Consider the following 230686-nt stretch of genomic DNA (forward strand, 5'->3'; position numbering starts at 1 on the left):
ATGCGTAAGATTTTGCCGCATCAAGCTCGCTGCCGCCAAGGCAGCTAAGAAATAAGTCAAACACTAAATACAACATTTAGTTAATGCTCGCTGCCGCCAAGGCAGCTAAGAAATATTATGGATAATCTTTTTCTCGATACTTTTTGCTCGCTGCCGCCAAGGCAGCTAAGAAAATACGGAAATCAGCCAACTGGAACCACGGCAACCTCGCTGCCGCCAAGGCAGCTAAGAAAAAAAAACCGACTGGGTGCAGATCGGGGTTTTGCTCGCTGCCGCCAAGGCAGCTAAGAAAATCGCCTGGCCAAACTGCAACATGGCATTATCCGCTCGCTGCCGCCAAGGTAGCTAAGAAATCCGGCTGCTGCGCCACCGGTGGCGGAATAATGCTCGCTGCCGCCAAGGCAGATTAGGAAGTGAAGTAGAAATCCCAGAGTTTTACTTTAGGGGGTAATATCATGTTTTAGTCTATTTTCCTGCAGCCGTTTGGATCAGGGTTTTCATGACGTTATTCAGTTTGTCGAGATTCGGGCAGTCGCTGATTTGATGTCTTTCGGCGAGATAGGTCAGGTCGTTGAAGCTCAACCAGACAACTCCGTTTTCGTCTTCCCAAGCGAGGGCTTTCAAAGGGAGGTCCAAGCCGATTACTTGCGTGCATTCCATTAACGGGGTTCCGCCTTGCGGGCTGCCGAAAATAAGCAGTTCAGTGGGACGCAATTCGGAACCAATTTTTTGGGCTCCGGCCGAATGGTTGATGCGGGCAAAGATATTCATCTTTTTTTTGTGAACTTCTCTTTCCAGATTATCTATGGATTCGGTGACTGAAAAAGCACTGCGGAGAGTGATTACGCCGTTTGCCTGTTGTGTCTCGGTTTTGGTTGTCATGTTTTTTCCTGATCGTTGATGGTGCGGTTTAAGCTGTTTTCCCGGCAGAGAATGAGCATATTTCACGCCATGCCGTAAATCGTTTTTTAAAAGATTTGCTTAGAAAATTCCAGGATTTTTTTGTAATTTGCAGTTGTGTATTGGTCTTGTCGTTTGCACTGTTTATGTACGTCGCTTGTGTTTTTTATGGGCAAGATAGGATTGCGCTTAGTTCTTGTTATATGGCGGTCTGAGGTGGTTTTCCGTTATGATTCCAGAATCACTTAAAAATGGAGAAAATCGATGATTCATCCGGATTCCCGTGCAAAGGCACATCATATTTTATTGGAGAGTGAGGAGGCTGCATTGGCGTTGATTCCGCAAATTCAGTCGCTGGAAGATTTCGAGCGTCTGGCGCGTGAGTATTCAACTTGTCCGTCGGCTAAGATTGGCGGCGATATCGGTCTGGTTAAGCCGGAGGTGATCGTTGCGGAACTGGCCGAGCAGATTTTTAGCGATTTGCCGTTGAATCAGGTGCTTGGTCCTTTTAAAACGGTACATGGTTATCATCTTGTCTGGATTAAACGACGCCATTTAGCCGGTTAGATTACACCGCGCCGATTGGCTTTCAGGCTTTTTAACGTATCAATGCCTTTCTAAAAGTTAAGTGCTATGATGGTAAAGATCAGTAAACAAAATAGACACTAATGCGGGTGAGATTATGAAAATGCTTCTAAAAATGTTTACCGTTGCTGCGGTTATGGGGCTGGCATCGCAAACCGTTTATGCCAAACCAGAGCATGCCGAAAATTCCGGCAAACACGATAAGGTACATAAGCAGGATAAAAAAGATAAGCGTGACAGCGATTACCGCTATGATCGCGATGGTGACCGCTACGCCGATTCGTCGCTTCCGCCTGGCTTGCAGAAACGTGCTCAGAACACTGGCAAGCCTCTTCCTCCGGGTTGGCAAAAGAAACTGCGTCGCGGAGATATCATGGATCGCGATATTTACCGTCACGGTAAAGTGATCGAGCCAGTCGATGTTCGAGGTATTGTTACCGTTAGCATTGACGGCAAGATGGTGCGTCTATATCAGGCAACACGCGAAATCATCGATATTCTGAATTAACCTTTTTGCTCCTTTTGGCCTGAGGGTTTGGGCTCGATTGTCGAATTTGAGCGGTAATCCGGTGTGGGGGCGGTTAAATCGCACGGTCGCCAGAAATGATTGGGTATTTCATGAGGAGCGAGAGGATGGTTCGCAGTAAAAACACGGCCAAAGGCGTGTTGATCGAGCATGACAAGATCCTGTTTATCCGCAAGGAATATTCTGACGGACGTCGAATCTATACTTTGCCGGGCGGGACTCAGGAACCGGGAGAAGCTTTGCAAGATACCGTCGTTCGCGAGGTATGGGAAGAAGTCGGTGCCAGAGTTCGGGTCAAGGGTCTGGCTAAAGTCTACGAACATCAGCGTCCATCAAAGTCCGATCCGCAAACCCTAAAGCATAAGGTTGAGTTCGCTTTTGTATGCGAATTGACCGAACCTTATACGCCGCACAATGGTTCTCATCCTGACCCCAGTCAGGTTGACGTCGAATGGCTGACTTTAGGTGAGTTGGCGGATAAAACGCTCGATCCTCGTCCTTTAGCCGATTTGCTGCAAGATATTTCCAAGCATGTCGGACCTCTGTACCGGAATTTATTGGATTAACCGTGTACCGATGACGGTGTTTTCAAAAGAAGAATGAAAGGGAAGAAGCGATGACGTTGAATTCAGAGAGAGTGTCGGTTTGGCTGCAATGGTCAAGTTTTCTGCTGTTTCTGGCGGTGGCTCTCGGCGCTTTTGGCGCGCACGGTTTGCAGGAGCATTTTTCCGTAAAGCAGTTGGATGTTTGGCATAAAGCGGTTAACTATCAGGTTATTCACGCTTTCGCTCTGCTGGCGATAGCGGTTCTTGTACACCTATTTTCCGAACAGAGCGCTTTCTGGACGAAAGCCGGTTGGAGTTTTCTGACCGGTATTTTTCTGTTCAGCGGCAGTCTGTATTTATGGGCTTTAAGTGGTTTGAAGTTTTTGGTGTTTTTGACGCCGATCGGCGGTATGGCTTTTTTGCTGGGATGGCTGTTGCTGTTTTTAGGCGCAAGAGACATTCGCCGCTCCACGTGAAACACTTACCTTGAGATAAAAAAGTTAAAAAAACACGGCGGCAAGCGGTTCCGGATACTCTGCTATGAGCCGTTTAAAGGTAAACTGGATCAGTTTAGCGTCGTGTTTGCCAATGCGCATTTTTGGGGAGAATGCATGCCAGTTGACCATCCTGCCATAGAGAAAAGAGAGCGCATAAAGGGCTCTTTGTCTTACAGCGCCAAAAACAGTTCTTTCACGGACGAATTGCAGCGGTTGCATCAGTTTTTACTGGAAGACCATCCGTTTATAGAGCGCATCGGTATCATTGATTACGATGCAGATACCGATGAATTGATCACGTTCTTTGATAGCAATACCCGGGAAAGACCGATCAACCATTATCGTTTTAAACTTTCCGAGTCGGAATCCCTGAAAGAAATTGCCGAGCAGAATTGCGGTCGTCTGATTCAGGATTTGGACGAATTGGCGATGATTCAGCGCACCCATACGCAAAAAATCCGTGAGGCCGGTTTTCGTTCCAGCTATACCTTACCGATGAAGTATCAGGAGACTCTGTACGGATTTATCTTTTTCAACTCCTATTCGAAGAATGTATTCAGCGAAAGGGTGACTTACCGTCTAGAGTTTCTGGCGGATATGATTACCCTGATGGTGGCCAATGACCGTAATATGCATCAGCTGTTGCTGGCGACCTTGAAATCGACGCTGGCCTTTTCGGGCTGTCATGACTCGGAAACGCGTGCGCATCAGGATCGGGTGGCGCACTATTCGCGATTAATCGGTATGCAGATTGCCGACCGCTATCAGCTGGATGACGAGTTTATCGAGCAGCTGTTTCTGTTTGCGCCACTGCACGATGTCGGCAAAATCAGTATTCCGGACGGTATTCTGATGAAGCCGGGGCGTTTGACCGACGAAGAATTCGAAATTATGAAAACTCATGCCGATAAAGGTGCGGATCTTATTCGCGAGATGATGAGTTACTTTGATATGCATGAGTTGCGCCAAGTGAAAATGCTGGAGAATATCGTCCGTTTTCATCATGAATCCTTTGATGGCAATGGTTATCCGGTAGGGCTTGCGGGACAGGACATTCCGATTGAAGCACGGATTGTCGCAGTCGCGGATGTGTTTGATGCCTTGACCAGTCAGCGCCGTTATAAGGAAGCCTGGGATAATGAAACGGCCTTTGCGGAGTTGAACAAGCTGGCCGGATGCCATCTCGATCCGGACTGTGTTGTTGCGCTGCACGCCTGTAAAAGAGAAGTGCAGGAGTTGCAGCAAATCTTTAAATAGTTGGGTTTTGGGTTGTCAGGCACGCGTCTTTTGGATGATTTTAAGCACAGCCAAAGTCAATACGCCGATGATCAGTCCGACCAGCAATTCTCCGAGTAAAACCGGCAAGCCTTCAAGGAAGTGGTGCAGGCCGGTCAGATTATGGACAAAGATTCCACCTCCTACCAGCAGCATTGCCAAGGTTCCCACAACCGCCAGAATTCGAATGATTTTCGGCAAGGCGGCGATCAATCCTCTGCCGGTTTTCTGCATTAAACCGCGCTTTATTCCGCGCTCGTTTGCGGATTTTTCCAGCAGGTGCAGACCGGCATCGTCCATGCGCACCATCAAAGCTACCAGACCATAGACACCTACCGTTGCCAGCAGGGCGATAAAAGTGACTGCGCCGATTTGAGCCGGTAACGAGGCATCGGCTACGGCGCTCAGAGCGATAATGATAATTTCGATCGAGAGAATGAAGTCGGTAGTAATTGCCGAGCGGATTTTGCGTTTTTCCAGAGCGAGAAGTTCGTTTTTATCGACGGCCGTTTGGGCTGCGGGCGCTTGCGTGGCTCTATGGAACAGGAACTCATAGATTTTTTCTGCACCTTCGTAACTTAGGTAGATTCCTCCGAGCAACAGAATCGGAACAATCAGTTGCGGTAAAAAGGCGCTCAGCAGAAAAGCTACAGGCAGGATCAACAGTTTATTGAGAAAAGAGCCCTTGGTAATCGCCCATAGAACGGGCAACTCACGACTGGCGTGAAAACCGGACGCACGTTGTGCTCCAACCGCCAGATCGTCACCCAGAACACCGACGGTTTTCTTGGTGGCGACTTTCGACAAGGTGGCAACATCGTCAAATAAAGTGGCGATATCGTCTAAAATTAGCAAAATACCACTGGCCATGCGGCGGCCCTCCCGGCAGAGTTGTTTTCCGCATTTTAACGCTTGTCGTTCAGGCTGCGCCAGATTAAAACAAGATGAATACACACAAAAGCCCGTTCCGGCTCGTTGGAATGCGGCAAAAATAGAGAGAGTTATGAAACCGCATACATCCAGTGAACGATTAAGCCCAAAGCAGCGCCTTCGAATTCAGACACGGCACAGGGTTTCTATCGAGCGTTTCGGCTATCAGCCCCAAGCGCTGTATTGGAGTAGTCGGGAAATTCAACAGATCCGTTTCGATATTCTGTCTCGGGTGTTTGCGCAGCAAGCACCGCGCGGTGAAGAGAGCGCCTTTTCGGTACTCGATGTCGGCTGTGGTTTTGCGGACTTGCGCAATTATCTATGGGATAAGGGATTGGATATTGATTATGTCGGTATCGATTTGTCCGAGGATATGGTGCAGAGCGCCCGTTTTCAATATCCGGATATTCAGGTTCAGCAGGGGGATCTGTTTGATCAGGGCTTTGCGGCTGAGCAATTCGAATTTGTTTTGCTGTCCGGAGCACTGAACGAAGTGGTGGAGGCGGATCAGGAAGGGCAGGGCCGCTATGCCAAGGCGATAATTTCCGAAATGTACCGAATCTGCAGCAAGGGTGTGGCGTTCAATCTTCTGGATGCGCGCAACGAATGGATTGCAAGTCGCCCGGATCTGCAGAGTTTCGTGCCGCAGGAGATCGTCAATTATTGCCAAACGTTCGCTGACCGGGTTGCTTGGGAAGACGGCTATCTTGATAACGATTTTACGGTTTTTTTGTATAAGGACGCCGAAACCGTCGATGCCTGACGCGTCAAAATGGTCGATCCAATGGATATGGCGCGAGGGGTTTGCTGCGAGATGATTTTTCATTCAACGCGGCCGCGAATGTCGGCTTTTCGGTGCGGAGACTGAACTTTCCGGAGCGGGGGTGCGCTTACCGAAAGTTGATCTATTCGCCATTTTGATGGACACTTGAAAGAAATGGCTCTTCGAACCGTCAGGCAAAGCGGCCTTAGAAACGCCATTTTCCGCTTAAATAAATACAACAAACGCAGAGGGGGAGGCGTTTTAAAGTAACCGTCTGAAAGGGGGTAATCTCATGGAAGGTGCAACCGTTATTAATATTAAATGCCAGTTGAAAGCAAAACAGCTGCTGGAGTGTTTCGACCGGAATCTCAAGCGCTTGCAGGAGCAAGGTGTCGATGCGAGCGGTAATGAGTCGGAGGCGGATACGATTGATCTGCTTTCCGAATGGCTTGAAGAAGCGATTGAAAACGGTGCCAGAGTAGAGGATCTTCAGGATCGGGCCGTCCATCTGGCTGAATTTGCTTTTTCACGAGGTTACAGCCGCCAGGAAGTAGAAGAGTTGCTGACAATGCGCCCCAACCCTAAAGGTGACCGACCCTGGTAGCCGATTTGTCCGGCTAATTCCTTCAAAGCCGAGTCTTGATTGACGGTTTCCGCTATTTGCCTTAGGAGCCTGTATGAAAGTTACTCTGGATCTCGATAAATTACTCAGCGACGGAAAGATTTCCGAAGAGGAGTTTACCCGCCTGAAAGTCCTGTCGGCTGAATCCACTTCTTTATTGGCATTTAACATTCTGATCGGCTTTGGAGTAATTGCCGTCAGCGGAGCGACCCTGGCGCTGGTTCCAGCAGCGACCACGGCGATTGGAATCGGCGCCTTTGTTCTGATTGCCGGCTTGGGACTCTTAAACAGCAATCTGTCACAATGGCGTTTGTTGGCCAATATCTGTGTTCTGACCGGTTCTCTTATGATGGGCGGCGGGATTATCGCCGAGTACCGAGGTGCTCTGGAAGCGATTTTAGTCGTTAGCGCTGTCTTTGCTGCTGCGGCAGTTTTGGCTAAAAGTTCGTTGCTGACGGTTTTGGCGGTTTTGATGCTCTCCGCAAGCATAGGCGCCAGAACCGGTTATTTTCATGCCAGCTATTTTCTGGTGATTCAAGAGCCATTGATGACGATTGTGTTGTTCTCTTTGTTGGCTACAGGACTGTATTTTCTATCGCAAAAGCTTTCCTCAGACTTCCAGCGATTGGCGATCGTTGCTTCCAGAACTTCGGTGTTTTTAGTGAATTTCGGTTTCTGGGTCGGTTCCCTGTGGGGCGAGCGTTCAGCGAGTAGGGAAATTATAGTTTCCGACACCGTTCTTGCAGTCGCCTGGGCGTTGGCGCTTCTGGCGGCGGCCGTATGGGCCTGGAAAAACAATTCGCGTTGGATGCTCAATACTACGGCGGTTTTCGCCGGGATTCATTTTTATACCCAGTGGTTTGAGCATCTGGACGTCACGCCGGGAAGCGTCTTGCTTGCCGGATTGGTTACTTTGGGCGCTGGACTGTGGCTGAGGACTCTGAAAAAGAGCGAGCCCTCTTAAGCAGACTGAATTTTTTATGCAGTTTCCAATAATCGTTTAAGTTTCCGGCCGCCGGTGATTTCGAAGCCCTCCCGCTGGTAAAAGGCCAGGGTTTGATCAAACTCAGGAAGCGAAGGTGTTGTCACCTCTAAGCGCTTCCAGCCCTGTGTGCATCCATAGTCGACAACCTTCTGTATGAGCATTTTGCCTACGCCTTTGCGGCGATATTCCGGTTTGACATAAAATTCGGCCAGTGTGCCGAAATGGCCTTCGGCATAGAGTGCGTAGCTCGGGTAAAGGCTGGCGAAGCCGATGAATTGCCGATCGATTTTGGCTGCAATGACTCGGTAGTGCCCTTCGGCAATAAACTCGCGCAAGCGTTGTACGGTTTCGTGTTCGTCAAAGCAAAAAGCCGCCTGACCGGTTTTTTGCATGATTTCCTGCAAAAGCTCACCGGTAAGCGCGGCGATTTCTTTCGCGTCGTCCTTGCCTACTTGCAGAAATTGAATTTGATTCATATTGAACCGTCCTTGCTCCAAATTAGCGCCTGTTCAACCTCTGGCTGGTGCAACTTCAGCGGGTTTTTCCCTCTGAAAATGAACACAACTATGCGCCATTGCGGCTATTTGTATGACAGCACAGCGCTTTTAGAAGGGTTGGCACGTTTTCTGGTAAGGCTGTGCAAAACAATAATCAGAGGTTTTTAGCTCATCCTAGTTTGTGGCGGGATGGGCTTTTTTTGTATCCGAAATTAGCGTGTCTGTTCCCAGTCAGGATAGCCATCGGCCATTCGGCTGGCGTCAAAATCATGCTGCCTGAGGTTTTCCACCGCTTCGTACGACCATAGGCAATAAGGCCCGCGGCAATACACGATGATCGGCTTGTCCCGGGAGAGATCTTCGATCTGGTCGCCGAGTTCCTCGATGGGAATATTGATGGCACCGTCTATATGTCCGGCCTGATACTCATCTTCCGGTCTTACATCAAGCAGAGTGATGCTTTCGGCCTGTAATGCCTTTTTGATCTCTCCAGGGTTAAAGGGCGTTAGCGGTGCCCGAGGCTGAAGTTTTTCATTAAGAATCGTGGAGACTTCGGCCATTTGCCTCTCGGCAATATTTCGCATCGTCTGTACCAGCGTCACGATATCCGGGTCGCTGAGGCGGTAAATACGCTGCTTTCCCTGAGTTTCGCAAACGACCAGACCGCTCTGTTTAAGGTGTTGTAAATGCTTGGAGACATTCGCAAGGCTTAAATTGAGTTTTTGACTCAAGGTTTCCACTTGAGTGGGAGCCTGCGCCAGAATGTCGAGTATAAGCAGGCGATTGGCATGACCCATGGATTTGCCGATCTGCGCCAATTGTTCAAATAAACATCGTTTTAGATTATCGGTTGTCATTCTGCTTTAAGGTCATTGGTCATGAAATAGTAAATCCCGGGGAAGCCGGGTTTCCTGTGAAAAGAAAGCAATAAGCGGCTCTCCACAATATAGCGACCGAAGCATGTCTTGTCGACCCTGCTTTTGCCTCAATCTGGAAAGGGGAATTTGACAATCCAGAAATCTGCCACTAACATTCAACCAGTTAGTTGAATGAGGGCAGTTAAATGCAAGATTCTGCGTTAACCGGGCGTTACTTTGAGAACGGAATTCGCTGTAACCTGCCGCAGTTTTTGCATCAGTTACTACAGGTCTTTCTGGTCGGATCTATGATCGGACTGACGCGCACGGTGCTTCCGGGACTGTCTTCTACAGAATTCGGTTTGGCCGAGCAGCAGTTTATATTGCTTACCGCGTTTGTCGTGGTGTTCGGTTTTATCAAGGCGGTGATGAACTTGCTGGCGGGGCGGATGTCCGAGCGTTTCGGGCGGAAAAATATACTGATTCTCGGGTGGATAGCGGCATTGCCGATTCCGGTTTTGTTCTATTTCGCCGATAACTGGTATTGGATTTTAGCGGCCACTCTGTTTCTGGGGTTAAATCAGGGGTTAAGTTGGTCGATGGCGCTTAACAGTAAACTGGATTTGGCTAAGCCCACTCAGAGGGGGCTGGTTAACGGTTTAAATGAATTTTCCGGTTATGCTGCCGTTGGCTTGGCCGGATTGCTTGCCGCAGCGGCGGTTGAATGGCTGGGGGCGCATTTGGCGTTGGGTATTTTATCGGCGCTCACTCTGTTTGCCGGTTTATATCTGGCGGTTTTTCACATTGTCGAAACCAGGCCTTGGGCTGAAGGCAATGGCGTCAGTCAATCGACTTCCCGACGACAAAGCCGGCCTCTAAACACGTTGTTTGCCTACGCCACTCTGCGATACTCTCCGCTTGTTGCGCTGAACCAGGCGGGCATGGTTGAGAAGTTTGTCGATGCGTTGGTTTGGGTGCTTCTGCCGGTTTATTTGCTCAGTCGGGAGTTGTCGCTGATTCAAGCCAGCGCTATTATTTCAGTTTACGGCGTCGTTTGGGGAGCCTCCCAGTTAGTAACAGGTCCTTTATCGGATAGAATAGGTCGTAAGCCTCTCATTGTGGCTGGAATGTGGCTATGTGCGCTGGGCGTCTGGGCGATTATTCACAGCCATGACAGCGGGTGGTGGACGCTGGAAGCCGCTCTGATTGGTCTTGGGATGGCAATGCTTTATCCGACTCTGGGTGCAGCCGTGGCCGATCATGCAGACGCTCAGGAAAGAGCAACGATTTTAGGCGTTTACCGGTTCTGGCGCGATTTCGGTTATGCAATCGGCGCCTTGATTATGGGACTGGCAGCTCAGTTTACCGGACGCTTGGAAAGCGCTTTTGAACTGGTTGCGGTCGCGATGGTAATTTCGGGTCTTTGGGTTTGGCTTAAAGTCCCTCGTAAACAGATTCATTAAGTGGCAGGTAAACCTATGTCGAGTCAATTAGAATTTCAGGCATTGAAAGAACATTTGCAGACTGTGATTGTCGGGCAAGAAGCGCTTCTCGATAAAATGATGGTCGCACTTCTGACCGGCGGGCATGTCCTGCTGGAGGGGCCGCCAGGGCTGGCTAAAACGACCGCGGTTAAGGCGCTGGCACAGGGCGTTCATGCCGCTTTCCAGCGTATCCAGTTTACTCCTGACCTGATGCCGGGCGATGTGATCGGCTCGGAAATTCTGGATAAAGAGAGCGGTGCTTTACGCTTTGTTCCGGGGCCGATTTTCCACGATATTATTCTGGCCGACGAGATTAACCGTGCGCCGCCGAAAGTGCAGTCGGCGCTGTTGGAGGCGATGGCGGAAAAACAGGTAACGGCCGGCGGTAAGACGCGCGCCTTGCCGGAGACGTTTTTGGTTCTGGCCACTCAGAACCCGCTTGAGCAGAACGGAACCTACCCTTTACCTGAGGCGCAGCTCGACCGTTTTATGTTGCACCTGTTATTGGATTACCCAGATCAGGAAGATGAACTGGAAATTCTGCGTCGCGACCGCAAACGCCACTTCGGCGAAGATCAGGATAACTACCAGAGCGCCTTAACACCGCAACAGGTGATGCAGGCGCGTCATCAGGTTTCGGAACAATATGTTTCCGAGCCTGTCGAAGCGTATATGGTGGCGTTGGTGACCGCCACCCGCCGTCTTGGAGAGCTGGATCCCGAGATGGAGGAAGTGTTGAAAATCGGTGCCTCGCCGCGTGCTTCTCTGGCTTTGTTACATGCCAGCTGTGCCTGGGCATGGCTGGATGGTCGGGATTTCGTCACGCCGGACGATGTGCAGCAGATGCTGCCGGATGTTCTGCGGCACCGAATTATCCTAAGCTTTGGTGCCTATGCCAGTGGCTGGAGCGCGGATAAAATCATCCAGCGTTTGATCGAATTGGTCGCCATCCCGGAAACGGATTGACTGTCAGCATGAAACCGTTGGATTCACAGTCGTTTAAGGCGTTGTTAAATCAGCTGGATGCCTGGAATATGCAGCCGGACTGGGGGCAAAAGCTCTCGTCGCAGTCCTTGCAGGGGCCGCAGAACAGTCGCATGCATGGCAGCGGAAGTGAATTCGCGGAAAGCCGTCCCTATGCGCATGGGGACGAGATCCGCCATCTTGATTGGCGTTTGATGGCGCGCAGCGGCGAAGCCTTTAGCCGTCGCTTTGAAGAACAGCGCCAGGCGGAATGGGTGATCGCTGTCGATATGCGTGAACCGATGTGGTTCGGAACCCGTCGTCAATTCAAGGTTTCTCAGGCATTGAATCTGGTCGCAATGATCGCTTGGCAGGCGCAAAGACATAATGTCAGTCTGCAGCTCTGGGCTTTCGGTGATCGTTTACTGCGCATTCCTCTGACACAGTTAAGCGGCCAGAGCCTGGTGCTTTCCTGTCTGCAGTCATTGAATCATTCGAAGTCCGAGTGGCTTGCCGCAGGCCAACGTCCGGTGAGCCTGTCCAAAGCGATGAATGAACTCTTTACGCATACCGATGCCGGAGCGAGTGTCTTTATTGTCAGCGATCTGCATGACTTTACCGAAAATGCCGAGTTCGCCAAGCAGCTAATCGCCTGGCGACAGCGTTTGACGCTGAATTTTCTATGGTTGTATGATCCGGCGGAAGTCGCTTTACCGGCCGTTCCCGGATTGCAGTTGCTCGGTTCTATGGGTAAGGCGCTTCGTCTCGATCGCTTGTTGGAACGCAAAGCTTATCAGCACTGGGCGCAGTCGCACTATGCCCGGATCGAGGAAGCCTTGATAAAAAACGGCGCCCGTTTTGCGGCGGCTTCCAGCGAAACGCCCCTGCAACAGTTGGCAAGGGTTTATCTGCAGTTAACCGCCCATAATCAAGGCGTTTTGGCGGCCCAACAGTCGACACTTTCCGAACGAGGGACGACGAATGGCTGAACTTATCGATATCGAAGCGCCTTTTCTTCCCGTGCCGGCGCTTGCGGAAAGCGCATCGACATTTTGGTGGTGGATACTGCCGGCATTAATGATGTTTGGCCTGATCTGGCTGCTGAGAAGTCGCAGTTTCCGACACTGGCGTCGTTTACTTGCCTGGAGAAGCGAAGACGGTGTCTGGGTTCTGTTTTATCTGCTGCAGCCTTTAAAACGGAATAATTCCCTGTTGAACCCTTCTTTGCGGGAGCGACTGCAAATGGTGCTGCAACAATTGGGCACTTTAGGGAGTCAGTCGCAGACTTTGACCCCGGCACAGAAAGTGGAACTGGATCGCTTGGGCGGGGTTGCCAGACGCCTTTACTGGCGTTGCCTCTGGTCGACTTATTTCGGGCGTCAGAAAGTGCGTTTAAAGCACGGGCTAAGACATTTTTCGCTAAAAGCCCGTTCGGAGAGACAGGATGGCTGATTGGTTGGAATTGACACAGAACTGGTGGCAATCGTGGCATTTTGCTGCGCCCCAACTACTCTGGTTGGGCGCTTTTCTGCCTGTCTGGTGGTTATGGCGCGGGTTGGTCAGCAAACGCGATCTGCAAGATGATCTCGGGGATTGGCGTGATTGGCACTTTTCGAGAATTATCAGCGCCAAACATAGCCTTTTAGCGCAGATGCAGGCAAATTCACTGCCTGCGGAAGTGGCAAAAGAAGGCGAGAAACAGTTAAAAACCTGGCAGGCGTTGCTTCTGTTTACACTGCGCTTTGCTTTATTGTTGAGTCTGTTATTCGTTTTGGCTCAGCCGCAAAAAGCGTTACCGCCTGAACCTTTGGTGCAGCAGAAAACGGTGCGCGATCTGTTGTTTGTGGTTGAGGCCTCGGCATCCTTTTTATTGAACGATTATCAGCAAGATGGCAAGCCCCAGACGCGAATGCAGGCGGTTCAGCAGGTTTTGGATCAGTTTATTGAACAACTCCCCGGTAACCGTTTCGCGATTACCGTTTATGCGCAAAGTGCATTTAACCTGCTGCCTTTGAGTGCGGATCAGCAGGCCGCACGTCTTTATCTGCAACGTCTGAGACCCTATCTGGCCGGGCGCACCGACGAGGCTATGGCGGAAGCTTTGGGGCTGGCGCTCAAGCAGACCCAGTCCGCCAATCTGGCTTTGGAGCAAATGCCTGAGCGTAAACGGGTGTTGATTCTGATTAGCGATGGCGATAACCAGCCGAGCCGTCTGCCGGTCGAGCAGGCGCTTGATTACGCGCAGTTGCTGCAGGTTCCGATTTATACCATTGGTGTGGGTGCGACGGATGAACGGGCTGACAAACGCGAGTTCAGCGGCTTGCTGTATCAGCCTTTGAAGGCGGATCTGCTACGAACCATCGCCGCACAGAGCGGAGGCCAGTTTTACCAGATTGGCAGTGGCCTGGATCTGCGGGAAGTTCTGCACAAGATTGATCAGGCGGAAGGTGTACCGTGGCAGGCGCCTCCGAAGAAACGGGCTTTTATGCCTTTGTATCCGCAGTTTCTTTGGCTGAGTTTATTGCTCTTTGTCGCCTACCTTTCGGTTCTGGTTCTGACGAGATCGGCATCGCATGACGAGGAGGGGGCAAGATGATCGGGCTGGAGTGGTTAAGTTGGCGTCAGCCGGCGTTTTTACTCGCGCTTTTTATGCCGTTGTTGCTTTTGCTTTGGCGTCGTTTCAAGGAGCAGAGCTCGCAACAATCCTATGCGGATAAACATCTCTGGCCGAACCTCAAGGTCTCTGGCCCAATGCGTCGAGGATACCGTCGCTTTGCGCTCTTTTCGCCATTGACGCTGTTGATTCTGGCGTGGAGCAGTCTGGTGATTGCCATGGCGGGTCCGAAAATCTATCAGCAAAGCACCGACAGTCAATCCTTGCAGGGGGTTGATATTATGCTGGTTCTGGATTTATCGCGGTCAATGCTGGCATCGGAACCGGGGCAGCCGAGCCGGTTCGAAAATGCCCGTCGTTTGGCTCAGAGTTTCAGTAAAAAACTGCAGCCACAGGATCGCGTCGGCTTACTGGCATTTTCCGGAAGTGCGCATCTGGTGAGCCCTCTGGCGTTTGACAAGTCGCTGATTGTCGAGGATCTGGAATTGCTTTATCCCGGTTTGGTTCCGTTGGACGGCTCATGGCTGGAACCGGCGATTATCCGCGGATTACAGCATTTAGAGCATAATCAGATCGGTTCGTCGCTGAGCGAAAAAATTCAAAACCGTGCTCGTGCTCTGGTGGTTTTCAGTGATGGAGCCGAACCTTTCCTGAAACCGGTCGAACTGTCGCAGGACCTTAAAGCGCTACCGCTGCAAGATTGGCTTCAGGAGGATTTGAACCATTTGTGGCTGTTAGGATTCGGTTCTTTGCAGCCGCAAGCCGTACCGGATGCCGGACATCCTTCCGGCGTGCTGCACCATTTCGGTCTTCCGGTGAATTCGGCTTTGCAGGAGGGCAGTCTTCGTCAATGGACGGAAAAAGCGAAACATGCAGATTACTGGCGCAGTGACGGGAGCCTGACTCCTTTGCTCGAGCACCTGGATGAATTGCGCGAATCTTCCCGAGAGCAGTCTGTTCAGGCACAGCAGTGGTTATGGTTGGATGTCGGGCCTTGGTTTGTCGGCGTGGCGCTTGTTTTGCTGGCGATGGTTTTTATGCCGCAGAGCCTCTGGATCGGTTTCTTTGTGATCGCGATTGCTCTGTTAAGTACACAGGTATTTGCCTCCGAAGAAGAGCGGGACGCTTTCCAGCTCTATCAGCAACAGGAATTTGTACAATCCCAGCAGGCGTATGCTGCTTTGGCCGCGGAACGCGCGCAACAGCCGAACGAGTTTTCGGCTTGGTTCGGTGCCGGCGCGGCCGCTTATAAGGCGCAGGATTATGCCGCTGCCGTGCGTTATTTTCGACAAGCCGCCTGGTTAGCCGACAATGACGATCTGCGCGCCAAAGCATTGTTTAATCTCGGCAACAGTTACTATCTGGCCTTTCTCCCGACACCGGCTGTGGAAGCGTTCGAACAAGCTTTGTTGTATCGCTCTCCCTATGCCGAAGCCGAGCATAATCTGGTGTTGGCCAAGCAGCGCCGCGAAGAGGAGTTGACCATGCGTCGCAAAAAACAGGACGGAGACGATGCTGAAGGCGAATCCAGCGGAAGAGGCGAACAGCAGGATGGAGCCTTTTATGGCGGACAGAAGCCAAACAGTTCTCAGTCCGATGAAGAGGGGTTTGGGGCCGATGGTGACGCGATGGGCGGCGAGCGGAATGGCGATAAACCGCCGCTTCCCGAACAGGGCGATTACGCTCTCTATCAGCTTGAAAGCGGCAGTAAGGATTTTGTGGCCGGCTCCGCCGGACGCGCAGAATCAGCTGCCGTGCAGATACAACGTCAGGAGAGCCGTTTGAAAAATGCCCGTCAGTTTGCCGCGGAAGTAGCGGCATTGGAAACTCAGCAGCGCCGCCTGCTCAAACGGCTGTTTGAAGCAGAAGCCGGTTTTCATGCCGAACAGGATGAGACTCATGCTATTCCGGGAATTCAGCCATGGTAAGAGTGTATTTCTTTTTGCTTTCTGTGTTGCTGACGCTTCCTGCTCAAGCGGTTTCGATTGAACTGCAGAAGGCACAGGTACCTTTCGGTGAGGCGGTTGTCGTCAGAATAAAGACGCAGGAAAACGAGGTGTTGCAGCACTATTTGCAGAATCTGCCGCGCGAAGCATGGGCCAGAGATTTTGTTATTGAGTTGCACACGAACAGCCAAAACCGAGCAGCTTACTATCTGTATGCCTATGAGCCTGGGTCATACCGGCTTGCGCAAGGTGGAATCTTTCAGGGGGCGGATGTGCAGGTGCTGCCGAATTCTTTGATTGATGTCCAGTGGTTACCGGTTGCATCCGGAGTGGTGTATCAGAAACAGGCGTGGCCGTGGGAGGTTAAGGTCAAGCTGAACGATCCAAGCTTACGGGTTCAGCTTCAGGGATTTATAGGCAGTGATCTGCAGTCTAATCCCAAGGACTTAAAGGTTGATTTGCAGGGGCAGAGTCTGCTTGCCGGTGATTTGCATGGAACCTTACGAAGTTGGTATCAATATGAGCTGCCGCAGGAAGGCTTGTCTCAGGGGGCAACTCGCGCTTATTCCCCCGCCTTGCAAGTGGATCACGGTAAACGTCATCCATGGAAGTTTTTTGCACGTCCGCTCGAAATGCAATGGAAGCCCTTGCCCGGGTTTTTACCGCCTCAGGTTATGATCGGGGCAATCCATTTTCAACCGCAGCCATTGCCTTTATGGGCGAAACAGGGCGATCTGCTGTACTGGCAGTGGGCATTGGACGGTGTGCAGATGGGGCGACAGGCGTTAAATCTCGCACTATTACAGATGTTGGCTGCGCAGCCGAGAAACGGGCAGCTTGAGTGGTTTGCACCGGAAATTACCTATCAGGATAAGGATCCTGGCAAGGTTGTGATCAGAGTTCCGATTCGATTACGGGCGGCGGGAAATATTGTTCTGCCTCAATGGACTTGGCGTTATTTCGATACCGAAAGCGGCAAGTTGCAGGTAGTGACGCCGCAAAGGGGTTCGCTATGGAGTTTTGCGTCCTGGCAACTCTATCTTACAGCCACCGTTGCCTTAGGATTTGTCATTGGGTTGCTGGCGGTTGTAACCTTAGTTATTCATTTCTACCGGATGAAACGGACCGTTTTGCGCAAGGTTGCCGAACTTGAATCTACTGGACAGAGTCAGGCATTGTGGCGGCAAACCGAACGGTGGCTTGCCTGTGATTCTATTCGTTCATGGGGGCAGTGGCAGCAGTCAACCGGAGTAGACCTTGAAGTGGTTGAGGCTTTGCAGCGCGGGTTGTATGCAAACGCCGGCAAAGGCAAACAACCTTTGCCGCTGGATGCGCTTTGCAAAGAACTGCACAAGCTGAACTGGACGCGCAGAATTCTGCGCGCTTATTTGAAAGACATGCTACAGCCACTGGTTAAGCAGGTTTACAGAAGCTGATGACTGCGTGTTTCAGCTGAAGTTTTTAATCAATTTATGGTATTTACGCCAAGCGATAAACGCGGCATAGGCGACAAATCCGATAATCACCGCATAGCCGCTGTAGGCAAGCCCGCTGGAAAAGGTATTTTCACGGAATATGCTGGGAATAATCAGCAAAATACCGATAAAAATGCCGATCGAAGCGGTTTTCCAAGCAACCTTAAGGATGCTTTTTAAAAGAAGTTGTTTGTGTTGCTTGGAGCCCAGTTCCATATCAGCCTCGTTAAATATTTTGGTTGACCCAGTTTGTAAAATTGCCCAAATCCATCGCCCCCGAGATGCGGGTAACTTCCTGACCGCTTTTGAAAATTGCCAGTGTCGGGATGGAGCGGATTCCGTATTGCATGGCAGTCTGCTGTTCGGTTTCGGTATTAATCTTGATAAAACGCGCTTTGGGTTCCAGATTAGCCGCGGCTTGGGCGAATACTGGAGCAAAGCCTTGGCATGGACCGCACCAAGGTGCCCAGAAATCGACGATCAACGGTTGATCGGTTTTTTGCAGAGCACGGGTAAATTGCGCGCCATTCATTTCAAGCGGTTTTCCGGTAAACAGCGCCTGTTTGCACTTCCCGCATTTTGCACTGTTTTGCAGTTTCTCGTCGGCGACACGGTTCAAGCCGCCGCAGTGAGGACACATAATAATCATATCGAGTCTCCAGAATACAAAGTTCGTCCCCTTTATATAGGGTCATTGAGGCTCTTTGCAAGTGGGCTTGGACGGATATTGTACCCAGTCCGGTTTCGGACTTTCGTGTTTACTGGCCGCATAGCCCTTGTCGACAAAACCATGCAGAGTCAGATCATGGCTGTGGATTAATTCGACAAGCTTGGGGTCGTCACTAGTCAAAACGGCTTCAACCCCGCCTTTAATCATATGGTATTCCATATTGATCTGGTCTTTGTATTCAAACAGCGCGGCAAACAGAGGGTCCCAGGAACGAATTGCACGGCCTTTGGAGAATCGTTTTTCCATACCGACAACATGCTTCTGTAAAACTTTGGCTAAATGCGGGTTTTCCGAAGTGGTTTGCGCCTTAATCCCGTTTTCCAGTTTGACGGTCTGACGTTGCAGTTGTTGATGTTCTTCCAGCAGTTCTTTGAAAAGCGCCTGATCTTTAAGGTGCTCGGCATCGGTTCCACGGCCGAACTGGTATTGATGTTGGGTTTCGTTCATAGGATCCTCTTGTTTTAGAGAATGATTAGTGATTTGCAAAGTATAGCGGTAAAGAAGGGATAAAAAAAAGCGCGGTATTTGGCCTTACCGCGCTTTTACTGAGGAGCAATCAAACCTACAAATTAGGGGAGAGTAAGTTTGAAAAAGACTACAAAACTAGCCAACTTAAATAGGAATCTCTGTTTAAGTTGAGATCAGTTTACTGGGATTTCCTAGAGCAAGCAATCCACAAAACTTGAAGAAGTATTGAGGAAGTATTAAAACTTATAAGTATATAAACAATTTCTATCAAACTATAAAAGTGCGCAGCAAATATGTAGTTTTCTGATTGCTTGTTTGCAGTACTACCGATAATTACACCTAATCCTTACCAATTAAGTCAAGTAAAGTTCTCGATTGTTTTATTGTGCTTGCGGCACTTAACGGACTCCTTTATCGAGCGTTTATTTAAAGGAGTAACCGAGTGACTAGGGCAGTTATATAACGGGGTCGGTGTTAAAGACAGGTAAGTTGAGCGTTTTTTAAGCACTGTCAGGCAGTCACGTTGGCTGCACTTTTTCATCAGCAGTAAATCGACGGTAAATTCGTTTGTGATTTTTTGCTGTTTTTACAGTGCGTTAAGTTATCTGTTTTTCAATTAAATAATTTATATTGCCTATTATTTAAAAAATTTAATGCTATATAAAAAATAAAATCGTAAAAAACTGTTTTTACTTAAGTTATTGATATTTATGAATATAACTGAGAAAAACGGCCTGTTTTCAGGAAATTGTGTAAATTTTTTTTACTTATTGTCCTTAAGGACAGTAGAGACAATTTACGTCAGTGAGTAAGATAGGTTCCAATCTCGAGAAGAAAGGCTTCTAACCTTCTAAATTATTGACTACGAAGCGAAAAATAAACAGCCACTTCTGAGTGAGTTTAAATAAAAAATAATTGGAGTTTTACTCATGGCAACAGAACTACTACTTAATAACCCGATTGGCCAAATGCTGTACGGCGATATTGGAAATTTCGATAATACAGATGATAGCCCTCGTATGAATACAGCGCTTTTCGAAGGTGTTAACCTTCTGAATAGCATTGCGGGTACAGGCTACACTGGAGCGACTGCAACAGACAACTCTACAAATGTAATGGACTTCTTCGAATTGATGCGAGGAATTCCTATGTTTGATATGGCGATGTATCTGAATAATCAGTTCATGCCGACTGCAGATGTATTAATCAAATTGGAAGGGATTCTGAACTCACTTCCTATCGTCAGCACGCATGTTCTTCCAATGCTTGCTCCTGAACGTACTCAAGATGAATTTGGTGGCGACGCACTTGGCGCAACAATCGGTGTACTGAAGTCTTTCCCGACTTTGGAAGGTCCTGTTGACATGGTTCTGCAAAATCTTCAGGCTGACCCGCTATTGGCGGATCAGGTAGACGTACTGACTACCTTCCTGCACGACTTCTCATTCGCAGGTAACCTGATCGGTGGAACGGTACCTGCTGGAAGCCCGCTAAGCTCACATGGCGAAAATGGTGGAGATACTTTTGGCCTAGTGGTTGACTTTGCTTCATCCGTTCCAGTTGTTGGCGATGTAGTCTCGACAATTATTCCTGATGTCTTCCCGAATGCAATGGGCGGTGATGTACAGGCGCTTGCTGGTGTTCTTCACTCTACAATTCCTGGCTATATCGTTGTGGACGCGCTAATCGGCGAAGAAGGATTTATTTCCGGTCTTATGCATGGCGAAGTGAATACAGATGCGCTTCTAGGCTTGACTGATGTATTGGTCGATGCAGCTCCAGAACTAGGTGGTCTGCTAGGTGGAACCGGTTTGATCTCCGGTGGTGCTTCTGCAGACGCTTCTGGTGAAAGTTCAGCAGGTTTGAACCTTCTTGGTGCTCTGGACCTATCTTCAAACTCTGCTTTGAACTTGGGTTCTCTGACTTCCATGCTTGATTTTGCTTAATTTTTAAGCAGCGTTCCCGGCCCTAATACTTGGGCTGGGACGTTTCAATCGCCTTAACCATTCTTTTTGCTATGGGTCTTGATTCGTCAAGCAGGGTCTATAGCAAAAAACACAAAAATAATAACGATAAAATCATTGTTGGAGAACGAAATGGCTATTCAAATCGGGGTTGTTAAGTCTATTGCTGGGGTAGCGAAGGCAATCGATCCAAAAACCGGAACAGAAAGAATATTAACCGTCGGTAGCCCTGTTTATCAGGGAGAGGTATTGCAAACCGCAGATGCGTCCCAGCTTATGGTCGATATGAAGAACGGCGAGTTGATTACTCTGGGTCGTTTAACTTCCCTGACATTGGATTCCGACGTGACCAATGATTCCGGTTCCGACGCCGAGACCGAGATGGCCGCCAGACTTGAAGCGCTGGAAAATGCGATTGCCGACGGGAATCTTGAAGGCATTAACCTGGATGAGCTTGAAGAAGTCGCCGCCGGTGACGAACCGGGTAGTGCCAACGATGGTGGTGTTGTGATCACACGTTTGGGGCTGGAAGGTAATGTTACATCCGGGTTTGATACCAATGGTTTGCCGACAGCAATTTCAAGCGCTGCCGAAAGAGCGGCTTTAGCCGATCAGCCGACTCCAACAGAGCCGCCAACAGAGCCGCCAACAGAACCACCAACAGAACCACCAACAGAGCCACCAGGAACGGATCATGCGCCAAAAGCGTTTATCGTGGATGATGGCGAGACGCTATTGGGGTTGATTGGTGCGAATTATCAGAGCGGGAACTCTGCGGAAACCGGTTTTGCCATCGGTGATATTCTGACTAATGAAACGGTCATCAGCTCATCACTATTCGGCGGTTCTGGTAATACGCCAATTGAGTTAGGTGCTCTGGATCTGATTAATTATCAACCGGATAAGATTTTCTATGTTCAGGATGAAGATGATGATATCCAGAAGATGGAAATGACCATTGATAATGGCGTAGGTGAAGACCTTCTGGGGCTTGGCTACATTATTGGTCGCGAAGAGTTTGTTGCGCCGGATGAAAATGATCCTGAGTATCAGGACTATAACTACGAAGTCAGCGACGATGGCCAGAAAGTTACGGTTACCCGCAAAGATGGCCAGCCGATGTCCGATGAAGAAGCCAATCATGCAATGGGTGGTGTGCAGCGCGAGGATACCAGTACCCTGGGTCAGCTATTGAACTCGGGTGTTATTATCGGCTCTCAATACACGCTCTATGTTGAAGACAGCAAGGGCTTGAATGATACGGCTACCTCTTCGCAGTTCCTGGATATCAGTTTGCTGCAGAACGGTACCAATGATGGTCTTTCCGATCTGTTGGATGTACCTTTGTTGAATGTTCTGGATCCGGTGACTAATAACCTGGATAACGCACTGGGCGATATTGATAATGGACTGATGGATGCCGTTCAGGGTGTTGTTTCTACTGTTGATAATGCAACGGATCCTTTGGCCAATGTTTTGGCTCCGGTCGGCGACCTGCTGAACGGAGTTGGTGGCGTGGTCGTTGGTTTGACCGATACTCTCGGTAATGAAACGCCTTTAGGTGATCCGACCTTGGGACAAGAAGTGGCTGGTCTACTCGATACGGTAACGGCTCCGATTACTGATCTGAAAGGACCGGATTTAAGTCAGGGAAATATTGCGACGACCCTGCTAGGTCCTGAGGGAACAGTAGATCAGGTCGTTGCGGCGCTGACGGACATTCTTGATGCTCTTCTAGGGACTCAGCTGAGCGCAATTGACTATGGCGAAGATAACCTAACAACCGATCTTCAAGAATTGCTAACCGGTGATGAAGATCTGTTTGGTACGCTTGTCGGGCTACTTGGCGGCGCACCTGAAGACGGAACTGCCGGTTCAGCCGACCAACTGATTGACGGGCTAACCGATGTTGTCGATCAGCTTTTGGGTACCAATACAGATCTGACAGATGATGCTATCAACCGAATTACAACCGATCTTCAAGAATTGCTGACCGGTGATGAGGACTTGATGGGCACGCTTGCTGGTCTTCTTGGTGGCTACCCGGATCAAGGAACCGCCGGATCGGTTGATCATCTGGTCGATGGTGTAACGGACGTTGTTGATCAGCTTTTGGGAACTGACACCACTTCAACGGACGACGGCCTGAATCTGGTTACAACTGATGTTCAGGAGTTGTTGACCGGTGAAGACGATTTGACTCAGACGGTGACTGACCTGTTGGGCGGTACGCCGGAAGACGGTACAGCCGGATCGGTAGATCAGTTGGTTGGCGGCGTAACGGACGTTGTTGATCAGCTTTTGGGAACCGATACGGGTTCAACGGACGACGGCCTGAATCTGGTTACAACTGATGTTCAACAGCTGTTGACCGGTGAAGATGATCTGACTCAGACGGTAACAGACCTGCTGGGCGGCACGCCGGAAGACGGTACTGCCGGATCGGTAGACCATTTGGTTGGCGGCGTAACAGACGTAGTCGACCAGCTTCTGGGAACCGATACGGGTTCAACGGACGACGGCCTGAATCTGGTTACGACTGATGTTCAGCAGTTGTTGACCGGCGAAGAGGATTTGATTTCTTCGGTTGATGATCTGCTTGGAGGCCATGCCGCCGACGATACGGCCGGTTCAGTCGATCAGCTGGTTGATGGCGTAACAGACGTAGTCGATCAGTTGCTTGGTACGGATACGGAGCAGGTTGATGATCTGTTGAACGAAGTTACAACTCTGGTCAGTGACCTGTTGGGTGGAAATGTTTCTCTTGATGCGGACGCAGGTGCGTCTACTTCCGGTAATGGCGGCTTGCTAAGCCTGAATTTACTGAGCATTAATGACAATGATTTTAATAACGGCTAAGGTTTAGTCGTTTACAAAGATCCCTTGTTGCCCGCTTTAGTTTACTGAAGCGGGTTTTTTTGTTTTTGAACCCTGCCGTTTAAGCGTGGCGGATCTGGATCATCTGGGCGACTTTGTATAGCCAGGCACTGAAGAGAGGCATGCGATTCTGTTGAGCACTGATGACTTCGTTGAGTGAATATTCGCTCAGGGGTTGGCCTAAGACTGCGCAGGCACTTTTAACGAGGTAGTAGAGCTCTTCGGCAGAAAACTTTTTATGAATATCGATGTAGCTGAATTTCGCGATGATGGCCGCTTGCAGTGCCAAAGGCCATTCTTTTTCCTGAATTTTGAAGCGTTTTAACAGTTCAGCATCGCTTTGGCGGTTTTCCCATAGCTCAAGCATCTCTGCCAGAGAGTAAGTGGTGAACAGATGGTCAACCAGATCTCTGGAGTTTGCCGGCAGAGTGTTTCTTAAACTGAACTCGTAGTTTTCGTTGTATAGACTCATTTACGTTCTCTATCGATTCTCAGAATTGAGCAAAGCGAGTAGAATAAGGGTAATTTCGAGCATAGCAGGTTTCTGTTATCGCTTACAACTTAATTTATTTTTGTGAAAGAGTCTTTTATGTCACAGCACCCACTAGCTCAATATCTTGCTCAGGTTCCCGATTTCCCAAAGCCAGGAATACTTTTCAGCGATATCTCGCCTTTATTGAAAACGCACTTCAACGAAACCATTGATGCCATAAGTGATCTTTTTTCCGCAGAGGAATGGGCAAACATTGATTGCATTGCCGGTATTGAGTCGCGGGGCTTTATTTTCGCTTCCGCTCTCGCCTACAAACATAACAAGGGATTTATTAAAGTTCGTAAACCGGGCAAGCTTCCGAATGTTCATGCTTCGGTTGAGTATGATTTGGAGTACGGTACGGATAAATTGGAAATGCAGAAAGGCGACGGTAGTAATCTGATTCTTCTGGATGATTTGATTGCAACGGGCGGATCTATGGGCGCTGCGGCCGAATTATGCGAAAAGGTGGGTTATAAGGTTGTCGGATTGGCCTGTTTGATTGATTTAAAGGCGCTAAACAGTTTTGTTTATAAAGAGATGAGCGTGCGTTCGGTTATGCAGTTTGACGATTAAACGATCATAGTTTGTTTCCGTCTTTAGCAAAAACCCGGAGATTTTATTCTCCGGGTTTTGTTTTTTAGAGCACAGACGGTTTTTAGATCGTTTCCAGATACGTTTTGGCGCGTCCAACCGCTTCCAAAACCTGTTTCGGCGCAGTCCCGCCAAAGTGATCTCGTGCAGCGACCGAACCTTCCAGCGTCAGAACCTCATACACATCCTCGCTGATTTTGTCGCAGAATCCTTGCAGGGTTTCCAACGACATTTCGGACAGATCCTGACCGGTTTTAATCCCGTGAGCGACAGCAAGCCCAACGACTTCATGCGAATCGCGGAATGCCAGTCCTTTGCCGACCAGATAATCTGCCAGATCGGTAGCGGTTGAGAAGCCGCGTTTCGCCGCTTCGTAGGTCATCTCTTTTTTAACGATCATTGCCGGAACCATATCGGCAAAAGCGCGCAGACTGCCTTTAACGGTATCGACCGTATCGAACAAAGGTTCCTTGTCTTCCTGATTGTCTTTGTTGTAAGCCAGAGGTTGCGATTTCATCAGTGTCAGCAGGCTGATCAGATGACCATAAACGCGACCGGTTTTTCCGCGAACCAGTTCCGGTACATCCGGGTTTTTCTTCTGCGGCATAATTGAAGAACCGGTACAAAAACGATCCGGAAGATCAATGAACTGGAATTGCGCCGAAGACCAAAGCACCAGTTCTTCCGAGAAGCGTGACATGTGCATCAGCAGTGTCGCGGCAAAATGGGTGAATTCAATGGCAAAATCACGGTCGGAAACGCCGTCCAGAGAGTTTTCGCTGATACGTTCGAAACCAAGCAGCTCCGCCGTATAATGGCGATCGATCGGGTAGGTTGTCCCAGCAAGTGCCGCTGAACCTAGAGGCATGGTGTTAACGCGCTTGCGACAATCCTGAAGGCGCTCGATATCGCGTTTGATCATTTCAAACCAGGCCAACATATGATGTCCGAAAGTAACCGGCTGAGCGGTTTGCAGGTGGGTAAAGCCAGGCATAATGGTGTGAGCTTCACGTTCAGCCAGCATAATCAAACCTTCCTGCAGACGTTTAAGTTCCGGCAGAATTTCGTCAATTTCATCACGCAGATAGAGACGAATATCGGTTGCGACCTGATCGTTGCGCGAGCGCCCAGTATGCAGTTTCTTACCGGTAATACCGATAAGATTGGTCAAACGGGCCTCGATATTCATGTGAATGTCTTCCTGCTTGATCGACCAGTTAAAGTCACCAGCTTCGATCTCCTGCTGTACCTGACCCAGACCGTCGATGATATCCTGCAGTTCCTTATCGTCCAGAATTCCGACTTTGTTGAGCATTCTGGCATGTGCCATTGAGCCCTGAATATCCTGCTTATACATGCGTTTGTCGAACATGATTGAAGCGGTGAAAGCTTCAACAAAGGCGTCGGTTGATTCGCTAAAGCGTGCGCTGGAGAGTTTTTCTTGATTGTGTTGATTGCTCATAAATGTGCTCAAATTTTTTAAATGAAATTGATTGCTCTTCGCGGCGAGTGGTGACTGCTACATTGAACCTTTCTGTTTTTCCAGAAGTTCCGGAGTCGCCGGTATGCGTTTGTTAAGTCCCATGTTTTTATAGGCTTCGTTAATCCGGCTATGAATCAGGCTGGCGAACAGCGTGATTTCCGAAATACCGACAATGCGTTCCGCGACCTCCTTTCCGTTACCGTCGAAAAACGCGATCGTTGGCGTCAGGTCGGCGTTCAGTTGATAGGCCCACTTGCTTTTGATCATCGGTTTACCGTTCCAGTCGGGTATCGGATCTTTTTCATCAAGACCGACATGGCGCAGATAAACCACTTTTCCTTGATACATGCCGTTGAAAATCATCGGGTTCAGGACTTTTTCTTTTAGAACCTGACAGTATTCGCACCATTCGGCACTGAACAGCAGCAGAATCGGCAACTGCCGGGTCTGAGCCTGCTGTCCGAGAGTCTGCAGATTCTGCAGTTCCGGCAGTCCGTCTGTCTGGGCATAAACAGGCTTGCCGCCGAGGCTGAACGCGAAGCCGGCAACAAATAACAGTAAGCGTTTGGAAACAATGGAAAACATAGCGTTTTTCTGCCTTATGGTTTTGTAAATGCCTAGCCCAAGCGTTTTTCAAGTCTGTGTAATTGTTGTACTATGTAACCCTTTATTTTAGCGAAAACGCTTAAGGGTTTTTCAGTAAAATGGCAAAACTTTAAGTGGTCGTTTTTAAAAAGATGGCACCTGCCGGAAGCCATGCATAGCTTAGGTATCCGGCAAAGATGATATTTTTACTGGTTAGATTGGAAGAGAAATGAGAGAGACACTGCGGATCGCAACACGTAAAAGCCCACTGGCAATGTGGCAGGCCGAATTTGTTAAGGCAGAACTGGAAAAAGCGTACCCGGAGCTGAAAGTCGAACTGCTTCCAATGACTACCAAGGGCGACAAGATCCTGAATGTGCCTCTGGCTAAAATCGGCGGAAAAGGACTTTTCACTAAAGAGCTTGAAGATCGCATGATGGACGGCGATGCGGATATTGCTGTGCATTCGATGAAAGACGTTCCAATGGAATTGCCGGAAGGGTTTGCTTTGGGAGCGATTCTTGAGCGCCACAGCCCGACCGATGCCTTTGTTTCCAATAAATACGCCGCTTTCGAGGAGCTGCCGCAAGGAGCGATTCTCGGAACTTCCAGTCTGCGCCGCAAGGCTCAATTGATGGCCATCCGTCCGGATCTGGATGTTCGCGATCTGCGCGGTAACGTCGGAACGCGTCTTGGCAAACTGGATGCCGGTGAATACGATGCCATCGTTCTGGCGACGTCAGGACTGCAGCGTCTGGAGCTGGACGAGCGTATCCGCCATGAAATCGCGCCGGAAGTCTGTTTGCCAGCGGTTACTCAGGGAACGCTTGGGATCGAATATTTCGCCAAGGATGAAGATGTCAAAGAGATTATTTCGGTGCTTAACCATGAGCCGACTGAAATTCGAACCATTGCCGAACGTGCGATGAACCATCGTCTTGAAGGCGGCTGTCAGGTTCCGATCGGCGTTTTCGCCGAACTGCTTGACGGCGATCGCATTCGAATTCGCGGTCTGGTGGCGAGTCTGGACGGATCTACCGTTATTCAGGATCAGGTCGAAGGCGCGCAATCCGATGCGCATGCTTTGGGAACCCAGTTGGGTGAAATGCTTCTGGATCAGGGGGCGAAAGAAATTCTGCAAGAGGTTTATGCATCGGATCTGCATAAGGGCTGATCGTGATGCTTCGGCTTGCGGATTTGACGCTGTTGAATACCCGTCCGTCGCATCAGGCGACGGAACTTGCGGATCTGTTGCAACGGCATTCGGTCGCGGTGATTCCTTGTCCGACCATGGCGATCGAGTGGCTGCAGGACTTCTCCGTATCGGCGGAACTGGCGGATTACGATCTGGTGATTTTTACCAGTGTCAATGCGATACAGGGATGGCATCAAGCGATCAGTAAAAGCCTGTCCGCACAGGCTACCGCTCCGACTAAAGTACTGGCCATAGGCCGGGCGACCGCCGAAGCCGGTAGAAAACTGGGTTTGCCGATTCAGACTCTGTCCGAGGAACGTTTTGACAGCGAAACTCTGCTGGCGCATCCGAGTATGCAGCAGCTTCAGGGACAAAAGGTTTTGCTTGTCAAAGGCGAAGGCGGTCGCGATCTTTTGCCGACAACCCTTGCTGCCCGTCAGGCGCAGATCTTCAGTTTACCTGTTTATCGCCGCACCGCACTTCCTTTCTGTGAGCAGCAATGGTTGCGTTTCAAGGAAAGCGACCATCCTGTATTATTAATCAGCAGTTATGAAAGTTTTCGCAATCTGCTTCAGGAAGCGGCTGTGGTGTCCCCGCAATATCTCGCTTTCGATAGCTCTGCGTGGGATTTTCTGGAGCTAGCAGTGGTTTTCAGTCAACGGATTGCCGACAATTTACGTCAAAACGGTTGGAACCGGCCGATTGAAGTTTTGCAGACACAGAGTAACCGTGGTGTTTTAGACGCTTTACAAAGCTATATTGAAAAGTCGGCCTTGTGATCTTTTTATGTTGATAACAATCTGAAAGGGACGGCCAAACGGTCTTGACGAGATTTTTGTATGTTTCTCGATCGGGGCTCCTTGTGCACTCAACTTTTTCGCCCTACGGGCATGATCTGGAGCTTTAAGTTATGTCAGATACACAGAATAATAAATCCGACAGTGAAATTATCGAGGCGGAAGTCATTTCTGAATCCGACGCTACCCGGGGTGCCGAGCGCAAAGAGAAGGGGACGGGGCAGTATCGTTCGACAAAGCATGCAGAAAAGCCTCCTGAAGGGCTGATCAGCCGCATTAAGCATCTCCTGTTGCATTTTGCGTTCGCTATCGCGGTGATTCTGGCGTTAATTTTCCTTTATAGCGAGCAGAGCTGGTTATCTAGCCGTTTTGCCACTGTGGATGGTGATTTACAGACGTTGGATCAGAAAATTAGACAGGCGCAGGTGATTGCCGCGGATGCGGAAAAAGCGCGGCAAGAGCAGTTGCAGAGCATTGAGACACTCAGTAAACAAATATCGCAGATCAAAGCTTCCATTGAGGAAAATACGGCGGTTACCCCGGACAGCCTGGCTAAGTTGAGACAGCAACTGGAAGCACAGTTTGAGCAAAAACTTTCCGCTCTTCCTAAGGCTTCGACGGATTCGGTGGATAAGCCGGCGGCGATTGAAGAGGGTCGAATAGAGGCGTTGGAAGTCAAACTGGCGGCATTGCAGTCCGAACAGATCGCGCTTGAGGATAAGCAGGCGCAACCGGCGAGCATGGATAAAAAGGTTGAGCCACTGTCGCTTGACGAACTTAAGACCTGGGCGATCAAAATTAATACTCAATGGTTGTTGCAGGTTCCACAAGAGCAGATCGAGCAGCAATTGCTGGCTTTCAAGCAAGCTTTGCAAGTGATGCCGGTGGCTACCAGCAACTCGTTGTCTTTGCTGTTGGAACAGGATTTGATGCAGCTTAAAGAGCAGCAAGTTGCAGCACAGCAGCAAAAACCGTCGGTAGCTCCTTTACGACAGTTGATTGAGCAGATGCCTGTTCCGAAGACGGATTTTCAAGGTGAGTCCGGCCAATTGCCTGCCGAGCAAAGTGCCTGGGGGGCTTTATTGGAGAAGTTTTCAGGATTGATCAAAATCCAGAAGCGGGAAAGCGAGCAGGTTAGCCATGTTGAGGCTTTGATGCTGCACGAAGTCATTCAGCAGCGCCTGTTGATGGAGATTGATCGGCTGGATTATGCATTGCAGATCGGTTCCGAACCCATGCTTAAACGTTCGATAGAACGTTTGCAGACCGTTGTTGCAGGACAAGCTCCGCAGATTGCCGAAGAGTTCAAGGCGGCACTGGTGCCTGTCAAATCGTTGCGAGGGTGGCAACGTCAGCCGCTGTTGATTACCCAAATCGCTGCAGTGAACCAATAGGAGGCGGTATGAAACTGGTTGTAACCTGGATTCTGGCGCTTTTACTGGCCTCCGCTTTAGCGACGCTCATGCTTTATGACAACGGTATCGTGTCCATGGCATGGGGCGAATGGATCATTGAAACCAGCCTGAGCTTTTTCGTTGCGGCAGTCGTGGTGTTTTTTATTTCCGCTTATGTCCTGATCCGTTTGCTTTTTATCCTCTGGAACCTTCCTAAGTTCTGGCGGAATCATCGTCAAATCCGCCGTATCAGTAAGGCGCAGGACGCCATGACTGAAGGGATGATCGCGCTGGAGTACGGAGAGTGGCATAAGGCGGAAAAGGCTTTAATTCGTAGTGCCCGACAGAGTGAAACGGGATTGGTAAATTATCTCAGTGCGGCGAAAATGGCTCAGAATCAAGGGGCCGATAAGCGTCGTGATCGCTATTTGCAACAGGCGCGGGATGCTTATCCTGAAGAATATATGCTGATCGGTCTGGTTGAGGCGCGTCTGCTGCTGGAAAAAGCGCCGTGGGAAGCACTCGCACTGCTACAGGCATTGCATGAGCAGGAACCGAAACATCAGACGGTATTGCAGGAGTATGCTCAGGTCTTGATACAGCTGCATCAATGGGGTGAACTGGAATCCCTGATGCCTGAGATCAAGCGGAGCAAGGCCTATGTTCGGGAAGAGCTCTGGTCTTTGCAGCGCAAGCTTTGGGCCGGAAAACTCAGTGTGACTAACGATATCGACGAGCTGGATGCGCTTTGGCATCAGTTGAGTTCGAAAGAGCAGCTGGAGCCGGAGATTTTATCCGAATATATCGAACAGCGAATCGGCTTTTCCGAAGAGGTCGGGCTGGAAAAGCTGATCGAAAAGGCGCTTTCCAAGCAGTGGGATAACCGTCTGGTCTATCAGTACGGGAGAATCTCGCTGGGGCCGGCATTCGATCGGCTGAAAAAGGCGGAGAAATGGCTTAAGAGTCAGCCTGACAATGCGATTCTTTTGTTAACTTTGGGGCGTTTGGCATGTTGCAGTCAGATGTGGGCGATGGGAAAAAGTTATCTGAAGCAGAGCCTTAAAATCGAGCCGCAAATCGAGACATTTCATGCTTTGGCCCGCTGCTATGAGGCAGAAGGTCAGGAGTCACAAGCCGCTTTGGTTTATAAGGAAGCGATCGAACAGTTGCAGGAAAAAAATCAGGTGTTGACCTATAAAGAAGACACCGAAAAGAGAGATTAAGGCGGCAGAGACTCGTAACCAGCCGTTTTAAGCTCGTCTTAGGCGCTTTGCTTTATACGAAGTGAAATCATGTACGATGTTGTCGAAAAATTCGCCGAATGCCTCGGGGGGCTTGTCCAGATGGCAGCCGACACGGTCTATGCGCAGGCGGTTACAGCAGTTTCGAGCGCTCAGTTTCAGTCTGAGTTGGCGCTCCCAATGAGGACTCCAGTCATCCACGATCAGCTCAACCTGTTGGATCGCGCTCAGGGGCGGAACGTGACAGATAAAGGCGACGCCCGCAGCGCTGATATCGACGATTGTGCCGTCAAGTTGTTTGCCGTCCAATATCAGCTTGCACGGTATGCAGACCGGATATCTTTGACAGTTCCTTCTTTCTCGCATTCAAAAAAACATTTTCGTTAATAGTAATGCTCTATTTTCAATGCTTTTTATCTTTTGTAAAGGTGCATTATGATTTTGGTGCCTTAAAGTTAGGCAGTTTCAGACGATTTTTTTGATAAAAACGCGTTAAATACGATCTGCCAGAACTATGCCGATGCCCAATTTTCTTGAGAAGTACTGCATGTCAATCAGACTGTCACCAAAGCCGTTAAAGTATTGCACGTAGCCTTTTAAACGACGGTTGATCGGGTAGGTGTACTCCAGTTGAACCGAGCCGTAACGATTGGCGTCATAGCGATTACGCAAAGTCATGGCGAAGGTATTCTTATTCCACTTGTAGGCGGCTTCGAGTTCATAATCGCCGAGATACTTCTGATAGTTAAAGCTGTTGTCGAATTCGTCCTGTTCGTCGAAGCGGCGCCAGGTTTTAAAACTCAGGAAGCTGTTTTTGTGTTGCAGGAAGCCCTGCAGAAAAATCCGGTTCCAGCCGCGTGACAGAATGCTGGTCTGGCCATTTGACTGGTGATTGACCCCCGAGCATCAGCTTGTGCAGATTGAATTCAAACGGAAAGTCGAAGTCGGCGTCCCATTCGACCCAGACTTCCGGCTCATGATTGGTCTCGCGGAAGGGAATCGAATCCTTATCATCGAAAAACTGCCAGAAAGAACGGTTGGTATAAGCGGCATAAAAATCGAACGATTTGTCGAACAGCACAAGATCCTTATACAACGGAAATTTGAAGCTGAGCTGAAACTGGACTTCTTCGTCGTGGTAAGCCAGTGTTTTTCCGGCCTGTTCTTCAAACGGCGCTTCATTTACGCCGTTGGCATAGTGCGACAGCAGAGCATAGTTAAGCCTGTGCGGGGTCAGAACGAACGGATTCTGTTCCGTGACCTCTTCGTTCAATTTTCGGCTGGAGAGTGGTTTGGGTTGATCAACCTGACGGCAACGGTTGCGGATGTCGCCCAGTGTGGTCGTGTCGTCTTCGCTAAGCAGTGCTTTCTGCAGACAGCTGGTGTAGTCGAGATAAGAGACACTGTCCTGAACCGGCTCTTGTGCATAGCTGTTCAGAGTGAGGCACAGCAGTCCCAGAGGTAAAATGCGTGTTACCCCGGTCCAGTTCTGAGCGGATCGGGATTTCAGGTTGAGGGTGAAAACTCGCATAGCACTATTTCTCGATGTATTTCCTGACTTTATAGATTCTGCGGTAGTTGTGCTCCGCGTTCAGGCGACAAAGTTATCCGGCGAGAGTCCTGCTTCGATAAAGTCCGCTTTGGCGGTCTGCTGCATTGCCCACGGACCGCAGAGATAAACTTGATATTTCTCGAGGTGCGGATGATCCTGGAGAACCTGTTTATGTACCAGCCCCTTGGCACCGTTCCAGTTCTCGACTTCGTCGGAAATGACCGGGATGTATTCGATGTTCGGGTGTTTCTGGCTCAGGTCGATCATCTGCTGGTGCATATACAGATCGTCCTTGCAGCGCGCACCCCAATAGAAATCAATCGGCATGCCAGCCTGCTGTCTGATCAGCTCTTCCAACAACGCCTTCATCGGAGCAAACCCGGTGCCGCCGGCGACAAAGATAACCGGCTTATGATTGTCTGCTACTTTCATCTGTTCTTTCGGGCCCTGCATTAAAAGCTGAGCGCCGGTTTGCAGAGCGAAGAGACGTTGCATCCACTCGCCGTTGTCATGGTCACGGATATGGCATTCAATCAAGCCGTCTTCACGCGGTGCGGCAGCGATGGAAAAAGGTTTGAGGTCCGCTGAATCAAAGCCAAGCATAATGTATTGACCGGCATGGTATTGAATCGGCTGCTGCGGCTTCAGAAGGAGGCTTACGATGGTTGGAGCCAGGGTTTCTTTATGAACCAAAGTAACGAGTTTGTCTGACATTTAAATTCTCTAGGATTATGGGTTTTAACGGCTTCGGGCGTACTTAAAATTTGAATTCGGTCCATACCGGAGCGTGATCGGACGGTTTTTCCATTCCGCGGATGTCATAGCCGATATCGCTGGAAACGGCTTTAGCATTCAAAGGTGCCGTTGCCAGAACCGTATCAATACGCAGGCCGCGTTTCGGTTCGCGGTCAAAGCCCTTGGAGCGATAGTCAAACCAGCTGAAACGGTCGTTGACTTCCGGATGGAGAGTGCGGAAGGTGTCGATCAGTCCCCAGTTGGTCAATTCGGCCCACATTTCACGCTCTTCCGGGAGGAAGCTGGTTTTTCCGTCGCGCAGCCAGCGTTTGCGGTTCTGCTCGCCGATACCGATATCCAGATCGGTCGGCGAAATATTGAAGTCGCCGATAACGGAGATATTCTGATCCGGACGACACTCCGAGTTCAAGTATGTCATCAGATCAGCATAGAATTTCTGTTTTGCCGGAAATTTCACCGGGTGTTCACGATTTTCCCCTTGCGGGAAATAACCGTTGATGACGCGGACTTCGTTGCCGTCCGGCATGACGAAATCGCCAATGATCATACGTTTCTGAGCATCGTCGTCATCGGTTTTCCAGCCTTTCTGAAGCGCTTTTAATTCAATGCCTTTGCGGTACAGGAGGGCAACCCCGTAGTGGGTTTTCTGGCCCATGAATTCGGCGTTGAAGCCCATCGCTTCGATTTCCTTAAGCGGGAATTCATGATCCTGAACTTTCGTCTCTTGTAGACCGATAATATCCGGCGCAATTTCTTGGTTTAAGGCTTCGAGCTGGTGTAAACGCAGGCGTACGCTATTGGTATTGAAAGAGACAATTTTCATAAATTTTCCAATGATTTAGCAGGTTAATCAGGGTATAAAATTTAGTTCAAGATTATAACGGATAATTCCAGCTTCTTTGGGGAAACTCCATTCCGTCCGTCTGTGTGTGAGTAAAAATCCGTAAAAACCTGTCGGGCATTTATGTAATTTTCGGATAAATTGAGTATGATTAATGCACAATTGAATTTATGTATATCAAGAGGAAACCGTGATGAGTAAAGGGTTAATGGACTATGTTCAATCGGCAATGGGCAACATCAAAACCGCAGATGTGGCTGAAGCGAAAGAATTGATTGCCGCTGGTTATAAAATTTTGGATGTGCGTGAGCCGGGTGAATATCTAACGGCCGCTATTCCGGGAGCCATCAATATTCCTCGCGGCGTACTGGAACCGGCTGCCGACTTGAATTACCCGGGCGCCAATCCGGCTTTGCGTGATGCCCGCGATGCCGACTGGTTGGTTGTTTGTAAATCCGGCGGTCGTGCGGCATTGGCCACTCAGACTCTGCAAGAGATGGGCTTCGATAATGTCGTGAATATGATCGGCGGCATGGATGCCTGGACCGAGTCCGGTGGTGATACAGAAATTCCGTCAGGGGAAAATTCGACGGTAGTTCTTAAAGAGCCTTGCATCTAACCGCGCAGGAAGTTGCACCGTTCAAGCCCCTGCTTGCGTCTGCGCGTTCGGGGGCTTTTTGCTATGGGGGCTTTGGGATGCAAAACGGCTGCTTTCTGATAAGATAAAAATTTGTCGTCATTTCATTTACTTAAGAGAGAATTAAAACTATGAGCCATGTCTATCGCCTGGTGATTTCTTGTCCCGACCAGGTCGGGATTGTTGCTTCCGTTGCCCAGTATATCGCCGATCAGGGCGGGACTATCGTGGAGGCAAACCATCATACGGACGCCGCCAATAACTGGTTTTTTATGCGTCACGAGATTTTGGCTTCGTCTCTGAAAGGTGGGCTGGAAGCTTTTGAAGAGGGCTTCAGAAAAGTCGCCGAGCAATTTGAGATGGAATGGTTTATTTCCGATTCAAATCGCCCGAAAAAGATCGCCCTTTTTGCTTCCAAGGAGTCACACTGTCTGGCCGACCTTCTGCATCGCTGGCATGAAAAAGAGCTGCCGGGCGAGGTGGTTTGCGTTATTGCCAATCACGATGATCTGCGTTCCATGGCCGAGTGGTATCAGGTTCCTTTTCACCATGTTGCCGTGACGCCGGATACCAAACCGAAGGCATTTGCCGAAACCGAACGTCTGGTTGCTGAATATGATGCGGAAGTCATTGTGCTGGCTCGTTACATGCAGATCCTGCCGCCTAAAATGTGTAAGGACTATACGGGGCAGGTGATTAATATTCACCATTCTTTCCTGCCTTCTTTTGTCGGTGCCCGACCTTATCATCAGGCAAGTGAGCGCGGTGTAAAACTGATCGGCGCTACCTGCCACTACGTAACCGAAGTGTTGGATGCCGGCCCGATTATCGAGCAGGATGTCATTCGCATCAGTCATGCGCACAGCATCGACGACATGAAACGTCTGGGACGCGATGTTGAAAAGACGGTTCTGGCGCGTGGTTTGCGTTACCACCTTGAAGACCGGGTTCTGATTCACGGCAATAAGACCGTGGTTTTCGATAACTAAGGATTTTCCTTGGCTCAGGCGCTTTGCCGCGCCTGAGATCTATTTATCCGCTTCCTGTTCCATAATCTTCGTTAAAGCCTTTCTGAACGCCTGTTCTGCCTGTTTTTTTCCATTCAAATGATGCTTTTCAGCCAGTTGCGTCCAGTCCAGTCGCTTCAATAATTTGTCGTTCAGAATTTCCCCTTGCGACACTTCCAGTTTTGCCAGCGAATCCGTTTGCTGCAGAATGAATTGATGAATGAAAACACTGCAGGTGGTGAAGGGACGCTTGCCTTGAAGGTACAGAGAGACGATAGTGCGAGTGTGCGTAAAATCTTGAAGCCGTTCGTCTGGCGTGGCCTCTAGAAGCAGTTTCAGCTGGGTGAATTCCAATTCTTTTAGCTCATCGGCTAACAAAAAAGGAAGTTGCTGATAGAATTCGCGGCGGACGCTTTCCAGCGGCAGTGCTGTATCGGTTAGCGGCTGGTACACCACAAGGTTGTAACTGCCGCTGGCTTTGTCGCGTTTACAACCGAGATGTAGTGGTCGCATTTTCTGTTTAAGCCAGAAGTGGATCAGGTCATTATCAGCGCCAAAACTGCTGCTTAAAAAGTCGATCTGCTGTGATCTTGCAGCATCTTGCCAGGCTTGAATCAGTAGCGAGCCGATCCCGAAATTCTGCCATTGCGGTTCGACGGCGATGCGCATCAGCCGCCATGAACGCATTCCCAAAGCGTCGCCAAAAGCGTACTGGCGATTAAGAAGCTGCGGAACCAGATGCCCGTGCAGGCTTTGAGCGTTTTCAATATTGCCTTCCTGCTGGCTGAGAAGGATGCCGACGGTCTGCTCATGGTAGTATGCCGCCCAAAGACGGTTGGGCGCATCCAAAAGTTGCTGCAGGTCGTTCGGGCTGGTCTGGTAATGGGCTTTAACCAGTAGGCCGAAGATCTGCGGCAGTTTGTCGATGAGTTCGCTTTTGCTGATCGGCTTGATGACGATCTGTTGTTGCAATTGTTGTTTGGGCTGTGTGCGCGGCGGGAAGGATAACTGATCCGCACTCTGTAAAAGCAACGCCTGATTGATCGCTCTTTCCAAAGGGTCGTTACTGTTCCAGCGTAAGGGTTCGAGCAGATGCAGGCGTGTCCAGTCGGGGGTCAGTTTGTGCAGCGTTTTGGTGAAGCGCAGTTCGAATCCGCGACCGGACCCTTCGTAACCGTGCAACGTTGTGGAAAATACTGTTCGATGGTATTTCTGTAACAGCGCGGCGAGGAGCGGGGTCGGAATTTGCGCGGCTTCATCGATCAGTAGCAGGTCACACTCCACCTGATTAAGATGCAAATAGTCGGGGGCATAAAACTTGAGCTGTTTAGATTGATTGCCGTACTCGAATTCGATCCGATCTTTGTGAATTTGCAGTTTGGCGAATTCGGGAACAGTCTGCCGTGTCAGCCACTGCTGCGCATGGGCGAAAGCTGTTTGCGTCTGCTCCGGAGTGGCGGCGCTGATGGCAATCCGTTGTTTGCCCTTGATTAACGCCTGAACGGCCGCCAGACCGAGCGAAGCACTTTTCCCGCGCCCGCGGTCGGCGCTCAGCACCAGCGGGCGCTTGCGGTGGCCGAAAGCCACTTTCAATATCATTTGAATCGCCTGATGTTGCTCCTGGGTGGCTGCGCCATCGGTGTAATTTTCCCGTAAGGTTGGAATCAGTCTGCGTCCGGATTCCAGTGCCGCAACCAGAAGGGCGCTGTTTTCCTGTTGGCGGATCCAGATAACGTCACTTTGCCAGCTGGCGACTAATTGGCGGTAAAACCACGGTTCCTGTTCCCGGTAACAGAGCGGCGAATTTAAAAACCGTTTATTTTCCGGATTGGGGATTTCCGGCCAATCGGGTGGGGTAACGAGAATCAAAAAACCACTGGCGCGGATCATCCCGGAGACGATACCGAGGGTATCGGCCCGCAGCCCTTGCTCCAGCGAGATAAGTGCATGGGAAAATTCCTGTCCTAACCAGTGCTTGAGCTGGTTTTGTACGACTTCTTGCCGGTTATTCCGTTCGGAAAACGCCCCGACCGCCAGAGTTCTTGCATCGCTGCAGAGTGCATCAATAAGCGCTTGAGCCCAATCGGTATCGCCCTGCAGTATGCACAGTGCGCGGTGGCCTCTCTGTTGCAGAGTCTGTTGCTGTTGTCGAAGGTAAGATAATGGCTGGTCGAGATGCATCATGTTTCGGCAATGAAATCCAGAGAGGCGGAGTTGATGCAGTAGCGCAACCCGGTCGGTTCAGGGCCGTCGGTGAAAACATGTCCTAAATGGCTGTCGCACTTGGCACAGCGCACTTCGGTTCGCAGCATGCCATGAGAGCTATCACGCACTTCTTTGATAACGCCTGCGGAAATCGGTTGCCAATAGCTGGGCCAGCCCGAACCGGAGTCGTATTTGTGTTCTGATGAAAACAATGCCGTGCCGCAACAGGCGCAGACATAGGTTCCTTTTTCTTTATGCTGCCAGTATTTTCCGGTAAAAGCGCGCTCGGTACCGCCGCAGCGGCAGACTTCATACTGTTCGGGCGTTAGCTTCCGTTGCCACTCTTCGGGAGCTAAATCTTCAGGCTGTTTGTTCATGTCACCACTCCTGTTGCTTAGGCTGTTCACTCTATCCATTATAATGGGCACAGTTTTGATTAAGAAAATACAACCATGAAAAAAATTGCTTTGCAGCCGGCGGAATTGTTTTGGCAGGACAAGGTTCCTTTCGCCAGTGAATTCGATGACAGCTACTTTTCCCAGCAGGACGGGCTGAATGAAACCCGTTATAACTTTCTGCAACATAACTTTCTGGCGCAACGTTTTGCGGAATTGCTCCTTGATCCACAGAAGAACGTGTTTCGCATTGCCGAAAGCGGTTTTGGCTCCGGATTGAATTTTCTGGCTGCGATACAGCTTTGGCAGCAGGTCTGGCAGGGGAATACGCCGGCGGGTGAGTTGCATTTTATCTCCTTTGAAAAGTTTCCGATGCGCCTGCAGGATCTGAGTCGAGTGCATCAGGCGTTTCCGGAAGTTGCCGAGCAGGCGCTCTTGCTACAGGCGATTTATCCGCCGTTGTTGCCCGGATGGCATGATCTTTACCTCCCAGAATGGAATATCCGTTTAAGTCTGTGGTTTGGCGATATTCAGGAGGGGTTTAAAGAGTGCGATTCGAGTCCGATGGGCGCCGTCGATGCCTGGTTTTTGGATGGTTTTGCACCGTCGAAGAATCCGCAGATGTGGCAGGCTTCGCTTTTTCAGAATATGGCGCGATTGAGTCATGCCGAGACAACGTTTGCGACTTTTACCGCCGCCGGTATCGTGCGTCGCGGGCTGCAGGCCGCCGGTTTTGAAGTCAAGAAAGACAAGGGTTTCGGCCGCAAACGCGAAATGTGTTACGGGAAAATGGCGCATAAGCGATCGGTCAGCAGCAAAGCCCCGTGGTTTGAGCGACCGGAGCAGCAGAATCTGCCGCAAGTAAAGACCGCGATTGTCGTCGGTGCCGGTCTGGCCGGTGCTACGGCCGCTTACGCTTTGGCCGAAAAGGGCGTTCATGTGACGATTCTGGAGAAGGAAGAGGAGGTCGCTACTCAGGCATCGGGCAATCTCGCCGGTACCTTGCATCCGCTGATTACAGCAGACTGGAATCAGCGTTCGCGCTGGTATTGGGCCGGATATCAAAGCGCTATGCGCTGGCTGAAGCCCTGGTTGTTTGAAGGAAAGGTGCAGGGAGACTTGAAAGGACTGATTCAGCTGGCGACAGACGATAAGCTGCATGCTCACTGGTTGCAGTCTAAGGAACGAGTCGGGGTGCCTCAGGAGATCGCCAGATGGGTCAACGAGCGAGAGGCCGCGGAACTTGTCGGAATGGATCGGGTCAGTCCGGGAATCCTGTATGCCGACAGCGGTTGGATCTATCCGAGATCGGTTGTTGAAACCTGTCTGACACACCCGAATATCACTCTCGAGTTAAATCAGCAGGTTGATGAATGGCATTATCAGCAAGGGCTATGGCAAGTCTCTGCCGGGTCTCAAATTTATCAGGCCGATGCGCTGGTGTTTGCCACCGCCAGTCTGGATCAGACGCTGAATTCGGCTCTTAAGGCACCGTTGCGTCCGGTTAAGGGACAGGTAACGCATCTGCAGGACAGCGATTTGCGAAAGCCGCTGCAAATGGCGGTGACTCATGGCGGTTACTCTTCTCCAACGGCGAGTGGACACTGGGTCAGCGGTGCGACCTTTGAAGCTCCGGATATGGGTACGGAGCTTTCACTTGCCGGACATCGGCATAATTTGCAGGCGGCTGAAGTGGCTTTGCCGGATTGGCTACAGGTGACGGCTGATGCGTTTGCAAACCAACAGAGCGGTCGGATCGCTTTTCGGCCGACGACACCGGATCATCTACCGATCGTCGGGCCTGTGGCCGATTGGGATTTTATGCAGCAGGCGTATCTGACGCAGTCGCATACCAAAGCGTTATTCCAGTATCCGCGACAAGCATATTTGCCGCATCTGTATATTTCCAACGGACATGGTGCCCGCGGAATGATTTCGGTCTTTTTGGCGGCCGAGATGATTTGCGCCGAAGTTTTCGGGCAGGCTTTGCCGTTGGCTCAGTCTCTGTATTATGCCTCGCATCCGGCGCGTTTCCAGATTCGCGAATGGCGTTCCGGAAAGCGGCAAAAGTAGATGATTCCTATCGGGATCATTGGCTGTTATGATAGATTTTTGGAAAATCCCGGGCCGTTTCGGGCTTTTCGGTTCATGAGCAAAGGAAGCGTAGAATGAGAATTTTTGGCTTTATCAGTATTATTGTCTGGCTGTTGATTTTTATCGCATTGGCAATTATGTTTGACTGGTTCGGTAGCCGTGATCTGGCTAAGAGTGCCGTGCAGGGTTCAGAAGAGGTCATCGAGTATTTGGAAAAAACCGGAGATTCCACCATGTCGGTAATCGACTCGGTTTCCGATGAAGCCAAAGACGTCAAAGAGGACGTTCATAAGGCGACCGAATAAGGTTTTACTCGGGTCTGTCCTGGTTCAGACCTGTCAGAAAATGGTTCAGCCCGCCTGTACGTTCAGCTTCGTGCAGCGATGGGCGGTAATGCGGCTGAGCTTGACTGGCACCGGCCAGTGCCTGATGCAGGTACTGTTTGCTTTTTTGAACTGCATCAAGCAGTGTTTCGCCGCGAGCCAGAAAGGTTGCGATAGCCGATGAGAGAGTGCAGCCGGTCCCGTGGCTGTGTTGCACCTGCAGACGCGGTTTGCAGAAAGAATGAATTTCAGGTTCCGATTGCAACTTCTCAAAGAGAGAGTCGCACGCCATACTCCCGGTCTGATGACCGCCCTTCAGAAGAAGATTTTGTATTCCCATCTCGGCAAAGGCCCGAGCCGGAACGGTTTCGTTATCCTTCAAGATGTTCTGCAGCGAACCGTTGAAACCTGCCTGCTGCAAGAGTAATTGTGCTTCCGGATGATTCGGGGTGACTAAAGTCACTTGCGGCAAAAGCTTCTCTGTCAGGTGTTGAATGGCTTCCTGTTGCAGTAAAACCGCGCCGCTGGAACTGACCAGAACCGGATCGAGCACGACCGGAACCCGCAGGTCTTGAAGCAGTTCGGAGACGGTTTCAATTTTGCTCGCCTCCGCCAGCATGCCGATCTTAACCGCGTCAATCTGATAATCCGCAAGCAGACTGTCCAGCTGCGCCTTGAAGGCGTCTACAGATACTGGATAAACGCCTTGCACACCTTGCGAATTTTGCGCCGTCAGAGCGGTGGCAACCGACAAGGCATAACCGCCCAGCGCATGAATGCTTTTGCAGTCGGCCTGAATGCCTGCTCCTCCGCTGGGATCCGAGCCGGCAATGGTTAATACGGTTGGCAAAGACATAGGATCTTAATCACTTTATAATAAGGCGCATTTAGCACCGGGATTCGAGGGCTTTGTCCGCACAAAATCGGATCGACGAAACTGGAATTCATGCACAGCTAACGGGCGGTTATTATGCCATAGCTGGCATTCTGCGATGGGAGGTAAGTTCGCGTGCCGACAATAGGCTTGATCATAATTGGGGATGAGGTGCTTTCCGGCAAACGTCAGGATCGGCATCTGGCGCAGGCGAATGAATTGCTTCGTCCACGCGGTCTGGCGCTGAGTTGGGTGCAGATCCTCGGTGACGAGCCTAAACGTTTGCAGCAGACGCTGAGTCGCAGTTTTGCCAGCGGGGATATTGTTTTCTGTTTCGGTGGCATAGGCGCGACACCGGACGACCGCACGCGGCAATGTGCCGCGAAGGCTTTGGGGTTGTCGTTGGAGCGTCATCCGCAGGCGGTAGCCGAGATCGAAGCGCAGTTTGGCGAACAAGCTTATCCACAGAGAATTCGTATGGCGGAATACCCTGCGGGTGCGGAGATTATCCCGAACGCCTATAACCGTGTTCCGGGGTTTTCCATCAGACAGCATCATTTTATGCCCGGGTTTCCGGTGATGGCCAAACCGATGATGGAGTGGGTTTTGGATAACCACTATCAAGCGCTGTTCGGAGAGTGTAACGTAGAACATGCCGTGTTGATTACGGACGGACAGGAGTCGGAATGGATCGAGTTTATGGAGCAATTCGAACGGCGATTTCCGGCTTTGCGCCTGTTCAGTTTGCCGAAAATTGATGAGGAAGGTCGGCGATTTATTGAGCTGGGCGTAGAAGGCAAGGAAGATCAAGCCGAGCGCGGCATGACCGAGATTAAAGTGGAGATCGAGCGCCGGAATATGCAGTGGGAGCCTTTGTACTGATGAGCCTGCAACAAGATTGGGATGTTATTATTCTCGGTGCCGGTGCGGCAGGGCTGATGTGCTCTGCGACAGCAGGTTATCAGGGGTTGTCGGTATTGGTTATCGATCATGCTCCCAAGGCGGCGGCGAAAATCCGCATTTCCGGAGGAGGTAAGTGTAACTTCACTAATCTGGATGTCACGCCCAAGAATTACATCTGCCGAAATCCGCATTTTGTCAAAAGTGCGTTGTCTCGTTATCCGAGCAGCGCTTTTATCGAATTGGTCGATCGTCACGGGCTGGAGTACGAAGAGCGTGAACTGGGCAAATTGTTCTGCGCCCATCGTGCTTCGGATCTGATTCAGATTCTGCGCACAGAGTGCGATTGGGCGGGGGCGCAGTTTTCGCTGAAAAATGCCGTCGAAAGGGTGACTTATCGAGATCAGCGTTATCAAGTGCTCACATCTCAAGGTCGGTTTTCGGCAAAACAACTGGTTGTTGCAACCGGCGCACGTTCTTTTCCAAAGCTTAAAGCCAGCGGTTTCGGTTATGAATTGGCGGAACAGTTCGGTTTACGGGTCTTGCCGCAGAGGCCCGGATTGGTGCCGTTGAATTTTTCCGGAAAATGGCAGCAGCGTTGTGCAGAATTGTCGGGAATTTCGCTGGATGTGGCGATCAGTGCCGGTTCGATGCGTTTTGCAGAGGCGATGCTGTTTACCCATCAGGGGATAAGCGGGCCGGCGGTTCTGCAGGCTTCGAATTATTGGCAGGAAGGGGAGGCGATCGCGGTCGAGCTCTTGCCGACGGTGGACGTTCTGGCCGAACTGAAGAAACTCCGCCAGGGCGCCGGCAGTCTTGCCAAGTGGCTGCACGGATTCTGGCCAAAACGTTTTGTTAACTTCTGGTTGGCGCTGTACCCTTTGCAGAGCGAGCCGGCGAATTGCAACGATGCGCAATTGGAGGCTTATGCCCGTCTTCTGACGCATTGGGAACTGTATCCGTCACAGACCGGCGGATATGAGAAAGCCGAAGTCACTTTGGGTGGGGTCGATACGGATGAAGTCTCGTCGAAAACGTTCGAGGCGAAAAAGCAGCCGGGATTGTATTTTATTGGCGAAGTGCTGGATGTAACCGGGCAATTGGGCGGTTTTAACTTTCAATGGGCCTGGGCGTCTGCGGTCGCCTGCGGAATCGCTTTGGGCGAAAACCGGTAGCGAAAAGATTTAATGAAAATTTGGATGTCACAATGAATTTATTAGGGTTTGATGAAAAAAATCGCGACTCTTTTTCGAATATCGTCAAAACACTGGTGAATCGCCACCAGACCGATCCGAAAGAGATGTTTATGCATGCACTGGAAAGTGAGGCGGAACCGGAGATGAACTATTGGATGACCAAAGTTCTGGTTCAGGAATATTTTGTTTCGCCGCAAATGGAAGTCGGTAAGGATGCGACCGGCGAGCCGGTTAAAGCCTTGCAGGCGGCCTGTCTCCTGCAGAATGTCGGTGTCGTCGCTGCGCTGTTGGAACTTGGTGGGGTTAAAGGGGATGTCACCGAAAAAGAGTTTCAGTTGGCCGCCCGTATTGCCTCGCAGCACGAAGATCAGGCGGTATTGGGCTTGCTGATGAAATATGCTCAGGAGAAGGATCTGTTGGAGCCGTTTATGCGCAAATTGCAGGGCTCTACCTTGCAGTAACCCGAAAAAGAAGCGGACTTGATCCGCTTTTTTTATATCCGGAGGTTTTAAGGCTAAACATCTTTGCTTAGCCGTGCTAATGTATTGGTCACAGACTTTTTGCGGCCGGTTTTTTAATAGGTAAAAACTATCTATTTATAAGAAAGATTCAATTTTACTAATATATAGAATTTCTATAAACTAGCCACAAGTCACAAAAAAATCTAATGACTTAAATTTTTCTAAGCTCAACCAAGTAATGAGGAGAATTCCTAAATGGCTCTACCAAATCGTGAAGGTCAAAGCGTACCTAATGTCACTTTCCCGACCCGTCAGAACAACCAGTGGGTAAATGTTACGACTGACGAAATTTTTAAAGGTAAAACAGTTGTGGTTTTCTCGCTTCCAGGCGCGTTTACACCAACCTGTTCATCTACTCACCTGCCACGTTATAACGAGTTGGCTCCGGTTTTCTTCGAAAACGGTGTTGATGAAATCGTTTGTATGTCGGTTAACGATACGTTTGTTATGAATGAATGGGCTGCGGATCAGGAAGCTGATAACGTTCGCCTGATTCCTGACGGTAACGGTGAATTCTCCGAAGGCATGGGAATGCTGGTCAATAAAGAAGATCTTGGTTTCGGTATGCGTTCATGGCGTTATTCAATGCTGGTTAAAGACGGTGTTATCGAGAAGATGTTCATCGAGCCGGAAGTTCCTGGTGACCCATTCGAAGTTTCTGATGCAGACACTATGTTGAGCTACATCAATCCGAATGCGAAGCACCCAAGCGTTGCAACGGTCTTCAGTAAAGACGGTTGTCCTTTCTGCGCGAAAGCGAAATCAATGCTTGAAGATGCCAATATCCACTATGAAGAGATCAAGGTTTCTCATTCAGGTGTGACTTCTCGTACTTTGCGTGCGGTAGCCAATGCAGGAACGGTTCCACAAATCTTTATCGACGGCGAATACGTTGGTGGTTCCGAAGAGTTGGAAGCTTATCTAGCGAAGAAATAAGCTTCAACTCCTGTTGAAACACAACCGTTGAGGGCGCAATGGTCATGCTGCATGGTATCGGCATGACCGGCGCCCTTTCTTTTACTGCGTAGTAAAACCTCTGCTGAAGATCAGAGGCAAGGATGAATTTTATAATGGCATATGATTACGATTTAATTGCGATTGGTGCCGGAAGCGGCGGTCTATCCGTTGTGGAACGCGCTGCCGAGTACGGGAAAAAGTGTGCGGTGGTTGAGGCCAAAAAGCTTGGTGGTACCTGCGTTAATATCGGCTGCGTTCCTAAAAAAGTCATGTGGTTTGGTGCACACATCGCCGAAGCTTTGCGCGATGCTCCGGATTACGGTTTTCACGTGAAACAGGACGGTTTCGACTGGGGCAAGCTGGTTGAGCAGCGTGAGCAGTACATCACGAATATCAATACCTGGTATGGAGGCTATATGGCCGATAAAGGTGTGGATGTTCTGCATGGCTGGGGTTCCTTTGTGGATGAGCATACGGTTGAAGTCGATGGGAAAACCTATACGGCGGAAACGATTGTGATTGCTCCGGGTGGTCAGCCGACGATTCCTCAGGAGACCGAAAACGGTGATCTGGGTATTACTTCAGACGGTTTCTTTGCATTGAAAGAACAACCGAAAAAAGTGGCGGTTATCGGTAGCGGCTATATTGCCGTTGAATTGGCGGGTGTTTTTCAGGCGCTGGGAACCGAAACCACTCTGGTCAGCCGTAAGGATCTGGTTTTGCGTGGATTTGACGATATGATTCGTGAAACCCTGACCGATGCCATGATTACCAGCGGCATTAAAAAAGAGTATCACTTTGCGGTTGAAAAACTGCACAAAGAAGCCGACGGTACGCTTACGGTATTCAGTACCGATGGGCAGCAGATCGGTGGTTTTGATCAGGTTGTCTGGGCCGTAGGTCGCGAAACATTGATTGAACCGCTTCAGTTGCAGAATGCCGGTCTGTCTGCAAACGGTAAAGGCTTTATTGAGGTTGATGAGCGTCATAAGACTTCGGTCGATAATATTTATGCGATCGGCGATGTCACCGGGCAGCCGCAGCTGACGCCTGTTGCAATTCGTGCCGGACGTTACCTTGCGGAGCGTTTGTATAATAACAAACCGGAATTGATCCTTGATTTGCACGCAGTGCCAACGGTGATTTTCTCGCATCCTCCGGTCGGTACGGTTGGATTGGCTGAGCATGATGCACGTCGCGAATACGGGCATGACAATGTGAAGGTGTATACCTCAATCTTTACTCCGATGCGTTACGCTTTTACCGAGCATCAGATCAAAACGGCTTTGAAACTGGTGGTTGTCGGTGAAGAAGAACGTGTGGTCGGAATTCATATTGTCGGCGACGGCGCGGACGAGATGCTGCAAGGATTTGCGGTGGCGGTTCAGATGAATGCTACTAAAGCGGATCTGGATGCGACGATTGCTATTCACCCGTCCAGTGCGGAAGAATTGGTCACAATGCGTTAATCTTTTTCATTTTTCTGAAAAAAGATATCCAAAAAGCCGACGGCTTAAGTGCCGTCGGCTTTTTTATTTTTAGGCATAGTGATAAATGGGATTGTAGGCATAATGCTCTGTAGCAATAAATAGAATAGGCGTAATATAAATAATAACCATTCTTTTTAGGAGAAGGTTATGCAAACTGTTCTGATTCCCGATTTAAGATACGCCTTTCTTTCCATATTCTTCTTTGCCTTGAATTTAGGTTTTTCCTCCAGTTTAGCAGAGGATTCTTCCCTCTTAGCTAAAGTATATGGTAGCGAGCTTTTACCTGAGACTGCAGTAGAGGATCGTGACCCATCTATCCGACATCAGCTTTTCTTGATTAAGAATTTTATTGTTGAAGAGTTTCTTAAGAGAGAGGGAATTTATCCAACAGCAAATGAAGTTCGGAGGATTGAGGAAAAAGTAGGCATCCGTTCCGAAGAGCGGCAAAAAAAGAGCATGCAATATTTACAGCAGAAATTGGCTGAAAGTGAGCTGTCTAAAGAGGAATGGATCGCACAAAAACATAAAGAGCTTGCTGAGACACAACAGGCGATAGACAAACTGCTTGCCGTCGATTCGGTTAAAAAACGCAAAATTGTTACGCGATATTTAGAGACACTGAAAAATTCGCAAATCAGAGAAAAGCCGACTCCCTGGAAAGAAATTCCCGATTATGTTTTGGAATCTATGCAAGACGGTTTTGAGCGCAACTGTATTCCTCCTGCAAAGTCAGTAAACGACGCCGTATCGATAGAAAGTGGAGAGATAGACGAGAATGGTAATGAAGTTCGCTATTTGAATCATTCTGTGGACAGTTCTGAGTGGAAGGAAGATAAAAGCTGCCCTGCACTGAGAGAGCATTTGAAACTGGCGCGAGAGCATCCGCAAGCTTTTATCCAGCAGGAATATCAGCGACAGCTCATCTCCTGGGAAAAACACAACGCGCGTATTCAGAACCAGAGAGATCCTGCCAGTATTTTGGCCCGACATTTTCATAATGAGCTTCAACCGTTACGTTTCAAAGTTAATGGTCTGGAAAGGCAGATTGCGCTTGCTGATGAGTTATATGCCAAACAACAGAGTCGTAAAGAATTCCATGCCGAGCGTTTAGCTGAATTGCAGAGCGGAGATGATAAAAGCCAGAAATTCAATAAAGGGGTTTCTGTTCTGCTTATGAAGCATTTTCGTTTTCATAGAGCTGTACATAATCTATATGGCGGGAGGATTACTGAAGATGGTTTGCCTGTGCATGCTCTTTTAAGTTATTACCAGAGTTTGCTGCAGACGAAGCAATTGCAGGTTTTCAATCAAGAGTTGCGGGAGGCTTTCAATGCTTATTTAGATGAGCTGGAAGATAAAAAGCAGGAAATTGAAAAAAAATGTGCGAATCAGCCTAATGAGGACAGAGTGCGTGGTTGTTCAACCAAGGCTGAGATCGGCTTCAAATCAATGGACAGATTCATTAAGCGCTTGCAATAAACGTTACAGCCTGCCGAAAGAGCTTCGACAGGACCGAAAGAATTTAACTTGTTAATCTCTCTAAGGGGTTAAGCGAGGATAAAACCTAAGCGATCTTTGAGTGAACTGCCCGGTTGTTTTTGTGAGTAGGTCTGCAACAGCATTTTAAGGCCGTCAAAGCAGTATTTGAGCTGCCCGCCGATGGAGAAGTTCTGTGGGTTCTCTTCACGGCAGTGTTTTACCGTTAATTTAACGTGAACCGGTTTCGCCAGTGGGTCGTTTTTGGGTTTGATGAGTAACTCGACTTCATCATCCGGTGCCAGCGGATACGGAATATTCAGACGCAACCCGGTATCGGAAAAGTCGGTAATTGTGCTGTAACTCATCGTATTTTTATCCACCACAACGGTCGGGATGCACGCTTCGGTTCGTTTGGCGACCCGTCGATTCAAAACGGCTTCTTCGAGTTTGCTTTGTGCTGTCTGGCTGTCCATTTTGGACCTCCTTTGTTTTAAGGAGTTGAAATGTCAGGAGTTTTGACTGATAACTCGATAATAAGGTTATTTCAAAAACAAGGGAAGAGTCAAAGAAATTTATACTTTTTGAAGCGAATTTCTTTCATCCTATGGCGCAGATTAAAAGTACACAGTTTGACATAGAGCTCCGAACGCTCCGAGGGAAATGTGTCTAAGGCTCTTTGACAACCTAAGCGACTGTTAATTTCGAGATTAATCATTACAATCCTACCTGAGAGAAAATGGATGATAGGAAATGAGATGAGTATTCGAAAATATAAAGGGATTGCCCCAAAAATCGCATCAACTGCCTGGGTCGATGAAAGTGCGGTTGTGATCGGTAGATGCGTTCTGGCGGAAGATGTCAGTATTTGGCCGAATGCCACCTTGCGCGGCGATGTGAATGATATTGAGATCGGAGCGCGCTCCAATATTCAGGACGGTGTTGTGGTTCACACTACCCATGAAAGCGATATTTCCAAAGGGTCGAAGTGTATTGTCGGCCAGGATGTGACTATCGGTCATAACGCCGTTTTGCACGGCTGCATTATTGAAGACGAATGTTTGATCGGTATGGGCGCAGTGGTCTTGGATAACGCTGTGGTGCAAAAGCACGTTCTGGTTGCCGCCAATGCACTGGTGCCTCCGGGGAAGGTGCTTGAGAGCGGTTATCTGTATGTCGGTTCACCGGTCAAGCAGGCGCGTCCGCTGACAGAAAAAGAGCTCGCTTTCTTCAAGTATTCGGCGGAGCATTATGTGAAGCTGAAAAATGATTATCAGCAGGATGAAGATTAATCGTGCTTTTAGTCGCAAACTCCCTGCCAAAAGTTGCTTGAAACACCAACTGAAATGGCCGAGAGCCTGAGAAAAGTCTTTTTCAGGCCCGATTTAAGAAGTTGGCGTTTACGAGTTTGCCATCATTTCGCGAACGGTGGCAATGACTGGAGCCGTTTCCGGTCGGACGCCGCGCCACAGATAAAACGCTTCGGCCGCCTGACCGACCAGCATGCCAAGCCCATCCATAACTTCGCACGCCGGCTGATGCTTTTTAGCCCATTGCATAAAGATGGTCGGCTCCGCGCCATACATCATGTCATATACCAGGCTGTCCGGCGTTAAGACTTTTTCGGAAACCGGAGGCAGTTTATTGTCCAGGCTGGCCGAGGTTCCATTGATGATAATGTCATAGCCTTCGCTGCATGGAATATCTTCCCAGCCGCTGGCACTGATAGGGATTTCGGTCGTAAAGCGATTGCCGAGCACTTCCGCGCGTTTGGCCGTGCGATTGGCGATATGAACGCTGGCGGGATTTTTAGCCAACAGCGGTTCCATAATGCCCTGAACCGCACCGCCGGCGCCCAGAATCAGCACCTTTTGGCCCGAAAAAGGGCGTTGCCCGTTTTGTTCAATATCGTTCACCAAGCCGATGCCGTCGGTATTGTCGCCATGAGTCTTGCCTTCGTCGTCAAACAGAAATGTATTGACGGCATGCGCGCTCTGCGCACGGCTGGACAGGGTGTCGGCATACTCGAAAGCGTCCAGCTTGAACGGGACGGTAATATTGATGCCTTTATAACCGCGCTGTTTCAAGTCGGCCATGCTCCACTCGAAAGTGGTCTCTTCATTGTCGATTAGAATGGCTTCATAGCTGATGTCCTGATCGGTTTGTTCGGCAAACAGGCGGTGAATCAGCGGCGATTTGGAGTGGGCGATAGGGTAGCCGACTACGGCATATTTATCTGTCATGGCGTCTTTCTGTTTGAGTTGATGTTGCGGGTTATTTTACGTGGGCAGGGAACTATGGCAAATATTTAAAAGCGATAATTAAGCCCGACGTTAACCACAGGAAGAATATCGTATTTGGACGCGTCTTTATCGAAACTCTTGATCTGTTGTTCTTTTTCTTCGTTGACCTCCACGATGTTGTTGACATTTTCACCGTTGACTTCGCCGCTGGTGACTAAGTAGAGCTCCGGTTCGCCGAAAAAGAGCGCACCAAACTCCATTTTCAGATTCAGATTCTTGGTCAGATCGAAAAACCATCCGAGCGAAAAGCGCGGGCCACTCTCTTTCCAGCGAATTTTTCCGTCAAGCGTGATGTCTTGGGTTGCCGTGGCGCTTAAACTGATCAGGTTGATTCCCAGAAGCTCCATGCCGCCGAAAGAGTAAGAGCTTCCCTCCGGAATTTGCGAATCGCCCTGAATCTTGAAATTATTTCTGACATAGCCGAAAGAGAGGAAAAATCCCCTTTTGAAGGGAAAGTAATCCAGCATCAGCGATGTCATGCCGCCATTGGTGTAGTAGCGGTAGTCGTAATCCAGATAACGGTCATATTTTTTGTATTTGACGCCCTGGGCATGCGCCAGTCGGAGATTAATGTGCGGGTTGATTTCAATACTGCCTTCGAATGTCATGCCTTCGAGAACGCCAAATCCGATTCCGACATTAAGCGGTGTTTCGCTTGGTGTATACCCGAAAATGGCATCGAGTTGCTCATTTGCCTGGCATTTGTGGATGTTCAGTAGCAGGAGACCGAAGAGGACAATAAGGCTGTGCAGATAAGGCATGGATATAAGGGTATTGAAAATTTACTTATCAAAGTGCTTATTATTCCATGTAGAAAAAAGATAGGGAAAAGAAAAGTTTGTTAGGTCGAAAAATAAAAAAAGGCCTTACGTTTTAAGGCCTTTTTGTTGTGCTCGATTATTGATCCTGAAGCCACATTGCAGCCAGTTTGGCGTAATAGGTCAGAATGCCGTCGGCACCGGCGCGTTTACAGCTAAGCAACGTCTCCAGAACTACCGGTTGTTCTTCGATCCAGCCTTTTTCGGCAGCCGCTTTAAGCATCGCATATTCACCGCTGACGTGATAGACGTAGGTCGGCGCCTTAAAGTTTTCCTTCACGTCGCGAACGATGTCCAGATAGGGGATGCCCGGCTTAACCATTACCATGTCGGCACCTTCGTTCAGGTCTAGAGCGACTTCATGCAAGGCTTCGTTGCGGTTGGCGGGATCCATCTGGTAGGTATATTTATTGCCTTTGCCAAGGTTGCCCGCGGAACCGACCGCGTCGCGGAAAGGTCCGTAGTAGCTGGACGCGTATTTAGCCGAGTAGGCCATAATGCGGGTATTGATGTAACCGTGGTCTTCCAGTAGTTCGCGGATTTCGACAATGCGTCCATCCATCATGTCCGATGGAGCAACGACGTCGGCACCGGCTTCGGCGTGTGAAAGCGCTTGTTGCATCAGAACATCAATGGTGTCGTCATTCAGAACATAACCATCGTCATCGATAATGCCGTCCTGTCCGTGGGTGGTAAAAGGATCCAGAGCGACATCGGTCATAACGCCCAGTTCCGGAACCGCTTCCTTAATCGCGCGAACCGCACGCTGTGCCAAGCCTTCAGGATTGTAAGCCTCAGCTGCATCCAGCGATTTTGCTTCGGCAGGCGTTACCGGAAAGATCGCGATCATCGGAATTCCCAGGGCGTGGATTTCTTTGGCTTCCTCGACCAGCAGGTCAATGCTTAAACGTTCAATGCCCGGCATGGATTTAACCGGCTCGCGGCTATTATGTCCCTCGATAACGAACATCGGATAGATCAGATCGTTAGGGGTTAAGACATTTTCTCGCATCAGGCGACGCGAAAAATCATCCTTACGCATGCGGCGCATACGGGTGATCGGGAATTGGCGATTAAGCATAGGGCCTCTCAGAATCGGTTTATAGGGTTTGCTGGCTTCGACAGGAATAGTTTTCGAAGCTTTGTCGAATTAGTTTAGGAATAATACTCGGCTCATTTTTAAATTTAAAGCGTCAGAATCGACCGCAAGAGTAAATTCATTATTTTTTAGCGATTATCAGCTTTATAATCGACCGTTCATGTGTATTTTTGTATGGAGATAAGTGAAAAATGGAACCGATGCAGTTTACTTTCTTTAGTCGGACTCTGGCGCAGCGCTATATGGATTTCTGTCAGCAGAACAATGTGCAGGCGGAAATGGAAGAGGAAACTTCGCCGTCCGGGGACGATGCGGTTTTCAATGTGACAGCCAGTACGGATGATGAAAGTCTTATGGAGGTGCTTGAAGCGCACTACGACGAACTGTTTTTCGGGGATCAGGCCGCTGAAGTTGAAGGAAACGATGGTATGGGCGCTTTGGCCGATGCCTGTGGTGTGCAAGTCAAATTGCAGTCCGGTCTGTATACGACCGTCGCGATTCATCCGGAAATCATGAATAAGATTCTATCGGTTTTGTCGATTGATGAATTACAGCAGTTTTTAGCGCAAGTGGCTGAAGACATTGAAAATCCAAAAACCGGGCCAATCTGTTCTCGATCTGATCTACCCACAATATGATGTGTTTTTGTCAGATAGATTTCATGACATAGATTTGATCCATCGCTGCCATAAAAAAATTATATAAGAGAGTCCTAATTTTTCTCGGTGTTTGCACTTGCAGTCGCTGTGGATAAATTTTATGATTAGCGACCAGCAATAACTGTATAGCCAAAATGGTCGCTCGTTTAGGCTAAAAAATAATATTTAACTCTTGAATCTGGGGTAGTACTGTACGCAAGCAGTAAAACCTTCAAGGAGCAATAAATGACAGATAAAATCGTAGAAAAGGTTGCGGTTCAAACAGAAGAGAGCCGTAATCAAGGACGTCGTGCCTTTCTAAAAGGTTCGGCGGCCGTAGCTGGTGGTGTGATGTTCACTAAAGCAGCTAGCGCAGCAGACGGTGCAGGATTCGATCCTAAAAAAGCTGTAGCACCTTACGCGGGTAAAGAAGAAATTACTGAAGTACTACAAGATGGTGCGGCACGTAAATCTCTAGGTTTCGGTGTTCGTAAGTATCCTTACGGTATGCCTTCTCCTTTCGAGAAAGAAGTTCAGCGTCGTACTCTTGAGTGGTTGACTCCTGACTCTATGGCGTCTATCACAATGACTCCGCTGCAAAGCCTGCACGGTATCATCACTCCAAACGGTCTACACTTCGAACGTTTCCACGGTGGTGTTCCTACAATCAACCCTGATGAGCACCGTCTGGTAATCCACGGTCTTGTTGAGCGTCCATTGATCTTCACTATGGATGATCTAAAACGCTTCCCATCAGTTTCACGTATCCACTTCGTTGAGTGTCCTGCTAACGGTGCAATGGAATGGAAAGGTGTTCAGTTGAACTCTGTTCAGTGGACTCACGGTATGATGTCTTGTGTTGAATACACTGGTGTACGTCTATCTGACCTATTGAAAGAAGCGGGTATCAAGCCAGAAGGTAAGTGGATTATTCCTGAAGGTGCGGATGCAGCGGGTCTAACTCGTTCTATTCCTATCGATCTAGCGATGGATGACTGTTTCGTAGCTTACGCTCAGAACGGTGAAGCGCTACGTCGTGAGCAAGGTTACCCAATCCGTCTGGTTGTTCCAGGTTGTGAAGCGAACATGTGGGTTAAATACCTACGTCGTATCCAGGTTCACGATGTACCTGCACAGCACCGTGAAGAAACTTCTAAGTACACTGAGCTTATGCCTGATGGTACTGCACAGCGTTTCTCTTGGTACATGGAGCCTAACTCTGTTATCACTTACCCATCTCCAGACTTCAAAATGCAAGGTCCTGGTAAGTACTATGTACGTGGTCTGGCTTGGTCTGGTCGTGGTAAAGTTGCTCACGTTGATGTTTCTTTCGACGGTGGTAAAAACTGGAAAGAAGCACACTTTACTTCACCGGTTCTAGATAAAGCTTGGACTCGTTTCGAAGTTGAATGGGATTGGGATGGTTCAGAAGCATTCCTAATGAGCCGTGTAACTGACGAAACCGGCTACGTTCAACCGCCTATGCCGCAAATGCGTGCACTTGAAGGTACGAACAACGTTTACCACCGTACTGCGATGGTTACTTGGCGCGTACACGCTTGGGAAAACGGCAAAAACGGAGGCATGATTGAAAATGTTCAGTACTAAGAAAACTCTAGTTGCAGCATCAGTTGCAACCCTATTTGCCGGTTCTGCAATGGCGATGTCTGGTAACTCAGACAGCAACTCTGCTTCTGGTGAAAAAATCGACGGTAAATATGCTGCAAACTACGAACAGATCATTCGTGATGCAGACGGTAAATACCTGGATGCTAAAGTTATCGAAGCTATCCTGGGTAAAGACGCTACTTACGGTCGTGACGGTCTTGAATCTAAACTAGATCCAGCTAACCCTTACTCTTTCGAAGTAGATGATAGCATCGATGGTGGTAACCACGGTAACGCGCAATGTAAGATCCCTGCGGCATTCGTAGAAGTTCACGACAGCGCGAAAGCTAACTACTACAACGATTCTGACTTCGAAGCTCGTGGTTTCGGTACGCCTATCGCTGAATCAGCGCTAGAAAAGTGGAACATCGTTGTTGACGGTGATGGTAAAGGTCTTCCTGATCCTTCAGTTGGTATGACTGTTGAAGAAGGTGCGAAAGTTTACGTTCAGTACTGCGGTATGTGTCACGGTGAATTCGGTGAAGGTGCTAAAGGTTACCTACCTCTAGCGGTAGAAGAGAACCTAGTTACTTCATCTTTCTTCGATCCAGCACCAATGAAAACTGTTGGTAACTACTGGCCGTACGCTGTAACGTTCTTCGATTACATCCGTCGTACAATGCCTTTCTGGACTCCAAACGCTCCGTTCATCGGTGATGCGGGTTACATGGGTATTACTGGTTACATCATGCAAGCGAACTACATTCCGGTTGATGCGGAAGGTACTGAGCTAGAAGATGATACTTTCTACAACTCAGAAATCCTGATGAAACAGAACAAGTTCATGAAAAACCAGGGTAACTTCTTCTGTGACCACCGTCCTGTAATCCATAACACTCGTTGTATGGAAAACTGTGCGGATGAGCAAGTTGGTGATGGTAAAGGTGATATTCACAACTATCGTCAAGCGCGTCGTCTACCAGACGGAACTCCTCAGTATAACGTTCCACAACGTATGCATGAAGATCCGCCAGGTGTCGGTCACGCAGGTATGTAATTTAAAACTTCGTGTTTTAAATACCTAGCTTGAAAAGCCCGCTTTATGCGGGCTTTTTTGTGTACTTACCAACCCCTGCGCACCGCTTTCTTTTCTGGCTGCTCAAGCCGTTTTTTCTTATTTATTCAGCACAATCTCCGGTGATCTTTCCATCTATCGCTATTTCTTTTGGGGAATAACGCTTTGAGAATAATTTATCACAATATAAGTTTTTTCTAATAAACTGCATTTTTCATAAAAAGAATTTGGTGTAGAATGCGTTATTCCCAGACAGCAATAACGTTGCTGTTTGTTTCAGCGGGTGAATAAGAGCTAATAATACTATTATGGGTAAATCATTAATCGATCCATTTAACCGTACAATCGAGTATGTACGCGTCTCTGTGACCGATCTGTGTAACTATCGCTGCGGCTACTGTATGCCGGAGCAGGGCGTGCACCCTGATGGGCATCATAAAGAGTATCTTTCATACGAAGAATTGGCTCGGATAATCAAAGCTTTTGTTAATTTGGGCGTCAGTAAAGTTCGTCTGACGGGCGGTGAGCCTTTGGTTCGAAAACGCCTGTATGAGCTGGTGGAGATGATTCAGCCATACGACGGCCTGGAAGACATTGCGCTGTCGACAAATGCGCACCATCTGGGCCGTGAAGCCGAAGCACTGGTTAAAGCCGGGGTCAATCGCTGTAATATCTCGATCGACTCTCTGCGCCCGCAGCGGTTTAATAAAATTACCCGCGGCGGCGATCTGGAGAAAGTTCTTGCCGGAGTCGACAAGGCATTGGAAGTTGGCATGAAGCCGGTTAAATTCAATATGGTCGTTATGAAAGGAACCAATGACGACGAAATTGAAGCGATGGTCGATTACGGGATCGAAAAAGGGGTTGAAATCCGCTTTATCGAAACCATGCCGATCGGACCGGCCGGCGTCAGTATGATGGATCAGCACTATGCAGCCGAGAAAATTCTTAAACGTGTCAAAGCGCATGTCGGTGCCGATCTGATTCCGTCAACCGATCGTTCCGATGCCGGCCCGGCCAGAAATTTCAAAATTGCCGGAACCAACGCACGAATCGGCGTGATCTCAGCGGTTTCGCAGCATTTCTGCGAGAGCTGCAACCGGGTTCGCTTGACGGCCCGCGGCGTGCTTGCTTTGTGTCTCGGTCAGGAAGATTCTGTTGACCTGCGTACTCCTTTGCGCGAAGGAATCAGTGACGCAGAGCTTGAGCAGCTAATTATTAAGGCGATTGCCAAAAAACCGGAACGTCATTTCTTCAATGAAAACGTTCACAACATTGAATTCAGACAAATGGTGCAATTGGGCGGTTAAGGCCCGATTTGATTGAGTAGAGGATCAAAGCATGTTGAATGTTCTATATTTTGCCAGTTTCCGCGAAATTCTAGGTCAGGCTCAGGAACAGTTGCCTGCCGATTATCAGACGGTTGATTGCCTGTTAAAGGATCTGGCTGCGCGAGGTGAAACCTGGCAGCAGGCTTTATTGCATAATCAGAATTTGCAAATCGCCGTTAATCACGATGTTGCCAACCGTCAGACCGCAATCAAGGCGGGTGATGAAGTAGCTTTTTTCCCGCCGGTAACGGGAGGCTGATCCGTGACGCACAACCCTGAACCGATGTTTCCGCATATCTGCATTCAGGAAGAGGATTTCGACCTGAGCACCGAAGCGGCGAAGCTGCGTGAAGGCCATAAGGATATTGGCGCGGTAGTGACTTTTGTCGGAACCGTTCGCGATATTAACGAAGGCGACGAAGTCTCGATTTTAGAGCTGGAACACTATCCGGGCATGACTGAAAAGGCTTTGGAGAAAATCCGTCTGGAAGCGCATGATCGATGGCATCTAGAAGCGAGTCATATTATCCACCGCATTGGCAAGATGTACCCTTGCGACCAGATTGTTATGGTCGCCGTTGCCAGTCGTCACAGGGAAAACGCGTTTCACGCGGCGCATTTTATTATGGACTACCTGAAAACCAATGCGCCTTTCTGGAAAAAAGAAACGCTCCCGGACGGAGCCGAGCGCTGGGTCGATGCACGGGTTTCCGATAAAGAAGCGGAATCCCGTTGGGCTAAATAAAAAGGCTGTGCACGCTACTGCGAAAACTTAACGCTTTGTTGCAAGCCTGCTTAAAGTGCTTATTTACTCTTTGTAGCGTGAGTACACCGACTTGTGTCTCGATTTAAGTCTTCTCATAACGCCCGCAAATTTTTTTGGCTTTATGTTGAATGAATGCTTGAATTGCTCGCCAGTCTTACGCCTCGACTGTAAACCATCCCTCCACATTATTTGAAATGTATTTTTAATCACTTTTGATTTTGAACCGAATTGCTTTAAGAGAAAACCATGAAAACCTTTGATGAAGCCTTATATGCCCTGCTATCCGATGTGCAGGTGACCACTGAATCCGAAACTATTAATGTCGGCGAAGGTCTGCAGCGCATTCTTGCCGAAGATATTGTCTCCAGCGTTAATGTGCCGCCGCATGACAACAGTCAGATGGATGGTTATGCGCTTCACAGTTTTGATCTGGAGCATGGAAACCTTTTCCCTGTCAGTCAGCGCATTGCAGCCGGAGAGGTTGGCGCCGAGTTACAGCACGGAACCGTGGCACGAATCTTTACCGGTGCGCCGATTCCGTCAGGCGCCAATATGGTTGTGATGCAGGAAGATACTGAAGAGGTTGACGGGCAGATTCAGATTAATATCAAGGCGCAGCCTGGCGCCAATGTACGCAAGAAAGGCGAAGACATTCAGCAAGGGCAGGTGATTTTACAGGCGGGAACCCGTCTTCGACCACAGGAACTGGGATTGATCAGCTCGATCGGTATCGGCGAGATCAAGGTGTTTAAACCGCTTAAAGTTGCGACCTTTACCACCGGTGACGAACTGCTGGAACCGGGCAGTGAGCCGCAGGAAGGCAAAATTTACAATGCCAACCGCTATACCTTACAGGGGTTGATTCCACAGTTGGGCTTTGAACTGATTGATCTTGGGCATGTCGCGGATACGCTGGAAGGCACCATAGAGGCGATGAAGAAAGCGGCGGATATTGCAGATGTTGTGATGACGACTGGCGGAGTATCGGTTGGTGAAGAAGATCACATCAAACCGGCACTCGAGAGCCTGGGTGAATTGAATATGTGGAAGGTGAAGATGAAGCCGGGTAAACCGATCGCTTACGGTAAGATCGGTGTCGATAAAGGGCAAGTACCGTTTATCGGTTTGCCGGGGAATCCGGTTTCCGCCTTTGCAACTTTTAAGTTGTTTGCCCGTCCTTATCTGATGAAAATGCAGGGTGCAGAGCAGATCAAAACCAATCCGATCTGGTTGCAGGCCGATTTTGATTGGCCGAAAGCCAATTTCCGTCGAGATTTCTTACGTGCGCGAATGACCAATAAACGTCAGCAAACGGTCGCTGAAATCTACCCGCATCAAGGCTCCGGAGTTTTGATGTCCACTTCCTGGGCGGAAGGCTTTGTCGTTATTCCGGAAGACAGCACGATCAAGAAAGGCGACACGGTGGCCTTCTATCCGTTTAGCGCCTTTGTCTGACGCTTCCCGAAAGCAGTAGATATCGTTGTTTACCGCTTGTCTTCAGGTATAAAAAAAGCCGCAGTGATGGCGTCGTCACTGCGGCTTTTTTATCCAATCTGTTTAAATCAGGCTAAAAGGCCGATTTAAGTCATTAGATTACAGAGATTTTTTACAGAAGTAGAAGTCTACACACTCGTACTCGCCAGATTCCATACGGGCTTTTGCTTCTTCAACCGTCGCCGCTGGTGGAACGATTACTTTTTCGCCCTTGCGCCAGTTTTCCGGTGTTGCACAAGCGTTCGCGTCAGAAGTCTGCATTGCTTCAAGAAGACGAACGAATTCGTCGATCTGACGGCCGTTGCTCATTGGATAGTAAACCATTGCGCGCAGAACCCCTTCAGGGTCGATAATGAAAGTAGCACGTACCGCTGAGGTATCCGCTGCACCTGGGTGAACCATTCCGTAAGCCTGAGCAACTTTCATGTCCAGATCGGCGATAATCGGGAACTGGATATCGATGCCGAATTTCTCTTTGATGTTCAGAACCCAAGCGTTATGCGAGTGATGCGAGTCGATTGAAAGGCCAAGAAGTTCACAGTTCAATGCATCAAACTGATCTTTACGTTCCTGGAAGGCCATGAATTCCGTCGTACAAACCGGAGTGAAATCCGCCGGATGCGAGAAAAGAACCAGCCATTTCCCTTTATAGTCTTCAAGCGTTTTGCGGCCGTGAGTCGTTACGGCATCAAATGCAGGTGCGGCTTCATTCAAACGTGGTAATCCAAAAGTTGTGTTTTCCATATCAATGTCCTATATAAGTTTTATTTATCTATTTATCGAATCCGTGAATAAGTTTAGCGAAGTGATTTTAATAAATCTAATTTAATGTTTTTAATTTAACGATAGAAATAAACTAATGCCCTCCTGTTTATTGTGTCCAGTATCTGAGAAGGTTGTGATACAACTCGGTCAATTGCAGAACGTCATCGTGTTGCTGTGAATCGTTCAGCTGGCGGCGCAGACTTTGAATGCTCTGATCCAGTTGATAGAGCATGCTACGGGCTTTGCTGTCCTGAATCAGGCTCTGTATCCACATGAAACTGGCGATCCGCTGTCCCTCGGTGACCGGAAGTACCTGATGCAGCGCCCCGGAGTCGTACAGCACCATGTCGCCGGCTTTGAGTTTGATTTCCTGCACACCCATACCGGTATCGATCTGCAGTTCGCCGCCCACATAACTGTCGGGATCGTTTAGAAACAGGGTGGCGGAAAGATCTGCACGTAACTTTTCTCCGCTGTATGGATGATTCAGAATGGCATTGTCGACATGAGCGCCGTAAAAACCGCCATTCTGATACAGGTTGAATTTCGGTGGGTAGAAGTAATTGGGCAGGGCGGCACTGACAAATGACTCGGTTTTCAGAAGACGTTTTTCTACCTGTCGACTCAGTGCTCGGGCTAGTTCTGAAGCATCGTCAAGTTGCAGATTCTGCTTAACCTGCCGTGCCAGAGAGCCGGCCGTCGCCGCTCCGTCAGTCCATTCGCCCTGTTCCAGCTGGCGGCGGATTTGCAGGCACTCTTGTTCGCTGAAAACGGAGTGAATAATTTTAAACATCGTTGTTGTCTCCTAAATTAATCATTCGAATGTCCTGTAAATTGGAACAGCCGCACAGCGCCATGGTTAACTGTAATTCTTCGGTCAGAAGCTTAAGCAGATGCGCGACACCGAGCGCACCGGCGACACCGAGTGCATAAGCCTGTAATCGCCCGACTAAAACGGCATCCGCACCTGAAGCTAAAGCTTTGAAGATATCCTGGCCGCTGCGAATTCCGCTGTCCAATAACAGTGTCATTTCAGGGCCGACCGATTGGCGTATCGTCGGTAAGGCTTCCAGGCTCGAGATGGCGCTATCCAAGGCGCGGCCGCCGTGATTGGAGACAATCAGAGCGTCAGCCCCCATTGTTTGCAGCTTTTGTGCCTGTTTCGGGTCTAATACCCCTTTAACCCATACTTTCAGGCCAAGTTGGCGGCTGTAATCCATCAGGTTTTGCAGTGTTTTCCAGTTAAGCGCCTGAGCCATAATGCCCTGAAAAATATAGCTTTCATCAGGTTTGATTTTCGGAGTAGGCAGATCGTCGTACGGACGCAGATTGATCGGTTTTTCCGGTGGCAATTTGAATCCCAAATGGCGGGCTTGTAACGAAACTTGTTGCACCGGTGCATCGACGGTAATCACAACGGCCTGATAACCGGCCTGATGCGCACGATGAATCAGGTCGAACGAGTCTTGCTGGCGTGGCTGAGCATAGAGTTGAAAGGCTTTCCAACCGTTCGCCGCATCGGCAACGTCTTCCAGCGAGTAGCCGGAAAGTGTGCTTAATACCATGCCTTGCTCAAGCGCTTCTGCGGCTTGGGCGCAGGCGCGTTCGCCATCTGCATGCAGCAGCGTTTGATGGGCGACCGGCGCTAATATAATCGGAGCGGAAAAGCGTTGCTCCTGATAGTGCCAGTGACTGTTTCCGTCGGCAACATTTTCAAGGCTGTTGGGCGTTAAAGTCATTTCGTTAAAAGCGTCCAGGTTGCGTTTAAGACTGTGCTCCTGCCCGCTTCCGCCGCTGAGATAGGCGAAAAGCGCATCGTCAATTTTTGTCTGCGCAAGCACTTCAAAATCTTGCGCACACAGAACGTGACTTTGTAGTTGTGCATAATCTTCAAACAAGTTGGCCTCCAAAGTAGAAATCTCAGCAAACATCGTAGCGAATTTGCCGAGAGAGGGTTAACACAGGCTGAGCATTTTCAGCCTGTTTACCGATGGGTTTTAAAGGGGGTTAAAACTCATAGTTAAGCGTCAATTGAATACTGCGTCCATCGCCTTTATAGGCAAAAGCACCGCTGCGGTAGGCCGCAAGATAGTAGTCTTCATCAAACAGGTTGTTGATATTTAACTGCATATCCAAATCTTTATTGACGCGATAGCTGGCAAAGGTGTCGAAAACCGTATAGCTTGGAATTTCGATGCTTTCCGAAGCGGCCGCATCCGGCTGGCCTGCATACATTTCGCTTGAGTAAGTCATCGAGCCACCCAGTGCTAATTTCGGCGTCAGCTGGTAGCGCAACAGAACATTTGCCTGGTTGTCTGCGAAGTTACTCAACGGCTTGCCGATATTATCCGCATACATGGATTCGGTGATTTCCGACTCCATCGAGGTTAGGGAGATCTGTCCGCTCAGTTTGTCGGTCAGGTTGCCTGACAGCCCCAGTTCGATTCCGCGGACCCGGTTCTCACCGGTATTCGGCGTACCGGCATTGCTGTAATCGGCTCCGCGTTCCGGTTCCATAACATTGCTTTTGGTAATCTGGAACAAGGCAGCGGTTGCCAGTAGTTTCTTGTTGTTAAGTTCCCATTTGGTTCCCAGTTCATAGCTTTTTACTGTCTCCGGTTCAATGCTGTCGGCATCGATAAAGCCGCCGTAGCCGCCATTGGTCGCCACATCCGACTCACCGCCGTTAACATTCGCCGCAGTACTGTATGAAGCATACACATTTCCGTTATCGGCGACTTTATAGACAAAGCCGACATGGCCGTTCCAGAGTCCGTCCGAATAGTCATAGTGTTCAGTCGTTGTGGTCAGATCCAAGTCGAACTTGTCGTAGCGAAGTCCACCGTGCAATGCCAGTTTGTCCGTTACATCGACGGTGTCCATCAAGCCTACCGAGGTGGTTTTCATGCGCCACAGCGAGTAGAAGCTTTCATCGCCGATCTGTTTCGCCAGCAGACTGTTGTAGTTGTCGACCATTTGCCCGTTTTCGTCCTTGAAGCAATAGCCGTCGGTAATGCCGCCGCGGCCATCAACACGACAGTTGGGCGATCCAGCGTTATTGACATTAATGTCATTGCGCTGAACTTCGTGATCCGAGTGTTCGAAGCTGACGACAAATTGATGTTTCTTCCCGCCCAGCTCGGTGTCGATGTAAGTATTCAGTGTATTGGCGAAGTAATCGACATCCTGGCTGGCCGCTTTGGGCTTGGCGGTAGCGGTGTCGTAGGTGTATTCGTCCGCCTGACCTTCATTGGCGATGGCTGTACCGTATTGCGCACCGGTTACGACATAAGAATTCGTGGTTGTTCCGATACGGGTCGAGTTTTCGATACGAACGTTCTCTGTCGCCTGATAGCCCAATTTCAAGGTTGTAGTGTCGATGATCGATTCGAAGTAGTCGTTATCCTGCGTAATAGCCGGAAATTCATCGTCGACTTTTCCGGTAGTGCGGTTGATATAGGAACCAAGATCCGGTTTGTCTTCGGCATTCAGGTGGTAATGGTCAAGGGTAACGTCCAGCTTGTCGGTCGGTGCCCAGAAAATCGAACCGGCGATCCCTTTTCGGTCTCTGTCGGCAGGCGCGCGATCCGGTACTTCTTCGTAGGCATCAAGAATGTTTAGACGCAGTGCCATATCGTCGGTCAGTACGATATTGGAATCCAGCGTATAGCGGTGATATTCATCGCTACCGAAGCCTCCGGAGAGTTTGTTGAAGCTCCGGCCCAGATTGGCCTGCTTGGTGATTGAGTTGACTGCACCACCAGTCGATCCTCGACCGGCGAAAGTGGAGCTAGGACCCTTGGTAATCTCGATCTGTTCAGTGGCAAAGCTTTCACGAGTGGTCATGCCCGGATCGCGCATACCGTCGACAAAGACATCTGAGCGCGCTTCGTGACCGCGAATAATGTAGCGGTCGCCGAACATGTTTCCGCCTTCACCGGTTCCGACAGTGATTCCAGGTTGGGTTTGCAGAATTTCTTTAAGGTCGGTTTTACCGGATTCTTTGAGTTGAGTCTGGGTAATAACCTGGATGGTTTGCGGTGTTTCCGCCAGTGGTTTGACGCGACGGCGGTCGCCGGATTCATTGACTTTGTAAGGGGCGCCTTTTTCGGCATAGGGGTTGTCGTCGACTTTTAGTCCTTCGACTTCGACAATCTCTAGGGTTGAGCCGCCTTCACCTTCTGCCCAGACTGGCGCAGCAGAAAGGCTGACAGCCATTCCGAGGGTAATGGCTTGAGTGGTCGCGCGGCTTAAAGGTTTTTTTTGCAGTCGGTTTAAGCTCTGGTTCGCTTTTAGTTTTGTTCCGTCCTGACAAGGGTTGAGACGGTTGGAAAGTTTTGTAGACATGTTTTTACTCCTCATTCTACCGTTGCGCACGAATCTGAAAGGCGTGCGCTTCCTTTTGCAAAACCCAATCGGTCCGAGAAATTCGGACGTTTAGCCGGCATTGATTGGGATATGTAAGCCCGTAAGTTAATTGATAATAATTCGCATTATATTTACATTTGATCAATATTCAAGAAAATAATAATAATTCGCATTAAGTTTAAGTTTTGTGTGAAAAGACGAGGTATGGAATTTTTAAGTGAGGTTGGATTTTTTAAGATCAGAGCGATGGTTTAGAATAGCGTGATCGAAATTCTGTTATCTAAAGGAAAGACTATGTCGAATGCAGTAAGCGGCGAACTGACTCATCTGGATGAAAAGGGTCAGGCAAGAATGGTGGATGTCAGTGCCAAAGCGCATACCGAGCGGGAAGCGCGTGCTATGGCCGTGATTAATATGCTGCCGGAGACTTTGCAGATGATTGCCGAAGGAAAGCATAAGAAAGGCGATGTACTGGCGACGGCACGCATTGCCGGAATCATGGCGGCCAAGCGTACTCCGGATATTATTCCTATGTGTCATCCTCTGCTGTTGACATCTGTTAAGGTTGAATTGACGCCGAACTTCGAAAACAGTTCGGTCGAGATCGTTGCCATCTGTAAGCTGGTCGGGCAGACCGGTGTTGAAATGGAAGCGCTTACGGCGGCTTCGGCAGCGGCTTTAACCCTGTATGACATGTGCAAAGCGGTCGACAAGGGAATGGTTATCGACCAGGTTCAATTACTGGAGAAGAAGGGCGGTAAATCCGGTCACTGGGTGCGCAGCGGCGCGACTGCCTAGGCGTTGTTCCGAGTCAGGTTTCTTCCCAGTGCAGTTCTGAAGAGATATTGCCTAATGACGGGTGCATTTTCTGCGGTTTGTCGAGGTAATATCCCTGTCCCATATCCACGCCCAATTCGCGGCAGGTTTCCAGAATTGCCTCGCTCTCGATGAATTCGGCAATGGTGCGTTTACCGAGCCCTTTGGCCACGGTTACCATACTTTCAACAAACAGACGGTTTTCCATGGAAGTGTCCAGATTCTGGATAAAGGTGCCATCTATCTTTAAAACATCCACTTTCAAATGTTTCAGGTAGGCAAATGAGGCAAAACCGGTTCCGAAATCGTCCAGACAGACAGTACAGCCGATGTCGTGCAGCGCATCGATAAACTGGCTGGCGTCCTGGATATCGGCGACGGTTTCCGTTTCGGTGAGTTCAAACAGCAGTCGCTGCGGCTTGACCTGATAAAAGGCAATCATTTTGGCGATATAGTCGGGTAGCGAGACATCATCGAATGAGCGTCCGGAAAGGTTGATCGCGATATCCGGAATGTTCGGATTCTGTGCCAGCATTTCGATACTGCGATGAATGACATAGCGGTCGATTTCGACGATCTGCCCATTTTTTTCTGCGATCGGGATAAATTCGTTCGGATGGACGAGTTTGTTCTCTTCGTCACGGATTCTGACCAGCGCCTCCAAGTGGCCAAGCTTCTGATCGTGGATATGATAGACGCCCTGAAAGTGCAGTTCGATCTTATGCTGATTCAAGGCCTTGTTTATCGATTCAGCCCACGACAGTCGAGCCATTTCACGGTCGAGCCGGCTACTGCGCGGATTGTAGACGGTATAGGTGTTTTTCCCTCTGTCTTTCGCTTCATACATCGCGATATCGGCATGGGACGGCAGCATTTCCGGATCTGCGCTCGGATGCGGATAGAAGGAGATGCCGATACTGGTCGTAATCCTTAACTGCTGGGAGCCGAATTGATGCGTAGTATTGGCCAGAGCGTTGATAATGCGTTCGGCGAGAAATTCGGCCTCTTGCTGATCGGAGACAATCGACAGCAGGGCGAATTCATCGCCGCCAAGGCGGAATAACCATTCCTCCTTGCGGATATGGGTACGCATGGTATTGGCGACCAGAATCAAGGTTTCATCGCCGCGCGCATGGCCGAAGGTATCGTTAATCAGCTTGAATTCGTCCAAGTCGAAAAACAGCAGGGCCAGAAGCTGGTTGCGGCGTTTAGCAAAAGAGGCCATGCGAAAAATCTGTTGTTTGAAGCCGTGTCGATTATTCAGGCCGGTAAGCGGGTCGTAAGTGGCCAGTGTCGTCAATTCCTCTTCCAGTTCTTTCCGCTGGGTAATGTCTTCGAACACCCAGAGGTTGCCACCACCGGTTTGCTTTTCTTCAACATCCATCTGCGTCTGCAGAATGACTCGGCCATCGGAAAGCTGGCATTCGTAACGCCGTTCGCCGACCTGGCGGGCATCAATTTTCTGCTCGGATAACACCTTCAGAGGTGAGCGTTTGAGAACATTTTCCAGTGGCTGGTGGTAGATGGAGATGGAAGGATTCAGTCGCCAGATGTCAAAGAAGGTCTGGTTGTGGTATTCGATCAGGTCGTCGGAGTTTTCGAACAGAATTCCGACATTCATGGTGTTGAGCAGGGACTCCATTCGGCTCTGTTCAAGTTCAAGAAGGTGTGTTCGACGCTGGATGGACTCGCGTAATTCGTCAAAACTTTGCCCCAGTCGGCCGATTTCATCGTGCCCCAGAAATGGAATCGGGCTTTGATAATCGCCGTTTAACATTTTCTGACTGGCGTGGGTCAGCTTGCGCAATCCTTTGGTTAAAAAGCCCATTAACAGGGTTGTCAGAATGATGGTCAGAAGAATGGCCAGCGTCGTCAGAAAAACCATCTCCTGACGAAGCTCCTGTTTAAGTTTTCCGTACTGCTGCAAACTTAAGCTGTAGACCAAATGGCCGACCAATTCGTCTGCAAGGCGTAACTCGATTTGTGCAAATTGAGTACCATTGTGCGGTTCCTGGGTGTCTTTTCCCGGGTTGTCTACGTGGGCAATACGGCGATTGTCGATATTGAGTACTTCAATGTGATCCAGACCGGGATGGTCTTTTATCAGCTGGTTCATGCGTTCAACCAGACTGGCATAATCCTGATTGAACAGCAACGGGGCTAAAGCCGAGTTAAGAAATTCGCTGAACTGCTCTCTAACGTTTTTCTGCTCTTTATTCGAGAAACTGGTGATTGAATCGTTGATATTTAAAATCAGCAGAAACAGCAACAGGCTCAAAACCGCGGCGATGCTGATATTGATGCGGTTGGCGAGGGAGACGAACCATTTCATGGGGTTACCTCAAGCAGACCGACACCTTTGAGAAAACCGTCCAGTTGCGGCATATCCTGAGGGGTTTCCCGTCGAGTGCCTGTCAGTCCGGTGTTGGCAAAATAGGTTTTGCCTGCTTCGGTATTCGGAAAGTTCAGAAAAGCTTCCCTTAAGCGCCGAATGCGTTCCTGCCCGAGTTTGGGATTGACCATGACGGCAAATCCCGGAATCAGTTCGGATTTGAACAGCAGACGCAGCGACTTTTTGCCTTTCGGGTTGAAGTCCTCCCAAGCCGGTTTGCCAAAAGCGCCAAGAGGCTGAATTTTATTAATCACGGCAAGCATGGCGTTATGGTGCGAATTGGTTTCTATGACCGTGATGTCTTTTCCCGGTGTCAAGCCGGCATTTTGCAATGCTTGACGGCTCAAATAGTTCACTATGGCGCTTTTCGGCGGCATGATAATTTGCTGCCCTTTAAAGTCTTTTAACTGCTTTCCGGCGTTTTCTTCACGTGTTGTGATTACGGCATAGGACGAGTTGGCGGTAAAGCCGAGCCAGTAGTAACCGCTGGCCAGTTCAGCCAGACGTCCCATATGCGGAGCGCCCATGATGATGTCGTATTTCTGTTGCAAAATGCCTTGGTTGTACGATTTGAAGTCTTTGGCGCTGATCAGGTAGACCGGCTCTTTCAGAGCTTGCTCGAAATAGCGTTTAATCGGCTGATGCACTTTTGCAATATAGCTGGGGTTGGCATAGGGGAATACGGCAAAGCTGATATGCGAGGAAGCATAGGCGCCAGCGCATAAAGTGGCGAGAAAAATTGCGCTAATAAACTGAAATAGGGGGGTAAGCTGTATCACGAATAGGCCAGATTTACTCGTAAAATGGATTTCAAAACAGTCCAGATTCTACCTTAGTTTTCGTACTGAAATAAACTAAGTTGCCTAAAAAATACCTGCTCTTACGATGGGATAACTCTTGGCGAATCAGCCGAGAAAGCGCTTCAGGTTAAGGCTTTAATATAAGATTGTGTTTATATTGTCCGATTGTTAGCGATCATTTGAGGCATGGCCTGAGATCGGAAAGGCTTCTTGAACGCGGTACTGTCTCCCTTCGGATGTCCGGTATATTTCATCAGTTCAAGCAAAGAATGGAGTTGGAATTATGGGTGTTTTTTTACGCTTTATGCAGATAACGGTCGTGTATTTCAGCGTATTTTCCGGTTTCTGTTATGCGCAGGAGACGGTTAAGGTTCCGGAGCGGGATGTGATTACGGGTTATGTACTGACATCGAGCGAGAAAGAGGTCAGTAAACAGCTGAAAAAAGTATTCAATGTAACGATGCAAGTCAGGGTGGAAACGGTTTTGAAAACCAGCAGGCGTGTGCAAGCGAATCAAATCATCGATGTGATCTACAGCGAACAATATCCGGATAATAAGGTGGGAAAACCGTTTTCAAAAAGAAAAATTAAAGCGGGCGATCATTACCGTTTTTATTTGCAGAAGCGTTCAGAGAGTCATTATTTCATCTGCAATAAAATAGAGGAGATAGAGGGTAAAGAGGATTAAAGAAAAACGGCCCAAGCCGGAAATGAATCCGACTTGGGCCGTTCAGGCGATTGCCATCAAGAAATGGCGGGCAAACTTAATTGCGCTGTTTCTTGTGGCTTCTGCCGTTGTCCGGTGCTCTTCGGCTTAGACGCTTACGTCCGGCACCTTGTGTTTTGACTTCGGAAATTTGTAACTGCTGACCGCATACCCAGGCTTTTTTCAGGTCGTTTAAAGCTTCACGCGGCATTTTTTCCGGCAAATCAACCATAGAGTAACTGTCTTCAATGGTCAGCTGACGGATAAACTCACTGTCCAGACCGGCTTCATTGGCGATACAGCCGACAATGTTACCCGGGCGGACACCGTGGGTACGACCGACTTCCAGACGGTAGCGCGCCATTCCTTCATCTGGCGAAGAGGATTGACGACGACGCTGGCGACGTTCTCCACCGTCACGATCACGATCGCCTCGGCCGCGACGGTTATCGCGATCAAAGTCACGATCACGGTCGCGTTTGGATACTTCTCGCACCGGCTTGTCTTCGATAAAGAAAGGAACGTCTCCCTGCATTAGACGAGCCAGTGCCGCGGCCACTTCGACAGCCGGAACATTCTGTTCGTTTTCTACCTGTTCGATCAGGTCTTGATAGAAGCCTAATTCATCCATTTGCAGCGCTTCGACAATACGGTTTTTGAAACGTTCGATACGGCTGTCGTTAATCATCTGCGCCGAAGGCAGGTGCATTTCGGCAACTTTCTGTTTGGTGGTGCGTTCGATCGACGCCAGTAGACGGCGCTCGCGTGGAGTAACGAACAGAATGGCCGTTCCGGAACGACCGGCACGGCCGGTACGACCGATACGGTGTACGTAAGATTCGTTGTCTTGCGGAATATCGTAGTTAACAACGTGACTGATACGCGGTACGTCAAGACCACGGGCAACAACGTCGGTCGCAACCAGGATGTCCAGTTTGCCGTCTTTTAGCTGGTCAACGATACGCTCACGTTGATTCTGTGCGATGTCACCGTTTAGAGCCGCCGCGGCATAACCGCGTGCTTCCAGTTTTTCGGCCAGTTCAACAGTCGCGTTTTTGGTGCGGACGAAGATGATCAGGCCGTCGATGTCGGCGGAATCGGCTTCCAGAATTCGGGTTAAGGCATCCAGTTTATGACCGCCGCTGACCATCAGGTATTTCTGGGTAATGGTGGTTGCAGTCGCAGTTTTCTGCTTGATAATCACTTCGGTCGGATTATTCAGGTAGTTGCTTGCGATACGGTGAATTTCTTTCGGCATGGTTGCCGAGAAAAGTGCAATCTGACGGCTGTTTGGCGTGTGTTCAAGTACCCATTCAACATCGTCGATAAAGCCCATGCGCAGCATTTCGTCGGCTTCGTCGAGAACCAGAAGTTTCAGCTCGTCAAGTTTCAGCGTGCCTTTGCGCATATGATCCATAACACGACCCGGGGTACCGACAACGACATGCACGCCGCGCTTCAAAGCGCGGATCTGCGAACCGTAGTCGGAGCCACCGTAGATCGGCAGCACGTGAAAGCCTTTCATATGGTGGGCGAAGCTCTGGAAGGCTTCGGAAACCTGAATGGCCAGTTCGCGAGTCGGCGCAAGTACGAGAATTTGCGGGTTCTTTTGACGGATGTCTGCATTGCTCAGTGCAGGCAAGGCAAAGGCTGCGGTTTTACCGGTACCGGTCTGTGCCATTCCCAGAATATCGCCACCTTGCAATAACGCAGGGATCGCTTGGGCCTGGATCGGGCTCGGCGTTTCGTAACCGATCTCGCTGATCGCGGAAAGAATTTCTGGTTTTAGACCGAGGTCTTTAAAAGTGATTTCACTCATCGGGAGTCCTTATCTCTATGGATATGACTTTGCCCGGAATATACAAGGATGGCGGTCAAATAATGGACAGCGCAAAGACTCAGTAGGGTTGCAGGTATTGTCGGCAACGCTGAATGAGGTACTATTCTGGGGCAAATCTGTGTTCATTAAAACGAGCACCTTTGCATCAAAACAGCATCGCATCATAACGAGGCCAGTGGCGTGGCAAACGGCTCTTGGTAGGCATTAATTTCAGTAGTCGACCGGCAAATCAAAACGGGTCGGGGATGTCAGGCTTAAAGATATTTAATAGCCGTATTAATGCGGGGGGCGAATTCTACTAAATCCTTGTGATAATTGCAAATTTTAGATATTGCTTCGGGAGAATAAAGGATTTATTTGGCCTGGAAAAGTCGGTGTTTTCGGCTGAAGAAATCGGAATGGGGTTTTTTACGACCTGTTTAAAGGGCGTTTTTGCCTTCATCTTTACCTTGTCTTTACCTTAAGTTGGTCGAAATAGGTCGTTCAATAGACTTCAATCGATCTATTTCCCGGCCTTTCTATACAATTTGTGCAGATTTGCAGGAAGAAAGGCGCAAAAGCAGCATGTAGCGAATTCTATTTATTGAAATCGATTAAAGGGAAAGTGTATGAAATCTTTATGATTTTGATCAGCTTTAATGCTGATTTTTTAGTAGCAATGCAAAATATAATGCTATAGACTAAAGCTGAATTTATTTTTATTTAAGGGTTGGGTGTTTTTGCAGTTAATGCGATAAGGCGCAAAACCATTAGGTTGAGTTTTGATTTCTTAAGGGGATTTTGTAATGACTAAACTAGCTAAAATGACTTTGGCATCAGTTTTTTCCGCGGCTCTAATGCTTCCTGCGGTTTCTAACGCTGCGCCTGCTGGTGCAGCTGCTTCTGGCGCGGCTGCTTCTGGCGGCGCGGCTGCTGCTGGTGGTGGTGCTGCCGTTGCTACAGCCGGTGGTGTAGGGATTACTGCCGGTATGGTTGTTACTGCGGTTGCAGTTGGTGCGGTTGCTTTTGCTGCTACTGACGACAATGCTACTGGTACTACGGGTACTAACTAAAAGTAGCGGTTTTAAATGTAACCGTTTCTTTTGAAAAGCCGCTTATGCGGCTTTTTTTATGCATTGAGCAGGCCAAAGATTTGGTGCTGTTGGTAACCTCGGGTCTTTGACTGACGTTATAATTGCTGAAAGCCGTTAAAACGGGCAATCAATCCGCACTTCTGATATTTTATGAAAAGAATTTATTTACTGATCCTCTTAGGCGTTTTTGTTTCCGGTTGCAGTTCAACTTCCGATAAGAATTCCTCTTCATTTTTTTCTTCCTCGGCAAAACTCTTAACCAATCTGGTCTCGACGCCGGTCGTGACTAAAGCTCAGGCGGATAAACTGCCTTATGCTTCGATCTACGCTTCATTTAGCGGCGGTGCTTATGGGATGATGGTGCTCGGCTATTACCAGGAGCCTGTGCGCAAGTGGTACAGTGCGGATCGTTATGCTCTGGCGTTTAATGGTAATCAGATTCAGCAGATCTACACGCCAAAAGGCGTTCAGGTCGAAGCCAACGCAGTCCAGTTCTATGCGGGTGAGCCGTTTAAGGATGTCAGCGCTGAACGTAACATGCCGGTTATTTATAAAGTTAATTTCCCGGAACAGAACCGTTACGGCCTGCTTGCCGAAGGTGAGTTACGTATTGCCGGTGAAGAGGTTCGCACTCTGTGGGGCGAGCCAGTCCGGTTACAGCGGCTTGAAGAGACGCTTTCGATTAAGGGGTTGAATAAAAGCTGGGTCAATATTTACTGGCGTGATCCCAAAACGGGTTTTATCTGGGAGTCGGAACAGTATTGGGGGGGGGGCCCGAGGGTTAAATTTCAGGTCTTGAAGCCGTGGATGGAGGTACTTTATCCATGAGGATTAAAATGATCGTTCGCTTTATCTTGCCGTTGTTCTTTGGGTTGTCAATCAATGCGGTTTGGGCTCAGGAGGTTGATATTTCCTTTTCGGGTTGTGTGTCCAAAGATGGCACCATGCGCTTTGAGCAACCGCCTAGATTGTCTCAAGTGCTGCAAGTGGCCGCTATTCAGGACTGTGTTTATTTTGCCGGCGCTTCCTGGGGCAGCGAAGTGGCTAAGGCGGCACAGTTCAAGCAGAAACAGGCGTTATTGGCCAAGATTGATCTGGTGTTAAATGCCAATCAGGATCAAGCTTTGCAGAGTTATCTGCAAGCACTGCGTCAGTTAATTGATTCGCAGGAAGTTACAGGGCGGATTTTTGCCAGTTTGACTCCGCTCGAAGTGGAAACGGCCGCGCGGGCCAACCGAAAAGTTATGAGTCGGGCCTACTTTCACTTTCCAAAGCAACCGCAAGCGATGCTTTTCATCGGTTTTAAATACCCTTCAACACCCTATGCTTCCGACTGGGATTTGAATCGGTATGTCGAGAAAAACCCGCCTTTGGCATTTACTCAAAAAGGCTGGGTCATCGTTGTACAGCCCGACGGTGCAATCGAGCGCCGTAAAGTGGGGCTTTGGACGCATGAACAATTTTATGCCGCACCCGGCGCCTGGATTTTGGCTCCGGTCAAAGATGCCTATCTGCCGGATTCGGCACAGGATTTTAACCAGCAATTAGCCCGATGGTTGGCTACACAAACGATACGTTAGGAGCAAAAGAAGTGTTTCGTAAGCATCCATTAGTGGCTTCAATTTTACTGGGATTCGCGGCTTTACCGTCTGCACAGGCGGAGCCTTTATCTTACTCACAGACAAACTCCGGCGAAGTCGGTCTGGTTGAAATGCCGACTTCAAGAATGTATCCGGAAGGCGCTTTCGGCGTTCATCTTTCCTATGCGGATCTCTATTCAAGGGTGGCGGTAATTGCTCAACCGTTACCGTGGTTCCAGTTCCTGTTTAAGTATACGGATATTTCCAACCGCCTTTACGGAGAGGCAATAGCCGATTCGCAGAGTTATAAAGATAAATCGACCGATATTAAAGTCCGTCTGTTTGAAGAAACCTATTATCTGCCTGAAGTGGCGGTCGGGATTCGTGATGTCGGCGGGACGGGGTTGTTTTCCGGTGAATATGTCGTTTTGAGCAAGCAGATCAAAAATCTGGATCTCAGCTTCGGTATGGGGTGGGGCTATCTCGGGCAGCAAGGGCATCTGGATAATCCGCTAAGCCTTTTTGGGGATTCGTTTGATTACCGTGATGCCGGGGAGGCAGGTGATCAGGGCGGAAACATCTCTTATTCCAACTTCTTTTCCGGTGAAAAGGTCGCGCTGTTTGCCGGTGCCGAATACTATTTCGAATCCATGCCTCTGCGCTTGAAAATCGAATATGACGCGAATGATTATCAGAATGAACCGCTGGGTAATGTGCTGGAACAGAAATCGCCGATCAACGTGGGGGTCGTGTATTCTCCGCTAAAGGGAATTGATCTCCAGCTCGGTATGGTTCGAGGGAATGAAGTCTACGCGGGGGTAACTTTCCGCACCAACCTTAAAACGGCGGATAACCCCAAACTTCTTGACCCGAAACCGGTTCCTGTGCAGGAAACCGCTCGCCCGGACCAAGCGGACTGGCCGACAATTGATCAGCAGCTTAGAGCGAATGCCGGTATAGATGTCGAGCGGATCGAACAACAGGATCAGGAACTTTATATCTACGGCAATCAAAAACAGTACCCTCTGGCCAAGGGGGTCGGGCGAGCAGCTCGCCTGCTGGATAACCAGACGCCGGATCAGATAGAGCAATTCCATTTTGTCGATCTGCAATTTGGTTTGCCTGTCTCTCAACTAAATCTACAACGCGAAAGTTTCCATGCCGCAGCAAATTTGGAAGCGGAAGAAAGCGTGATTACCGAGACAACGTCATTCAGTAATCCGAAAGCCGTTAATGACGAGCAGCTGGTTTATCAAAGCAGCTCCATCGGGCAGTTTAATTATGATGTCAGTCCGTATTTCTCCGGAAGTTTCGGTGGGCCGGACGCTTTTCTGCTGTACCAGTTGGGGCTTAAGGCGAATGCCGATTATCGGCTGACCGAAGGCTTGTTGTGGAGCGGATCCCTGAAACTGGGGTTATTGGACAATTATGATAATTTTGAATATCAGGCAGATTCGCTTCTTCCGCGCGTGCGAACCAGTATTCGAGATTATCTGAAGACCTCCGTCTTGCGTATGGATAATATGCAGCTGTCCCATTTCGAACGCTTGGCTCCGAACTGGTATGCCAGCTTGTATGGCGGTTATCTGGAATGGATGTACGGCGGGATCGGCGGCGAACTTTTATACCGTCCTTTAGGCAAAAGATGGGCGCTTGGTCTGGATGCCAACCGGGTTAAACAGCGAGACTTTGATCAAGGATTAGGTTTTCGCGATTATGAGGTCACTACCGGACACTTAACTGCATACTATCAGAGTCAGATCGGAATTCAGGCGAAAGTCAGTGCCGGACAATATCTGGCGGGAGACCGCGGCGTCACGATTGATTTGAGCCGACAGTTTAAAAACGGTGCCAGTATCGGTGTCTGGGCAACCAAAACCGACGTTTCAGCAGAAGAGTTCGGGGAAGGAAGCTTTGATAAAGGGTTCTACTTCCAGCTGCCTTTGAATCTGTTTAGTTTCAAGTCAACCAATGAAGTTGCTGAACTGAACTGGCGTTTCCTGACGCGTGACGGCGGGCAGATGTTGAATCGTAGATATGAGCTTTATGAGTTGACGCGTTCCCGTGATCAGCAGTGGATATTGAACAACTTCGATCAGATTCTTGACTAGGTAGGCTTGTGGCTTGTCTAGTTCAGAATTCGAGCGGTAAGCTTGCCATTCCGACTATCTCGATCCACTGGGATCTTGAAGAGTCTGTTTGTTGGGTAATTACCGCTTGCTGAGCCAAGAGTGACCTGTCGAGTGCCTAGTACGCCATCGGCGTCTGTGGAAACCTGCACGGTTGCTACGCGGTCATCGGCCCGCGCGAAATTGGCAACAGCGATATGATAAACACCGGTTTGAATCTTTTCCGGGTTACAGGATGCATAATAATGTTCCGGAACGAAGTAAAGCGTTGGATCACTTGTGTTGAAAATTGTGATTTACGTCGAGTTATCGGTTATCCGGACAATAAAAAACCAGCATAAAGCTGGTTTTTTACTTTCAAATAATTGATAAAGTTATTCGCTGTAGACCACGCTTGGCAGCCAAGTAACGATTTCCGGCCAGATGGCAATGACTACCAGGACACTGAGCTGTATGCCGATAAACGGTACAGCACCTCTATAGAGATCGGCAGTTTTCAATTCCGGGGGCGCGACTCCGCGCAGATAGAACAGCGCGAAACCGAACGGCGGTGTTAGAAAAGCCGTTTGCAGGTTTATGGCGATCATAATACCCAGCCAGATCGGATCCACGCCCATCATCAGAAGAATCGGCGCGACCACTGGAACCACGACGTAGGTGATCTCAATAAAGTCGAGGAAGAAGCCCAGAACAAACATCAGTGCCATAACGATTAACATGGCGGTAAAGATGCCGCCTGGCAGATCTGAAAGCAGATCGTGCATCAGGTCGTCACCTCCCAGGCCACGGAAAACCAGCGAGAAGAAGGCCGCTCCAATAAAGATCAGGAAGATCATACTGGTTACTTTTAAAGTATCCTGCATCACATTCTGCAGAATTTTGAGGCTGAGCTGGCGGTTGAATAAGGCCAACAGCATTGCGCCAAGAGCACCTAATGAGGCCGCTTCGGTTGGCGTGGCAAATCCGCCGAGTATGGATCCCAGAACCAATAGAATCAGTAACAGAGGCGGTAGAAGGCTTTTCAGTACACGTTTTCCCAGCCCCGGAGTGACGGGGGTGCCGATATGGTTCGGAACTTTATCCGGATGGCGCACGGCCTGGAAGAAAAGATAAGCCATATAAAGCACGACCAACAGCATGCCTGGCAGAAGTGCTCCGATAAACAGGTCGCCTACCGATAATGTTTCCGGTGAGAATATGCCCTGATTAAGTTGGGCTTGCTGGTAGGAGGAGGAGAGCACATCGCCGAGCAGAATCAGAACGATCGACGGCGGAATAATCTGTCCGAGCGTCCCTGAGGCGCAGATGGTTCCGCTGGCCAATTTTGGGCAGTAGCCTTGCTTGAGCATGGTCGGCAGGGCCAGCAGCCCCATGGTGACGACCGTTGCACCGACAATACCGGTACTTGCCGCCAGTAGCATTCCGACCAATATGACCGCCAGACCAAGCCCGCCTTTAACGCCGCGCATGACTTCGTCCATTGTGTGAAGCAGGTCTTCGGCAAGTTTAGACTTCTCAAGCATAATTCCCATAAATACGAATAAAGGAACGGCTATCAGCGTCTGGTTGTTCATAATCGCAAAGATTCGATTTGGGATACTTTGCAAGAAAGCCATATCGAAAGCGCCGAAAGCGTTGGCCGCCAGAGCGAAAAGTAAGGAAGCGCCGGCCAGGGTTAAAGCAACCGGGAATCCAAGCAGAAGGGCGATGAAAATCACCGCAAACAGTAACAGGGAAAGCCATTCCATTACAGTTTTCCTCCCTGCAGTTTTTGCTCTTCGCTACCATCAGAAGCAGAGCTCTTGAGTTGTAACCAACTCTTACCGATCACAGCAATGGCCTGTAAAAGCAGAAGCGAGGCCATAACCAGAATCAAGGTTTTAAGCAGGTAGACATAACCAAGTCCGCCCCCTTCCGGAGAGGATTCCGATATTGCCCAGCTAGCGGAGACATAATCCCAGCTGCTCCAGAGGATAAACAGTGTAATCGGCAAGGTAAAGAGTATCGAGCCAAGCAGATTGACCCACTGTTTACGTTGCGGGCTGTAGCGGCTGTAGAATACATCTACCCGGACGTGTTCGTCATGCAGGTAGGTATAACTGATGCCGAGCATAAAAAGGATGGCATGGTTATAAGTAATGGTTTCCTGCAAGGCGATGGAACCGGTTTCGAAACCGTAGCGGAGAATAACAACCAGAGAAGTAATAATTACGAGGCTTAAAACGCCCCAAGCGAAAATACGTCCGATAATATCCTGAAACGGATAGTGGAAACGCAGGTAGGTCTGTACGAGTTTATCCATAAAAATTCATTAGAATTGAGCAGTCATTGCTGCCTATTTTAGCGATTTTTATGCATCTCTGGGGGTTTGTCTTAAAAATGCTTCGCGTGCGGGTAGAGTGGCGGTCTACCCGGTGTAGCGGAGTAGACCTTTAGGGAGGGTTTTTGAAGGTTACAGGTTAAAAATAATGTCGTAGATAACCCGTGTCTTGCGATGCATTAACAGGATATCGCTACCGATGCGGATTCGGATCATATCGTTTGGCGGCGGCGGAAGGTGACGCTCTAAATCCCGAGGCAAACGCTGATAGCGCACATTATGCGGAAGCGGCTTATGCAAGTTGTAAGGACGTTTGTAATGTCCCGGAGGAATCGGTTTCTGGCGCTTTTTGTTGCGTTGATTTGGGTGATAGTAACGATAAAACTCTTCCCGTTCGCGACTGCTGAAGCGGTAGTTGTAGTCGTAATACTGCCGATCATGATATTTTTTGTAATGCGGGTACGCCTGCGGAGGGGATTCGATCACGGCTCTATGCTGAACCACGCAGCCGTTAAGCAGTAACGCGGCACCGAAAGTCGCCAGTACTAATGGGCGAAAACTCTTTTTCTGCTTTGTTGTAGTCATGGGTACTCCTCTAACGGAAAGGCCCTTATAGCGAAGTTAAGACTGGCTTAAGGGGCCGAGCGATATCCAAAACGCTTTTCTTTAAATTTATCACTTCTATTGCGGTCGGTTGCAGGTTTTTTTGTATATTTATCGTTTGAATCATCGGTCTTTTTCACTTCAGGCGCTCGGTTGACAGGTATTCTAGGCGTTTGGGCATAGTTTTCCCGGCGGCTGTGTTGAGCTTGTTTTTTATTCTCTTTCACTTTCTGGCTGAAAGAGCGGAAAGGCTTGCCCTGTTTGTTGGATTGATATTGCGTTTTTTTCACCTTGGGTGGAGAGGGAATCAATATTTTGGGTGAGTGGATCGGTTTTGTTTCATAGGGTTTCGATTGGTATTTTCTCGCTGCTTCTGTGCGCTTTTTCTCATGCGGATGATGTTTATGGCGATATTCTTTTGAATAGCCTGGCGGGTAAGAGGAGTAATTCGGATACGAATAATAGTAGTTAACCGGTTGCGTTGAATAGTAATAGGGCGCGTACTCAACGTGGCTCTGTTTGGCTGGATGATGAACCACGGTACAGCCGCTTAACAGAAATGCTGCGCTCATTGCCATGATGGATATAAAGCGAAATAACGATTTACCGCTTAAGAATGGCGTTGTTTGTGGAATTGATCTCGGCATACGACGTCTCCTGAGAGTGATATGGGCGTTTATGTAGCTGCGCTTGTAGATCGTCTTATGATTATTGTATTGGTATTCGGATCTTTCATCATTAAGAGTGAAGTTGCCGATAATGTATTTAACAGTTAATCATCTTTCGTCGCAAAGAGATTGACAAAAGGCTTCAGAAATCTTTAATAAGCCATGAAGTAGGTTCCTTGACGAGGATTGCATATACCCGGTATTTCTTGACTCTCCTCTTGAGCCGAAAACGCATTACAATAGTCCCGTTCATGGGCATAATTTTATAGACGGTGTTGGGGAGGAAATTTGCAGTCGAATACTTCAGGGCAAGATGAAGCCGATACTTCGACCAATAAGGCGGTCTTGAAAGTCGCTGTATCAGGCCCCTTTCTAACACCGCTTGACTACCTTGATTGCGATAATTTAACTGAAACACCCGAAATGTGGCCGAGGCTAATCGGCCGACGGGTAGAAATTCCTTTTCGTAACCGTTCGCTCATTGCCATTGTGGTTGCCGTTGCGCCGGCGGACTATGCGCTCGAAAAAATCAAAACCATTCTCCGGTGGATCGATGAGGAGCCGATTCTGCATCCTCAGGATCTGACTTTCCTGCAGTGGGTCAGCGACTATTATCATGCGCCTATGGGCGAAGTGATTAACACTGCCCTGCCAAAACGTATCCGTGGCGGTGAAGAGGCAAGTATTCATGGGCACGATGTCTGGACAATTACCGCACTCGGTCGCGAGCAGCTGCAAAATTTACCTGCCAAAGCCAAGGCAAAACGGGCTTTGGCCGAGCAATTTCTGACCTGCGAAACCCCGCTTAACCGGGAAATCTGTAAAGCGCAAACCGCGAGTTGGCGAAAGTTTGTTAACGAATGGCTCGATCTCGGCTGGGTAAGTCAGACTAGCGGGCCCTGCTGGCAAGAAGCGGTGGCAGTTCCTGGTCCACAGCATGCGCTCAATAGCGAACAGCAGTCGGCGGTGGATCAGGTGGTCAGCCATGTTCGATCCGGAGACGGCTTTGCCAGCTTCCTGCTCCAGGGAATTACCGGCAGCGGCAAAACCGAAGTTTATCTGGCGATGGTTGAGCATGTGCTCGAGATGGGGAGGCAGGTATTGATTCTGGTTCCGGAAATCGGTTTGACGCCGCAAATGATTCAGCGTTTTTCGGCCCATCTTCAACGCCCGATTGCATTGATGCATTCGGCGATGAACGATACTCAAAGACATTGCGCTTGGCATTCGGTGCGCAGCGGGGAGGTCTCCGTTCTGATGGGAACCCGGTCCGCGGTGTTTGCCCCCTTTAAGGATCTGGGGCTCTGTATTATCGACGAAGAACACGACACTTCCTATAAGCAGCAAGATGGCGTGCGCTATTCGGCACGGGATATTTTGGTTCGCCGAGCCCATCAGCTACAGGTGCCGATTGTATTAGGTTCAGCGACACCTTCATTGGAAAGCTTGTTTAATGTTGATCAGCAAAGATATCGTTTGTTGACCCTGAACCGTCGAGCCGGAACGGCCAAGCCGCCTAAGATTCGCTTGATCGATATTCGGGGAGAGAAAATTCAGGAGGGAGTCGGCGCTAAGCTGAAAGCCGCGATGCAGAAACATCTGCAAGCCGGACAACAGGTGCTGCTTTTTTTGAATCGCCGAGGTTTTGCTCCGGTTCTAATGTGCCATGAATGCGGTTGGCAGGCGCAGTGTCCGAGTTGCGATGCCAATATGACCCTGCATCAGGGAAGCTACCATCAATACTTGCTCTGCCATCATTGCGGTGAGCAGATGAATCTTCCCGAATCCTGTCCGCAGTGCGGTAGTGAAGAGTTGCATACCGTCGGTCAGGGAACCGAGCGGCTGGAAGAGACTATTGTCGAGTGGTTTCCCGAGAAAACAGTATTGCGAATCGATCGCGACAGTACCCGTTTGAAAGGAAAGATGGAGGAGTTGACCCAGCAGGCACAAAAAGGCGAGGCGGATATTCTGATCGGAACCCAGATGCTGGCGAAAGGCCATCACTTCCCGAAAGTGACGCTAGTCGGTCTTTTGGATATTGATCAGGGACTTTTCAGCTGCGATTATCGGGCAACAGAGCGGATGGCGCAGTTGTTGTTGCAGGTGGCCGGTCGTGCTGGGCGGGCCGAAGACGAAGGTGAAGTGTTGGTACAGACGCACCATCCTCAGCATCCGTTGCTGCTCAAACTGATCAATGAAGGTTACGGGGCTTTTGCCGAAGCCGCGCTAGCCGAACGTAAAGAGGCGCATCTTCCGCCATGGCGCTTTCAGTGTCTGGTTCGATGTGAGGCTCACAATGCGCAAGATGCATTGGACTTCCTAAACTCGCTCAAGGCCGGCCTGGAGTTGCAGTGGCAGACCTTGCAACAGGAGTCGGCTGATACGGTGCTCGAATTATGGGGGCCGGTCAGTGCGCCTATGATGCGACGACAGGGAAGATATCGTTACCAGCTCATGCTGGCCAGCGATTCGCGACCGAAATTACATCAGCTGTTGACTCTGATGCTGCCGCATATTTATCAAAGCCCTCTGGCGCGTAAAGTGCGCTGGAATTTGGATATTGATCCTCAGGATATGTATTGAGGGCTAGGGCGCTTTTCGTGTTTGACGCGAAAACTCGTCCAGGCTGATCTCTACCAGGCCGCTGCGATCACGATCCGGTCCTTTGAAGCGTTCCTGTGCCGCCCAGGCATGACCGTGAACGACCTCGTAGGTCGCCGGAATTTTGCCGTCATGGCGCAAGGTTTCGTAGGCGTTGAGCATTGCCTGAAAGCGTTCCTTGCCCATTAAACCGCGGTTGCGGTTAAGACTGGCGTTGGTTGCACCTATCGCCTTAAGGTCTTTCATGACGCCGATCGGCTTGTCATAGGTCAAGGTGAAATGCTCGACATCCATGACCGGCTGGCCGAATCCGGTGCGGATTAAAGCGTCGCCGATATCGTGCATATCAATGAAATGGTTGACGTGTTCGCGTTGCGCATCCGCCATGTTCCAAGCTTGACGCAGTTCCTTAAGGGTGTCCGGGCCGAAAGTCGTGAACATCAATAAGCCGTCCTGGCGCAAGACGCGACGAAATTCAGCAAAGACAGCATCAAGATCGTCACACCATTGAAGCATAAGATTACTGGTCAGCATATCCAGGCTGTTATCGGCAAACGGCAGGGCAAACGCATCGGCGTTGAGCATGACTGCACCACACTTATTTGCGAAATTTTGCGGCAAAAGTCGATTAACTGCGCCCAACTTTGGCATTTTCGGCTTGATTAGACGAGATCTTGCTTGTTGAAGCATTGCTTCGGAGAGGTCCACGGCAAACAGTTCGGCATCCGGATAGCGTTGCATCAGCTTGACGGTCAGTAGTCCGGTACCCGCCCCGATGTCGGCGATCCTCTGTGCTTGCACCGTCGTCAGTTCCAGACGTTCGTCAATGCGTTCAGCGACGGTTTTTTGCAGGATGGCGGCATCGTCGTAGCTGGGCGCAGCGTGACTGAAATGCTGCTTGAGATGCTGGCGGTTTACCTTCAGCAGATGATCGTTGTGTTCTGGACTGTTGTTCATGAATTATTCTAAAGTCAAAAATGAGATGATGGCTTGCGCAGTATCTTGCGGATGCGAAACAAACGGCGTATGTGCCGCGCCGCTCAGAATGCGTACCTGAGCCTGAGGCTGTATTGTACTGAATTCGCTGATAAATTCCTGCGGAATCAACGGATCATGCTCACCGAGCAGCCAGAGCATTGGCTGTTTTATCTCTCCGGCCTGAGGTCGAAAATCGAAGTACTTCAGCAGGCGCAGGCCTTGGGTCAGTCCACCGAGCGACGGTATTTTATACTCGTTCATACGTTTGACGAATTGACGGATCTGCTGGCGCGGTACATCGCTCCCCTGCATCTGCAAGGTCCAGAAACTCTTGAGTGTTGCCAGGGAGTCGGCTTGTATGGAGTGCATGAAATCGCCCATCAGTTTCGGGGAGACAGCCCATCGCCAGTCATCGCCCTGAGTAAAGCGTGGAGTCGAAGCAAGGCAGATCAGCTTTTCAATGCGTTGTGGTTCCTGAATGGCAATCTGTTGAGCCAGGAGGCCGCCAAGAGACCAGCCGAGAAGATGGGTTTTCTTCGGCAGCGCCTGCAGAATTTCGCTGGCCCATGACGCCGCCAGTTGTTGGTCGTTTGCCTGATCGGCCACTTTAGGGCTGTTGCCAAAGCCCGGAAGTTCAATTAAATGCACCCGGAAATGCGCAGCCAGATAGTTTTCCGCCCATTCCTGCCAGATCGCATTTTGTGCGCCCCATCCATGAATCAGACTCAGGTTCTCTCCCTGTCCGAACGATGTAACCTGTAGCATTTTTCGACTTTTCCTGTTTGCAGTTTTATAGGGTGAACGCGACAGTTCGCCGCGCTTGATTGCTAAATGCCCAGATCGACTTTCGGTGCGGCCTTTTCGGGATCGATTTTCGGCTGGCACAGAACCAGCTGATTGGTGCTAACGCCCTGTTTAATCAGGTAACGCTTGATGACCGACTGTCGCAGTTTAGCCAGTGCCAGCAGTCGCTCGTCGCGGATAACAATCTCGCTGTCCTGCTGTTTTTGGCGTTCGGCCTGATTGGCTCGCGTCATTTCGATCAACGCGGCACGATCGTTTTCACTGGCGCCGCCGCACAGTTTGATTTGCACGTTGCCGCGGGATTTTAGCAAAGTCGCGACTTTTTGCAGATATTGTTGCATTTCTTCACTCAGGCTGGCACGGGTCTCAAGGAATGTAACCGGCTGCAGTCTGACGGCGGAGACCTGGTCAAGCGCTAGTTCACCGACCAAAGCGATGGCTCCGAAAGGTTGCAGTGCGAGCAGAAGATAGGTTCGGGTCGCTTTACCCAGTGCACCATTCAGTGCTTTGGAAACAATACTGCTGATACTGAAATTCGGGTTTTCCAGATCGCCGTTGATCGGCAGATCCAATTTTATATTGCCGCTTTTATCCTGTAACAGGTCCAGCCCTATCTCCAGAGGAACATTGAAATTTTTATTAAACTCGTCGGTTTTTGCCTGATCTGCGCTACTGAGTTTGAATTTATAGAGTTTGATTTTATTGTTGATGTCGAGCTTGTTCTGTTTGATCAGACTGTCGATTGTTGCAGACAGCTGCCCGCTATCAATTTTGTAACCGATCGCTTCTTCGATTAACGGCGAAAAGTCATTCAGCGACAGGCCGTCGATTTTTGTTTGCGCATCAAGATTGATTTGTGAGGTTGAAGGACTGATTTTGCCGGAGGATTCTATGCGGCTGAATTCATCTACTGCGGCGATCAGTCGGAAATCACTGAGATTCTGTGGTTTTTGGCTGTCAAATGCGCTGACCTCAAGCACTTCGATGTTGATGTCTTTGTGGATTGGTTTCTGCTCGCTTTGCAGTTCGATTTTGATTGCGTTGTTACCTGTGAACTGCAGCGAGTTGAATGCGAGTTGTGCGCTCGCTTGTGGTGTCGTTTTTTCTGTTGTCGGTTCTGCTGATTTGGCAGGTTGCTCTGCTTCGATCCCCAAGGCCTTCTTAAGCGCTGAAATCTGTACAATCTGCTTCTCTTTATCCAAAGTTAATTGCGTCAAAGTGTCCTTAATCGCGATATTGCCCAGTTTGGCCTCAATCGAAGGGGTGGTTTGGATTTTTGCCCGATCCAGAGTCAAACGACCAATTCGGTTCAGCGGTACTTTTTGCGCATTTTGGTAGCCTTGCAATTGGATGTTGCGGATATCCAGATTTTGCAGCGAAAACTGCTCAAGAGAAGTGAGCGTTAATTGTTTTAAGTCCAGATTCTGAATGCTGACCGCCGGTTTGCGAGGCATGAGACGGGTGTCGCCGAAGTGAATTCGTTCGGCGTTGAGTTTGATTTTTCCACTTAGCTGTATAGTAGGGTTTGCTTCACTTGATGTTTGGTCAAGCAGGGTATTGCCTTGCCAATTGAGGCGTTCTATCGCGCTGGTTTGCTTTCCTAGATTCAGTTTCAGGGCTTGGATGGTCCCTTTCCCCTGATAATCAACAAGCGTTTTTTGGGCGTTCATTTCAAGGTTAAGAGTGAAATCGCTATCCAGATTATGTGCAATTTCCAAGGCTTCCGATGTTGCTGATTGCGGGATTTGTGTCTGGGAACCGGAGAGTTTAAATCTACCGTTTAGCGTTACATGCTGCGGTGCCGCCTGCTCCGGTGCGTTGCTTTTGCTCAATTGATAGTCGATATCGCCTTGATAGATTGCTTCGGCGGCTTGTTGAAGTAGACCGGCTTGTTGAAGCGACAGGTCGGAGACTTGGACGTTCCCCTTTTGCTGGAGCTGCAAAGCGTCTGGGGAGTTGTTTAGTTTGAGGTTCAAGTCTGCATTCAAACTGTTGTTTATTTGAGCTTGTTCGGAATCAACGGCTAAGTTCACAGCCTTGAGCTTTCCTTTGACATCCAGTTTTTGCTGGCTATCTGTAGCAATTAGTCCGATTTTTCCATTCCAGTCGATTTGTGGAGTTTGCACGCGGTTGCTGTTCTGTTCAAGATCCAGCTGGCGGAGTTTAATGCTGCCGTTTTGTTGCAATGTCTGGCCTGCTTCGTTTAGCTCCGCCTTAAGGTTCAGCGTCGCTTGCAGCTGATTGCGTACCTTTAGTTCGTTTACCTTTTCACGTGAAACATTGAACTCGCTCTGCTGGATGGCGAGGTTGTCCAGATTAAGGGAGCCGGTAGTGGACAGCTCCAGATTATCGGCAATAAGTACCTCTTGCTGTCCTTTGAAGTCGAAAAGCGGTAACGATACAGACAGTTTCTGGGCGCTTTTATCGGTAAATTCATGGGCTTGACCGAGTTTAAGTTTTTCACCTTTTAATCGGCCGTCGAGTCGCAGTTTCATGCTGTCCATAAACCATTCGATATCGCCGTTATAGGCCAGTTTCGGATAGTTGATGTCCGTTGCTGTCGTTTGCTGTTCTGCTTTTGCGGTCTGTTTGATTGTCAGATCGGTTAGCGTAACTTGCCCTGATTGACGAATTTTGGTGTTGTGGTTTAACTGGCCTGCAAGGTGAATGTCCGCACTAAGGTTGCTGCCTGCTTGCAGGTTTCCATCGGCGGATTCCTGTTTGAAGCTGAGTGCATTCCCCTCGATTTTACCGTCTATCTTGACGCCTTGGATGTCTCCGTGGAAATAGTGGGCATCGCCTTTCCAATGCAGATTTTCGCCGGCGATATTTTGATCTTCAATCTGAAGTTCGGCCTGCTGCATGGTGATTTCACTGTACTGATAGAGGGTTAATCCATTCTGACGCTGTTCCAGCGTAAAAGTCAGTTCGCCGTCCAGTTGTCCAGAGGCGGTAAAAGGCAACCAGTTTTGGATGTCGGCTAAGTTTAACTCTTGTACTTTGAATGTTCCAACCAGTTTAGGAACTTCACTGAATAGGTGGAGTTGCAGATTGGCGTTGATTTTATGCTGATTCAGAGCGCTATTGAGTTTCAGGCGAGCGAAGTCCTTATCCCATGAGTAAAGTTCATCAAGTGTCAAAGAACGGATTTGGTAGAGTTGTTTTTTCTCTTGTTGAATCAGATTTAACTGGAAATTGCTGACAGTTAAACGGTCGACACCGAAATCGATTGCCACTGCTGTCTCTTGCTGATCGTCCGAACTGCTTTGCGGTAAGGGGATGCCGGCGATTTGATAACTCTGTTGATCCCCGTCTTGAATAATTTCGACTGGCAGCTGGGTTCCGATCAACTTGATTTCGGCAAACTGCAGGCGCTTTTCAAACAGTTTACTTAGGCGTAAATCTGCCTCAAATGCTTTGATTTTTGTAATTTCAGTTTGGTTTTGCAGCTTAATGTTATAAACAGCAATTTTGCCGTTAAAAAGATTGATGTCGACATTGCCGATATCGACTTGTTGTCCTGTTTGTTTTTCCAAGGCATAGATCGCCCCGTATTGCACAGCGATAGGCAGGGTGGGAATAAACAGGGCCAGAAAGATGAGCAGTCCGCTTATCCAGGGATGGGTTTTAAAAACAGCAAAGAGTTCGCGCATAAAAAAGCTTTGAGACGATACCTGAGAAACCTTTATCTTCTGGCTTTCTGCGATAAAGGTCAAGCACCGTCGGCTAAATCGATAAAGAGTGCGTCTCCTTGAGACGCACTGCGAGAGAAGACGTTTATCGGCGCTGGGATTTTCCTGTATGGAAGTACGCTTTTGTCAGTTGCACAACGATTGGAGACAGCACCAGCAGGGCGATTAGGTTCGGAATTGCCATTAGGGCATTAAGAAGATCCGCCAAAATCAGTACGGTATTGAAGTAATCCGACAGGGCTGCACCGGCAAAGATAGCAATAACCCAGAGTATGCGGTACGGCGTAATGATTCGCGTGTTGCTTAAATATTCGGCGCAACGCTCGCCATAGTAACTCCAGCCAAGCAGGGTAGTGAAAGCAAAAACCGCCAAGCTGACGGCGACCAGCATTGCGCCTAAATCGGAACCGATGCCTTGAGTGTAAGCCATGGAGGTTAGGACGGAACCGGTTTCACCACTGGTCCAGACGCCAGTGACCATAATGACCAGCGCGGTCATGGTACAGATAATAATGGTATCGATAAAGGTTCCAAGCATGGCGATATGCCCCTGGCGTACCGGGTTATCGGTTTGTGCTGCGGCGTGTGCGATCGGTGCGGAGCCGAGTCCGGCTTCATTCGAGAATACGCCGCGTGCAATACCGAACTGGATTGCCAGAATGATGCTGGCTCCGGCGAAGCCACCGGCTGCAGCCGTTCCGGTGAAAGCATTGCCGATAATAGTGCTTACAGCTGTAGGAAGGGCGTCCCAGTGCAGTGCCAGAATCCAGAGTGAAACACCGACATACAACGCGGCCATTAAAGGAACCAGTGCCGTGGCGACGTGTGCGATTCGCTTGACGCCGCCGAAAATAACCAGACCGATCAACGCCATCAGGGCGAGACCGGTGTATTGATTGTCGATTGAAAAAGCGCTCTGCATAGCACCGGCAACGGCGTTTGCCTGAACCATGTTACCGATGCCGAAGGCGGCGATGGTTCCGAAAAGTGCAAAAGCGAAAGCTAAAGGTTTCCACTTATCGCCCATACCGTTTTTAATGTAATACATAGGCCCGCCGACATAACGTCCGTCTTCGTCGGTTTCTCGGTAGTGCACGGCGAGAACCGCTTCGGAATACTTCGTCGCCATACCGATCAGAGCGGTAACCCACATCCAGAAAATAGCGCCCGGCCCACCGATAAACAGTGCCGCAGCAACCCCGGCGATATTTCCCGTGCCGACTGTAGCAGCCAGCGCGGTAAAGAGTGCGCTCATCGGCGGGATATCTCCGGCTTTATCCGAATGCCGCCCGCGCCACAGCATTTTGAATGCCTTGCCGAGATTGCGTAAAGGCAAAAAACCGAGTCTGAATGAAAGGAAAATTCCTGTGCCTAAAAGCAGGGTCAGCATGACCGGGCCCCAAGCCCATCCGCTGGCGGTGGACAGCAGTTGGTTAATCGTCTGCATAGAGATGCTCCGCGAATATGAGAGTCGTTATAAAATTTATTTTCCAGTCACCGTAGCGACAAAGCATTTACTTGTCCAGTTTTATTCTGGAGGTGTTTTGATCGATGCCACATAGGCGGCAATGGTTTCGTCTATAAAGCGCAGCTTGCCTTGCACGATGTCCGAGACCTTAAATGGATAGGGGTCGGAGACCCCCATGCTTCGATTGAGTGCGTTCATTACCTGCGTCACTCTATGCCATTCCGAGAACCAGTGATCGAAGTTATGTTCCTGAGGATCGTAAACGCTTAGTCCGTAACTCTGAGCCGTCTGCAAAGTATCGACTATATGCAGATAATGGGCCCAGGTCTCAGCCCAGTCCTCATGCGGATGGCTGCTGGCATAGGGAGTGATGTAACGGCCGCGCCAATGGTTTTGTTTACCTTGCTGGTAATAGCGTTCCAGAGCTTCATTGTAATCTTCACGTTCATCGCCGAAGACTTCGCGGAATTTTGCCTTCTGATCGTCGGTTGCAAACAGTTTACCCCAGAAGTAGTGGCCGATTTCATGACGGAAGTGGCCCAGCAGGGTTCGGTAGCGTTCCTGCATCTGCTCTTTCATGGTGTGCAGGAAGCCTTCGTCGGCCTCGGCTGCATTGAGCGTGATCAGTCCGTCAGAATGCCCGGTCAAAACATGTTCGAGGTCGATATTCGGGTTACTGCGCTTATCTTCGAGAAAATCGAATTGCAGATTTGCGATCTGTTCCGGACGACGTGCATTGATCAGCCTGAGGGCGATAAGGGTCTGAAACAGCTGACGCTTGCAGCGTTCCAGACGAAACCAGCGGTTGAGGTTTTTCTCATGGCTCAGATCGGGAATCGTGCGGGTTGTTCGGCAGGCAATGCATTGGCAGTTGCTGTCGGTATTCGACAGCAGCCAGTTACAGCCGACATCGGCGGAGCGATGTTCGCAGACCGAGAAGTCAAGCGATTGCTTTTTATCGCCGGTATGCGCGATAAAGCGGTTTTGGACAAGTTCGCCGCTCCACATGGTTCCTATCTGAGGATCATAGGCAAGATCGCGCCCACAGCTTTTGCAGACGTGATCGTAAAAGAACACTTCCTCTCCGCATACGCAATAGAATCGTTTCATACGGGGTCAGGCGACTTGTTTGGGATTGAACCAGGTGCTGTATAGAAGTCGGTTGATTTGCGACAGCTCTTTTTGTATCCAGTCAAGGTGATTATGGAGTTCATTGCTTCCTATGATTAATTTCTGTTCGGCGCTGATTTTCTGTTGCAGGGATTTTAGCGCATTCTGCATCGGTTCTGGGTTTGGAAGTTTGCGCATAAACCAGCACATTTCGTTAAGACAGTAACTAATGGAACGGGCAAACTCTTCGTCCTGAGTCAGGAACTGCAATACTTCCTGACCGGATATTTCGGTTTGATACTGCTGGCGGTACATAAAATAGGCATTGATCGAGCGCAGCAGATTCGCCCACAGTATGGCATCAAAATAAGACTCATCATCCTTTTCAAAGTGTTCCTGGGCAACAAAAAGTCCTCCCTCATCGATCAATCGGGTTGTCATATCGGCACGTTCGATGAGCATTCCGAGTTTCAGAAAGCGATAGGTTTCGTTATGACTCATGGTGCCTTCAAGCATGCCGGTATATGCCTGACAGGCACGAATGATTTTCGACAGCAGTTCGTTGCGTTTGGTGCGGGTGGCGAAATCCTCCTGATGGTTTTTAACCATGACGTACAGCTCATTGATGTGAATCCAGGCTTCGCGCGGCAGAATATCGCGGGTGGTACGGATATTTTCTCTGGCCCACCAGAGCGATGAGATCAGCGATGCCGGGTTGTTACGATCGCTCAGGAGCATCTTCATGCAATTCTGTTCGCTACGGCTGTCGTAATGCAGGGCAAAATAATCTTCATTGCTGGTGATCTGAACCAGGCCATACCAGCTGAGCTTAACCGACTTGGGTAGATCAAGCATCAGTTGTGAGTGAACTTTGGCCAGACGAGCGGTGTTTTCGACACGTTCGATATATCGGGCCAGCCAGTATACGCGTTCGGCGACTTTTGAAAGCATTAGTTTTCCTCCTCTGTCACGACGATCCAGGTGTCTTTGGAACCGCCTCCCTGAGATGAATTGACCACCAGAGATCCTTTTTTCAATGCGACTCGTGTCAGGCCGCCGGCCGTCACATACGTTTTTTCGCCCAGCAGAATAAACGGTCGCAGATCGACATGTCGCGGCTCGAGGCTTTGGTCGCATACGGTTGGTACGGTGGAGATATTCAACGTCGGTTGGGCGATATAGTTTCTCGGGTTTTCCCGAATCAGTTGGCGGAAAGTCTCGATCTCTTCCATGCTGGCTTTAGGGCCAATCAGCAGGCCGTAACCGCCCGATTCGTTGGCCGGTTTGACAACTAATTTATCCAGGTGCTCGAGAACATAGTTGCGTTCCTCTTCCCGGCTGCAAAGGTAGGTGGGAACATTTTCAATCAGAGGCTCTTCGTTGAGGTAAAAGCGAATCATGTCCGGTACATAGGCATAGACTACCTTATCGTCAGCGACGCCGCAGCCAGGTGCATTGGCAATCGCGACCTTGCCGGCTTTCCATGCGCGCATCAGGCCGGGAACGCCCAGAGAGGAGTCTTCGCGAAAAACTTCCGGATCCAGAAAAGCGTCATCGATACGGCGGTAAATGACATCGACACGCTTAAGACCCTCGATATTGCGCATATACACGCAATTATCTTCAAGAACCACCAGGTCTGAGCCTTCGACCAGTTCGGCACCCATTTCATGCGCCAGATAGGCGTGTTCGTAGTAGGCTGAATTGAAGATTCCCGGCGTAAGCACGACCACTTCCGGATTATCGGTTTTGTAAGGGCATAGGGAACGCAGCATCGACAGCAGTTGCATCGGGTATTGATCGACCGGAAGAATATTCATATCGTTGAAAACTTCGGGCATGACCTGTTTCATCACTGCGCGGTTTTCAAGCATATAAGAGACTCCGGACGGAACGCGTAGATTGTCTTCCAGAACGTAGATTTTGCCGGTGACATCTCGCACCAGATCGGACCCGCAGATGGATGCCCAGGAATTGTGTTTCAGTTTCATTCCGCAACATTCCGGTCGAAAGTCTTTTGAAGAGGTGATGATTTCTTCGGGCATAATACCGGCCTGGAAGATCTGACGTTCGTTATAGACGTCTTCGATAAAACGGTTCAGCGCTTTCAGGCGCTGTTTAAGGCCGTCGCTGATCTGTTTCCATTCTTGGCTGCACAAGGTTCTTGGAAACACGTCGAAAGGCCACAGGCGGTCGATATTCCCTTTATCGCTGTATACGGTAAAGGAGATGCCCATATTGGCGATTGCGACTTCAGCGCTGCTCTGCATCTCTTGAAGCGAGTTGAAAGGCGTATTTTCGAATTGTTTGAGTAGCGGTTTGGCTGCTGTACGGGGCGTGTTGTTTTCAGCCACAGCTTCATCAAAGTAATCGCCGGCCGGGTAGTCTTTGAGGTATTCGAGCATAATCAGAGCCTCATCTATGGTTTTTTATACAGGTTTAAACCAATAGATGTGCAAATAACAAAAAACACTTATAAAACAGTGTCTTATGTTTATTTTAAGCAGTTTTTTATAAGCGTCTTGTCGCTGCTTTGAGATTTGCGCCCTGAAAAGGTGCTGTTTTGTGGTTGCCTTGGTGCATTTTTCTGTAAAGAGCCATCACAGAGCCTCTTGCAACTTTTGAATGCAGGTTTGGCGCATTTTCTGCAGGCTGTTCTGCAACCGTTGTGCGTCGTTTCGAGTCCAATCTTCGACGGAGAAGAATTTGCCGTTTTCTGCCTTGAACTGGCAGACGTTCTGCCACAAGGTACTGCTCATTGATAGAGTCGCGTTTCCATCCAGAAACTGACTCAGAGGCAGAACTTTGGCCGATAGAGTGTAGGTAATGCGGAAATGATCAAGCTTAAGCGGAAAGCGTGAATAGTTCGCTTGCGCCCGCAGGTCAACAAACCAAACCAGTGTTTCCGGTGCAAACTCTTTTTCTCTCAATATCGACCAGTCTTTTTTGCGGATCACGGTGCCATCTTCGAGTGCCGGAACTTCCTGCTTTATTGCGTCGATGGTGCGCAGGTTTTCTTGTTCAGTGTGGTAAGCCTGTCGAAGTTTTAATGTAGCTGGATCCATTTTAAAGTCGGATAACTGAGTATCCAGGTTGATCGGTTGTGCATAGTAAACAATCAAGTGATCCGAGTCGCTCAGGAAATCGTCCAGCTGTGCTTGGCGACTTGGATTATTACTGCAGGAACTGACGAGTAAACTGCCGATAAGCAGTATCAGGGGGATGACTGTTTGGGAACGCATGCTGCACCTGTCTGGCTGTTTTAGAATTGATTTTATATAAAAAAAACCATTTAGCCTACAGCCGTTAAGGGAATTAAACTTTTGCAGAGGACTCTTGACGATGGATTTCATCCAATGCTTGAAGAAGGGCATCAACCTCTTCGACAGTATGTGAGGCACTGAAAGTAATCCGCAGACGAGCCTGGTTTTGCGGGACCGTCGGCGGACGAATGGCCGCGACCCAGAAGCCTTTTTGCTTTAATTCTTCCGACCATCTCATAGCTGTTTCACTGGCACCGAGCATGACTGGCTGAATCGCTGTCGGCGACGACCACAGTTTCAGGCCGATTTGCTGTGCACCTTGACGGAACTGTTGAATCAACTCTTGCAGGTGGCGACGCTCTTTGTCGGCGCTCTTGACCAGTCGCAATGCCTGACGTACCGCAACGGCGTTAAGCTGAGGGCTGGCCGTCGTGTAAATGTACGGGCGTGCGAACTGAATCAGTGCTTCAATGGCGGTTTCGCTACCGGCGACAAAGGCGCCGCTACAGCCGAACGCTTTACCCAGAGTACCTATCTGCAGAGTGTTGCAATCGGTCTCGAGATTAAAATGGTTAAGTGTTCCTTTGCCTTCCTGGCCAAGAGCGCCAAAACCGTGGGCATCGTCGATAATCAGCCATGCGTGATATTTTCGAGCCAGTTCCTGAATCTCCGGCAGCGGTGCCAGATCGCCATCCATGCTGAAAACCCCGTCGGTGACAATTACGGCTTGCTGCTCTTTGGCCTGTGCTTGTTGTAGGCGTTTTTCCAATGCAGTCATGTCGCCATGCGGGTAACGCTTGAATTCGGCCTCCGAATGCAGGGCGCCGTCGACCAGTGAGGCGTGATTGAGTTTGTCGCCAAGGATCACATCGCCTTTTTGAGCGAAAGTCTCCAGCACAGCCAGATTAGCCATAAAACCGGTCGAGAACAGCAGGACGCGTTCGACGCCAAGCCAGTCGGCTAGCTCGTCTTCCAGAAGATGGTGTTCAAGATGGTGCCCTGTGACCAGATGCGCGGCCCCGGAACCGTAGCTGATGTCGTCGTTCTGCAGAGCGGCGATCAGGCGTTGCTTGATTTGCGGGTGATTGGCCAGTCCAAGATAATCGTTGGAGCAGAAGTTGATGCAACAAAGACCGTTGATTTGCATCTGCGGTTGTTGCGGGCCGAAGGCGAGGGGTCTTTGGCGATAGAGGTGTTCGCTACGGCGTGTTTTCAGTCTGTCGGAAAAACGCTGTTGAATTGTTTCTATCGCCATGGCGGAATCAGGCGGATTTTTCGTCGGATTTGATTGCCGAGCGATCAGCCTGCATATTGATACCGAGTTTGGCAAACAGAACCGTGTCGTGATCCGATTCAGGGTTGTCGGTGGTCAATAGCTTGTCACCGTAGAAAATCGAATTGGCTCCACCAAGGAAACACAAAGCCTGTGCTTCGTCGGTCAGTTCCATTCGTCCAGCAGACAGGCGCACGTAAGAGTGTGGCATCAGAATACGTGCTGTCGCGATGACGCGGATAAATTCGAAAGAATCGGTTTTGCCGCGCATATGCTCCAGAGGCGTGCCTTCAACCGGAACCAGCAGATTGATCGGTACCGAACTCGGGTGATGGTGCATATTGGCAAAGGTTCTCAACAGCTCGGCCCGGTCTTTATGGGCTTCGCCCATGCCGATAATCCCGCCGGAACACACATTGATCCCCGCTTTTTGCACCTTGTCGATGGTGTCCAGACGATCCTGGAAAGTACGGGTGGTAATGACCTTCGGATAGTAGGCTTCGGAGGTGTCCAGATTGTGGTTGTAGTAGTCCAGACCGGCGTCCTTGAGCTGCTGAACCTGATCTTCGTCGAGCATTCCAAGCGTCAGGCAAGTCTCCATGCCCAGCCCCTTGACCATTTTGACCATGTCGAGAACGATCGGGAAATCTTTCTTGTTCGGATTACGCCAAGCGGCACCCATACATAGACGGGTTGCGCCTTTTTCTTTGGCTGCCAGCGCTTTGTCGACGACTTCCTGAACGGCCATCATTTTCTCTTTTTCAAGACCGGTGTCGTAACGGGAGCTTTGCGAGCAGTAAGAACAGTCTTCGGCACAGCCGCCGGATTTAATGTTGACCAGTGTGCTGGTTTGCACCTCATTCGCGTTGAAGTTGGCGCGATGAACAGTCTGGGCCTGAAACATCAGATCGTTGAAAGGCTGATCCATAATGGCTCGAATCTCTTCCAGCGTCCAATCGTGACGAACCTGACCGATTTTTTGTTCCAGAGCGGCGTCTAACATAATCCAAATTCCGTGCTTATAACTGTTTAAATATTCGATAGTCGGAGTATTATAGCTTAATAATATGTAAGCAGTATTGAGTCTTGATACAGATATGCACTGGTTAGAAGCCTGGCTGATCCCGCCGAGATCGGTTCTGAGCAACGCCGTGGGAGACGGCTTGGATTTATCCGCAGAGGAACGCAGCCGGCTTCCCAGAGTCCATTCGATCTGTCCCGTTTGTGCCGGAATTTCTGCTGACGGCCAGATTTGCGGACAATGCCTGCGGTCACCTCCGGCATTTGATCTAACGCAAGTTGCCTTCTTTTATCGTCCACCTATCGTCGAATTGATCCATGATTTGAAATATCATCGGCAGACGGCAAATGCCCGTCTGCTTGCCGAGCTGTACCTTGAAGAGATCGAGGCGAAATTATTGAACTCGCGTATCGAAGCGATTGTACCGGTACCGGTTCACCCTCTGCGGCGCCGTGAAAGAGGCTATAATCAGGCGGAGCTTTTGGCTCGTATCGTGGCCGGGCGTTTGGGTTTGCCAGTTGTTCGCAATGCGGTGCGCAGAGTCAAAAACACGCCGTCGCAGACGCATCTTGATGTTGTTGAACGCAAGCGTAATCTGCGCCGGGCATTTGAAGTGGATACGCAGAAATTAAACGGCCTGAAGCGCTTGGCCATAATGGACGATGTGATGACCACAGGGGCCACTATTCAATCTTTGGCTGAGCAACTTAAACAGCAGAGTGACGCCGAGTTTATTGCGGCTTGGGTCATTGCAAAAACCGAATAATCATAATTTCAGGCTGGGAGTAGTCAATGCACAGTCACCATCATTCCGTCGGTAGCAAGTCTTTTGGCGGGCAGCACAACCATGTTGCAGAGCACAGCGGCCATAGCCAGAAAAAAATCATGATTGCGGCGATTATTACCGCCAGTTATATGCTGGTGGAGATTATCGGCGGTTTATGGGTCAATTCCATTGCTCTGGTCGCTGATGGGGTACACATGCTTACCGATGCCATGGCGTTGGCCATTGCCTGGTGGGGTTTTCACATCGCGCGACGTCCAGCCAATGAGCGCATGACCTTTGGCTATCAGCGTTTTCAGATTCTGACCGCTTTCGTCAACGGTTTTACATTGCTGTTGATTGTCGGCGGGATCATTTTCATGGCGATTGAACGCTTTATTCAGCCGCAGGAGATTATGGGCAAAGAAATGTTCGTGATCGCGGTAATCGGGTTGCTGAATAATCTACTGGTGTTCTGGATTCTGCATTCCGGGGATCAGCATAATATGAATATGCGTGGGGCGACGCTGCACTTTCTGGGCGATACTCTGGGATCGGTTGCGGTCATTCTGGGGGCGATTCTGATCTACTACACCGGCTGGACGCCGATCGATCCGATTCTCTCCATTTTAATGGCGACCATTATCGGTGTCGGCGCTTATCGACTGACGCGCGAGTCTGCGCATATTCTGCTTGAGGGCGTTCCCGCCGGCTATGAGATTGCCGCAATCAAGCAAGACCTCGAAGCGCGTTTTGATTACCTCAGAGAGGTGTATCACATTCATATCTGGGCGATTGCCGAGGATCAGGTGATGATGACCCTGCATGCCCGAACCGACATGTCGCATATCAATGAACAGACGTTGGCTGACATCAAAGACTACCTGCACCACGAACATAAAATTCATCATGTAACGGTACAGCTGGAAAACGGTGTTTCTGCCGAAGCGAAGGATTAACGTTTCAGCGCCTTGAGCCACTTCCACAGGTTGAAAAGGCTGGAAAGCGAGGCGGCGACATAAGTCATAGCGCAGGCAAAAAGAATTTTCTTGGCGCTTCTGTGATCTTTCTTGCCCAGATATTGCCCTTCCTTCAACAACGGCAGGGCGCGGGCAAAACTGGCGTCAAACTCTACCGGCAAAGTACTCAGATGGATAATGACCGGAACCCCCATGGCGATAAAGCCGGCACCGAAAGTAATCAATCCGACCATCGGCGTATGCATTAACGGAATCAGAACCGGTGTCGCCATCAGTGCAAAACCGGCAAATTTCTGCATGATCGCGGCCCTCTCCACCAGGGCCGTTCTTTGTTTTAGCGGCTGATAATCGTCACGGTCTTGCAGGGCGTGACCGATTTCATGGGCGACGGTGGTAATCGCGGTCAAGGAGTTGGAGTGTGCGTTGGCGGAAGAGATGCGCACTGTTTTAGCGATCGGATCATAGTGATCGCCCTGGTCGGTTTCTTCAATCTGAATGTCCAGATGAAACTTGTCCCGCAAGTGTTCGGCAAATTGCAGGCCCGTACCGGGGATGTCCGGGTGCGGTGTACGATGCTTGTTGAGAATGTATTTGGTCCAGATATTCGGCAGAGTGGTAATGGCAAACAGCAGAATAAAAGCGATAATCAAAAAGCCCATTGCTTCCTCTAACAGCGTTCTCTTGCGTTAATTCAAGCCCATTGTAAAAGAAAACAGGGCTCTTAGCGGTATTTATCCAAAAGCAGGTAAGAGGCGTAGTGCATGGGGTTCTGATAAAAGTCCGTGCGGTCGATTTTTATGTCGATAAAGTCACAGCCCAGTTTGACGCTCCCGCCCGGAATCGCGTCATCCTTAAACACATAATATGATTGCGGATAGAGGCGGAGTTGGTGTGAAGGCTCCCAGCCGTCACTGGTTTTAAATTTCTTCACTTGCCTTTCTAGATTGGAAAGGCCGAGGTCCATCCGTTGCCGTTTTTTCCAAGCCTTCAGCGCATCCCATAGAAAGCTCAAATCGGAAAGCGTAGCCTCGCCTTCAAGTCCCTGTGACGTCTCAGGGTCGGTCAAAGCACGTGGTATCTGTTGTCGTCGGCTTAAAGCCAATAACTCGGTTGCTAATTCCTGTGCATACTCGGGTGATTTTGCCAGATGGGGCGTAGCGTCAAGATTGGTTTGTTGTGAACGCCATATTTCGGCCGTCAGCAGTGCTTTTAAAAGCAAGGCGTTCCAGCCGGTTATGGCTTTGCTGTCAATCGGCATGTCAGGTTTGGGGCGTTTCTGTAGCAGTCGGTTTCTGATGGCCTCCCAGTTGTGGGAGGTTGGCTTAATCAGATAACCGGATGCAAAGGGCTCCGGAAATGCAAACCATTCCGTTTGCACCTGTCGCAAAGCGTTTTCGGGAAGAATTGCGGCAAGCTGTCTTTTGCTGAAGAGGTATCCACCGCCTTCGTGCCCTTTGGAGTCGATTGCCGACTGGCTGCCAAGGTAGAGTTTGAGCCGCGGCGAATACAGCGTTTCGCGTAGATAGCGCAGGGTCGCTTCAGCCGTGGCGGCAAATCCGTGATTTGGCCAGCGTAAATCCGCAAGCAGGTAGAGTTGCAGCAGTTGAGCATTGTCGTACAGCATCTTTTCAAAATGCGGTATTTGCCATTCCGGATCGATTGTATAGCGGAAAAACCCGCCGTACAGGTGGTCGAAAAGGTGTTCGCCAGCCATTTTCTGTAAGCTCAAAAGGAGCCAGTCTTCGATTGGTTCAGGAAGTGATTTCTCTTGGATAAGTGCCAGCAGCAAGGGGCTTTTAGGGAATTTATTGCTACCGTTTAAGCCTCCGCTGAATTCGTCCATACGTTCGCGAAGCTGTTGATAAAGTGCCTTCTGGAATCGAAGCGGATTCCACTCTGTAACAGTTTGATTTCTATCGGGAATGGCGGATTTTGCCAGTTTATGGATTTTATCCGGATATTCTTTCCACAACTTATCCACAGTCGTGAGTAACTTTTGCAGTTTTGCATTCGGCAGATAGGTAAAGGCGGTAATGGGAAGGCCGTCGGGCGTAAGAATCAGATGTTGCGGCCAGCCCGCCGAGCCGTGGTATTTTCTGGCAAACTCAAGCATCTGGCTATCGAGCTGCGGATTCAGTTCCCGATCTACCTTAATGCTGATGAATCTGTCGTTCAGCAGTTGAGCACTAGACGGGTTTTGATAAACCTCTTGTTGCATGACATGACACCAGTGGCAGGAGAAATAACCGCTGGAGAGCAGGATGAGTTTATTGTTGCGCTGGGCAAGTTGCAGGGCGTTTTTCTGCCACAGCATCCAGTTTACTGGATCATTGGCGTGCATGGCCAGATAGAGGCTGGGGTGCTGTGCAAGCGGAGAAGCGGCTTGTTGAGCCGGGCAAGGCGGCAAAAATAGCAGAGCGCTAAATGCAAAAACGCCCGCAGTGATGGAGCGGGCGTTCTTGAATGGCGACTTAAGGCTTTTTACTATCCGTTGTATCCGACGGTTCGTTTTTCGACTGATCGCCTGTCTCACTTGCTGACTCCTGCGGCTCTTTGTCCTGAGCATCTGGTTTCGGCGAGTTTGCGTTTTCCGGTTTATCGGAATCCTGTTTTTTCTTGGTACGCTCATCATACTCGCGTTCCAACTTCTGCATTTCGGAGTCGATGCGATCGAACTCGTCATCCCAGTCGAGATCATCATCAACCTGATCGGCATAGCGGTCATCGAACTCAATTTCCGGCTCGTCAGATGCTTTCTTTGCCGTTGCAGTGTTCACGGAATTGGAGCTCTGTTCCGAAGCTGATTTTTTCGCCTGGGCGGCATTATAGTCGTCTTCGTTGTGGTAGAACTCCTCGTCTTCCTCTTCTTCGCTATTTTGCACACGTTTCTTAACGACATAAGCACCGACCAGCAAGCCGAGTTCGAAAAGAAGCCACATAGGAACGGCCAGAAGTGTTTGCGAAATGATGTCCGGTGGCGTCAGAAGCATGCCGATAACGAATGCGCCGACAATAATGTACGGTCTGGCGTGACTGAGTTTGTCCGCTCTGACCATACCGGTCAATATCAACAGAACCGTTACGACCGGAACTTCAAAAGCCATTCCGAAGGCGAAGAACATCTTGATGACAAAATCCAGGTAGGCTGCGATGTCTGTTGCTACGGTGACCCCTTCAGGTGCCGTGGTCGATAAGAAGCCAAATACCAGCGGGAAAACAACATAGAAAGCGAAGGCGCCGCCGGCATAGAACAGGAATGAGCTGAAAAACAGAATCGGTGCAACCAACTGCTTTTCATGGCTGTAAAGTGCCGGTGCAATAAAGCGCCATAGCTGGTAAAGCAGGAAGGGCATCGCCAGATAGATTGCCAGGACGAAGCTTAACTTGAACGGCGTCAGGAAAGGTGAGGCAACCGCTGTCGCGATCATGCTGGTATCTTGCGGTAGATAGCGCGTCAGCGGATCTGCGATGTAGGTATAAATCTCATTCGCAAAAGGAAACAGACACAGGAAAAAGACCAGAATCGCAAGAATACCGCGAGTCAGACTGGTTTTCAGATCCAGCAGATGCTGAACCAGTGTCATCTCTTTATCATTAGGTGGTAGCGCCGATTCGCTCATAGATGTGTTTAACTTTTGCTAGAGTCAGAAGCCACTGGCGTGGTCGTATTTTCACTACTGGCGGTTGAAGTTACCGGTGACGAAGATGCTGGTGCGCTGGAAGTCGGCTTTGCCGCTTCTTTCGCAGCCTGAGGACGGCTTTCGGTGTTCTGTGCGTCGCTGTTTGACTGCGCGGTCACATTGTTATCTTCGCTTTTTGCACCCGGAACTTGTGGCTGTGACGGTGCACGGTTGAAAGAGCTTCCATTGTCGTTACTGCCGCCGAAAGGGCGTTCGAACTCATCCAAATTGAAGTCATCCATTTTGGATTGTTCGATACCGACATTCAGGCTTTCTTGAAGGTCGTTATGCAGACTGTCGAGTTTCTCTTTTTCCGCTTCCAGGTTGACCGACTGTTTAAAGTCGTTAATGGTTTCCTGAACATGATTTTCCTGTTTGACCGATTCGATGAAACGACGGGTCTTGCCCATAAAACTTCCCAGTTTTCGGGCAACTTCAGGCATACGCTCTGGACCGATGACGATCAGAGCGATGATCATAATCATAAGAAGTTCAAGAAAGCCAATATCAAACATGGTTGGTTACACCTAGCCTATTCCACCTGTTGCAAACTGCGTACGGCCAACGATTTCGTTGGCGCCAACAGCTTAAGCTTTGTCTTTTTTGTCTTCAGCTTTCTTTTCTTCGGCTGATACGGTAAAGACGTTTTCACCGTCTTTCTGTTCCAGCTTATCAGCGTCAGCCTTTTCGTCTTTTTTAGCTTCTTCGTCTTTCATAGCGGACTTGAAGCCTTTGATCGCGCCGCCAAGGTCGCTGCCGACGTTGCGAAGACGCTTAGCACCGAATAAAACTAAAACGATGGCAAGGATAATAAGTAGCTGCCAAATGCTGATTCCCATGGTATTAACTCCGGTTGTTATCTGCTTTGCTGTGCTCGGTTCGAATTAAGCACAAGCCCAAAATATCAGTAGCCGCTAATAATATCAAATTCACCAATTTAATTGCACAAAAATAATTTATTGGTGGCAATTGAATGCTTGCAGCTAAGAAACTGTTTTTAAGTGCTTTTTCTTAGTGTGTAACCTATTGTGCGCTTAGTTACCCATTAAGTGTATATGAATATGGAAGACTTCCTGTCCGCCGGAAGCACCGGTATTGATTTGTGTTTTGAATCCGTCCAGCCCTTGCGCATTGGCCAGCTGCGGTAAAAGCAGCATCATGTGTCCCATCAGATCCCGGTCTTCCGGTTTGAGGTCGAACAAGGTATCAATCGGTTTTTTGGGGATAATCAGCAGATGAACCCGTGCTTTGGGGTTAATATCGTGGATCACGATACATTTGTCGTCTTCGTAGACGATATCGGCGGGGATTTCCCGGTCGATGATTTTGCTGAAAATCGATTTTTCCTGATTCATGGAGGGATCCTTCCTGTAAATCTAAACAGTGCCTGAAACTGCCTGTTAGGCGTCTCGGCTCGCTTTTTCGTCGTGGCCGGATAAGCCGAAGCGACGTTGTAATTCTTTCGTAATAGCCTCTGAAGAGATATCTTTATGTGCTAAGAGAACTAGGCTATGAAACCACAAATCGGTTACCTCGTAAATGAGGTGTTCTTTATCTTGTTCGCTCTGACTGTTGTCGTGATCTTTCGCGGCCATAGCGACTTCAAGCGACTCTTCAGCGATCTTTTTGAGGATCTTTTCGGTGCCTTTGGCGTACAGGCTGGCGACATAGGATTTGTCTGCCGCTTCATCCTTGCGCGCCGCAAGCACTTCATCCAATTGCTGTAATATTGTTTTCTGACTCATGGCTGTTCCATTTTGATTGAAGCATTCAGGTTCGGGGGAATGAACGTGCCTGGTTTCGGTGTTCAGAGACGTTCTTTCCTCCAGTAAGGCTGTTTACAAGCGAACTTCAATTCCTTGCGCTTGCATAGCTTCTTTGGCTTCCTGTACGGTGAATTCGCCGAAGTGGAAAATACTGGCTGCCAATACCGCTTCGGCACCGCCTTGTTTAACGCCGTCAACCAAGTGTTGTAGATTGCCGACACCGCCGGATGCGATAACCGGAATTTTGACTCGTGAAGTGATTTCCTGCATCAGTTCCAGATCAAATCCGCTTTTGGTGCCGTCTTTATCCATCGAGGTAACCAGCAGTTCGCCGGCTCCGTAGGCTTCCATGCGCTCGGCCCATTCCAGCGCATCAATTCCGGTCTCTTTGCGGCCGCCGTGGGTGAAGATTTCCCAGCGGTCGGCTTCGCCTTGCAGGCTGACTTTTTTAGCGTCGATAGCCAGAACAATGCACTGTGATCCGAAAGCGTCGCAAGCCTCTTTAACAAACTCGGGGTTGTAGATGGCCGCCGAATTGATTGCCACCTTGTCGGCTCCGGCATTCAGCATAGTGCGGATGTCTTCGATTTTGCGAATGCCTCCGCCCACCGTCAGCGGAATAAAAACCTGGCTGGCAACTTCTTCAACCATATGGACTGTGGTCTCGCGGCCGTGAGCCGTCGCGGTAATGTCAAGGAAGGTGATTTCGTCGGCGCCCTGTTCGTCATAACGCTTGGCAACTTCAACAGGATCTCCGGCGTCGCGAATATCGACAAACTGCACCCCTTTTACGACTCGGCCGTCATCCACGTCCAGGCAGGGAATAATGCGTTTAGCTAAACTCATATCGGTTTGTCCTACTTTGGCGCCAGTTCATCGGATAGAGATTGGCCTTCCTGGAAATTCAAGGAGCCTTCGTAGATGGCGCGCCCGGTAATTGCACCGGTAACGCCGTCCGCTTCGATGGTTGCAAGGTTGCGGATGTCGTCCAGATTGGTAATTCCGCCTGAAGCGATAATTGGAATATTGACCGCTTGCGCCAACGCTTGAGTCGCTTCGATATTGACGCCCTGCATCATGCCGTCGCGGCCGATGTCGGTATAGATAATGGCTTCCACACCGTCGTTTTCGAATTGTTTGGCGAGGGCTTTCACTTCGTAGTCTGTCACTTCGGCCCAGCCGTTGATAGCGACCATGCCGTCTTTGGCGTCCAGTCCGACCATGATGTGGCCCGGGAAGGCTTTACACGCTTCAGCAACAAATTCCGGGTTGTGTACCGCTTTGGTTCCGATGATGCAGTAGCTGACACCTGCTTTAAGATAGGCTTCAATGGTTTCAAGGTCGCGAATACCGCCGCCGATCTGAATCGGCAGATCCGGGTAAGCTTCGCGAACCTGATAAACCGCCGAATCGTTGACCGGTTTGCCGTCAAAAGCGCCGTTCAGGTCGACCATATGCAGGCGGCGTGCGCCTTGTGAAACCCAGCGCTCAGCCATGGCGACAATATCGCCCGAGAATACGGTTGCGTCTTCCATAACACCTTGGCGCAAACGTACGCACTGGCCGTCTTTTAAATCAATTGCAGGAATTAATAACATGCTTTTACCTTAATTCTTTGTCGTTTGGTGGTGACGGTGGCTTTTTAGTGCCCATCCCACTCAAGGAAATTTTTAAACAGTTGCAGACCGTGCTCGGCGCTTTTTTCCGGGTGGGCCTGGATGGCAAAGATATTGTGCGCACTCAATACCGACGGAAAGGTCTGTCCATGCGTTGTTTCACCAATAATGGTGCTTTTGTCTTCAGGAGAAACATAGAAGCTATGTACAAAATAGAAACGACTGTCCTGAGGGATGGCATGCCACAGAGGGTGGTCTTGAGTCTGGTGAATCTGATTCCAGCCCATATGCGGCATTTTTAATTCAGGGTGACCGCTTAAATCAAACTGTGTAACGTCGCCTTTAATGATATCCAGACAATCAACGCCATTGTTTTCAGCGCTGTGTGACATTAGAACCTGCAAGCCCATGCAGATTCCCAGAAAAGGCTTTTCCTGAGCGGCTTGTTTGACTGGTTCGACCATGCCGGTATCGGTCAGAGCTTGCATACAGGCCTTGGCGGCACCTTGTCCCGGGAAAATTACCGAGTCGGCATCTGCAATAACTTGAGGATCCTGGGTGACAACGATTTTAGTGCGAGCGTCGGCCATATGCTCGGCGGCTTTCGACACCGAGCGCAAGTTTCCCATGCCGTAATCGACCACGGCAACTAACTTTTGATCCATTAAAGACTTCCTTTGGTTGACGGCATTTTCCCGGCCATGCGTTCATCCGCACTCAGTGCCATGCGCAGTGCACGACCGAAGGCTTTGAAAATGGTTTCCGCCTGGTGGTGTGCGTTAATGCCGCGGATATTGTCGATATGCAGAGAAGCGCCGCAGTGGTTGACAAAGCCCTGAAAGAATTCCATGACCAACTGGGTTTCAAAGGTACCGATCTGTTCACGGGTGAAATCGCAGTGGAACTCCAAGCCCGGGCGGCCGGACAGGTCAATTACCACGCGGGAAAGCGCTTCATCCAGCGGGACATAAGCGTGACCGTAGCGGGTGATGCCTTTTTTATCGCCCACGGCTTTGGCGATGGCCTGACCAAGGGTGATGCCTACGTCTTCAACCGTATGGTGATCATCGATATGCAAGTCGCCGTTGGCTTTGATGTCTATGTCGATCATGCCGTGGCGGGCGATCTGATCAAGCATATGCTCGAAAAAAGGTACACCAGTATCTAATTTGGCTTCACCTTGCCCGTCCAGGTTTACGCTGATTTCGATTTGGGTTTCTAAAGTGTCTCGCTTTATGGTTGCCGTTCGCATGCGCTTCTTTTCCTGAAAATATCAAAACACCATATGATACCGCAAAACCTTGAAATTTAATAAATACGCTGTTGATAGGGCAATTTTTTAAGCCGGCATGTCGTTTTTTAGGTAAAACCCTTTATTTTGTAATGGTATTTTTCGGGCGTTGTTTGGGGTGATGAAATTTCTGATAGGTTTGCTTGGTTGAATCCAGGTCAGATGCCATCAGATCGGTTTTTGAACACCTGGTGTTGTTGGTTTTTTCCGCGTGTGTAGGGTTTATTAGAATTTTTTAATATGCACTTATAAAATATTTTGAATGGGCAATAAAGGGCGGGGTTTGGGATAATTCGGAGGTTTTTTGGAGGTGTCTAAATCAAATTTTCTATAAGTTATTGAAATATAGTTGATTTTGTTTGAATTGCTTGGATTGCAATTGATACGGGTTAATTTTCAATAGTCTTAAACTGGTAACAGGCGCTCTTTGAACGTTATAATTCCGAGCTACGGGGAGTCTGTGCCTTTTTTAAGGTACAGGTAGTTTGATTTAGGCAAAACTTTGACTTATTTAGGGGAATCCGACTAATGGATACTACAGCTAAGCCACAATACGATAATGGCGTAGTCAAGTATTTAACGGTTGGCGCAATAGTCTTTTTGGTGTTGGGTACTTTCTTGGGTACCTTTGCAGCATCACAGCTTGCGTGGCCAGCGTTAAACTTTGACATCGCAGAAATCACTTTTGCTCGTTTGCGTGTAATGCATACGAACACGGTTATCTTTGCATTTGGTGGTATGACCTTGATGGCTACCGCATTCTATACAGTTCAGCGCACCAACGGTGTCAAGCTATGGAGTAACTCTATGGCCTGGTGGACTGCAATTCTTTTCACAATCGGTCTTCTGGCGACGGTTGTTACCATCTCTCTTGGGATGACAACCGGTAAAGAGTACCACGAGCAAGAGTGGCCTCTGGCAATTGCGATCGCTGTTGTCTGGACCATGTACACTTTCAACTTCGTAATGACCATCGCGTCACGTAACAAAGAGACGCACTCTCACGTATACGTTTCGAACTGGTTCTTCCTAGGTATGATGATTGCGATCACTTACCTTTACGTTGTAAATGGTCTGGCAATTCCTGTTTCGTTGTTCCGTTCTTACTCAATGTTTGCCGGTGTTCAAGATGCGATGATTCAGTGGTGGTGGGGTCACAATGCGGTAGGTTTCTTCCTGACTGCCGGTTTCCTTGCGATCATGTATTACTTCGTGCCTAAGCAGGCGCAGCGTCCTATCTACTCGTACCGTCTGTCAGTTATCCACTTCTGGGCTCTGATGTTCGGTTATGTATGGTTGGGTGCTCACCACTTGCAATACACGGCGCTTCCAGACTGGACGGGTTCTCTTGGTGCGGTAATCTCACTAGCGATGATCATTCCTTCATGGGGTGGTGCGCTTAACGGTATGCTGACTCTGTCAGGTGCCTGGGACCGTCTGCGTACAGACTATATTCTGCGCTTCTTGATTATCTCTTTGGCGTTCTACGCGATGTCGACTTTCGAAGGCCCTGTAATGGCGGCTAAGACGGTTAACGCGCTATCTCACTACACTGACTGGACGGTTGGCCACGTTCACTCTGGTGCTCTGGGTTGGGTTGCGATGGTATCGATCGGTGCTCTATACCACATGGTAATGAAGCTATGGAAAACCGAGATGTACTCTATGCAGTTGATCAACTTCCACTTCTGGTTGGCAACAATCGGTACGGTGTTCTACATCGTTGCGATGTGGGTATCCGGTATCATGCAGGGTCTAATGTGGCGTGCTTATGACGAGTACGGTACTTTGGCTTACACCTTTGCGGAATCGGTTGCAGCTATGCACCCATACTATGCAATGCGTGCTTTCGGTGGTCTATTGTTCTTCACCGGTGCGGCGGTCATGCTTTATAACGTAGTAATGACTATCCGTATGGCTAACGCTCGTGCGTCCAAGCCAGTTGAAGCAACTGCATAATTATTAGGCATCCTGTGCGTCGGTTCGGCCGACGCCCTGATTGGAATCAATGAGTTGAGGAGCACAAACTCATGTCAAATCATGACGACAAACCAAAAAATATCCAGGATGGTCTAGAGCGTAATATTTTCGCCCTATTCCTGGCGACTGCACTGGCAGTATCAATTGCGGGTATTGTTGAAATCGTACCTCTGTTCTATCTTAAATCTGCTGTAGATTACACAGAACAGACCGATAAATACGGTAACGCGAAAAATGAAAAGTTCCCTGAACTAGTTTGGGAACGTACCTTTACCGAAGATGAGAACGGTAAAATCGTAGCTGACAAGGCGCTATACAAGTTCGATAAGAACGGTAAGCCGATGTTGGCAGATTGGAAAGCAGGCGACGGTGTACGTCCTTACACGCCGCTTGAGCTAGCCGGTCGCGATCTTTATCTTCGTGAAGGTTGTTATATTTGTCACTCTCAAATGATTCGTCCGTTCCGTGATGAGCGCGAACGTTACGGTCACTTCTCTCTGGCGACAGAATCTATGTACGATCACCCTATGCAATGGGGTTCAAAGCGTACTGGTCCTGATCTGGCCCGTCTAGGTGGTAAATACTCTGATGAATGGCACGTAATGCACTTGTTGCGTCCACAGGATCTAGTTCCTGAATCAGTTATGCCTGCCTATCCATGGCTTGCGGATCGTATGGTTTCTGAAGATTTCTTCGGCACGGAACGTGATATGAAGAAACGTCTGGAAGTTATGCGTACTCTAGGGGTTCCGTACTCTGACTGGGAAATTGAAAACGCGAACAAAGCGATCGAAGGTTATACCGAGATGGATGCGATGGTTGCGTACCTGCAGGTGTTGGGAACGATGGTTAAGCTGGACGACAGTAAAGTTTACCGTCAATAATGAGTCGTATGGAACATTACTTCAGCACAGACTGGTCAGCATTGACTACCCAAGACTGGGCTGGACTGATCATCACGGTTTTAGTGTTTATCGGTATGTTGATTACCTTTGCTCTGGCTCTGCGCCCATCCAAGCGTAAAGAGCTGGAGGAGCAAAAACACAAAATCCTTGAAGATGATTGAATCATTCTGAGGAGAATAAAAAATGGCAAATCATAACCCTTGGCCAGACGAAGGCAATACTGGTCACATTTGGGATGAGGACCTGCGTGAGTTAGATAACCCACCGCCGCTGTGGTGGATGCTGTCTTTCTATGCCGGTTTCATCATGATTATCTTCTACACCTTGTATTATCCGGTTATTCCTTTGACCGATAAAACAGGTGAGTTCACTAAAGGTATGGCAGGATGGACTGCCATCGAAGAGTACAACGAAGACTTCAAAGTACTGAAAGACTGGCGTGTTGCTAAATTCGCCGATAAGGAAGAGCAGCTGGCTGCGATGTCTGTTGCCGATATCCTTAAAGATGATGAACTGCGTCAGTACGCGGTAGCAACTTCAAAAGTACTTTTCGGTGATTACTGTGCGGCTTGTCACGGTGCCGGTGGTGCGGGTAACCCTAACTTCCCTGTTTTGGCTGATGATGATTGGCTATGGGGTGGTCAGGTAGCGCAAATCGAAGCGTCGATTAAAAACGGTCGTATCGGTAACATGCCTGCTCGCGGCATGATGGGTAACCTGTCTGACGAAGAGATCGATAACGTAACCGATTATGTTATCGCGCTTTCCGAAGGTAAGGGTAGCGACCCTCAATTTGCAGCCGGTAAAGCGGTATATGCGAAAGGTATGTGTCTTGCGTGTCACGGTCCTGCTGGTAAGCCTTTGGCTCCAGCCGGTGCAGCTAACCTGACTGACCAGGTATGGCGTTTCAGCTCTGATCGCGATGCGATCCGTAACGTAATCGCTAACGGTGTAAATGTTAAGAAAAACGGCGAATACATCGAAGGTACTCGTCAAGCGATTATGCCGGCTTTCAAAGAGCGTCTTCCAAACGCGGATGTTAACGTTAAACGTCTTGCGGTTTATATCCACCAGCTAGGTGGTGGTCAATAAGGCGATCTGTAAGAAAGGAGAGTTCTGGCTCTCCTTTTTGCTTTCTTAAGCTCTACTTTAGTGACAAAGGAGTTCATCATGGGTGATTTAAATAATGACTGGGTACTTTGGGGTTCTATCGGCGCCTTGGTACTTTCAATTGTTGCATTAATTGGTTTTGCCTGGAAAGCCGCTCGCGGTATGGAAGGCATGGAAAAGGATGAAGATAAAGATTAATTAATCTTGATTCTTGATTTATACATCCTTAAAAGCCGGGGGAACCCGGCTTTTTTATTCCTATCTCAAATCAAAAAATGCTTATATTCCAAGATAAAGATAATCAGTTTTGAGATAATTTTGATTCGTTAAAATCATGATCTACTTGAATATTTAGCAGTATTAGCAAGGAAAAGCTATGTCAGAAAAGCAGTCAGAGACGGCCACTAAAAGCGGTACCGATCACTCGGTACTGGGTGGTGTCGAAACCAGTAATAAAAATCTGGAAAACATCGGGGTAGAATTGTTGCCGGTGCATACGGAAGGGACTGTGCACGCGAAACGCATTCCGGGAACTTTCCGTAAGATAAAATGGATTCTGGCCTCATTCTGGTTGATTCTGTTTGTTGGTCCTTACCTGCGCTGGGATGGACATCAGGCTATTCTGTGGGATCTGGCGAATCGCCAGTTTCACTTTTTCGGCCTGACCATTCTGCCTCAGGATATTTGGATTCTGGCCATGATTCTGCTCTTTTTTGCGTTACTGCTAGCGGCTTCAACGGCTGTTGCCGGGCGTCTCTGGTGCGGGTATTTCTGTTTCCATACGGTTTGGACGGATGTCTTTACCTGGCTGGAAGAGAAATTTGAAGGCCAGCCGAACAAGCGTCAAAAGCTGGATCAAGCGCCGATGAGCCTGGAAAAGCTCAAGGTTAAGATTCCGAAGCACCTTATCTGGCTATTGATCGGTTTCGCAACTTCTTTCAGTTTTGTTGCTTATTTTACCGATGCGATTGACCTTTGGGCACGTCTGTTTGCTTTTGAATGGGGTAGTGTCGAGACGACCATCGTCGTCGTTCTTGGATTGTCGACCTATTTTTTTGCCGGCTTTCTGCGTGAGCAAACCTGTATCGGTTTTTGCCCTTATGCACGTATTCAGGGTGCCATGATCGATACGCAAACTGTCGTGCCGACTTATGACCAGGATCGTGGTGAGCCTCGTGGGCGTATGCGCCGTGTCAAACCGGGTGAAGAAGCCCCTGATTTAGGTGACTGTATCGATTGTAACCTGTGTGTTGCGGTCTGCCCGACCGGTGTTGATATTCGTTTGGGGCAGCAGTTCGGCTGTATTACCTGCGGTCTGTGTATCGACGCCTGTGATTCGGTCATGGATAAGATCAAAAAGCCGCGTGGGCTGATTCGCTATGCATCCTTGCAAGAGTTTACCGGCAAGAAGTTGCCGGCTATCTGGAAACGTCCGCGTGTAATCGTCTATTCCGCGATTATGACGTTTGCCGCTGGTGCGATCCTGTACGGTTTGGCCACTATGTCGCCGATTGACGTCAAAGCGTTGCACGAACGCTCGCCTCTGTTTGTTCAGATGAGTAACGGCTCGATTCAGAACAAGTGGACGCTTAAAGTCGTCAATAAAGGCGCCGAAGTGATGCAGGCCAAAATTACCATCGGCTCCGAATTCCAGAATATGGAATATGACGTCAGTCCTGCAGTATTGAGCGTGCAGCCGGGAACAGTTGGTTCGGCGACGCTGCTGGTACGTATTCCACGCCGTGATTTGACCGAGGCGAATACGCCGATCGATATCATGGTCGAAGACGTTAATAACCCGCAGATCAAAACCACTTACAACAGTGTTTTCATCGGTCCAAAACCCCGTTAAGTTTCAATAGCTTTCAAGGCTTTTTGTCAGGATTGCTTTGAGAAACACCGTTATAATAAGCCCTTTACCTTTTTAAGGTAGAGGGCTTTTTTTCTTTGGGGCTTATTTGATTGAAATTTAGGAGATGACCATGCCAGAAGCCAAAAAAGACCAGCGTGACTGGAGCAATGTATGGAAGAATCCGTTCGTCATTGCCTGGCTGGTGATTCTGACGATTGTATTAGCGGTTAACTTCTTTATGGTCAGTATGGCGATTGTGACCAATCCAGGTCTGGTTGTGGACGACTTTTACGAGCAGGGCAAGAATATGGATAAAATCCTTGCCGAACAGAAGCGTATGGAAAAGTTGGGTTGGCAATTGAATATTGATCTGCCGATCCTTTCCGAAGCCAAATCGCAAACGGTGACTCTGAACGTGCTTGATAACGAGAATAAGCCGATGGATGTCGACAGTGCGATTCTGTACTACTATCGTCCTTCCGACCGTAACCTGGATGGCGAAGCGCCTTTGTCGGCGACCACAGAGACCGGCGTTTATCAGGTTGAGTTCAGTCTTCCTCTTAAAGGAAAGTGGGATGTGATTATGGAGGTCAAAAAGGGTGAAAATACCTTTAATGTCGGGCGCTCCATTATGGTTCAGGATCCGGAATAAAGAGTAAGTATCTATGGCGCAAAGCTGCTTTCACTGCGGACAGGCGATTCCGGAAGGTGACCTGATTCTCAAACCGATCGAAAACGAAGAGCGGGAATTCTGCTGTCACGGATGTGCTTCGGTGTGCGAAGTGATTTACGAATCCGGTATGCAGAGTTTTTACCAACGCACTCCGGACGGTGAGCTTTTGTCCCCGCCGCCGGCGCCTAACAAAGATATCGACTTCTACGATTACGACGAAGTACAGGAACAGTATGTCGATAATCTTGGCGAGCGTCGGGAAATCACCCTGATGTCCGAAGCAATTCACTGCGCCGCCTGCGTCTGGCTGATTGAGCATACTCTGGCCAATGTGGACGGGATTATGATGGCCCGCGTCAACTTTACCAACAAGCAGATTAAGCTGCGTTGGGACAACTCTCAGATCAAACTTTCCGACATTATCAAAAAGCTGAACAGTATTGGCTATGACGCCACGCCTTATGACGCTTCGGCCAGCGAAGCGGCTTACCGTAAAGCCAACCGCGATCTTCTGTACCGCCTGGGTTTTGCCGGTTTTGCCATGATGAATGTGATGTGGTTTTCGGTTGCGCTTTATACCGGCGCCAGCGAAGATCTGGAGTATCGCAATTATTTCCATTGGCTCGAGCTTGTGATCGCGACAGTGACGCTGGCTTATTCCGGTCAGCCGTTCTTCAAAGGGGCTTATACCGCGCTTAAAGGGCGTACGGTCGGAATGGATGTCTCCATTAGCCTCGGGATGATGACGACCTATCTGTACTCCTGCTGGGTAACCATGCATCCGGAAAATGTCGGTGAAGTGTATTTCGATACGTTGATCGATTTCATGTTCCTGCTGCTGATTGGTCGCTACCTTGAAGCGATTTCGAAAAACAAAGCGGTTGACGCCTCAAGGCGTCTGATGGAATTGCAGCCGAAAGTGGCGCGTAAGCTGGACGACGGCGAAGAACAGATTGTTCCGGTGCGTACTTTGACACGCGGTATGCAGATACTGGTCAAGCCAGGCGAGCAGTTTCCGGCCGACGGCCTGGTGGTTAGCGGCGAAAGTCTGGTCAATGAATCCATGCTCAGCGGTGAGTCGCGTGAAATCAGCAAGCGACACGGCAGCAAAGTGGCTGCGGGGACTCTGAATATTGATGGCACCTTAACGGTAGAAGTGGAATCGATATTGCAGAATACCCAACTCGGACGAATCGTGCATATGGTTGAAGAGGCGCAGGGTTCGAAAGCGCCGATTCAATGCACTGCCGATAAGATTATGCCGTGGTTTGTCACCGTGACTTTAAGTCTGGCGGTGTTCAGTTTCGTCTATTGGCTGTTCAACGCCGAAATCGAGTTTGCGATCATGACCGCCACAGCAGTACTGATTATTACCTGTCCATGCGCCTTCGGGCTGGCGACGCCTATGGCGATTGCGGTTGCTTCGGGTGTCTCCGCCCGCCACGGTATTTTGATTAAAAACGGAACCGTGCTTGAGACTTTGCGGGATATGGATCACTTTGTATTCGATAAAACCGGAACGCTTACCAAAGGTAAGATGAAGCTGACAGCTACCGAGTGGCTCGATGATTCGATTAAACAGAAAACGGTCTATCATGCCGTGGCCGCGATTGAGAACCGCTCCGAACACAGTCTTGGTAAAGCGCTGTTTGAATCGATCTGTGTGCAGCAGAATCTACCCGCCCGGGAATTGCCGCAAGTGGATGAATTCAAGACGATCTCAGGAAAAGGGGTCTATGGCTGCATCGACGGTGTCAAATGGCATATAGGGACGGCCAGATGGCTTGAAGAGCTGTCAATTGAACTGCCGTTAAGCTTGCTTGATAGAACCAGAAGACATGCAGAGATGGCGCAGACGGCGGTATGGATTGCATGCGATGATGTTGTGCAGGCGGTTTTCTATCTGGAAGATGAAATTCGCGAAGATGCCGCTGAGCTGATTCAGTTACTGAAAGCGCGCGGTAAGGAAGTGACTTTGCTGAGCGGTGACCTGAACGTGGTTGCCGAACGGGTTGCTGAACAGCTTGGCGGTCTGAATGTGATTGCCGAAGTTCTGCCTGAAGATAAGAATGCCCAGATTCAAAAACTTCAGCGGCAGGGACAGCGGGTTGCAATGGTCGGTGATGGAATTAACGATGCTCCGGCACTGGTCCGCGCCGACGTCGGGATTGCTCTTGGCTCCGGTACCGATGTATCAATGGAAAGTGCCGATATCGTCTTGATGAACAATCATTTGCTGGCCGTCGAAACCGCGGTCGCACTTTCTGACCGTACCCTGAAAACCATTAAACAAAACATTGCCAGTTCCATCACCTATAACCTGATTATGGTGCCTTTGGCGATGAGTGGTGCCCTGACACCGCTGATCGCAGCGATTACGATGCCTTTGAGCAGTTTGGTGGTTATTGGAAATGCCGCCAGAATCCGCAGCTTTTTCGGTGACAAGGCGATGCGTCAGAGACAGAAAACGGCCAGAAAAAAGGTCGAAGTGATAGGAGCTTAAAGTGGATGTAATTTACGGCTTAATTCCGATGATGTTGTTCTTCGGTTTTCTGGTTGTGGTGGTCTTTATCTGGATGGCCAAAAAAGGCTATTTTGACGATATGGACGGCCAAGCGAACCGAATCCTGATGGATGACGACGACTTTCAACCGACTGCTAAGCAGGAGAAGGGGGATGAGAGTGAAGCTTCTCCTGCGGAACAGGGAACAGAAACGGAACAGAGCAAGGGTACGCCTGCGGATAAGTAAGCCGCAGCTCTTAGTGCCTAAATAAAATCGATCTGTTCCTTGATCGCCTTTTCAGCCCAATACTTCCCAGCAGGAATCAGCTCGTTGCCCCGGTGAAAGTCGTGTGATTCACAGATGTTGACCGGAATTTCGATCAGGATATCCGGTGGCGTTCCGGCAATTTGATAGCGTGTCAGGGTATCCTGCATGGTATTGAACATGCCCATCATAATATCGGTTAGCGATAGATCGGTCGGATCTCTTTTGTCGCTATCCGTCTCCTTCTCCAAATGAAAAAGTTCCTGTAAATTCTGCAGAAACTGGCTGATAGCGGAATTTGACGGCGACTCTTGTTTTTCTTCTTTATCCGGTCTCGGTGCTTTGCCGAAAGGTTCCTTGATCGCGCGTCCGGACAGACTGACGGCAACTGTAATCTGGTTGTTTTCAACGGATTGCGGCGGGATCGGCAGAGGATTGAGGATACCTCCATCCACCAATACCATATTATTCTTGACCAGCGGCGTGAAAACCCCCGGAACCGAGATGGATGCGCGAATGGCGTCAACCAGATCGCCGCGGTTAATCCAGACCTCTTTCTGGCCAAGGATGTCGGTCGAGACGGCGCTGAAAGGGATGGGCATCGACTCGATTTTCAGATCACCGACCCAGTCACGCAGCTTCTCCATGATTTTATCGCCTTTCACAAACCCCTTACGGCTCTCCAGAGTCAAATCGAGAAACCGCAGTACATCCAAACGGTTGATGCGGGTTACCCATTTCTCGTACTCGTCCAGTTTGCCGGCCGCATAGATTCCGCCAATCAAAGCCCCCATCGAACAACCGGTAATCTGAGTGATATTAAATCCCTGATTCTGCAGGTAATGGATGACGCCGATGTGGGCCAACCCTCTGGCTCCGCCTGATCCGAGGATCAAATGAATGTCTTTGTTATTGATGTGCATGCATTTTCCTTTCTGGGAGGCTCTCATGGGCCCTTAAAGCCGAATTAGCTGGCAGGCCTTAGTATTTCTGTTTTTCGGGAATAACGCCGCGCACTCCGCCTTTAGGATCGTCGGTATCTCCGCTATAGCGAGGGATAAGGTGGATGTGGGCATGAGGAACGCTTTGCCCGGCCACTTCGCCGCAGTTGACACCGATATTGAAACCGTCCGGCTGGTAGCGCTCAAGCAGATAGGTTTTGGCCTGCTCAACCAGTTCCAGTGCATCAATCTGCTCGCTGCGCGTCATATCGAACCAGGTTTCGGCATGACGTTTAGGAATAATCAAGGTATGCCCTTCGGTCACCGGATAGATATCGAATCGAGCATAACAGCTGGCGTTTTGCAGATAGCCGTCAATTTGGCAGAAAGGGCAGGTCTCCATAGTTTCATCCTGTTAATAAGTTGCTTGCTATGGAGACGATTGTAGGGGATGTCGAAGAGGGTTGGAAGCTTTAGCGCGCGGCGACGTCCGTATATTGCAAAGCTTCAGGGCCTTCTGGATCGAGAATCATCTCCAAGCCAAGTTTATCGAAGAAAAGATGTTCCAGTCCATCCGACTGGATTTCACGGCGATCCGGGTCGCCGAAGCGCATTTGAATTGCTCTTTCGGTCAGGTTTTTACGCGGCAGCAAAGTGATGCTGGAAACCGGCAGCGTCATGAATTTCAATTTATCGGCGTTATACAGTTCAACTTCGCGCCCGCCGGAGCTACTCATAATGATTTTTTTGCCGTTATCGAAAGCCTGCTGCATGACTTCCTTGGAGGCATTGATTTTGAGGGCTAGCGCGGCTTTGATTGAACCGATATAGATAACCGGAAAATAGGCTTCGACCGATTTACTGCTTTCGTCGATTTCGGAAAACAGTTTGATTTCGACATCTTTGCCATACAGTGCGATGGCGTCATTGACATTTGATTCGCCGACGATAAGTCCAAGTGTATGCAATTTCCCCTGAGAATCGAAATGTGCATTCCATGGAAGACGTTGATCGTCGATCGCTTCCCGTTCCGGCTGGAGTACCAGCATCAGAGCGAAGATAATGATTGAAGCTCCGAAGACCAGCCAGAACATCGGTAGAGGACGTTTCTGTTTCATGTCGCTCATTACTGTTTCTCTTCGGTATTGTTTTCGTTCATTTGTTTGGCGCCTGGATGATGGATTTCATCCGATCCTTCGCCCAGCTCTTCGTTGGCATTTTCACCGCGCGGTGCAAACTTCTCGATCTTCGGATCGATAATGCCCTTGCCGGCGTCGTAGACGGAGATACCAGTCTGCAGGAAGTTATATAACACGGTAAAGAAGACCACAATCGCACCGAAGAACAGACTGATCTTTTCGACGATCGAGGTCGAGCTGCCTTCTGCCGAGAAATCGTTCATCATCAGGCCGCCGCCGACAAGATTGCCGAGTACCACCCCGATGCCGATAACCAGTGTGGCTACGGCGTAAGAGATCAGCAAATTGCGACCACGACGCCAGGCCAGCGTCCAGTTGGCGGCGACAAACCAGCTGTCGCCCTGTGAAAGCGCTTGCTGACTGCGTTTAAACAAGTAAAAAATCACCAGTCCGGAAATAATCGGCACCAGCAGAAACGGAAGCGGACTGCCGCCGCCGATTTCCAGAGCCACCTGCGAGATTGCCAGGTGGGTAATAATCACGTTGATATTAAAGATGTGATGCGGAATCTTTGCGGAGTGTTTTTCTTGATCGGTTACTTGATAGTGCATGCTTCACTTCTCATATTGCAGTTCAAAAATTGTAGAGAGGTATTGTGCCGCAAATGACTTAAAAACTCTGCAAAAATTGCTTCAAATGCCGGAATACGTTTTGCATTTCCGTTTCAATCTGCTGATACATCCGGTTGAAATCGTCGGTGACGACACCTTCCTTGGCTTTGCTTTCAAGTTCGGCACACAGCGCCGGCAGCTTGGTCGCGCCGATATTGGCGGAACTGCCTTTGAGCGTATGGCTGTGCAGTTGCACGCCAGCCGCGTCCTTGATTTCAATCGACAGCTTAACCTGCCCGAGAATTTCCGGGCTGGTGGTCAGAAAGGCGTCGATAATCTCTTTGAGGTCATCACCGATAACCTCTTTTAACATATGTAAATTCGCTTCATCTACAGACATAACGTTTCCCCTAAAACGAATAAGTAACGGCTATTGGTGCGATTGCAGCCATTTGAAAAAATCGTCGGCCGGCATCGGCTTTCCGAATTTGAATCCCTGAAATACGTGGCAACCCTTGGATCGGAGTTGCGTGACTTGCTCGTCGTTTTCAATGCCTTCCGCAATCACTTCCAGATCCAGTGCGTGGCCCATGGCGATAATGGCTTTGGCTATTGCCCGGCCCGCGTTGCTGTCCAGATTCATGACGAACGAGCGATCGATTTTTATGGTGTCGATCGGAAAACTCTGCAGATAAGCCAGCGACGAGTAGCCGGTACCGAAGTCGTCGATCGAGATTGAGACGCCCATCGCTTTAAGCCCGTTGAGCTGATGCTTGGTGTGATTGGCATCATTCATCGCCAGACTTTCGGTGATTTCCAGATCAATCAGATGGCTTGGCAGTTTGGTCTCGCTGAGAATGCTTTGCATCGTACGCATCAGATCGTTATGTGTAAACTGCCGGCTGGAAAGGTTGATCCCGATGCGCAACGAATAGCCCTGCTGATACCATTCGCAAGTCTGCATAATGGCTTGACGCATGACATAATCGCCAATCTCGTTGATCAAACCGATCGTTTCCGCCAATGGGACGAAAACCGCCGGCGAGATTAATCCCATTTTCGGGTGATGCCAGCGAACCAGAGCTTCGGAGCCACAGGGTTTCAAGGTCTGGGCATCAACCTGTGGCTGGTAATAGACTTCGATTTCGCGGTTTTTCAGCGCATTACGCAAGTCGTTTTCCAGCTGGATCGCCTCTTTAACCGACTCGTTCATATGGTTCTGATAGAAAAGGTACTGGTTCCCACCGAGGTTTTTGGCATTCGCACGGGCGACGTTGGCGTTGTTCATTAACTCTTCCGCACTTTGTCCGTCTTCCGGATAGGAAGCAATTCCGGTACTGAAACTTAAAAAGACTTCCTGAGTGTCGATGACAAACGGGCTATTAAGGTTCTTCTCCAAACGGTTGATCAGATGGTTGAGTTCATTGAGATTCTGCAGATTAGAAATCAGAATGCAGAACTCGTCATTACCAAGGCGTGCGACATAGTCCTCTTCGCGGATAATGCGTTTAAGGCGCTGCGCCAGAGAAATGAGCAGTTGGTCGCCGTACTCTTGGCCAAGATGGCCGTTCAGGTGTTTGAAGCGGTCGATATCGAACAGAATGACGGCGCAATTTTTTTGCCGGCTCTCTTCAAGATAGCATTTCAGTGTCCGGGTCGCGTGATGCCGGTTGGGCAGTCCGGTTAAACTGTCGTGGTTGTTCTGGTATTCGATCTGGGTTTCGGCGCGGTGCAGGCGGCTGATATCCTGAGCGGAACCGTTGATTCTGATCAGATGTCCGTCGGCGGAAAACTCGCCCTGGCCAAGGAATTCGACATGCCGGATCGATCCGTCGTGCGAAACAATCCGGAAGCTGACTTGAATGGCGCTGTGCCCAAGCGTCAAATCGCTTAAGGCCTGATTAATCAGCGATTTATCCTGCGGTTTGACATGGTTGAGAAACTGCTCCAGAGTGATTTTTCCCTTGGCCGGAACGTCAAAGAGGGCAAAGGCGGAGGCTGAACCGGTTACTCTGTCCAGAAGCGCATCCCATTCCCAGTAGCCGAGTTTGGCCAATTTCTGGGCAAAATTGAGTTGTGCTTGCTGATTGCGCAGTTTCGCTTCGATGGTTGCCGTACGCAGGGCATATTTGACCCTTTGGACAAATATCCCCCAGTTGATCGGTTTGGTGATGAAATCCGTTGCACCGGCCTCGAAAGCGCCGTCAATTGATTCGATATCGTCCAAAGAGGTCAGCATTAAGATCGGAATGGCCCGTTCCTGCTCATATTCACGGATGGCGCGCGTGGTGGCAAAACCGTCCAGACGCGGCATCATGACATCCATCAGAACCAGATCCGGGTGGTGTTCCATGTAGGCGCTTAAACCTTCACGGCCATTTTTCGTTTCGATAATGCGGTAGCCGGAACGGGAAAGAACCTTGGAAAGGGTCATTCTCGTGACTTGATCATCTTCGATAATCAGAATCGTAGCAAGCGACGCTTCAGACATTAAAGTTACCTGAGTCCATGCCTTGCGGGCAGAGTGGGAATCTGTACGGAAAGCTTCGGCCAACTTGTTGTTTAGGCGCCGGAGATACCGCATCTAGTGCTTGGTTTCAGTGTATAGCTTGGGTTTGCAAATGCAAGCGTTCGCAACGCTCGGTAACCACTATTTAAATGCCCGGGTGATTCAGGTCATCTTTTTAGAATTATTTAATCCGATTTTTTTTGCGAGACCTTTCTCGTTACCACTTCCTGAGGTGTTGATTAAACCTGCAGCCAGAAAGTGACCGGACCGTCATTGCACAGAGAAACCTGCATATCCGTGCCGAATTCGCCGGTTTGCACCGGGTTGTATTTCTGGCGGGCTTTAGCGACAAATTCGTCAAACCACACGGTTGCCTGTGCCGGAGGCGCGCTGCTGGAAAAGCTCGGGCGCAGACCGCTTCGGGTATCGGCGGCCAGTGTAAATTGGGGGACCAGTAACAGGCCGCCTCCGACCTGTTGAACGTTCAGGTTCATTTTGTCGTTTTCGTCGGCGAACAGGCGATAGTGCAGCAGTTTATGCAGCATTTTGTTGATCTTTTCACTGTTGTCGTCCGGTTCGAATCCGGTCAGTACGACCAGTCCCGGCCCGATGGCGCCGATTTCATCGCCGTCGACTTCGACCCGGCCGTAGGTGACGCGCTGGATCAGGCAGATCATGAAGCCTCCAGCTGTTCGGCAAAAGCGTCCGTTGCCTTGACCAGACTGAGGCTGATCTCCTCCTCCATAGCACTGTGTCCGGAGTGGCTGCAGATAATTAAATCGGCCTCTGGAAGCTGTTCGGCAAGCTCGAATGCCTGATTGACCGGGCAGACCATGTCGTAGCGGCCGTGCACAATGGTAATCGGCAGATGGGCGATGCGATCGGCATGCTTGAGAATCTGGTTGTCTTCAATAAAGGCCTGATGACGGAAATAGTGGCATTCGATACGGGCCATTGCCAGTGCATGGAAGGGGTCGCCAAAGTGGTTGACGACGTCGGGATCGGTTTGCAGATTGCTGGTTCGCCCTTCCCAGACCGACCAGGCTTCGGCGGCGCGCATGCGGGCAATTTCGTTGTCACTGGTCAGCAGTTCGTAATAGGATTCGATCATATTGCCGCGTTTCTCTTCATCCACCGGGGCGATAAAGTCTTTCCAGTATTCCGGATAGAAACGATCAGCACCCTGCTGATAGAACCAGTTAACGTCTTCGTCGCGGCACAGAAAGATTCCGCGCAAAATCAGGCCGAGGGTCCGCTCCGGATAACTCTGGGCATACAGCAGCGATAAGGTGGAGCCCCATGAACCGCCGAACAGAAGCCACTGGTCGATTTTGAGATGACGGCGGATTTTTTCGATGTCCTCGATGAGGTGTGCGGTGGTGTTATTGGTCAGACAGGCGTGGGGGCGGGACTGGCCGCAGCCGCGCTGATCGAAGAGTACGATGCGATAGGCGTTCGGATCGAAGAATTGTCGGTGAACAGGTCCGTAGCCTCCACCCGGACCGCCGTGAACGAACAGAACCGGAATGCCTTCAGGATTGCCGCACTCCTCGATATGCAGGGAATGCGTGCTGTCGACCTGCAGACTGTGTTGCACATAAGGTTCGATCGGGGGGTAGAGGTGGCTGTAGTTCACGATATCTTCTCCTTGTTAGGCTTTTTAGTTTACCCAAAAGAATAAGCCAAGGAGAAGAGTTGCAGGCAATAAAAAACCGCACCGGGAAAGTTCCCGGCGCGGTTTTTACAAAAGACCTGAATTAAGCGTTCGGCTTAACTTAGTCTTTAGAGGCACGCGAAGCGCGCTTACGCTCGTTTTCGGTTAGGAATTTCTTACGAATACGAATGCTTTCTGGAGTAACTTCAACCAGTTCGTCGTCATCGATGAATTCCAACGCTTGTTCTAGCGAGAAGCGAATTGGCGGAACCAAGGTTAGCGCTTCATCCGTACCGGAGGCACGAACGTTAGTCAGCTGCTTACCTTTCAGTGCGTTAACCGTCAGGTCATTGGCACGGCTGTGCAGACCGATGATCATCCCTTCGTAAACTTCTTCACCGTGACCGATATATAGACGACCACGATCCTGAAGGTTGTATAGTGCGTAAGAAAGTGCTTTACCTTTATCGTTCGAGATAAGGACACCGTTGTTACGCTCACCAACGTTACCGGCAAACTTAGGCCCGTAGTGTGAGAAGCTTGAGAAGATTAGACCGTTACCTTGAGTCGCCGTCATGAACTCGGTACGGAAACCGATTAGACCACGTGAAGGAATAACAAAGTCAACACGTACACGACCGTGACCGTCTGGAACCATGTCGTTCATTTCCGCTTTACGCAGACCCAGTTTCTCCATGATCGTACCTTGAGATTCTTCCGGTACATCAACGGTCAGGTTTTCGTAAGGCTCCTGGATTTCACCATCAATTTCACGGAAGATAACTTCCGGACGCGAGATACCCATTTCGAAGCCTTCGCGACGCATGGTTTCGATAAGGACCGAAAGGTGAAGCTCACCACGCCCGGAAACACGGAATTTGTTTGCATCTTCAGTGTCTTCAACACGCAACGCAACGTTCGTCAGGAGTTCTTTGTCCAGACGCTCGCGGATTTGACGGGAAGTCAGTAGCTTACCTTCCTGACCGACAAACGGAGAGTCGTTAACCTGGAAAGTCATGCTGACTGTCGGCTCATCAACTGTCAGAGCCGGTAGCGCTTCAACGCTTTCCGGATCGCACAGGGTATCTGAGATATTTAGCGGATCGAAACCTGAGAAGGCGATGATGTCACCGGCATGTGCCTGTTCAACATTGATACGCTCAAGTCCGTGGTAACCGAAGATTTCGCTGAATTTACCTTTACGGGTTGCGCCTTTGGCGTCAACAATCGTAACCTGCATCCCGACTTTGGCGGTTCCGCGTTTGATACGACCGGTACCGATAACCCCTTTATAGGTGTCGTAATCCAGAGAGATACACTGCAACTGGAAAGGTCCGTCAAGGTCCACTTCAGGAGCCGGTACTTTTTCGACAATAGTTTCGAATACGGCAGTCATGTCGCCGTCGCGAACGTCTTCATCATAACCCGCGAAACCGTTCAGACCGGAAGCGTACAGTACTTCGAAGTCCATCTGTTCGTCGGTTGCGCCAAGGCGGTCGAACAGGTCGAATGTCTGATCCAGTACCCAGTCAGGACGTGCGCCCGGACGGTCGATTTTGTTGATGACAACGATTGGTTTCAGACCCTGCTGAAGTGCTTTTTCGGTTACGAAACGGGTTTGCGGCATAGGCCCTTCAACCGAATCGACCAAAAGCAATACCGAGTCAACCATCGACAGGATACGCTCTACCTCACCACCGAAGTCGGCGTGACCCGGAGTGTCCACGATATTGATACGGAAGTCGTTCCAGTTGATCGCAGTGTTTTTGGAAAGGATCGTGATTCCGCGCTCTTTCTCCAAATCGTTGGAGTCCATGACACGCTCGCCCATGTCTTTGCGTTCGTCCAGCGTTCCAGACTGTTTTAAAAGTTGGTCAACCAGTGTGGTTTTACCGTGGTCAACGTGGGCAATAATGGCGATATTGCGGATATTTTGCGTTGTCATCTAAAAGGTTCTCTTCACTTTGTAATGATTTAGCGCCAACCGGAATGACGGTTTGTTCGGTGGGTCAGGGCTAAGAATTTGAAAAACAAGGTATTATAGGGAATTTGCCGCCAATTAGCGACTCCCATAAAAGAAACTTGGTGGTTTTTTTATTGCATCATAAAGATTTTGAACTGAAAAGCGGCGTCAAATGGCCGGAAAAAGGCCTTGTCCGGAGCAGACAAGGCGAGAAAATGGTTTTTTTATTTAAGTGCCGCTTTGTAACTGCCGTTGTTGGCGATAAAAGATTGCAGGATTCCATACGCAAATGTGCCTAGTAACAGTCCGATAAGACTGAAAACCGCACCGATTTTCCCTTCGGCAATCATCGCCGGAATCGTACCTGGGCAGGCCGCGGTCATGGCCCAGCCGACGCCGAACAGAAATGCGCCGGCAATCAGTCCCTGTTGATAAGGTTTTTTAACAAAATCGACTTCCGTGCCGGTGGCAATGGCATTGATGTGCAGTTTTTTCATAATGAATACACCGACAATGGCGATAACCACCGCCGTGCCGATGACTTTCATCAGCTGGAAATCTTCAAACAGAAACATTTTGGCGTGAAAATCGAAAGTCGTCGCTCCGGCGCGGCTCATCAGAAACCCGAAAAGCACGCCCATCAATAAACCAAGAATGTTAATCCGGTAGGCGTGGATAAAGTTCATCAGGGTCAGGCTGCCTCCCTGAAGAAGGGGCAGGTGGTGCTGTCCTCGTTTCATAACGTAAATTCCTCGCTAATTATTCGCTTAATGGCTGGCTCAGGTGCCGAAGAGCAGACGTGTCGTCAGAAAAGCGCTCATAAAGAAAACCGCTCCGGCCAGAAGGCTTGGCGGATTCAGCATTGCACCGCCGACCAGGGCGTGTCCGGTTGTGCAGGCGCCGGCAAGACGGGCGCCGAAGCCTAGCAGCATGCCGCCGAATATCAGCCAGATCGCTTTGGCTGCATCCGACTGCGGCAAAATCGTTTCATACATCCCCATATCAAAACTGATGTGCCAAGGGGTGTCGGAAGTCAGGGCGGCGATCAGACCGCCGATCGGGATTCCAATCAGAAACCACAGCTTGATGTTGTTTTTGGTTTCGTATTCGCCTTCGTGATAGTAGCGTACTTTTTTACACAGCAGACCGCAGACGTTGCCGTAACCGGTCGAGCAGCCGGCCGGCTTGCCGATTAACCAGAAGTGTAAAACCACAAATAAGCCGATAGCCAAACCGGCGATCCAGCCGGACCAGACCGTTACTTCCATTGAAGTGTCCTCTAAAATCGTTAAGTATTGCTTTAACTGTCATTTTAGGGATTGTGCCGAACCAGTCAAAACAGCAAATTTACTGGGCGGATAAAAGGGTTCTATTTAGGATAAGAAAAACTTGGGATTCGAGGGAGTAGCCCCGGATGAATCGGGGCCGAAAGAGCCGATTATTGTGTGTTGAAAGCTTATGCTGCCGAGAATTTCAGATAGCGATGGCGTTTCAGAAGCTTGGCAAAGTAGTAGATTGTCACAATCTGCATGCCGATAATCGGCAGCCATAGCAGGTAGTAAATCGGGCTGCTGAATTCGACAAAACCGGTAAAGATCAAACCGACATTCAGCCACATGACTAACTGGACTTCCATCGCAAAGCCGGGGCAGATTAAGGCAAAGGCGCTACTGTCCAACTTGCCTTCCTCCAGCATTTCAAAATAGCGCTTACGTTTCATAACACTGATTGCAAACAGCCCGACAAAGAAAGAGAAACCGATACCGATGGTGGTGACCAGAAGATGGTAACCGGCATCGCGCGCATAATCCAAGGCGTGAATCGAGCCGACATCCGCACGGATCAGGCCGACCACGATCATGCCGGTAATCACGACCGGGAGCAGTAAGGTAACGGTTCCTGGGGCATTGATCCCTTCCTGAAAGATCGACTTGAACCCGAGAATCAATTTGATTAACCCCAGAAGAATCGTCAGGGTAATGACGATATAGGCCATGCTCATGCCGTACAGCGCGATTGCTTCAACTTTGGAAAAGCTAAGGGCGCCAAGGCTGACACCGATCATGCCGAAAGCAAAGATGGCGATCAGCTGAGCCAGATTCGAGTTGTCGACAAAGTCCAGGTTACCGTCGACCAGACGCATCCAATAGACTGAAAATATTTTCAGCGCCATCACCAGAATGACGGTGAAATAGATGCCGGCGGCGACGAACAGGAAGTCAATCATCTGGCTGGTCATACCGAACAGGGTGATTTCGGAGAAAAGGCCCGGAATAAACATGGCACCAAGAATAAAGAAGACATTCATGCTCATGGCCAGCGTTAACGGGATCGCCATTAACTGAACCTCTTTATTGGAGTTTTTCAGTTCCTCGTAGGCTGGGGTTCGGCGGAATTGATTGAAGCCTTTAAACCAACGGGTCAGTAACACAAAGTGAAGGATCGCCGATAGCGAGGCACCGAGCATATACAGCTGAATCAGCAGTTGTTTCGGTGAAGTGCCGCCGACATAGTCCGCCATTAGCACATCGTAGCTGATAAAGACATCACCCGGATGGGCTGTCATAAAGTTAACGATAAAAAAGAACGAAGCCGTCATTCCTCCGGCCCCCAGTGCAGCCAGAATGTGCAAAATCTGGAATTGAGGTTTTGCGTAAGTCATTAATTTGATCCCTTGATTTGTGTTTTTTGCTAGAGGTTGTTTTTATTTTGGGAAAAGAATAATTAATTGCTTATATAAAAACAACCTTTGAGTGTATAAATCTAGTTAATTATTTGCAAAATTGATTCGAGTATGGAGATTTAGTGGGAATTAATGGGTGAGTAAAGTATGTTTACGGTCGGATTTTTGGGCGGAATGAAAACGGTTTTTGAAAAAATTCGCGCTTAGAGGGCGGCAAGAATCAGATTTTGCCGACTGAAATCGTCCATCCGTTGCAGCGGAATGGCGGCGGCGAAAACCGGGAAGTCCAATTGGCGCAGGTACGCGATGCGATGACGGCCCTGACGGATGCGCAAAAAGCCGTTGCTCAGCATCTTTTCAAAGCAGACGGCCGGTACTTTGTCGTCTGCTTGAAGTTGTTGATGCCAGCGTTCGATTTTTTGTCGATGCATGTTAATTTCGGCCACGTAATCGGCGCGATTCTGGCAGCACGCGTGCGGAAAATCCGTCAGATCTTGCGGCACATAATTGCAGCGGTCTTGTTGCCAGTAGCGATCCCAGCTTTTCAGGTCAATCAGAACCGTCCGGTAGTCGATACCGGGAAGCGTGTCGGCGGATGCGGTAAAGCAGATACAGCGCTCGGAGGCCTTGTCACAGTGCCGCCAAATGCAGTTGTCATGTTGATTCTGACGCTGTTCGCAAAGAGAGCTAGAGACTGGAGGGGGTGCCATCGGATAAATCGCCTAAGGATGCGTTAATTCGGCAAAGTGTCGAGCCATTTCCGGTAAGGAACCGGTCTTGCGTACAGGTAGCCCTGGATAATCGGCTCGCCGAGCTGATTAAGAATCACCTCCTGTTCAGAGGTTTCAACGCCTTCGACCACCACCTCGAGATTAAAGCTCTGCGCGATTTCGAAGACCGATTTGACCAGCGACTGGTCTTCTTCGTTATCGGTTAGCTTCTGAACAAATGAGCGGTCGACCTTAACCTCGTCCACCGGCAGGCGTTTCAGATAGCTCAAAGAGGAGTAGCCGGTGCCGAAATCGTCGATCGAGAAGCGGACGCCGCGCGTTTTCAGTTCCTGCATCTTGTCGATGATGGTATCGAAGTCGTCGAGGAAAATATTTTCGGTCAGCTCAAGAGTAATCTGTCGCGGGTCGACCCCGGTGGAGGCAAATATTATGAGCATGTGTTCAAGAAAGTTAGGGTGCGAAAAGTGCTGCCCCGAGATGTTTACCGAAATATGCAGCTGTCTTCCGATCTTGCGCTGTTGAACCAACAGTTTGCAGGCCTCGGTCAACATCCATTTGTCGACCTCGATAATTAAATTACTCTCTTCGGCCAAAGCGATGAATATTTCCGGCGAAATCCAGCCGCGTTTGGGGTGTTGCCAGCGAATCAGCGCTTCGGCTCTCGGCAGAGGTTCATGCGGGTGAATTTGCGATTGCAGGTAGAGTTCCAGGTCGTTGTTTTCAATCGCGACTTCCAGATCCTTTTGCAGTTCAAAGGCATCGGTTATCTGTTGATAGAACTCCGAACGATAAATCACGCTCTGATTATTGCCCAGATCTTTGGAGTTACGTAAAGCGATCATGGCATTGCGAATCAGATCATGAGCCTGGTCATGACCCTTTCGGCCGGTCGGGAAGGACACTATGCCCTGATTACAGGTGATCGATACGATTTCGTTGTCGATTTTAAAAGGCGCGCTCAGCAGGTTTTTGACCTTATCGGCGATCGCCTGTTGAAAATGAAGTTCCTTGCCCGTCTCAATATGCGTCGGAGCGATCAGGATGAAGAATTCGTCGGCGCTGCCGCGGTAGAGTTGTTTGCCGCCTTCGGACAACACATTCAAGCGCTTGGCAAACTCGACCAGAATCTTATCGCCGAAGTCGTATCCCAAAGCGTTGTTGAAAACCTGAAAACGGTTGATATCGAGTTTAACCAGAACGCCTTTCAAATGTTCTTTATAGGCCTGATTCAATTGGCTGTCGAGGTTTTTCAGCAGCATTTGCATGTTCGGAAGTTCGGTTAGCGTATCAAAGTAAGCCAGTTGAAAGATTTGCGCCTCTTCCTTCTGGCTCAGCTCCAGGGTGCGTTTGAATTTCAATACCGCATGCCCCAAAAGACGCAGTTCGCCTTTGGTCTGTTTAACCATGCGGTTGACCTGATCAAGCTTCGGAATTTCCCGTTTGTAGGCCGCCAGATCACGCAGCGAGGCCATAATGATTTGCAGATAGTTGGACAGGCGGGAAGCGGAAACCACCGCAATCAAAAACGCGATCAGAAAACCGATCACGCCGATGTAGTAGATCGAGTGCAGCGAGTTTTCGATACGCTTCTGCGTCTCGTCGAATGTCTGGTTGGTGTAATTGGACAGCTGTTTGGCGAGTTTGTTGGATTTATCGACAAATTTGAAATACTCGACCTGTGCGGCATTGATATAACGACTTGAGGTTTCCGGGTCGATGACGACAATGTCGGACGCCATCAGTGAAAAGTTTTTAAAGTTGACGAAGTTTTCCTGCCAGGGGTTCAGAAGCGATTTGTCGGTCAAGAGCGCGTTCAGGCGCGTTTTGACCCGCGCCAACTGTTTCTCTGTGGCATCAAGCTGATCGACCATCTTGGAGTGGATCCGGTAGGCCGCAGCATGCGTCAGTTTATCCTGATTGGTTGCCAGCAGCAGTTCGTTAAGTCGCTTGTATTGAACCCCGACGCTGTCGATAAATCCGATGGTTTCACTGAACTCTTCAACCGTCTGCTTGGCAACGGTACTGTTTTCCGATTGCGCCTGAGTGAACTCATTCAGAATGTAGATGTTCAGAAACGCCACGACCGCCAGCACGATAAGTGCCGGTAATAGAAACATCAACAGGGCCGAAAAGCGCAGGCGAACCATCTGTCTTCAGAAGCTCCTTATTTGCCGAGAAGTTTCGGCCAGTCTCCGGGACGGATACTGCCTAAATATTCAAACTGATTATCGCCTTTCGGGAGGAAGATGACCAATGTCGCTTCTTCGGGGAAATACCCCATCAGATCCATCATATTCGGCGCGTGAGCGACCAGAAAGCGGTTTGTCCCGGGGGAGACCGGCGTTGAAATCAGGCTGCGGGTTTTGGCGATAACCGGTTTTTTCTCTTCACTGGTCATACTGCCGGTGTACATCAGTCCCGGTTCCAGAATGTAATGCTGGAACGCGTTTTTCGCCGAGTTTTTCGCCCGGCACATCGGGCTGGCAAAGACATCGCCGACCGGAATTTGTGCCTGTCGAACATAGTTTCCGACCCGGGTCGTGACCTCAATTCCGTTCTGGTTTAAAACTCGCTGGGTATTACAGTCGTTCAAATCCACTGCGGGTACACGGTCGGGGCGGCTGTTGTCGGTATTACCGTGACGCATATACAGAACATAACCGCCATGCTGCAGTTTTTTCAGCAGTTGAGGCGAAGCGATAACCTCATTGAAGTTATCGTTGGTTTTGGCGCTGTGCGCCTGCAGCGAATAACCGAGGGAAAACAGGAGAAAAAACAGCCAGAAAAAGTGACGAAATGTTTTTGGAACGGAAGACATGGCGAGCTCGATTTTGAATCTAGGAGGATTGAATTAAAGTTAAATGACGGGGCCGTTTTCGTCAAGCTGTGCAGGTGCGAATAATTGTTTGTACTCAACTCTTAAAGCAGCATGAAAACGGCATAGGCGGCAAGGTCGCATTATCGTGTTTCACCTTCTTGCAAGGGGGCTGAAGGGGCGACAATGGCATGCTGGCTTAAGGTCTGCAGATCCCGCCAGGCCCGACCGAAAGGTGAATCGATGAAAACGGCCGCCATACCGGCACGAGCCTTTAACAAGTCCGCGGCGCGGATGCCGGCCTGTACGATTTGCTGGCAATTTTTCTGTACCTGACGGATTAGCGTTTCCGGCGGTGAAATTCCCTGCTCCAGATTTCCCCAGACGCTTTCGGCCAGTTGATAAAGACGATTGCGGCTTGTGTCGATCAGGCGTTGCGCTTCGCCAATTCGGTATTGAATATCGCTATCTTCGCTTAGCGGAGTTGTCGAACCGGGAACGGTCTTGTGGCGGATCAGTTCCTCAAACGCTTCGCAGGCATGTTGTGCAATGCCTACGGCAACGCTGGCAAAAGACAGGCTGGCCAAGGTTTCCAGGGGGCAGCGAAAAATCGCGTCGTCGGAGATCGGCGCTTTCTCCAGCGAGAAAGTAAAGGCGTTCGGAACTGCGGCGGCGTTGATACTGAAATCATTACTGCCGGTCGCCTGCATTCCGAACACCTGCCAGGTGTCGTGAATCACGACCTGCTCCGCCGGTACGGCAATCGAAATAATCTCCTTGTCCCCGCCATCGATTTTGCAGTTGGCCGTAAACCAGGTGGCATGGTAGGCGCCGCTGGCATAGGGCCAGCGCCCGTTGACGTCGAAGCCGCTTGCTGTCGTTTTGGCTTGGCCCGCGGGCATGCCTGATCCGGCAATCACGGCCCGCTCCGGTAGAAAAACCTCTCTTGCAGCGCCTTCTTCGAGGAAGCCGGAAAACAGTCCGCCGCCGGCTCCGATCATCACGAGCCAGCCGGTGGCTCCGTCGGCGGATGCGACCAGTTCGAATACGCGCAATGCACTTGGTAAATCGGTTGTTTCGCCATTGTATTTGTCGGCGATAAACAGACGGAACAGGCGCTGTTCGAATAAGACCGTCAGCAGTTCGTCGGTTAAATGCCCTTGCTGTTCCGATTCCCGAGCCGCCTGTCGAATCGCCGGAAGGATGGATTTTACGTTTTGCAGCAGGGATTCGGAGTTTGGGTGTTTACGCATAGGCTTTGCAAGGTCCGGCTGTTTCAAAAAATTCAGTGCTCGCTGTTCGCTTTGGATGCACTGTGGTTATTGTGCCCTAATCTGTCCATTAGAGCGTACATTACGCCGGAAACGACAAAGGTTACGTGCAGGCCGATCATCCATGCCAGATGTTTATCGGAAAATTCCTCAACGTTCATAAACGCTTTTAGAAGCTCGATCCCCGAGATGGCGACAATCGATGCGATGACTTTGATTTTCAGATCCGAGAAACCGATATGTCCCATCCATTCCGGGCGGTCTTCGTGGTTTTCCAGATCCATTTTAGAGACGAAGTTCTCATAGCCGCTGAAAATAATGATGATCAGCAGGTTCATGATCAAGGCGACATCGACCAGTGTCAGTACGCCGATAATGATATTGCCGCTGGAAGCACTGCCGAGACTCAAAGCCAGATCCAGCAGCTCTTTGCCGAATTTGAAAAGCAGAATGATCATGGCGATTACCAGACCCAGATAAACCGGCGCCATCAGCCAGCGGCTGGCAAACAGTAAGCCTTCGAAAAAAGTTTCTACCCGTTTCATACCCTTCTTTCCATAAAAAAAGTTTGGGGTATTTTAGCGGATTTAATGAGGGGCTTGAGAAAATCTGAATGGCGGATCGCCGGCGATTCAGGCGCGGATCAGAAGGCCGGTAATTCGTTTAACGAGCGGGGAGACCAGTAAAACCGTCGGGAAAGCCACGATAAAGGCGGTCCACCAGGCGTGAAACCAGATACCTAGAAAGTTTTCCGGAATACCGATATTGATAATGCTGACAACGGCGGACATCAGAAACGACATCAACAGGGCCATAAAAAAGCCGAAAACAATGTGCTGGTATTTTGGAGAAAACATAAATGCTCCGTGGAAATTCTTAAACGGGTTCTTAATACAATCGGTTCTTTGATAGAATCTTAAAAGCGTAGTGATCACTACACTTTGTTATTTTGTCCGATTTGCACGGCCGATTCAAGTGCCTGCTGTTTTCATCCCTTGAGAGAGTATGGAATATCAGAATGCGCCGTTAAATGAGGTTTTGAGGTTAAAGATGCGAAATATTAAGTTTCCTTTTCTGGAACATATCGGAGCGGAATTGACGGCGTTTGAGTCCGGTAGCGCCGAAGTCGAGTTGCACGTTAAACCCTATCATCTACAGCATATGGGGTTTGTTCATGGCGGGGTGATTTCCACCTTGATGGATAATACCGGCTGGTATGCGGCGGTTTCCAATCTTGAGGAAGGCTGTACGGCGGTCACGATGGAAATTAAGGTTAATTATCTGAAGCCTGCATCCGGTAAGCATTTGCTGGCCAGTGCCACGGTCAAACGCAAAGGGCAGAAAGTCTCTTTTGTGACCATTGAGCTGCTTGATGGAGACCAGCTGGTGGCTTATGCGACGGGAACTTATGCAATTCTGTCGGAGACTGGAGCCTGATTCCATAATTCGTCAGGCACCTGGATTCATGGGCGTTTCAGGGGGCCTGTAGCCGACCGATCTCTTTTCCGAAATCCTCGACCCGCTCCCAGTCGGTAAATTCAAACGAGGCCGTTGTGTCGGTCGGGCCGTGTGTGAGTTTCATAATCAAGCGGATCATCATACGGTCAAGAAAAGCGTAGTTTGGATAGTCGATTCTTCCTGCAAAAACTTCCGCTTTGGTCGGCTTCCAATCGGTCTGCTTAAAAAGCTTTTTGAAATAAGGATTGCTCTCCGGGCGGTTTTTTTCCGTTTTCCGCGCGACAACATTGACCGAGAAAAAAGCGCTCGCTTTACGGCTCAAAAGTTCCAGATTCTGTTCGATAAAATGCAAGACGGCGGGGCGATAGTTTCCGTAGCGGATGCTCGCTCCAAGAACCAGTTTGTCAAAAGGCTCAAGATCCATATGCATCGCCTGATCGAGAGAGACGAGGCTTACCTGGTTGTCGTCGTCCGCTATGGTTTTCTGCAAATGCTCGCAGATTTTTTTGGTATGGCCGTCCACAGTGGAATACACAATAAGGGTATGTGACATCGTATTGGCTCCGCTAAATTCTGTTGAGACAGCCGTTTCGCGACGGAAAGGCGATCGGCTTATTTGGAAAACTTTTCGTTACGGTTGCGCCACAGCTTAGCCACTTCTTTATCCGTGCCGACAAAAGCGACAAGCAGGCAGATCAGACCAATACCGCCGAACAGGACAACGGGCAGTATTCCCCCCAGTTCGTTGATCATCAGAGAGAAATACAGGGTAATGCCGGCAATTCCGAAAAACAGCACGCCCATAATTTTCAGGACGGTACGATGAGATGGGCTGTATTCGTACTCTCCGGTGGAGTTTTCCAGCGGACGCAGAATGGGAGCGGCAAGTTTGCGCAGGATTTGTTTCATGGTAGCAAAGACTTTATAGGTTGATGTGTTCCTAGATTAGCTTTGTTGTGCGGATTAATAAAGTCTAATTTCCACTCATGTGGTTTCAACAGGGCTTGCTTCAAGCAGTTTGCCCGATCACTTGTATCGGTCATCAGGTCTCTTGTGTCGCTTTCTCAAGCAGTGCCAACTGATTCAGAAAAAGCGTGAAATAACGGTGCTCGTATCCGTGGTCGAGAAGATCTTTGCGGGTCAGGTAATATTTGTGGTCGTCAATATGCGCTTTATTAACCATCCGCACGGCCGCCAGCGTATCCAGAACCGGTTTTCCGTAGACCGACGGGGTTGTTGCGATGACCAATTGTTTGGCAACCCGTTTAAGTTCCCGAAGACCGTTCTGCCAGTCGTCCAAATGCTCCAGAACCGCGAGACAGACCACAAGGTCAAAACTGTTATCGGCATACGGCAGGCGGGTGTTTAAATCGCAGTAGGCACAACTTCCGTCGACATCGCAGGTGGTCATTTCAAAGCCCATTTCGCTGAGCAGTCTGTGGGCGTCACCGTAACCGCCGCCGACATTCAGGCAGGTTTTGCCGCGGGTACTGTGATCCAGACGACTGTCGATCGTATGTTTGAGTTGCCGGTAGCGTAATTTGCGCGTTGCGAAATCAAGTAAAGCCATTAGGGATTATTGTTCTCTGTTGAAAGTTTGCTCAGGTCGGTATGTGAAACTGCATTATGCCTTGAAGCGTTTGTAATGCAATGTACATCCGGCGCTGAGATGTTTTTCCTGGCGCTGGACGGCCGGCTATTTGGGCGCTTGCTTGATTTTACGCAGCTTATAACGGGGCGAGTGTTCGTACAGATCGTCCCAACCTTCATCGGTTCTCGGGTCCTCGTCACGCGGGTACGGCGTTTCGTCTTTGACCCACTCGTAACCGAACAGACGGAAAATAGCATTAAGAAATGACATGGGTCGACTCTCTGTAGTTGGCGCCATCGTTTTATCATACTGGAACTTTGCGCGAAAGGCCTTTCGGTTCTGGCAGGCCGATCGATGACGCGCTTTTTAAAAGGTTGCGAGGCCATCTTAACGCATGGCAAACAATTCCTGATGGAAGTCTTCGCTTGGCAGACCGTGGTCGATGAAATCCCGATGCAGGTGCTCGCCGAAACCGCTTGGACCGCAGAACCAGATACTGCTCAGCAGCCATTCCGGTACCGTTTCGCGAATTTGTTCCGGCGTCAGGCGTCCGTCTTTCGGTGTCACGATCAGGTGTAAACGGATGTTAGCGGCTTCGGCATCGGCGCGCAATTTGTCGATCGCCTGTTGGTCGTATTCCGAGGTGACATGAAACAGGTCGACTTTCTGGTTTCCGGGATGCTTGGCCAAATGTTTCATTCTGGCGATAAAAGGCGTGATTCCGATTCCGGCGCCGATCCAGATCTGCCGAGGCTGATGGTCCTTAAAGTGGAAGCAGCCGTATGGCCCTTCAACCGTGACCGGCATGCCGACGTGCAGGCGCGAGTGCAGTTTGTGCGTCCAATCGCCCAACTCTTTAACGATAAAGGTCAAACAGGGTTTCTTCGGATCCCAGGCGGAAGCGATGGTATAGGGATGCGCGCCTTCCGAGGTGTTTGAGGTGACAAATGCAAACTGTCCGGGCTCGTGGCCAGGCCAGGTCTGATCTACGCGGATGCTTCCTTCGATTGCGCGTACCCCCGGGTAGGACGAGATCGACTGGATCGTTCCGCGAACTTGTCTGCTGTGACCGACGCGACCGAGCAGAACCAGTATGGCGGACACGGTTCCCGCCAGCAGCAGCGCGGCCATTACCCAGCCGACCGGCTGGCGCCAATAGTCGAAGTCCATCAGCACGACACTGTGGAAGGCGAGGACCAGATAGACGGCGGCCAGCCATTTGTGTGTTTTCTTGAACCAGTGATACGGAAACCATTTGAGCAGTGCCAGAATCATCAGGACGGCGGCAATATAAAATGCCCATTCTCCAAGGCTCTCGGCGAGTCCGCGCTGGTCGCGGAACCATTGCTCTAGGGCTGGCAGTTGCTCCTGGCTTCTTGGTCCGCGCTCAGGGCGTTCCAGCCAGCCCCAGCCGACCATCCATTTAGTGCCCAGAGCCCACCACCAGTGCAGAACGGCAAAAACCAGAGCGGTGATCCCCAGCCACTTATGCAGACGGTACATCTTGTCCAAACCGTTCAGGCGCGCTTCAAACCAGACCGGACGCAGTGCCAGGATCATCGCCACACTCATGACGCCGATGGCGATTACGCCGGAGTACTGCACGAAGACGCCGCGAAAAGCGAAATAGCTCATCGGCTCGGGCAGAAGAGAATCCGCGAGTAGCCAGAGGCCGCTCAATGACAGGAAAATCAATCCAAAAGCAATTTTAATCGGTTTCAACGCGGAACCCTCCCAATCGGATAAGCACGATTTAATTACAGCATGCCCGGTTTTTCGTGGTACCAGGGCAAATTATCTGCACGATAGTATGTACGTAAAAAGTGCAAACTTTGTGTAATTAGGCGGAACTGTGTAAATAATATCAGGAATTTGTCGCCATGCACCGGTTAACGCTCAACCCGCATACGGAGTGGCGTGCCATCGACGACCATGCCGCAATATTCTGCCGTTGTCGGTCGCGTTTGGGTTTATGATGTGCGCCTGTTTTTAAAGCTGATATTTCAAAGGGTACTCCGTGGCGCTGAAACCGACCGTTTATAAATTCAAAATCTCGCTGTCCGATCTGAACCGTTCGCACTATGATGCGATCAGTCTGACGGTGGCCAAACACCCTTCGGAGAATGACGAGCGCATGATGACGCGTTTGCTGGCGTACTGCCTTAATGCGCAGGAAGGATTGGATTTCGGTGCCGGTTTGAGCGAGGTTGATGATCCGGCGATTTCTCTGACCACTCTGGATGATCAGCTGGCACTATGGATCGATGTCGGCGAACCGGCGGTCGATAGAATCAAAAAGGCCAGTCGCAAAGCGCAAAAGGTCAGAGTCTATAGTTTCAACAGCAAATCCGATGTCTGGTGGGAGCAGGGGCAGGCACAGTTCAGCCGTCTGGAGGTCGATGTTTACCGCTTCAACTGGAATGAAATTCAGGCCTTTGCCGCCATGTTGGAACGCACCATGGATTTTTCGGTCACCATTAGCGGCAACTCCGCTTATATCGCGGCGGCGAAAGGGGAGTGCGAAGTGCATTGGGAAGCCTTGCTAGAGAAAGAATGAATTTCATTTTACTCAGACCCCGGAGATTAAACTTGCTAAGCTAAGATTGCGTTCGAGTAGCGATCAAGCAAGAGGATTGAATCGATGAAGCAGGCTGCACTGAACTACCATCGAGAGGCTAAGCCAGGTAAGTTGTCGGTGGAAATTACAAAACCGGCAGATACCCAGCAGGATTTGAGTCTTGCCTACAGTCCGGGGGTTGCGGAACCCGTCAAAGAGATCATGGCGGATAGTCAACTCGCTTATGACTACACCATCAAAGGCAATCTGGTGGCGGTGGTTACCAATGGGACGGCAACTTTAGGGCTGGGCAATACCGGCGCTTTGGCTTCCAAGCCGGTCATGGAGGGTAAAGCCTTGCTCTTCAAACGTTTTGCCAATATCGACAGCTTTGATATTGAAATCGATGAAACCGATGTCGATAAGTTTGTTGAAATCGTCACTAAAATTGCGCCGACTTTTGGCGGTATTAATCTGGAAGACATTGCCGCACCTGCCTGTTTTGAAATCGAACAGAAATTGATTGAAGCGCTGGATATACCGGTTTTTCACGACGATCAGCACGGCACCGCGATTATCTGCGTTGCCGCGCTGCTAAATGCTTTACAAATTCAAAATAAAGCTTTAGCGGATGCCAAAATCGTGTGTGTCGGCGCCGGGGCGGCGGGGATCGCGATTCTGAACCTGCTTTTGGAGAGTGGCGCTCAACACGACAATATTCTGCTCTTGGATTCCAAGGGCGTAGTCCACTCCGGGCGCGATGACCTGAATGTTTATAAACAAGCTTTTGCGGTTGAAACCGATAAGCGCACTCTAACGGATGCGATGCAAGCCGCGGATGTTTTCCTAGGGTTGTCGGTTGCGAATCTGTTGACCGCAGAAATGTTGTTGTCCATGGCCGCCAGGCCGGTGGTACTCGCGATGGCAAATCCGGACCCAGAAGTTTTGCCGGAAGCGGCACTGGCTATTCGTGACGATATTATTATCGGCACAGGTCGCAGCGACTACCCGAATCAGGTTAACAATGTGCTCGGCTTTCCATATATTTTTCGCGCTGCTTTGGATTGTCGCGCCAAAGAGATCAATTCTGAAATGAAACTGGCTTGCGTGGAAGCCCTGAGAAATCTGGCAAAAGAACCGGTTTCTCAACAAGTGTTAGATGCCTATGGTTTGCGGGAACTGAGCTTCGGCAAAGATTATATTTTGCCAAAACCTACCGATTCACGGCTTCTGCAACAACTTCCTCCTGCTATTATCCAGGCCGCAAAAGCAAGTGGTGTTGCGAGGGAGGTATTGGGAACCACAACGGAACGGTTTTATTCAGCGGAGTCCGAATAAAAGGTAGCGCGCACAAAGTATAATTTATGCCGTCTTGCAAGGTTCTATTGAGCGAGAACCTGTTGCATCATGAATTCAAAAGTATCTTTGTCGGTCGGTTTTTTTAAGTAACCACTCATTCCTGCTTCAAAGCAGGCGTCTTTCGTCTCTTGAGAATCGTTGCCGCTCAAGGCAACGATGGGGGTCTGGACGTTCATGGCCTTAATTTCTCTCGCGCACTCGAAACCGTCCATTTCCGGCATAACCAAATCCATCAGGATGACATCGAATGCAAAGAGTTTTAACGTGGCCAGCGCTTTTTGAGCACTGGATGCGGTAACGACTTCATGCCCCAGTCTGGTGAGCATGTGCGCTTGAATCTGTTGGAAGATCTCGTTGTCTTCAACCAATAAAATTTTTAAAGATCGCAATTTAGGAATTTTCTTTTTTGGTTAATGAATATTTCGACGCATCCAGCACCTGAGTATCCCCTAGATCAAAATAGGCCATTTCATTACGCAGGGTCTCGGCCTGATGTCGCAAGTTTTCCGCAGAAGCGCTGGTCTCTTCAACCAAAGCGGCATTCTGTTGAGTGGCACTGTCGATCTGACTGATCGCCTGGTGAACCTGTTGCACGCCTTCTGCCTGTTCCTGCGCGGCCTGTGCGATTTGCGAAACCATATTGGTCACCTGTTCGATCGACTGGTTGATGTCGTTCAGCATTTCGCCCGATTCGGAAGCCAGTGTCGAGCCCTGACTGACGCGGCCAACGGTTTCATCGATCAGTGTTTTGATCTCCTTAGCCGCTTCGGCAGATTTTTGCGCCAAATTGCGGACTTCCGAGGCAACGACCGCAAAACCGCGCCCATGTTCGCCTGCTCTGGCCGCTTCTACTGCGGCATTCAACGCCAGCAGGTTGGTCTGGAAGGCGATGCTGTCGATCAGGGTTACAATATCGGCAATCTTATGGCTGGATTCTTCGATGGCCGTCATCGCCTGAATCGTCTGCTGCATAACGCCGACACCTTGTCCGACTTTGCTCTGAACGTCGATAGATACTCTGTTGGCTTCCTGTGCGTTGGTACTGCTGCTCTGCACCTGTGAGTTCATTTGCTCCATGGTGGCGGAAGTTTCTTCCAGAGCGGACGCCTGCTGTTGGACTCTTCCGCTCAGAGCCAGAGAGCCCTGCGCGACTTCGCGCGCCGCGGTATCCACGGAGATGGAAACCTCAGAGGTCATGCCGACCACTTCTTTAATTTTGTGCGAAGAGAAGTTGATGGCATTTTTCAGATCATGAACCTGGCCTTTAAAGACACCGGCCGGCAACTCTTTGGTTAAATCGCCCTGTGCCTGAGCCGTCATGACATCGCTGATCGAACTCATGACGCCGCCGAGGGTGGTCATGGTGCTGTTGATGGTATTGCCCAGTTCCTCCAGGTCGCCTGGGAAGACATCGACCCGGTAGTTGAAATCACCTTCTTCAATGTGACGCAGAACGCGGGTAATGTCGTTGATGTTTTTAATCTGATTGGTCTTATCCAGCCATTCGACCACATAACCGACTTTCTGGTTCTGACGGATAATCGGCACTACGGTAAGTTCCAGAATCAGATCCGAAACGGTCAGATTTCCGCTCCACGGCTCCATAAGCGCCTGCACCATTTTGCGCTGATGCGCAGGGTCTTTGTGGAAGACGTCCATATTGGAACCGACGACCTTATCCGCTCTGAAGTTCGGCAGCGCTTTTTGCAGGCTTTGTTCGTTGCGTTTGAACATCTCGGCCAGTGACTGGTTGATGCTCTTAATATTAAATTCCGCATCGGCCACCATTAGATTGGTACTGGCGCTGTTCATCGCCGTGGTCAATACGGCGGCGTTTTTGGCGGCATCGTAACTTTTTGCTTCCGATTCGGCGACGCGAGTGCGCAGCATATTGATCAGAAAGCCCAGTTCGGTTTTGTCGGCCACGGCTTCCTGAAGGTTGCCGTTGGCGACCTGTTCAATACCGTTTTTTACCCCTTTAGACAGGCTGCCACTTTTTAAAATCGACCCAACCGTTGCAATCAATGCAACCATGCCCAGAGCAGCCAGCCCCCAGGTTAAGGTGGAGGACTGCGCTTGCAGAGCCAACCCGATAATCGCGATCAGAGCGACAGCAAGGCTGATAAATGGCAGGGTGAACTGTTTGGCTTTCGGTTCCTGTTTGGTCCATGGAAAGCTGGCTTTGCCGGCTTTAATATCCGCATACAGTTTGGTGGCGTATTGTTTCTGCTGATCTGTGGCCGGGTATCTTACCGAGAGATAGCCGGTGATCTTGCCCCCTTCCATAATGGGGGTGGCATTCGCCATGACCCAGTAATAATCGCCGTTTTTGCGCTTGTTCTTGACCAGGCCTTGCCACGGTCTGCCGGCTTGCAGTGTTTTCCAGAAATCGACAAAGGCTTCTTTAGGCATGTCCGGATGGCGCAGAATATTGTGCGGTTTGCCGGTAAGTTCGACATCGCTGTAACCGGAGGCTTCTCTGAAACCTTCGTTGTAATCGACAATATTACCTACCAGATCCGACGTCGATAGAATGACTAGATCGTCCGCCAAAAAATATTCGTTGCCTGAACTCATGACATTATGTCTCCAAAAAGGTGCTTTTCTCTATATCGGCGCAAAGACAAGTTTTGTTAGCAAGTTTTGCACGAGAGAGTGCATTGACGTTAGTAAGAGAAAAATAGCATAAAAACCGCTCTTCACTGGAATTTGTTGGGACAAATTTGACCATTTTTGAAGGCATCTCTCAGTTATGAGAGGAGACCATGACGGTTTTGAGTCTGTGCAGTGAGCATGGTCTATAAGCGTTTTCTGATCTCGTTCGAGAGCGCCCGGTTAAGTTTGTCACCGATACAGGTTGGATGCCATGAGAATCGGTGCTGGTTGCAGGAAAGGGGGGACGCCCGAGCGTATGTTAAGAATAGTCAATTCAAAAAACGTGCGCGCGTTTTACGTCCTTTCAGTTTGCCATGGTTCAGTTGATTCAGAGCTTGCTGACTGACGTTCTTGCTGACCGCAACATAGGAACGCATCGCTGTGACTTTTATTTTGCCGACCTGATCTCCGGCAATGCCGCCGTCTCCGGTCAGCGCGCCTAAAATATCGCCCGGGCGGATTTTACTTTTCTTGCCGCCGTCAATTTGCAGGGTCACCATCGGGGCTTTGATCGGGCGTTGCATCAGTACGGAATCGTCGGGGAGCGCTTCGGTTTCAATCTCAAACCCTAAGGCTTCTTCCAGCAGTGCCACTTTGTAATTTTGCTTGTCGCTGATCAGCGAGCAGGCAAAACCGCTTTTACCGGCACGGCCGGTGCGCCCGATACGGTGAATATGCACTTCCGGATCGTGCGCCAGATGATAGTTGATGACTACTTCGACCGAATCGATATCCAGACCGCGCGCTGCGACATCGGTGGCGACCAGTACGGTTGCACTTTGATTGGCAAACTGAATCAGGGTCTGGTCGCGTTCGCGCTGCTCCAGATCGCCATGTAGCGCCACGGCGCTGAATCCTTGCGTCTTAAGGTCGTCGGTCAAATCCTGCACTTCGCGTTTGGTATTGCAGAACACCACTGCAGAAGTGGTCTGATGCGCCAGCAAAACCAGTTTGACCGCTTTTTGACGTTCGGCCTCATTGGCAACCTGATAAAAGTGCTGGCGAATGGCGTTGTCATTGTGTACAGATTCAACTTTAACGTGCTGCGGATTCTGCAGAATATGCGCGGCGAGTTGTTGAATCGAATCCGGAAAGGTCGCGCTGAAGAGCAGACTTTGGCGTTCGTCCGGCGTTTGTTCGATAATGGTGGTCAATGACTCTTCAAAGCCCATCTCCAGCATGCGGTCGGCTTCGTCCAGCACCAGTACATTCAGATCATCCAAAAACAGCGTACCGCGTTTTACGTGATCTTCCACACGTCCCGGTGTGCCGACCACAATATGCGCGCCGTATTCCAGTGAAGCCGCTTGCGGTTTAAAAGGCGTACCGCCGCACAGGGTCAGCAGTTTGACGTTTTCGATCTGACTGGCGAGTTTGCGGATTTCGGTCGCCACCTGTTCCGCCAGTTCTCGGGTCGGGCATAATACCAACGCCTGCGTTGAAAACCACTTCGGTTCCAGCTTTTGCAGTAAGCCCAAACCGAAAGCAACGGTCTTTCCCGAACCGGTTTTGGCTTGCGCAATCAGGTCGTCGCCATTCAAAATAAACGGCACGCTCTGCGCCTGAATCGGCGTCATGGCGGTGAAGTTCAGGTTTTGCAATGCGCCAAGCAATTCAGGGCGTAGGGCAAGTTCAGAAAAAGAGTCGGAAGAATGTGTCAAAGGCGGGCCTGCTATTTTCAACGGCAATACTAAAAAACCGGTTAAGGTGGAAATCGTGGAAATCAAAAGAATATTGTACGTTAAGGCGTGAATCCGAGTGCGGTTGATTTAACCAAGCCGATTCAATTGAGACAACTCAAAGAGGGTTTTGTGGGATGATGTGCAGCTTGTTGGATGATAATGTAAAAAAGGTTAATCCATGGCGCTCAAACCGACCGTATATAAATTTAAAGTTTCTCTGTCAGATATGAATCGCTCGCATTATGATGCTTTGAATTTAACGGTGGCCAAACATCCGTCGGAAAACGACGAGCGCATGATGACGCGCTTACTGGCTTATTGCCTGAATGCTCAGGAGGATTTAAGTTTTGGCGCCGGGCTAAACGATGTGGATGCCCCTTCGATTAGCTTAACCACCTTGGATGACCAGATTGCGCTGTGGGTGGATGTGGGCGAACCTGCGTTTGAGCGCATTAAAAAGGCGAAGCGTAAAGCCAGTCAGGTCAAGGTGTACAGCTTTAACAGCAAGTCCGATGTGTGGTGGGAGCAAGGCCGCTCGCAATTTAGTCAGCTACCGGTCGATGTCTATCGTTTTAACTGGGATGAAATTCAAACTTTGGCTGGGATGCTAGAGCGTACAATGGATTTCTCAGTCACCATCAGCGGTAACTCGGCCTATATTGCAACGGCAAAAGGCGAATGTGAAGTCGCTTGGGAAACCTTGCAGGAACAAGCGTAACCATAAGGTTAAAGGATTCACTCAATGACAAAACAGTCGAATACGCCAAACTTGGAACAAACCTCTACCCAACGCAATAATCCATTGCATGGTCTTACCTTAAAAACGATTGTCAGTGAGCTGGTCGAATATTACGGCTGGGATGGTTTAGCAGAGAAAGCACCGATGAACTGTTTCAAAAATAACCCAAGCCTCAACTCTAGCTTGAAGTTCTTGCGTAAAACCCCTTGGGCAAGAGATAAAATCGAACAACTCTATCTATTCACACAACGAGAAATCGCCCGTCAGAAAAAAGCGAGAGACGATCGTTAGCTCTCTAGCAGTTTGTTCTAACAGTGCTTATCTAGACAGTTAACTCCATAAAAACCCGGTTCACGTGAAGCCAGCTTAGTACGCTAAAACTCCCCTTGTAATAAATTGTGCAAAAGTTCTTGGAGTAGCGAACGATCTAGGTGCCCCTTGAGGGTAAGAAACGCTACAGTTTCTCGTCTCTCCGCTTCGCTTCAGCCGAGTTCTCCGTTTGAGTGAAGCGAGTTCAGCGCACAAGTTTTAGAACTTGCCAATTTAAGGCAGAGCGAAAAAGTAAAGAAAGCTTCGTAATTAGGCTAGTAATTTAATTTTACTTTGCCCCCAATTGTTCGATTATTATGCACTCCCACGCGAGAGCGCGGGAATAAAGTATAATAATAATTATTATTAAGTCTTAACGAGGGAAAGTGCTGATTTTTACTGAATGAAGTGCATTTTTACTTTAAAAATAGATTTTTATCTGTATTGTTGTTTGTTGCTTTCCCTATTAACGAGGTTCGAGATGATTAAATATATCACTTTGATTTTTGCTGTATTTTTCTCTTCAGTTGCAAGTTGTTCACAAGTTTTTATTTTCAATGATGAAAAAGAACTTTCTAAGTTCGTAGATTTGCAAATCATGCTAAATGACATAAGAAATAAGCAAATTGCTGAGGGAAAAATTGAAGGAAAAAAATATCGTACTTTGAAGAAGGGGAAGAAATTGGTTTTTAAAGCCAAAGTTGATAACTTTATCACCAGAGGTTTTACTCAAAAAGTAACGTCTTTTTCCTATCAAGTAGGTTCTCGATCGAAAGCAGATTTAAAGCTACAGAAAAGAGTTCCTCAAAAAAGAAACCTGATTATAGATTTAGAAGAAGAATCAAGTCCTAATTTATTTGCTAGATTACAAAAGAACCGAAAATTTATAACAGTCGAATGTGATGGTGGATTCCTAAAAAGAAATAGGGATATTGATGATCCGATGCCCTCACTTAATGGCCCAGTTAGAGAATATAATAAGCCGGGTTATAGAGAGCCAGTGTTGTTCAAGAGCTGTAAAATTATTAATGGATGATTTTATAAAATGGATCGAATAGAGTTTATGAAATTCAGTAAATAACTAGGGCAGAGGGATCAATGGGATCAGGCTCGATTGATTTACTTGTTTCTAATTCAGTTTGATTAACGAGCTTTCAATATTATGCTTAAAACTGTCATTTAAAGCATACCAATCTTGAACATCTACTCTAAATGGTAAATCAGAAAATTCAAAAGCATCTTTGAGCTTGTAGAGTTTTTCGATAGGAAGTTTTTCGTCGGCTCTGACGAGTAAATCTAAATCAGAATAAGGTCTGGCTTGATCTTTTGTTCTGGAGCCATAGGCAAAAACAGCATGGGGTTCATCGATAATACTGTTAACGATACGAAGAACTTCCAGAGATTGCTGCTCGGTGAGTTGAAGCATCTTTAACCTTTGGCTTTCAATGCATTGAGTAGCTTGCTTGCTTCTGGCAAAAATTGCACTGCGACTTTAAACACTTCATCAGCTGTATTTTCATTGTAGGTATGGCTGGTTTCATTACGAGCGCGGTGAAATAGCATCCAGTTTTCTACCGAGTCAATCAGTTGGTACTCGGCGGCTAAACGAAACAACTCTTGGCGTGATACACCATCGACTTGGCTTTTACCCAAGTTCTCACCCAGCCAGCGTTTAATGAACTTCCAGCTGAGTTCATAAGTGAATTCAAAATGTTGAACTACGCCTGAAACTAAAGTGCGGAGCAGAGGTGAGGAGTCGGTAGATTTGAATTCATCAACGACTTTTAGGCTTTCATCAAGTCTAGAAATCGCTTTTTCTAATGCTGTGAAATCAAGTTTATTATCCATCTGCTCACCTCAATTATTCAGAGTGACAATACACGATGCCTGTCTACTGCGCAAAGTCTTCAGGATCATACCCCAGATTCGGTGCCAGCCATTTCTCGGCTTCTTCTACGCTCCAGCCTTTGCGGTGGGCGTAGTCTTCAACTTGGTCACGACCGACCGAGCCGATACCGAAGTATTTTGAGTCAGGATGCGAGAAGTAGACACCGGAAACCGCCGCAGTCGGCGTCATGGCGTAGCTTGACGTCAGTTCCAGACCGATTTCGGTATCCGGTTTAAGCAGTTCCCAGATGGTGCCTTTTTCGGTGTGTTCCGGACAGGCCGGATAACCCGGAGCAGGGCGGATACCCTGGTATTTCTCACGAATCAGAGCTTCATTATCCAAGTTTTCATCCGGCGCATAACCCCATTCTGTTTTACGCACCATTTCATGCAGGGTTTCGGCAAAGGCTTCGGCAAAACGATCGGCGAGTGCTTTCAGCATAATCGCTTCATAGTCGTTGTGCTCGGCTTCAAATTCGGCCGCTTTTTCATCACAGCCGATCCCGCCGGAAACCGCGAATAGACCGACGTAATCAGCGATTCCGGTTTCTTTCGGCGCAATATAATCGGATAGACATTGGTTGTAACCGCCGCGTTTTTTCTCAGCCTGTTGACGTAGGTTGTGCAGAACGGTCAGCACTTCGGTGCGCGACTCGTCGGTATAGACTTCAATGTCGTCGCCAATCGTATTCGCCGGATAGAAGCCGTACACCGCTTTGGCGGTCAGCCATTTCTCGGCAATGATTTTTTCCAACATCGCCTGCGCATCGGCATACACCTTGCGCGCTTCTTCACCAACCACCTTGTCATCCAGAATGCGTGGGAACAGACCGTGCAGTTCCCAAGATTGGAAGAACGGCGACCAGTCGAAACGTTCCAGCAGTTTTTCCAGCGGGTAATCCTCAATGACACGGGAACCCAGGAAACTTGGTTTCACCGGCTGATAACCGTTCCAGTCGATCTCAATACGGTTTTCACGCGCCTTGTTGATCGGTACGCGTTTGACCTGCTTGGCGCGCGCTTTACGCTCTTCACGCACGGTTTCGTATTCTTCTCGAATCTTCGCGGCAAAGTCGGCTTTCAGATCGTTGGAAATCAGGCTTTGCGCGACACCCACCGCACGAGAGGCATCCTTAACATACACAACAGGATGGTCGTATTGCGGCTCGATTTTCACTGCGGTATGCGCTTTGGAAGTGGTTGCACCACCGATCAGCAGCGGCAAGTCCATATTGCGCTCTTTCATTAGTTTGGCGACATTGACCATCTCCTCCAGAGATGGGGTAATCAGACCGGAAAGCCCGATGACATTCGCGCCTTCGGCCACTGCGGTGTCGAGAATTTTCTCGGCAGGCACCATCACGCCAAGGTCGATGACCTCGAAGTTATTACATTGCAGAACCACGCCGACGATGTTTTTACCGATGTCGTGTACGTCGCCCTTAACGGTTGCCATGACGATTTTCCCGTTTGCCTGGCCTTCGGTTTTCGCCGCCAGCAGATAAGGGTCAAGATAGGCCACCGCGCGTTTCATAACACGCGCCGATTTCACTACCTGTGGGAGGAACATTTTTCCGGAACCGAACAGGTCGCCGACCACGTTCATACCGTCCATTAGCGGGCCTTCGATCACTTGCAGGCCGGAGCCCAGTTTTTGATAGGCTTCTTCGGTGTCCGCTTCGATAAAGTCGGTAATCCCCTTGACCAGTGCGTGTTCCAGGCGTTTTTCGACCGAGGCTTCACGCCAGGCGGTGTCTTGTACTTTACCGGCAGCGGAACCATCGCCACGGAACTCTTCAGCGACTTCCAGCAGGCGCTCACCGGCTTCCGGGTCTTTGTTGAGGATCACGTCTTCAACGGCCAGGCGCAGTTTTTCCGGCAGGTCGTCGTAAATCGCCATCTGACCGGCGTTAACGATCCCCATGTCCATGCCTTCTTTGATCGCGTAGTACAGGAACACCGAGTGAATCGCTTCACGCACCGGATTGTTACCACGGAACGAGAAGGAAACGTTGGACACCCCGCCGGAAATCTTGGCATGCGGCAGGTTGGCTTTAATCCAGGTGACCGCATTAATAAAGTCCAGACCGTAGTTGTTGTGCTCTTCGATACCGGTCGCGACCGCGAAGATATTCGGGTCGAAAATAATGTCTTGCGGCAGGAAACCGACTTTTTCAGTCAGTACTTCGTAAGAACGTTTACAGATTTCGATTTTGCGTTCTAGCGTATCTGCCTGACCGTCTTCGTCGAAGGCCATTACGATGGTTGCCGCGCCGTACTGTTTTACCTTGCGAGCGTGTTCGATAAAGGCTTCTTCACCCTCTTTGAGCGAGATGGAGTTAACCACACCTTTACCCTGAATGCATTTCAGACCGGCTTCGATGACTTCCCATTTCGAGGAGTCGATCATAATCGGTACGCGTGAAGCTTCCGGCTCGGAGGCCAGAAGATTCAGGAATTTAACCATGCACGCTTTGGCGTCCAGCATCCCTTCGTCCATATTGACGTCGATAATCTGTGCGCCGTCTTCCACCTGTTTCACCGCGATCTCGATCGCTTCTTCGTAGTTTTCTTCGATAATCAGGCGTTTGAATTTAGCGGAACCAGTGACGTTATTACGCTCACCGACGTTCACAAACAGAGAGTCTTCGTCAATGTTCAGTGGTTCCAGACCGGACAAACGGCAGGCAGGGTGGGTTTCCGGTAAGCTACGCGCCGGATGTTTTTGCGCGGCTTCCGCCATGGCCTGTACGTGCTCCGGCGTGGTTCCGCAGCAACCACCGATAATATTGATCCAGCCGTGTTCCGCCCAGTGGGCGATTTCCGCCGCCATCTGTTCCGGGGTTTCGTCGTATTCACCAAATTCGTTCGGCAGACCGGCGTTCGGGTGAATCGACACATAGGTTTCGCAGACGCGGCTCAGCTCCTGAACGTAAGGGCGCAGCTCTTCAGGCCCCAAGGCACAGTTCAGACCGACCGACAGAGGTTCGGCGTGCGCCACGGCGTTATAGAAAGCTTCGGTGGTTTGACCGGAAAGGGTTCTTCCACTTGCGTCCGTAATCGTTCCCGAAAGCATAATCGGCACTTCATAACCGATTTCGTTTTCCACTTCTTTAACCGCAAAGATTGCCGCTTTGGCGTTAAGGGTATCGAAAATCGTTTCAATCAGAATGGTGTCCACGCCACCTTCAAGCAAAGCATGTGTGGCCTGTTTGTAGGCCGTAACCAGTTCGTCGAAAGAGGTGTTACGGAAGCCCGGATCGTTGACGTCCGGCGAAATCGACGCGGTGCGGTTTGTTGGCCCCAAAACACCTGCGACAAAGCGCGGTTTACCATCTTCGCTTTCGGCAATGTCACAGGCTTCGCGCGCTACCTTGGCGCAAGCAAGGTTGAGTTCGCTGACATATTCCTGCATGTCATAGTCAGCTTGGGCAATGGTGGTGGCGTTAAAGGAGTTGGTCTCGATAATATCGACACCTTTGCGCAGAAAGTCCAAATGAATATCGCGAATCACGTCCGGTTTGGTCATCGCCAGAATATCGTTGTTGCCTTTGATATCCATGTGATAGTCGGCAAAGCGCTCGCCACGGAAATCCTCTTCGCTCAGGTTTAAACCCTGAATCATTGTCCCCATGGCACCGTCAAGGACGACGACTCGCTCGGCCAGCAAGGATTTCAAAATGGATAAACGTTGTGCGCGTGAACTCATGAAACTTTCCCGTAAATTATGCGGTTAGAGAGATAAAATTAAGCCGGTTATTTTACCCGATTTTGAAATTTTCGTCTGTAATCATTCTCATTGCACTTTGATCGGCTCAGGAGCACTCGAAAGGATTGAGGCTTCTCTGCGGTTTTCTTTGGGTAGTACGCTTTTCTATTTGGTTTTTGAGCACTTTGATAGCCGGTTGCGTCCGGTTTCTTTTGCGGTGTAAAGAGCATTATCTGCCTGCATAATGGCGTGTTCTAGCGAGTTGCCATGTGTACAAAGACCAAGACTGATGGTGACCGGCAAGCCGACGCTAGCTTTCGATTCTGTTTCAATCTGCTGTCGAAGGGCTTCACAGTTACCGGCTAATTCATCATGCGAATTGAGTTCACCAAAGACGCAAAATTCTTCTCCACCAAAGCGTGCCACTAAATTATAAGAGAAGTGCGTCTGCAAGCTTTGGGCAACATAAACAATGACTTCATCACCTTTTTGATGACCATAGGTATCGTTCACTTTTTTGAAGTGATCGATATCGATCATTAAGGTAAAAAATGGTTTTTGGGCTGTTTTCCATTGTTTGAACAGAGTTTCGCCGCGCTCAAAAAAGTGACGCCGATTAAAAAGGTTTGTGAGGGAGTCTCTGCGAGAGATGTATTCGATTTCCCGATAGGACTCGCTCAGTTCAATATTCTGTTTCAGTCGTACGTAAAACTCTTCAGGAGTGAAAGAGGTGTTAAAGAAGTCATTGACACCATATTTCATCATTTTGAGCGCCAGCTCGATATGTTCCACTGGCTCACAGGCCATCATAGGTAGCTGGTTTGAGTTGTATTGCTGGCGTATGTCATTAATCAGATTGAACAGTTCGTTTGGATCTATATGGCTTGAATCTTCTAGGAGAATCATATCCGGCTTCTGTGTTTTTAAGTGTTTTCGGATTCTTGAAGGTTGTTCAAAGGAGGTCACCTGATAGCGCTGCAGATACAGCATATTAATCAGTCTTTGAGAAAAGCGGGATTGATTGGTGCTTAATAGCCAGATTTGACGTCGAGGGTTTTTGTGCAGATTGAGCATGGTATCAACTGCATAGTTGATTGCTGCCGGATTGTCTTTCAGGACAAAATCGGCGACTTTTCTGTATATGTGATCGTTGCGTTTTTTTTCATTAAAAGAGGCGCTGAAAACGACGGTTGTAATGTGCTCTTTCAGCAGAAGCTTTAGAACCTCGCCTTTGGGCGCGTCAGGAAGATTCAGATCGCACAGCGCGACCTCGACGGGAGCACCGCTTTCAAGAAATGAGTGGACTTCGGAAAGAGTGTGGCAGATTTTTATCGGTAAAGAGCTACGGGCTTTTAGTTCCTGCTTAAGCAGGTTGGCGATTGATTTCTGGTCATCAACGATTAAAAAAGTCGGCTGAGTCATTATTCTCTATGGTGATATGCTCTGGTTTCGGTTAATTATCATACCCTTATATTTACTTAAATATACTTAATTTCAGGCAGGAATTACTGAGTTTCCGAGAAAAGAATTTTCTGATGCTCTTACAGGTATGCAGAGCAGGAGTTGCTATAATAGTTGTTTTGTTTGCCATCAAGCCGGGGGCGTCTGCGCCGGGCGTAATTAGATTGAATTGACTATGTTGTGCCAAGTTTTTCCTGAATCCTACCAACAGCAGCTTGCTGACAAGGTAGAACGTTTGCAGTCTTTACTGCCGCAGACTCCGAATCTGCAGGTGTTTGAATCGCCGTCGGCGCATTACCGCGCGCGCGCCGAATTTCGTGTCTGGCATGAAGAAGACGATACCTTTTATATCATGTTCGATCAGGAAACCAAGCAGAAAGTCCGCATTGACGAATGTCCGATGGCGATCGAGCCGATTGCTAATCTGATGGCGCCGTTGATGGAGGCGATTAAAAGCGAACCGGTATTGCGCAAGAAACTGTTTCAGGTCGATTTTCTGGCCACGCTGAGCGGCGAAATGCTGGTCACTTTGATCTATCGCCGTCAGATTGAGGGCGATGAGGAATGGTTGCAGGCGGCGGATAATCTTCGCAAGCAGCTGCCGATCACGCATATTATCGGGCGCGCCCGTAAGCAGAAAATTCTGCTGGATGCCGATTTTGTTACCGAGACGCTGGAAGTGGACGGCAAGCCTTATCACTACCAGCAGATCGAAAACAGCTTTACCCAGCCGAATCCTTATGTCGCGCAGCATATGCTGCATTGGGCACGTTCGGTTTCCGGGCAGTCGGATGGTGATCTGATCGAACTGTACTGCGGTAACGGCAACTTCTCGATCGCTTTGGCCGATCGTTACCGTAAGGTGCTGGCGACGGAAATTTCCAAAACTTCGGTCGCCTCGGCGCAGGTGAATATTGCGGCTAATCAGGTCGAAAACCTGCAGATTATCAAGATGGCGGCCGAAGAGGTTACCGAAGCTTTCGGCGGACGCGAGTTCAATCGTCTCAAAGGAATCGATCTGCAATCCTATGATTTCAGCACGATCTTTGTCGATCCGCCGCGCTCCGGTCTGGATGACCTGACCCGCAAGATGGTCTGCGACTATGAGCGGATTATCTATATTTCCTGCAACCCGAAAACTCTGGCCAGAGATTTGGAAGTTCTGACGCAGACGCATGAGATTCAGCAGACGGCGTTGTTCGATCAGTTTCCTTACACGCATCATATTGAAAGCGGCGTTTTTCTGACCCGTCGTTCCTGATCCCGCACCGTTCAAGCTTTTGGCTTTGGCTGACGATCATACTTTCGTCATATTTTGCGGGTTGGGCTTGTGTAAAATGGGGCCAGTTTTTTTCGTATATTAGCGATTAGTAATTTTTAGGAGAATCCTATGGTATTTGCCTGGATTGGCGCACTGTTTATCGGGATTACGCTGGGGCTTCTGGGCTCAGGCGGATCGATCTTAACCGTTCCGGTTCTGACCTATGTGGTCGGTCAGGAGACGAAAGTGGCGATAGCCGGATCATTGATGATTGTCGGTATTATCAGTGTCTTTTCGGCAATACCCTATGCTCGACAACAGCTGGTTCAGTGGAAAACCGTGGTTCTCTTCGGGGTTCCGGGAATGGCCGGTGCCGTAGCCGGTGCCTGGAGTGCGCATTTCGTTTCGGATGCGATTCAGATGCTGATTTTCACCGTTCTTTTGTTGATTGCGGCTTATTTCATGTACAAGCCGATGAAGCTTCAGGACGGGGAACATGAACCGCGCGCTTTTTATAAGATCGCTATCGACGGTTTCATCGTCGGGAGTGTTACCGGTCTGGTCGGTGTCGGCGGCGGCTTCCTGATTATCCCGGCGCTGGTGCTTCTGGGCGGTCTGTCGATGCGTCTGGCGGTCGGAACCAGTCTGGTGATTATTGCGGTGAAGTCGTTTGCCGGTTTTGTCGAATATCTGTCGGTGCTCAAAGCGCTGGATCTGACTTTGGACTGGAGTATTATCGGAATTTTCTCGGCGATCGGTATTTTCGGTGGCTGGCTGGGGCACAAGATCAGTTCCAGAATCGATCAGGAAGCGCTTAAGAAAGGCTTCGCAATCTTTATGCTACTGATGGGGCTGTTTATTCTTTATAAGAACATTCCGGCACTGCTCGCCTAAGCTGAACAGCTTTCTTTCATATACAAAAACGGCGCTTATTAAGCGCCGTTTTTTATTGTCCGCAGTGCAACGCTGATTAACCGCCTACTGCTGTCCGTGCCCGAGTTCTTCAGGCGTTTCCTTTAATTCAGGTTTGCGCTGTTCTGCCTGTTTAAGGTCTTGAATATAGGCGCGAATAGCTGCTGCGAGCGCCGGGTTCTCTTTGGCATAGTTTTCGAATCCGGCTGTATACGGATCATTATAGGAACCGCTTTCCTGAGAGGCCGAGGCCAGACTCGGCAGGTTTAAACCGGTTGTGACTGCCAGAGCGGCAAACATTAAAGGCAAGTTTTTTCGCATATACACCTCCAAATCATTTTTGTGAGTTAATGAGCTGAAACGCAAGTGTCATTGCGAACAATAATCTAAGGACGGTATTGGTTTTTTTAAAGGGCGTCGATACTGGAAAGTGTCTAATTTCCATCTATTCAGTCGGGCATACGACCATTAACAAACTGTCATTTAAGTTTCATATTGACTTCTATTGCGGCCGCTACCATTCCCCCGATTAAAAATACTTACAGATATAACGGGTTTATTCTCGGGGGCATGCGAAGTGAAAAATTTATCGATTGTGAAACGACTGTGGCTCAATTTGTCGATTGCGGTAGTGATTACTTTTGCAATCGCCTGGGGCGGTTTAAGCGGTTTGTGGAAAGCGCAGGCTTCTTCCAACAGCATTCTGCAGCAGGAAACGCAGAAGATCGCGCCGATCGAAAATTTTCATGACGGTTTCCGCGCGCTGGTGGACGAAATGATGCGCTTGCTGCTGACCCGCTCTGACGAAGGGCAGGTGAAATTTGCCCAGGCTTTGGATGCCCAGCAGAATCTGCTGCTTGAGTTTTTCGCGATGCTGGGTGTCGAGGTCGAAGATAACGGCAATGGCTATTTGCAAACGGCTGCGGATCAGGGCGAAATTCAAACGCCAGAGACGGCAGAACAGGTCGAAGATCTGCTGGCGATCAACCGCGTTCTGATCAATCTGCAGAAAGCGACACAGAGTTATCTGTTTCTGAAAAAAGATATCGAAAACACCTATCAATACGGTATCGAAAGCAGCTCGGAGTCAATTGAAGAGAAACTGAATGTTTTGCTGGTCAGTGAAGCAGTGACTGAAGAACCGGCTCTGCAGCAGAATATCTCAAGTTTGCAGGAGAAGTTGCGGATTTCCAAACGTCTGGCGGCGCAACTGATGGTTTCCGGCGATTTTGCTTTTCTTGACCAGTTCGAAGAAAAGGGGTTGGGCGAAAGTGCGAAACAGGATCTCGCTTCGCTTAACGAGGGGTTGAGCGGTAACTTCCTGGTGCAGGAAACATTCGAAGGCGTGAATGATTCGCGCGACGGCTTTATCGAAAGCATGCATGATATCCGCGACGGTCTGCGCACGGCTAGGGAGAATGACCGAACCATCTCAAAACTGGTCTATTCGGCGCAAGAACATTTTGACCGGCTGTTGAATTTCTACAAACAGCAGCGGGTTGATGCCTTGCAGGAAGTTGAAATCCTTTCTGCCGAGCGTATCGAGCAGATGGTCTGGGTTGCCCTCGGCGGTCTCCTGACTATGGTGCTGGTCAATATGCTGTTTATCCGTTCGATTACCCGACCTTTGAATCGCATGAAGCGACAGGTTAACCATATTACCCGCCGAATGGACTTTGACGCCTGGCAGACAGCGCAAGGCCGTAATGAACTGACCGATATGGAACAGTCGATCGAGGCGCTGTTAAAAAGCTTTTCCGGGGCCATGCAGGAGGTGATTGTCAGCAGCCAGTCGCTTGCACACGGCGATCTGGATATTTCGCTCTCTGAAAATTATCAGGGAGATCTGAAAAAAATGGCTGATCATTTCAATGCCAGTATCGGGCAGGTAAAGCAGACCTTGAATGGGCTCGAAGAGGTCAGTCAGTCTCTGGCCAACGGAAACTTAAACCATCAGATTGCGTTGAAAGATTACACAGGCCAGTATCACTCGGTTATGAGCGGTTTGCAGAAAGCGATTTTCGAACAGAAGCAGGCGATTGACGAAGTGCGGCGTATTTCTCTGGCGATGGAGCGGGGGGATTTTTCTCTGCGCATCGAACATCAGATGCCGGGCGATCTCGGCTATCTGAAAAGCCATTTGAACGATGCGCTGCATAATCTGGAACAGGCGATTTTCAATAAGGTTGCGGCTTTGCAGGCGTTCAGTGAAGGGGATTTCTCCTACGAGATTCCGGGACAGTATCAGGGCAAACTGCGCGAACTTAAAGAGCATATGGTTTCCATGGCGGAAAAAGTCAGTCAGATGCTGGATGAAATTAAAGTGTCGTCGCATCTGGCCGAAGTCGGCGTTCGCGAAATCAGCGACGGTAATCAGGAATTGAATCAGCGGGTCGAAAGTCAGTCCGATCTGATTCAGAAAACATCCCAGCGCATGGGGGCGATGGTGACCTTTCTGGAGGGCAGTTTTGCCCAGTCTTCCGAGGTGGCCGAAGCGACGGCGAATGTCAAACAGCAGACCTCTTCCGGCGTTAATACCGTCGAAGAGATGGTCGATGCCATGCAGCAGATCGAACTGGCGAGTCAGGAGATTGCTGGCATGACCGATACCATCGACAGCATCTCTTTCCAGACAAACCTGCTCGCGCTGAATGCCGCGGTCGAAGCCGCCAGAGCCGGAGAGATGGGGCGCGGTTTTGCCGTGGTCGCCCAGGAGGTGCGTAATTTGGCGCAGCGTTCAGCGGAAGCCTCGCAGCAGATCCGCCAGGTAACCGAGCAGACGTTGCAAAGGGTGGAACGCGGCTTAAAACTGTCCGAGCAGACGCGTTCGGTATTCAGTAACAATGTCGACCATATTGAGAAGATCGCCGAGCAGGCCGTGCAGATGAAGTCATCGATCAAAGATCAGAATCATTCGATTATCGAAGTCAATGAAGCGTTGCAGAAGATTGAAAATGTCACTTTTGCCAATGCCGAACTGGTGAAGCAGGTGACCTCGACCTCGACGGAAATCATTGAACAGGTTTCCAGCGTGCAGAATAAGATGCAGAGTTTCTCATTAAGAGAGATGGCATTGAAGCGACCGCCTCAGCTGTCTAATAGCGCTGTTCAATAGGGTGGGCGAATAAGAGACTAAGCTTTCAAGCTTTTTAAGGTGGTTGCAAATATCTGTTGCGCCAGATAGTCGGTCTGATGGTGTTTGGGCTGCGAGCCGGGAAGGAAATCGCGCATATTTCCGATCTGGAAATGGAACAGTGTCATTCCGAGAAGAGTGGTGATGGTAAAGTGCAGATCGCTGTCCGGATTAATTTGTCGAAGAATTTTTTCCAGCTGTTTACAGCTTTCAGCCATTACGGTTTCCGCAAGAAACTGCAACTTTTGAGGATCGTTTTGTAACAGCTCGCGGAGAATTAACTGGCGGAAAAAGGTGTCTTCGGCCATTTTATAGGCGCTCAGACGAATCACTTCTTTAAGTTTCTCTTCGGCGCTCTGTTCGCCGACCAATACTGCAATCAGTTGTTCGTTGTGCTGATCGAAAACCGATTTCAAAGTGGCCTGATAAAGGCTCTGTTTGTCTTTGAAATGGTTGTATAGCGAAGGGGCTTTAATTCCGCAGGCTTTGGCAATATCCCGCATTGAGACGGCCTCGAATCCTTTTTCGGAGAAAAGTTCCGCGGAATGCGCCAGTATACGGTCATAAGTCTGCATCAATTAAAGCCCTTTGTTTCGAATTTATTCTTATGGGTAAATCTTACTCGAAACTTTGTCCTAAGTCGCCCCCGGTGAGCTCTTTATAGACGTGAACCGCATTGTGCTGATGCGTTTGCTGGTACACCGGACGGTCTTTATAGGCAGACTGGTCGATTGAAGCCATATCTTCTTCCTTGCCACCTGCGGCAATCTTCTGCTTGACGGCATTGCGCAGAAACTCAAGATAGCCCAGAGTGTCTTCGCTGATTTTCGCCATATCGGTCGGAGCGCCGTGTCCCGGAACGACAATGACATCTTCCGGCATAGCGGCTTTCATCGCTTTGAAAGTGTCAACCCAGTGTCCGGTATGGGTGTAGGAGAACAGGGCCAGAGAACGCTTGTTATAGGCAACGTCACCGGTATACAGCAGATTACGGCTTGGGATATAGGCGAGTGTCGATCCCGGAGTATGTCCTGGTCCGAAATTAAGAAGCTCGACCGTTTCGCCGCCGCCGACATCGATTACCAGCTTGTCGTCAAATTCGGTGAACTTGTCACTGACATTGCGCGCCGAGTGGGTGATGTCCTCGCCGACGCGTCGCGCCCAGCTGGCTTTGATCTCTTTAAAGCCGTTGTTGAAGTCCTGATTGGCGCGGCTGTGCGAATAAAGGTTTTTGACGCCGATGTTCACCCAGTAGCTGGCACCCAGATAGGCGTGGCCCTGAGAGTTTTCTACCGCGATCCATTTCACCGGTTTATCGGTGTGTTGTTTGATCTGCTGGTGGAAACTGTATGCAACGGCGGGGTTTGGTCCGGCATTGAAAACGAAAACGCCGTCTTCAAACTCGACCCATGACAGGTTGTTGTTCAAACCGAAGTTTTCCGGTGTGTGCCAGATCAGACTGCCGACCACGGTATAGGCTCCATCGGTCACTTTCTGAGGTGCAGGGAGTGTCAGTTTCTTTCCGATATAACCGGCTTTGCGTTCCGCACTCTGCACATCTTTCATGTAAGCTTCGAGACTTCCGCTTAAAGCGCCGTTTTCTTTGGCGTAGGCGGCAAATCCCTGTACAAAAGGATCATCGGAAGAAGCCTGAACCTGAAAGCTGATGCCGCAGGTCAAGGTTGCCAGTATAGCGGTGGTAATAGGGCGAAAAAGCATAAGCGCTCCTTGGTGGGTTTTGAGTCGAAATTAAATCTAACTAACGTTTGTTAGGTAGATGATTCTAACAACTCTTGTCGCCATTAGCGCTTAAAAAAATTTATAACGAATAAGTTGTTTTTGGGGGTGTTTGTGAAACGCTCTTTTTAAAAACGACACGTCTGTAAATGCAGGTTGCCGCCTTCGACACCGTCTTCCAGTATCAGAAATTCAATGCTGCCTTTGCCACGGCGTTTGAATTGTATGCCTTCCGGTTTGCCTTGTGGGCTGTCGATTTCGCACAACAGACGCAAGCCTTGTGTATCGCGATCGGTTCCGCTCAGTTGATTGCTTTCATCCCAGTAATAGACGGCATAGGAGAGTGCCTGATCGCCAACCGCTCCGGCGAGGATCAGTTGCCCCTGATGGCTCCCGTCGGCATCTTTAACCGGACTCATGCCGCGCAGACCGCGGCCGTCCAGATTGAGCCACAGCCATTTGGTTTTTTTAACGGCGAAATGGCTGTCTGATTGCAGTTTCAGGCGCAGAACCGGTACCCAGTTGCCGCGTAATACCGGGCCGCGAAAGCCGACCAGAAGACGGCCTTTGGCATCGACGGTCAGCGCTTCAAGATCGATTCCGTTCTCTTTACTGGGAATAGAGATAAAAGGCGCGACGATTTTCTGCTCGGCCAGGATCTCCTGTAGCGAAAGGCTTTGTATTTCCGTTATGTCTGCATTTTGATTCAGCGTCAGTCGGAATAGCCGTTGCCGTTCTTCTTCAGGGCTGGTTTGCGCCAGCCGTTTCAGGTTTTGTTTTTGGTTTTTGTCGGCCTTTAATTTTTTGCGCTTGGCGCTGTGCGATCCGAGCGCGTACAGGAAAGGCGCCTGGTAAGCGAGTGCCTCCAGATCCAGTTCGACCGAATCCTTATCCAGAGAAGGCGTTTGTTGCAGCTGCCAATCGGCGCCATGTCGTTTCAATATCGCCAGACGACTGCCTTCGTCGGTGACCAGCGCCAGATAGTCGTCGAATTCGACTATTCCACTCAGGTTATCGGCGTCGATTGGCAGCGCTGGAAGGGCTGCGGCGCGACTTGTGACCGCGAACAGGCTGAATAAAAGCACTGCGCAGGCATAGAAAAAAAGCGATAAGGTCTTTGGCATGAAGCATTCCCGGCTAAGAATTTAGATTTGGCGAGTGTCGATTATTGTAAAATAGGCGCTAAATTTTTACAGCAAGCAAATAACAGAGCCATGAGCGAAGCGGAATCGACAACTCAACCGAAATTGACCAAGAAAGAGCGTACCAAGGACTGGATTATCCCACCAAAATCGATAATGAAACTGGTCGGGCGAGCCATGGCGCAGTACAAGATGCTGCGTGACGGCGATCGGGTGCTTCTGGGGCTTTCCGGTGGAAAGGATTCTCTGGCCCTGCTGGTTATTCTCAAGCATCTGCAACGGCATGCGCCGGTCAAATTCGAGCTGGCGGCCTGCACCATAGATCCGGAAATTCCCGGCTTTGATCCTTCGCCGTTGAAGGAATGGGTTGCTAAGCTGGGTGTTCCCTATTTCTACGAGTCGGAAGATTTGGTCGCTCTTGCCGATGCGCATATGAAAGGCGATTCTTTCTGCAGCTTCTGCGCGCGTCAGAAACGCGGCAAGCTTTATACCGTGTGCCGTCGCGAAGGCTACAACGTATTGGCGTTGGCGCAGCATCTCGACGATCTGGCGGAAAGCTTTATCATGTCGGCGTTTAATGCCGGTCAACTGCGTACCATGAAAGCGCATTATCTGAACGACGAAGGCGATATCCGTATTATCCGACCTCTGGTCAGAGTACGTGAAAATCAGACGCGTGATTTTGCCGAGGCGGCCAATCTGCCGGTCATTCCGGATAACTGTCCGGCCTGTTATGCCAAGCCGCAGGCTCGCGCCGAAACCAAAGCGCTTCTGCTGGAACAGGAAAAGAAGAACAAACATCTGTATGCCAATCTCTGGACCGCTATGCAACCGCTGATCGCCGACGACAATCACGAAGGCACAGCACAGCTGAAATAGCCGAATATCGAGACAGTAATGAATTCTAAGCCGAAAAAACGCTCTTTATTAAAGCGCTCAGTCCACCGGGTAGCAAGTTGGATTGTGGTTGCACTGATCCAAATTCTGTCGATGTTGCCGCTGTCGGCAGTCCGCCTGTTAGGGAAAGGAATGGGCACACTCTTTTACTGGTTGCCGAGCCATGCACGTTTTCTGGCTCAGTGTAATCTGCGCGCCGTTTATCCGCAGCGCTCCGAACAGGAGCACAAAAAACTGCTCAAAGCGACTCTGCAGCACAACGCTCAGTCGATACTGGAGCTTGGTGCCATGTGGCGCTGGCCGAAAGAGAAAGTTGAAAACTCGGTCAGAGAGGTGAAGGGGCAGGAGCTTTTGGATGCCGCCTATGCAAAAGGAAAGGGCGTTCTGTTGCTTGGTCCGCACATCGGTAACTGGGAGGTTGCCGGAAGTTACATTTCCATGAATTATCCTTCAACGATTATGTACCGTCCGCCGAATCTGCAGGGGTTGGAAAAGAGTATGCGTGCAGCAAGAACGCGTTTCGGCGCGACTCTGGTGCCGACCGATCTGCGCGGCATTCGTCAGATTATCAAAGCCTTGAAAGAGAATCAGTTGTCGGCGATATTGCCGGATCAGGACGCCGGGAAAAACGGCGTGCATGCCCCTTTTATGGGGGTGCCGGCACGTACGATGACGCTGGTCAGCAAGTTATTGCAGAAAAGCGAAGCGGAGTGTCTGTATCTGATCGCGCTGCGTCATCCGCAGGGCGGTTTTGTTTTGCATATCCTGCCGGCGGACCGTCAGGCATTGGCGGCCGAGGATCCGCTTGCTGCCGCCAGTGCGTTGAATCAGGGGATTGAAACCTGTATCCGTCTGGCACCGGAACAATATCTCTGGACCTATCGCCGCTTCCGCGGCCAGCCGGAAGGCGCTCCGAATATCTATCGCAAGCGCTAATTCGGGTTGCCGTTTTCTAGGCGTCTTGCTCTTTTGAGCCGATTTTGACGTAATTCCCCTTCACTTCAAGAATAATCACTTCCGTACCGTTCTGCGGATCCACCGGAGGAGTTTGCGGATCAATCAGCCAGTAGGTTCCACGATAGAAAACCGAATAGTCGCCGTTTTTGTCCTGATGCAATCGGCCGTAGCCATGGGCGTTTTCAGGGGCAAAACTGTCCGCTTCATTCGGGTGCTGGCTTTTTTTCAGGTATGGGTTCAGAAGCCAAGTGAAAAGCGCGCCGAGTGCGGTAATAATCACCAGCTGCAGTCGCCAGTCGAGCGGCTGATAAAGGCTGTAGATCCCCATCAGGATAAACGCCAGCGCGACCCAGAAAAGCACGAAAGTCCCGACGATCAGCACTTCGCCGAGCATCATAAGAATACCGACGATAATCAGAATCGATGGGGTCAGGGAAGAGTCGATCATCCATTCGAACATCTGGGCTCTCCTATTTGTCCTGTTTGAGCAGATGCTGGATCAGGCTCATGGAACCGAGCAGTTCGCTGGTTTCCACCGGGATGACAATTTTATTGCTGGAATCGGATTCGGCCAATCCGGAAAAGGCTTTAACCCGATCCTTGGCCAAGAGATATTCCGCTGCCTGCGGATTTTCCTGCATCGCCTGATTGACGGCTTCGATCGCCAGTTGCTGACCGATACCAAGCTGTTCCTGCTGGTAACGCTCGGCATCGGCCGTTCTCTCAAGCGCCTCGGCTTCAAGAAACGCCTTCTGCTTCAAGGCTTCGGCTTCGGCAATGACTGCATTTTTTTCCGCCTGCGCTTTGGTTTCGATGGCGCGTCTTTCACGCGTCGCCTGCAGTTGCAGTTCCATCGCTTTCTGTACTTCTTCCGGCACCGAGATATCGCTGACCTCGACTCGGGTGACTTTCAGGCCCCATTCGTTGCTGGCATTATTCAGCGCCTGCATCAGGGAGGCATTCAGGTCGTCGCGCGAACTCAGGGTTTCGTCCAGCTCCAGCGAACCGATCTCGGAACGCAGGGTGGTCTGGCACAGCTGGCTGATCATCTGTTTAACGTCCAGCGCCGAGTAGGTGGCCGACTGGGCATCGGTAATGCGGATAAAGACGATACCGTCAATGAAGATCGAGACGTTGTCTTTGGTGATGACCCTTTGCGAAGGGATATCGATGGTCTGTTCCTGCATGTTGTATTTGACGCGGACATCATCGATAAAGGGAATAATAAAGTTCAGTCCACCCTCCAGGGTGCTGTTGTATTTTCCGAGCCGTTCGATAACCCAGTTTTCGGCTTGCGGAACAACTTTGACTCCGCGCATCAGAATAAACAGTACCGCGATAAAAAGAATAATGACCAATGCGTTGTCGGTCAGTTGAATATCCATATCAATAACGCCTCCATAAGATGGCAAAAGTTTTATGCAATCTTTTTGCCGACGAACCAACTATAACGCTGCTTAGGGTTCAGGTCGAGCGAATTTTCCGATGCAAGCCAGCCTTCGCCATAGACTTCACAGCGCAAGCCGGAGAAAAGTTTCGGCAGTTCGCCGCTGCTAAGATAGAAGTCGGCATTGCCCGGTCCGTTTTCCTGCTTCGGGCCGAGAAAACTCTGGTAGAAGAGCAGTCCATTCGGTTTCAGGGCCTGCATAATCTGTTTGGCGATTGAACGGTCGAGATAGCGACTGACGACAATGGCGTCGTACTTTTGATAAGGCAGCAGCATCTGCTCCAGATCGGTAATTAACGGTGTAATCGGCAGGTGATTCAGGCTGGCGTAATTATTGAGCACCGTCAGGGCATTATCGGAGATATCCCAGGCATCGGTTTTCAAGCCGCAGCGTGCCAGAAAGCGGGCGTTACCGCCCAGACCGCAGGCCAGTTCGAGTGCTTTGCCGGAAAAAGGCAACAGTTTGCTGTGCTGCTGCAGCACATAGCACGGATTGGCTGGAGTCTTAAGGTTGGCGTCGGCATAACGCTGCTCCCATTTCTGTTGCACGCTGCTCATTGTTTATCCTTTATTTACGCCAGAAAGCGGCCGTAAAGAGTACCAGTAGAGTAAAGATTTCCAGACGGCCCAGCAACATGGCAAACGTCAGCACCCATTTCACCGGATCGCTGAGACTCTGGTAATTTGCCGAGACTGCGCCGAGCCCGGGGCCTAGGTTGTTCATCATCGCCGCCACCGAAGAGAAGGCAGTGACCTGATCGACGCCGAGCGCCATGACTACCAGCATAATGATGGTGAAAGTAAAGACATAAACCGCGAGGAAGCCCCAGACCGCCATCATGACCTTTTCCGGAATACTCTTATTTCCGAGTTTAACCGGCATGATTGCATTCGGGTGCAGTAATCCCTGAATTTCGCGGATCACCTGTTTGCTCAACAGCAGGAAGCGGATGACTTTCATGCCCCCGGCAGTCGAGCCGGCGCTGCCGCCGATAAAACTGACAAAAATCAGCAGAACCGGCAGAAATCCGGGCCATGCGGAGAAATCGGCATTGGCGAAACCGGTGGTCGTGGCCAGAGAGACGCTCTGAAACAGGCCGTAGCGAATGGATTCTTCCCATGTCGGATAGACGTTATGCAGATAAAGGAACAGACTGACTAGAACGGTCACCAGAATCAGCAGTGTGGCGTAAAGTTTGAACTCCGGGTCGCTGAGGTAGACGTTGGTATTCAGGTTGCGGAAGGCGCTGAAATGCAGGGCGAAATTAATTCCTGCCAGAAACATAAAGAAAATTGCGACCAGCTCGATTTCAAAGCTGTCAAAGTGCCCGATACTGGCATCATGAGTTGAGAAACCGCCGATAGCAACGGTCGAGAAGCTGTGGCTGAAGGCGTCGAACCAGTCCATGCCGGCCATCCAGTAAGCAATCGCACAGGTCAGAGTCAAACCTAGATAGATATACCATAGCGCTTTGGCCGTCTCGGAAATACGTGGGGCGATTTTTGAATCCTTGACCGGTCCCGGTGTTTCCGCTCGATACAACTGCATGCCACCAACGCCGAGCATCGGCAGAACGGCGACCGCCAGTACGATAATCCCCATGCCGCCAAGCCATTGCAGCTGTTGCCGATACCAGAGTATCGATTGCGGCATATTGTCCAAGCCGGTCAGAACGGTCGCCCCGGTCGTAGTCAGGCCGGAAAAGGACTCGAAAATTGCGTCAGTGAGGCTCAGAGAGACCTCTTGTTCGATGTACAGCGGCAGAGCACCGACGACCCCTAATACCACCCAGAACATTACCACGACGAAAAAGCCGTCGCGGATCTTCAGGTCGTGTTTGTAATCGCGTACCGGAAGCCAGAGAAGTAGACCAAACAAGAGGACGCCGCCCATGACCGATGCGAATTCGATCAGCGCGCCGTCATTGTAGATGGCGGCGATAATGACGGGCGGTACCAGCGTTAAACTGAAAATCATCAGTAACAGGCCGATGACCTTGAGTATGATTTTGGAGTGCATCTGAGGTTAGCTCCAGCTGAACCAGCTCGGTTTGCTGGTTGCGAACAGTTCGGCAACCGCAGAGGTGCTGTTCGGGTCGGTCAGGAAGAGTACGACGTGATCCTCCGCTTCGATCTCGAGATCGCGGTGGGCGATAATGACCTGATCGTTGCGGATAATGGCGCCGACGGTAATGTCGCTCGGCCAAGGAATTTCGGCAATGGTTTTACCGATGATTTCCGAGGTGTTTTCGCTACCGTGCGCGACTACTTCCATCGCTTCGGCCGCGCCTCGTCGCAGAGTGACGGCCTTGACAGTGTCTCCCTGACGAGTGTGGTGCAGCAGGTTACTGGTTGTGATCCGGTCGGCGGAAATCGCGACATCGATACCGTTGAGCTGGATCAGCTCAACATACGACTGATTGTTGACCAGTGCGATCACTCGACGCACACCGAGCTTTTTGGCCAGCATACCGGAAATGATATTGGCTTCGTCGCTGTTGGTAACGGCGACAAACAGGTCGATTTCATCAATATTCTCTTCCAGCAGGAGATCTTTATCGGAGATGTCGCCGTGGATAATAACGGTGTTGTTCAGTTTTTCCGCGACCTCTCTGGCCTGATTCATGTTGTGGTCGACCAGTTTGACCTGATGGGTCTTTTCCAGCGCCTGCGCCAGATGGAAACCGACATTTCCTCCGCCGGCAATCATAATGTTACGAGAAGGCTTCTCTTTACGCTGACGCAGTTCGGTAATGATCGCCGGGACATGCTGTGGTTCGGCAAGGAAGAAGACTTCGTCCCCGGTACGAATTACGGTGTCGCCGGTCGGCATAACGATTTCGTCCTTACGGTAGATCGCGACAATGCGGGTCTTAATGTGATTCGGCAGATGGTTTCTCAGCGTATTGATTTTCTTATTAACCAGCAATCCGTCTTCATGGGCCGGCATGGCGACCAGGCGCAACTTACCGTCATGGAAGTCGATTACCTGCAGCGAACCGGGATAGGCGATAAGCTGGAGAATGTAGTTGGTAACCAGGTTTTCCGGGCTGATAAGCAGGTCGATATCAATCGCTTTCTCGTTTTCAGCGCGGTTGAAAAGTTCCGGGTGCTCAAGATAGGAACGCCCGCGGACGCGGGCGATTTTGGTCGGGACTCGAAACATGAGTTGAGCCAGATGGCAGGCAACAATGTTGGTTTCGTCGTTCTGGGTCGCAGCGATCAGCATATCGGCGTCTTCCAGGCCAGCCTGCATCAGAATGTCCGGGTGAGAGGCGTGTCCGAATACGGTTCGAATATCAAGACGGTCTTGCAGACGTTGCAGGTGAAGTCGGTCGATATCCACTACGGTAACGTCATTGTTTTCGTTTGCCAGAACTTCGGCCAGCGAGGAACCAACCTGGCCGGCGCCTAAAATTACAATATTCATTTAACTATTGTCTCAATATTCCCTTCGGACGGTTTCAAACCGGATTTTTCGGGTCGATTCCGAGGTTTTTCAGTTTCCGGTACAGGTTGGTGCGGTCGATACCGGATCGTTTGGCGGTTTCGGATACATTTCCGCCGGTTTCGCGTAAAAGTTGTGATAGATAAGCGGCTTCAAGGCGGTCTTTAGCTTCTTTCAAGTTAACGCTGGTATCGATCGCCGCCGTCTGGGCACTTTCGTTATGCGATTCGCTGAGATACTTGCGGACTTCTTCGTCGGAAATTTCGCCGTTGCCGAGAATCAGTATACGCTGCACCAGATTCTGCAACTCTTTAAGATTCCCAGGCCAAGCGTACTGACGCAGAATATTTTGCGCCGGAACGCTGAAATGACGGTATTCCAGAGCATCGTGGGTCACATAATGATTGATGAAAAAGTCCAAAAGTTCCGGGATGTCTTCCGTATGCTGGCGTAGCGCAGGAATTGCGATCGGCATGACTTTCAGACGCTGATAAAGGTCATCGCGGAAGTTTTTGTGTTCCACTTCAAGTTCCAGATCCCCGCGGCTCAAGGCAATCACGCGGATATCAAGATCGATGGTTTCATTGCCGACCTGAACTTGTTTATGGTTAATCAGGTCGGTAAGAATGTTTTGTGCGTCAATACTCAGTTGTTCGATATTGGCCACTACCAGTGTGCCCTGATCGGCCTGACGTAATTGCTGGATCAGGGCGGATTCCTGCATCTGCTCCAGATAGCGGTTGAAGTCATAGGCCGAGAGCTCGACAATGGCGGCGTCTTTGCGGTTGCTGGTTTTGTGCAGCGCGCGCGCCAGATGGTGCTTGCCGCTACCGGATTCGCCTTCGATCAGGACCGGCATGGTGAATTTGGACAGGCGTTCGATGGTTTCGCGCAGACTGACCATCGCCTTGCTTTTGCCGATCGGCAGAAATTGTTCCGGCAGCTTCTGTTTGAGTTGACGGTTTTCCTGATTCAGGCGGATATTTTCCATCGCCCGTTCCGCGGTGACGATCAATTTGGCCAGCGAAAGCGGTTTTTCCAGAAAATCATAGGCCCCGAGACGGGTTGCCTCGATCGCCGTTTCAATGGTGCCGTGGCCGGACATCATGATCACTTTGGTGTGTTCCAGAAGCGCTTCTTCCTGCATCTCCTTGAGCAGCGAAATACCGTCCACATCCGGCATCCAGACGTCAAGAAACATAATGTCAGGCAGGCTCTGACGCCAAGCCTGTTTCGCTTGTATGCCATTGGCGGCCGTGGCGACTTGATAACCTTCCTCGGCAAAGATTTCTTGCATTAAATTGCGGATATCTTTTTCATCATCAACGATCAGCAGTTTGCCAGGTTTCATGTTCTCTCGCTAGCTAAAACAGGTAGGGTGATTATAAAGCAGGTTCCCTCGGCGGGTGAAGCCTTAACGCGGATTTGCCCATGATGTTCATCAACTATCTTGCGGACAATCGCCAGCCCCAACCCAGTTCCTTTCGGTTTGTCGGTAGCGTAGGGTTCGAAAATCCAGTTCTGAGCCTCCTTGGGAATGCCGGGGCCGTTGTCGCAGACCATAATCTGCAGTACATCTTCATCGATCTGTTCGGCGGAGATTTCGACGCTTGGCTGCGGCAGGTCTTCGGTTGCTTCCAGCGCATTTTTGATCAGGTTGTGGAACAGTTGGCGCAGGCGGGCTTTATCGGCCATTACCAGCGGACAGTTGTTGTTCAGGTGCGAGGTTACTTGCCATTTTGCATTCGGATTCTGATACATCTCGGTGATGCCTTGGATCAGAGAGCACAGTTCGGTTTTTTGCAGCTCGACCTCCGGTGTATTCGCATAGTCGCTGAAAGCCTGCACCAATGTCTGCATGGTGCTGACCTGCTCGATAATGGTTTGCGTCAGGCGCTCCAGCAGTTCGCGGTCCTCGCCCTGCAGACGACGGCCGAGTTTGAAGTTCAGACGCTCTGCGGAGAGCTGGATCGGTGTCAGAGGGTTTTTGATTTCGTGTGCCAGTCGGCGTGCAACATCGCTCCAGGCGGCATGCAGCTGTGCCTGTACCAGATCGGTAATGTCGTCGATAACGATAATGTACCCCGCGACCTGCTTCTCCAACGACGGTAAAGGCGAGCCGTGCAGCATGAGAATTTTCTGTCCTTCGCTGCTCTGGAATTCGAACTGCAATGCCCATGTCAGGTTGGGTTGATTTTGATGGTCGTCAAAGTGTTGTACGATCTTGTCGAACAGCAGTTGCAGGCTTTGCTGATGCATGGCTTCGTCGTCCTGCAGGGTTTCCAGATTTTTTGCCTTGGCCAGAAACGGCAGGCTCTGTTCGAGAAGGTGTTCGCTTTTTATGCCGAGTATACGCTCGGCGGCACTGTTAAGGGTTCGGATCTGTTTCTGCGTATCGAGCGTGATGACGCCGCTGGAAAGGTTCTGAATAATGGCTTGCAGATAGAGTTTCTGGACTTCGGCTTGCTGGTGGCTGAGTTTGATATCGTTTCGAGCTTGGGCAATGCGCGCGATCATATCGTTAAACGAGTTGATCAAATCGCCGAATTCATCCTGCTGTTTGACCGGCATGCGAATGGTATAGTCGCCGCGCGATACCGCCTTGGTTCCGCGAGCCAGAACCCGGATCGGACTGGTGAAGTTCTGTACCGCGCGAATGGTAAATAGCACCGCCGTAACCAGTGTCAGCAGCACCACCATCGACAGGATCAGCGTAAAGCTGAAAGTCAGAGGTCCTTTGAGATAGGAAAGTTCGCGGTACTGCTCGGTCGCCAGTGCAACCGAATCGGACAGTTCGGTGATGTTGGTCGGCAGAGGGAAAATCGCTTGCAGGGCGTATTGTGCATTCAGGCTGTTGGTGATCGGGATGAATACGCGTACAAACTGTTCTTTCTGAGTGGCTCCCGGCTGACTTTCGATTGCGGCGTAAGGGGTTTCCTTGCGAACCTGCTGGAAAAGGTTATCGCCGGGCGTATTCGGCAGGATCTGGGTGTTGTCCTGCGAACTGAAAGCGATCAGTTGCTGGTTGGTCTGGTACAGAGCGACTTCCTGGGCGTTGATCAGGTTACGGATGCTGTCCACTGCCGCGATCGGATTGAATTCCAGTGCAATCTGTTGCTGCGAGACGACAGACTGTGTCAGTTTGAGGCTGTCGCGGGTTTTATTGTCGAGGGTTATGCTGGCCAGACTGGAAGCCTTCTCCAAGGCGTCTTCGGTGGTCACATCGAACCACTGGCTGATCCCTTGTTGGATGAAGTTCAGTGAGAAAGCAAAGATGGTGATAGCCGGAATCCCCATTAACAGCGTCGCCAGAAGCGTCAGGCGGATGGTGACTTTGATGCCGGGAATTTTCTGTTTCAGCTGTCGGTAGAGTTTCCATAGAGTGCGGAAAAAGAGCACCAGTAACACACCGACACCAAGCCAGGTGATGAATAGCAGAACCGAATAGACTTCAGCGAACTGTGAAGCGTTTTGCAGAATCTGACTCATTACGGCCAGCATAACCATCAGAACGCTGAACAGCAGACTGACCCAGCCAAATTGTTTGATAAACCTTCCTAGAGAGCCCATGAATCGTCCTTTCGCTTATTGCCAGCTTAGCGGGGTGGTCAGGTTGACCTCGAACCAGCCGCTGTCCAGTCGCCAAGTTGGATCAAGGAGAGCTTCCAGTAGCAGCGGTGCAGGCAGAGTCCAGTAATCGAGGAAAATACGCATTCGCAGTCGATATTTCTGCGTCGGGTGCAGTTCTTTAAGGTGTGCTATTTCAAAGGCTTCCAATGTTCCCATGGTTTCCAGTGCGCGGTCGATGGTGGCGAAGCGTTGTAGTTTGTCATTACGGTTGTTGAACAGGACGTACTGGCGGTTAATGCCGTAACTGGTCAGTTCGGTCAGGTAGCGAACATGTTTGCGGGTTCGCTGATAGGGGAAGCCAAGAAAAGAGCTGCTTTCGGTCAATAGAATTTCGGTTTTAAACTTAATCGGAATGCCGTGATTGATCGCCGAGATTTGTTTGCTTCCAATGCTGAAACGGCTTTGCGAATCGATTTTCAGCTGGTTGCTTTCACGGTAATCAACGACTTTCAGAATGGTGATGCCAGGCGGACTGTCGCCGTCGGTAGCGCTTTTTTCGGTCAGGATTTCATCGAGGTCGATGCTAAGAACCTCTTTGTCCTGCGGTTCTTCTTGCAGATCGGCGCTTTCCGCAGTCTGTTCATTGAGCAGCAGGTTGAAGGGTTCAAGGCGAAGTTTGTTCGGGAACTCGGCATGACTGACGCTGGTGGTCGACAAAAGTATCCATGCAACGGAAAAAGAGATAAGTCGTATGAGAATCGTTTTCCGCATGGGTTTCATAGCATCCGAGATCGCGAATTAGGCGGTTTAAGCACTCTGGGCCTTTTCCAGCAGGCAGTAGTAAAAACCGTCCATGCCGTGGTTGCCCGGTAGAATCTGTCGGCCGGTAGTACTGCCGTGCCAACCCCATTCTACTGCTAAAGGAACGAGTTTTGCATCCGTCGTACGCTCCAGAAACGCCTGTATCTGCTGACTGTTTTCCTGCGGTAAAACCGAACAGGTCGCGTAAAGCATGCGGCCGCCCGGTTTTAAAGTGGGCCAAAGGGCATCGAGAATACGGCTTTGAATCTGAACCAGTTCTTCGATATCTTCCGGCACGCGATGCCATTTTATGTCCGGATGACGGCGGATAATGCCGGTTGCCGAACAAGGGGCATCAAGCAGGATCTTGTCGAAGGGTCGTCCGTCCCACCAGGTTTCAGGTTCGGCGGCATCACCGACGGTGTAGTCGCACTGCAGATCCAGTCGGTACAGGTTCTCCGCCAGGCGGTCCAGACGCTCGGGCTCTTTTTCCAGTGCGAAAAGGTCGATATCGCCGTCGCTGTATTCCAGCAGGTGACTGGTTTTACCGCCCGGGGCGGCACAGGCGTCGAGAATATGCTCTCCGGCCTTTGGCTGGAGAAGTTGCGCGGCCTGTTGGGCGGCCGCATCCTGTACGCTGAATCCGCCTTCATCATAGGTCGGCAAACGGGTAATGTCGGTGCTTTGTTGCAGAATCAGCCCCTGTTCACAATCGGGGTGCAGTTCCGTAGCAAAACCAGCGTCAGAAAGCAGTTGCTGAAGCTGGTCACGGTTTTGAAATTTACGGTTGTTGCGTAGCGTCAGAGGCGCAATCTGGTTGTTGGCTTCGAGGATCTGCTGCCAGTTGTCCGGATAAGCTTTGCGTAGCGCTTTAAAAAACCATTGCGGGTGGGCATATTTCTGCGCAGGCTTGAGATCAACTTCGGCGCAGATCGACGCCTGTTCGCGCATGAAATTGCGCAAAACGCCGTTGATCAGGCCTTTTGCCCAGGGTTTCTTGAGTTTTGCCGTAACATTGACAGTTTCCGATACCGCTGCATGTTTCGCGGTATCGGTGTAGAGAATTTGAAACAGGCCGAGAAGAATCAGCTGGTTGACGTCTTCGTCTTTGGCTTTGAGTTTTTTCTTAAGAAGCTGCGAACGGATCGCCATCAAACGGAATTGCCAGCGCAAGGTGCCCAGCACCAGATTCTGTACAAAAGCGCGTTCGCGGCGGTCGGAAAACTGCGCCAGCCCTTCGGGAAGCACCTGGCTCAGGGAGCGCCCCTGTTCAATTACGCTGAGACACATCTTCAGCGCAACGAAACGTGTGTGGCTGCCGCTGTTTTCGTTCGACTGGCTCATTGCAGTTTCTGCCCCTGAAGTTGTCTGGATTGTGCGAAGTCATAGGCCGGCATGGCTTTCTTGCCGGCTGCCTGAAGGGTCTGCAGACAGAGAATCCCATTTCCGGTTTGGATCCAGATTCCGGCTTTATTGACCAGTTGCACGGTTCCGGCCGGTGCCGTCTTGTCGAAGGCTTCGTTGTTCAGCTCGTCTGCTTGAGGCAGTCTGGCCTGCCAGATGCGCAAAGGCTTACCTTCGAAGTCGCAGAAAGCCACCGGCCAGGGGTTAAAGGCCTGAATCAGGCGTTGCAGAGAGTCCGCTTCCTGTGACCAGTCAATCTGCGCTTCGGCTTTGGACAGCTTTTCCGCATAGGTAACTTGCGATTCGTCCTGCTTTTGCGCCTCGTCTTGCAACTCCTGCAGATCATTCAGCGTAGCGATAAGCGCTTCGGCACCCATTGTCATCAGGCGGTCATGCAGGCTTTGTGCGCTGTCTTCAGGCTGGATGGCGGTTTCGGTTTTATACAGCATGTCGCCGGTATCCAGTCCGACATCCATCTGCATAATCGTTACGCCGGTCTTCTCGTCGCCGGCTTGAATGGCGCGCTGAATCGGTGCGGCGCCGCGCCAGCGTGGCAGAAGGGATGCGTGAATGTTGAGGCAGCCGTATTTCGGCATTTCCAATACCGCCTGCGGCAGAATCAGACCATAGGCGACGACAATCATGACGTCGGCGTTAAGTGCAGCGACTTCCGCCTGAGCGTCCGGGTCTTTCAACGTCAGCGGCTGATAGACAGGAATGTTGTGTTGCAGAGCAAGCTGTTTAACCGGGCTGGCGGTTAATTTTCGCCCACGTCCGGCAGGACGGTCCGGCTGAGTGTAAACCGCAATAACCTGGTGTTCGGAGTCCAGAAGCGCCTGCAGGGGCGCAACGGAAAAATCCGGCGTACCGGCAAAAATGACTCTTAATGGCTGGCTCATTTAGCTTCCTTGATGTTGCAGCTTGCGGTATTTCTGCATGGCACGGGTGCGCTTAAGATTGGACAGATGGTCGATAAACATGACGCCGTTCAAATGATCGATTTCGTGTTGCAGGCAGACTGCCAGCAGCTCGTTCGCTTCGATTTCCACCGTTTTGCCGTCGCGGTTCATACCGCGGACAATGACGTCGCTCGGGCGAGTGACTTTTGCATAGACGCCAGGCAGCGACAGGCAGCCTTCTTCCCAAGTGATGCTGCCGGCTTCCTGGACGATTTCCGGATTGATCAATGCGATCGGCTGATCCTTGGTTTCGGAGACGTCAACCACGATAATGCGTTCCTGTACCGCGATTTGCGGAGCCGCAAGGCCGATTCCCGGTGCGTCGTACATGGTGTAGAACATCTCTTCGATCAGTTTGTCGATCTGATCGGTCATCTCGCTGACCGGTTTGCACACCTCGCGCAGGCCTTCATCCGGGTAGAGGACAATATCAAGCTTTTCCAATTGCTGTTCCACCTGTTCTTCCATAGCGTCGCTCATTCATTAAAGTCATAGTAAGTTGTATATAGTGGTATATACTTATGGGTTTAAAAATAATCCGTGCATTATAACTGACTATGCCCAAGATGTCTGAATTACCCGCTCTGCTCCGCTTGCATCAGGCCCAGCCCAAGCTGAGTCAGTTGCAGGCGCTGCTGGATCGCTTCGGCTCTTTTAGCGAAGCGCTGCAGGCGGGTGAAACAAGCTTGCGGGAAACTGCCGGTCTGACGCCCTGGCAACAGCAGCAGATTTCGGCGCAGGAGATCGGCAGCAGAGTGGATGAAGCGCTTGACTGGCAACAGGATCGGAATGGCGCTTATTGGCAACAATGGCTCAGTTACTGGGATGAGGATTACCCGCAGCTTCTCAAAGAGATCAGCGATGCGCCGCCGATTTTGGCGGTGCGCGGCGACCTTGCTCTACTGAATGATCCGCAGATTGCGGTGGTCGGCAGTCGTAACGCTTCCAAAACAGGCATGGACAATGCCTATGACTTCTCTCGTTTCCTTTCGCAGCAGGGTTTGTGTATTACTTCCGGTATGGCCGCAGGAATTGATACGGCTGCGCACAAGGGTGGTCTTCAGGGGCAGGGCAAGACGGTCGCAGTGCTAGGAACCGGGCTGGACCGGGTCTATCCGGCCAGTAACCAGCAGCTGGCTCGCGATATTGCTGCCGAAGGCGTAATGGTCTCGGAGTTTCCGCTGGGAACCAAACCTTTGGCGCAGAATTTTCCGAAAAGAAACCGTATTATCAGCGGTTTGAGCGTCGGAACGCTGGTGGTCGAAGCGAGCTTGAAAAGCGGTTCTTTGATCACCGCCCGTACCGCATTGGAACAGGGACGGGAGGTTTTCGCCATTCCCGGATCGATTCATAATCCGCAGGCAAAAGGCTGTCACCAGTTGATTAAGCAGGGGGCCAAGCTGGTTGAATCGGGAGAAGACGTGTTTGCCGAGCTTGGCTCCATTCTGCAACTTGCTTTGCAACCGGAGGCGTTCTCCGCACAGACCGAAAACCCGGAAGGTTCCACAGCGGAATCCTCCAAATTACTGTCATTGATTGAGTTCGAGCCTATTTCGCTAGACGAATTGCTGGTTTTAAGCAAAATGCCGCTTTCATCCCTGCAGAGCGAGTTGATGGCTTTGGAGTTGCAAGGGAAAATCGAAAAACTCTCGGCAGGTCGCTGGCAGAGAATTCGTTGAAGAAACTGCTCCTGTATCCCCCTTCTCTTTTTCGAGTCGGAACCGAAATTCCAGTTCGCTAAATGTCTGCTTTGCCGGAATGGGCAAAATTTATCTGTTCGGCTATATAAATAAAATGTCGTTTTAAATTCATTGCAAAACGCCCTAAAATTTTGCACCCTAGAAAAAAGATGAAATTATTGAACCCCGTTAATTGTAATAAAGCCGCGTTTTATTGAATACGGGGTTTGTTTTTAGAGAATTGGGAATATATGACAAATTTGGTGATCGTGGAGTCGCCTGCTAAGGCTAAAACCATCGAAAAATATCTGGGTAAAGATTTCGTGGTGCGTTCCAGTTACGGGCATATCCGGGATATTCAGAAAAAAGGGATGGGAATCGATTTGGCGAACGGATTTACGCCGAATTATGAAATTTCCGCCGATAAGAAGAAAAACGTTACCGAGCTGAAAAAACTCGCCAAACAGTCTGACTCGGTCTGGCTGGCAACGGATGAGGACCGCGAGGGGGAGGCGATCGCCTGGCACCTTGCGGAGGCTCTGAATCTGGATGTCACCACAACCAAGCGTATTGTGTTTCATGAAATTACCAAACCGGCAATAGAGCATGCCGTGGCGCATCCGCGTACGGTTGATATGGATCTGGTCGATGCGCAGCAGGCGCGTCGTATCCTGGATCGTATCGTTGGTTTTGAACTGTCGCCGATTCTTTGGAAAAAAATTCGTACCGGGCTTTCCGCCGGGCGTGTACAGTCGGTTGCGGTGCGATTGATTGTCGAGCGCGAGCAGGAAATCGAAGCTTTTGAAGCCAGTTTCAGCTTTAAGGTTCAGGGCGAGTTGCAACTGCTGGACGAGAACGGTCAGGTAAGCGGTACCGTTGAAGTCAAACGCAACGCGTCTTTTGAAACCGAAGAGGAAGCTCAGGCATACCTTCTCGCCGTGGCTCAAGCCAATCTGACGGTTATGTCTCTCGACGAAAAGCCGGCCAAACGCAGCCCGAAAGCGCCTTTTACCACCTCGACGCTGCAGCAGGAAGCCTCCTCCAAACTCGGTTTTTCGGTCAAGCAGACCATGATGATCGCCCAGAGACTGTACGAGTCCGGGAAGATCACCTATATGCGTACCGACTCGGTGAACCTGTCGGAAACTGCAATTGATCAGGCCAAGCAGACGATTACCACCAACTATGGTGCCGAGTACAGCCATAGTCGCCGCTATAAAACCAAACAGGCGGACGCTCAGGAAGCGCACGAAGCAATTCGTCCGACCGATTTTGCCGTTAGCGAAGTGACCGGCGAACGTAACGAACAACGCCTGTATCAACTGATCTGGCGCCGTGCAATCGCTTCGCAGATGGCGGATGCCAAACTGCAGCGTACTACGGTCGAGATCGGAATCAGTAATCTGGACGCTGAAAAACTGGTGGCCAAAGGCGAAGTGGTGACTTTCGATGGTTTTCTGAAAGTGTATGATTTCGGCGGAAAAGGCGATGAAGGTCTGTTGCCTCCGATGACGATCGGTCAGGCATTGCAGTTAGGGACTTTGGGTGCCCGTCAGAGTTTTGCCCGACCTCCGGCCCGTTATAACGAAGCCAGTCTGGTTCGAACGCTGGAAGAGATGGGGATTGGTCGACCTTCAACCTATGCGCCGACCATTGATACCATTCAGCAGCGCGGCTATGTCGTCAAGGAAGACCGTGAAGGAACGCCGCGCGACTACCGTCAGCTGACTTTAACCGCGGACGGTTTGCAGGCGGAAACCCTGAATGAGATGGCCGGTTCCGAAAAGAGTAAACTGTTCCCGACCGATATCGCTGGCATAGTAACTAATTTCCTGACCAAGCATTTCGGTGAAATTCTGGATTACCAGTTTACTGCCAAGGTCGAGGAAAAGTTCGATATCATCGCGCACGGCGAAATGCAGTGGCAGGCAATGCTGGATGATTTCTACAAGCGTTTCCACCCTAAAGTCGAAGCCGCAGAAGATGTTTCACGTGAAGAGGCGGGGCAAGCGCGTCTGTTGGGCGAACACCCGGAAAGCGGCAAGCCGATGTTTGTCAAAATCGGCCGCTTCGGCCCTTATGTCCAGGTCGGGGACGGCGAAAACGATGAGAAACCGCAGTTTGCCAGCCTAATGCCGGGACAGAAGATGGATACCTTGAAACTTGAGGAAGCTCTGGAACTGTTCAAGCTACCACGCGAAGTGGGTGAAATGCCGGAGAGCTACAGTGCGACCGCTGTCGACGGTTCCGTTTTCTCGGTCGAAGCCGGACAAAAACTGATTGCCAAGCAAGGGCCTTTCGGACCTTATCTGGAATACGGCAGCAAGAAGTACGCCCCGATTAAAGGTTACGATCCTTTAAGTATCACTCTGGATGAAGCGGTAGTGCTGGTTGAGGCCAAGATACAGGCTGAAGCGGAAAAAATCGTTAAAACTTTCCCGGAAAATCCGGATGTTAAGATCCTCAAAGGACGTTGGGGGCCTTATATTACCGATTTGACGACCAAGAAAAACGCCAAGATCGCTAAAGACGAGGATGCTCTGGCTCTGACGCTTGAAGAGTGTGTTAAACGTCTGGACGAGGCGCCGGAACCGAAACGTCGCGGCAGAAAAGCAGCAGCGAAGAAGACTCCGGCCAAAAAAGCTCCGGCCAAGAAAGCCGCCGCGAAAAAAGCACCAGCCAAAAAGACGACGGCCAAGAAAACAACCGCGAAAAAGGCGCCAGCCAAGAAGACCGCGGCGAAAAAGACGGCCGTTAAAGAGTAATCGCTCGGGCGCCTATTGAGGTGTTTACGTTCGTTTACGATTCATATCTTTAAAATGTCGGCGAAGCGTTTTGTTTTGCCGACGCAATTTCCCGTAATTTTATCCTGAAAATCAGTTAAGATAACTGGCTTGATTTTTCGCCGGCGTTTTACGCGTTTGACTCGCGGATAAAAGGCTTTAAAGCGCGCCGATCCCCCATATTTTCAGACCAACCCATATTTGAAAGAGAGCAGCAAATGAAGCAGCAACTTGCGCAAATTTTGACCGATGTGGTGCAACAACTTAAAGATCAAGGTGTGATTCCGGCCGATGCCGCACCGCGAATTCATGTTGAAAACACACGCGACAAGGCGCATGGTGACTTTGCGACCAATCTGGCGATGATGATGACCAAAATGGCAGGAATGCCGCCGCGTGATCTGGCGCAGAAGATTGTGGATTTGCTGTCGGATCATCCGGTTATCGAAAAGGTCGAGATCGCCGGACCTGGTTTCATTAACTTTTTTGTCCAGGATACGGCTAAGTTTGACGTTCTTGCACAGGTTTTCGAGCAGGGGGATGCGTTCGGGCGCTGTAATGTCGGTCAGGGCAAATCGGTGTTGGTGGAATTTGTTTCCGCAAACCCGACCGGGCCATTGCATGTCGGTCACGGTCGTGGCGCCGCTTATGGCGCGAGTGTTGCCAATCTTCTGGATGCGGCCGGGTTCGATGTCTGTCGCGAGTACTATGTAAACGACGCCGGACGCCAGATGGATATTCTGGCCACTTCTGTCTGGTTGCGCTATCTGCAGGATCAAGGCGAGGAGTTGACCTTCCCGAGTAACGGTTATAAGGGTGATTATATTCTGGATGTGGCCGCCGAGGTTCGCAGCCAATTTGGCAACCGTCTGCATAAACCGGCATTTGAGGTTTTTGCCAATGTCACGCCGGACGAAGGTATGGAAGACGGCGATAAAGAAAAGCACATCGATGCGCTTATCGAACGCGCCAAAAACCTCCTGGGCAGTCAGTATTATGACGTTTTCCAGATTGCCGTTGATGCCATTCTCGGCGATATCCGCGATGACCTTGAAGGCTTTAAGGTGCGCTTCGATAACTGGTTCTCTGAGCGCTCACTGATGGATACCGGTGTGATTGATGCGGCTTTGGAGAAATTACAGAAAGCCGGCAAAATCTACGAGCAAAGAGGGGCGCTATGGTTCCGCTCCACTGAGTACGGTGATGAAAAAGATCGTGTTGTGGTGCGTGAAAACGGTTTGAAGACCTATTTTGCTTCCGATATCGCTTATCATTTCAATAAGCTTGAGCGTGGTTTTGACCTTTTGATCGATATCTGGGGTTCGGATCACCACGGCTATATCCCGCGCGTACGTGCTGCGATGCAAGCGATGGAAACCAATCCGGATGCGCTGGAAGTACTTCTGGTGCAGTTTGCCGTTCTGTACAGAAGCGGCGAAAAAGTGGCTATGTCGACCCGAAGCGGGCAATTCGTCACCTTGCGCGAACTGCGTGACGAAGTCGGTTCGGATGCGGCGCGCTTCTTCTATGTGCAGCGCAAATCGGAACAGCATATGGATTTCGACCTGGATCTGGCAAAGTCGCAGTCTAACGATAATCCGGTTTACTATATTCAATATGCGCATGCGCGTATTTGCCGGGTGCTTGAACAAGCAAGCGAGAAAGGTTATAGCTTTGATCTGCAGCAAGGCATGCAGAACCTTGAGCTACTGACCGAAGAGCATGAAACCTATTTGGCGACGGAACTGGCGAAATATCCGGAAATCATCGCACGCTCGGCCGTGGTTTACGAACCGCATCAGATTGCTTACTATCTGAAAGACCTGGCTAACGGTTTGCATACTTACTATAACGCCAGTCAGTTTATCGTTGATGACGACAATCTGCGACATGCCCGCTTGACGCTGATCAGTGCGGTTCGTCAGGTTCTGCGTAACGGTTTGGCGCTGCTGGATGTCTCCGCTCCCGAATCGATGTAATTACCCATAGGGATTTTTCTGAATGGCTCGAGATTATCGCCCGCGGCATTCTTCCGAAACGCTGCCGCCACCGATGTTGGAATCCAGTTCGGCCCGACACAAACGTCAGGAAGAGCAGAGAACGAGCCGTAATGCCTGGTTGGTCATGCTGCTGGTGATCGGTGCGATGGTCGGGGGCTATTGGGTTATTAACCATTTCGCCAATTCCGGTTTGAAATCGGGCAGTCAGCAAATGAAGCAGGCGGTTGCCGAAGTGGATTCGATTGATGAGAACGAGTCGGTAGTGATTCTGAGTGATCCGCAACCGGAAACGCTTGAAGAACGAATCGAATTACCTGAACAAAGCGCATCGCTGCAGGAGCCAGAAGAGTCGGTATCCGAGGCTCCTCGGGAGATCCATGCACAGGCGCTGGAAGTGCCTTCCGATGAACAGATCTATGGCGAGCCGAAAAAGAACTTCTACAGTGAACTGAAGGATCTGGAAGTGATTCCGGACGATACGACTCCGGAACCGGTCGCGCTTGAAAAACCGAAATATATCCTCGCCGGCAGTTTTTTCAGCGAATCCGCTGCTCTAAGAGCGCAGAGAAGACTTGCTCAATATGAGCAGAAGCTTAAAATCCGTACCACGGTGCGTAAAGACGGGAAGCATATCTATGCCCTCTACACCGAGCCTTATTACGATCGTCTTGAGTTGAATAAGCGCAAGAACCAGCTGCGCAAGCTGGGGGCAAGTGTTATGGAGTTGGAATACAAGTCTGCAAGCCGGGAATAAAAAAGCCGGCAAGGGAACCGGCTCAGATCGCAACTCTCGACTTTTACAGACTGATTTCACAGACGACGCGATTGCGTCCATCTTTTTTGGCTTTGTACAGCGATTTGTCGGCGCGGTTGAAGAAGCTTTCCGCATCGTCAAGATTCGGGCGAAGCTGGGCGACACCGAATGAAGCGGTAATCGTATTGATCTCCTGATCGGAATTTTTCAGCTTCAGATGGGCAGAGGAAATCTGCTTGCGAATCTCTTGCGCGCGTTTGACCGCTTCATCCAGAGAGAAGTTTCTCAATAAGAGGACAAACTCTTCCCCGCCGTAACGGAAAATATCTTCATTTTTACTCTGGTTGCGTCTAATCAGCTTGGCAAAATAGCGCAGGACACTGTCACCGATCAGATGACCATAGGTGTCATTAAAGTTTTTAAAGTGATCAATGTCGGCGATAATCATGCAGCAGCCCGAGCCAAATTCGGCCACATCCTGAAGCATTTCCTCCATGGCCATGTTATAGGCTTTGCGGTTTCCGACTTCGGTCAGCTCGTCTTGAAGAACTTGGCTTTGTACGGCCAGAAGCTGTTGGCGAAGTTTTTTGATTTCTTCGCTGCTTTCCAGCATATGCTTCTGAAACATCTGGTTGGTTTCCTGCATGGACGTGGCCGTACTCAGGACGTTGCTGGTAATCTCTTTGACCTGATGAACGTCCAGATTATCCTTCTTTAATTCTTCAGTAGAATATTCCAGTTGTTTGGTATGGCTGTCCAGTTTGTCATTCCAGGAATTGATCTTCTGGACCATCAGGTTGACTAGACGACGGAACGCCTTGTCGAATTCCGAGGTGGTCGAGTCTACAGCAAAGTAATCATTATAGAGACGGCGACCGATCCGGTCGTTATACCCCATGTCATCCTTGAGAACCTGATCCAATTCTTCGCGGAATTGAGGATTATCTCCTTTGTAATACTGATACCAGAGATAATAGTTCAGTGGAATCGGGTTGATATCCTTCTCTTCGAAGGAGGCCTTTATATATTGAAATAAACGCCATGCAACCTCCGGGCTGTCTTGTATGCGATACATTATTATTTCCCTTGTTTTAAAATTGATTTTAGCAAAAAGTCGAGCGGCTAAATATCAAATGAGTATATTTTTCATACCGTTTTATTTGGCTTTGTTGTATTGTTTTTTCCACAACGGCTGTAAGTTAATTAACGGCCGCATTATTAATAAACTTAATAGTGTTTGCTGGCTTAATTTCAATCGAATCGTTATAGTGACTGATAATTCGCAGTAAGAGGTATAAATTATGTTTAATCCAGTGCAATTAGAGGAGTTTGCCAAAAAAGTAGCGGAAATTATTCCTCCCGGTTTTGGTGATTTTCCCGAAGAAGGCAAGAAACAGGTGCAGTTAAATCTGCAACGTTTACTGGAGCAGATGGATCTGGTTTCCAGAGAAGAATTTGATACGCAGAAAGCGGTTTTGGCTAAAACACGGGCCAAACTGGACGCGTTGGAAAAACGTTTCGAGGATCTGGAGCAGCATAATCGCTGATCGGTTGCGATTCCATGGGTCTGGCAAGAGTTTTCAGTCGCGCCATACAGGGGATGGAGTCTCCCAGAGTGGTCGTCGAGGTTCACGTCAGCTCGGGGCTGCCGAGTCTCACGATCGTCGGTTTGCCGGAAGCATCGGTTAAGGAGAGTAAGGAGCGGGTTCGCAGTGCTTTGCTTAATTCTGGATTCGATATGCCTGCCAAGCGGATTACCGTTAACCTGGCTCCGGCGGATCTGCCGAAAAGCGGCGGACGCTATGATTTAGCGATCGCGATGGGTATTTTGATTGCAACCGAGCAGCTTGTTCCGAAATTACCCGGCGAAATCGAACTTTACGGAGAGCTGGCGTTAACCGGTGAGTTACGCGAGATTAGCGGACTGTTGCCAAGTCTGTTACAACTTCAGGAAGCGGGTCAAGCCTTCATTCCATGGCATAATGCGGTGGACAAACAGTTATGCGCGCAAACCGGCCATAATGGAGAGATCCGACTGGTCGAGAATCTTCGTCAGGCTTGGATGTATCTGAACGGCGAAACGCCGGAGAATTTAAGTCAAGAACCGCAATTTACTCCGCGGGTAAAACGTTATCCGCTCTGTTTATCTGATATTCAAGGGCAGGCGCAAGCAAAGAGATTGTTGGAAATCTGTGCCGCGGGCGGGCACTCTCTGTTGATGGTCGGCGAGCCGGGTGCGGGAAAAAGCATGCTGGCGTCGCGTCTGGTGACGCTGTTGCCGTCTTTAAACGAGCAGCAGGCACTGGAGAATGCGACAATCTGTTCCCTGGCGGGTCAAAAGATTGAATTGGAAAGTTTTTATCATCGTCCTTTCGTCAGTCCGCATCACTCCGCTTCGGCCGCAGCGATTATCGGTGGCGGTAGAGTGCCCAGACCCGGAGCGATTTCCCTAGCCAATCATGGCGTTCTGTTCCTTGACGAATTGCCAGAGTTCAATCGGGATGTACTCGAAGCCTTACGCGAGCCTCTGGAAAGCGGCAAAGTGGAAATTGCTCGAGTTCAACAGCACGTGGCCTATCCGGCACGAGTTCAACTTGTAGCCGCATTAAACCCGACGCCAAGCGGTTATTTTCCGGACGATCCGCTCGGACGTTGTAAAGATACGCCGACGCAGATTTCGCGTTATCTTAAGAAGCTCTCCGGCCCTTTATTGGATCGTATTGACTGTCATCTTGAAGTACCGGCGGTTGAAATCGAAGCCTTGCAGAGTACTCGTCCGGACGGCGAAACCAGTGAACAGGTCCGTAAGCGGGTTGAGACTGTTCAGGCACGGCAGCTTGCACGTCAGGGATGTCTTAATTCAGGATTGAATAACCGGCAATTGAACAAGCTGGTAGGGCTGGATACCTACTCTCAAGAACTATTGCAACAGGCGGTCAAACGTTTCGGGTTGTCTGCGCGCAGTTATTACCGTATCGTGCGTCTGGCGTTGACGATTGCAGACATGCAGGAAGCAGACTCTGTCGAGAGCGCACATATTGCGGAAGCTTTGAGCTACCGTCTTTCACAAAAACTTTCGGAGCTTTTCTAAAAGATTAATGATGGTTGAAGGGATTTATATTTCAGCATTGCTGACCGGATTGTTCGGTGGGGTTCACTGCCTGGGGATGTGCGGCGGTGTGGTCGGCGCTTTGACCTTTAGTCTGGAGGTTAAAAACCAGGCCAGCTGGTGGCGTATGTTGCCGTTTCAGCTTGCTTATAATGGCGGCCGAATTCTCAGTTATCTGCTGATCGGTGCGCTTTTCGGCTCCCTGGGTATGCTGTTGAACTCTTTGGCGACACTTTTGCCGTTTCAGCAGCTGCTGCAGGTTTTTGCCGGACTCTTTATGATTGCGCTCGGACTCTATCTGGCCGGTTGGTGGCAGGGGATTGTGGTTGTCGAACGTATCGGCCAGGGCCTGTGGCAGAAACTGGCTCCCTATGCGCAAAGGATGCGGACGGTTAAAAATATCCGTCAGGCAGGACTGTACGGTTTGGTGTGGGGGTGGCTTCCGTGCGGTTTAGTGTACAGTATGTTGATTCTTGCATTGAGTTCCGGTGGCGCTTTTGAGGGTGCGATGGTCATGCTGGCGTTCGGTTTGGGGACTCTGCCTAATTTGCTTTTGATCGGCGCTTTCGCCTTCTATTTTACCCGTCTGGCACGCAAGACCTGGGTCAAAGCAATTGCCGGTTTGTCGGTTGTGGTAATGGGCTTATGGCAGATCTATCTTGCTATGGTGGTTTCGGTAAATTGAAATCGGGTCTCTTCCGCTGTTTAGTAAGACAAACCGTCGATAATAAAAAAGCCCGCTTTTGCGGGCTTTTTTATGGATGGAGGTTCTTTGTTGTCGGGTTCTGTTATTTCAAGCGAACGCTGACGCTATTGCTATAGCTGGATGTTCCGCTGTCGTTAAAGGCCTGCACACGATATTCATAGGTTCCGCTAGCGAGTGTTTCGCTGTAGGACGCAGTATCGGTGCCGACGGTAGCGACGCGGCTATAAGTGATCTGGCCGCGTACTTTTACGCCGCGCTCAATATAGAACCCGCTTTCATCCGTGCTATTGTCGTTCCACGTCAGAGTGACGGTGCTTCCATTGAGCGTAGCAGACAAGTTGTCCGGTGCAACCAGTGTTCCGGGTTCAGGAGGAGGTGGCGGTTCTGTCGAGGTGGTTTCAACTTTCACTAAAACGGCATCCGAATAAACCTGGTTGCTGTCATTGAACGCATAGACGCGATATTGATAGGTACCCAGTTCGGCAACCGAGTCGGTAAAGCTGGTACTGTCGGCTCCCAGTGTGGCGATAGTCTCAAAGGTATATTTACCGCGGATTTTCATAGCGCGTTCCACGACAAAACCGTTTTCATTGGCACTGTTATCCTGCCAGTTTAAGGTGACGTCCTGTCCACTGACCGTTGCACTCAGAGCGCTTGGCGCAAGCAGTACGCTCGGATCGATCACTTCAATCTGAATCGATGAAGCATTACTGGCTCCGGCATTGTCGGTGACGGTCAGGGTTGCGTTATAGAGGCCGCCGGCCGGATAGCTGTATTGAACCGATTCGCCGCTGGCGGTTTGTCCGTTTCCGAAATCCCATTCATGGCTGACGATCGCACCGTTTGGATCCGGATCATACGAGTTGTAGCCGTTGAAAGAGACGGTGTCGCCGAGATTGTAGCTGGTCGCCATGGGGTCAATGACCGCAATCGGCAGTTCATTGGTGACCTGAATCGACAGGGTCGCAGAATCGCTCAGATTGTCGTTATCGGTAACGGTCAAGCTGACTTCAAATACACCGCTTTGCTGGTAGTTATGGCTTGGATCAACAATATCTGCGGTTGTGCCATCACCGAAATCCCAGTGGTAGCTGACGACCGAGCCATCGGCATCATAAGAGTTTCCCGCGTTGAATAAGATCGGCGTACCGAATGAAACCGTTGTACTGTCGGTCCAGATATCGGCGACAGGCGGCTGGTAATTGCCTAGATTCAGGGCGTAATTGATTGCGGCCTGCGCATTGATCAACCCGTGTCCATAGATATTGTCATCGCCTGCGGCGCCCAAATCGGTCGCGGTCGAGAAAAGACCGTTTTCGATCTCATCGGGAGTAATCGCCGGATTGGCTGCTACCATAAGCGCACCAACCCCCGCCGTCATCGGTGAGGAGAAAGAGGTGCCCGAGTAGTAGGTGTAGCCACCATTAATATAAGTGGTACGGATGCTGACGCCCGGAGCGACGACATCGACATAGTCGCCGTAGCTGGAAAAGCTGGCTTTGACGTTATTCTGATCGGTTGCACCAACACCTACCAGACTGGTGTAATCAGGATATTCCGGGTGTTCGTTGTAGTCGTTACCGGCAGACATAAACAGCAGTCCACCTTGGTTTCTCAGATTGGTTGCGGCGTCATTGATAGAGGCGGAGGATATACCGCCGTAACTGATATTGACGATTTTGGCGCCGCGTTGACCGGCATAGACCATACAGTTGACCATTGAGCTGATATAGGCAGATGAATTTGTTTCGCTGATTGCAATCCGCACCGGAAGAATACTGGTATCCCAGTTCACACCGGCGACGCCTGTGATGTTATTACCGACAGCGCCGAGCGTACCGGCGGTTCCCGTGCCGTGGCCGTGGAAATCTTCAACGTCGGTCGAAATGACATTGCCGTTGGTATCAAAGCCGACATGAGCGTCGAATCCGGGGAAAGTAAGATTGTTGACCAGATCCGGGTGGTCCGTATCGACACCGGTATCGCACACCGCTACCAGTACGTTATGACTACCCGTGGTTGCATCCCATGCCTGAGGACTGTTTATCGCCGGATGATGCCATTGAAGGCCGTAATCCGAGTCATTTGGCTCCAGTGTCGGAGCAACGAGATAGTCCGGTTCAGCAAATTTAACATAGCCGCTCGCTTGCAGAATGTTGGCAATCGCTTTTTCCCGCCCGCTTTGTGCGAATTTCGCCATATGAATATTGACATCCGGAATAACTTTTTCTTGCTGTAAGCCCTGGCTGTGCAACAGTGCATTGAGACTCTTCAATTCTTTTGCCGAGGCATTTTCGTTGAGTTTATAGAGGACGATTCCAGGTCTGAGTTCGTCCGCAAAAGAGGGCGAAGAGAGCAGGCTGATTGAAATCAGGACCGATGAGGCAAGCGCCGTAAGAGTGTTGCGAGAGCCCATGACTTTCTCCTTTTTTTGATTCTGCTGGAGAGGTTTCTGAGTTCGATCATAACCGGTAACTGCTTGTTTTAAAAGGTAATCAGATTTCACTCCGGCTTATTACTCAATTGACGGTATCAAGAGTTGTTTATGATTAATTTTTCAAAAGATTTACTGAGCGTAATCGAAGGGAAATATCTAAACCGGGGAATCTTGGTTACACTGGCTCTATACGAAAATTTGATGAGGATAGGGTTATGAAAGTCGTTTCTTTTAGCTGCAAAATTTACGATCGCCAGCAGTTGTGCCGAATTTTGCCGCCGGAATGGGAATCCGAATATGTCGAGCCGACATTGGATAAGCATACGGTGGTTTATGCCGACGGGGCGGATGTCATTACCGCTTTCGTGAATGATCGCCTGGATCTGGAAATTCTCCAGATTCTGGCGGAGTACGGCGTCAAAATGATCGCCTTACGTTGCGCCGGTTTCAATAATGTCGATCTGGTTGCCGCTCATGATCTGGGGATTAAAGTCGCTCGGGTGCCGGCCTACTCGCCTTATGCGGTCGCTGAACATACCGTCGGTTTGATGCTGGCCCTGAACCGGAAGCTTTACCGCGCCTACAACCGGGTGCGTGAAGGAAATTTCTCTCTGAACGGTATGCTTGGCTTTGACTTTTATGGAAAGACCATCGGGATTGTCGGTGCAGGAAAAATCGGCCGTTTGGTCGGTAAGATGCTTAAAGCGTTTGGTTGCGAGGTTCTGGTGTACGATCCTTATCTCTGCAAAGAGTGCCCGGATCTCGGGTTGCAACAGGTCTCGCTGGAAGAGATTTATCAGCGCAGTGATGTCATCAGTCTGCACTGTCCTTTGACCGAAGAAACCAATCATCTGGTCAATGCCGAGTCGATCGCCAAAATGAAAAAGGGTGTGATGCTGATCAATACCGGTCGTGGAGCATTGATGGATACCGAGGCGCTGATTGAAGGCCTGAAATCCGGGCGGATCGGTTATCTGGGAATGGATGTCTATGAAAAGGAAGGAGCGCTGTTTTTTGAAGACCACTCATGCGAGATTATTCAGGATGACGCCTTTGAGCGGCTTTTGACGTTCCACAATGTGCTGATTACCGGGCATCAGGCGTACTTTACCGAAGAGGCTTTGCGCCATATTGCCGAAACCACCCGGGATAATATTCAAGCGTTGATAGACGGAGCGCCTCTGGAAAATGAAATCGAGGTCTGTTAGCGGCGCTTGTACTTACTCGGGGCGGCGACACTGTTCGCTTTTCTGCTGCGCATTTTTGAACATTGCCTGACGTATCTGGCGTTTATAAACGCTGCTTTGAAATTCTTTCGGCTGTCGGGTAAGCAGATACAGGTAATCGCCGAGTTGTAAATCCTCTTCTGTCCATTGAGGTTTCTGCGGATTTTCCACGCCAAGCGGCGTGATCACGGTAATCTTTAATTCCGGCCGGCGCTGTTTGAGTAGCGCAACGGTTCCGAGAAAAGATTCACTGTGGAAACTGCCGTTAAGATGGATAACCTGATGCTGCGGGAAGTCGTGCAGCGCTTTAAGAATGGATTCGGCCATAGTGTTATCCCGAGCCAGTTGAGCGGCATAGCTTTTTGCTTTGTGTGTTTCATCCATTGGGCGCATGGAATCCATAAATTCGTAAAATTTCTGCCGATAATCGCCATTGTCCTTAAAGGCTTGCCGGGCAATCCATTCGCGCTCCTCTTTGTGCAGCAGATTGACATAAGTCTGACCGTGCTCGCCGATACAGCGCACAATATCCGCTGCCGCATTGGCTGCGATGACCGGAATAAAATGCTGTTTGGCGAATTCGATCATCGGTCGATAGGAGCCGACATAGTTGGGCCAGGCTGGCGCTTCGTTGATCAGATATTTTTCGCCGACTTCATTGTCCAGATAACGGTTGAGGGTCGTCTGCTGGTCACGGTTGAACATCTCCATGCTTAGAACTTGCTGCGGGCGCAGTTTGTAGAGTGCCGTCTGTAGCTGCATTTCGAGAAGATGGGAGGCGTGATTTCCGTGAAATTCACCGATAAAGACGACATCGCTTTTTTGGATCGCCTGTGCCAGATCGGGGACAGTCAGCACTTTTTGAGTTTTGCTGTCGATTATCGAAAAACTGTAGGCGTTGCTTAATGGGGGAGGGAGCGATTTGGCCGTCTCCGCGCGTTTAGGTTGTTCGAGTGTTGTTTGGCAGCCGGTGAGGCTTAAAGCGCTCAATGTGAGTATGGAAAACCACGTAGCAAAGGTGCTTCTTTTCATAAAATTTCCATGATTTTACTTAGGGTTAAGTCAAAATCTATTGAATGGATTGAGAGGTTTTATTAGCAATCTTGAGCAATTGGCTATATTATTCTCTGCGATTGAATTGTTCTAATTTTAGAAACTAGGATAGTCCATTCGGAGCTGATTGCTAAAATTTTTTAGTGACCCGGTTCAGAAGGACGATTCGTTAATCAATCTTCGCTTAAACTTAAAGCAGTATTCTGGGACTGCGGTCGGCGCACTGCCGTTCCGGATTATTGTTTTAAACCTTCTTTGATCTTCCCTGTTCAATTCTATTTCCATTACCGTGGTTGTCCCTTACTTAGGTGTTGTCTTTCTGTTTGTCTGCATATTTTCACTCTTTTTCAGGTAGTTCATTTCAGTGATTCGCTTGAGATCAAATTTTGGTCAGAAATTAATTTTAAAAGTTAAATCTTTGATTTATTAGCTAAAGATACGTGGTATAAATTTAAAGAATCTGATTATTTTTATAGGGTTTTTGATTTATGCCCATTCATGCCTGCATTAAAGAGTTTCATGGGAGTCAGGAAGTCTTCTGTCAAATACTCGAAAGAATTCAGGACGCAGCTTATTTGACCGACGATCAAGGTCGGATTCTGTACGCAAACCCGGCAGCCGGGAAAGTTTTCGGTTATGAACGTGAATCCTTACTCGGTAAAAAGGTCATGGATTTCGAGCCGGATATGACGCCGGCAAAATGGCAGGCATTTTTTCTTCGCCTTCAGGAACTGAAAGAGATTACCGTTAACAGTCGCTATCTGCGACCGGATGGCATGGAAACGCCGGTTGAAATAAATTCCAATTACCTGACCCTTGAAGGTGCCGAATTCTGTATTGCGATTGCTCGGGATGTCAGCCGCGATTATCTGCAATCCGAACTCCGCTCCTTGCAAAGCCGCCTGTCCGATATGGTTCTTGAACGCGATGAAGCAGATTTGTTGCAGTACGGTCTTGATCAGGCTGAAAAACTGACGCAAAGTGAAATCGCCTTTCTGTACTTTGTGCAAAGTGACGAGCAGGATGAGGCATTGCAGGTTTGTTCCAGCCGGACCAAGGAAGTTATGGGCAGTGAATTTGCGCATTACTTGTCCGAACAAGTCGGCATGTGGGTGCAGAGTTACATTACTCATGAGTCCGTGTTGTGTAATGATTTTTCGCAATATCCGAATAAAAAAGGTATGCCGGCGTGGCATTCGGAGATACGGCGTTTTCTGACCGTTCCTCTGGTGCAGAAAAATGCCGTCGTTGCCGTCATTGGTGTGGCCAATAAGCTCAGTGATTACAGTCAGAACGACATCGACTTACTGTCTTGTGTGACCGAAATGATTGATGTCTATCGCCGTCGTCAAAAATCAGAACGACGGGTTGGTTTTGATTATTCTCATGATGGACTGACCGGCGTGGCGAACCGTCAGCTGATGATGGACCGGGTCGAGCAGAGTATTGCGGAAGCGACGCGGCACGGACAGAGTTTTGCTGTCTGTTATATGGATATCACCGGTTTCAGACGGGTGAATAACCTCTATGGGCATGATTTTGGTGACAGTGTTCTACAGGCGCTTGCCAAGCGTTTGCAGGAATCTTTAAGAATCGATGATAGCATCGCCCGTTTAGGTGGGGATGAGTTTGCTTTCGTTCTGCATCAAGTCGACTCTGTATTTCATTGTGAACAGGCTTTAAGAAGGCTTTTACAGAGCATTATCATGCCGTTTGATGTTATGGGTGAACGAGTGCACCTGACGGCCTGTATCGGTGCGACGCTTTATCCTTTGGATACCAGCGATGCCAGTACCCTTCTGCATCATGCTTATCAGAGTATGTATGAAGCTAAGTCCCAGGAATACCTCAATTTCTATATCTATGATCCGCAAGAATCGGCACTGATAAAAAGCCGTCAGACTCTTATTCAGGAATTTCCTTTTGCTTTGCGTGAAGAACAGTTCTGTCTGTATCTGCAACCGAAAATAAACCTGCAAAGCCTTGAAGTGATGGGTTTTGAAGGGCTTATTCGCTGGCGGCATCCGCAAAAAGGCCTTTTAACGCCGGACAAGTTCCTCCCCGAGCTTAACGGGACGGTTGAAGAGATTGTCCTCGGTGAATGGGTGGTCGAAAGGGCCTTGAAAAAGCTTCAGATCTGGCGTAAAGAGGGGCTGCAGCTGTCCTTAAGCATCAATATCAGCCCACGGCAGATTCAGGAACAGACCTTCAGCGATTTTGTCCTGTCAACATTGAAGAAATATCCGCCAGATCTGGCGGAGAAGCTGGAAATCGAATTGCTGGAAGACAGTGATTTTGAGGATAGCGATTCTGTGCTTGAAAACATGCGGATTTTGAAAGAGCAGGGGATTCGTTTTCTGCTGGATGACTTCGGTACAGGCTATGCCTCGCTGGCGCATTTTTATAATTTGCCGTTTGATCTGCTCAAGATCGACCAGAACTTTGTCAAACGCATGCTCGATCGCAGCGATAATCTGGATATTGTGGAAGGCGTTTTACGCCTTTCCGAGGCGATTCAACGACCGGTGATCACTGAAGGTGTCGAATCCATCGAAATCGGCTATATGCTGATGAAACTCGGCAGTCAGTTTGCCCAAGGATACGGCATTGCCCGTCCTATGCCGATGGATCGGGTGGCAAGCTGGCTGGCGGAATGGGAGCAGGCGAATCCCTGGCAGGATCTCCGTGCGGAAATCGAGGATGACCATCTGCGTTATGACCTCGGGGTCGCGGTCTTCAGTCAGCGCTGGTGGGTCAATGCGATTGAGCGTCACCTCAAAATCTGCTGCATGGGGGAAAAGTTTTCCACGACTTACCATTCAGGGATGCCCGAACTGGATGAAAGCAAGTGTCAGTTTTACTGCTGGTACCGAGGTATCGGCAAAACCCGCTACGGTAAAACGCCGGGTTACGGTTCCCTGTATGAACAGCACCATGAAATGCATGAACTGGCCAAACAAATCTATAAATGCACGGAAATCGGCGATTATGAACAGGCTTGGTCGCTGTTCGCCCAGTTGAAGCAGGTAAGCCTTAAAATCATCGAGCAGATTGAGGGGTTTGACGCCTAAGCTACCCCCCTTGCCATTATCTCGGCAGAGAACCGTTGTTGATGTCGATGCAGGCGCCGTTGATATATTCCGGACTTTCGGTTGCCAGCCAAAACATGGTGTCAGCCACTTCCTGTGCCGTCGCGAAGCGCCCGCTGATGGTATTCTGCAAAAACGCCTTTTGACGGTGTTCGGGAATACTGTCCAGCATATCGGTTTCCACTGGGCTCGGTGCGACGGCATTGACGATAATATCGCCCTGGAAGGCTTTGGAAAACGCTTTGGTGGCGTTGATCAGACCGGCTTTAGCGATCCCGTACCAGATGTCGGGGTGTCCGATCTGGCCGGCGATGGACGCATTGTTCACGACTCGCGCCTTATAGTCACTCGGCACTTTGAGCTTTTCTTCCAGCAGAGTGGTTAACTGCACCGGTGCGATAATGTTCAGGTTCAGAGCGTAGTCTCGTTGATCGGCAGGGTAATCGTCATAGGTGATCGGCTGCAAAAGTCCGGCATTATTGACCAGAACGTCGATGGCCTCTATCTGATCGGCCAGAGCGGGAAGTTGTTCGATCTTTGTCAGGTCGAATGCGACACAGCGCACTTGCGGATGGTTCTGATAGTCAAAGTTTTCGCGGTTGGAAAAATCACGCGCGATAATGGTAACGAAATCGCCTTGTTCGACGAACTTTTCCGTCAGCGCCAGACCGATTCCTTTATTGCCGCCGGTAATAACGACCTTTCTCATAAATATTGCCCTTTTATTATTTGTGCCTGCCGGAACGGAAGGCTTTAAGAAAAGTATACCGATACTGTATTGCCGTCGGGGATTTTCTATGTGGCGGACTGTCCGTTGCCAAGTTTTTGCAGAAACCATTCTCTGGCGGCATCTGCAGCAAGGTCGAGGGTTCCCGGTTCTTCGAATAGGTGGGTGGCTCCGGGAATCACGGTTAACTCGCATTCGGCGTGCATTTGCGACTGAGCCTGCTTGTTCAGTTGCAGAACGTCGTAATCCAGACCGCCGACAATCAGCAATGTCGTCGCTTGCACTTTGGCTAATACCGGTTGTGCCAGATCGGGCCTGCCTCCGCGCGAAACCACGGTTTTGATTTTCTCTGGAAGTGATTCGGCCGCAAACAGTGCAGCGGCGGCTCCGGTGCTGGCACCGAACAGACCGATCGGTAAACCGGCCAGTTGTGGCTGCCGGGCGACATAGTCTATGGCGCATCGGCTTCTTTCACTTAATAGCGGAATATCGAAACGGAATTCGCGGGTCAGCATATCGATTTGATTCTCATCGGCGGTCAGTAAGTCAAACAGCAAGGTCGCCAAACCGGCCTGGTTGAGCAGTTGAGCGACATGGCGGTTACGGGTACTGAAACGGCTGCTGCCACTGCCGTGAATAAACAGAATCAGGCCTTGAGCATCGGCGGGCAGGCGCAGGTTGCCTTCCAATATGGCGTCACCGGCAGGAATCTGTAGGTTACTTTCAAAGATTTCAGGGATCATAATCTCCACTCATGCTTACTCCCGCCATGCCTCTTGAAGCTGTTGTTTAACCTCCGCGTCGCTTACCTGGTCAAATTGCAGATACCATTGTCCGATTGAGGAGAAATCATACGGCTGGAAAGGGCAGACAACCTGATCGACTTTGGATTCGACCAGTTCGACGCTTTGCGGCGGTGCGACCGGCACGGCGACCGTGACGGATGCAGGGCTCTGCAAGTGAACTGCGTCAATCGCCGCCAGCATTGTCGAGCCGGTTGCCAGCCCGTCATCGACCAGAACGATATCGCGGTTCTGCAGTATCAAATGCGGACGCTGGCCTCTGTAAGCTTTTTCGCGCCGCTCCAGTTCGTGCCGCTCTTTGGCTTCGATCGCAGCGATCTCTTTGTCGTCGATGTGATAGGCGCGAATAACGGATTGGTTGAGCACCTTGATATTGCCGCTGGCGATGGCGCCCATTGCCAGTTCTGGAAAATGCGGGGCGCCCAGTTTACGCACGAGCATAAGGTCCAACGGGGCCTTATAGGCGTTGGCGATCTCGAAAGCGACCGGGACGCCGCCGCGGGGAAGCGCCAATATGAGCGGGTTGCGGAGGGTTGTCTGCTGCTGTAAACACTCTGCAAGCCAGCGGCCGGCAGTCTCTCGATCAGGTATCGGTAATTTCATAAGTCGCTTTCCTATTGATTTTAAAGGGAAAGGGGGCGTGCGCTTTTTAGTCTAGCGATTTAGTGCGGGTGCCGTGTCGTTTTACGATATAAAGTTGATCCGAATAGACTATCGGGTTATGAAGTGACGGATATTTTCGAGCCGTTCTTGTTGAGTGTATGGTGGATAAATTAAACTGATTTGCTTTCAATATTTATGTTTATTAGTGTTGTAAACGTAGCCTTTATTAACTCTTTTAGGAATGATGTATGAAATTTTCCCGGTTTGCTTTTGTGAAGTTGTGTTTTGCGTTATTTTTGACGATTTTTTCGGTTCCTGGATCTGCGGCGGAGTTGAATAATAAAGAGGCAATGCAAGGCCTTGAAAGTATGCATGTGATCTACGACATCCGTAAATCCAATCCGAATGCGATGTTGGTTTATCTAAAAGGAATCGAATCCAACCGAAGCAATTTGATTAAAGAAGGCGTTGAACCGTATCAGCGAATTGTCTTTATTGCCCGTTCGGTAAAGTTTATTACGACACAACCTTCCGAAGAAGTGGAAATGCAGTATGGGCCGGTCCTAGAGAAAGTTGCGGCTCAGATCGCGCGACTGCTTGAACTGGGCGTTAAAATGGAAGTTTGTTCCGCCGCGACAGCGGCTTTTAACGTCGATAATGACACCTTACTTCCGGGCATTAAACCGGTCCGTTCAGGGTTTCTATCGGTTATGGGGTGGCAGGCGCAGGGTTATCAGCTCGTGCCGGTTTACGATTGATCGGCTCACGGCTTGTCCACTTTTGGATTGCCGAATAACAGACCCGCCGAAGATTCGGCGGGTTTTTTATTGATCAGCGATTTATAAGTGGTTTATAAGAGGTTTATAAGAGGTTTATAAGAGGTTTATAAGAGGTTTATAAGAGGTTTATAAGAGGTTTATAAGAGGTTTATAAGAGGTTTATAAGAGGTTTATAAGAGGTTTATAAGAGGTTTATAAGAGGTTTATAAGAGGTTTATAAGAGGTTTATAAGAGGTTTATAGGCCGATGGATCGGAAGTCAGTCGAAAAAGCGGGTAAAGGCTTCCACCGGTTCCCGTTCGGTGCGGTACTGGTTGACCGGATGATCCGTATTTTCATAGCCAAGTGCCATTCCTCCAAGCAGGAGCTTATCGTCGCCGTAACCGAGTTGTTCGCGGATAAGATCGGGATATTCTCCCAAGGCGCCTTGCGGACAGGTTCCCAGACCTTCTTCCAGAGCCAGTAGCATAATATTCTGTACAAACATGCCGTAGTCGAAAAACGAGCCGGTTTGCAGGCTTTTATCCATAAAGAAATACAGCGCGACCGGGGCATCGAAACTGCGGTAGTTTGCCGCCCATTGCGCCATCTGCCCAGCTTTGTCATGGCGTTCTATCTGCAAGGCGCCATACAACTGTTTTCCGGTTTGTACCCGGCGCAGTTTATATGCTCCTTTCCACTCGTCCGGGTAATAAGCGTAATCCATTTTTCCTCGTTCGCCGGCCGTAAATTTATCCAGCATGGCGCTCTGCAGGCGCAGTTTTGTCTCGCCGCTGACAACCGCTACCTGCCACGGCTGGGTGTTGACCCCGGAAGGCGCATGACGTGCGGCATCCAGAATTCGTTGAATTATTTCATTGTTCACCGGCTTGTCTAAAAAGGCGCGTACAGAATGACGCTGGGTAACGGCTTGAGATACAGACAGACTCATATTTTTCCTTTGCTAGTCCGATTGAAAATACAGATTGAAACGGATTATACCCACAGGCTCAGAGGCGGATCCATCATCAGGGCCTTGAGCAAATCGGTTTTGCTGATGATTCCGACCAGATTATCCTGCTCGTTAACAACCGGCAGGGCACTGAGCTGGTATTCGTACAGTACTTGTGCCACTCGGCGGACATCGGAGACGGGGTCTACGGTAATGACTTCCGGATTCATAAACTCCGTCACGAGGGTCTCAGCGGGAAGCCGGTCATGCAGACTGACTTTAAACAGCTGTTGGTAGGTCAGTAATCCGACCAAAGACTGTTGCGCGTTCAATACCGGCATCTGTTGAAAGCTGCCCTTTTCAAAAATTTCCAGAGCCTGCTTTAGCGTTGTGCGACTGTCCAGAGTGGCAACAGGCTGCGACATGATCTGGTAGGCATGTACCAAAACGCTACGCTCGTTTAACTGCAGCATTTTACGATAGGCTTGCAAGTGACGGGCATTGGCAGCGGTTTCTGCAGTGTCCTCGGAATCGCTTCCCGAAATGGAAAAGGTTTGGTCGCGGGCGACATCTTCGTGCAAGTTAGGAGCTTGTCCGGCGTTCGGTTGATGCACCTTGTGCAGTTGTTCCAGGCTGCTGCGGAAGCGTCTGCCTTGAATATTATAGATAGCGAACATGATTCACCTCGCGGATAGCAAGGTTCTATCTTAGGCGTAATTCATTTCAATTTCACGCTGTAAGCATGACGGATTGATTGAAAATATATCTGGTATTTAGGGGTATATGATATATACTTGTTTGACTGTGCTAAGAGTTTTCGTTTGAGCAAGTAGTGGAAATATCGTGTTTTTACATGTCCTTACTGGTTTTATGCGTTTAGTGCAGGATTTGTCGTATTCATTTTGCGGTTTTCGTTAACCGTAAGAACTTTTCCTCCAATGGGCATTGTTTTCAACAGAGCCCATTATCTTTCCTGGAGTTCTTCATTCACTCCAGGAGCTTTTTTTCACGACCTTTTTCATTCTTTGGCCTTAGCGGTTTTCTTCGAAAGTGACTTCATCCGGATTATTGTCGCGGATCACCACCGTTCCCGCGATTTTGTCGTGCCATCCCTGTTTTTTCGGATCAAAACCGATCCAAATAAATCCGAGCCCTAATGGCAGGGCGGAAACAATATAAGCGAAGTAGCGGATTACCGCCTGAAAGACAGAAAGCTTGTAACCGGTTCTGGCGTCGACGATTTTCAGTTTGGTGGCCATTTTTCCGGGCGTTCCGTAAAAACGTACCCACAGCCAGATAATGACGACAAACGGCAGTATCCAGTTGATCAGCAAGTCCCAGAAACCGTGGATAATCGCACCGTTGTTCATTTCCTCGGCGCCGTAAATCATCATGGTGGGAATGGTGAAAACAATAACCATCAGGATGGCGTCAATAAAGGTCGCCCCGGCTCTGATCCAGAAACCTGCATACGTTGGTCGCATTCTATTCTCCTTGATCGATTAAATGTTGTTTTATTTAGATAGTTTTTTAAGTAAAAAACATTACAAAATACCATCTTAACTGAGTTTAATGGCGGAGGGAACTCATGCCGGAGATCGAAAGATTTTTTAGAAAGGGGTCAGCTCATTTTCACCAGAATGTCTTCCAGCGAATTCGCACAGATTTGAAAACGTTTACCGATCTCCTTCAACTGTAAAAGCAGCTCGCGGTGAATGAACATCTCTTGAAGGTTATTGCTTTTTGAAAGCAGAGCCATCTTTTCGACATAAATATCCACCAGATAATCATAGCTGTCGCGAACGTTTTGCGCTTCGAGCGCGACGGCAAGATGGTCCTTCTCGATCAGTTTTTCAAACCCTTTGGCAAGATGTTCCGAGCTCAGACAGATTTGCGAAAAAATGGTGTTGTAGCCATTATGCAATTCCCGGATTTCGTAGGCTTTGGCTTCGATGATGAAGTGACGGATACTGACGGCCAGCCAGTCTAACTGGCTGATGATGCGAAAAATGGATTCGCGATCGATAGGGGTGATGAAACTGTTGAGCAATTCATTCATATTGCTCTCTTTGATATTTTTCGCCTGATGTTCGTCTTCGGTTACCGCCTGACAGCAGATTTCGTCGCCCTCGATAAAGCACGACTGCAGATCGTGCGTGATACGCTTGATGGCCTGCGCATGCTGGTTCAAGGCGCCGAGGAAATCGACTTCTCTCGGTAATACGTATTTTTGCAGCAGGGATCTAAACATGAGAACCTCCGAACAGATGGAAAATAAACGTGGCATATAAGGCGCCTAAGAGCATTGAAATCGGAACATTCAAAAACCAGCCGGTGACGATTCCCTTTGCTTTGAGCCAGTTCACGTGTCGGGGTTTTTCCGCAGCGCCATTGCCAATCAAGGTCGCTGTCACCACTTGAGTGGTTGAAGTCGGAGCGCCAATCAGGGTCGCCATGGTGTTGACGAGTGAGGCGCTGAGCTGGTTGGCGACTGAATGCACGACCCGGACACGGTAAATTTCAAATCCCAGAGTTTTGATAATACGCCATCCACCGAAAAAGGTTCCGAGAGTGATGGCCGAAGTACACAGCAAGATTGTCCATAAAGGGATTTCGAAACTTTGCGTCTGGCCGGATGCCAGAAGCATCATGCCGATAATTGCCATGCCCTTCTGGGCATCGTTTGCGCCATGCGAAAAACCCAGCCAGGCGACACTGAAATACTGCGAAGCAATAAACAGGTTACGTATCCGGTAGGTGAAGTTTTTGAACAGGCTCAGAATCAGTTTCATTAAAAGAAAACCGATCAGGAGACCCAGAAAAGGTGATGCAAAAAGCCCGACAATGACTTTCATTACGCCGTCAAGCTGCCCGTTAAGGAGTGCTTCGATACCCCAGTTCACCTGCTGGTTTCCGAGCAATGCTAATCCTGCCCCGACCAGGCCGCCAGCCAGTGAGTTGGAGGATGAAGACGGATAGCCGAGCTTCCAGGTAATGAGGTTATAAGAGATGGCTGCCAGCAGTGCGCCTATCACCAGACTTTGTGCGCTGTGAACCTGTGCGTCACTGATATCGACAAAAGTGCCGATGGTATCGGCGACGGCCAAGCCCATAACCAGAGGGCCTATAAAGGTAAAAATGCCTGCGATGATAATGGCCACTGATGCTTTCATTGCACCGGATGCAATCGCGGTCGCGACCATATCCGCCGAATCGTGAAAGCCGTTGGTGAAGTCGTAGAGTGCAACGACAATAACCACCATGATTAAAAGAAAGAAGCTCAATTCCATGGAAAAGCAACCGGTTTGCAGAGGTTAGGCATTCTGCGGACTTTGCAGGTAGTCAACGATCTCCTGTATTGAGCCGCTGAATTCGACCTTATGCTGTCGCTTCTGCATCTGATAGTCGTACATAGGATCGTAATACTCGACCAGCAGGGTCTCGATCCAGGTTTGGTGTTCGTCGATCGAACCGCTGCTTAACTGAATCTGTAGCGCCTGATTGAACTGCTGCAGTACTCTTTGATAACGTTCTCCGCCGAGTCGTTTCTGGATACGGTTAAACGCCGCGAGCATAAACGCTTTCCAGTCATCGACCGACGGATATTCTTTTTGCGCCTGCACGACATACTCGTCGAGCGTAATGGCAATGCGCTCTTCAAGCGGCGTTTCCAGAACGACCCGGGAACCGCCTTTGAAAAACTCAAACAACTCTTTGGACATATAGACCGTGCCGATATTACGCCCTTCATCTTCAATCACTAACCGTCTGTGCGGTGTTTCCTGAAAGCGGATGAGCTCCATTGCCAGAGCGTTTTCGAAATTGATTTGGGTCGGCTGGGGTGTGGCATGGCGTCCGAAAGCAGAACCACGGTGATGGGCCAGGCCTTCCAGATCAACGGTGTTCTGTAGTTGTTGCAGCAGCAGCGTTTTACCGGAGCCGGTGCGTCCGGCCAGGACGACGGGTTGAATTCCGGATTGTGGAAAGGTTGTCGGTACGGCTTCGAGAAAATCGATCAGGTAGCGACGGAAAGCTTTATAACCACCTTTTAAGCGTACGATTTCGCGTCCTGAATCCTTGAGCCATTGCTGGGATATTTTCGAGCGCATGCCGCCGCGGAAGCAGTATAGCAACGCATCCGGGTGTGCTTCCATAAACGCTCTCCAGGATTGCACTCGCGGTTCGCGAACCTGCTCGTTAACCAGTTTATGACCGAGTTTAACCGCCGCTTCATTACCATACTGCTTGTAGCAGATACCGACTTTCTGACGTTCTTCATCGGTCATCAACGGCAGGTTGACGGTATTGGGGAAAGCGCCCTGGGAAAATTCCACCGGCGCACGCACGTCAATCAGGGGCGTATTGTTCAATACGATCGACTTGAAATCATCCGTCTGCGGTAAGTCTTGCTCAAATTGAGTAATGGAGACGGTCATTAAGCCACCTGTACGCAGTGCGACTGTTCTTCGGCAGAGACCGTTCGGCCGATCGGTTCAAGTTGCAGTCCATGCTGCGCGGCAACGGCTTTGAATTCCTCGACGGACTCATTCTTAACCGCCGCCAGCAGTCCCCCGGAAGTTTGCGGGTCGCATAGCACCATTTTCTGCGTTTCGCTCAAGGGCTGACCGTTCACGCCGCTGACCTTGTGCCCGTAACTGTCAAAGTTGCGTCCGGTTCCGCCCGGTGTGCAACCCTGCTCAAGATAATTCAGAACATGCGGCAAAACCGGTACCTTGGCAAATTCAATTTGCGCGGCGATATTACTGCCTTCGCAGATTTCGATAAGGTGTCCCAGTACACCGAATCCGGTTACATCCGTCAGGGCGGTGACGCCTTCAAGCTTGGCAAATTCACTACCGGCCTTGTTCAGAGTGGTCATGGCTTCAACCGCCATCTGCATATGTTCCGGCTGAATCTTTTTCTGTTTCTGCGCTGTCGTCAGGATTCCAATACCGATCGGTTTGCTCAAAAACAGCTGACAATCGGCTTCGGCACTGGCGTTACGTTTCAGGTGACGGTTGTCCACCAGTCCGGTTACCGCCAGACCGAAGATCGGTTCAGGAGCATCGATCGAGTGACCACCGGCAAGTGGAATGCCTGCGGCCTGACAGGTTGCTCGACCGCCTTCGATTACCTGCTGACCGACTTCGGGCGGCAATTTATCGATCGGCCAGCCGAAGATTGCAATCGCCATCAGGGGATTGCCGCCCATAGCGTAGATGTCGCTGATGGCATTAGTCGCGGCAATCTGTCCAAAAGTAAAAGGGTCATCGACGATTGGCATAAAAAAGTCGGTAGTACTCAGAACGGACGTACCGTTACCGAGGTCGTAGGCGGCGGCATCATCTTTGGTGCTGTTACCGACCAAAAGCGCCGGGTGCGGAGCGATCTCCATCGAGGTCTGCAGAATGCTGTCGAGAATTTTCGGAGAAATTTTGCAACCGCAGCCTGCGCCGTGACTGTATTCGGTCAGTTTAATCGAATTTTGCGTCTCGCTTTGTTCAGCACTCATAGATAACCTCTTAGCCGTTATTCGGTATTGATTTTTAAGAGCACTATTTTAGAGATTTATCTCAGGTTCGGGGGAGGATTAACACAAAAATACCTGAGATAGTGTGATTACAGAAGTCTTCTTGTCAGTTTGCGGATTACCTTTCTGGATTCAGTACCTTCATTCAGCGTTGCGGCTTCAATGGTGAAGACACAGTGTTCGCCGCTTGGTGTGATAACCGTAAGATCGTCCTGTTGAGCAGGCGAAGCCATGGTATGTCGGACATACTTGGGTCCGTATTGTCTTGGCGGCAGAACGTCTTGAATCAGTGCCCGAATATTCTCGACGCCGCGAATGTCTCCGTAGGGCGAAGCGGTCGACCAAAGTGCGTCCGGATGAAAGAGTTTGCTTGCGGCATCGCCATCCCGTCGGTCAACGCAATCGAGAAAGCGCATTAACAGCAGACGTTTGGAATTTCGTGCCGCGTAGGCGGTGTGCAGAAGCTCATGGGCACGCTCGGAATTCGGCTCTTCCAACTCGGTCGCATACAGTTTTTGAATATCACGGTTTTCATAAGAACGTCTGCGTGGAGCCTGACTGTCAATCTGATAAATGGCCTGCATGCGTTTGTGCAGAATATCTGGATCCATCGATTTCGGTTCTCCGCCTCCGCCAAGACATCCGCCAACGCAGGCCATCACTTCAATGGCGACATACTCCTCGCGCCATTGCTCCGATTGCAGCATTTTCTGTAATGTGGCAATGCCGTTACAGATGGCCACTTTGCCGATACCGGGAATCTGCGCCTCTTTAATACCTTGGCGAACACCTCTCAGCTGCTGCCATTCGAGGGGCAAGCTGTCTTCTCGACCAATAAAATGGCTGGCCGTCCGAACGACCGCTTCCATGACGCCACCCGAGGCACCGAAAATCTGTGCGGCTCCGGTACTTTCTCCTAAAGGGTTGTCGAATTCGTCATCTTCGGGCAGGGCGCTGAAGGGAATGCCTCGCGCTTTGATCATTCTGGCCAGTTCGCGGGTTGTCAGGACGTGATCGACGTCGCCGGAAACTCCGGGACGGACGGATTCATCCTTTTTGGCGGTACACGGCATCACGCTTACTACATAGGGTTCATTTTTCCCGTTGGCAAAGTCGGCACCGAGTGATTGCGCGAAAGCACCGCGTTTGGTGAGGGCGCCGTGCATCTGCTGCGGTGATTTAGCGGTGCTCAGGTGTGGCAACAGGTCGGGGCGATTGAGCTCAATCCAGTTGACCCAACCGGGACAGCAGGAGGTGAACAGGGGGAGGTTCTGTTGGCTTTTCAGGCGACCGAGAAACTCGCTTCCTTCTTCCATAATGGTCAGATCGGCAGCGAAATTGGTGTCAAAGACGTAATCGAAACCGAGCGCCCTTAATGCATTGATCATACGACCGGTACTGACCGTGCCGGGTTTCATGCCGAATTCTTCGCTGATGGCAACACGGGTCGCCGGAGCGACCTGCACGGCGGAGATTCTTCTATGGGCATCAAGGGTATGCAGAACTTCATGCCAGTGTGGCGTTTCGATCAGCGCGCCGACCGGGCACACCAGCGTACACTGGCCGCATGAGATGCACTTGGTTTCGGATAATGGCTTGTCGAAAACCGTTACCGGCATTCGTCCTTCGCCGTGTTCGGCGAAACCGATAATATTCTGCTGCTGACCGGGTTCACCGCAGGCTTCGGCACAGAGTCCGCATTCAATACACTTCGACAGATCGCGCCAGATACTGGGGGAGGTATGGTCAGTCAGACGATGCTCGGGATGCTCAGCCGATCCCCGCGGAAGCTTCGGCCATTTGTCTTCCAGCTGATACTCGCTGACCAGATTCTGAAACTGACAGGAACCGTTGACTTCGCAGCGGATGCAGTCGTTCGGATGTCGCGCCAGAAGCCACTGCGCGTCCGCTTTACGAAAGGCGATTAATTCACTGGTGTCGGTTTCGATAATGTCGCCGTGCTGAGCCAGGGTTTTGCACGCCGGTTGCGGTTTTTGAGCGCCCTGAACTTTCACCAGACACATTCGACATACTGCATGGGAGGGCAGACGGGGATAGTAACAGAGGGTCGGGATATGAACTTCCGCTTTTCTGGCGGCATCCAGCAGAGTCGAACCGCTTTCTATTTCGACCGGGTGTCCATTAACCGTGACCTGAATCATGTTACACAATCCATTAATGACTATGAGGTTAATCTAACACTCGGTTTCGCGGGAATCAATTCGCTTAATCTTTTAGGTAGGCATATCGTTACCGGAGTCCCTGCATTGGGATAGCTTTAACTAATTTCGCCATTAATCCAGGCCAGAGCTTCCGTGACTTTGGAGAACTCGACAATGCTATCGAGCCCTTCGGCATAGGCGCTGACCAATATGAAAGGGTGCGGATTATGATGTTTTTTAACAATCGCTGTTTTATTGCGCAGGAAGTAATGGGCGTGTCGAGCAAGGCGTTTGCCGTATTCCAATTGCTCGTCATCGGACATGTGACTTTCGGCTTCCGAGACATTGATCAAGACATTCATCATGGGTTGAATTTTAAGAACTTCGATCAACTGATCCAAGAGATCAATTCTGTCCTGATAGGAGGTTTCCTTTTCGTAATGAGCATGAAGCAGATTGTTCTCATCATCCCTATGGAGTGTAAATCCCATTGAAGTGCCCTTATAGATCGAAGATGTGGATTTTTCGTATGAGAGTAAAAAATAACAGAATTTTTACGTTAAGGGCAAATTCATCGCGAATAAATGCAAAAAGCCCAAGTGCATTTCTGCGACTTGGGCTTTTCAGTATGGCTTGTTAAAGCGGAGTGGGAATTAAACTTCCAGGAAGTCCAGCATTCCTTCTGCGGCTTTACGACCTTCGGCGATAGCGTGAACCACCAGTGAAGAACCGCGAACCATATCACCACCGGCAAACACTTTCGGGTTGCTGGTCTGGAACTGGTACAGAGTGTCTTCGGATGCGACAACGCCGTTCCAGTTGTTCAGTTCGATGTCGAAATCTTTGAACCATGCCGGCGGATTAGGCTGGAAGCCGAACGCGACGATAACGGCATCGCACGGAATCACTTCTTCCGAACCTTCGACAATCTCTGCACGACGGCGACCGTTTTCATCCGGCTCGCCCATTTTGGTCTGAACCACTTTGATGCCTTCAACTTTACCGTCACCGATCACTTCGACCGGAGACAAGTTGAATTTGAACTGAACGCCTTCTTCTTTAGCATTCTTAACCTCGGCACGCGAGCCCGGCATGTTTTCTTCGTCACGACGGTAAACACAGAAAACTTCGTCGGCACCCTGACGGATTGAGGTACGGGTACAGTCCATAGTGGTATCACCACCACCTAGAACCACTACGCGCTTGCCTTCCATCGAAACGTAAGGCTCTGGATCGTTTTCGTATCCTAGAACGTGCTTAACGTTACCGATCAGGAAGTCCAGTGCTTTGTATACGCCCGGCAGGTCTTCACCCGGGAAACGACCGGCCATCGGCTTGTAGGTTCCCATTCCCAGGAATACTGCATCGTAGTTGTCCATCAGTTCCTGGAACTGAATGTCTTTACCGACTTCTACACCACAGTGGAATTCGATGCCCATGTGCTCAAGGATTTCGCGACGCTTCTGAACTACTTCTTTATCCAGCTTGAATTGCGGGATACCGAAAGTCAGCAGACCGCCGATTTCTGGTTGTTTCTCGTACACGACCGGTTTAACGCCGTTACGGATCAGAATGTCGGCCGCTGCGATACCGGCAGGTCCGGCACCGACGATGGCAACTTTCTTATCGGTCATTGGAACGTCAGACAGGTCTGGTTTCCAACCCATTGCGAAAGCGGTATCGGTGATGAATTTCTCAACCTGACCGATGGTGACCGCACCGAAGTTGGTATCTTCAAGAGTACACGCTTGTTCGCACAGACGGTCTTGCGGACAGATACGACCACACATTTCAGGCAGAGAATTGGATTTATGCGAAATCTCAGCCGCTTCCATGATGTTCCCTTCGGCAACCAGCTTCAACCAGTTAGGGATATAGTTGTGTACCGGACAGGCAAATTCGCAGTATGGGTTACCGCAGTGCAAACAACGGTCTGCCTGCGCCATAGCGTCTTTCATGTCAAACGGTGCGTAGATCTCTTTAAATTCAACCTTACGCTCTTGAGCCGGCTTCTTTTCAGGAAGCTGGCGGTTTAATTCTAAAAATTGTCTTACATTTGGCATTTTTAAATTCCTTCCAGTTCCTTAGTCAGCTTGCTTCGCGAATAGGTCAAACAGGTGCTCGATATCGATAGCACGTGATTTAACCAGCCAGAAGTCGCGGATCATGCCGCTGAAGTTATCCAGTACTTCCTGACCCCATGGGCTTTGCGTTTTAGCAACATACTCTTCAAGCAGGTCGCGCAAGTAACAGCGATAAGCTTCGGTCTGTTCGGTGTCGATGCGGATTGCTTCAACCATTTCCGAGTTCAGGTTGTCCGGTAGGGTACGCTCCTGATCCAAGATGAAGGCCATACCGCCTGACATACCGGCACCGAAGTTGACGCCGACAGGTCCTAGAGAAACAACTGTACCGCCAGTCATGTACTCACAACCGTGGTCGCCCAGTCCTTCAGTGACCGCGATAGCGCCCGAGTTACGAACACCGAAACGCTCACCACCGGTCCCGTTTGCGAACAGCTTACCGCCGGTCGCACCGTATAGACAGGTGTTACCTACGATTGGCGTGTTTTTCGGATCGAATGAAGAAGCTTGTGGCGGACGGATGACGATTTCACCGCCGGCCATACCTTTACCGACGTAGTCGTTCGCGTCACCTTCAAGGTGCAGGTTTAGACCGTCGACGTTGAACACACCGAATGACTGACCGGCGATACCGGTTAGTTTCAAGGTAATCGGAGTATCTTTCATTCCATCGTTGCCGTAACGCTCAGCGATCTCACCGGCAACACGAGCACCAATCGAACGGCCGGTGTTGACTAGATGGAATTCAAAAGTTCCACCTGTTTTCGCTTCGATTGCAGGCAGGGTCTCTTGAACCATTTCTTCAGCAATGTGACCGTGATCCCAAGGGTTGTTGCGATCAACCTGAACCGTGTGCGGCTTATCAGCCGGTACACCGCCGTCGGTGATGAACGCAGAAAGATCGATGTTTTTCTGTTTCTCGGTTAGCGGCTCGTCGATCATCTTAAGAAGATCAACGCGACCAACCAGCTCTTCCAGTTTGCTTACACCCAGTTTCGCCATCCATTCACGTGTCTCTTCGGCAACGAAACGGAAGTAATTCATGACCATTTCCGGCAGACCGATAAAGTGTTCTTTACGCAGACGCTCATCCTGAGTTGCAACGCCTACGGCACAAGTATTCAAGTGACAGATACGCAGGTATTTACAGCCTAGTGCGATCATCGGAACGGTACCGAAACCAAAAGATTCGGCACCCAGAATCGCAGCTTTAATAACGTCCAGACCAGTCTTCAGACCCCCGTCCGCTTGCAGGATAACCTGACCACGCAGATCGTTGGCACGCAGAACCTGGTGCGCTTCGGCGATACCCATTTCGAATGGGTTACCGGCATATTTAACCGAGGTCATTGGTGAAGCCCCTGTACCACCGTCGTAACCGGAGATGGTAATCAGATCCGCATACGCTTTGGCAACACCGGCTGCGATCGTACCAACACCCGGCTCGGCAACCAGTTTCACCGAGATAAGCGCTTTCGGGTTGATCTGCTTAAGATCGAAGATCAACTGTGCCAAATCCTCGATCGAGTAGATATCGTGGTGAGGAGGAGGCGAAATAAGGGTTACACCCGGTACGGAATGACGTAGTTTTGCGATTGTCAGATCAACCTTGTGACCTGGTAGCTGACCACCTTCACCCGGTTTTGCACCCTGAGCAACTTTGATCTGCAGCACTTCTGCGTTACGCAGGTAGTGTGCGGTGACACCGAAACGGCCGGAAGCGATCTGTTTGATCTTAGACATACGCTCGGTACCGTAACGGCTTGGGTCTTCCGCACCTTCACCGGAGTTTGAACGTGCGCCAAGGCGGTTCATAGCCGTCGCCAGAGCTTCGTGCGCTTCAGGCGATAAGGCTCCCAGAGAGATACCGGCTGAGTCGAAGCGTTTAAAGATCGCTTCGGCTGGCTCAACTTCGGAAAGATCGATGCCTTGAATACCGTCTTTGAAAGTAAACAGGTCACGGATCGTCATTGCCGGACGGTTGTTAACCAGTTCACGGAATTTGTTGTATGCGTTCTGATCGTTCTTCTGTACCGCTTCACGGATGCTGTTAACGACATCCGGGTTGAATGCGTGATATTCGCCACCGTGAACATACTTGAAGATACCACCTTGCTGCATTGTCTTGCGAGGGTTGAATGCTTCCCATGCCAGACGACGCTGGTCCAGCTCAAGGTGTTCGAATTTAGTCCCTTCAATACGTGAAGGCGTGCCTTTGAAACAAAGGTCAACGATATCGGTGCTAAGCCCTACGGCTTCGAATAGCTGTGAACCACGGTAAGAGGTAATGGTCGAAATTCCCATCTTCGACAGGATTTTGAATAGACCTTTATTGATCCCTTTACGGAAGTTCGCAATGTACTTGCTCATGCTGCTTGCAGAATCAAGCTCTTTAGTACGGATCATGTCAGCGATTGATTCATACGCAAGGTATGGATACACCGCGGTGGCGCCGTAACCGAACAGTACTGCGAAGTGGTGTGGGTCACGCGCCGAACCGGTTTCAACAATAATGTTCGCTTCGGTACGCAATCCGGTATCAATCAGGTGGTGGTGAACCGCACCGGTCGCCATCAACGCAGGGATCGTGGTTAGACCGTTTTCGATATGATTATCGCTCAGTACCAGCAGTGTTTTACCGTTTGCGGCCGCTTTCTCGGCTGCGGTACAAACATCTTTAACGGCCTGCTCCAAGCCTTTCTCTTCGTGGTTGTAGTGCAAAGAGATAATTTCGTGCTGATAATCGGCATCGCTCAGTTCCATCAACTGTTTCATCATTGATGGGCTAAGAACCGGAGAGTTGGCTTCCAGACGGCGAGCATGCGCCGGCCCTTCTTCGAACATGTTCAGTTCGCGACCGAAGCAAGTGTTCAAAGACATAACGATGTTTTCACGTAGTGGATCGATTGGCGGGTTGGTTACCTGCGCAAACATTTGACGGAAATAGTCGTATACCGAACGAGCCTTGTGCGAGAAGACCGGTAGCGGAGCATCGTCACCCATGGAAACAGTCGCTTCCTGACCGTCTTCGGCTAGAACACGGATAACCGCATCGCGCTCTTCGAACGTGACCTGGAAGTATTTCTGGTAAGTGTCGGCGGTTTTGTCATCCCACTCTTGTAGCGGCTGTTCTGCATCCAGTTTTTCTTCAAGATGCATGTATCCCTGATCCATCCACTCACGGTACGGCTTTTGATTTTTAAGCTGGTCGTCGATAACTTCCGGCTTCAATAGAGTTCCGGTTTCCAGATCCACAGCGATCATTTGACCAGGCTTAAGGCGACCTTTCTCGACAACATCGGCCGGATCATAGTTGTAAACACCGATCTCGGATGCAAAAGTGACGTGACGGTCTTTGGTAATGACATAACGCGTAGGACGCAGGCCGTTACGGTCAACACCACAGATTGCGTATTTACCGGTGTTAAGAACCATACCGGCCGGACCATCCCAAGGCTCCATGTGCATAGAGTTATATTCCAGGAATGCTTTCTTATCCGGATCCATATATGGCATGTTCTGCCATGCTGGTGGAACCAATAGACGCATTGCTTGGAAGATATGCATATCCCCCATGGTCAATACTTCGATCATGTTATCCAGCGAGTTAGAGTCGGAACCGGTTTGCGCAACCAAAGGTTTAAGTTCACCAAGGTCTGGTAGCAGTGGCGTTTCGAATTTCTTCTGACGTGCCAGTGCCCAGTTACGGTTACCGCGGATCGTGTTTAGCTCACCATTGTGCGCCAGGAAGCGGAATGGCTGTGCCAGACGCCATTGTGGCGTAGTGTTGGTCGAGAAACGCTGGTGATAAGAGATAACAGATGACGCAAAGGCTTCGTTTTCAAGGTCTGCGTAGAACTTAGGCAGTTCACGGGGCATAACCAAGCCTTTGTATGACAGCAACTGACTGTTTAGGGAAGCCACGTAAAAAGTCGCGTCTTGTGGCTCGATTTCCATTTCAGTTTTACGGCGTGCAGTAAATAGCAAACGGTTGAAGTCGGCTTCAGCCATGCCTTCCGGAGCGTTGACGAAAATTTGCTCGATTTTCGGCTCCATGCCCGCTGCCTGCTCACCCAGAACTTCCGAACGAACCGGTACCTTGCGCCATCCTGCAACATCCAGTCCTTTGTTCGTCAGGTATTTTTCCAGTGTGGTACGCGCCAGATCCGCTTTCGCTTCATCCTGATTCAGGAAGATCATACCGGCCGCGTAGATCGCGCCGAGTTTGAAGCCGGCTTCTTGAGCTACAGATTCAAGGAAAGCCTGCGGCTTTTTGATTAGAAGACCACAACCGTCACCGGTACAACAATCCGCGGCAACACCACCGCGGTGTGTCATATTGGCCAGGGATTCAATAGCCGTTTGGACCACCCAGTGACTTGGTTTGTCGTCCATATTGGCGATCAAACCAAAACCACAGTTCTCCTTTTCAAATTCTGGAGAGTAGAGGCCCTTTAAATTCAGGCCTGCTTGCGATTGTAATGGATTCATAATCAGTTTCCTGTTTGTCATCAAGCCTACAAATTAGCTTAGTGAGTCGCTAATAAGTTGATTTGTAAGCAGTTTATTATCTAGACGCGTTTAAAAGTAAAATTGGGCGCGAGATTATACTTTAGATAGGTGATAAATGGCAATTCCAATCAAAACCGGCAGGAATCGATCGGAGCCAAAACTAAAGCTGTAAAAGCGCAAAAAGACCAGTGTGAAATTAGCTTTCACAAAGGTCTTTTTTACCCCAAAAAATTGTATGTTATTTGGCGATAATGCTGACGCCGTCCATCTCTTCCGGTTGCGGAATTTCCATAATGTCCAGCATCGTTGGCATAACATCCGGAAGACGGGCGCCGGAGCGCAGTTTCACATCTTTTTTCGGACCAAAGTAGACCAGAGGCACCGGGAAGGTGGTGTGCGAAGTGAACGGTTCGCCGGTTTCCGGATCCTGCAGCATTTCCATGTTTCCGTGATCGGCCGTTACGATACATTGACCGCCGGCTTTTTCGATCGCGTTCAGGATTTTACCGAGTGCTTCATCAACCGCTTCAACGGCTTTAATGCACGCTTCCATATTACCGGTGTGTCCAACCATGTCCGGGTTGGCGATGTTGCAGATAAACGTATCGTATTTATCCGATTCAATCGCTTCGACCAGTTTTTCGGTCAGTTCGCCGACGCTCATTTCCGGTTGCAGGTCGTAAGTACGGACTTTAGGTGATGGGATCAGAATTCTGTCTTCGCCAAGGTAAGGTGCTTCGACACCACCGTTCAGGAAGAAGGTGACGTGCGCATATTTTTCCGTTTCGGCAATTCGTAGCTGACGAAGTTTCAATTTGGAGATAACCTCGCCGAAAGTGTTTTTCAGATTGCTCGGACGGTAAGCGATCGTTGCACCGAAGTTTTCGAAGTTCTTATGGTATTCGGTTAAGGTGACGAACGCTGCCAGCAGCGGTGTGTTGCAACGGTGAAATTCAGCAAAGTCGCTCAGGATGAAGGCTCGTGTCAGCTGGCGTGCACGGTCGGAACGGAAGTTCATGAAAATGACCGAATCGCCATCCTTGATTTTGCTCTTCTTGCCTTTCTTGTTCAGAATTACGGTCGGCTGAATGAATTCGTCGGTTTCACCGCGTTCATAGGCCGCTTCCACTGCTTCTCTGGCCGAGTCGGCTTTGAATTCTGCCTTACCGCAGCAGATAACGCTGTACGCTTCTTCGGTACGTTCCCAACGGTTATCACGATCCAGTGCATAGAAACGTCCTGTAATCGAACCGATGCTGAGGTCACCTTTCAATTCGTTAATGGTGTTTTCAATGTCGTCGATGTACTTCAACGCGCTTTGCGGAGCCGTGTCGCGACCATCGGAGAAGATGTGCAGTACCGTTTTTGCACCACGATCAGCAGCCAGTTTCAGAGCCGCTTTAATGTGGTTGATGTGCGAGTGAACGCCGCCATCGGACAAAAGGCCCATGATATGAACAACGTGGTCGCGCTCGACCGCTTTGTCGATCGCATTGTTCAGCGCGTTGTTGCTGAAGAAGCGTCCGTCATCGATGTCTTTCTGGATACGGGTCAGTTCCTGGTATACCACTCGGCCTGCGCCAAGATTCATGTGGCCAACTTCCGAGTTCCCCATCTGACCGTGAGGCAAGCCAACATCCATTCCAGAGGTGCTGATCAGGGTGTTAGGGTTTTCCGCCATTAACTTGTCGAAGTTAGGCGTATTGGCTTGTGCAATAGCGTTGAACTCAGTCTCTTCGCGATGTCCCCAACCATCCAGGATAATCAGCCCGGTTGGACGGTGTTTAACTTTTATCTTTGGCTTTAACTCTTGGCCCATAATTTCTCTTTACCGTTTGAAAATTTACTAAAATTGCGTTTATTGTAGCGATTTACGCTGTTAAAATCATCAGGTTTGATTAGAGTCTAACAAGGGAATATGAATGTTTATTGAATTTATGCAAGAACAGATGCTGCTGTTTATTGCGCTTTTTGTCGTTGTGATCATGTTAGCTTACAGCTATGCAGGTGATAAATTGGCCGGTTTTAAAACTGTCGGTACAGATGAAGCGACTCGCCTGTATAACGATGACGCCTTTGTTTTGGATGTTCGTACGGCGGGTGAATATCGCGATGGATACATTGGTAATGCGCTTAATATCTCAAGTAACGAGATTGCCGGCAAGCTGGATCAGCTACCGTCGGACAAGGATACTCCGATTTTGGTTTATTGTTTGAGCGGTGCGCGTTCTTCACGTGTGGCGATGACGTTGACCAAGAACGGTTATACCTCAGTGAACAACTTGCGTGGCGGTATTACCGCATGGAAAGCAGCCGGACTTCCGGTTGGGCGCGAACGTTCAAAAAAAAACAAAAAAAAGCAAAAGCAGTAAAACCGCAGCAGTCGAAAAAGGAGCAAGTTATGCCTGAGGTAGTAATTTATTTAACCCGTACCTGCCCATTTTGCAATATGGCTAAGCGTCTGCTGGATGGAAAAGGGGTCAGTTACGAAACGATTGATATCGGAAATGATCGCGATGCCTGGGCGGCTCTGGAAGAGAAAACCGGCCGTAATACCGTGCCACAAATCTACGTCGGTGAGCACCATGTCGGTGGCTTTGACGATCTTTCCGCAGCGGATAAGTCCGGCGAGCTGGATCGACTGTTGAAGGGATAACGCATTCCCTAAAAGGCAGGCTTAAAACCTGCCTTTCTGCTATCTATACCTAATATTCTAAAAAAATAACTAAAAAGGATTTTTCATGTCTGAACAAGAACAGATTTTTTCTATTCAGAAGATCTACACTAAAGACATCTCTTTCGAATCACCGAATACACCTGAGTTGTTCACGACACAATTTCAGCCGAAACTGTCGGTTGATCTGAATGTTGAGAGCCAGAACATTGCCGAAAACGTTCACCACGTTATTTTGCGTGTGACGGCTACGACAAAAGTGGATGACAAAACTGCGTTCCTATGTGAAGTTGAGCAGGCCGGTATCTTCACGCTACAAGGTTTTAACGAGTCGGAAACCAGCTACCTTCTAGGTGTTCAGTGTCCGGATGCGCTATTCCCTTATGCACGTGAAACTGTTTCTGATCTGGTTACGCGCGGCGGATTCCCTCAGCTTCTGCTTGAGCCGGTGAACTTCGAAGCGATGTATCACGAGCATATGCAAGCCCAGCAGCAACAAGCGCAGCAGTAATTTTACCGCGAGTGGAGATTTGCTGGTGAGCCAGCCGGTTAACAAGATGTCTAAAAAAATAGCCGTGCTCGGTGCCGGCGCCTGGGGAACCGCGCTGGCGATTCATTTGTCCAGAGTCGGGCATGAAGTTGTCTTGTGGACGCATAATGCCAAGGCTGCCAAAGAAATGCGTACCGAGCGTCAAAACCGTCGTTACTTGAAAGACAATCGTTTTCCGGACAGTTTGATGGTTTCTGATGATCTGAAAGCATCCGTTTCCGCGGTTGATGGGGTTCTGGTGGTGGTGCCGAGTCATGTTTTCCGCGATGTTCTTCAACAGCTGGCCGGAATTTTGGACGGTGCCAAACCGCATATTGCCTGGGCGACGAAAGGGTTTGAACCGGATTCTCTGCTGTTGCTGCATAAGGTGGCTCAGCAGGTTTTGGGAGCCGAGTTGGATATGACCGTGCTTTCGGGACCGACCTTCGCCGCCGAAGTGGCCAAGGGATTGCCAACGGCTATGGTCAGCGCGTCGCAGAATCCGGATGAGGCTGATTTCTGGGCGCAAGCTTTTCATTATGCTAACTTCCGAATCTACACTCAGAGCGATATTGTCGGTGTTGAAGTCGGTGGCGCTTATAAGAATATTATGGCGATCGCTACCGGTGTCTCCGATGGTCTGGGGCTTGGTGCGAACGCCCGTGCCGCATTGATCTCGCGAGGCATGGCGGAAATGATGCGCTTGAGTCTGGCGCTTGGCGGAAATGGTGAGACTATGATGGGGCTTGCCGGTCTGGGGGATTTGGTTCTGACCTGCACCGATGATTTGTCGCGAAACCGTCGTTTCGGTTTTCAGCTGGCTAAGCCTGGTGCCAAGGTGGATGAAGTGATTGAGCGGATCGGTCAGGTTGTGGAAGGTGTCAAGGCTGTCAGGGCCGTTCACCAGCTTGCTGGCAAGCTGGATCTGGATCTGCCGATCATGCAAGAGGTCTACGCGCTGGTAGAGGGGCAGGAAACTCCTGAACAGGCGGCTAAGGCTCTGCTGGCTCGCGACGGCAAAGCCGAAATTGAATAGGCTTTGCATTGTTGAATTTGCTGGCTCGGATTAGTCGATTTCCATATTAAAATCGAGCTGTCGCCAGGCTTCGTAAGCGACTACGGAAACAGCGTTGGCCAGATTCAAGCTTCGCCCGCCTGGAATCATCGGAATAGTCAGGCGCTGCTCTTCGGGCAAGCTTTGAATGACTTCCATTGGCAGGCCGCGGCTTTCCGGGCCGAACAGAAAGGCGTCTCCGTTTTCGAATTTTGCTTCGGTATAATAGCGCGTGGTTTTGGTGGTCAGCGCATAGACCCGGTTGGGTTGAATGCTTTCCAGACAAGCTTGTAGATTTTCGTGCTCATGAACTTCAGCTAACTCGGCATAGTCAAGACCGGCGCGGCGAACCCTTTTTTCGCTTAGATCGAACATGATCGGGTGGATTAGGTGCAGGTGAGCACCCATATTTGCGCTGAGTCGAATCAGTGCTCCGGTATTTTGCGGAATTTCCGGTTCATACAAAATAATATGCAACATAGTTAGGAAGTCTTTATGGATTTGTCAGTCAATATTTGTGGCATTCAGTGCCAATCCCCCGTAGCGATGGCCTCAGGCAATGCTGGGTACGGCATAGAATACCAATCTGTTAATGGCTTTTCCAATAAAGACGTCGGCGCGGTTTTCCTTAAGGGAACGACGCTTGAACCCAAGCTTGGCAATAAACCGGAGCGGGTAATGGAGTCGCCGAGCGGGTTGTTGAATTCTGTTGGCTTACAGAATCCTGGCGCTAAGGCGGTTATCGAAAGCTATCTTCCGAAACTGGATCTGTCCGAGACGCGTTATATTATTAATGTTTCCGGTTCTTCGATTGAAGAGTATGCCGAGGTGGTGCGCTTGTTTGATCAGACCGGTTTGCCGGCAATGGAAATCAATATTTCCTGCCCGAATGTCAAAAAGGGTGGTGCGGCGTTTGGTAATGATCCTGATATGGCTGCAAGAGTGGTTGAGGCGTGCCGTGCGAATACCTCTAAGCCGTTGATTGTTAAGTTGTCACCGAATCAGACCGATATTGCCGAAGGTGCGCGTCGTGTTATTGATGCCGGGGCGGATGCGCTTTCGGCGATTAATACGCTGATGGGGATGCAGATTGATGTGCATAGTCAGATGCCGACTTTGGGAAATAATCAGGGTGGACTTTCCGGTCCGGCGATTAAACCGGTCGCACTTTTGAAGGTGCATCAGGTTTATCAGGTGGCAAAACAGCACGATATTCCGATTATTGGACTTGGTGGAATTGCTTCGGCGGAAGATGCGATCGAGTTTTTTCTGGCCGGCGCGTCAATGGTTGCGATCGGGACGGCCGTCGCAAAGGATCCGTTGATAGTGAAAAAGGTCAATAAAGGCATTGCTAGGTATCTTAAGCAGCACAACCTGAAATCGGTTTCGGAGTTGACAGGAAAACTGCAGTTGCACACCGACACGGTATTGTGTGGATAAAAGGACTTTTAAGTAAGTCTATATAAAGAATTTTAAAACCTAATTTGATTGAATTAAGAAATGAAAACAGTACAAGAACAATTAGCCATTATTAAACGTGGTGCAGAAGAGATTCTGGTAGAAAAAGAGTTAATCGAAAAGTTGGAAAGCGGAAAGTCTTTGCGTGTTAAAGCCGGTTTCGATCCGACGGCGGCAGATTTGCATTTGGGGCACACGGTTCTGATCAATAAACTGAAACAGTTTCAGGATCTGGGGCATGAAGTGCTTTTCCTGATCGGTGACTTTACCGCAATGATCGGTGATCCGACCGGTAAAAGTCAGACGCGTCCGCCACTGACTAAAGAAGAAGTTATTGCGAATGCGGAGACTTATCAGGAACAGGTATTCAAAATTCTTGATCCAGCGAAAACCAAAGTTGTGTTCAACTCCGAGTGGATGTCGAAAATGACGGCGGAAGAAATGATTAAGCTGGCCAGTACGGTAACGGTTGCCCGTATGCTGGAACGTAACGATTTCGATGAGCGTTATAAAGCCAATACGCCAATCGCTATTCATGAATTCCTGTATCCGATGATTCAGGGTTACGACTCAGTTGCGTTGGATGCCGATATTGAATTGGGCGGAACTGACCAGAAATTTAACCTTTTAATGGGGCGCACTCTACAGGGGCATTTTGGTAAGCCACAACAGTGTACTTTGACCATGCCGATTCTTGAAGGGCTGGATGGCGTTCAGAAAATGTCCAAGTCATTGGGTAACTATATCGGGATCAAAGATGAGCCGAATGATATGTTCGGAAAAATCATGTCGGTTTCTGATGAATTGATGTGGCGTTACTATGAGTTGCTATCTTTCGAATCACTGGAAACGATTGCGCAATATAAAGAAGCGGTCGATAACGGGGAAAACCCGCGTAATGTAAAAGTGAAACTGGCATTGGAAATCATCGAGCGCTTCCATTCGAAAGAGGCAGCGGAAGCGGCATTGAAAGATTTTGAGACTAAATTCTCTAAAAATGCGATTCCGGATGAGATGCCGGAATTTACTTTGCAAGGTGAGATGCCATTGGCCAATCTTTTGAAAGAAGCCGGTTTGGTTGGTTCGACTTCGGACGGTCATCGTATGACCAAACAAGGAGCGGTTAAGATCAACGGTGAAAAAGTCGAAGACTCGCGTCAGTTGATGCCGACCGGTACAACCGCCGTGTATCAGGTCGGGAAGCGCAAGTTTGCCCGTGTGACGCTGAACTAATATGTAAGCTTGTTGTTTATACCAGTAAAAAGCCGCTTAGTAATAAGCGGCTTTTTTTGTTTTTGGGGTTTGGAGAGAGTGGGATTAGAGGGGAAAACGGGCGTAAATGTGCATAAGTCTGTGGATAAGATGTGGGGTAAAGTGTATAAATGGGGTGGTGCGGTTTTTTTGCGATTTTTTGAGAAAAAAGTGAAAAAAAGGGTTGCGTTGTTTTTAGAAATCCCTAGAATACGCACCTGTCTTGAGGGGCAGCGTTAAGCCGGCTTCGAAAGACAAGAAAAATTTGGTGCTAAGTGATTGAGTTTGTTTGAGTTATTGGAATAGATAATGAGAGTAAGCGGGATGATTTAGCCGGTCGTTTTAAGTGTTTTAAAACGGTTGAAAATTTTCTGAAAAAAGTTTGAAAAAACATTTGACACGAAGATATCAACTCTATAAAATACGCGGCCTACCAACGAGGAACGCAGCGCGGATCGAGTTGGTTAGCTCTTTAACAATATGGTAATTCAGAGATAATTTATGTGGAAACTCTCTAGATGAGTGACCGATAAAAAATCTCGAAATTTATGACAATTATGTAATGGTAATAAGTTTACTTATTTATCATGCTTAACTTGTCAATTCCGAGTGTTTATATCCGGAGACGGAATTTAAATATATCTAGCAAGATTAAACTGAAGAGTTTGATCCTGGCTCAGAATGAACGCTGGCGGCAGGCCTAACACATGCAAGTCGGACGGAAACGATAGAGAGCTTGCTCTCTAGGCGTCGAGTGGCGGACGGGTGAGTAATGCCTGGGAATCTACCCTTTAGTTGGGGACAACATGTGGAAACGCATGCTAATACCGAATGTGCTCTACGGAGTAAAGGAGGCCTCTACTTGTAAGCTTTCGCTAAAGGATGAGCCCAGGTGAGATTAGTTTGTTGGTAAGGTAATGGCTTACCAAGACTGCGATCTCTAGCTGGTTTGAGAGGATGATCAGCCACACTGGGACTGAGACACGGCCCAGACTCCTACGGGAGGCAGCAGTGGGGAATATTGCACAATGAGGGAAACCTTGATGCAGCCATGCCGCGTGTGTGAAGAAGGCCCGAGGGTTGTAAAGCACTTTCAATTGTGAGGAAGGTAGTGTAGTTAATACCTGCATTATTTGACGTTAACTTTAGAAGAAGCACCGGCTAACTCTGTGCCAGCAGCCGCGGTAATACAGAGGGTGCAAGCGTTATTCGGAATTACTGGGCGTAAAGCGCGCGTAGGCGGACTGTTAAGTCGGTTGTGAAAGCCCTGGGCTCAACCTGGGAATTGCATTCGATACTGGCAATCTAGAATTTAGTAGAGGGAAGGGGAATTCCAGGTGTAGCTGTGAAATGCGTAGATATCTGGAGGAACATCAGTGGCGAAGGCGCCTTCCTGGACTAAAATTGACGCTGAGGTGCGAAAGCGTGGGTAGCAAACGGGATTAGATACCCCGGTAGTCCACGCCGTAAACGATGTCAACTAGCTGTTGGCCTTATTAAAAAGGTTAGTAGCGTAGCTAACGCGATAAGTTGACCGCCTGGGGAGTACGGTCGCAAGATTAAAACTCAAAGGAATTGACGGGGGCCCGCACAAGCGGTGGAGCATGTGGTTTAATTCGATGCAACGCGAAGAACCTTACCATCCCTTGACATCCAGAGAACTTTCTAGAGATAGATTGGTGCCTTCGGGAGCTCTGTGACAGGTGCTGCATGGCTGTCGTCAGCTCGTGTCGTGAGATGTTGGGTTAAGTCCCGCAACGAGCGCAACCCTTATCATTAGTTGCTACCATTTAGTTGAGAACTCTAATGAGACTGCCGGTGATAAACCGGAGGAAGGCGGGGACGACGTCAAGTCATCATGGCCCTTATGGGATGGGCTACACACGTGCTACAATGGGGGGTACAAAGAGCGGCCAACTGGCGACAGTGCGCGAATCTCAAAAAACCCTTCGTAGTCCGGATTGGAGTCTGCAACTCGACTCCATGAAGTCGGAATCGCTAGTAATCGCAGATCAGAATGCTGCGGTGAATACGTTCCCGGGCCTTGTACACACCGCCCGTCACACCATGGGAGTGGATTGCAAAAGAAGTAGGTAGCTTAACCTTCGGGAGGGCGCTTACCACTTTGTGGTTCATGACTGGGGTGAAGTCGTAACAAGGTAGCCGTAGGGGAACCTGCGGCTGGATCACCTCCTTTAAGATAAAAAGGTTTACGAGTCTAGACGAGTTTTCACATAAATTCTTTCTGAATTACCTGTTAGGGGCTATAGCTCAGCTGGGAGAGCGCCTGCTTTGCACGCAGGAGGTCTGCGGTTCGATCCCGCATAGCTCCACCAATTATTTGAGTTGGTAGTTTTACGGGCTCAACTATTGGGTCTGTAGCTCAGTTGGTTAGAGCGCACCCCTGATAAGGGTGAGGTCGGTGGTTCAAATCCACCCAGACCCACCAATTACTCAGTAAACCTGTTAATAAGGTTTTGAACAGAAGTTTGAAAGTTTATTAACAGTTTTATTTTGTGGTTGAGAAAAGGATGTTATAATTCCGCTTCTCAGTTCACGTAAACTGAAGTTCTTTAAAAATTTGGAATAACGTTGATATGACGCCGACTTTGTCATATCAATACGCTAATAAATTTCTCCAAAATTTATTAGCAATTGCTGGATTGTTAAACGTGAGTTTAATAATCAAAGTAATAGGTAACGCAATACTTAATTGAGATTACTCAAGTGTATTTGTGTCAGCGATGAACCTTAGTCATGGCAGCTCTCTAGACCTTAATGATGTTTACATCACACAAAAGGTTAAGGTTATTTTTGAGTTGTATAGTTAAGTGACTAAGCGTACACGGTGGATGCCTAGGCGGTAGAAGGCGATGAAGGACGTGATAGCCTGCGATAAGCGTCGGTGAGGTGGCAAATAACCTTTGACCCGGCGATTTCCGAATGGGAAAACCCATCCTTTATGGATATCCTCTTTGAGGAAGCTAACCCGGAGAACTGAAACATCTAAGTACCCGGAGGAAAAGAAATCAACCGAGATTCCCTTAGTAGCGGCGAGCGAACGGGGACCAGCCCTTAAGCAATTATTGAGTTAGCAAAATACTCTGGAAAGTGTAACGGTACAAGGTGATAGTCCTGTATGCGAAAACTCATTAGTTGTGAAATCGAGTAGGACGGAACACGTGAAATTCTGTCTGAACATGGGGGGACCACCCTCCAAGGCTAAATACTCTCTACCGACCGATAGTGAACCAGTACCGTGAGGGAAAGGCGAAAAGAACCCCTGGAGGGGAGTGAAATAGAACCTGAAACCGTGTACGTACAAGCAGTGGGAGCCCTTTTGGGGTGACTGCGTACCTTTTGTATAATGGGTCAGCGACTTACGTTATGTAGCAAGGTTAACCGAATAGGGGAGCCGTAGGGAAACCGAGTCTTAACTGGGCGAATAGTTGCATGGCGTAGACCCGAAACCGGGCGATCTATCCATGGCCAGGTTGAAGGTGCCGTAACAGGTACTGGAGGACCGAACCCACGTATGTTGAAAAATGCGGGGATGAGTTGTGGATCGGAGTGAAAGGCTAATCAAGCCCGGAGATAGCTGGTTCTCCTCGAAATCTATTTAGGTAGAGCCTCATGTCTCACTCCTGGGGGTAGAGCACTGTTATGGTCTAGCGGCCCGTCAAGGGTTAGCAGCCCATTGCAAACTCCGAATACCAGGAAGTGCAATCATGGGAGACAGACTGCGGGTGCTAACGTCCGTAGTCAAGAGGGAAACAACCCAGACCGCCAGCTAAGGTCCCTAAACACTACTCAGTGGGAAAGGATGTGGGAAGGCTTAGACAGTCAGGAGGTTGGCTTAGAAGCAGCCACCCTTTAAAGAAAGCGTAATAGCTCACTGATCGAGTCGGCCTGCGCCGAAGATTTAACGGGGCTAAGTAGTGTACCGAAGCTGCGGATGCGTTTTTACGCATGGTAGAGGAGCGTTCTGTAAGCCTGCGAAGGGGCATTGTAAAGTGTCCTGGAGGTATCAGAAGTGCGAATGCTGACATAAGTAGCGATAAAGGGAGTGAAAAGCTCCCTCGCCGAAAGACCAAGGTTTCCTACGCAACGCTAATCGACGTAGGGTTAGTCGACCCCTAAGACGAGGCCGAGAGGCGTAGTCGATGGGAAGCAGGTTAATATTCCTGCACTTTTTATGACTGCGATGGAGGGACGGAGAAAGCTAAACCAGCCTGGCGATGGTTGTCCAGGTTTAAGACGGTAGGCATGTATCTTAGGCAAATCCGGGATACTCTATGCTGAGAGTTGATGACGAGTCCTCTTTTGGACGAAGTGGTTGATGCTATGCTTCCAAGAAAATCTTCTAAGCTTCAGGTCATAAAGAATCGTACCCCAAACCAACACAGGTGGTCAGGATGAGAATTCCAAGGCGCTTGAGAGAACTCGGGTGAAGGAACTAGGCAAAATGACACCGTAACTTCGGGAGAAGGTGTGCCCCTGCCGGTGATGAGACTTGCTCTCTAAGCTAGTGGGGGTTGCAGAGACCAGGTGGCTGCAACTGTTTACTAAAAACATAGCACTCTGCAAAATCGAAAGATGACGTATAGGGTGTGACGCCTGCCCGGTGCCGGAAGGTTAATTGATGGGGTTAGCTTATGCGAAGCTCTTGATCGAAGCCCCGGTAAACGGCGGCCGTAACTATAACGGTCCTAAGGTAGCGAAATTCCTTGTCGGGTAAGTTCCGACCTGCACGAATGGCGTAATGATGGCCACACTGTCTCCACCCGAGACTCAGCGAAATTGAACTCGCAGTTAAGATGCTGCGTACCCGCGGCTAGACGGAAAGACCCCGTGAACCTTTACTACAGCTTTACACTGGACTTTGACCTTACTTGTGTAGGATAGGTGGGAGGCTATGAAACTGTGTCGCCAGATGCAGTGGAGCCATCCTTGAAATACCACCCTGGTAATGTTGAGGTTCTAACCTCGGTCAGTGAATCCTGATCAGGGACAGTGTATGGTGGGTAGTTTGACTGGGGCGGTCTCCTCCCAAAGTGTAACGGAGGAGCGCGAAGTTACCCTCAGCACGGTCGGACATCGTGCATTGAGCGCAAGAGTAGAAGGGTGATTGACTGCGAGACAGACACGTCGAGCAGGTACGAAAGTAGGTTCTAGTGATCCGGTGGTTCTGTGTGGAAGGGCCATCGCTCAACGGATAAAAGGTACTCCGGGGATAACAGGCTGATACCGCCCAAGAGTTCATATCGACGGCGGTGTTTGGCACCTCGATGTCGGCTCATCACATCCTGGGGCTGAAGTCGGTCCCAAGGGTATGGCTGTTCGCCATTTAAAGTGGTACGCGAGCTGGGTTTAGAACGTCGTGAGACAGTTCGGTCCCTATCTGCCGTGGGCGTTGGAGAATTGAGAGGGGCTGCTCCTAGTACGAGAGGACCGGAGTGGACGAACCGCTGGTGTTCCAGTTGTCAATGGCATTGCTGGGTAGCTATGTTCGGAAAGGATAACCGCTGAAAGCATCTAAGCGGGAAACCTGCCTCAAGATGAGTTCTCCCTAGACTTTAAGTCTTCTGAAGGGCCGTTGGAGACTACGACGTTGATAGGCAAGGTGTGGAAGTGCAGTAATGTATGAAGCTAACTTGTACTAATTACCCGTGAGGCTTAACTATACAACTCAAAAGTAACTTTTTAAGTTATGACTGAGGTTCAGACGCAAATACCTTGAGTAATCTAAGGTGCGTACCTAAAACAACAGCAAACGTTATTCTAAAGAATTTTGTGTGGCTGATCGAAGATCAGTCGTACAACACCGAATTGCTTGGTGACAATAGCAAGATGGAACCACCTGATCCCTTCCCGAACTCAGAAGTGAAACGTCTTAGCGCCGATGGTAGTGTGGGAGGTCCCATGTGAGAGTAGGTCATCGCCAAGCTTATATCCCGAAACCCATGCCTGAAAAGGTGTGGGTTTTTTTATGTCTGATCGTTTTTTATCCCCTTCTCGATTAAAATCATTCTTATTTATTCAGAGAAATTTATCGTGTTACCGTCTCTCGCCGTAATCAACAATGCCTTGCATGCATCCTTTCCGGAGTTGGAGCTTTATCTGTATGAGTCCCTGGATTCGACCAGTACTTTTTTAAAGTCTCAAGAGGTAATACCCAGCTTGTGTTATTGCCGACAGCAGTCAGCGGGCTATGGGCAAAGAGCGGCCAATTGGCAGAGTGGACACGAAGACCTCACTTTTAGTTTGCTATTGCCTTTTAAGGTGGCTTTGCATGAATTGGATGGCTTGCCGCAACTTATCGGTGTTAAGGTGGTTGAGTGTTTGAACGCGTTTTATGCCCTTGACGCACAACTCAAATGGCCCAACGATGTGGTCAAAGCCGTAACCAGTGATTCGGGAGAGGTGCTTTGTAAACTTGGCGGTTTATTGGTTGAAGTTAGAAAATACCAATCTGACGGCTGTTGGCTTATTGTCGGAATTGGCCTTAATGCGCAGAATGATTCTCAGCAATTGCCCATTGAAATGAATAATCCTGATAAGCCTGCTTTACTGAAATCTGGTTGTGGCTTTAACGATTATGATCAGGAGCATAATCTCGCTTTCTTTTCGGTCCTTATCGGCGAGCTGTGTGAACTAGCAGAGGTGTTTGCGCCGGGCTTCTTTAGCCAGCAGGTGGATGCATTTAAAAAGCTGGATTATTTTTCTGTCGGTCAAGAGCTATTTGTGTATGATACCGGCACTAGGAAGAAAGGGGTCTATCAGGGCATTGATGCTTCGGGAGAACTGTTAGTAAGCATTGATGGCCTTTTAACCAGATATCGTTCAGGATCAGTCTCAATTAGACCTTGTGAAAGCTATGAATAGAATTTTTATCGATATCGGCAACAGCCGTATCAAATATGCCATTTCTGAAGATGGCCATTATGAATATCTCGGCGCGGAACTTACCGAAGATTTTCTAAGCAATATAGATGAACTGCTATTTGCTGAATTTAATCAGATTGACGAAGTCTATTTTTCGACAGTCGGAAATCAACATATTGTCGAAGAGTTGAAGTCGCTGATCCATGAAGCGTGGCAGTTGATTCCGATTCAGTTGAGCACCCAGAAATCCTGTTGCGGACTGCAGTCTGGTTATAAGGATTTTCATAAGCTGGGCAGTGATCGCTGGATGGCGATGCTTGGCGGCCTTTCGATGACGCAGATGCCTTATATTGTTGTTGATGCGGGTACAGCTTTAACGGTTGATGCCGTGGTGGACGGCATGCATAAAGGCGGTTTTATTGTGCCGGGGCTTAGAACGATGCGTCATTCTCTGGCAAATGGTGCTGCGCTTCTGGAAATGACTGACGAAGATGACCTGGATGAAGAGGCCGATACCATGCTGGCCAAGGATACTGCTGGAGGGATTCTTGCCGGTACACTTTATATGTCAGCATCTTTTATCAATCATTTGATTGCCGATTTGAATCATCAGGTCGGTACGCAATTTAAAGTGCTGCTTACCGGCGGCGATGCAGTGCAATTGGCATCGCTTTTAGACTGTCGATTTGCCTATGTTCCGGATCTGGTTTTGCTTGGCATGGTGCACATGGTCGAGTCGGTGAAAAATCGCTAATTTTTTGCAAAAAAATAATTGACACTATCGGCTTTGCCTTTATAATACGCACCATCTCGCCGACATAGCACAATTGGTAGTGCAACTGATTTGTAATCAGTAGGTTGGGGGTTCAAGTCCCTCTGTCGGCACCATTATTCAAAACCCCGTGTATAAGCCAATACACGGGGTTTTTTGTTTGCATGTAGTATTCGTTTTTTCTTTATCTCTGCAAATCAACACCCTGCGAGTTTTATGATGACTCCTGACTGCATATCCGATAATTTTATTTTGTCAGCATTATGATTTTGTTGATAAAACTTGCTTTGAATTGTACTGAAAACGAGTGAACTGCTATAATGCCCAGGTTTAAATATTAGAAAAGCGGAAGACCGGATGGAACAACAATCAAGTTATACCAAAGAAGAACTATTGGCCTGCGGCCGTGGTGAACTTTTTGGCCCGGGCAATGCTCAGTTGCCTTTGCCGCCGATGTTAATGTTTGATCGTATCACTCATATTTCTGAAGAGGGTGGTGCTTACGGCAAAGGACAGATTAAAGCGGAACTGGATATCAGCAAAGATCTTTGGTTCTTCGAGTGCCATTTCAACGAAGACCCTGTTATGCCGGGCTGTCTTGGTTTGGATGCAATGTGGCAGTTGATTGGTTTCTATCTAGGATGGACCGGTGGTCCGGGACGCGGTCGCGCTCTGGGTTCAGGTGAAGTGAAATTTTACGGTCAGGTATTGCCGACGGCCAAGAAAGTTGAGTATGTAATTGATATGAAACGCGTTATTAAACGCAAGCTCTATATGGGCTTGGCTGACGCTAAGCTTTATGTCGATGGCCGCGAGATCTATAGTGCAGCGGACCTTAAAGTTGGATTATTTACGAATACGGATGCATTTTAAGTTATGAGAAGAGTCGTCATTACCGGGATTGGGATTGTTTCGAGTTTAGGAAACAATAAAGAAGAAGTTACAAATTCTTTGAGAAACGGTCAATCAGGGATTGTCTTTGCTCCTGAATATGCTGAAAACGGTCTTCGTTCTCAGGTGCATGGCGCAGTCAAAAACTTAGATTTCAAAGACCATATCGACCGTAAACAGTTGCGCTTCATGGGCGATGCGGCTGCTTACTCTTATATTGCGATGCAGCAGGCGGTTGAAGATTCCGGCCTGACCGAAGAGCAGGTTTCCAACCCGCGTACCGGTCTGATCGCCGGTTCTGGTGGTGGGTCTAACTCAAACTCTACCGGTGCGGTTGAAACCGCGCGTGAGAAAGGTGTTCGTCGTATCGGGCCTTATATGGTTACCCGTACAATGGGTTCTACGGTTTCTGCTTGTTTGGCGACGCCTTTCAAGATCAAAGGGCTTAACTACTCGATCAGTTCTGCCTGTTCAACTTCTGCGCACTGTATCGGTAACGCTGTTGAACAGATCCAGTTGGGTAAACAGGATGTCGTCTTTGCCGGCGGTGGTGAAGAATTGCACTGGACTATGTCTGTTCTGTTCGACGCTATGGGCGCGCTTTCGACCAAATACAACGAAACGCCTGAAAAGGCTTCTCGTGCCTACGATGCAGACCGTGACGGTTTTGTTATCGCCGGCGGTGGCGGTATGGTCGTTGTGGAAGAGTTGGAGCATGCCTTGGCGCGTGGCGCGAAGATCTATGCAGAAATCACCGGTTACGGTGCTAACTCTGACGGTTACGACATGGTTGCACCGTCCGGCGAAGGTGCGGTACGCTGCATGCAGATGGCGCTTGATGGTGTTGAAGGGCCTGTTGACTACATCAACCCGCACGGAACTTCGACTCCGGTAGGTGACACTAAAGAAGCCGCGGCTATCCGTGAAGTTTTCGGAGATGCAGTTCCTAAGATCAGTTCGACCAAGTCGATGTCCGGACACTCTTTGGGTGCGGCCGGGGTGCACGAGTTTATCTATAGCCTGTGCATGCTGGAAAACGACTTCATTGCACCGTCGATCAATATCGAAACCTTGGACCCTGAGTGCGAAGGTATGCCGATTGTCACCGAACGTATCGACAATGCCGGCCTTAACCGAATGATGAGCAACAGCTTTGGTTTCGGTGGAACCAATGCGAGCTTGGTCTTTGAAAAGTATAAAGGCTGAGATTCCCCGTCTTTTCCTTAGGCAGTAATACGCGGTAAATCGCGCATAAAAAAACCGAGGTTATCCTCGGTTTTTTTATGTCTGACGTTTATCGTTTTAGTGTTTGTCGCTTTAGCGGCACTGGCGATATTGGCTTTTATACAGACGTGAACGGTTGGCGACTTTTTTGGCGATAGGCGGCAACCAATTCTTTTGCAGATAGGTACGTCGTTTATAACCGGTATGCCCTTCATGATAGGCCAGATAAAGCTTGAACGGGTCATCCCGAGAAATCCCTAGACGCTTATAGGATTGGTAGTTGTACCAACCGATAAAATCCAAGGCATCGTCGATATCGTTGCGTTTCGCACTCCATTTACCGGTAGACTTCTGATAGTCGTACCAGGCTTCATCGGTTGCTTGCGCATAACCGTAGGCGCTGGAAGCTCTGCCTATCGGGATGCCAAGGAAATATTCCATTTTGGGTTTGGCATGGGACTTGAAAGTCGATTCCTGATGTATGAAGGCCAGCTGAACCCATGGTGGAGTCCCCCAACGGCGATAAGAATCCTGCGCAGCATCAAACCAGTCGTCATCGTAATAGAAGATCGAGCAGATGTTGTCCAGAGATTTCTTCGGCGGCGGCCCGCTGCTACAGCCGGATATCAACGCGGCCAGTGTGGCTAGTTGAACGCTTAACCATAAGGATTTAGTGACTTTCATTGTTTTGCCCATAGTCGAATGTCATGCGTTGGAATACGCGTTGCTGTCCGTCCAATACTTCAATATGCCACCGTCCCTGGCGACTGCTGCTCATGAGCTGTGTGCTGGTAAGCGAATGCTCTCCTGCGCTCAATTCATAAGACTGCTTCTGTATCTCTAATCCATTATAACGCCATACCAGAAACAGAGTGCCTGCACTATTCAAGCGGACTTGCGTATGGAATGCAAGTTTTCTCAAGTACTTAGGAAGCAACGCTATCGAGTTTGCACTATCTGTCTGCAGGTCGAGAGGGATGTTTTCTGTGTCGGCGACAAGGCGGGGTTGGGCGATTTCTACTTCCAGATTTGCTGTCAATGGCGCCAAGGGCGTTTTGCGCGCTTCCTGCTGTGCATACAGACGTTGTTGATCACTGATATCGCGACGCTGTTCATCGGAAAGCAGGGTGATTGTCTCGGAGTGCGTCTGCGCAATAGCAGAAGAAGGGACCGGAGTTTCAGGTTCTGCGGCGACTTGGGGGTTCTGTTCATGGGCTTGTTTGAGCATTACACCGGCCGTAGCCAAGCCGCCAAGCACCATGATAATCAGCCAGGCGATGCGGTAGCGCCAGTCAGGTTTGTTTAACAACTCCTGCTGGCGAACCATGTCGTCTTGTGCGGCTTGCCAACCTTCAACAAAATATTCGCGCATCCGACCGTCGTGGCGAATGTCGTGCGGCATCTGCGCATGACCTTTTCCGGCCAGGGCAAGGCGATAGCCGGTTTTATAAGCGCGTTGATAGTCCGGATTGTCGGTATCCGCAATCGCCATAATTACTTCTGATCAAAGAGGGCTTCGGTAAAGTCCTTGCTGTCGAACGGGCGCAGGTCGTCAATTTTTTCGCCGACACCGATAAAACGGATCGGAATGTGCGACTGTTCCGCCAAGGCGTAGACAATCCCGCCCTTGGCAGTTCCGTCCAGTTTGGTCAATGTGATCCCGGAAACCTGAACCGCTTCGTGGAATTGTTTGGTTTGGTTAAGTGCATTCTGTCCGGTCCCTGCGTCGATTACCAGCATGACTTCGTGCGGAGCGGTGGCGTCAACTTTACCGATAACGCGCTTCACTTTTTTCAACTCTTCCATCAGGTTGGATTGTGTATGCAAGCGTCCGGCGGTATCGGCAATCAACACATCGATGTTTTTTGCTTTGGCAGACTGAACGGCGTCAAAGATAACCGCAGCCGAATCGGCGCCGGTTTTCTGTGCGATAACCGGGACATTGTTGCGTTCGCCCCAAGTCTGCAACTGTTCGACCGCCGCTGCGCGGAATGTATCTCCGGCCGCCAGCATGACTGATTTGCCTTCCATCTGGAATTTCTTGGCGAGCTTACCGATGGTAGTCGTCTTGCCGACCCCGTTAATACCGACCATCAGAATGATATAAGGGCCGTCGTTGGCTTTCAGGAAATCGTCGATCTCCAGCGGACGGCTCATAGGATCAATGATTTCCTGCAATTGTGTTTTTAGCGCGTCAATCAGTGCCTGTGGATCTTTAAGTTCCTTTCGCGAAACCTGATCGGTCAGATTCTGGATAATACGGTCGGTGGCATCGATTCCGACATCTGCAGTGAGCAAGATCATCTCCAGATCGTCGAGCAGATCCGCGTCGATTTCTTTTTTTCCGAGAATCAGGCTGCTCAGGCTATCGGTAAAGCTTTTACGTGTTTTGCTCAAACCGTCCTTGAGGCGGGCAAAGAGACCTTTTTTCTTTTGCGGTTCCTCGGCAGCAGCGGTCGCTGCTTGAGTCGGTTGCTTTGGCTCTGTCTCTGGCGTATTTTCGGGGATTGTCGTTTCCGCAGGCGATTCGTCAGGCTTCGTTTCTGCCGCAAGAACCGTTTCGGCAGAAGGGGATTCCGTCTTTTGTACTACTTCCGCTGCTTCTTCTCGTATTGCATCGGATGCCGCCGGGGCTTCTTCTTGGACTTCTTCTCTAGCTTGTTCAGGGGCGGGCTGAGCCTCTTCCGCCGGAATTTCGTTTAGCGCATTACTATCGTTATTTTCTTCGGTTTCGTGTGTTTGTTTCTTTTTGCGGAAAAAGCTAAACATTGAGTTGTTCCTGTTTCAGGGTTTATTAAGACTTGAAATCGTAAGGCGGCTTTATTATAAAGCAAAATACAATGAAATCCTGCATGCCGCAAGCGATAAGCGCCTGCCGGTAAAGCAAAATCGAATCGAAGGGAGTATTTCAGGAATGAAGGGCGTACAGAGATTGGGCCAACAGCTGGTTTTGTTGGTTGCTTTCGGGATTATGAGCGGTTCGGCACTGGCCTCAATCAGTGAGTATCAGCTGGATAACGGTATGCATGTGGTGGTCAAGGAGGATCATCGGGCACCGGTTGTGGTGCACCAGGTTTGGTATAAGGTCGGATCGAACTATGAACCGAACGGCATTACCGGAATTTCCCATATGCTGGAACACATGATGTTCAAAGGCACGAAAACTTTGCAGCCGGGCGAATTTTCCAAACGGGTTGCGCAGTTGGGCGGTGAAGAGAATGCCTTCACTTCAACCGATTACACGGCTTATTATCAGGTCGTCGGTAAGCAGCATCTCGAGGAGGTTATGCGTCTCGAATCGGATCGCATGCGTAACATTGTTATTACCGATGAAGAGTTCAAAAAAGAGCGCGATGTCGTAACGGAGGAGCGTCGCTGGCGGGTAGAAGATAAACCGGCCGGTAAACTTTACGAGCAATTCAAGGCGGCGGCGTTTGTCAGCAGTCCTGCTCGTCAACCGACGATTGGCTGGATGCAGGATATCCGTCATTACACAGTCGAGGATGCGCGTCGGTGGTACCGGAAATGGTACGCGCCGAATAATGCCACTTTGGTTGTGGTCGGAGACGTTGATCCGGAGTCGGTTTATCAGTTGGCGAAAAAATACTATGGCGCCTATGAGCCGGAAGAGATTACGGCGCCCAAGCCGCAGCGTGAATTCAAGCAGGAAGGCGAGCGCCGGATCACTCTGCAAGGCGCAACCAAGCTGCCGCAGTTGCTGATCGGCTTTCACGTCCCGACTCTGGTGACGGCGAAGAGTGATGAAGAGAAGGCGGAAGTTTATGCGTTGAGCGTGTTAAGCGATATTCTCGCCGGGGACGATTCGGCGCGTTTCAGTAAGAATCTGGTTCGCGGCAGCAAGGTTGTCGCCTCTGCCGGAAGCAGTTTTGATGCGACTGATCGTTTGCAGGCGCTGTTTATTTTGCACGCCACTCCGAATGAAGGCAAGACGCCGCAAGAAGCCGAACAGGCTTTGTGGGCGGAAATCCAAAAACTTCAGCAGCAACCGATTTCCCAGGACGAACTGGATCGCGTGCTGGCTCAGTCCGAAGCGCAGTACATCTATCATCAGGACTCCATTCAGTCGCAGGCGATTATTCTCGGCTCTTTGCTGAGTGTCGGTCTTCCGGCCGATACGCTGGATAACTGGGTGGAGAATCTGCGTCGGGTCACGCCGCAAATGATTCAAGCGGTCACCCGTAAATATTTTTCGCCGGAGCAACAAACAGTGGCGGTTCTGGTCCCGAATGGAGAAG

Annotated in this window: 211 protein-coding genes, 3 tRNA genes, 3 rRNA genes and 1 CRISPR repeat array (2 of these 218 only partly in view); of the genes, 96 read left to right on the forward strand and 121 right to left on the reverse strand. The window is 49.7% G+C overall.

The genetic code is table 11. The features are described from left to right. Positions 1-413: direct repeats of the CRISPR family, unit length 28 nt; unit sequence GCTCGCTGCCGCCAAGGCAGCTAAGAAA (it extends 5438 nt beyond the left edge of the window). Positions 414-465: 52 nt separating this feature from the next. Next, on the reverse strand, positions 466-882 hold the full coding sequence (locus HQN79_RS00490; RefSeq protein ID WP_173283744.1) for a DUF302 domain-containing protein: 417 nt from the start codon (positions 880-882) through the stop codon (positions 466-468). 282 nt (positions 883-1164) lie between these two features. Here HQN79_RS00490 and HQN79_RS00495 point away from each other — a divergent pair, with 282 nt between their 5' ends. From HQN79_RS00495 to HQN79_RS00515, 5 genes are all read left to right on the forward strand, one after another. Next, positions 1165-1467, forward strand: a complete 303-nt coding sequence (locus tag HQN79_RS00495) for a peptidylprolyl isomerase (protein ID WP_173283745.1) — start codon at positions 1165-1167, stop codon at positions 1465-1467. 115 nt (positions 1468-1582) lie between these two features. Then, on the forward strand, positions 1583-1993 hold the full coding sequence (locus HQN79_RS00500) for a hypothetical protein (protein ID WP_173283746.1): 411 nt from the start codon (positions 1583-1585) through the stop codon (positions 1991-1993). A gap of 125 nt (positions 1994-2118) precedes the next feature. Beyond that, positions 2119-2577 carry an NUDIX domain-containing protein gene (locus HQN79_RS00505; protein ID WP_173283747.1) on the forward strand — a complete coding sequence of 153 codons (459 nt, stop codon included), beginning with the start codon at positions 2119-2121 and terminating at the stop codon, positions 2575-2577. Positions 2578-2627: 50 nt separating this feature from the next. Beyond that, positions 2628-3032: a DUF423 domain-containing protein gene (locus tag HQN79_RS00510; protein ID WP_173283748.1), complete on the forward strand. Its 405-nt coding sequence runs from the start codon at positions 2628-2630 to the stop codon at positions 3030-3032. 135 nt (positions 3033-3167) lie between these two features. After that, entirely contained in the window at positions 3168-4310 is a 1143-nt protein-coding gene (locus HQN79_RS00515) for an HD-GYP domain-containing protein (RefSeq protein ID WP_173283749.1), read from the forward strand. Positions 4311-4325: 15 nt separating this feature from the next. Here the strand turns inward: HQN79_RS00515 and HQN79_RS00520 are convergent, their stop codons facing one another. Then, complete coding sequence (locus tag HQN79_RS00520) at positions 4326-5198, reverse strand: DUF808 family protein (protein ID WP_173283750.1); 873 nt, start codon at positions 5196-5198, stop codon at positions 4326-4328. 133 nt (positions 5199-5331) lie between these two features. On the opposite strand from HQN79_RS00520, the gene HQN79_RS00525 reads away from it, so the two are divergent. From HQN79_RS00525 to HQN79_RS00535, 3 genes are all read left to right on the forward strand, one after another. Further along, positions 5332-6021 carry a class I SAM-dependent methyltransferase gene (locus tag HQN79_RS00525; protein ID WP_173283751.1) on the forward strand — a complete coding sequence of 230 codons (690 nt, stop codon included), beginning with the start codon at positions 5332-5334 and terminating at the stop codon, positions 6019-6021. Positions 6022-6313: 292 nt separating this feature from the next. After that, positions 6314-6625 (forward strand): hypothetical protein, encoded by a 312-nt coding sequence (locus HQN79_RS00530; protein WP_173283752.1) that lies wholly within the window; start codon positions 6314-6316, stop codon positions 6623-6625. 73 nt (positions 6626-6698) lie between these two features. After that, positions 6699-7607 carry a hypothetical protein gene (locus tag HQN79_RS00535; protein WP_173283753.1) on the forward strand — a complete coding sequence of 303 codons (909 nt, stop codon included), beginning with the start codon at positions 6699-6701 and terminating at the stop codon, positions 7605-7607. A 14-nt stretch (positions 7608-7621) separates the two neighbouring features. Here the strand turns inward: HQN79_RS00535 and HQN79_RS00540 are convergent, their stop codons facing one another. Together HQN79_RS00540 and HQN79_RS00545 are read right to left on the reverse strand one after the other, a co-directional pair. Continuing rightward, entirely contained in the window at positions 7622-8104 is a 483-nt protein-coding gene (locus HQN79_RS00540) for a GNAT family N-acetyltransferase (protein WP_173283754.1), read from the reverse strand. 233 nt (positions 8105-8337) lie between these two features. Then, positions 8338-8982, reverse strand: coding sequence for an ArsR/SmtB family transcription factor (locus tag HQN79_RS00545; protein ID WP_173283755.1), 645 nt, complete (start codon positions 8980-8982; stop codon positions 8338-8340). Positions 8983-9188: 206 nt separating this feature from the next. On the opposite strand from HQN79_RS00545, the gene HQN79_RS00550 reads away from it, so the two are divergent. The 7 genes from HQN79_RS00550 to HQN79_RS00580 are packed head-to-tail and all read left to right on the forward strand — an operon-like array spanning position 9189 to position 17425. Beyond that, positions 9189-10445: an MFS transporter gene (locus HQN79_RS00550; protein ID WP_173283756.1), complete on the forward strand. Its 1257-nt coding sequence runs from the start codon at positions 9189-9191 to the stop codon at positions 10443-10445. Between the two features lie 15 nt (positions 10446-10460). Then, positions 10461-11432, forward strand: a complete 972-nt coding sequence (locus tag HQN79_RS00555; protein WP_173283757.1) for an AAA family ATPase — start codon at positions 10461-10463, stop codon at positions 11430-11432. A gap of 8 nt (positions 11433-11440) precedes the next feature. Continuing rightward, positions 11441-12418: a DUF58 domain-containing protein gene (locus HQN79_RS00560; RefSeq protein ID WP_173283758.1), complete on the forward strand. Its 978-nt coding sequence runs from the start codon at positions 11441-11443 to the stop codon at positions 12416-12418. After that, positions 12411-12881, forward strand: a complete 471-nt coding sequence (locus HQN79_RS00565; RefSeq protein ID WP_173283759.1) for a hypothetical protein — start codon at positions 12411-12413, stop codon at positions 12879-12881. Before HQN79_RS00560 ends, HQN79_RS00565 begins: the two co-directional genes overlap by 8 nt. Next, positions 12874-14025, forward strand: coding sequence for a vWA domain-containing protein (locus HQN79_RS00570; RefSeq protein WP_173283760.1), 1152 nt, complete (start codon positions 12874-12876; stop codon positions 14023-14025). Before HQN79_RS00565 ends, HQN79_RS00570 begins: the two co-directional genes overlap by 8 nt. Further along, positions 14022-15971, forward strand: a complete 1950-nt coding sequence (locus HQN79_RS00575) for a vWA domain-containing protein (RefSeq protein ID WP_173283761.1) — start codon at positions 14022-14024, stop codon at positions 15969-15971. The genes HQN79_RS00570 and HQN79_RS00575 overlap by 4 nt, the downstream gene beginning before the upstream one ends. Continuing rightward, a complete protein-coding gene (locus HQN79_RS00580; RefSeq protein WP_173283762.1) occupies positions 15965-17425 on the forward strand; it encodes a hypothetical protein in 1461 nt (486 codons plus the stop codon). Before HQN79_RS00575 ends, HQN79_RS00580 begins: the two co-directional genes overlap by 7 nt. Before the next feature lie 12 nt (positions 17426-17437). Here the strand turns inward: HQN79_RS00580 and HQN79_RS00585 are convergent, their stop codons facing one another. From HQN79_RS00585 to HQN79_RS00595, 3 genes are read right to left on the reverse strand one after another with little or no spacing between them, the layout of a single operon-like run. Beyond that, a complete protein-coding gene (locus HQN79_RS00585) occupies positions 17438-17680 on the reverse strand; it encodes a hypothetical protein (RefSeq protein WP_173283763.1) in 243 nt (80 codons plus the stop codon). A gap of 10 nt (positions 17681-17690) precedes the next feature. Next, positions 17691-18113: a thioredoxin TrxC gene (trxC, locus tag HQN79_RS00590; RefSeq protein ID WP_173283764.1), complete on the reverse strand. Its 423-nt coding sequence runs from the start codon at positions 18111-18113 to the stop codon at positions 17691-17693. A gap of 42 nt (positions 18114-18155) precedes the next feature. Further along, on the reverse strand, positions 18156-18641 hold the full coding sequence (locus HQN79_RS00595) for a hypothetical protein (RefSeq protein WP_173283765.1): 486 nt from the start codon (positions 18639-18641) through the stop codon (positions 18156-18158). A gap of 950 nt (positions 18642-19591) precedes the next feature. Between HQN79_RS00595 and HQN79_RS00600 the strand changes: the two genes are divergently transcribed. Continuing rightward, entirely contained in the window at positions 19592-20608 is a 1017-nt protein-coding gene (locus HQN79_RS00600) for a hypothetical protein (RefSeq protein WP_173283766.1), read from the forward strand. Positions 20609-20758: 150 nt separating this feature from the next. Continuing rightward, positions 20759-23485, forward strand: a complete 2727-nt coding sequence (locus tag HQN79_RS00605; RefSeq protein ID WP_173283767.1) for a retention module-containing protein — start codon at positions 20759-20761, stop codon at positions 23483-23485. A gap of 79 nt (positions 23486-23564) precedes the next feature. On the opposite strand, the gene HQN79_RS00610 is transcribed toward HQN79_RS00605, so the two are convergent. After that, positions 23565-23975 (reverse strand): hypothetical protein, encoded by a 411-nt coding sequence (locus HQN79_RS00610; protein WP_173283768.1) that lies wholly within the window; start codon positions 23973-23975, stop codon positions 23565-23567. A gap of 117 nt (positions 23976-24092) precedes the next feature. On the opposite strand from HQN79_RS00610, the gene HQN79_RS00615 reads away from it, so the two are divergent. Beyond that, positions 24093-24611, forward strand: a complete 519-nt coding sequence (locus HQN79_RS00615) for an adenine phosphoribosyltransferase (protein WP_173283769.1) — start codon at positions 24093-24095, stop codon at positions 24609-24611. Between the two features lie 82 nt (positions 24612-24693). On the opposite strand, the gene argH is transcribed toward HQN79_RS00615, so the two are convergent. Further along, positions 24694-26091 (reverse strand): argininosuccinate lyase, encoded by a 1398-nt coding sequence (argH, locus tag HQN79_RS00620; protein ID WP_173283770.1) that lies wholly within the window; start codon positions 26089-26091, stop codon positions 24694-24696. Between the two features lie 57 nt (positions 26092-26148). Next, a complete protein-coding gene (locus HQN79_RS00625; RefSeq protein WP_173283771.1) occupies positions 26149-26697 on the reverse strand; it encodes a thioredoxin family protein in 549 nt (182 codons plus the stop codon). Between the two features lie 229 nt (positions 26698-26926). Between HQN79_RS00625 and hemC the strand changes: the two genes are divergently transcribed. From hemC to HQN79_RS00645, 4 genes are all read left to right on the forward strand, one after another. Then, positions 26927-27871, forward strand: coding sequence for a hydroxymethylbilane synthase (hemC, locus tag HQN79_RS00630; protein ID WP_173283772.1), 945 nt, complete (start codon positions 26927-26929; stop codon positions 27869-27871). A gap of 5 nt (positions 27872-27876) precedes the next feature. Then, positions 27877-28671 (forward strand): uroporphyrinogen-III synthase, encoded by a 795-nt coding sequence (locus tag HQN79_RS00635; RefSeq protein WP_238843442.1) that lies wholly within the window; start codon positions 27877-27879, stop codon positions 28669-28671. A 131-nt stretch (positions 28672-28802) separates the two neighbouring features. Continuing rightward, the gene (locus HQN79_RS00640; RefSeq protein ID WP_173283774.1) at positions 28803-30083 is read left to right on the forward strand and encodes a hypothetical protein; all 1281 of its coding nucleotides are present in this window, start codon (positions 28803-28805) and stop codon (positions 30081-30083) included. Between the two features lie 8 nt (positions 30084-30091). After that, the gene (locus HQN79_RS00645; protein WP_173283775.1) at positions 30092-31306 is read left to right on the forward strand and encodes a heme biosynthesis HemY N-terminal domain-containing protein; all 1215 of its coding nucleotides are present in this window, start codon (positions 30092-30094) and stop codon (positions 31304-31306) included. A 27-nt stretch (positions 31307-31333) separates the two neighbouring features. Here HQN79_RS00645 and HQN79_RS12180 read toward each other — a convergent pair whose 3' ends face one another. From HQN79_RS12180 to xthA, 5 genes are all read right to left on the reverse strand, one after another. After that, complete coding sequence (locus HQN79_RS12180; RefSeq protein ID WP_173283776.1) at positions 31334-31690, reverse strand: PilZ domain-containing protein; 357 nt, start codon at positions 31688-31690, stop codon at positions 31334-31336. Between the two features lie 126 nt (positions 31691-31816). After that, complete coding sequence (locus HQN79_RS00655) at positions 31817-32191, reverse strand: phospholipase A (protein WP_173286857.1); 375 nt, start codon at positions 32189-32191, stop codon at positions 31817-31819. Beyond that, the gene (locus HQN79_RS00660; RefSeq protein ID WP_173283778.1) at positions 32118-32855 is read right to left on the reverse strand and encodes a phospholipase A; all 738 of its coding nucleotides are present in this window, start codon (positions 32853-32855) and stop codon (positions 32118-32120) included. The genes HQN79_RS00655 and HQN79_RS00660 overlap by 74 nt, the downstream gene beginning before the upstream one ends. Positions 32856-32915: 60 nt before the next feature. Beyond that, positions 32916-33590, reverse strand: coding sequence for an NAD(P)H-flavin reductase (locus tag HQN79_RS00665; RefSeq protein ID WP_173283780.1), 675 nt, complete (start codon positions 33588-33590; stop codon positions 32916-32918). Positions 33591-33633: 43 nt separating this feature from the next. Then, positions 33634-34455, reverse strand: coding sequence for an exodeoxyribonuclease III (gene xthA, locus HQN79_RS00670; RefSeq protein WP_173283782.1), 822 nt, complete (start codon positions 34453-34455; stop codon positions 33634-33636). Between the two features lie 211 nt (positions 34456-34666). Between xthA and HQN79_RS00675 the strand changes: the two genes are divergently transcribed. Further along, entirely contained in the window at positions 34667-35092 is a 426-nt protein-coding gene (locus tag HQN79_RS00675) for a rhodanese-like domain-containing protein (RefSeq protein WP_173283784.1), read from the forward strand. 149 nt (positions 35093-35241) lie between these two features. Continuing rightward, positions 35242-36099: a formyltetrahydrofolate deformylase gene (purU, locus tag HQN79_RS00680; protein ID WP_173283786.1), complete on the forward strand. Its 858-nt coding sequence runs from the start codon at positions 35242-35244 to the stop codon at positions 36097-36099. A gap of 39 nt (positions 36100-36138) precedes the next feature. Here purU and HQN79_RS00685 read toward each other — a convergent pair whose 3' ends face one another. Then, entirely contained in the window at positions 36139-38301 is a 2163-nt protein-coding gene (locus HQN79_RS00685; RefSeq protein WP_173283787.1) for a tRNA(Met) cytidine acetyltransferase TmcA domain-containing protein, read from the reverse strand. After that, a complete protein-coding gene (gene msrB / locus HQN79_RS00690; protein ID WP_173283788.1) occupies positions 38298-38699 on the reverse strand; it encodes a peptide-methionine (R)-S-oxide reductase MsrB in 402 nt (133 codons plus the stop codon). The genes HQN79_RS00685 and msrB overlap by 4 nt, the downstream gene beginning before the upstream one ends. Before the next feature lie 75 nt (positions 38700-38774). Between msrB and mnmC the strand changes: the two genes are divergently transcribed. Both mnmC and HQN79_RS00700 read left to right on the forward strand, forming a co-directional pair. Then, positions 38775-40790, forward strand: coding sequence for a bifunctional tRNA (5-methylaminomethyl-2-thiouridine)(34)-methyltransferase MnmC2/FAD-dependent 5-carboxymethylaminomethyl-2-thiouridine(34) oxidoreductase MnmC1 (gene mnmC, locus HQN79_RS00695; protein WP_173283789.1), 2016 nt, complete (start codon positions 38775-38777; stop codon positions 40788-40790). Positions 40791-40885: 95 nt separating this feature from the next. After that, a complete protein-coding gene (locus HQN79_RS00700; RefSeq protein ID WP_173283790.1) occupies positions 40886-41116 on the forward strand; it encodes a hypothetical protein in 231 nt (76 codons plus the stop codon). 4 nt (positions 41117-41120) lie between these two features. Here the strand turns inward: HQN79_RS00700 and thiD are convergent, their stop codons facing one another. Further along, the gene (gene thiD, locus HQN79_RS00705) at positions 41121-41990 is read right to left on the reverse strand and encodes a bifunctional hydroxymethylpyrimidine kinase/phosphomethylpyrimidine kinase (protein ID WP_173283791.1); all 870 of its coding nucleotides are present in this window, start codon (positions 41988-41990) and stop codon (positions 41121-41123) included. Between the two features lie 153 nt (positions 41991-42143). On the opposite strand from thiD, the gene HQN79_RS00710 reads away from it, so the two are divergent. The 6 genes from HQN79_RS00710 to HQN79_RS00735 all read left to right on the forward strand — a co-directional run bounded on the left by HQN79_RS00710 (position 42144) and on the right by HQN79_RS00735 (position 48551). Next, complete coding sequence (locus HQN79_RS00710; RefSeq protein ID WP_173283792.1) at positions 42144-42890, forward strand: competence/damage-inducible protein A; 747 nt, start codon at positions 42144-42146, stop codon at positions 42888-42890. Further along, a complete protein-coding gene (locus tag HQN79_RS00715; RefSeq protein WP_173283793.1) occupies positions 42890-44083 on the forward strand; it encodes a BaiN/RdsA family NAD(P)/FAD-dependent oxidoreductase in 1194 nt (397 codons plus the stop codon). Before HQN79_RS00710 ends, HQN79_RS00715 begins: the two co-directional genes overlap by 1 nt. Positions 44084-44115: 32 nt before the next feature. Next, entirely contained in the window at positions 44116-44565 is a 450-nt protein-coding gene (locus HQN79_RS00720) for a hypothetical protein (protein ID WP_173283794.1), read from the forward strand. A gap of 255 nt (positions 44566-44820) precedes the next feature. Next, the gene (locus HQN79_RS00725) at positions 44821-45561 is read left to right on the forward strand and encodes a glutathione peroxidase (protein WP_173283795.1); all 741 of its coding nucleotides are present in this window, start codon (positions 44821-44823) and stop codon (positions 45559-45561) included. Positions 45562-45695: 134 nt separating this feature from the next. Continuing rightward, positions 45696-47051 carry a glutathione-disulfide reductase gene (gene gorA / locus HQN79_RS00730; RefSeq protein ID WP_173283796.1) on the forward strand — a complete coding sequence of 452 codons (1356 nt, stop codon included), beginning with the start codon at positions 45696-45698 and terminating at the stop codon, positions 47049-47051. A gap of 168 nt (positions 47052-47219) precedes the next feature. Then, positions 47220-48551, forward strand: a complete 1332-nt coding sequence (locus HQN79_RS00735; protein WP_173283797.1) for a hypothetical protein — start codon at positions 47220-47222, stop codon at positions 48549-48551. Positions 48552-48619: 68 nt separating this feature from the next. On the opposite strand, the gene HQN79_RS00740 is transcribed toward HQN79_RS00735, so the two are convergent. Continuing rightward, positions 48620-49024, reverse strand: a complete 405-nt coding sequence (locus HQN79_RS00740; protein ID WP_173283798.1) for a PilZ domain-containing protein — start codon at positions 49022-49024, stop codon at positions 48620-48622. A gap of 282 nt (positions 49025-49306) precedes the next feature. Between HQN79_RS00740 and HQN79_RS00745 the strand changes: the two genes are divergently transcribed. Beyond that, a complete protein-coding gene (locus tag HQN79_RS00745) occupies positions 49307-49840 on the forward strand; it encodes a gamma carbonic anhydrase family protein (RefSeq protein ID WP_173283799.1) in 534 nt (177 codons plus the stop codon). A 108-nt stretch (positions 49841-49948) separates the two neighbouring features. On the opposite strand, the gene aroE is transcribed toward HQN79_RS00745, so the two are convergent. The 3 genes from aroE to hemB form a co-directional block, all read right to left on the reverse strand. Further along, positions 49949-50791 carry a shikimate dehydrogenase gene (gene aroE, locus HQN79_RS00750; RefSeq protein ID WP_173283800.1) on the reverse strand — a complete coding sequence of 281 codons (843 nt, stop codon included), beginning with the start codon at positions 50789-50791 and terminating at the stop codon, positions 49949-49951. A 65-nt stretch (positions 50792-50856) separates the two neighbouring features. Next, positions 50857-51612, reverse strand: a complete 756-nt coding sequence (locus HQN79_RS00755; RefSeq protein WP_173283801.1) for a hypothetical protein — start codon at positions 51610-51612, stop codon at positions 50857-50859. Positions 51613-51748: 136 nt separating this feature from the next. Continuing rightward, positions 51749-52750 (reverse strand): porphobilinogen synthase, encoded by a 1002-nt coding sequence (gene hemB / locus HQN79_RS00760; protein WP_173283802.1) that lies wholly within the window; start codon positions 52748-52750, stop codon positions 51749-51751. Positions 52751-52959: 209 nt separating this feature from the next. On the opposite strand from hemB, the gene HQN79_RS00765 reads away from it, so the two are divergent. From HQN79_RS00765 to HQN79_RS00795, 7 genes are all read left to right on the forward strand, one after another. Further along, a complete protein-coding gene (locus HQN79_RS00765) occupies positions 52960-53406 on the forward strand; it encodes a hypothetical protein (protein WP_173283803.1) in 447 nt (148 codons plus the stop codon). Between the two features lie 246 nt (positions 53407-53652). Next, positions 53653-55014: a sulfite dehydrogenase gene (soxC, locus tag HQN79_RS00770; protein ID WP_173283804.1), complete on the forward strand. Its 1362-nt coding sequence runs from the start codon at positions 53653-53655 to the stop codon at positions 55012-55014. Further along, on the forward strand, positions 55001-56071 hold the full coding sequence (locus HQN79_RS00775) for a c-type cytochrome (protein ID WP_173286859.1): 1071 nt from the start codon (positions 55001-55003) through the stop codon (positions 56069-56071). The genes soxC and HQN79_RS00775 overlap by 14 nt, the downstream gene beginning before the upstream one ends. Positions 56072-56397: 326 nt before the next feature. Then, entirely contained in the window at positions 56398-57399 is a 1002-nt protein-coding gene (gene moaA, locus HQN79_RS00780) for a GTP 3',8-cyclase MoaA (RefSeq protein WP_173283805.1), read from the forward strand. A 31-nt stretch (positions 57400-57430) separates the two neighbouring features. Next, positions 57431-57679 carry a molybdopterin converting factor subunit 1 gene (gene moaD / locus HQN79_RS00785; RefSeq protein ID WP_173283806.1) on the forward strand — a complete coding sequence of 83 codons (249 nt, stop codon included), beginning with the start codon at positions 57431-57433 and terminating at the stop codon, positions 57677-57679. A gap of 24 nt (positions 57680-57703) precedes the next feature. Further along, positions 57704-58165, forward strand: a complete 462-nt coding sequence (moaE, locus tag HQN79_RS00790) for a molybdopterin synthase catalytic subunit MoaE (RefSeq protein ID WP_173286861.1) — start codon at positions 57704-57706, stop codon at positions 58163-58165. A gap of 267 nt (positions 58166-58432) precedes the next feature. Next, complete coding sequence (locus tag HQN79_RS00795; RefSeq protein ID WP_173283807.1) at positions 58433-59641, forward strand: molybdopterin molybdotransferase MoeA; 1209 nt, start codon at positions 58433-58435, stop codon at positions 59639-59641. A 138-nt stretch (positions 59642-59779) separates the two neighbouring features. Here HQN79_RS00795 and HQN79_RS00800 read toward each other — a convergent pair whose 3' ends face one another. From HQN79_RS00800 to HQN79_RS00815, 4 genes are all read right to left on the reverse strand, one after another. After that, positions 59780-60424, reverse strand: a complete 645-nt coding sequence (locus tag HQN79_RS00800; protein WP_173283808.1) for a peroxiredoxin — start codon at positions 60422-60424, stop codon at positions 59780-59782. A 127-nt stretch (positions 60425-60551) separates the two neighbouring features. After that, entirely contained in the window at positions 60552-61238 is a 687-nt protein-coding gene (locus HQN79_RS00805; protein WP_173283809.1) for a Fe2+-dependent dioxygenase, read from the reverse strand. Then, the gene (locus HQN79_RS00810; protein ID WP_173283810.1) at positions 61231-62343 is read right to left on the reverse strand and encodes an alpha-hydroxy acid oxidase; all 1113 of its coding nucleotides are present in this window, start codon (positions 62341-62343) and stop codon (positions 61231-61233) included. The genes HQN79_RS00805 and HQN79_RS00810 overlap by 8 nt, the downstream gene beginning before the upstream one ends. A gap of 109 nt (positions 62344-62452) precedes the next feature. Beyond that, complete coding sequence (locus HQN79_RS00815; protein ID WP_173283811.1) at positions 62453-64792, reverse strand: TonB-dependent receptor; 2340 nt, start codon at positions 64790-64792, stop codon at positions 62453-62455. A gap of 315 nt (positions 64793-65107) precedes the next feature. On the opposite strand from HQN79_RS00815, the gene moaC reads away from it, so the two are divergent. Beyond that, positions 65108-65611, forward strand: a complete 504-nt coding sequence (gene moaC / locus HQN79_RS00820; protein WP_173283812.1) for a cyclic pyranopterin monophosphate synthase MoaC — start codon at positions 65108-65110, stop codon at positions 65609-65611. Positions 65612-65624: 13 nt separating this feature from the next. Here the strand turns inward: moaC and HQN79_RS00825 are convergent, their stop codons facing one another. Beyond that, a complete protein-coding gene (locus HQN79_RS00825; RefSeq protein ID WP_173283813.1) occupies positions 65625-67961 on the reverse strand; it encodes a bifunctional diguanylate cyclase/phosphodiesterase in 2337 nt (778 codons plus the stop codon). Continuing rightward, entirely contained in the window at positions 67958-68800 is an 843-nt protein-coding gene (locus HQN79_RS00830; RefSeq protein WP_173283814.1) for a phosphate/phosphite/phosphonate ABC transporter substrate-binding protein, read from the reverse strand. Before HQN79_RS00830 ends, HQN79_RS00825 begins: the two co-directional genes overlap by 4 nt. A gap of 304 nt (positions 68801-69104) precedes the next feature. On the opposite strand from HQN79_RS00830, the gene HQN79_RS00835 reads away from it, so the two are divergent. Then, complete coding sequence (locus HQN79_RS00835; protein ID WP_173283815.1) at positions 69105-69509, forward strand: hypothetical protein; 405 nt, start codon at positions 69105-69107, stop codon at positions 69507-69509. A gap of 76 nt (positions 69510-69585) precedes the next feature. On the opposite strand, the gene HQN79_RS00840 is transcribed toward HQN79_RS00835, so the two are convergent. Further along, entirely contained in the window at positions 69586-71346 is a 1761-nt protein-coding gene (locus HQN79_RS00840; RefSeq protein WP_173283816.1) for a DEAD/DEAH box helicase, read from the reverse strand. Positions 71347-72152: 806 nt separating this feature from the next. Here HQN79_RS00840 and HQN79_RS00845 point away from each other — a divergent pair. From HQN79_RS00845 to HQN79_RS00860, 4 genes are all read left to right on the forward strand, one after another. Beyond that, entirely contained in the window at positions 72153-72419 is a 267-nt protein-coding gene (locus HQN79_RS00845; protein WP_173283817.1) for a hypothetical protein, read from the forward strand. Positions 72420-72590: 171 nt separating this feature from the next. Further along, complete coding sequence (locus HQN79_RS00850) at positions 72591-73268, forward strand: YjbF family lipoprotein (RefSeq protein WP_173283818.1); 678 nt, start codon at positions 72591-72593, stop codon at positions 73266-73268. 8 nt (positions 73269-73276) lie between these two features. Beyond that, positions 73277-74020: a capsule biosynthesis GfcC family protein gene (locus tag HQN79_RS00855; RefSeq protein WP_173283819.1), complete on the forward strand. Its 744-nt coding sequence runs from the start codon at positions 73277-73279 to the stop codon at positions 74018-74020. A gap of 11 nt (positions 74021-74031) precedes the next feature. Continuing rightward, positions 74032-76131, forward strand: a complete 2100-nt coding sequence (locus tag HQN79_RS00860; RefSeq protein ID WP_173283820.1) for a YjbH domain-containing protein — start codon at positions 74032-74034, stop codon at positions 76129-76131. Between the two features lie 392 nt (positions 76132-76523). On the opposite strand, the gene HQN79_RS00865 is transcribed toward HQN79_RS00860, so the two are convergent. The 4 genes from HQN79_RS00865 to HQN79_RS00880 all read right to left on the reverse strand — a co-directional run bounded on the left by HQN79_RS00865 (position 76524) and on the right by HQN79_RS00880 (position 79719). Beyond that, a complete protein-coding gene (locus HQN79_RS00865) occupies positions 76524-77897 on the reverse strand; it encodes a TRAP transporter large permease (protein ID WP_173283821.1) in 1374 nt (457 codons plus the stop codon). Further along, positions 77897-78451: a TRAP transporter small permease subunit gene (locus HQN79_RS00870; RefSeq protein ID WP_173283822.1), complete on the reverse strand. Its 555-nt coding sequence runs from the start codon at positions 78449-78451 to the stop codon at positions 77897-77899. Before HQN79_RS00870 ends, HQN79_RS00865 begins: the two co-directional genes overlap by 1 nt. A 150-nt stretch (positions 78452-78601) precedes the next feature. Then, positions 78602-79054 (reverse strand): hypothetical protein, encoded by a 453-nt coding sequence (locus tag HQN79_RS00875; RefSeq protein WP_173283823.1) that lies wholly within the window; start codon positions 79052-79054, stop codon positions 78602-78604. Positions 79055-79101: 47 nt separating this feature from the next. Further along, complete coding sequence (locus tag HQN79_RS00880) at positions 79102-79719, reverse strand: hypothetical protein (protein ID WP_173283824.1); 618 nt, start codon at positions 79717-79719, stop codon at positions 79102-79104. 309 nt (positions 79720-80028) lie between these two features. Here HQN79_RS00880 and HQN79_RS00885 point away from each other — a divergent pair, with 309 nt between their 5' ends. After that, a complete protein-coding gene (locus HQN79_RS00885) occupies positions 80029-82323 on the forward strand; it encodes a primosomal protein N' (RefSeq protein WP_173283825.1) in 2295 nt (764 codons plus the stop codon). A gap of 3 nt (positions 82324-82326) precedes the next feature. Here HQN79_RS00885 and bioC read toward each other — a convergent pair whose 3' ends face one another. The 10 genes from bioC to bioB form a co-directional block, all read right to left on the reverse strand. Next, positions 82327-83298, reverse strand: coding sequence for a malonyl-ACP O-methyltransferase BioC (gene bioC, locus HQN79_RS00890; protein ID WP_173283826.1), 972 nt, complete (start codon positions 83296-83298; stop codon positions 82327-82329). Between the two features lie 3 nt (positions 83299-83301). Next, the gene (gene bioH / locus HQN79_RS00895) at positions 83302-84084 is read right to left on the reverse strand and encodes a pimeloyl-ACP methyl ester esterase BioH (RefSeq protein WP_173283827.1); all 783 of its coding nucleotides are present in this window, start codon (positions 84082-84084) and stop codon (positions 83302-83304) included. Positions 84085-84146: 62 nt separating this feature from the next. Further along, the gene (locus HQN79_RS00900; RefSeq protein ID WP_173283828.1) at positions 84147-87776 is read right to left on the reverse strand and encodes a DUF748 domain-containing protein; all 3630 of its coding nucleotides are present in this window, start codon (positions 87774-87776) and stop codon (positions 84147-84149) included. Positions 87777-87900: 124 nt separating this feature from the next. Then, positions 87901-89262: an alanine/glycine:cation symporter family protein gene (locus HQN79_RS00905; RefSeq protein ID WP_173283829.1), complete on the reverse strand. Its 1362-nt coding sequence runs from the start codon at positions 89260-89262 to the stop codon at positions 87901-87903. A gap of 81 nt (positions 89263-89343) precedes the next feature. Beyond that, the gene (locus HQN79_RS00910) at positions 89344-90393 is read right to left on the reverse strand and encodes a zinc-binding metallopeptidase family protein (protein ID WP_173283830.1); all 1050 of its coding nucleotides are present in this window, start codon (positions 90391-90393) and stop codon (positions 89344-89346) included. Between the two features lie 6 nt (positions 90394-90399). Beyond that, positions 90400-91344 carry an alpha-E domain-containing protein gene (locus HQN79_RS00915; RefSeq protein WP_173283831.1) on the reverse strand — a complete coding sequence of 315 codons (945 nt, stop codon included), beginning with the start codon at positions 91342-91344 and terminating at the stop codon, positions 90400-90402. After that, entirely contained in the window at positions 91344-92798 is a 1455-nt protein-coding gene (locus HQN79_RS00920; protein WP_173283832.1) for a circularly permuted type 2 ATP-grasp protein, read from the reverse strand. Before HQN79_RS00920 ends, HQN79_RS00915 begins: the two co-directional genes overlap by 1 nt. Positions 92799-92993: 195 nt before the next feature. After that, entirely contained in the window at positions 92994-93635 is a 642-nt protein-coding gene (locus HQN79_RS00925) for a hypothetical protein (RefSeq protein ID WP_173283833.1), read from the reverse strand. Between the two features lie 73 nt (positions 93636-93708). Next, complete coding sequence (gene bioF / locus HQN79_RS00930) at positions 93709-94911, reverse strand: 8-amino-7-oxononanoate synthase (RefSeq protein ID WP_173283834.1); 1203 nt, start codon at positions 94909-94911, stop codon at positions 93709-93711. 7 nt (positions 94912-94918) lie between these two features. Further along, positions 94919-95932 (reverse strand): biotin synthase BioB, encoded by a 1014-nt coding sequence (gene bioB / locus HQN79_RS00935; protein WP_173283835.1) that lies wholly within the window; start codon positions 95930-95932, stop codon positions 94919-94921. 94 nt (positions 95933-96026) lie between these two features. On the opposite strand from bioB, the gene HQN79_RS00940 reads away from it, so the two are divergent. After that, the gene (locus tag HQN79_RS00940; protein WP_173283836.1) at positions 96027-96716 is read left to right on the forward strand and encodes a ComF family protein; all 690 of its coding nucleotides are present in this window, start codon (positions 96027-96029) and stop codon (positions 96714-96716) included. 26 nt (positions 96717-96742) lie between these two features. Then, complete coding sequence (locus HQN79_RS00945; RefSeq protein ID WP_173283837.1) at positions 96743-97672, forward strand: cation diffusion facilitator family transporter; 930 nt, start codon at positions 96743-96745, stop codon at positions 97670-97672. Here the strand turns inward: HQN79_RS00945 and HQN79_RS00950 are convergent. The 11 genes from HQN79_RS00950 to hisB form a co-directional block, all read right to left on the reverse strand. Continuing rightward, positions 97669-98352 (reverse strand): zinc metallopeptidase, encoded by a 684-nt coding sequence (locus tag HQN79_RS00950; RefSeq protein WP_173283838.1) that lies wholly within the window; start codon positions 98350-98352, stop codon positions 97669-97671. The genes HQN79_RS00945 and HQN79_RS00950 overlap by 4 nt on opposite strands. 62 nt (positions 98353-98414) lie before the next feature. Further along, positions 98415-100226, reverse strand: coding sequence for a thioredoxin domain-containing protein (locus tag HQN79_RS00955; protein WP_173283839.1), 1812 nt, complete (start codon positions 100224-100226; stop codon positions 98415-98417). Then, entirely contained in the window at positions 100165-101313 is a 1149-nt protein-coding gene (gene tatC, locus HQN79_RS00960; RefSeq protein WP_173283840.1) for a twin-arginine translocase subunit TatC, read from the reverse strand. Before tatC ends, HQN79_RS00955 begins: the two co-directional genes overlap by 62 nt. Before the next feature lie 8 nt (positions 101314-101321). Further along, a complete protein-coding gene (gene tatB / locus HQN79_RS00965; RefSeq protein WP_173283841.1) occupies positions 101322-101888 on the reverse strand; it encodes a Sec-independent protein translocase protein TatB in 567 nt (188 codons plus the stop codon). 72 nt (positions 101889-101960) lie between these two features. Further along, positions 101961-102212 carry a Sec-independent protein translocase subunit TatA gene (gene tatA / locus HQN79_RS00970; protein WP_173283842.1) on the reverse strand — a complete coding sequence of 84 codons (252 nt, stop codon included), beginning with the start codon at positions 102210-102212 and terminating at the stop codon, positions 101961-101963. Between the two features lie 195 nt (positions 102213-102407). After that, positions 102408-102728 (reverse strand): histidine triad nucleotide-binding protein, encoded by a 321-nt coding sequence (locus HQN79_RS00975; RefSeq protein ID WP_173283843.1) that lies wholly within the window; start codon positions 102726-102728, stop codon positions 102408-102410. Between the two features lie 45 nt (positions 102729-102773). After that, on the reverse strand, positions 102774-103118 hold the full coding sequence (locus tag HQN79_RS00980) for a phosphoribosyl-ATP diphosphatase (protein WP_173283844.1): 345 nt from the start codon (positions 103116-103118) through the stop codon (positions 102774-102776). Between the two features lie 93 nt (positions 103119-103211). Further along, entirely contained in the window at positions 103212-103985 is a 774-nt protein-coding gene (gene hisF / locus HQN79_RS00985; protein ID WP_173283845.1) for an imidazole glycerol phosphate synthase subunit HisF, read from the reverse strand. A gap of 11 nt (positions 103986-103996) precedes the next feature. Further along, the gene (gene hisA, locus HQN79_RS00990; protein ID WP_173283846.1) at positions 103997-104737 is read right to left on the reverse strand and encodes a 1-(5-phosphoribosyl)-5-[(5-phosphoribosylamino)methylideneamino]imidazole-4-carboxamide isomerase; all 741 of its coding nucleotides are present in this window, start codon (positions 104735-104737) and stop codon (positions 103997-103999) included. A 44-nt stretch (positions 104738-104781) separates the two neighbouring features. Then, positions 104782-105420, reverse strand: a complete 639-nt coding sequence (gene hisH / locus HQN79_RS00995; RefSeq protein ID WP_173283847.1) for an imidazole glycerol phosphate synthase subunit HisH — start codon at positions 105418-105420, stop codon at positions 104782-104784. Further along, positions 105420-106007 carry an imidazoleglycerol-phosphate dehydratase HisB gene (gene hisB, locus HQN79_RS01000; RefSeq protein WP_173283848.1) on the reverse strand — a complete coding sequence of 196 codons (588 nt, stop codon included), beginning with the start codon at positions 106005-106007 and terminating at the stop codon, positions 105420-105422. Before hisB ends, hisH begins: the two co-directional genes overlap by 1 nt. A gap of 567 nt (positions 106008-106574) precedes the next feature. Here hisB and ccoN point away from each other — a divergent pair. The 9 genes from ccoN to ccoS all read left to right on the forward strand — a co-directional run bounded on the left by ccoN (position 106575) and on the right by ccoS (position 115316). Beyond that, the gene (ccoN, locus tag HQN79_RS01005; protein ID WP_173283849.1) at positions 106575-108005 is read left to right on the forward strand and encodes a cytochrome-c oxidase, cbb3-type subunit I; all 1431 of its coding nucleotides are present in this window, start codon (positions 106575-106577) and stop codon (positions 108003-108005) included. A gap of 71 nt (positions 108006-108076) precedes the next feature. Then, complete coding sequence (ccoO, locus tag HQN79_RS01010; protein WP_173283850.1) at positions 108077-108910, forward strand: cytochrome-c oxidase, cbb3-type subunit II; 834 nt, start codon at positions 108077-108079, stop codon at positions 108908-108910. Then, complete coding sequence (locus HQN79_RS01015) at positions 108910-109092, forward strand: cbb3-type cytochrome c oxidase subunit 3 (protein ID WP_238843392.1); 183 nt, start codon at positions 108910-108912, stop codon at positions 109090-109092. The genes ccoO and HQN79_RS01015 overlap by 1 nt, the downstream gene beginning before the upstream one ends. A gap of 22 nt (positions 109093-109114) precedes the next feature. Continuing rightward, positions 109115-110023 carry a cytochrome-c oxidase, cbb3-type subunit III gene (gene ccoP, locus HQN79_RS01020; RefSeq protein WP_173283851.1) on the forward strand — a complete coding sequence of 303 codons (909 nt, stop codon included), beginning with the start codon at positions 109115-109117 and terminating at the stop codon, positions 110021-110023. 78 nt (positions 110024-110101) lie between these two features. Beyond that, positions 110102-110239, forward strand: a complete 138-nt coding sequence (locus tag HQN79_RS01025; RefSeq protein ID WP_173283852.1) for a hypothetical protein — start codon at positions 110102-110104, stop codon at positions 110237-110239. A 178-nt stretch (positions 110240-110417) separates the two neighbouring features. After that, positions 110418-111893, forward strand: coding sequence for a cytochrome c oxidase accessory protein CcoG (gene ccoG / locus HQN79_RS01030; protein WP_173283853.1), 1476 nt, complete (start codon positions 110418-110420; stop codon positions 111891-111893). A gap of 130 nt (positions 111894-112023) precedes the next feature. Continuing rightward, positions 112024-112545: a FixH family protein gene (locus HQN79_RS01035; protein WP_173283854.1), complete on the forward strand. Its 522-nt coding sequence runs from the start codon at positions 112024-112026 to the stop codon at positions 112543-112545. Positions 112546-112558: 13 nt separating this feature from the next. Next, the gene (locus HQN79_RS01040) at positions 112559-115069 is read left to right on the forward strand and encodes a heavy metal translocating P-type ATPase (protein WP_173283855.1); all 2511 of its coding nucleotides are present in this window, start codon (positions 112559-112561) and stop codon (positions 115067-115069) included. A gap of 1 nt (position 115070) precedes the next feature. Beyond that, the gene (gene ccoS / locus HQN79_RS01045; RefSeq protein WP_173283856.1) at positions 115071-115316 is read left to right on the forward strand and encodes a cbb3-type cytochrome oxidase assembly protein CcoS; all 246 of its coding nucleotides are present in this window, start codon (positions 115071-115073) and stop codon (positions 115314-115316) included. A 17-nt stretch (positions 115317-115333) separates the two neighbouring features. Here ccoS and HQN79_RS01050 read toward each other — a convergent pair whose 3' ends face one another. The 18 genes from HQN79_RS01050 to HQN79_RS01135 all read right to left on the reverse strand — a co-directional run bounded on the left by HQN79_RS01050 (position 115334) and on the right by HQN79_RS01135 (position 132508). After that, complete coding sequence (locus tag HQN79_RS01050) at positions 115334-116257, reverse strand: patatin-like phospholipase family protein (protein WP_173283857.1); 924 nt, start codon at positions 116255-116257, stop codon at positions 115334-115336. Positions 116258-116315: 58 nt separating this feature from the next. Continuing rightward, positions 116316-116678, reverse strand: coding sequence for an HIT family protein (locus HQN79_RS01055; RefSeq protein WP_173283858.1), 363 nt, complete (start codon positions 116676-116678; stop codon positions 116316-116318). A gap of 70 nt (positions 116679-116748) precedes the next feature. Further along, positions 116749-117402 (reverse strand): hypothetical protein, encoded by a 654-nt coding sequence (locus HQN79_RS01060; protein ID WP_173283859.1) that lies wholly within the window; start codon positions 117400-117402, stop codon positions 116749-116751. Further along, the gene (locus HQN79_RS01065) at positions 117402-118025 is read right to left on the reverse strand and encodes a hypothetical protein (RefSeq protein ID WP_173283860.1); all 624 of its coding nucleotides are present in this window, start codon (positions 118023-118025) and stop codon (positions 117402-117404) included. The genes HQN79_RS01060 and HQN79_RS01065 overlap by 1 nt, the downstream gene beginning before the upstream one ends. Before the next feature lie 58 nt (positions 118026-118083). Beyond that, positions 118084-118425 (reverse strand): Hpt domain-containing protein, encoded by a 342-nt coding sequence (locus HQN79_RS01070; protein ID WP_173283861.1) that lies wholly within the window; start codon positions 118423-118425, stop codon positions 118084-118086. A 30-nt stretch (positions 118426-118455) separates the two neighbouring features. Beyond that, positions 118456-120516 carry an EAL domain-containing response regulator gene (locus HQN79_RS01075; protein WP_173283862.1) on the reverse strand — a complete coding sequence of 687 codons (2061 nt, stop codon included), beginning with the start codon at positions 120514-120516 and terminating at the stop codon, positions 118456-118458. Positions 120517-120773: 257 nt separating this feature from the next. Beyond that, on the reverse strand, positions 120774-121211 hold the full coding sequence (gene dtd, locus HQN79_RS01080; protein ID WP_173283863.1) for a D-aminoacyl-tRNA deacylase: 438 nt from the start codon (positions 121209-121211) through the stop codon (positions 120774-120776). Continuing rightward, positions 121208-122170 (reverse strand): prolyl aminopeptidase, encoded by a 963-nt coding sequence (pip, locus tag HQN79_RS01085; protein WP_238843393.1) that lies wholly within the window; start codon positions 122168-122170, stop codon positions 121208-121210. The genes dtd and pip overlap by 4 nt, the downstream gene beginning before the upstream one ends. A gap of 139 nt (positions 122171-122309) precedes the next feature. Next, positions 122310-124133 (reverse strand): translational GTPase TypA, encoded by a 1824-nt coding sequence (typA, locus tag HQN79_RS01090; RefSeq protein ID WP_173283864.1) that lies wholly within the window; start codon positions 124131-124133, stop codon positions 122310-122312. A gap of 242 nt (positions 124134-124375) precedes the next feature. Further along, entirely contained in the window at positions 124376-124891 is a 516-nt protein-coding gene (locus HQN79_RS01095; RefSeq protein ID WP_238843394.1) for a YeeE/YedE thiosulfate transporter family protein, read from the reverse strand. 39 nt (positions 124892-124930) lie between these two features. Further along, positions 124931-125419 (reverse strand): YeeE/YedE family protein, encoded by a 489-nt coding sequence (locus HQN79_RS01100; RefSeq protein WP_173283865.1) that lies wholly within the window; start codon positions 125417-125419, stop codon positions 124931-124933. Positions 125420-125607: 188 nt separating this feature from the next. Next, a complete protein-coding gene (locus HQN79_RS01105; protein ID WP_173283866.1) occupies positions 125608-126813 on the reverse strand; it encodes a TsoY family (seleno)protein in 1206 nt (401 codons plus the stop codon). Positions 126814-127037: 224 nt separating this feature from the next. Further along, positions 127038-127544, reverse strand: a complete 507-nt coding sequence (locus tag HQN79_RS01110) for a hypothetical protein (protein ID WP_173283867.1) — start codon at positions 127542-127544, stop codon at positions 127038-127040. Between the two features lie 23 nt (positions 127545-127567). Further along, positions 127568-129712 carry a putative bifunctional diguanylate cyclase/phosphodiesterase gene (locus HQN79_RS01115; RefSeq protein WP_173283868.1) on the reverse strand — a complete coding sequence of 715 codons (2145 nt, stop codon included), beginning with the start codon at positions 129710-129712 and terminating at the stop codon, positions 127568-127570. 17 nt (positions 129713-129729) lie between these two features. Next, positions 129730-130383, reverse strand: coding sequence for a histidine phosphatase family protein (locus HQN79_RS01120; RefSeq protein WP_173283869.1), 654 nt, complete (start codon positions 130381-130383; stop codon positions 129730-129732). A 140-nt stretch (positions 130384-130523) separates the two neighbouring features. Then, the gene (locus HQN79_RS01125) at positions 130524-131633 is read right to left on the reverse strand and encodes an acyl-CoA dehydrogenase family protein (protein WP_173283870.1); all 1110 of its coding nucleotides are present in this window, start codon (positions 131631-131633) and stop codon (positions 130524-130526) included. Positions 131634-131665: 32 nt separating this feature from the next. Beyond that, a complete protein-coding gene (locus tag HQN79_RS01130; protein WP_173283871.1) occupies positions 131666-132196 on the reverse strand; it encodes a TIGR00645 family protein in 531 nt (176 codons plus the stop codon). A gap of 87 nt (positions 132197-132283) precedes the next feature. After that, positions 132284-132508, reverse strand: coding sequence for a DUF2798 domain-containing protein (locus tag HQN79_RS01135; protein WP_173283872.1), 225 nt, complete (start codon positions 132506-132508; stop codon positions 132284-132286). Positions 132509-132701: 193 nt separating this feature from the next. Here HQN79_RS01135 and HQN79_RS01140 point away from each other — a divergent pair, with 193 nt between their 5' ends. After that, positions 132702-133088: a PaaI family thioesterase gene (locus HQN79_RS01140; protein WP_173283873.1), complete on the forward strand. Its 387-nt coding sequence runs from the start codon at positions 132702-132704 to the stop codon at positions 133086-133088. Positions 133089-133125: 37 nt separating this feature from the next. On the opposite strand, the gene hemG is transcribed toward HQN79_RS01140, so the two are convergent. The 5 genes from hemG to HQN79_RS01165 all read right to left on the reverse strand — a co-directional run bounded on the left by hemG (position 133126) and on the right by HQN79_RS01165 (position 136422). Further along, a complete protein-coding gene (gene hemG / locus HQN79_RS01145) occupies positions 133126-133662 on the reverse strand; it encodes a menaquinone-dependent protoporphyrinogen IX dehydrogenase (RefSeq protein ID WP_173283874.1) in 537 nt (178 codons plus the stop codon). A gap of 59 nt (positions 133663-133721) precedes the next feature. Next, positions 133722-134018 carry a hypothetical protein gene (locus HQN79_RS01150; RefSeq protein WP_173283875.1) on the reverse strand — a complete coding sequence of 99 codons (297 nt, stop codon included), beginning with the start codon at positions 134016-134018 and terminating at the stop codon, positions 133722-133724. Between the two features lie 133 nt (positions 134019-134151). Beyond that, complete coding sequence (locus tag HQN79_RS01155) at positions 134152-134679, reverse strand: class I SAM-dependent methyltransferase (protein ID WP_173283876.1); 528 nt, start codon at positions 134677-134679, stop codon at positions 134152-134154. A 126-nt stretch (positions 134680-134805) separates the two neighbouring features. After that, positions 134806-134970, reverse strand: coding sequence for a hypothetical protein (locus tag HQN79_RS01160; RefSeq protein WP_173283877.1), 165 nt, complete (start codon positions 134968-134970; stop codon positions 134806-134808). Between the two features lie 117 nt (positions 134971-135087). Then, entirely contained in the window at positions 135088-136422 is a 1335-nt protein-coding gene (locus HQN79_RS01165) for a ferredoxin reductase family protein (protein ID WP_238843395.1), read from the reverse strand. A gap of 295 nt (positions 136423-136717) precedes the next feature. On the opposite strand from HQN79_RS01165, the gene HQN79_RS01170 reads away from it, so the two are divergent. Beyond that, positions 136718-137257: a YaeQ family protein gene (locus HQN79_RS01170; RefSeq protein WP_173283878.1), complete on the forward strand. Its 540-nt coding sequence runs from the start codon at positions 136718-136720 to the stop codon at positions 137255-137257. An 84-nt stretch (positions 137258-137341) separates the two neighbouring features. After that, the gene (locus HQN79_RS01175; RefSeq protein WP_173283879.1) at positions 137342-138595 is read left to right on the forward strand and encodes a malic enzyme-like NAD(P)-binding protein; all 1254 of its coding nucleotides are present in this window, start codon (positions 137342-137344) and stop codon (positions 138593-138595) included. 44 nt (positions 138596-138639) lie between these two features. Here the strand turns inward: HQN79_RS01175 and HQN79_RS01180 are convergent, their stop codons facing one another. The 3 genes from HQN79_RS01180 to dbpA all read right to left on the reverse strand — a co-directional run bounded on the left by HQN79_RS01180 (position 138640) and on the right by dbpA (position 142932). Beyond that, complete coding sequence (locus tag HQN79_RS01180; protein ID WP_173283880.1) at positions 138640-139005, reverse strand: response regulator; 366 nt, start codon at positions 139003-139005, stop codon at positions 138640-138642. Between the two features lies 1 nt (position 139006). Next, positions 139007-141193 (reverse strand): methyl-accepting chemotaxis protein, encoded by a 2187-nt coding sequence (locus tag HQN79_RS01185; RefSeq protein WP_173283881.1) that lies wholly within the window; start codon positions 141191-141193, stop codon positions 139007-139009. A gap of 347 nt (positions 141194-141540) precedes the next feature. Next, positions 141541-142932, reverse strand: a complete 1392-nt coding sequence (gene dbpA, locus HQN79_RS01190; protein WP_173283882.1) for an ATP-dependent RNA helicase DbpA — start codon at positions 142930-142932, stop codon at positions 141541-141543. A gap of 199 nt (positions 142933-143131) precedes the next feature. Here dbpA and HQN79_RS01195 point away from each other — a divergent pair, with 199 nt between their 5' ends. The 3 genes from HQN79_RS01195 (at position 143132) to HQN79_RS01205 (ending at position 145037) form a co-directional block, all read left to right on the forward strand. Further along, positions 143132-143671, forward strand: coding sequence for a YaeQ family protein (locus HQN79_RS01195; RefSeq protein WP_173283883.1), 540 nt, complete (start codon positions 143132-143134; stop codon positions 143669-143671). 24 nt (positions 143672-143695) lie between these two features. Then, entirely contained in the window at positions 143696-143983 is a 288-nt protein-coding gene (locus HQN79_RS01200) for a VF530 family protein (protein WP_173283884.1), read from the forward strand. 499 nt (positions 143984-144482) lie between these two features. After that, positions 144483-145037, forward strand: coding sequence for a hypothetical protein (locus HQN79_RS01205; protein WP_173283885.1), 555 nt, complete (start codon positions 144483-144485; stop codon positions 145035-145037). 93 nt (positions 145038-145130) lie between these two features. Here the strand turns inward: HQN79_RS01205 and HQN79_RS01210 are convergent, their stop codons facing one another. The 4 genes from HQN79_RS01210 to HQN79_RS01225 form a co-directional block, all read right to left on the reverse strand. Then, the gene (locus tag HQN79_RS01210) at positions 145131-145427 is read right to left on the reverse strand and encodes a nucleotidyltransferase family protein (RefSeq protein WP_173283886.1); all 297 of its coding nucleotides are present in this window, start codon (positions 145425-145427) and stop codon (positions 145131-145133) included. A gap of 2 nt (positions 145428-145429) precedes the next feature. Then, complete coding sequence (locus HQN79_RS01215; RefSeq protein ID WP_173283887.1) at positions 145430-145849, reverse strand: nucleotidyltransferase substrate binding protein; 420 nt, start codon at positions 145847-145849, stop codon at positions 145430-145432. Between the two features lie 43 nt (positions 145850-145892). Beyond that, positions 145893-149597, reverse strand: a complete 3705-nt coding sequence (gene metH / locus HQN79_RS01220) for a methionine synthase (RefSeq protein ID WP_173283888.1) — start codon at positions 149595-149597, stop codon at positions 145893-145895. Between the two features lie 165 nt (positions 149598-149762). Further along, positions 149763-151019: a GGDEF domain-containing response regulator gene (locus HQN79_RS01225; protein ID WP_173283889.1), complete on the reverse strand. Its 1257-nt coding sequence runs from the start codon at positions 151017-151019 to the stop codon at positions 149763-149765. A 214-nt stretch (positions 151020-151233) separates the two neighbouring features. On the opposite strand from HQN79_RS01225, the gene trmA reads away from it, so the two are divergent. Together trmA and HQN79_RS01235 are read left to right on the forward strand one after the other, a co-directional pair. Further along, a complete protein-coding gene (trmA, locus tag HQN79_RS01230) occupies positions 151234-152319 on the forward strand; it encodes a tRNA (uridine(54)-C5)-methyltransferase TrmA (RefSeq protein ID WP_173283890.1) in 1086 nt (361 codons plus the stop codon). 129 nt (positions 152320-152448) lie between these two features. Then, a complete protein-coding gene (locus HQN79_RS01235; RefSeq protein WP_173283891.1) occupies positions 152449-153213 on the forward strand; it encodes a sulfite exporter TauE/SafE family protein in 765 nt (254 codons plus the stop codon). 84 nt (positions 153214-153297) lie between these two features. Here the strand turns inward: HQN79_RS01235 and HQN79_RS01240 are convergent, their stop codons facing one another. Continuing rightward, a complete protein-coding gene (locus HQN79_RS01240; protein WP_173283892.1) occupies positions 153298-153552 on the reverse strand; it encodes a hypothetical protein in 255 nt (84 codons plus the stop codon). A gap of 256 nt (positions 153553-153808) precedes the next feature. On the opposite strand from HQN79_RS01240, the gene HQN79_RS01245 reads away from it, so the two are divergent. Next, entirely contained in the window at positions 153809-156346 is a 2538-nt protein-coding gene (locus HQN79_RS01245; protein WP_173283893.1) for a methyl-accepting chemotaxis protein, read from the forward strand. Positions 156347-156363: 17 nt separating this feature from the next. Here the strand turns inward: HQN79_RS01245 and HQN79_RS01250 are convergent, their stop codons facing one another. From HQN79_RS01250 to HQN79_RS01260, 3 genes are all read right to left on the reverse strand, one after another. Beyond that, positions 156364-156939 (reverse strand): TetR/AcrR family transcriptional regulator, encoded by a 576-nt coding sequence (locus HQN79_RS01250; RefSeq protein ID WP_238843444.1) that lies wholly within the window; start codon positions 156937-156939, stop codon positions 156364-156366. Positions 156940-156982: 43 nt separating this feature from the next. Beyond that, positions 156983-158083, reverse strand: a complete 1101-nt coding sequence (locus tag HQN79_RS01255) for an MBL fold metallo-hydrolase (protein ID WP_173283895.1) — start codon at positions 158081-158083, stop codon at positions 156983-156985. Positions 158084-158229: 146 nt separating this feature from the next. Continuing rightward, positions 158230-159225, reverse strand: coding sequence for a DUF3616 domain-containing protein (locus tag HQN79_RS01260; protein ID WP_173283896.1), 996 nt, complete (start codon positions 159223-159225; stop codon positions 158230-158232). A 90-nt stretch (positions 159226-159315) separates the two neighbouring features. Here HQN79_RS01260 and HQN79_RS01265 point away from each other — a divergent pair, with 90 nt between their 5' ends. After that, complete coding sequence (locus HQN79_RS01265; RefSeq protein ID WP_173283897.1) at positions 159316-160122, forward strand: tRNA 2-thiocytidine biosynthesis TtcA family protein; 807 nt, start codon at positions 159316-159318, stop codon at positions 160120-160122. A gap of 18 nt (positions 160123-160140) precedes the next feature. Then, a complete protein-coding gene (locus tag HQN79_RS01270) occupies positions 160141-161076 on the forward strand; it encodes a lysophospholipid acyltransferase family protein (protein ID WP_275284679.1) in 936 nt (311 codons plus the stop codon). A gap of 16 nt (positions 161077-161092) precedes the next feature. On the opposite strand, the gene HQN79_RS01275 is transcribed toward HQN79_RS01270, so the two are convergent. From HQN79_RS01275 to def, 11 genes are read right to left on the reverse strand one after another with little or no spacing between them, the layout of a single operon-like run. Beyond that, positions 161093-161557, reverse strand: a complete 465-nt coding sequence (locus HQN79_RS01275; protein ID WP_173283899.1) for an NfeD family protein — start codon at positions 161555-161557, stop codon at positions 161093-161095. Between the two features lie 10 nt (positions 161558-161567). Further along, positions 161568-162482, reverse strand: a complete 915-nt coding sequence (locus HQN79_RS01280; RefSeq protein WP_173283900.1) for an SPFH domain-containing protein — start codon at positions 162480-162482, stop codon at positions 161568-161570. A gap of 32 nt (positions 162483-162514) precedes the next feature. Beyond that, positions 162515-163102, reverse strand: a complete 588-nt coding sequence (locus HQN79_RS01285) for a class I SAM-dependent methyltransferase (RefSeq protein ID WP_173283901.1) — start codon at positions 163100-163102, stop codon at positions 162515-162517. Between the two features lie 10 nt (positions 163103-163112). Beyond that, positions 163113-164564, reverse strand: a complete 1452-nt coding sequence (locus HQN79_RS01290) for a TrkH family potassium uptake protein (RefSeq protein WP_173283902.1) — start codon at positions 164562-164564, stop codon at positions 163113-163115. 6 nt (positions 164565-164570) lie between these two features. Then, entirely contained in the window at positions 164571-165974 is a 1404-nt protein-coding gene (gene trkA / locus HQN79_RS01295; protein WP_173283903.1) for a Trk system potassium transporter TrkA, read from the reverse strand. A gap of 34 nt (positions 165975-166008) precedes the next feature. After that, complete coding sequence (locus HQN79_RS01300; RefSeq protein WP_173283904.1) at positions 166009-167343, reverse strand: sigma-54-dependent transcriptional regulator; 1335 nt, start codon at positions 167341-167343, stop codon at positions 166009-166011. Next, positions 167340-169562 carry a sensor histidine kinase gene (locus HQN79_RS01305; RefSeq protein WP_173283905.1) on the reverse strand — a complete coding sequence of 741 codons (2223 nt, stop codon included), beginning with the start codon at positions 169560-169562 and terminating at the stop codon, positions 167340-167342. Before HQN79_RS01305 ends, HQN79_RS01300 begins: the two co-directional genes overlap by 4 nt. Before the next feature lie 15 nt (positions 169563-169577). Then, entirely contained in the window at positions 169578-170333 is a 756-nt protein-coding gene (locus HQN79_RS01310) for a DUF4390 domain-containing protein (protein ID WP_173283906.1), read from the reverse strand. Positions 170334-170369: 36 nt separating this feature from the next. Continuing rightward, positions 170370-171707 (reverse strand): 16S rRNA (cytosine(967)-C(5))-methyltransferase RsmB, encoded by a 1338-nt coding sequence (gene rsmB / locus HQN79_RS01315; protein ID WP_173283907.1) that lies wholly within the window; start codon positions 171705-171707, stop codon positions 170370-170372. After that, a complete protein-coding gene (fmt, locus tag HQN79_RS01320; RefSeq protein ID WP_173283908.1) occupies positions 171704-172666 on the reverse strand; it encodes a methionyl-tRNA formyltransferase in 963 nt (320 codons plus the stop codon). Before fmt ends, rsmB begins: the two co-directional genes overlap by 4 nt. Beyond that, positions 172667-173170 carry a peptide deformylase gene (def, locus tag HQN79_RS01325; protein WP_173286871.1) on the reverse strand — a complete coding sequence of 168 codons (504 nt, stop codon included), beginning with the start codon at positions 173168-173170 and terminating at the stop codon, positions 172667-172669. 122 nt (positions 173171-173292) lie between these two features. Here def and dprA point away from each other — a divergent pair, with 122 nt between their 5' ends. The 4 genes from dprA to HQN79_RS01345 all read left to right on the forward strand — a co-directional run bounded on the left by dprA (position 173293) and on the right by HQN79_RS01345 (position 179942). After that, positions 173293-174405, forward strand: coding sequence for a DNA-processing protein DprA (gene dprA, locus HQN79_RS01330; protein WP_173283909.1), 1113 nt, complete (start codon positions 173293-173295; stop codon positions 174403-174405). Positions 174406-174656: 251 nt separating this feature from the next. Then, positions 174657-177170, forward strand: coding sequence for a type I DNA topoisomerase (topA, locus tag HQN79_RS01335; protein ID WP_173283910.1), 2514 nt, complete (start codon positions 174657-174659; stop codon positions 177168-177170). Between the two features lie 236 nt (positions 177171-177406). After that, the gene (argS, locus tag HQN79_RS01340; protein WP_173283911.1) at positions 177407-179167 is read left to right on the forward strand and encodes an arginine--tRNA ligase; all 1761 of its coding nucleotides are present in this window, start codon (positions 177407-177409) and stop codon (positions 179165-179167) included. 22 nt (positions 179168-179189) lie between these two features. Further along, positions 179190-179942: an SPOR domain-containing protein gene (locus HQN79_RS01345; RefSeq protein ID WP_173283912.1), complete on the forward strand. Its 753-nt coding sequence runs from the start codon at positions 179190-179192 to the stop codon at positions 179940-179942. Between the two features lie 43 nt (positions 179943-179985). On the opposite strand, the gene HQN79_RS01350 is transcribed toward HQN79_RS01345, so the two are convergent. Further along, positions 179986-181017 carry a GGDEF domain-containing protein gene (locus HQN79_RS01350; protein ID WP_173283913.1) on the reverse strand — a complete coding sequence of 344 codons (1032 nt, stop codon included), beginning with the start codon at positions 181015-181017 and terminating at the stop codon, positions 179986-179988. A 226-nt stretch (positions 181018-181243) separates the two neighbouring features. On the opposite strand from HQN79_RS01350, the gene HQN79_RS01355 reads away from it, so the two are divergent. The 3 genes from HQN79_RS01355 to HQN79_RS01365 are packed head-to-tail and all read left to right on the forward strand — an operon-like array spanning position 181244 to position 183736. Beyond that, a complete protein-coding gene (locus HQN79_RS01355; protein WP_173283914.1) occupies positions 181244-181489 on the forward strand; it encodes an accessory factor UbiK family protein in 246 nt (81 codons plus the stop codon). Between the two features lie 14 nt (positions 181490-181503). Continuing rightward, complete coding sequence (locus tag HQN79_RS01360) at positions 181504-183033, forward strand: YifB family Mg chelatase-like AAA ATPase (RefSeq protein WP_173283915.1); 1530 nt, start codon at positions 181504-181506, stop codon at positions 183031-183033. 10 nt (positions 183034-183043) lie between these two features. Then, on the forward strand, positions 183044-183736 hold the full coding sequence (locus HQN79_RS01365) for a sulfite exporter TauE/SafE family protein (protein WP_338065238.1): 693 nt from the start codon (positions 183044-183046) through the stop codon (positions 183734-183736). 103 nt (positions 183737-183839) lie between these two features. Here the strand turns inward: HQN79_RS01365 and HQN79_RS01370 are convergent, their stop codons facing one another. Next, the gene (locus tag HQN79_RS01370) at positions 183840-186173 is read right to left on the reverse strand and encodes a S8 family serine peptidase (protein WP_173283917.1); all 2334 of its coding nucleotides are present in this window, start codon (positions 186171-186173) and stop codon (positions 183840-183842) included. A 236-nt stretch (positions 186174-186409) separates the two neighbouring features. Here HQN79_RS01370 and HQN79_RS01375 point away from each other — a divergent pair, with 236 nt between their 5' ends. Then, on the forward strand, positions 186410-187402 hold the full coding sequence (locus HQN79_RS01375; RefSeq protein WP_173283918.1) for a 2-hydroxyacid dehydrogenase: 993 nt from the start codon (positions 186410-186412) through the stop codon (positions 187400-187402). A 12-nt stretch (positions 187403-187414) separates the two neighbouring features. Here the strand turns inward: HQN79_RS01375 and HQN79_RS01380 are convergent, their stop codons facing one another. Then, positions 187415-188452, reverse strand: coding sequence for a ChaN family lipoprotein (locus HQN79_RS01380; RefSeq protein ID WP_173283919.1), 1038 nt, complete (start codon positions 188450-188452; stop codon positions 187415-187417). Positions 188453-188961: 509 nt separating this feature from the next. On the opposite strand from HQN79_RS01380, the gene HQN79_RS01385 reads away from it, so the two are divergent. Beyond that, positions 188962-191544, forward strand: a complete 2583-nt coding sequence (locus HQN79_RS01385; protein ID WP_173283920.1) for an EAL domain-containing protein — start codon at positions 188962-188964, stop codon at positions 191542-191544. Positions 191545-191560: 16 nt separating this feature from the next. Here the strand turns inward: HQN79_RS01385 and HQN79_RS01390 are convergent, their stop codons facing one another. The 3 genes from HQN79_RS01390 to HQN79_RS01400 form a co-directional block, all read right to left on the reverse strand. Next, entirely contained in the window at positions 191561-192271 is a 711-nt protein-coding gene (locus HQN79_RS01390; RefSeq protein WP_173283921.1) for an SDR family oxidoreductase, read from the reverse strand. A gap of 86 nt (positions 192272-192357) precedes the next feature. Further along, entirely contained in the window at positions 192358-193032 is a 675-nt protein-coding gene (locus HQN79_RS01395; protein ID WP_173286873.1) for a dienelactone hydrolase family protein, read from the reverse strand. 15 nt (positions 193033-193047) lie between these two features. After that, positions 193048-193695 carry a phosphoribosyltransferase gene (locus tag HQN79_RS01400; RefSeq protein WP_173283922.1) on the reverse strand — a complete coding sequence of 216 codons (648 nt, stop codon included), beginning with the start codon at positions 193693-193695 and terminating at the stop codon, positions 193048-193050. A 248-nt stretch (positions 193696-193943) separates the two neighbouring features. Here HQN79_RS01400 and HQN79_RS01405 point away from each other — a divergent pair, with 248 nt between their 5' ends. Beyond that, positions 193944-194453 (forward strand): DsrE family protein, encoded by a 510-nt coding sequence (locus tag HQN79_RS01405; protein WP_173283923.1) that lies wholly within the window; start codon positions 193944-193946, stop codon positions 194451-194453. A 279-nt stretch (positions 194454-194732) separates the two neighbouring features. Here the strand turns inward: HQN79_RS01405 and HQN79_RS01410 are convergent, their stop codons facing one another. The 12 genes from HQN79_RS01410 to gpmI all read right to left on the reverse strand — a co-directional run bounded on the left by HQN79_RS01410 (position 194733) and on the right by gpmI (position 211511). Beyond that, a complete protein-coding gene (locus HQN79_RS01410; protein WP_338065239.1) occupies positions 194733-195404 on the reverse strand; it encodes a nitroreductase in 672 nt (223 codons plus the stop codon). A 44-nt stretch (positions 195405-195448) separates the two neighbouring features. Then, entirely contained in the window at positions 195449-196081 is a 633-nt protein-coding gene (locus HQN79_RS01415; RefSeq protein WP_173283924.1) for a CBS domain-containing protein, read from the reverse strand. 354 nt (positions 196082-196435) lie between these two features. Beyond that, positions 196436-196888 (reverse strand): RDD family protein, encoded by a 453-nt coding sequence (locus tag HQN79_RS01420; protein ID WP_173283925.1) that lies wholly within the window; start codon positions 196886-196888, stop codon positions 196436-196438. Positions 196889-197025: 137 nt separating this feature from the next. Then, positions 197026-197655, reverse strand: coding sequence for a DUF47 domain-containing protein (locus HQN79_RS01425; RefSeq protein ID WP_173283926.1), 630 nt, complete (start codon positions 197653-197655; stop codon positions 197026-197028). Next, positions 197648-198694 carry an inorganic phosphate transporter gene (locus HQN79_RS01430; protein ID WP_173283927.1) on the reverse strand — a complete coding sequence of 349 codons (1047 nt, stop codon included), beginning with the start codon at positions 198692-198694 and terminating at the stop codon, positions 197648-197650. Before HQN79_RS01430 ends, HQN79_RS01425 begins: the two co-directional genes overlap by 8 nt. Positions 198695-198718: 24 nt before the next feature. Then, the gene (gene mnmH, locus HQN79_RS01435) at positions 198719-199840 is read right to left on the reverse strand and encodes a tRNA 2-selenouridine(34) synthase MnmH (RefSeq protein ID WP_173283928.1); all 1122 of its coding nucleotides are present in this window, start codon (positions 199838-199840) and stop codon (positions 198719-198721) included. Then, a complete protein-coding gene (gene selD / locus HQN79_RS01440) occupies positions 199840-200916 on the reverse strand; it encodes a selenide, water dikinase SelD (protein WP_173283929.1) in 1077 nt (358 codons plus the stop codon). Before selD ends, mnmH begins: the two co-directional genes overlap by 1 nt. Before the next feature lie 107 nt (positions 200917-201023). Further along, on the reverse strand, positions 201024-203096 hold the full coding sequence (locus tag HQN79_RS01445) for a [FeFe] hydrogenase, group A (protein WP_173283930.1): 2073 nt from the start codon (positions 203094-203096) through the stop codon (positions 201024-201026). A gap of 116 nt (positions 203097-203212) precedes the next feature. Further along, positions 203213-203587: a hypothetical protein gene (locus tag HQN79_RS01450; RefSeq protein ID WP_173283931.1), complete on the reverse strand. Its 375-nt coding sequence runs from the start codon at positions 203585-203587 to the stop codon at positions 203213-203215. Between the two features lie 162 nt (positions 203588-203749). Continuing rightward, on the reverse strand, positions 203750-205159 hold the full coding sequence (locus HQN79_RS01455) for an FAD-dependent oxidoreductase (RefSeq protein WP_173283932.1): 1410 nt from the start codon (positions 205157-205159) through the stop codon (positions 203750-203752). A 21-nt stretch (positions 205160-205180) separates the two neighbouring features. Beyond that, positions 205181-209671: a glutamate synthase large subunit gene (gene gltB, locus HQN79_RS01460; protein WP_173283933.1), complete on the reverse strand. Its 4491-nt coding sequence runs from the start codon at positions 209669-209671 to the stop codon at positions 205181-205183. Positions 209672-209930: 259 nt separating this feature from the next. Continuing rightward, positions 209931-211511, reverse strand: coding sequence for a 2,3-bisphosphoglycerate-independent phosphoglycerate mutase (gene gpmI / locus HQN79_RS01465; protein ID WP_173283934.1), 1581 nt, complete (start codon positions 211509-211511; stop codon positions 209931-209933). A gap of 103 nt (positions 211512-211614) precedes the next feature. Between gpmI and HQN79_RS01470 the strand changes: the two genes are divergently transcribed. The 4 genes from HQN79_RS01470 (at position 211615) to HQN79_RS01485 (ending at position 213931) form a co-directional block, all read left to right on the forward strand. Further along, positions 211615-212064 carry a rhodanese-like domain-containing protein gene (locus HQN79_RS01470; RefSeq protein ID WP_173283935.1) on the forward strand — a complete coding sequence of 150 codons (450 nt, stop codon included), beginning with the start codon at positions 211615-211617 and terminating at the stop codon, positions 212062-212064. 29 nt (positions 212065-212093) lie between these two features. Then, positions 212094-212348, forward strand: a complete 255-nt coding sequence (gene grxC / locus HQN79_RS01475) for a glutaredoxin 3 (RefSeq protein ID WP_173283936.1) — start codon at positions 212094-212096, stop codon at positions 212346-212348. An 85-nt stretch (positions 212349-212433) separates the two neighbouring features. Beyond that, entirely contained in the window at positions 212434-212877 is a 444-nt protein-coding gene (secB, locus tag HQN79_RS01480; protein WP_173283937.1) for a protein-export chaperone SecB, read from the forward strand. A gap of 46 nt (positions 212878-212923) precedes the next feature. Continuing rightward, positions 212924-213931, forward strand: coding sequence for an NAD(P)H-dependent glycerol-3-phosphate dehydrogenase (locus HQN79_RS01485; RefSeq protein ID WP_173283938.1), 1008 nt, complete (start codon positions 212924-212926; stop codon positions 213929-213931). A 30-nt stretch (positions 213932-213961) separates the two neighbouring features. On the opposite strand, the gene HQN79_RS01490 is transcribed toward HQN79_RS01485, so the two are convergent. After that, positions 213962-214429 carry a tRNA (cytidine(34)-2'-O)-methyltransferase gene (locus HQN79_RS01490; RefSeq protein ID WP_173283939.1) on the reverse strand — a complete coding sequence of 156 codons (468 nt, stop codon included), beginning with the start codon at positions 214427-214429 and terminating at the stop codon, positions 213962-213964. A 15-nt stretch (positions 214430-214444) separates the two neighbouring features. Here HQN79_RS01490 and HQN79_RS01495 point away from each other — a divergent pair, with 15 nt between their 5' ends. The 12 genes from HQN79_RS01495 to fabB all read left to right on the forward strand — a co-directional run bounded on the left by HQN79_RS01495 (position 214445) and on the right by fabB (position 226412). Next, a complete protein-coding gene (locus HQN79_RS01495) occupies positions 214445-215389 on the forward strand; it encodes a dihydroorotate dehydrogenase (RefSeq protein ID WP_173283940.1) in 945 nt (314 codons plus the stop codon). Positions 215390-215449: 60 nt separating this feature from the next. Continuing rightward, a complete protein-coding gene (tyrS, locus tag HQN79_RS01500; RefSeq protein WP_173283941.1) occupies positions 215450-216640 on the forward strand; it encodes a tyrosine--tRNA ligase in 1191 nt (396 codons plus the stop codon). Between the two features lie 671 nt (positions 216641-217311). After that, positions 217312-218855 (forward strand): 16S ribosomal RNA (locus HQN79_RS01505). Positions 218856-218918: 63 nt separating this feature from the next. Then, positions 218919-218994: transfer RNA gene (locus HQN79_RS01510), tRNA-Ala, on the forward strand. 36 nt (positions 218995-219030) lie between these two features. Beyond that, positions 219031-219107, forward strand: a tRNA-Ile gene (locus HQN79_RS01515). A gap of 376 nt (positions 219108-219483) precedes the next feature. Continuing rightward, positions 219484-222342 (forward strand): 23S ribosomal RNA (locus HQN79_RS01520). A gap of 148 nt (positions 222343-222490) precedes the next feature. Next, positions 222491-222605 (forward strand): 5S ribosomal RNA (rrf, locus tag HQN79_RS01525). Together the 16S, 23S and 5S rRNA genes with 2 tRNA genes alongside form the textbook arrangement of a ribosomal RNA operon. 107 nt (positions 222606-222712) lie before the next feature. Next, on the forward strand, positions 222713-223543 hold the full coding sequence (locus tag HQN79_RS01530; protein ID WP_173283942.1) for a biotin--[acetyl-CoA-carboxylase] ligase: 831 nt from the start codon (positions 222713-222715) through the stop codon (positions 223541-223543). Next, a complete protein-coding gene (locus tag HQN79_RS01535; protein ID WP_173283943.1) occupies positions 223536-224297 on the forward strand; it encodes a type III pantothenate kinase in 762 nt (253 codons plus the stop codon). The genes HQN79_RS01530 and HQN79_RS01535 overlap by 8 nt, the downstream gene beginning before the upstream one ends. Positions 224298-224355: 58 nt before the next feature. Further along, positions 224356-224431: transfer RNA gene (locus HQN79_RS01540), tRNA-Thr, on the forward strand. Between the two features lie 241 nt (positions 224432-224672). After that, positions 224673-225188 (forward strand): 3-hydroxyacyl-[acyl-carrier-protein] dehydratase FabA, encoded by a 516-nt coding sequence (fabA, locus tag HQN79_RS01545; protein ID WP_173283944.1) that lies wholly within the window; start codon positions 224673-224675, stop codon positions 225186-225188. A gap of 3 nt (positions 225189-225191) precedes the next feature. Beyond that, the gene (fabB, locus tag HQN79_RS01550; RefSeq protein WP_173283945.1) at positions 225192-226412 is read left to right on the forward strand and encodes a beta-ketoacyl-ACP synthase I; all 1221 of its coding nucleotides are present in this window, start codon (positions 225192-225194) and stop codon (positions 226410-226412) included. 111 nt (positions 226413-226523) lie between these two features. Here fabB and HQN79_RS01555 read toward each other — a convergent pair whose 3' ends face one another. The 3 genes from HQN79_RS01555 to ftsY are packed head-to-tail and all read right to left on the reverse strand — an operon-like array spanning position 226524 to position 229199. After that, the gene (locus HQN79_RS01555) at positions 226524-227114 is read right to left on the reverse strand and encodes a transglycosylase SLT domain-containing protein (protein WP_173283946.1); all 591 of its coding nucleotides are present in this window, start codon (positions 227112-227114) and stop codon (positions 226524-226526) included. Then, positions 227101-227922, reverse strand: a complete 822-nt coding sequence (locus tag HQN79_RS01560; protein ID WP_173283947.1) for a DUF2914 domain-containing protein — start codon at positions 227920-227922, stop codon at positions 227101-227103. The genes HQN79_RS01555 and HQN79_RS01560 overlap by 14 nt, the downstream gene beginning before the upstream one ends. Positions 227923-227924: 2 nt before the next feature. Then, a complete protein-coding gene (gene ftsY / locus HQN79_RS01565) occupies positions 227925-229199 on the reverse strand; it encodes a signal recognition particle-docking protein FtsY (RefSeq protein ID WP_173283948.1) in 1275 nt (424 codons plus the stop codon). 145 nt (positions 229200-229344) lie between these two features. Between ftsY and HQN79_RS01570 the strand changes: the two genes are divergently transcribed. Continuing rightward, positions 229345-230686 carry the 5' portion of a M16 family metallopeptidase gene (locus HQN79_RS01570; protein ID WP_173283949.1) on the forward strand. It continues 50 nt past the right edge of the window, so 1342 of the gene's 1392 nt are visible here — the first part of the coding sequence; its start codon is at positions 229345-229347; the stop codon falls past the right edge of the window.

The sequence above is a fragment of the Thiomicrorhabdus xiamenensis genome, assembly GCF_013282625.1.
GTDB lineage: Bacteria > Pseudomonadota > Gammaproteobacteria > Thiomicrospirales > Thiomicrospiraceae > Thiomicrorhabdus > Thiomicrorhabdus xiamenensis.

Bases quoted from the DNA above. Each gene is read 5' to 3' on its own strand.
- HQN79_RS00490 (WP_173283744.1), bottom strand. From the start codon at position 882: ATGACAACCAAAACCGAGACACAACAGGCAAACGGCGTAATCACTCTC.
- HQN79_RS00495 (WP_173283745.1), top strand. From the start codon at position 1,165: ATGATTCATCCGGATTCCCGTGCAAAGGCACATCATATTTTATTGGAG.
- HQN79_RS00500 (WP_173283746.1), top strand. From the start codon at position 1,583: ATGAAAATGCTTCTAAAAATGTTTACCGTTGCTGCGGTTATGGGGCTG.
- HQN79_RS00505 (WP_173283747.1), top strand. From the start codon at position 2,119: ATGGTTCGCAGTAAAAACACGGCCAAAGGCGTGTTGATCGAGCATGAC.
- HQN79_RS00510 (WP_173283748.1), top strand. From the start codon at position 2,628: ATGACGTTGAATTCAGAGAGAGTGTCGGTTTGGCTGCAATGGTCAAGT.
- HQN79_RS00515 (WP_173283749.1), top strand. From the start codon at position 3,168: ATGCCAGTTGACCATCCTGCCATAGAGAAAAGAGAGCGCATAAAGGGC.
- HQN79_RS00520 (WP_173283750.1), bottom strand. From the start codon at position 5,198: ATGGCCAGTGGTATTTTGCTAATTTTAGACGATATCGCCACTTTATTT.
- HQN79_RS00525 (WP_173283751.1), top strand. From the start codon at position 5,332: ATGAAACCGCATACATCCAGTGAACGATTAAGCCCAAAGCAGCGCCTT.
- HQN79_RS00530 (WP_173283752.1), top strand. From the start codon at position 6,314: ATGGAAGGTGCAACCGTTATTAATATTAAATGCCAGTTGAAAGCAAAA.
- HQN79_RS00535 (WP_173283753.1), top strand. From the start codon at position 6,699: ATGAAAGTTACTCTGGATCTCGATAAATTACTCAGCGACGGAAAGATT.
- HQN79_RS00540 (WP_173283754.1), bottom strand. From the start codon at position 8,104: ATGAATCAAATTCAATTTCTGCAAGTAGGCAAGGACGACGCGAAAGAA.
- HQN79_RS00545 (WP_173283755.1), bottom strand. From the start codon at position 8,982: ATGACAACCGATAATCTAAAACGATGTTTATTTGAACAATTGGCGCAG.
- HQN79_RS00550 (WP_173283756.1), top strand. From the start codon at position 9,189: ATGCAAGATTCTGCGTTAACCGGGCGTTACTTTGAGAACGGAATTCGC.
- HQN79_RS00555 (WP_173283757.1), top strand. From the start codon at position 10,461: ATGTCGAGTCAATTAGAATTTCAGGCATTGAAAGAACATTTGCAGACT.
- HQN79_RS00560 (WP_173283758.1), top strand. From the start codon at position 11,441: ATGAAACCGTTGGATTCACAGTCGTTTAAGGCGTTGTTAAATCAGCTG.
- HQN79_RS00565 (WP_173283759.1), top strand. From the start codon at position 12,411: ATGGCTGAACTTATCGATATCGAAGCGCCTTTTCTTCCCGTGCCGGCG.
- HQN79_RS00570 (WP_173283760.1), top strand. From the start codon at position 12,874: ATGGCTGATTGGTTGGAATTGACACAGAACTGGTGGCAATCGTGGCAT.
- HQN79_RS00575 (WP_173283761.1), top strand. From the start codon at position 14,022: ATGATCGGGCTGGAGTGGTTAAGTTGGCGTCAGCCGGCGTTTTTACTC.
- HQN79_RS00580 (WP_173283762.1), top strand. From the start codon at position 15,965: ATGGTAAGAGTGTATTTCTTTTTGCTTTCTGTGTTGCTGACGCTTCCT.
- HQN79_RS00585 (WP_173283763.1), bottom strand. From the start codon at position 17,680: ATGGAACTGGGCTCCAAGCAACACAAACAACTTCTTTTAAAAAGCATC.
- trxC (WP_173283764.1), bottom strand. From the start codon at position 18,113: ATGATTATTATGTGTCCTCACTGCGGCGGCTTGAACCGTGTCGCCGAC.
- HQN79_RS00595 (WP_173283765.1), bottom strand. From the start codon at position 18,641: ATGAACGAAACCCAACATCAATACCAGTTCGGCCGTGGAACCGATGCC.
- HQN79_RS00600 (WP_173283766.1), top strand. From the start codon at position 19,592: ATGGCAACAGAACTACTACTTAATAACCCGATTGGCCAAATGCTGTAC.
- HQN79_RS00605 (WP_173283767.1), top strand. From the start codon at position 20,759: ATGGCTATTCAAATCGGGGTTGTTAAGTCTATTGCTGGGGTAGCGAAG.
- HQN79_RS00610 (WP_173283768.1), bottom strand. From the start codon at position 23,975: ATGAGTCTATACAACGAAAACTACGAGTTCAGTTTAAGAAACACTCTG.
- HQN79_RS00615 (WP_173283769.1), top strand. From the start codon at position 24,093: ATGTCACAGCACCCACTAGCTCAATATCTTGCTCAGGTTCCCGATTTC.
- argH (WP_173283770.1), bottom strand. From the start codon at position 26,091: ATGAGCAATCAACACAATCAAGAAAAACTCTCCAGCGCACGCTTTAGC.
- HQN79_RS00625 (WP_173283771.1), bottom strand. From the start codon at position 26,697: ATGTTTTCCATTGTTTCCAAACGCTTACTGTTATTTGTTGCCGGCTTC.
- hemC (WP_173283772.1), top strand. From the start codon at position 26,927: ATGAGAGAGACACTGCGGATCGCAACACGTAAAAGCCCACTGGCAATG.
- HQN79_RS00635 (WP_238843442.1), top strand. From the start codon at position 27,877: ATGCTTCGGCTTGCGGATTTGACGCTGTTGAATACCCGTCCGTCGCAT.
- HQN79_RS00640 (WP_173283774.1), top strand. From the start codon at position 28,803: ATGTCAGATACACAGAATAATAAATCCGACAGTGAAATTATCGAGGCG.
- HQN79_RS00645 (WP_173283775.1), top strand. From the start codon at position 30,092: ATGAAACTGGTTGTAACCTGGATTCTGGCGCTTTTACTGGCCTCCGCT.
- HQN79_RS12180 (WP_173283776.1), bottom strand. From the start codon at position 31,690: ATGCGAGAAAGAAGGAACTGTCAAAGATATCCGGTCTGCATACCGTGC.
- HQN79_RS00660 (WP_173283778.1), bottom strand. From the start codon at position 32,855: ATGCGAGTTTTCACCCTCAACCTGAAATCCCGATCCGCTCAGAACTGG.
- HQN79_RS00665 (WP_173283780.1), bottom strand. From the start codon at position 33,590: ATGTCAGACAAACTCGTTACTTTGGTTCATAAAGAAACCCTGGCTCCA.
- xthA (WP_173283782.1), bottom strand. From the start codon at position 34,455: ATGAAAATTGTCTCTTTCAATACCAATAGCGTACGCCTGCGTTTACAC.
- HQN79_RS00675 (WP_173283784.1), top strand. From the start codon at position 34,667: ATGAGTAAAGGGTTAATGGACTATGTTCAATCGGCAATGGGCAACATC.
- purU (WP_173283786.1), top strand. From the start codon at position 35,242: ATGAGCCATGTCTATCGCCTGGTGATTTCTTGTCCCGACCAGGTCGGG.
- HQN79_RS00685 (WP_173283787.1), bottom strand. From the start codon at position 38,301: ATGATGCATCTCGACCAGCCATTATCTTACCTTCGACAACAGCAACAG.
- msrB (WP_173283788.1), bottom strand. From the start codon at position 38,699: ATGAACAAACAGCCTGAAGATTTAGCTCCCGAAGAGTGGCAACGGAAG.
- mnmC (WP_173283789.1), top strand. From the start codon at position 38,775: ATGAAAAAAATTGCTTTGCAGCCGGCGGAATTGTTTTGGCAGGACAAG.
- HQN79_RS00700 (WP_173283790.1), top strand. From the start codon at position 40,886: ATGAGAATTTTTGGCTTTATCAGTATTATTGTCTGGCTGTTGATTTTT.
- thiD (WP_173283791.1), bottom strand. From the start codon at position 41,990: ATGTCTTTGCCAACCGTATTAACCATTGCCGGCTCGGATCCCAGCGGA.
- HQN79_RS00715 (WP_173283793.1), top strand. From the start codon at position 42,890: ATGAGCCTGCAACAAGATTGGGATGTTATTATTCTCGGTGCCGGTGCG.
- HQN79_RS00720 (WP_173283794.1), top strand. From the start codon at position 44,116: ATGAATTTATTAGGGTTTGATGAAAAAAATCGCGACTCTTTTTCGAAT.
- HQN79_RS00725 (WP_173283795.1), top strand. From the start codon at position 44,821: ATGGCTCTACCAAATCGTGAAGGTCAAAGCGTACCTAATGTCACTTTC.
- gorA (WP_173283796.1), top strand. From the start codon at position 45,696: ATGGCATATGATTACGATTTAATTGCGATTGGTGCCGGAAGCGGCGGT.
- HQN79_RS00735 (WP_173283797.1), top strand. From the start codon at position 47,220: ATGCAAACTGTTCTGATTCCCGATTTAAGATACGCCTTTCTTTCCATA.
- HQN79_RS00740 (WP_173283798.1), bottom strand. From the start codon at position 49,024: ATGGACAGCCAGACAGCACAAAGCAAACTCGAAGAAGCCGTTTTGAAT.
- HQN79_RS00745 (WP_173283799.1), top strand. From the start codon at position 49,307: ATGAGTATTCGAAAATATAAAGGGATTGCCCCAAAAATCGCATCAACT.
- aroE (WP_173283800.1), bottom strand. From the start codon at position 50,791: ATGACAGATAAATATGCCGTAGTCGGCTACCCTATCGCCCACTCCAAA.
- HQN79_RS00755 (WP_173283801.1), bottom strand. From the start codon at position 51,612: ATGCCTTATCTGCACAGCCTTATTGTCCTCTTCGGTCTCCTGCTACTG.
- hemB (WP_173283802.1), bottom strand. From the start codon at position 52,750: ATGCTTAATCGCCAATTCCCGATCACCCGTATGCGCCGCATGCGTAAG.
- HQN79_RS00765 (WP_173283803.1), top strand. From the start codon at position 52,960: ATGGAACCGATGCAGTTTACTTTCTTTAGTCGGACTCTGGCGCAGCGC.
- soxC (WP_173283804.1), top strand. From the start codon at position 53,653: ATGACAGATAAAATCGTAGAAAAGGTTGCGGTTCAAACAGAAGAGAGC.
- HQN79_RS00775 (WP_173286859.1), top strand. From the start codon at position 55,001: ATGTTCAGTACTAAGAAAACTCTAGTTGCAGCATCAGTTGCAACCCTA.
- moaA (WP_173283805.1), top strand. From the start codon at position 56,398: ATGGGTAAATCATTAATCGATCCATTTAACCGTACAATCGAGTATGTA.
- moaD (WP_173283806.1), top strand. From the start codon at position 57,431: ATGTTGAATGTTCTATATTTTGCCAGTTTCCGCGAAATTCTAGGTCAG.
- moaE (WP_173286861.1), top strand. From the start codon at position 57,704: ATGTTTCCGCATATCTGCATTCAGGAAGAGGATTTCGACCTGAGCACC.
- HQN79_RS00795 (WP_173283807.1), top strand. From the start codon at position 58,433: ATGAAAACCTTTGATGAAGCCTTATATGCCCTGCTATCCGATGTGCAG.
- HQN79_RS00800 (WP_173283808.1), bottom strand. From the start codon at position 60,424: ATGGAAAACACAACTTTTGGATTACCACGTTTGAATGAAGCCGCACCT.
- HQN79_RS00805 (WP_173283809.1), bottom strand. From the start codon at position 61,238: ATGTTTAAAATTATTCACTCCGTTTTCAGCGAACAAGAGTGCCTGCAA.
- HQN79_RS00815 (WP_173283811.1), bottom strand. From the start codon at position 64,792: ATGTCTACAAAACTTTCCAACCGTCTCAACCCTTGTCAGGACGGAACA.
- moaC (WP_173283812.1), top strand. From the start codon at position 65,108: ATGTCGAATGCAGTAAGCGGCGAACTGACTCATCTGGATGAAAAGGGT.
- HQN79_RS00825 (WP_173283813.1), bottom strand. From the start codon at position 67,961: ATGAAATGGTTCGTCTCCCTCGCCAACCGCATCAATATCAGCATCGCC.
- HQN79_RS00835 (WP_173283815.1), top strand. From the start codon at position 69,105: ATGGGTGTTTTTTTACGCTTTATGCAGATAACGGTCGTGTATTTCAGC.
- HQN79_RS00840 (WP_173283816.1), bottom strand. From the start codon at position 71,346: ATGAGTGAAATCACTTTTAAAGACCTCGGTCTAAAACCAGAAATTCTT.
- HQN79_RS00845 (WP_173283817.1), top strand. From the start codon at position 72,153: ATGACTAAACTAGCTAAAATGACTTTGGCATCAGTTTTTTCCGCGGCT.
- HQN79_RS00850 (WP_173283818.1), top strand. From the start codon at position 72,591: ATGAAAAGAATTTATTTACTGATCCTCTTAGGCGTTTTTGTTTCCGGT.
- HQN79_RS00855 (WP_173283819.1), top strand. From the start codon at position 73,277: ATGATCGTTCGCTTTATCTTGCCGTTGTTCTTTGGGTTGTCAATCAAT.
- HQN79_RS00865 (WP_173283821.1), bottom strand. From the start codon at position 77,897: ATGGAATGGCTTTCCCTGTTACTGTTTGCGGTGATTTTCATCGCCCTT.
- HQN79_RS00870 (WP_173283822.1), bottom strand. From the start codon at position 78,451: ATGGATAAACTCGTACAGACCTACCTGCGTTTCCACTATCCGTTTCAG.
- HQN79_RS00875 (WP_173283823.1), bottom strand. From the start codon at position 79,054: ATGACTACAACAAAGCAGAAAAAGAGTTTTCGCCCATTAGTACTGGCG.
- HQN79_RS00880 (WP_173283824.1), bottom strand. From the start codon at position 79,719: ATGCCGAGATCAATTCCACAAACAACGCCATTCTTAAGCGGTAAATCG.
- bioC (WP_173283826.1), bottom strand. From the start codon at position 83,298: ATGAACAACAGTCCAGAACACAACGATCATCTGCTGAAGGTAAACCGC.
- bioH (WP_173283827.1), bottom strand. From the start codon at position 84,084: ATGCTACAGGTTACATCGTTCGGACAGGGAGAGAACCTGAGTCTGATT.
- HQN79_RS00900 (WP_173283828.1), bottom strand. From the start codon at position 87,776: ATGCGCGAACTCTTTGCTGTTTTTAAAACCCATCCCTGGATAAGCGGA.
- HQN79_RS00905 (WP_173283829.1), bottom strand. From the start codon at position 89,262: ATGCAGACGATTAACCAACTGCTGTCCACCGCCAGCGGATGGGCTTGG.
- HQN79_RS00910 (WP_173283830.1), bottom strand. From the start codon at position 90,393: ATGAAACGATTCTATTGCGTATGCGGAGAGGAAGTGTTCTTTTACGAT.
- HQN79_RS00915 (WP_173283831.1), bottom strand. From the start codon at position 91,344: ATGCTTTCAAAAGTCGCCGAACGCGTATACTGGCTGGCCCGATATATC.
- HQN79_RS00920 (WP_173283832.1), bottom strand. From the start codon at position 92,798: ATGCTCGAATACCTCAAAGACTACCCGGCCGGCGATTACTTTGATGAA.
- HQN79_RS00925 (WP_173283833.1), bottom strand. From the start codon at position 93,635: ATGCGTTCCCAAACAGTCATCCCCCTGATACTGCTTATCGGCAGTTTA.
- bioF (WP_173283834.1), bottom strand. From the start codon at position 94,911: ATGGCGATAGAAACAATTCAACAGCGTTTTTCCGACAGACTGAAAACA.
- bioB (WP_173283835.1), bottom strand. From the start codon at position 95,932: ATGTTAGACGCCGCTCTGGAACAAAAAATCGGTCAGGTTCGTCACGAT.
- HQN79_RS00940 (WP_173283836.1), top strand. From the start codon at position 96,027: ATGCACTGGTTAGAAGCCTGGCTGATCCCGCCGAGATCGGTTCTGAGC.
- HQN79_RS00945 (WP_173283837.1), top strand. From the start codon at position 96,743: ATGCACAGTCACCATCATTCCGTCGGTAGCAAGTCTTTTGGCGGGCAG.
- HQN79_RS00950 (WP_173283838.1), bottom strand. From the start codon at position 98,352: ATGGGCTTTTTGATTATCGCTTTTATTCTGCTGTTTGCCATTACCACT.
- tatC (WP_173283840.1), bottom strand. From the start codon at position 101,313: ATGAGCGAATCGGCGCTACCACCTAATGATAAAGAGATGACACTGGTT.
- tatB (WP_173283841.1), bottom strand. From the start codon at position 101,888: ATGTTTGATATTGGCTTTCTTGAACTTCTTATGATTATGATCATCGCT.
- tatA (WP_173283842.1), bottom strand. From the start codon at position 102,212: ATGGGAATCAGCATTTGGCAGCTACTTATTATCCTTGCCATCGTTTTA.
- HQN79_RS00975 (WP_173283843.1), bottom strand. From the start codon at position 102,728: ATGAATCAGGAAAAATCGATTTTCAGCAAAATCATCGACCGGGAAATC.
- HQN79_RS00980 (WP_173283844.1), bottom strand. From the start codon at position 103,118: ATGAGTCAGAAAACAATATTACAGCAATTGGATGAAGTGCTTGCGGCG.
- hisF (WP_173283845.1), bottom strand. From the start codon at position 103,985: ATGAGTTTAGCTAAACGCATTATTCCCTGCCTGGACGTGGATGACGGC.
- hisA (WP_173283846.1), bottom strand. From the start codon at position 104,737: ATGTTATTAATTCCTGCAATTGATTTAAAAGACGGCCAGTGCGTACGT.
- hisH (WP_173283847.1), bottom strand. From the start codon at position 105,420: ATGGATCAAAAGTTAGTTGCCGTGGTCGATTACGGCATGGGAAACTTG.
- hisB (WP_173283848.1), bottom strand. From the start codon at position 106,007: ATGCGAACGGCAACCATAAAGCGAGACACTTTAGAAACCCAAATCGAA.
- ccoN (WP_173283849.1), top strand. From the start codon at position 106,575: ATGGATACTACAGCTAAGCCACAATACGATAATGGCGTAGTCAAGTAT.
- ccoO (WP_173283850.1), top strand. From the start codon at position 108,077: ATGTCAAATCATGACGACAAACCAAAAAATATCCAGGATGGTCTAGAG.
- HQN79_RS01015 (WP_238843392.1), top strand. From the start codon at position 108,910: ATGAGTCGTATGGAACATTACTTCAGCACAGACTGGTCAGCATTGACT.
- ccoP (WP_173283851.1), top strand. From the start codon at position 109,115: ATGGCAAATCATAACCCTTGGCCAGACGAAGGCAATACTGGTCACATT.
- HQN79_RS01025 (WP_173283852.1), top strand. From the start codon at position 110,102: ATGGGTGATTTAAATAATGACTGGGTACTTTGGGGTTCTATCGGCGCC.
- ccoG (WP_173283853.1), top strand. From the start codon at position 110,418: ATGTCAGAAAAGCAGTCAGAGACGGCCACTAAAAGCGGTACCGATCAC.
- HQN79_RS01035 (WP_173283854.1), top strand. From the start codon at position 112,024: ATGCCAGAAGCCAAAAAAGACCAGCGTGACTGGAGCAATGTATGGAAG.
- HQN79_RS01040 (WP_173283855.1), top strand. From the start codon at position 112,559: ATGGCGCAAAGCTGCTTTCACTGCGGACAGGCGATTCCGGAAGGTGAC.
- HQN79_RS01050 (WP_173283857.1), bottom strand. From the start codon at position 116,257: ATGCACATCAATAACAAAGACATTCATTTGATCCTCGGATCAGGCGGA.
- HQN79_RS01055 (WP_173283858.1), bottom strand. From the start codon at position 116,678: ATGGAGACCTGCCCTTTCTGCCAAATTGACGGCTATCTGCAAAACGCC.
- HQN79_RS01060 (WP_173283859.1), bottom strand. From the start codon at position 117,402: ATGAGCGACATGAAACAGAAACGTCCTCTACCGATGTTCTGGCTGGTC.
- HQN79_RS01065 (WP_173283860.1), bottom strand. From the start codon at position 118,025: ATGCACTATCAAGTAACCGATCAAGAAAAACACTCCGCAAAGATTCCG.
- HQN79_RS01070 (WP_173283861.1), bottom strand. From the start codon at position 118,425: ATGTCTGTAGATGAAGCGAATTTACATATGTTAAAAGAGGTTATCGGT.
- HQN79_RS01075 (WP_173283862.1), bottom strand. From the start codon at position 120,516: ATGTCTGAAGCGTCGCTTGCTACGATTCTGATTATCGAAGATGATCAA.
- dtd (WP_173283863.1), bottom strand. From the start codon at position 121,211: ATGATCTGCCTGATCCAGCGCGTCACCTACGGCCGGGTCGAAGTCGAC.
- typA (WP_173283864.1), bottom strand. From the start codon at position 124,133: ATGACAACGCAAAATATCCGCAATATCGCCATTATTGCCCACGTTGAC.
- HQN79_RS01095 (WP_238843394.1), bottom strand. From the start codon at position 124,891: ATGAAACGAGGACAGCACCACCTGCCCCTTCTTCAGGGAGGCAGCCTG.
- HQN79_RS01100 (WP_173283865.1), bottom strand. From the start codon at position 125,419: ATGGAAGTAACGGTCTGGTCCGGCTGGATCGCCGGTTTGGCTATCGGC.
- HQN79_RS01105 (WP_173283866.1), bottom strand. From the start codon at position 126,813: ATGACTTACGCAAAACCTCAATTCCAGATTTTGCACATTCTGGCTGCA.
- HQN79_RS01110 (WP_173283867.1), bottom strand. From the start codon at position 127,544: ATGGCACCCCCTCCAGTCTCTAGCTCTCTTTGCGAACAGCGTCAGAAT.
- HQN79_RS01115 (WP_173283868.1), bottom strand. From the start codon at position 129,712: ATGGTTCGCCTGCGCTTTTCGGCCCTGTTGATGTTTCTATTACCGGCA.
- HQN79_RS01120 (WP_173283869.1), bottom strand. From the start codon at position 130,383: ATGTCTTCCGTTCCAAAAACATTTCGTCACTTTTTCTGGCTGTTTTTT.
- HQN79_RS01125 (WP_173283870.1), bottom strand. From the start codon at position 131,633: ATGCGTAAACACCCAAACTCCGAATCCCTGCTGCAAAACGTAAAATCC.
- HQN79_RS01130 (WP_173283871.1), bottom strand. From the start codon at position 132,196: ATGAAACGGGTAGAAACTTTTTTCGAAGGCTTACTGTTTGCCAGCCGC.
- HQN79_RS01135 (WP_173283872.1), bottom strand. From the start codon at position 132,508: ATGTTTTCTCCAAAATACCAGCACATTGTTTTCGGCTTTTTTATGGCC.
- HQN79_RS01140 (WP_173283873.1), top strand. From the start codon at position 132,702: ATGCGAAATATTAAGTTTCCTTTTCTGGAACATATCGGAGCGGAATTG.
- hemG (WP_173283874.1), bottom strand. From the start codon at position 133,662: ATGTCACATACCCTTATTGTGTATTCCACTGTGGACGGCCATACCAAA.
- HQN79_RS01150 (WP_173283875.1), bottom strand. From the start codon at position 134,018: ATGAAACAAATCCTGCGCAAACTTGCCGCTCCCATTCTGCGTCCGCTG.
- HQN79_RS01155 (WP_173283876.1), bottom strand. From the start codon at position 134,679: ATGGCTTTACTTGATTTCGCAACGCGCAAATTACGCTACCGGCAACTC.
- HQN79_RS01160 (WP_173283877.1), bottom strand. From the start codon at position 134,970: ATGTCATTTCTTAATGCTATTTTCCGTCTGTTCGGTTACGAGTGGGTC.
- HQN79_RS01175 (WP_173283879.1), top strand. From the start codon at position 137,342: ATGAAGCAGGCTGCACTGAACTACCATCGAGAGGCTAAGCCAGGTAAG.
- HQN79_RS01185 (WP_173283881.1), bottom strand. From the start codon at position 141,193: ATGAGTTCAGGCAACGAATATTTTTTGGCGGACGATCTAGTCATTCTA.
- HQN79_RS01195 (WP_173283883.1), top strand. From the start codon at position 143,132: ATGGCGCTCAAACCGACCGTATATAAATTTAAAGTTTCTCTGTCAGAT.
- HQN79_RS01200 (WP_173283884.1), top strand. From the start codon at position 143,696: ATGACAAAACAGTCGAATACGCCAAACTTGGAACAAACCTCTACCCAA.
- HQN79_RS01205 (WP_173283885.1), top strand. From the start codon at position 144,483: ATGATTAAATATATCACTTTGATTTTTGCTGTATTTTTCTCTTCAGTT.
- HQN79_RS01210 (WP_173283886.1), bottom strand. From the start codon at position 145,427: ATGCTTCAACTCACCGAGCAGCAATCTCTGGAAGTTCTTCGTATCGTT.
- HQN79_RS01215 (WP_173283887.1), bottom strand. From the start codon at position 145,849: ATGGATAATAAACTTGATTTCACAGCATTAGAAAAAGCGATTTCTAGA.
- metH (WP_173283888.1), bottom strand. From the start codon at position 149,597: ATGAGTTCACGCGCACAACGTTTATCCATTTTGAAATCCTTGCTGGCC.
- HQN79_RS01225 (WP_173283889.1), bottom strand. From the start codon at position 151,019: ATGACTCAGCCGACTTTTTTAATCGTTGATGACCAGAAATCAATCGCC.
- trmA (WP_173283890.1), top strand. From the start codon at position 151,234: ATGTTGTGCCAAGTTTTTCCTGAATCCTACCAACAGCAGCTTGCTGAC.
- HQN79_RS01235 (WP_173283891.1), top strand. From the start codon at position 152,449: ATGGTATTTGCCTGGATTGGCGCACTGTTTATCGGGATTACGCTGGGG.
- HQN79_RS01240 (WP_173283892.1), bottom strand. From the start codon at position 153,552: ATGCGAAAAAACTTGCCTTTAATGTTTGCCGCTCTGGCAGTCACAACC.
- HQN79_RS01250 (WP_238843444.1), bottom strand. From the start codon at position 156,939: ATGCAGACTTATGACCGTATACTGGCGCATTCCGCGGAACTTTTCTCC.
- HQN79_RS01255 (WP_173283895.1), bottom strand. From the start codon at position 158,083: ATGCTTTTTCGCCCTATTACCACCGCTATACTGGCAACCTTGACCTGC.
- HQN79_RS01260 (WP_173283896.1), bottom strand. From the start codon at position 159,225: ATGCCAAAGACCTTATCGCTTTTTTTCTATGCCTGCGCAGTGCTTTTA.
- HQN79_RS01265 (WP_173283897.1), top strand. From the start codon at position 159,316: ATGAGCGAAGCGGAATCGACAACTCAACCGAAATTGACCAAGAAAGAG.
- HQN79_RS01270 (WP_275284679.1), top strand. From the start codon at position 160,141: ATGAATTCTAAGCCGAAAAAACGCTCTTTATTAAAGCGCTCAGTCCAC.
- HQN79_RS01275 (WP_173283899.1), bottom strand. From the start codon at position 161,557: ATGTTCGAATGGATGATCGACTCTTCCCTGACCCCATCGATTCTGATT.
- HQN79_RS01280 (WP_173283900.1), bottom strand. From the start codon at position 162,482: ATGGATATTCAACTGACCGACAACGCATTGGTCATTATTCTTTTTATC.
- HQN79_RS01285 (WP_173283901.1), bottom strand. From the start codon at position 163,102: ATGAGCAGCGTGCAACAGAAATGGGAGCAGCGTTATGCCGACGCCAAC.
- HQN79_RS01290 (WP_173283902.1), bottom strand. From the start codon at position 164,564: ATGCACTCCAAAATCATACTCAAGGTCATCGGCCTGTTACTGATGATT.
- trkA (WP_173283903.1), bottom strand. From the start codon at position 165,974: ATGAATATTGTAATTTTAGGCGCCGGCCAGGTTGGTTCCTCGCTGGCC.
- HQN79_RS01300 (WP_173283904.1), bottom strand. From the start codon at position 167,343: ATGAAACCTGGCAAACTGCTGATCGTTGATGATGAAAAAGATATCCGC.
- HQN79_RS01305 (WP_173283905.1), bottom strand. From the start codon at position 169,562: ATGGGCTCTCTAGGAAGGTTTATCAAACAATTTGGCTGGGTCAGTCTG.
- HQN79_RS01310 (WP_173283906.1), bottom strand. From the start codon at position 170,333: ATGCGGAAAACGATTCTCATACGACTTATCTCTTTTTCCGTTGCATGG.
- rsmB (WP_173283907.1), bottom strand. From the start codon at position 171,707: ATGAGCCAGTCGAACGAAAACAGCGGCAGCCACACACGTTTCGTTGCG.
- fmt (WP_173283908.1), bottom strand. From the start codon at position 172,666: ATGAGCCAGCCATTAAGAGTCATTTTTGCCGGTACGCCGGATTTTTCC.
- dprA (WP_173283909.1), top strand. From the start codon at position 173,293: ATGTCTGAATTACCCGCTCTGCTCCGCTTGCATCAGGCCCAGCCCAAG.
- topA (WP_173283910.1), top strand. From the start codon at position 174,657: ATGACAAATTTGGTGATCGTGGAGTCGCCTGCTAAGGCTAAAACCATC.
- argS (WP_173283911.1), top strand. From the start codon at position 177,407: ATGAAGCAGCAACTTGCGCAAATTTTGACCGATGTGGTGCAACAACTT.
- HQN79_RS01345 (WP_173283912.1), top strand. From the start codon at position 179,190: ATGGCTCGAGATTATCGCCCGCGGCATTCTTCCGAAACGCTGCCGCCA.
- HQN79_RS01350 (WP_173283913.1), bottom strand. From the start codon at position 181,017: ATGTATCGCATACAAGACAGCCCGGAGGTTGCATGGCGTTTATTTCAA.
- HQN79_RS01355 (WP_173283914.1), top strand. From the start codon at position 181,244: ATGTTTAATCCAGTGCAATTAGAGGAGTTTGCCAAAAAAGTAGCGGAA.
- HQN79_RS01360 (WP_173283915.1), top strand. From the start codon at position 181,504: ATGGGTCTGGCAAGAGTTTTCAGTCGCGCCATACAGGGGATGGAGTCT.
- HQN79_RS01365 (WP_338065238.1), top strand. From the start codon at position 183,044: ATGGTTGAAGGGATTTATATTTCAGCATTGCTGACCGGATTGTTCGGT.
- HQN79_RS01370 (WP_173283917.1), bottom strand. From the start codon at position 186,173: ATGGGCTCTCGCAACACTCTTACGGCGCTTGCCTCATCGGTCCTGATT.
- HQN79_RS01375 (WP_173283918.1), top strand. From the start codon at position 186,410: ATGAAAGTCGTTTCTTTTAGCTGCAAAATTTACGATCGCCAGCAGTTG.
- HQN79_RS01380 (WP_173283919.1), bottom strand. From the start codon at position 188,452: ATGAAAAGAAGCACCTTTGCTACGTGGTTTTCCATACTCACATTGAGC.
- HQN79_RS01385 (WP_173283920.1), top strand. From the start codon at position 188,962: ATGCCCATTCATGCCTGCATTAAAGAGTTTCATGGGAGTCAGGAAGTC.
- HQN79_RS01390 (WP_173283921.1), bottom strand. From the start codon at position 192,271: ATGAGAAAGGTCGTTATTACCGGCGGCAATAAAGGAATCGGTCTGGCG.
- HQN79_RS01395 (WP_173286873.1), bottom strand. From the start codon at position 193,032: ATGATCCCTGAAATCTTTGAAAGTAACCTACAGATTCCTGCCGGTGAC.
- HQN79_RS01400 (WP_173283922.1), bottom strand. From the start codon at position 193,695: ATGAAATTACCGATACCTGATCGAGAGACTGCCGGCCGCTGGCTTGCA.
- HQN79_RS01405 (WP_173283923.1), top strand. From the start codon at position 193,944: ATGAAATTTTCCCGGTTTGCTTTTGTGAAGTTGTGTTTTGCGTTATTT.
- HQN79_RS01410 (WP_338065239.1), bottom strand. From the start codon at position 195,404: ATGAGTCTGTCTGTATCTCAAGCCGTTACCCAGCGTCATTCTGTACGC.
- HQN79_RS01415 (WP_173283924.1), bottom strand. From the start codon at position 196,081: ATGTTCGCTATCTATAATATTCAAGGCAGACGCTTCCGCAGCAGCCTG.
- HQN79_RS01420 (WP_173283925.1), bottom strand. From the start codon at position 196,888: ATGCGACCAACGTATGCAGGTTTCTGGATCAGAGCCGGGGCGACCTTT.
- HQN79_RS01425 (WP_173283926.1), bottom strand. From the start codon at position 197,655: ATGTTTAGATCCCTGCTGCAAAAATACGTATTACCGAGAGAAGTCGAT.
- HQN79_RS01430 (WP_173283927.1), bottom strand. From the start codon at position 198,694: ATGGAATTGAGCTTCTTTCTTTTAATCATGGTGGTTATTGTCGTTGCA.
- mnmH (WP_173283928.1), bottom strand. From the start codon at position 199,840: ATGACCGTCTCCATTACTCAATTTGAGCAAGACTTACCGCAGACGGAT.
- selD (WP_173283929.1), bottom strand. From the start codon at position 200,916: ATGAGTGCTGAACAAAGCGAGACGCAAAATTCGATTAAACTGACCGAA.
- HQN79_RS01445 (WP_173283930.1), bottom strand. From the start codon at position 203,096: ATGATTCAGGTCACGGTTAATGGACACCCGGTCGAAATAGAAAGCGGT.
- HQN79_RS01450 (WP_173283931.1), bottom strand. From the start codon at position 203,587: ATGGGATTTACACTCCATAGGGATGATGAGAACAATCTGCTTCATGCT.
- HQN79_RS01455 (WP_173283932.1), bottom strand. From the start codon at position 205,159: ATGCCAAATGTAAGACAATTTTTAGAATTAAACCGCCAGCTTCCTGAA.
- gltB (WP_173283933.1), bottom strand. From the start codon at position 209,671: ATGAATCCATTACAATCGCAAGCAGGCCTGAATTTAAAGGGCCTCTAC.
- gpmI (WP_173283934.1), bottom strand. From the start codon at position 211,511: ATGGGCCAAGAGTTAAAGCCAAAGATAAAAGTTAAACACCGTCCAACC.
- HQN79_RS01470 (WP_173283935.1), top strand. From the start codon at position 211,615: ATGTTTATTGAATTTATGCAAGAACAGATGCTGCTGTTTATTGCGCTT.
- grxC (WP_173283936.1), top strand. From the start codon at position 212,094: ATGCCTGAGGTAGTAATTTATTTAACCCGTACCTGCCCATTTTGCAAT.
- secB (WP_173283937.1), top strand. From the start codon at position 212,434: ATGTCTGAACAAGAACAGATTTTTTCTATTCAGAAGATCTACACTAAA.
- HQN79_RS01485 (WP_173283938.1), top strand. From the start codon at position 212,924: ATGTCTAAAAAAATAGCCGTGCTCGGTGCCGGCGCCTGGGGAACCGCG.
- HQN79_RS01490 (WP_173283939.1), bottom strand. From the start codon at position 214,429: ATGTTGCATATTATTTTGTATGAACCGGAAATTCCGCAAAATACCGGA.
- HQN79_RS01495 (WP_173283940.1), top strand. From the start codon at position 214,445: ATGGATTTGTCAGTCAATATTTGTGGCATTCAGTGCCAATCCCCCGTA.
- tyrS (WP_173283941.1), top strand. From the start codon at position 215,450: ATGAAAACAGTACAAGAACAATTAGCCATTATTAAACGTGGTGCAGAA.
- HQN79_RS01535 (WP_173283943.1), top strand. From the start codon at position 223,536: ATGAATAGAATTTTTATCGATATCGGCAACAGCCGTATCAAATATGCC.
- fabA (WP_173283944.1), top strand. From the start codon at position 224,673: ATGGAACAACAATCAAGTTATACCAAAGAAGAACTATTGGCCTGCGGC.
- fabB (WP_173283945.1), top strand. From the start codon at position 225,192: ATGAGAAGAGTCGTCATTACCGGGATTGGGATTGTTTCGAGTTTAGGA.
- HQN79_RS01555 (WP_173283946.1), bottom strand. From the start codon at position 227,114: ATGAAAGTCACTAAATCCTTATGGTTAAGCGTTCAACTAGCCACACTG.
- HQN79_RS01560 (WP_173283947.1), bottom strand. From the start codon at position 227,922: ATGGCGATTGCGGATACCGACAATCCGGACTATCAACGCGCTTATAAA.
- ftsY (WP_173283948.1), bottom strand. From the start codon at position 229,199: ATGTTTAGCTTTTTCCGCAAAAAGAAACAAACACACGAAACCGAAGAA.